Origin of the sequence: Clostridioides sp. ES-S-0049-02 (genome assembly GCF_020658465.1) — a bacterium.
Classification (GTDB): domain Bacteria; phylum Bacillota; class Clostridia; order Peptostreptococcales; family Peptostreptococcaceae; genus Clostridioides.
Window position 1 is genome coordinate 1 of sequence record NZ_JACVWG010000005.1, and the last position, 222,026, is coordinate 222,026.

The following is a 222,026-nucleotide window of genomic DNA, read 5'->3' on the forward strand; positions in this document are numbered from 1 at the left end:
TTTCTTTGACTAATTGTTTTCTTAAAGTATTCATAAAAAATCTCCTTTACGACATTTGATTATATTTAAATCATTGCCATAAAGAAGATTTTTATTAACCTTGAAGCACAAATTATTTTACATTACCAATAAAGTAAAAATCACTCTAATTTTGAACTATACCCACTGTTTTATACAGTTAAAACAGTGGGTATAGTTCACTGTATAAGGGTGATTTTTTGTGTGCCTTAATCTTAATTCAAGTCATCTTAATTCAAGTCATCTTAATTGTTTAATTCAATTTCATACTTTTTTATTTTCTTATACAAAAGACTTTTGTGTATTCCCATAACCTCTGCTGCCTTGGAACATTTCCAATTGTACTTCCTTAATACATCAATAATTAAACTCTTCTCATAATTTTCAACCATTTCATGAATTGAGCAATTACTATCCACATTACATTGAGCTACTCTGCTTATATTATCCATTTTAGATGGAAGGTCACACATCATAATGACCATATCATCACTTACAGCATAAGCACTTTTTATTACATTTTGCAGTTCTCTTATATTTCCTGGCCAAATATAGTTAATAAAACAATTTTTAACTTTATCACTTAAAACCTTCAATTCCTTATATTCAACATTCAATTTATTTAGTATATAATTTGCTAACAATAAAATATCATCTTGTCTGTCCTTTAATTCCATCATATGAATATTTATTACATTTAACCTATAGTATAAATCTTCTCTAAATAATCCCTCTTCAACCATTTTACTTAAATTCTTTCTTGTAGCAGAGATTACTCTTACATCTATTTTTATAGTTTTAAGACCTCCAACTGGTTCTATTTCACTTTCCTGAAGAACTCTTAAAAGTTTTGCTTGCATGGTCAAAGGCATGTCACCTATTTCATCTAAGAAGATTGTGCCATTATTTGCAACTAAAAACTTACCTTTTTTGCCTCCTTTTTTTGCTCCTGTAAAAGCTCCTTCGTCATACCCAAATAACTCTGATTCTAATAGTTCTTCTGGTATTGCAGCACAGTTTATACTAACCATAGGCTTGTCTGCTCTACTGCTATTATTGTGAATTGCTCTAGCAAAGACTTCTTTACCTGTACCTGTTTCACCTGTTAAAAGCACTGAGAAGTTCGTTTTAGAAGCTTTCATACCTGTTTTCTTAAGTTCTATGAAATCTCTATTTTCACCTATGAGCTTGTCAAAACTACATTTATCCTTGAACTGTTCTTTATAATATTGGAGTTCCATATATTCTGACATTAACTTTTTAGCTACATCAAAGGATTGTAATCTAAATTTAACTTGAGCTACCCCTGCAACTACTTCTCCATTATCATTCTCCACATAAGACCTACTTACTATTACACTTTTTTCTTTTGTTTTTCCACCTGAGTAATGGTGTATAGCTCCTTCTTCACAATATTTATCTCTCATAATATCTAACATTTTTGTATTTGGTATAATACTTTGTATATTGTGTCCTATTATATCGTCTCTTTCTTTCCCTAAGAAGTCACAATATTTATCGTTAATATCTATGATTACTCCATCTTTATTTACAACAATAAAACCATCATCAGTCATGGATAATACTCTTGCAAATATATCCTTATACCAGTGCTCTTTCATTGTTTCATCCCTCCACTATAACCTTCAGCAAAAATAATAAGTCTTACAATACAATATTATAAGACTTACCATTCTATATATTCAATGTTTTCTAGAAGTTACCTATTTAATGATTCTATCATTTCAGGTAGAATTTCATATAAATCCCCTACAATTCCATAGTCACATATACTGAAAATAGGTGCCTTTGAATCTTTATTTATAGCAACTATATATTTAGAATCACTCATACCTGCTAAATGCTGTATTGCTCCAGATATCCCGCACGCAATGTATAACTCTGGTCTAACAGTAGTTCCTGTTTGTCCCACTTGATGAGAATGTTCTATCCACCCTGAATCTACTGCCGCTCTTGAAGCACCAATCTCTGCCCCCAATTTATCAGCTAATTCTTTTATTAGTTCAAATCCTTCTGCCCTCTTTAATCCTCTTCCTGCTGATACTATTATTCTAGCATCAGTTAGATTTATAGATTTCTTTTCTTTTGGAAGAATTTCTACTAATCTAGTTCTAATCATTTTTTCATTAAGTTCTGGAGTAACAACCTCTAAAACTCCAGTCTCTGATTCAGTTCTTACAGCTTTTGCCATAACACCTGGTCGAACTGTTGACATCTGTGGTCTATTTTTTGGACAAACAATAGTAGCCATTAAATTTCCACCAAAGGCTGGTCTTGTTTGTAATAACTTATTATCTGTTGAATCTATTTCAAGTTTTGTACAGTCAGCAGTTAGACCTGTTCCAACTTTACCTGCAATTCTAGGTGCGATATCTCTTCCTATAGAAGTAGCTCCAACTAGTACAACCTCTGGCTTTTTCTCTTCAATTAAACCTGCAATTGAAATTGCATATCCATCAGTTGTGAAATCTTTAAGAAGAGGGTCGTTGATATAATAAGCTTTATCAACACTATAGTGAAGTAACTCCTTTACTTCTTTCTCTACTTCATATCCAGCTATTACAACTGCAAGCTCTTTTCCTAATTGGTCAGCAAGTTTTCTTCCTTCACCAATAAGTTCTATAGTAACAGGATTTATTTTACCTTCCCTTTGCTCTCCTATTACCCAAACACCATTATAATCATTTAAATTTATACCTTGATTAACTTTTGCTCTCATCATCTTAACACTCCTATACTAGTTTCAAATCGAATAGTATTTCTATTAGTTTCTTAGCTTTTTCCTTTTTATTTATACCTTCGATTATTTCATTATGCTTGTCTTTAACTGGTACAAAAGACTTGTAAACATTTGTAGGCGAACCCTTTAATCCAATTTGAGTTGTATCAACAGCTAAGTCTTCAAGTGTTAACACAGTAATCTTTGCATCTCCATTATTGTAAGCTTCTAAGATTCCTTTGACACTTGGATACCTTGGATTATTTAACTCTTTTATAGCAGTTAATAAAACTGGCATCTTTGCTTCTATTAAATAATCTCCTGTCTCTGTATAACGAGTTACTAGTAATTTATCATCTTGAACCTTTACTTCTTTTGCATATGTAACCTGTGGGACACCTAAGAATTCTGCAACCTCTGGTCCAACCTGAGCTGTATCTCCATCTATAGCTTGTCTTCCACAGAATATTACATCATACTTTCCAACCTTCTCTATAGCAGCAGCAATAATTGTAGATGTAGCCCAAGTGTCTGAACCACCAAAAGCTCTATCTGAAATTAAATATGCTTCGTCAGCACCCATTGCCAAAGCTTCTTTTAAAGCACTTTTAGCTTGAGGGGGTCCCATGCTTACAACCTTAATCACTGCTCCTAGTTCATCTTTTATTTTTAAAGCTTCTTCTAAAGCATTTCTATCATCTGGATTGATTATACTTGGTACGCCATCTCTTATTAGAGTACCTGTCTCTTTATTTATTTTAACTTCGTTAGTATCTGGAACTTGCTTTAAACAAACAACTATATTCATGCTCTTCCTCCTATCCTAGTACTGCTCTTGAAATAACAACCTTGTGTATTTCTGAAGTACCTTCGTAAATTTCTGTTATCTTGGCATCTCTGTACATTCTCTCTAATGGATAATCCTTCATATATCCATATCCTCCATGAATTTGAAGAGCTAGGTTTGTAACCTCTCTTGCAGTACGTGACGCATTGTATTTTGCCATAGCAGCTTCTTTAGTGTGTCTTTCCCCTCTAGCTTTCAAGTCTGCAGCATAGTATACTAACAACTTTGCTGATTCCACCATAGTCGCCATATCTGCTATATACCATTGAATACCTTGCAAAGCTGAAATTGGCTTGCCAAACTGAACTCTTTCTTTAGAATATTTGATACTCTCTTCTAAAGCGCCTTCCGCAATTCCTACAGCTTGAGCTCCAACTCCAATTCTTGCTCCATCTAGACAAGTCATAGCTATGTTAAAGCCTTTCCCTTCTTTTCCTAATAAATTAGACTTTGGAACTCTACAATTATCAAATATTAACTCTGCAGTTTCTGAACCATGGATACCCATTTTTTCTTCAATTTTTCCTATTGAAAAACCTGGCGTACCTTTGTCAACGATGATAGCAGACATGCCCTTTATTCCCTTTGATGGCTCTGTCAATGCAAATATTATTAATGATTCTGCTTGACCTCCACCAGAAATAAAACACTTAGTCCCATTTAAGACGTATTCATCAGTTGCTTCATCAATAATTGCAGTTGTTGCAGCTCTTGCAGCATCTGAACCAGCATTAGGCTCAGTTAAAGCAAAGGCACCTACACACCCACCTTCAGCCATCATTGGAAGGTATTTTTTCTTTTGTTCCTCAGTACCAAATTTCAAAATAGCTTGAGCGTATATTGTGTGTATTGATAATATTGCTGCAGATGCTGCACATTTTTTGGCAACCTCAGTAACAACAATTACCTTTTCTATATCTGCTCCACCAGAACCGCCATACTCTACAGGTGTTCCAATACCATTAAAGCCTATTTTAGCCATTTTGCTAAAAAGCTCTCTTGGAAAAATACCTGTTCTATCTGTTTCAGCAGCTATTGGTGCTATTTCATTCTCTGCAAATTCTTTTGCTACTCTTTGAAGCATTAGTTGTGCTTCTGTTAATCTAAAATCCATAAAATTTCCTCCTATTCATTAACGTACTTCACATGTTTCTTTATTCATTGCTACAATTCCAGACTCAATTAGAACTTCTATATCAGAATCACTGTATCCAAGCTCTCTCAATATCTCATCTGAATGTTCTCCTATAAGTGGAGCATCACAAGTCATGTTAACTTCAATGTTCCCAAACTTAACTGGAGTGGATGCAAGCATTGTCTTATTTCCATTTTTACTTGTATGTTCATATATATAGTTATTAGCAATAGCTTGTTCATCAGTTACCACATCATTAACATGTTGAATTCTCTCATGGGCTATATCCGCAGTAGTAAGCTTTTCAACCATCTCATTTTGAGTAAATTTTGCAAATTCACCATCCAAAATATTAATAAGTTCTGTAGCATTTTTCTTACTTTCTACTGAAGATGCAAATTTCTCTTCTTTTATTAAATCTTCTCTTCCAAATAATCTGCAAAGTGCCTCAAAATATCTTTCATGCTCTAGAATGCTTAAGAATATCCACTTTCCATCCTTACAACGATAAGAGTTTATTACTGGAGAAATGGCATTTTTTCTAGTTTTTGGATACTCATCGCTAAACTGTGTAGATGCTAATAAAGATGATGCATTCCATATTGCTTGTCCAAATAAAGATGCCATTACTTTTTGTCCTTTTCCAGTTTTAGATTGTTGGTATAAAGCTGCACATATACCTCCAGATAAACTGCAAGAAGTTGTGGCATCTCCAAAGGCTATAGGTGGGTTTATTGGACTTGTATCCTTCTCTGCAATATCAAGCATAGCTCCACTTCTTGCCCAAAAAGCAACTGTATCAAAACCTGCATTATCCTTAGCAGGTCCGAAATCACCAAACCCATTTATTTGTCCCCAGATAAGATGTGGATGCTTTTTACTTAATGATTCATAATCAAGACCTAGTCTTTTTAGCGCTCCTGTTCTATAGCTTGAAACAAATACGTTTGCTTCACTTAAAAGCTTATCCATAATTTCAATTCCAGCCTCACTCTTAAGATTTATAGACAAGCCTCTTTTATTTGAATTATATGTGCTGTAAAAAGGATTATTATAATCATCTATTGGCATTGTCATTGTTGCCCCTGTCTTTCTTCCTGGGTCTCCAAAGCTTGGTTCTACCTTAATAACATCAGCACCCCAGTCAGCTAATATTTTAGAAGTACCTGGACCTGCTACAAAATATGTTAAGTCAATGACCTTAACTCCTTCTAATGGTTTATTTAACACTTTCAATTCCTCCTTATACTGTCAACTTGGTATTTTAAATATGGTATTTATGTTATTAAAACATAAAATTTATTATACATACTTTGAAAATTGATTCTACAATATCAAAATATAATTTATACTTTTTATCTTTTCTGTTATGGTAATCCTGGGAACATCGTAAACAGAAGAACTGCTACTACAGTTCCAATAATCGGGGTTAAAACAGTTACCCAGAATATTGGCATATAAGCATCCTTATGTGATTCATTACATAGACCATTTGTTACAGTAACGATATATCCATTATGTGGAAGTGAATCTAATGCTGCTGACGAAATTGCCATAGTTCTAGTTAATGCAGCAGCAGAAACACCCTTAGCTAAAAATACTGGTCCAAGAAGTGGAGCTGCAATTCCAAGTCCACCTGAAGCTGACCCACAGATACCTGCAATAACTGTAGTCCCAACTGCAGCCCCTGCAATAGGAGGTCCAGGAATATTAGTCATAGCATTAACTATGAAGTCAAAACCAACTGCTGATTTTACAACTGAGCCAAATGCAACTACAGCACAAGTATTACATATTGCTACTACTGTAGTTTTACATGCATCACCAACATGTCCAACTATTTTGGCATTATCTTGATATTTATTTAACAATAAATACACTAATAAAGCTCCAATAAATACTCCTACCTCAATTGGTACTATTGCTTTTCCATTAATTTTCACATTGATTATCAAGATTGATACTATTAATGGAATTAATGCAATTAGACCATTAGGACCATTTTTTCTCTTGGAATTAGTTGCTGCTACTTCATCAAATGTATCTGATTCATGTGCTATAAAATGCCCACCATTAGCCTTTTCTTTTGAAACCATTTTGTATAAAATAATGCTTCCAACTATAAACATTACTGCACATGATATAAATCCATTTACTGCTCCAGCCATAATATCTGTTCCTAATGTTGAAGCTGGGACAATATTCTGAATCTGAGGTGCCCCTGGTGCAACCATAGCAAAAGTTGAACATCCAAAAGTCAAGGCTGCTGGTATAAATCGTCGTGGCAAATCAGCTTCTTTAAAAATTTCTAAAGCTATTGGAAACACAGCAAAACTTACAACAAAAACGCTTACTCCCCCATAGGCTAATATTCCACAAGCTATTGGAATAGAAAGTAATGCTTTATCCTTCCCAATCCATCTTACAATCATCTTAGCAATAGATTTTGCTCCTCCAGTAATCTCCATTATTTTTCCCATTAAGGTACCTGTTAGGAAAATAAAGAAATTTGCCTGAAGAAATCCAACAAATCCTGTCATATAATCCACCTTAAGTGCATCATACACATTTAAATTTCCTGTTATAGCAACTAATAATGAACATACAATTGCTATTATAAAAATATTTACTCCCTTCATAACCATTACAACTAGAAGGGATAGGGCTATGATAATCCCTACTAAACTTATAATTACTCCCGTATTCATAAATTAACTCCTTTTAAAATTAAACTATAAAACTATATGTATTTTTTCACGAAATTTAGATTTTAAATATGTTCTATATTTGTTTCAATAGTTATAATAGCTACTTATTTTCAAAAATCGGTTTTCTCTTTTCTATAAAGGCATTCATTCCTTCTTGCTTATCTCTTGTAGCAAAAGTTAAACCTGCAATATCTTTCTCTAATTCAAGAGCATTTTTTAAATCCATATCTATCCCCTTATTAATAACAACTTTTGCATATCTTATTGCTATTGGTGCTTTTTCAACTATTTGGTTCATCATATTCATCGACTCTTGTAAAAGCAAATCACTTGGAACCACTTTATTAATAAGACCAATAGATTTAGCTTCTTCTGCATTTACTTGCCTTCCTGTAAAAATTAATTCCTTGGCTATCCCAGTTCCAACAAGTCTTGATAATCTTTGAGTTCCACCAAAACATGGAATGACTCCTAAATTAGCTTCTGGTTGCCCAAATATAGCCTTTTCTGATGCAATTCTAATGTCACAGCTCATAGCAAGTTCACATCCACCACCTAATGCATATCCATTAACTGCTGCTATTACTGTTTTCTCAAGAGCTTCAATTTTATCGAAAATCCCTTGGGCATAACCTGCATATTTTCTACCTTCTTCACTTTTATAGTTTTGCATCTGACGTATGTCAGCTCCAGCTACAAAAACTTTACCTTCTCCAGTAATAATAACGCCTAATATTTCATCCTTTTCTGATACTACATCAATAACTTGAGATAATTCTCTAAGAGTGTCATTGTTAAGAGCATTTAAAGCTTTAGGTCTATTTATAGTAATAACACAGACTTTATCCTTAACTTCCACCTTAAGATTTTTCAAATTGTCCATTACAAATCCCATCATATTCCCCCCATTATTCATTGTTATTTTTTCTACACTTTCTTGTTAATATATAGTAGCAAGTTCTACGCCAACTTATATTTAATTTCTCTATTTTTGTTAAAAAACTGTTTTTTTTGATAAAATAAACAAAATATACATAAATTTCACTGAATTTTTAATAGTTTTTAACTTTAGAATTGATTAGATTGTAATTCACGAAAGAATTTTTATCCAATAAAACCCATAAAACAATATTTTTGTCTCATTTTCGAGAAAATACTTAAAAAACACAGTCTCATTTTTGAGAATGTGGTCTCATTTTTGATATTTTCATTAAAATAGTTTAAGTAACATATCCACAAGTTTATTTGAACTCTAATAAAGAAGCCTTTATTCAACATATAAATAGTTTATTCTCTATTAATTTAAATAGTTAATATTTTAGCTTAATATATCTATGTATCTGTTCCAATAGTATAAATTTTTTAACGAAAATAGGAAAATCCAAAAAGACTTAGTGTCTAAATAGATTTTCCTATCTTAAATGCTTCTGATAATTTTAGATTTGATTTACAATTTTTAGAAGATAATGAATATTGTATTTATACTTTTTCTCTAAAATTAGATGACTCCATTTTCTTTTAAATCATTTATTTTATCACTATCAAAGCCAAGCCAACTTCTATAAATCTCCTCATTATTTTCTCCTAAAGATGGCGCTGGTACATTGATTTGAACTTTTGTTGTCATCAACTTAACTGGATTTCCATTGACTCTCATGTCTCCTATAATAGGATGTTTAATATCTACAATATTTTATAAGATATATTTTTATAGAACAATTTTTATAGACATAAAAACACCTCTGAACCATATTAACATATTATTATGCAAACATGGCTCAGAGGTGTATACATTTCTAAGATATTAGAATATTTATTCTTCCATTTCCCAGTTATGATATATATCTTGAACATCATCATCTTCTTCAAGCATATCAACTAATTTATTCATCATTTTTAAATGAGATTCTTCAGTTAGTACAGTTGTAGTTTGAGGTATCATCTTTACATCAGCAGATATAAATTCATACCCTTTTGCTTTTAATTCATCACGAACACTAGAAAAATCTTCTGGTGTAGTTATTATTTCATAACCATCTTCTTCTGTTATAAAGTCTTCAGCACCTGCTTCTAATGCAACATCCATTAATTCTTCCTCTGAAACGCCATCTCCTGCACCAACTAATATTTGTCCTTTGTTATCAAACATAAAAGACACACATCCAGTAGTTCCTAGGTTTCCTCCGTTTTTATCAAAGTAATATCTTACATTACCAGCAGTTCTATTTTTATTATCAGTTAAAGTCTCTACTATAACAGCAACCCCACCAGGTCCATATCCTTCATAAACTATAGTTTCATAGTCTTCTCCAGCACCTGCACCAGCACCTTTAGCAACAGCTCTATCTATATTATCATTTGGCATATTATCTGCCTTAGCTTTTTCTATAGCTGTTTTTAATGCTGCATTATATTCTGAGTCTGCTCCACCTTCTTTAGCTGCAACGGCTATTGCTCTAGCATGTTTAGTGAATATTTTTGCTCTTTGAGCATCTTGTTTACCTTTTCTATTAATTATATTTCCTATACGTCCCATATTTCCACTCCTTAATACGTACAATTAATTATTCTAATTTTTATCACTTGTAAATTTTATCACAAATCTTGAAAATAGTAAATTAGAACTTAGGAGGTTGTGCAGGCGTTTTTCTCTTGTGTTCACTTATTCTATGAAGTCTTTCTATTATCTCTTGGTCTCTTTGAGGAACTTCATCTAATCTACCTTCTAATACAGCATCTATCATATTGTAAGTAGTTCCCATTTCATTTTCATCTGTTTGTCCTTCCCAAAGACCTGCTGAAGGAGCTTTATTTATTAAATCTTCATGAACACCAAGTTCTTTTGCCCATTCGTATACTTCAGCTTTAGTTAAATTTGCAATTGGTAAAATGTCAACTCCACCATCACCAAACTTAGTAAAGTATCCAGTGTGTATTTCTGCAGCATTATCTGTACCAACAACTAAATATCCTAAGTTATTAGCAATTGTGTAAATAGTACTCATTCTTACTCTTGCTCTTAAATTTGCATCTGTCATTTTTAAATATTCTTCTCTATATAAATGTTTCTCTTTTAAATTTCCTACCACCATGTCTAATATAGCACTTTGTGGTTCTATAAGGTCTAAATCAAGATATTCTATATCACATCCTTCTATAACCTTAAGTGCATCTTCTCTATCTTGAGGATTACTTTTTATGCTCATTATAACTCCCATAGAGTTTTCTGGAAAAGCTTTTTTAATTAAATTGGCAACTACTGCTGAATCAATTCCTCCAGATACACCAACAATTAATCCTTTTGCATTTGCCTCATTAACCTTATTTTTAAGCCATTCTACAGTTTTGTCTATTTGTATTTTTATATTCGACATTGTTATCTCCTCTCAATTTACTACTTTGTTTTAATATATTATACCATATATTAATATGTTGTTTTAACATGTTTTTTTTTATTCAAATTTAAGCAAAAATGAAAGATTATATTTAATATTATTTTATATAAATATAATTTGCCTATTTTGGTAAAACTATTTTAGAAGGTGGTTTTTATGAAAAATACTAATAACTTAAGGAAAAAATATTTTGATTTCAATATAAAAAATACGATAATTGGAGTATTTACAGGATTTATAAACGGAGTATTTGGCTCTGGAGGTGGTACTCTTTTAGTCCCAATATTAAATGATATTGTGAAGGTAGAAGAACATAAATCTCATGCAACAGCTCTTTCTATAATCATTTTCTTGACAACAGCAAGTTCTGTTTTATATGTTTCTAAAGGAACTTACGACATTAACTTAACAATAAAAGTTGCGGCAGGAAGTATTGTTGGTGGTATTATAGGGGCTAAATTACTAAATAAAGTTACTGGAAAGTTTCTTAGGATTTCTTTTGGCTTGATTATGATAATTGCAGCATTAAGGATGGTGTTTTAATGTTATTTGCTTTAATTGGATTTTTTGCAGGAATTATTGGAGGAATGGGAATGGGCGGTGGAACTATTCTTATTCCTGCTCTCGTTTTACTTGCTGGTATAGATACTAAAATAGCACAGAGTGTAAACTTACTTTCCTCCATACCTATGACTTTGATAGCATTAGCTATACATATCAAAAATAAAAACGTAATTTTCAAATTAGTTATTCCAATAGCTGTATTTGGAGTGTTAGGAGCTATATTTGGCTCACTATTAGCTAATTATTTATCGTCTGATATATTGAAGAAAATATTTGGAGTGTTTTTACTTTTAGTTGGTTTATTTGAAGTTAAAAAAGGATTCTGTGCAAAGTCTGATAAAAGCCATTAAATTATTTTAATATAAATTAATGGCTTTTATTTTCTATATAACTATTCTATTTTTATGCTTTTATCTTCTATATTGCTACTCTACTTTTTTACTTTTAGCTTAAATTACAGTAAGATTTTTATAGTAAAATTTCTCCATCCTGTTCAGATAAATAAAATTCTTCTCCTAAAACTATCTTTCCTGTTCCACTTGTTATATCAATCATTTTCTCTGATAGATTCTCCACATCTTCTAACTTTGAATATACTATTATCTCAACATTATCCTCATATATGGTATCTTTTATAAAGTACCCTAAATTCATCAGTTCATTTTGTACCTTTCCAAGTTGAGTATAATCTATCTTAACTTTAACTTCTTGGTACATTGCCTTACTAATTATTTTTCCAGCTTCTAAGCCTAATTTAGCACCTTTTGTATAAGCTCTAACCAGACCACCTGCACCTAATTTTATACCACCAAAATATCTAGTGACAACTACTACTACATCTCTCAAGTCCTCTTTTTTTATGACTTCTAATGTTGGTATCCCTGCTGTTCCTTGTGGCTCTCCATCATCACTATACCTTTGTATATTCATATTTTGTCCAACTGTATAAGCCCACACATTATGATTTGCATCTTTGTGTTTTTTCTTTATTTCATTTATAAATTCTACTGCTTCTTCTTCACTTTGTATAGGCTTAGCATATCCAATAAAAACAGATTTTTCAATTGTTATTTCATCTGTTCCAAATTCGTGTAACGTCCTATAATTACTCATTATAACTCCTCCTATTTTTGTCATTTGCTAAAATATATCTTTATTTATAAAAATTACTCCAATCAAAATGTAAATAAAATTTTTAGTATTCATTTAGTTAGCATTATAAGACAATTATATAATAAAATCACAAGATTTTTAATTTTTATTTTTAATATAATTTATTGATACATAAATCAATATAATTTATTAAAATACAAATCAGATAAACTATAAAGTATACATTTCTAAAACTTGGAATTAAAAAAGGAAGGGTCTATCCCTTCCTCAAAACTCTATAAATTCACTACTAGTTTGCTGGAACATCGTCGCCCTCTGAAACTAATTTCTTTAATTCTTTAAACTTTTTATAAGATACTTCAACTAAAGCTTGCTCTTTATGATGTGACAACATTTCTAAAGCATCTTTTATCTTGTAAAATCCACCTTCTTGGAATTCAGGAGCAAGTACACATTCAGTATTACAAGCTTCCATAACATACCACATTATCGCATTGCAAACTTCTTGTTGTCTACTTCTTGAGAAAAATTCATACATAGTATCGCCAGCTACATCTATCATTTTAGCGTCTATGCCAGTTTCTACTTTAACTCTTTCAACAGCACTTTCATATGGAAGTCCTCCTCCAAGTATCTTTCCTTTTGGAAGTGTCCATTCACCTCTATCATTTTTTACAATAAGTACTTTATTAGCATAAAACACTACTCCACCTGCACAACGTCTTACTATCATTTGAAACCCCTCCCATTAATTTATTAATTACCTTGTTAAACTCCATAAATAAATCATTAAGTAAACAAATTGCTTTAATAAAAAATTACTTTTTCAAATTTAATAATGCTTCAATGGCTTCATCATAAGCTCTAAGCACGTACTCTTTTTCAAAATTCTTATTCTTATCTTTTAACTGCTGTAAAATCTTTAAACTGTTTTCATCTCCTAATTTTGAAAGAGCTTTTGCACAATATTGTCTAGTTTGTGCATTTTTATCGTAGAGACCTTTTTGTAAGACTTCTCTACTACTTGGTGACTCAATCTTTCTTATTGCTGAATAAGTTATTCTTCTAATATCTGAGTGTCTGTGGTTTGTGAGCTGATGGAGTAACTTCAAAAATCTATCATCTTTTAGCTCACCTGTTGCCCAAATTAAAACAATCAAATCTTCAGCATTTTTCTCTACAAGGATTCTTTTGAAAACCTTTCTCTTAAAGTATACCATTTTTTCGTCATCTAAGCTATCCATAAAATCAAGTCTCTTAATTTTATCTAATTCTAAAAATTTATCTAAAATGTCCTTAGATGCCTCAAAATCATCTTTTTGCATTTCTTTTATCTTCAACTTTGCTTGTATAAGTTGCTCACTTGCTTCAACATTTGAAATGTTTCTAATTTTACTAATTTGAGATACTGTTTTAGATTCTTTGTAAAGAAGATAGGTTATAAAATAATCTTCAAGATTATCTATATTTTCCCAATTTATATCCATATCAAACCTATTTTTCTAATATGTACTCTCTATAGATATTAAAATCTTCTTCATCTAAATTTACATCTAATGTTACACCATTTTCCCCATACTCAAAATTCTCCACATTGTATTTATCTTTTATTCTACTAAATATATCACCTCTTTCATAAGGTAACATCAAACTTACTGAATAAGTATTTTCCATTAAAGCAATTTCTATCATATTTAATAGTTTATCCATATTTATGCCTTGTTTTGCAGATATATACACAATATCTTCTTGACTCTTAGGATATATATCTAACTCTAGCTTATCTACTTTATTGTATACAAGTATATGTTTTTTATCATTTGCACCAAGTTCTTTTAATACACCTTCAGTTGTACTTTTTTGCAATTCATAACTAGTGTTCGTTGTGTCAATTACGTGTAAAATTAAATCTGCATATTGTACTTCTTCTAGTGTAGCCTTAAATGCCTCTACTAAATCATGGGGAAGTTTACTAACAAATCCAACAGTATCTACTACTAAAAATTCTTTCTTGTTTGGCAAAAGAGCTTTTCTTAAAGTTACATCTAAAGTTGCAAAAAGCATATCTTTTACAAAAACTTCTTTTTCTTGTTCATAATCCTTGTGTGTCTTTATTAATTCGTTTAGTAAGGTCGATTTTCCTGCATTTGTATATCCAACAAGTGCTACAATTGGTATATTTGATTTTAAACGCTTAACTCTTTGTGTCTCTCTATTCTTTTTTACCTCTTTAAGTTCACGTCTTATATCCGCTGCTTTATTAAGTATATGTCTTTTATCTACTTCTAACTTTTGTTCACCAGGTCCTCTCGTTCCAATTCCTGCACCAGTTCTACTCATTTCACCACCCATTCCATAAAGTCGTGGTAATCTGTATTTTAATTGTGCTAATTCGACCTGTAATTTACCTTCTTTACTAAGTGCTCTTTGAGCAAATATATCTAAAATTAAGGTAGTTCTATCTATTACTTTTTTTCCAACAACATTTTCAATATTCCTAATTTGAGCGCCAGATAATTCATCATTAAAAATTACTAAAGTAGCATCTAATGATTCACTATATGCTCTTATTTCCTCTACCTTACCTTTTCCTATATAATAAGCTGCATCAACAGCTTGCTTATTTTGAATTAAGCTACCTACAACCTCTGCTCCAGCAGCCTTCGCTAATTCTTTTAGTTCTTCCATGGATTCGTTAGTGTCTATATCATCACTTTTTTTAACTATTGTTGTCAAATTCAGACCTACAAGAAGTGCTCTTTCTTGAATTTCTTTCACTTAATCACCTCATTTTTTGTTATAAAACATAATCTAATTGTATTAAAAACACTTACATTATTTCTCTGTTGACTAATTATACCATTAATAATATGATTAAGAGTACTATATTATCAACTATTAATAAAAATATTGTATAATTATATTATCACCAAAATCTTATATAGTTATAAAAGATTTCATATTTTATTTAAATTAGGAGGAAAATATGGGCGAAAATTATAAATTTTTTAATCACAAAGATTGTGAGTTTTTCCCTTGTCATAAAACTGATAAACCAGAAGAATTTAACTGTTTATTTTGCTATTGTCCTTTATATGCTTTAGGAGAAAATTGTGGAGGAAACTTTAAGTACACAGAGAAAGGCATTAAAGATTGCAGTAGCTGTATACTACCTCATAAAAAAGATAATTATAATTATATTATGGGAAAATTTCAAGACTTAGTTAAAATTACTTGCAAAAAATAATTTTTTATTAAAAATAGCTATGCATAAATATTTTTTGACTCCTTTTCGTCTAAATAATATTACATAGCTATTTTTATTATATAAGTTTTAATTTATATCGCTCTACCTTATATCTTTCTACTTTTAAATAATTTACATAATTTATACATTGCAAAAATCAACATGCTTACTGCAAAAATCAATATTAAAATCATCATTCCAGCATGAAAGAAAAATTCTTCTGGAAGCATATTTATAACTGGGTCTAAATCAGGATTAAATATCCAATAATCATTTCTAAATAATAATTTATGAAAAATAATAAATGATTTTTCAAAATTCAACAAAATAGGAAGTGCCAACACTACTGGCATTATTATCAATGTCATTGATATAGTTTTTAGTAGTTTTATATTTTTATTTTTTATACTTAATATAATTCCCACCAAAGAAATTATCATTAATAACTTAGCTAATTTATTGATATTTTGAAATATATTTCTCACTTCTTCAAAATGTATTTTCCCTTCTGGAGAAGATTCTAATGTTGGTAACTTAAACTCAGATACATCCTTGCTTAGGTTGTAATCTATTAAGTAATCATAATTTAATTTTATATCATCTTTAGATAAACCAGATAACTCTGATATGTTTAAATAATCAATATCAAAATAATAAAGTTGCTTAAATCCAACAGTAAAATTAATAGCACCTACTATTACAACCACACTTATACACACTGAAAAAATTATATTTAGAAACTTTTTCATGAAATCCCCCCAGTAACAAATTAATTACCTAAACGATTTTAGTAGTGAAATCTTCTATATTCCATACATCATCGACAATTTCTGAATAGAATTCTGGCTCATGGCATACTAAAAGAACTGTACCTTTAAATTCTTTTATAGCTTTCTTTAATTCGTCTTTTGCATCTACATCTAAGTGGTTTGTAGGCTCGTCTAATACTAAGAAGTTTATATTTTTTAGCATAACTTTACAAAGTCTAACCTTGGCAGCTTCGCCTCCACTTAATACTCTCATTTGACTAGTTATATGCTCATTAGTAAGTCCGCATTTTGCAAGGACTTGTCTAACTTCAAAATTCGTAAGACCAGGGAATTCACTCCAGACTTCATCCATAGGTGTATTATTATTTTCTCTTGAACTCTCTTGTTCAAAATATCCAACTTCTAAATAATCTCCCAATCTAACATTTCCACCAAATGGTTTTATTATTCCAAGTAATGTCTTTAATAATGTAGATTTACCAATACCATTCATCCCTTTTAAAGCAACCTTCTTTCCTCTTTCTAAATGGAAGTTAAGTGGTTTTGTTAACGCTTCATCATAACCTAAAACTAAGTCTTCTGTTTCAAAGATTATCTTGCTTGCTGCTCTGGCATCTTTAAAAGAAAAAGTAGGTTTTATCTTTTCCTTTGGTCTTTCTAGTATTTCCATCTTATCTAGTTGTTTTTGTCTACTATTAGCCATTCCTCTTGTTGCAACTCTAGCTTTATTTCTGGCTACAAAATCTTCTAACCTTTTTCTTTCTTCAACTTGTTTATCATAAGCTTGCTCTTCTTGACGTTTCTTTATATCATTCAGTCTTACAAACTCATCATAATTACCTTTATATCTATTTAACTCGCCATTTTCCATATGATATATTACATTACAAGTATTATTTATAAAGTCAATATCATGTGATACTAGAACAAAACTGTTTTCATATTCCTGAAGATATCTAGTAAGCCATGTTATATGTTCCTCATCTAAATAGTTTGTAGGCTCATCCAGTATAAGAATAGTTGGATTTTCAAGTAAAAGTTTAGTCAGAAGTACTTTTGTTCTTTGACCTCCACTTAAATCAGTTACATCCTTATCAAGACCAATCTCTCCAAGACCAAGACCATTTGCAACTTCTTGTATCTTTGCATCTATCATATAAAAACCACTATTTTCAAGTATAGTTTGTATTTCTGCTGTTTCTTCAAGAAGCTTACTCATCTCATCATCACTAGCTTCTCCCATCTTGTCATACATAGCAATCATTTCTTGCTCTAAATCAAACATATGCTTAAAAGCTTCTCTAAGCACTTCTCTTATACTTTTACCTTTACTTAATACTGTATGTTGGTCTAAGTAACCTACTGTAGCTCTTGAAGACCATTTTATATTTCCAGCATCAGGCATAAGCTTTTTCGTTATTATATTTAAAAAACTCGATTTTCCTTCTCCATTAGCGCCAACTAGTGCAATATGTTCACCTTTTCTAAGTCTAAAGGATACATTTTCTAATATTGTTCTTGCTCCAAATCCGTGGCTTACGTTTTCTACTACTAGCATTCTAACACCTCTCAAAAAAATTTTACACATTCTATACTATAATATATTCTTTTTAAACTTAAATCAAGTATTACCAATATTTTTAGTTATATTTACAATAATTTAACTGAGAATAAACTTTATAGCTGTATTATGTAAAATAAAAATAGATACTTTCATCAATGATAGAACTTCTTTATCGACTAAAAAATACATGCATGCTATAATTTCTTTGTAGCCTGTTTAATCTTGAAATTATAAAATGGTTTCTGATTGATTCTCAAATAAACAAAATTTCTGATGAACATTAATATAAGTTTTTGACACAATGCAAATCATTTGATATTTATAGACACAATTATTAGAATAGAATAAAACCAATTTACGTTTGCTTGCCTTAGGCGATAAGTGGTGCTACAGGTTATTTATCTAAACGGAGGTGAAAAATAGTTATTAAACAGAAAAAATATTTCATTATTATTTATATTATTTATGCATTGCCAATTCCATTTTCTCTAATAACATGGATTGGAACTATCATTTCTGTTGCTGATTTAGGAATGGTAAACTGGAAGATTTTCAGTGAGATTATACAATCTGTGATTGCTTTAATTACTATGCTACTTGCTGGTTTATATCCTATCTCATATATTATTTCATTAATCAAAACTCGTGATAGTAAAAAGTTTTCTTTATTTAGTTTTCTTCCTATAATACACATAATTCTTTTTGTTGTTTTCTTCTTTTTTTGGTCTTTTCTTAATAAAGTATATCAGCTTTAAATTCTTCCTAAATATTATCTAACTTTACAAAATTATATAGTTAGGGTTTATTATGAAAATATAGTCATATATGTAAATGTCTATTTTTCCATTTAATGTAGGTTTGTAGTCTCTTATACAAACAGGTATGTAGCCTTGTAATTTGCTTTTTCACTATTATTTGAATAAAAAATAGAGATAAAAATTAGGAAAATAGTACCATCCCAATTTTTTTCTCTATTTATGTTTTATTTAAAATATTCATCTAATCCATCCGCTACACATTGCATCATTTTTCTTTGATATTCTGGATTTGACATCATTTGGTCTTCATTATAGTTGCTCATAAATCCCATCTCTACTAATACAGCTGGCACTTTTGACCAGTTAAATCCAGTCAAATCTCCTCTTTGAACAATTCCATTTATCTGTATCCCAGCTTGTTCCATGTTTGTTTTGATGAATTCTGCACATCTATTACTATCTTCATATATAGGAGCTGTATATTTTCCATCCTTCTCAGGAACTAATATAGATGCACCAGTCTTTGAAGAATTATTTAAACTATCTGCATGTATTCTTACAACCATATCTGCTTTTTTCTCATTAGCAAGTATTGCTCTTTCTGAGTTACTTATATTTACATCATGTGTTTCTCTAGTCATTATTACATTGTAACCTTTAGACTCTAATATATTTTTTAAAACTACAGATGCTTCAAGATTTAAAACATACTCTGCTTTCTTTGTAGCTATACCTTCTGTTCCTGAAGATACTCTTGCTTTTTGAGATGAAGAACCTGGAGCTACTGGTTCTAAATTACTATCCCCTTTTCCTTGATGCCCTGGGTCTATACAAATTAAAAACTTTTTATTTTTTTGAGTTTCTGTTTTATTATCTGATTTATTATCCTCTGACTTATTATCATTTTTGCTTTTTGAATTTGATTTATTTTCATCTTTATCTTTATCTTTTATATTTTTATTTTCATCTTTATCTGTTTTTTCATTTTTAGTAGTGCCTGAATTAATTAAATTTGTTGTCTTGTAAAAATTGGTAACTGGATTTGATGTACCTATAATTATAATTCCCATGGCAATTATACAAGTAACTAACAATCTATATTTTTTCATCTTTTGCTCCTTTCAATGATAGACAGCTATTATCTATTTTAAATTTATATGAATATGTATCTATTTTATCATATACCTTGTTTATTTTATTTATTTTTATGAAAACTAAGGAGTTATTGTGTCAGTTTTCCAAGCATCAAAAACTGATTCTTGAGCAACATAATATTGAAGCAGCAAGAAAATTTCAATTTTATTATTAAAATATTTTAATAAGAAAGAGGTGTTCTATGCAATTTAAAAATTTTTATTTTAAAGATAAATCTTTAAGTAAAAGAAACAACTTAGCTAAGTCAAAATTTACAATTGTTTTAACATTTTTATTTTTATTATATTTTTTCTCAAATAATTTAATTTATGCACAAAATTTACAAAAAAGTGAACCTCAATATTTAATACCTATAGGAAATGTTCTTCAAATTGATGCAGAACTAAAAAATATCATCGTTAGAAGTCCTGGTGAAGCATCTCCATTTAGATTAGGTGATGCTATAATCAAAGTAAATAATATAGAAGTTGATGGATATAGTGATTTTGCTAATACACTAAATGCTTTACCAGAAGAAAAACCAGTGTCTATTTTATTAAATAGAGGTGGTCAACTTTTAACAATGAAAACAACTAAACACATATTAGAAAAAATTAGTTTTAATAACTTACTTTCTGGATTTGCTACTTTGACTTATATCAATCCAGAAACCTCAGAATTTGGTGCCGTAGGTCACCCAATAAGTGTTGGTAATTCAAGAAAAATACCTATAAAATCAGGTTCAATTTCTACAACTAAGCACCTCGACATAGAAAAATCCTATCGAGGTAGTGTTGGATGTATAAATGCAAAAAGAGAAAATATTATTGGTAGTTTTACAGAAAACACTGATTTTGGAATAAGAGGTCAAATTAATAACTTTGATATTTCTAGCTTAAAAAAATATAAGGTAGCTTCACTAAATGAAGTTAAGCTGGGAAAAGCTCAAATAATTTTACAAAACAACTCTAATGAATGTAAAAAATATAATATTGAAATTATAGATATAGAAAACCAAAACCATCCTGAGAGTAAAAGTTTTAAAATTAAAATCACTGACAAAAACCTTTTAGCTCAAACTGGTGGTATTGTACAAGGTATGAGTGGTACTCCAATAGTACAAGATGATAAAATAATAGGAGCAGTTTCTCATGCCATTGAAAATGACCCAGCTGTAGGTTATGGTGTATTTATTAAATGGATGCTTTAGATAATAAATTATATAAGTAATTTGTAACTCTTAAATCATCATTAAATAAATGTTTATAATATATTTGGTCTGAAGACATATTTCTTCACTCTACAGACCAAATATATTAAATATTTTACATACTTTAAAACATAAATTTTTATTACAATTATATTAATTTTTATTACAACTATATTGATTCTTATTTATTACTTATTATTGACATAATTTTTATTTATAAACTATTATTTCAAATTTATTAAAAAATAAATATCATTAATATTATTTGTTAGTATTTTTTCCAGTGTTAGGTAAAACATTGCCAAGGTTCTTTTCAGGTATATTTACATAACTTTCTGGAACATCACCTACTATTATAGTCTCACAGATAGGTATCTGAGCTTTAATTTGTTTTGTTGAAGTTATAAGTGGGATTACTACTTTCACTTGAGTTTGAGCTTCTAAATATATCCTATGTCTTGTTTGATTTATGCCTGAAGACTCAAATTCCGTTTTAAAGTTTACTGATACTGTTCCTATAGGTTCAATAGATACTTCAAGTTTAGGGCCGTATTTAGCTAATATAGGACTTCCTAATGCTGTTCCTATAGGTATGTAAGAATCTGCTGTTTTACCTTTTTTTAATTCATCTTGTATTTCTAAAGCTATTGCAGATGCAATTTCATTCATCATAATAGTATTTGCTTGTATCATAGTTATTTTTCCGTTATTATCAAGCTGTATATCCATTAAATCTTCATAATTTATTTTCCCTTCTACCATTTCAGCAACAGCTTTATTTATAGACCTGTTTGCCAATTCAAGAGCTTTTGTTTCTGCTAAAACTGTAATTGTTGGTCTTAAACTTTTATCTATATATATGAAACTGCCTATAAATACAGACAAGAAAAGAATTAACAAGAAAATAGCTACAATTTTTCTAAATTCATTTTTCTTTTTTCTATCTACTATCCTATTCAAATTTATCCCCTCCTATTTATTTATATGTAACTTTGGCATAATTTTTATAATATTTGTCAAAAATAAATAAATAAAAATATAGACTTATTAATACATTTTGTTTATACATATCTACAATGTACAGAATATTATAGCAAATTCATTTTTTCTATTAATTACAAAATTACTCCTATTTGTGTTATAATATTGCATTAAGTAAGGAGGTTAAAATCTTATGAATAACGATAATGATAAAAATGGAAATAAAATAAGAAGAAAAAAGGTTAGTTCATCTAGTAGCTCAAATAAACCAGTTAATAGAAATTCAGCTAACAAAACTCATTCAACTAAAAGCAAGAAGAAATCTAAGAAAAGCGATAAATTTAAAAAACTAAGAGTATTTGGTATAGTATTTTTAGTTTTATTAGTTGTTGGTGCAGCAGGTACTGCTGGATTAGTATTTGCATCACTAAGAGATGTCTCTCCAGTTACAGAAGCTGTTTTAGACAAGCAAACAAACCAGACAACTACAATTAAATACGCTAATGGAAAAACATTATCTACTGCTCCAAGTGTAAATAAAAAGACACCCGTTCCATTAGATAAAATTTCAACTCATCTTCAACATGCAGTAATTGCAATAGAAGATGAACGTTTTTATGAACACAAGGGTGTTGACATTAAAGGTTTATTTAGATCAGTATTAAAAACTCTTACTGGTACTAAGCAAGGTGGTAGTACTATTCCTATGCAGGTATCTAAGATGCTATTGACTACTGAGCAACAAACTCTACCTCGTAAAATAAAAGATATTTATTATGCATATGAGATGAGTAAGACAGTAAGTAAAGACAAAATACTAGAAACTTATTTAAATAACTTCTTCGTTGGTAGAGGTCTAGCAGGAGCTGAGGCTGGTGCACGTGGTTATTTTGATAAGTCTGCAGCTGACCTTACTATAGCTGAGTCAGCACTTCTTGCTGGTTCAACTAAAAATCCATCTAGGTTCTCAGCTTACAAAACTTCTAAATTAGATGGAAATGAAACTAAGAGTGACTTAGAGAATAAGTTGTTATTTTTTGTTAATACAACTGATGATAATTTAGATGACCCAACTCAAGTAGACTTTGATATGATTGAGAAATTAAAAACTTGGGAACTTATATCTAATGATACTTATAGACAGCTAAAAGCAGGTACATTAGTTGTCAGAAAAGCTGTAAGTAATCCTGAGGCTAAGAAAAGACAAGAAGTTGTTCTAAAGAAAATGCTAGACCTAGGATATATAAAACAAAAAGAATATGATGAAGCAATTAATGCTAAGATAGAAATAAAATTACCTAAATCAGCAGATAAAGTTTCTTCATCTGTAGAAGACCTTATTGAAAGTGAAGTTATAAATGCCCTAATGGAACAAGGACATACAAATGATGAAGCTCAAAACTTATTCTACAATGGTGGTCTAATTGTAAATACAACTATAGACCCTAAAATGCAGGATGCTTTGGAAGAAGAATTTGATAAAAATAGCAATTTCCCAGGACATATGGTTGGACCTGATGGCGTTAGCCAGCCACAGTCTGCAATGGTAATTTTAGATTACAAAAATGGTGAAATAAGAGCACTAGCTGGAGGCCGAAACATAAGTGGCAGAAAAACTTTAAATCGTGCTACTAGCCCTCATCAGCCAGGTTCTTCTATAAAACCTCTAGCAATTTATACACCAGCTATTGATACTTTAAAGATTACACAATCAACTGCTCTAAATGATGTTAGAGGAGGATATAAATTTGAAGAAAACACTAAATGGAATCCAAGAACTACCACTAGTGGTCATGGCTCTATGAGTTTACGTAAAGCTCTTGCTAAATCTTCAAATACAATAGCAGTTAAAACTGCTGAGATGCTTGGAGATTCTTATGATGAATGTATAGATATAATGATGGACTACTTAAAGAACTTTGGTATAACAACTGTTAAAAATAGCCAAACAGGAGCAACTGATAGACAGTTCCCAGCATTAACACTTGGTGGTATGGCAAGTGGTATTACTCCACTTCAGATGGCTGCTGCTTATGGTACATTAGCAAATCAAGGAGTTTATGTAGAACCATCTATTTACACTACTATAACTACTTTTGATGGGCAATTATTAGTTAAAAACGCTCCTGAAGAGCATAAAGTTGTAGACCCAGAAGTAGCTTATGTTGTTACAGATATGTTAGAAAGTGTAATTACTGAAGGTACAGGTGGTATTGCATCACTTCCTAAAGGAATGCCTGTTGCAGGTAAAACAGGTACTACAAATAGCGCATATGATGCTTGGTTTGTTGGTTATACACCTTATTATGTAGGAGCAACATACATTGGAGATGATGCTGGTAGAAAAGATGATGCTGGTAACACTATAAAACGTAGAGATGTTCCACATGGAAGTACTAGTACAGCAAAACTTTGGCAAAAAATCATGGCAAAAATACATGCAAATTTAACAGTTACTGAATTTGAAGTTCCTAAAAATGTATATTTTACAAAAATTAATTTAGAAGATGGAGGAAAGCAATCTTCTGGCTCTAAAGCAGCATTTATTGAAGGTACTGCTCCTTCTAGAGTAAGTTCTCAGCCATCTCCTGAAGATACAAAGAAACCAGATAATAATCAACAAGAAGAAGAAAACAATAATAACAACAATAATTCAGGTAATAATGGTGGTGGCTCTACTCCTCCTGATAACGGTGGAAATAGTGGCGGTACTACTCCTCCTCCTGACAATGGTGGAAACAGTGGCGGTACTACTAACCCTCCTGACAATGGTGGAAACAGTGATGGTACTACTAACCCTCCTGACAATGGTGGAAACAGTGGTGGTACTGTCACCCCTCCTGATGGTGGTGGAAATACAACACCATAGTTTAATAAAAGATTACATTTAACTATTAATAAATAATTAAAATTCAAACAAAAATATAAGGAGTTGCCTCAAAGTGATTTTTAGAAATCCTCGATGAGACACTCCTTTTTTAGTAATTATAATTAATGTGGCGATTGTTATAATATTTATATATTACAAACTATATAAACTTTATATTTTTTGCTTATTGTATACCAAAAGTTTGGAATGCGTTTAATTTCCCATATCTTTTGATAAGTATATCCCATTCTTCCTTATCATAAAAATCACACTTATTTACACCAAATAATTTGCCAACTTCAATTGCAAATCTACCAGCTGACTCTAAATCACTAAAATGAGTTGCACCTGTAGCACATCCAGCAACAGGCATTTCTGTAGTAATTGCTACTCCAACTACTGGAGAATTTGTAGCAACTGCTGGCTGTAAAATACTATTCAAGTGATACAGGTCATTTCCATATGGTGTTATATCTTGAATAGATAAAGGAAATACAAATGGAGATTTTCCAGTTACAGTCTGTATAATATCTAAAAGATTATCACTAGTTTTCAATATGTACCCTTCTTTGACAGTTGGCGATATTGCAAATCCTCTAGTATTGATTATTCTATTACCTTTAGTAGTATCGATTGAAAGTATTGCATCACAACTACTGTCAACTTCATTTTCATTCATAGTTGTCATATCTATTGGTGAATCCATAAAAGGTGTAGGATAATGCTCTTTAGTTGGAGCATCTGGACAAATATGAGTAGAAATTATAATATCTCCTTCTAGCACATCTCCTTTTCGTTGCATATCTAAAAGTTTCGCTGCTACTGAAATTGCTACTAATGCTCCATCACCATCTGAAACAAAACCTATTACATCTGGTCTTGCTCCAATACCTCCAAGTCTGCCTAAAATACCTAGAGTAGGGGCATTTCCTCCGTTTAATTTACCATTCTTACCAGCAATTGTAAGCTTAACTAAGTCTGTAGAACCTTTACTTGATGATAGCTTTTTTACTATTATATTTTCTCCACCATAGCTTTGTAAGTATGTCTTCACTTCTTCTCCACTTGCAGTTGATTTGTCTAAAATGTCATAAACCTCTAATACTTGTTTTAATATCATATTTAGTCTCCTTTCTTCATGTATTTTTTTAGTAATACATTATTTACTGTACAAAACATCTACACCACACATTGCTAGTACTTTAATTGCTTTTATAAGTGCTATTTTTCCTTCTTCGCCACCAGCAGCTACAGCAAATTCTTCTGTATGAGTTGCAGTGTTTTCTTTTAATTTTATATATGCTTGTATTGCAGGTATTTCATGAGTTAAATTTCCAGTATCAGTTGAACCAATACCTTGAGTTAAATCTCTTTCAATATAATCTTCGCCCAATACTTCAAAATTTTCTCTAACTATATTTACCAATCTTGAATCATTTTTTATCTCTTTATATATCTCATCTAATTGAATTACTTCTACACTAGTTCCTGTAGAAATTGCAGTTCCCTTAGCACAATCTTTAAGCATATCACAAATTTCATTTAGGTATTCTATACTTAATGCTCTTACATTAAATATAGCTATAGATTTTTCAGGAATTATGTTGTGTATACTACCTCCATCAGTTATAATTCCATGTACTCTTGCATAATCTTTAAGATGTAATCTCATGCTATTTACACTATTGAATAATGCTATTACTCCACTTAATGCACTTCTTCCTTCCCAAGGATAAGCAGCAGCATGAGAAGCTTTTCCACTAAAATCAAATTTTAAGTTAACTTGAGCAAATGATATATCATCAGGTATTGAAGCATCACATGGATGTAAAATTAATGCAGCATCTACATCTTTAAATACCCCTTCTCTAATCATAGTTATTTTTCCACCTACTCTTTCTTCTGCAGGTGTTCCAAATACTTTTACAGTTCCTTCTATATCATATTTTTTTATAACTTCTTTTAAAATAATACCCGCTCCAACAGAACTTGTACCTATTATATTATGTCCACAAGCATGTCCCATACCTGGAAGTGCATCATATTCAGCTAGAAAAGCTACTGTCTTTCCACCAGTTCCATTTGAGTATACTGCCTCAAAAGATGTTTCTAATCCTCCTACACCCTTTGTCACATCAAATCCATTTTCTTCTAATAAATTACATAATGCTTTTTGTGATTTAAATTCTTCAAATGCTAATTCTGGATTTTCAAATAAAGATTTGGATACCTTTTCAAATGATGCTTTTTTCTCATCAGATAACAGCTTTATATCTTCTTTGATTTTTAATTTTAATTCTTTCATACTTACTACCTCCTTAAATCATTCCATTTATTTTTAGAACTGTTTGAGATATAAAAGCAGAACCAAAATAAGTAGATGTCATAACTATAAATGATATAACTACTAGCTTCCAACTCAAAGTCTTTAATATGTCTAATTGGTTACCTACAGAAATTCCTGCAAAAGCTAATAATGGTGTTACTGTAGACATAAAATTGATTTTTCCTATATTACTTGCTATAAAATCTCCAACTGGTGATATGGGAAGTGATAATACAAACGCAACTAAAGTCGCCCATGCAAAACCTGGTAAATTTGGTCTCTTAACAAAATTCTTTATTACAATAGCAATTATTACTAATATAAACCCAAATACACTTCCAATCAACAAATCTTTAGCCTGTGTTTTAAGTGCTATAGCCTGTCCAAAGCAAATAATAATATATATGAACATTACTATTTTTATCTGTTCCATAATAGTCTTCAAAGTCTTTTCCATCTATACATCCTCCATTATAAGACATCTCTTGTTTTTGTTTTTTTTCTACTTCTAAACTTCTCAATAATCGGAGCCACTTTACTATAATAATAATTAGCAACTGGTAATGATAAAAATAATTCTATGTATATTCCAGTAACAGCTGTAATCAATCCACTGGTAGCTGAATAAGCTAAAATCTGTTCAGACATATTTGGGACAGTATTCATCAATGATGCTGTTGCAGCCCCCATCATAGAACCACTTCCCATTCCTGATGCCATTGCTAAAGCATATGGATGAAAGCCTATAAGAACACCCAATGGTGCCAAAAATGAAAATAATAATGTTCCAAAGATACTACCACTTATATAAGTTCCCAATGTTCCTATACCTTCTGGTGAATTTAATCCATACTTATCCCCAATAATTCCTAGTGCTGTGTCACGACATAATGAAAAAGTCCCTCCTAATGCACTTCTTCCAAGACCTAGTGCTACTCCAACAGGTAATGCTATCAACATTGTACCCATATGACCAAACTCTTGTAATAAAAGTGCTGGTCCTGCTTGAAGTAATATACCAACTTTAGGACCTGCATTAATTCCAAACATTATTCCTAATGGATATAGAGTTAAAGATAAAAGATATGGAGATACATTTATTTCATTATCTCCTATAAACTTTTTTAAAGCTGGTATAACCCTTCCTAACAAATGAGGTGAAACAGCCATACCTATAAAGATAGCCCATAGTATACTAAGTAAAGTTATATTAATACCCATAACTTTAAATGAAATAGGCCCAATTAATTCAGCCAATACTGTAATTATACAGGCTGCTATCAGAGCATTTTTAATTCCTTTCATTTTTATACCTCCTTGCAATTTTTATAATTTTCTTACAATATAAGTATTAGTGATTTAATTATATATTCTCTCATAGACAATGTATAATATAAATTTTTCATTATTTTTATATGCTTTTAGTCATAAAGTAAAAGGAGGATTAAGCATCATGGATTTATTACAATTAAAATATTTTCAAGTTGTAGCTTGTACTGAAAATATGACTAATGCTGCTAAGCAATTACATGTAACACAGTCAGCACTTAGCAAAAGTATAGCTCTACTTGAAATGGATTTAGGTGTAAAATTATTTGACAGGAAAGGAAGGTCTATTAAATTAAACTATCGTGGAAATATTTTCCTTAAAAGAGTTGATTCTATACTTAATTTATTAGATACATCAACCAAAGAAATAAAAGATTTAGCTTGTAGTGAATTTGACCAAATCAAATTAATCGTACTTACTGCATCAGGGTTAATTTTAGATGTACTTAGTGAATTTAAAAAATTACATCCAAATATTTCATTCAAATTAATGCAACATATTCCAAAATCAACATTTGACTACGATTTTGATATATGTATTACTTCATATTGCTTTGAATTTAAGTCATCAAATTATGAAGTATTAACTAGTGAAGAAATATTTATAGGTGTACCTTACAGCAATCCACTATCAGAGCTTAATAGTGTGTATTTTAAAGATGTACAAGATGAGAATTTTATATGTTTAGATGAAGGTACAAATTTCAGAAAAATTACAGATAGATTTTGTAACTATGCTGACTTTGAACCTAATGTAGGTTTTGAATGTGATTCTCCTTCAACCGTTTATAATTTGATAAAAGAAGGTCATGGAGTTGGATTTATTCCTGAAAAATCATGGTGTATAGATTATGAATCTTCTATTAAACTATTACCTATTAATGATATAAGATGTGAGCAATTTATTGAGCTATATTGGACAGATAATAAATTTTTAAACAAGTCAACAAGAATGTTTATTGATTTTATAAAAAACTATCTTAATGAAACTACTTAAAAAATAATAAATCTCAATGTTGTACCGAGACTCAAAAGTTAGATTTTATACTGGAATGAACTTTCATTCCAGTATTTTTATTTATTCAAGTTTTTATTGATATTAAATTCTATAATCAACTGGATTACTTTTAGTCTTTTATTCTATTAACGCTGTTTCTTATAATTAGTCTTGGATAAAGTTTTCTTGGGATATGTTCTGTGCTCTTTTTATTTATTGTATTTACTAAACTATCTACTCCATTTTTTATAACTTGCTCTCTTGGGTCATCTATTGTCGATAAGTGTGACCTAAAGTAAGATATTAATTCAATATTATTATATCCTATTACAGATAAGTCTTCTGGTACATTTATACCATAAGTAGTTTTTAATTCTTGTATTATAGAAATAGCTGGTACATCTTGTTGCACAAATATAGCTGAAGCCTTTTTTATTTTATCAATATGATTTCTTAATAGTTCAACTTGAGATTCAAAATCCATTTTAGATTCAATTACATCTGTCTTTAAATTAGCTTCTTCCATAGCATTTAAATACCCTTTGGTTCTATCTTCATGCATTTTTGAACTCTTATCTTCTGAAGTTATTGTTATTATATTTTTATGACCATGGTCGATTAAATGTTTAGTAGCTATATAGCCTCCATATACGTTATCGTCCCAAAAGAAGTTATCTACCTCTCCTACAAAAGATGGCTTAAAATATATGAATACGTGTGGAAAATTATTGTCTTTTAAAAACTCATACTCTTCTTTTTTTATTGATTGAGACACTATTACTAATCCATCAACCATTTGTCCATTAACCATTTTATAGACATTACTATCACCACTAATGTTGTTATTGGGCTGTATTATAAAGTCGTACTTATTAGTCTCAATAGAATTTATAGAACTGTCCATTATATCACTAAAAAATTTTCTAGTGTCTTGATGATTAAAATTATTTGAAAAGATTACCCCTATTCTATTTGTTTCTTTTTTTGCTAGATTTCTCGCATTTACATTAAAATGAAACCCTAGCCTGTTAGCCTCTTCCACTACCTTCTTTTTTGTTTTTTCAGATACATTAGGATTATTGTTTAAACACCTAGAAACAGTTGAATAGCTAATGCCTAGGTTCCTTGCAATATCTTTAATAGTTACCATCTTTATCCCCTACTTCACTTCATTTTATTTTTGCTAATATAATACTACACCATGTTGTAAATAATTGTCAACTTGATTATGTAAACGCTTGTAAGTATAAAAAAATAGGTAGAATCTAAAAAGATATCTACCTACTTTATACAAAAAATTATCATATATTTAAGTGGTTTTATGGTTTTGCTTTTGGTGTAAATACTACCGACATAATATATCCAAAAAATATAGCTGCGGCTATCCCACCAGCTGTAGCAGTTGTTCCACCTAGGAAAATACCTAAAAATCCATCACTTTGTATTGATTTTATTACTCCTTTGGCAAGTGAATATCCAAATCCTATTATAGGAACTGTTGCACCTGCTGCTGCAAACTTAACTAATGGTTCATAAAGTCCTAGAAAAGTTAAAACTACACCAGTTGTTACATATGTCACCATAACATATGGAGTTTGCATTTTAAAGTAGTCCATCATTACTTGAGCTATTAAACATATAATTCCACCTACAATAAATACTCTTACGTATTCCATTAACATATATATCACTTCCTACTCATTTACTATTACTACTGCATGTGCAACACAAGGTATTGTTTGCTTTTGTAGTGTACTTGTTGGTGATAATAGTGCTCCTGTTGATACAAGCATTACTTTGTTAAATTCTTTTTTTCTTAATTTTTCATATATATATCCTGCAAATACTGTAGCTGAACATCCACATCCACTCCCACCACAGTGAACATCTTGCTCTTTAAGGTTAAACATTTCTATACCACAATCAGTATAACACTTTGAAATATCTACACCCTTCTCTTTCAAAAAGTCTTCTGCTATTTGTTTGCCAAGTGTACCTAAATCGCCAGTAGCAATTATGTCAAAGCTATTTGGGTCATCATTAGTATCTTCAAAATAAGAATATATAGTATCTATTGCTGCTGGAGCCATGGCTGGTCCCATATTATTACCATCATCAATACCTTTATCTATTACTTTTCCAACTGTAACATATTTTACTTTAGGACCTTCTCCATTAGGAGCTAATAAAACACTTCCTGCTCCTGTAACTGTCCATTGAGCTGTCATTGGCTTTTGATTTCCTAATTCTAGTGGAAATCTAAATTGTCTTTCTGCTGTACAATAATGGCTTGATGTTCCTGATAGCACTAAATCTGCAAAACCACCATCTACAAGCATAGAACCTATGCAAAGTCCTTCTGCCATTGTAGAACAAGCGCCATATATACCCAAAAATGGAATTGCTAATTCTCTTGCAGCAAAAGATGCTGGTACTATTTGATTGATTAAATCCCCGCCTAGCATATAATTTACATCTGACAGTTTTTTTCCTGCCTTCTGTATGGCTTTCTGAGATGCAGTCTCTACCATTTTACTTTCAGCCAATTCCCAAGTCTTTTCACCATATAAATCATCAGTCATAATCATATCAAAATAATCTTTTAATGGTCCTTCACCTTCTTTAGAACCTACTATAGTACCAGCTGATATTATTGTTGGTTTATTCTCTAGCTTGACTGTTCTTTTTCCAATTCTTTTATTTTTCATATTTTCACACCTTTTTAATTTTGCATTTTAATATTTAATTTTTTAATATTAATTAAAAATATTAATTAAAATCTGCATGATTATTTCCTAACTAACTACTTCCATAACTATTTTTCAGATTTCATATCTTCTTCATAACTAATAAAATTTAAATTAAATAAAAATCCTCTAAAACATCTTAAAAATATAATAAATAATTCCACATAAAATAGAAGAACCTATACCATAAACTAAAACTGGCCCTGCAATTTTAAATAAGTTTGCACCTACACCTAATACATATCCTTCTCTTTTATACTCCATAGCAGGAGATACTATTGAGTTAGCAAAACCTGTTATTGGTATTATAGAACCAGCTCCTGCTCTTTTTCCGATTAGGTCATAAACTCCTAATCCAGTTAGAAATGCCCCTATAAATATCAGTGTTATTGATGTAGCGGAACTAGCACCTAATTTATCAAGACCTCCAACTTTCATGTATAAATCACTTATGGCTTGCCCTATCATACAAATAATTCCACCTACAATAAATGCAAGTGTATAGTTTTTTAAATATGTAGGTTTTGGGCTTATTTGGTCTACATATTTTTTATAATTTTTATCCATACTAAACACCTCTCTAAAGTATTATTTGTTAATTTTAAAAAAATAAACCTATTATTTATTTTAGACACTCAAAGTTTTGTCAAAAAATAAAAAAGATGCCTAATAAAGAAAATAATTTATTTTCTATCATAAAGACACCTTGTTTTTTAATATTTTTTATTTGAACTTATAATTTTTTAATAGTAACTTAAAAACTTAATATAAAAATTCTAAAAAGTTTAATATATCATAAGTATTATCATGATATATATTCTTTTAACTTAGATAATACTTTTTTCTCTATTCTTGATACTTGAACCTGTGATATATTGAGCATTTCTCCTATTTCACTTTGAGTCATATCTTCAAAATATCTGAGAACTATTATTTGACGTTCTCTCTTATCCAGTCTTCCAAGTATATCCTTTAATAATATATTATCTACAACTTTTTCTTCCTCACTTTCTCCTTTCATGCTTATCTTATCAATAAGGCATATTGGAGAACCTTCTTCTTCATGAATAACACCTTGCAAATACTCTACATTAAAATTAGCTTCCATAGCCATTACTAAATCTTCTTTTTCTACATCTAATGCTTGAGCTATTTCTTCTATACTTGGTTCTCTGCCTAGCTTTTTAGTTAAAGCTTCACTTTCCATCTTGGCCTTTACAGCTATTTGCTTCAATGACCTTGATACTTTTATCATACCATCATCTCTTAAGTATCTCTTTATTTCACCTAGAATCATTGGTACTGCATAAGTAGAGAATTTAACATTAAATTTAGGGTCAAATTTATATATTGATTTTATTAAACCTATAGAACCTAATTGAAATAAATCTTCTCTATCATACCCTATATTTAAAAATCTAGATACAACGCTCCTAACTAGACCTAAATTACTTGATATTAATATTTCTTTTGCCTCTTCATCTCCATTTTGAACTTTATCAATAAGTTCTAGAGTCTCTTCATGACTAAGAAGAGGTTTTTTTTCTTCTCTGGCAACAGTTACTTCCATAATAAAACCTCACTTTTGGACTTTATTTAGGCAAATTTATTTTTTTAGTCATTTCAATTCTAGTGCCATTATCTTTTCTAGAACTTACCTCTACATCGTCCATAAAGCTTTTCATAACTGTGAATCCCATTCCTGATCTATCAAGTTCTGGTTTTGATGTATAAAGTGGTTCCATTGCCTTCTCCACATTTTCTATTCCATACCCTTCATCTTCAACTACGATTTTTATAGTATTTCCCTCTATCTCACATTTCAAAAAAACAAACTTAGAACTGTCTTCTTCATATCCATGTATTATAGCATTTGTAACAGCCTCAGAGACAGCAGTCTTTATATCAACTAATTCATCTACTGTTGGGTCTAATTTTGCTGCAAATGATGCTACTATAACTCTTGCTAAACTTTCATTTTCTGATAGTGCCGAAAATTTAACTTCCATAATATTATTCATCACATACTCCTCCCTACAAAGAACTTAGAGCTTCTTCATACGTATCATAAATGCCAATAATTTTATTTAACCCAGATAAATCAAAAATTTTCTTAACTCGTGAACTTATATTAATTACTGAAACTCGTCCCCCTTCATTAGAAATTTTTTTATATCTACCTATGATGACACCTATACCTGAAGAATCCATAAAATTAATATTTCCAAAATCAAATACAACATTTTTTACTTGATTAACACTTAATAAGTTATCTATTTCTTCCCTTATTTCATTAGCTACATGGTGGTCTAGTTCTGAGCACATAAATTCTATGTATAGATTCTTATGTTCTAAGGAATATTTTACCATCAAAATCCCTCCTTCAATAGTTTTGTAAAAATAGTAACTTTTAATCAATTCTATAATCGCATTTCTATTCCTTCAATGAAATTTAACTAGTTTTGTCGTATTATTTCTACCATCGTTTCATTATATGTCACTTGACCACCAATATCAGATATACCAGTATCTGTTAAACTATTAGGATTGCCATGTTTCTTCCACCATCCAACATACATTTTTACTATATAATCACTTACTCCACTATCTATATTTATCTGTACATCTATTTTTGTTTTTTTTGACTTTAAAGTTACAATATCCTTATTGTTAACACCTATTTTTCTAGCCATAATTTGATTTATATACGCTTGAGCTATAGATGTCTTATCCATAAAGTGTTGACTAAACAAAGTATCTGCATGGTGATTAGTTAGCAGTCTAAAAATATTTTTCCTATTTTCATCTTCAAAGTTTCTAGTTTTATTACTTATATACACTGGAATTGGACTAATTCCTAAATCTCTTATCCTTTCTGAATAAAGTTCATATTTTCCAGATGGAGTTTCGAACTTCTTATCTTCCCAAGCAATAGGATTATGTATAGTAAAATAACTATTTTTAAGTTTCTCTATATCTAGACTTTTCTCAAAACGTTTAAGTGGCTCAATTACTTTTTCTAAGTATTCTTTTTTTGTTACAAAAGGATAACCTTCTAGTTTCATCTTTTTAGCTAACTCCATAAAAAAATAATACTCATCCATCAATTCATGCTTTGGTGTTACTGCTCTTTCATTGTATGTTATATATGGATTGGTCATTGAACTATAAATTATATCTTCACTTTCAAGCGTATTTGTACAAGGTATAAATAAGTCACATAAAGTAGCTGTGTCAGTCATAAACATATCAAAGCATACTTTAAATTCAATCTTTGAAAAAACTCTTTCTAACTCTACTAAATCTGGCAATTGATTTAACATATTACTTTTAGTTATTACTGCCATCTTTATAGGAATATTTCCTTTTAGTGATTTACTTGACATCTTATCAAACTTGTTCAATGTATTATTTGCTTTCTCTAATGTATTATTAACTTCATCTGATATATTGTCTTTTAAGGACTCTTCTATAAACTTGCTAATATTACTTACATAAAACTCCCTATCTTCGCCATATGATTGGCTATTATAAGGGTCAGCATCTATCACATTTGGATAAACCTTATTAGCATAATTCACTCCACCACCACTAAATCCTATTTGACCTGTTATAGCTCCTAATGCATCTATCGCTCTTATTGTATTTCCTCCATTTTTATACTTTTGAAGACCATAACCTACATTTATACTTGAATATTTATTAGCATATAAATCAACTAATGCTCTTATATCCTTTTCTTTAACACCACATTCATCACATAAAAAGTTTAAATCTAATGAATCCAAATATTTTTTATATTCCTCAAAACCAACAACATACGAATTTATATATTCTTCGTCCTGCAGGTTATCTTCTATTATAATTTTTGCCATAGCTATAGCTAATGCTCCATCTGTTCCAGGGTTTACTTGTATGTACTTATCTGCCATTTGAGCAGTCTTTGTATATATAGGGTCAATGACTACTATTTTTATCCCTTTTTCTTTGGCTTTTTTAATTATTTGCATAGTATGAATGGTAGTATATGCTGGATTTTTTCCCCATATAAATATACTCTTGCTGTTTAGCATATCTTCTATAGCATGTCCCTTAGCTACTCCAAAGTCATACTTTTGGGCATGCATTCCTGCACTCCAACAGGGCCCACCCTTATGCCTACTAACTCCTCCATAAAAATTAAAAAATACATCTCCTATATATTTTAATATAGACCCACTTCCATATTGGTCATAGTGCATAATAGACTTTGATGTATAATGTTCTTTATAAAATAGGAGTTTATCTGCCATTATCTCTAATGCTTCAGCAAAAGAAATCTTTTTCCATAGACCATCTACCTTTAACATTGGAGTCTCTATCCTATCTTTATGATTTAATCTATCTAAATGAGCAAACCCCTTTTTACATATAAATCCTTTTGTATAAGGATGATTTCTATCTCCTTCAATTTTTATCACATTATTTCCTTTAGTATAAACATTAAATTTACAACAATCATGGCAATCTAGTGTACATCCATGACTTAATTTCTTTATTGTATCCATAAAATATCTTTATCTCCTTATAAAAGTTACATATTCACTATATTTTCATTAAATTTCATATACTTAAAATACTCTGTTTAAGACATAAGTATATTTTATCAAAATAAATTTAAAAATACCTTATAAATATGATATTCATATAAAATTACTTTTAAGCAAATTAAATTGAGAAAGTACTATGCTATCATTAGAATTACAAGAAAATGAGGAAAAAGGATATACAGCTATTGAGCTATGTGCTGGTTTCGGCAATGAGGGTATTTATAGAATTAAAAAGGCTGTTGGACCTAAGGTTGCTGTGGGTGCAGTTAAATTTGATTTTCATCCAGCCTTTGGCTTTAAGAGTGGCGATGAAATATTCTAGTAAGTGGTGTTTTTCTCTATACATGTGCCTATCATAAAGTGATAAATCAATCTCTTACTTCCATTATCAAATGAAAATCATATATTAATTTTTATTTGATTATTTATTTTCTAATATATTTTTTATACTTATGTAAATAAAGCACAAACAAAATTTAAAATGTCTTTAATAATACTATTATATAAAACAATAAAAGCCTTATGTTGTTGACTCTTACAGATTATTTATCATCTGTTTTGAAAACACATTAGGCTTTTTAAATATTCAATATACTATTTTATATATCTTTCGATTATATTTTTATATACTATATATTATTTTTTCTTTTTATTGGCTTTTTCTATATTAATTTTGTTACCTTTTATCTTAATATCTTTCATTTTTTCAATTACTGTTTTTGCATCTTTTTTAGGTATTTCAACAAAAGTATACTTATCATATATATCTATAGTTCCTACCATTTTACCTGGTATTCCAACTTCTCCAGCTATAGCACCAACGATATCTTTAGCTTGTATTCTTTGATTTCTACCAATATTGATAAACAATCTAATCATACCATCTTTAGCTCCAGTAGCACCTTTTCTATCTCCACGTTCTCTTCTAGGTTTTTCTTCTATTATTTCTTCTTTCATTTCTTCCCCTAGAGATAACTTAACAAGTGCAGCAGCAATATCAACCATTGCATAATCTTCATCATTACAGAAACTTTCTAACCATTGTAATTGTTTAGTTAAATGACCTTCTTCTATAGTTTGTTTAACTTGTGCAAAGAAAGAGCCTACTTTTTTCTCTTCAACATCAGTTATTGTTGGTATATTATGCTTGATTAATTTAGATTTAGTATATCTTTCTATATCTTTCATCTTTCTCATTTCTTTTCCAAATACAAAAGTAAATGACATACCTTCTCTACCAGCACGACCAGTTCTACCAATTCTATGAACATAGTACTCTTCATCTTGTGGTAAATCATAGTTAAATACACATTCAACATCATCAACATCTATACCTCTAGCCGCAACATCAGTAGCAACAAGTATATCTATTGTACCATTTCTAAACTTATCCATTACTATATCTCTTTGTGTTTGTTTTAAGTCACCATGTAATGCATCTGCAAAATATCCTCTTGCTTGTAAATCTCCTACTAACTCATCTGCTTTTCTTTTAGTATTACAGAAAACAACAGATAATTTAGGGTCATACACATCAACTAATCTACATAATACTTCCAATTTATTTGATGATCTAGTTTCTATATAATATTGTTTTGTATTTGAAACTGTAAGTTCTTTTCTAACAACTTTTATATGTTCTGGGTCTTTTTGATATCTCTTAGTTAAATCTAAAATTCCTCTTGGCATAGTTGCTGAAAAGAAAGTTGTTTGTCTTTCTTCAGGAATCTTACTTAAAATCATTTCTATGTCTTCTCTAAATCCCATATCTAGCATTTCATCTGCTTCATCTAGTATAATCATTTTTACATTATCCATCTTTAATGTTTTACGATTAATATGGTCTATTGTACGTCCAGGTGTACCTATTACAACTTGCACACCACTCTTTAGAGATTTTATTTGTCTATCTATTGGTTGACCACCATATATAGGTAATGTCTTTATTCCGTGCGAGTATTTAGCTAGTTTTCTTATTTCTGTAGATACTTGTATTGCAAGCTCTCTTGTTGGGCAAAGTACTACAGCTTGTAAACTTCTATTATTTGGGTCTATTGTTTCTAGTATAGGTATACTAAAAGCTGCTGTTTTCCCCGTACCAGTTTGTGCTTGTCCTATAACGTCTTTACCTGACAAAATTGCAGGTATAGACTGTGCTTGTATAGGAGATGGCTCTTCAAACCCCATTTCAGCTATAGCTTTTTTTATTCCCTCACTTATTGGTAAATCTTCAAACTTTGTTATATTCATATATTATTCCTCTCCGTTATCAATTAATCTTAACCTATCCATTATATACTTTTTTAGGATATTCTGCAATTAATATTTTTAACAGTATGATTAAATAATATACATAAAATACAAAATTGATATATATATAAAATATGTAAATAACATTAATACACCTTGTAGTCTACTAAGTCTATTTGATTTAAGAGTTGGTACTATTACTAATAACAATAATAATATCATGAATGGTATATCAAGTTTTCTATTTTGAGATAATATTGGTATGTTATTTGGTATTGCTGATACAGCTATTACTGATACTATATTCAATATATTTGCACCTAGAATATTTCCTACAGATATTTCATGATGATTTTTTCTTATGGCAGTAATTGAAGACACTATCTCTGGTAAAGAAGTTCCAAGTGCTATTATAGTCAAACTCACTATACCTTGAGGTATATTAAGAAAACTAGCTATTCTTACACCACTCTCTATAAGAATTTGAGAACCTATTATCATCATTATTAAGCCTGTAGCAAAAAGTATTAGTATTTTTATAATTTCTTCTATAGAAAAACCTCTGTACTGTTTACTCTTCTTTATAGGTATTTCTTTAATAGTATCTTTCTGAATACCTCTATTTTTAGTATTCGATTTTCCTACAACACTCTTATAGTTATTAACCATATAAAAAATCAATATTATTATAAGTAATAATGAATCTCCTCTTGTTATAACTCCATCTAACCCCAATAAAATTAAAACTATAACAGATACTATTAATAGTAAAGACTTAGAAAAAAACATTTTTTTATCTACATTAAATGGACTTAGAAAAACAACTAAACCTAATGCTAACCCTGTATTACATATTATAGAACCAATTGCATTTCCTAAACTCATTGTAGTGTGACCATCAATAGAAGCAAGTAATGACACTGTAAATTCAGGCAATGTTGTTGCAAAACTAACAATAGTTGCTCCAAGTATAATTTCTGAAATATTCGTTTTTCTACCTATCTCTACAGTACAATTTATAAAGATATCTGCGCCTTTAGTAATTAATAGGAAACCTACTAAAAATAATATCACTGTGATAAACAATATATCACCTCCCCCTATTAAATAAATATTCAAGTTATCAAGATGTATGCTTTTTCTTTTTTGTACTGAGATTTATTTATTTCTAATTTATAATTTTTTCAAATATTACCTTATTATTTTAGATATTTATTTGTTTCATTTTATTAATATATGGGTATAATTTCATCACATTACTAACATATAATTTGTTTTATACTTTAAAACGACATTTTTTTATTTTTCTTGTATACAGAATACGCATAATATGTTATTATTATATTAGAAAATATATTTTTAAAAAAATATATAAAACAAATTAAGTATATAAAAATTAATTTTAACAACATTATTTATCATTTAAATCTAAGGAGGAAATACTTAATGAATGCATGGCAAGGATTTAAAACAGGAAGATGGACTAAAGAAGTAAATGTCAGAGAGTTTATACAATTAAACTATTCTCCATATGAAGGAAATGACTCTTTCTTAGCTGGTGCTACTGAAAACACTAAAAAACTATGGGACAAAGCAATGGTCTTATTTAAAAAAGAAAGAGAAAATGGTGGTACTTTAGATGTAGATACAAAAACTATTTCTGGAATAGCTGCATATGCTCCAGGATATTTAGATAAAGTATTAGAAACAATAGTTGGATTACAAACGGATGCCCCTTTAAAAAGAGCGGTTATGCCATATGGTGGTATAAAAATGGTTGAAAATTCATGTGATGCTTTTGGATATGAATTAGACCCTGAAATAAAAGAAATATTTACTAAATATAGAAAAACACATAACCAAGGAGTCTTTGATGCATATACTCCAGAAATGAGAGCTGCTAGAAAATCTGGTATAATAACAGGTCTTCCAGATGCTTATGGTAGAGGTAGAATAATAGGTGACTATAGAAGAGTTGCTTTATATGGTGTTGATGCCTTAATAGAAGATAAAATTGAACAAAAGAAATCGTTAGAAGTTTCTTGCATGGATGAAGAAGTTATAAGACTAAGAGAAGAAATAACTGAACAAATATCAGCTTTAAATGAACTTAAAAAGATGGCTGAATCTTATGGCTTTGATATATCAAAACCAGCAACTAACTCAAAAGAAGCTGTACAATGGTTATACTTTGGTTATTTAGCTGCTGTTAAAGACCAAAATGGTGCTGCAATGTCTTTAGGTAGAACATCTACTTTCCTAGATATATACTTTGAAAGAGATTTAAAAGCTGGAACAGTGACAGAAGAAGAATTACAAGAATATATGGACCATTTTGTTATGAAATTAAGAATGGTTAAATTCTTAAGAACTCCTGATTACAACAATTTATTCTCTGGAGACCCAACTTGGGTAACTGAGTGTATAGGAGGTATGGGAGTAGATGGTAGAACATTAGTTACTAAAAACTCATTTAGAATGCTAAATACTCTATATACATTAGGACCATCACCAGAACCAAACTTAACAGTTTTATGGTCAACTAGATTACCTCAAGGATTCAAAGATTTCTGTTCTAAGGTATCTATAGATACAAGTTCAGTTCAATATGAAAATGATGATTTAATGAGACCATACTGGGGAGACGATTACGGTATAGCTTGTTGTGTATCTGCAATGAAAATAGGTAAACAAATGCAGTTCTTCGGAGCCAGAGTTAACTTAGCAAAAACTTTATTATATGCTATAAATGGTGGTATTGATGAAAAATCTGGTGCTCAAGTTGGGCCAAGATTTGAGCCTATAACTTCTGAGTATTTAGACTTTGATGAAGTTATGAGTAAATTTGAACCATTTACTGATTGGTTAGCAAACTTATATGTAAATACTTTAAATGTAATACATTATATGCATGATAAATACTCTTATGAAGCATTAGAGATGGCATTACATGATAGAGATATATTTAGAACTATGGCTTGTGGTATGGCTGGATTATCAGTTTGTGCGGATTCATTATCTGCTATAAAACATGCTAAAGTTAAGACTATCAGAAATGAACAAGGAATAGCTGTTGATTTCGAAATAGAAGGAGATTATCCAAAATACGGAAACAACGATGATAGAGTTGATAGTATAGCTGTAGAACTAGTTGAAAGCTTCATGAATAAGATAAGAAAAAATAAAACTTATAGAAATTCTTATCCTACTCAATCTATACTTACAATAACTTCAAATGTTGTTTATGGTAAGAAAACTGGTAATACACCAGATGGTAGAAGAGCTGGTGCTCCATTTGCTCCTGGTGCAAACCCAATGCATGGTAGAGATACTAATGGTGCTTTAGCTTCATTATCTTCAGTTGCTAAATTACCATATGAGCATGCTCAAGATGGTATATCTAATACTTTCTCTATAGTACCTGGTGCTTTAGGAAAAGATATGGATGAAAGAATAAATAATCTTTCTGCAATGATGGATGGTTACTTCGCTCAAAATGCTCATCACTTAAATGTTAATGTATTTGATAGAGCTACTTTAGAAGATGCTATGGAACATCCAGAAGAATATCCACAATTAACTATAAGAGTTTCTGGATATGCAGTTAACTTCATAAAATTAACTAAAGAACAACAATTAGATGTTATAAACAGAACATTCCACGGTAAAATGGCTTAGTCTTTAAATTTTTATACTTTAGCTAAGATTACTACTGTGTAGAAAATAAAAATAAATGGCTATCTTATACTTGAATTATTTCTGGTATAAGATGGCCTTTTTTAGAGAAATATTATAACTATTAATAAAGTTATCAAAATATATTGTGAGGTGAACTCTATGATTAAGGGAAAAGTACACTCTATAGAAACATTTGGTACTGTAGATGGTCCAGGAATAAGATACATACTATTCTTTCAAGGATGTCCTCTTAGATGCAAATACTGTCATAATAGAGATACATGGGATACCAAATCTGGAAAAGAATATACAGTTGATGAAATAATAACTGATGCTCTTAAGTATACTTCTTTTATGAAGTTTTCTGGTGGAGGTATTACTGCTTCTGGTGGCGAGTCTACTCTTCAACCAGAGTTTTTAAGTGAGCTATTTAAAAAAGCTAAAGAAAATAACATACACACTTGTCTAGATACATCTGGATTTGTAGATATAGAAACTATAGACTCAGTTTTAGATAATACTGACTTAGTTTTGCTTGATTTAAAACATATGGTTGAAGAAAAATCTATTGATTTGACTGGTGTGGGTATGGATAAAGCTTTAAAACTTGCTAAACACTTAGAATCAAGAAATATTCCAGTATGGATAAGACATGTTTTAGTTCCTGGAATTACTGATGATATAGACAACTTAGAAAAATTAGGTAAATTCGTTGCTACATTAAAAAATGTAGAGAGATTCGAATTACTGCCATATCATTCTATGGGAATACACAAATGGGAAAATCTAGGTATTGATTATGAATTAAAAGATGTTCCTGATGCTACCAAAGAAGATATTAAAAAAGCTAGTGAAATAATCTCTAAGTTTGGAGCAAAAGTGTATAATAGCTAATACTACTTGAGATTAATAGTTATCACAATAAAATAAGGTAAAATATAAGATTTAAAAAACCTTATATTTTACCTTATTTTTAGTATACTTTATCTACACTCATCAATTTGATAATTGAAGTCTATAAAACTCAGATGCACTTACAGGTCTACCAAATAAAAAACCTTGAATAATATCTACACCTAAACTCTTCACTATATTGTATTCTTCATAGGACTCAATACCTTCAACACAAACTTTTAAGTTGATAATATGAGCTAATTTAATAATATATTCTAGGAAGGTATGTTCATAACTATTATATGTAATATTCTTAACAAAACTTCTTTCAATCTTTATTATATTAACAGATAACTCTTTAAGATAATTTAAAGATGAATATCCAGTACCAAAATCATCAATTGCAATATGTACTCCAATACTTTTTAAACTAATAAACTTATCATTCAATAAATTTATATCTGGTACCCAACAATTCTCTGTTAATTCTAAAATTAAAAATTCAGGTTTTAATTGATATTCTATCAAACATTCTATTATAAAATCTCTAAAAAAATCTTCCTTTAGTTGAATATATGATACATTTACAGATATCTTGAAATCTGGATTTACTTTATGCCATTCTTTACACTGTTTTACAGCCTTTTTTATAATCCACTTTCCTACTGGTATAATTAGATTACTTTGTTCTAGTATTGGTATAAATTCAACAGGAGATACTTCTCCATAAGTATTTGAATGCCATCTCAAAAGTGCCTCTGCTCCTATGACATTTTTGTTAAATGCATCTACCTGTGGCTGGAAAAATAATTCAAGGTCATTAAAATCATTTTCAACACACTCTCTCAACTTCTGTTGCATTGAAATTACTTTTAACTTATTTTCATAGAGTTCTTTTGAAAAAAACTTCATTCTATTTTTACCACCAATTTTTGCGATATCTAACGCAATATCAGCATGTTTAAATAAGTCCAAATAATTATCTCCATCTTCTGGATACATAGCAACCCCCGCAGTTATTGTACAATAATATTTATTTGATTCGATTTCATGCTGAGTATTTGTATACAATTGTATTTTTTCATATAAATTTTCTATAGTTTCTTTATTGCACATAGGGTAAAAAAATGCAAATTCGTCTCCATCTAATCTGTACAATCTAACATCCTTAGGTAAATATTCTAAAACTTCTGTAGCAATTGCACGCAAAACCTTGTCACCATAAGAGTGTCCATATTTCTCATTTATATTTTTAAAATTATCAATATCCATGATAAACATAGCTCCACTTGTATAGATTTTCTCTTTTGTAATACAATTCATTCTGTATTCAAATTGTTCTCTATTCCATGTCCCTGTGATAGAATCAAATTTATTCTTTTCGCCTATATTCTTTATCCTACCAACCATAATTATAGTTTTTTTATCATCTGATACATAAGCTTTACCTCTACAAGAAACCCATACTATCTCTTCATACTTGTTTATTAATCTATACTCTAAATTGTGTTCATCCTTTTCTCCATTTAGCAAGACTTGTATATCGTCTTTCCACACTTGAACATCATCTGGATAAATAATTTTGCTCCAACAATTGACTAAATCATATTCTATATCTTTACTTAGATTAAATTCATCAAAAACGGTTGAGGATATTTTAAAATTATTCTTATTTATATCCCAAAAAAAAATATAATCTTCTGTATTTTGAGATAAAAGTTCAAAGAAAATTTCTACCTGATTTAAATCTAAAGAGTTTAGTTCTTCTCTCATCTTTTCCCCCTACAATATAAGTAATATAGTAAGATTATAACCCTACTTATAATAAAAATAAAAGTAGGGTTATAATTTATTACTATTGGTGTAGTTTAATCAACAAAATATTCTTATTTAGATTATACTATTTTACTAATTTTTTTATCTCATTAAATGCATCTTCATTTCCATTTCCTCCTACCTTAGTTATCTTATCAAATTTCTTACTTTTAACTAAAGTTTTTTGAGACTCATCAAGTGATTTTGCTACAATCATTACTGGCGATTTATTTTTACCTGCTAAAACACCTACTGTTAAAGCATCTATTAAATCATTTTCTCTTAACATCCCATTTTTTGTTACATAAAGATTTCTTAGTTCTTTATCCTTATAAAACTCTTCTATTACTTTTGAATTTGTTTTATTTCTATCTTCTCCACCTATTCTCTTTGGATTTGGAAATTGTTTTTCTATAGATTTTGGCAAAGAAGTTTCTCCTCCTATAATATAAGATTTTGATATTTCTTCTTCATCTATAAATTTTTTAATAGATATCATCTCATTTTTTACATTTGTAAGAATTATTGGAGTTTTATTTTGTGCTGAAATACCACCAACACTTATTGCATCTGCTAATCCATCGTGTCCATTGACTACAGATACTTTTTCTACATCTACTATTTTATCTATTTCTTTAGCAAGTTTTAGAGAAGTTGAATATCTATCCACTCCACCTATTCTTACAATAGTAAACCCTTTTAATTTTAATTCTTTTTCTAAATCGGAACTTAATGTATTTTCTCCACCTATTATATAAATATTTTTTGCTTTTAATCTTTTTATCTCTGCTTCTGTATTTGTATTTAATTTATTTTTTTCAGTTAATAAAATAGGTGCATTTTTAGTAGATGAAAATGGAGTTGCTGATAGGGCATCTGGTATTGATGTACTATTTACTAGTATCACATTTTCAGCTGATTCAAAACCTCTTTTACTTATTTTTATAGCAGTTTCATATCTATCATCACCTGTCAAATTTTCTTCTGATGGGCTAGTTGTATTAGTAGATGAGCCTCCACTACTTCCACCACTACTTCCTCCACTATTTCCACCTGAATTATCATCTCCACCTGAATTATCAGATATCTTTTCCCATTGAGCATAAAGTGTTATATTATCATCAACATTAATTATCTCACTTCCATCACCTTTATACGGAGTTCCACTACCATCTGGTTTTGTATTCCACCCAATAAATTTGTATCCTTCTTTTGTAAGATTTCCTGTATTCGCTTTTACACTTGTATTTGCATTTCCATCATGCAGTTCATCTTCAGGTACATCTCCTTGTCCACCATTATTTTCATATTTAACTCTGTATTTATCTGTCCAAAATGCATAAAGGGTTGTATTTATATCCTTTATGTTAAACTTTTCTCCTGATTTATATCTACTGCCTGTATCATCTGCTTTTGTACTCCAATAAAAATTTCCTCCTCTACCAGAGGGTGCTACTAAACCATTATCACCAAGTACAGTAACTTCATCTCCTTTTCCATATACATTATTATCTATTGGAGCTGTACCTGTACTTCCATTTTTATCATATGTTATTCTACATTCCTCTTTCCATTGTGCAAATAAAGTTGTATTTTTCGTAAGGTTAAATTTATCACCATCTCTGTATGAAGTCCCTTCACCATTATTTTTTGTATTCCATCCCATAAATATTGATCCAACTTTAGATGGTATCTGGCTTGTAACAGTTACTTCAGCGCCTTTTTTATGTTTTTCTTCTGATATACTTCCTGCTCCTCCATTTAGGTTATAATCTAATTTATATCCCCATTGTGCATATATTGTATCTCCTGAGATATCTGGCGGAATAGGGTCTCCTTCTTTAAAAGATGTACCACTTCCATCTTCTTCTGTATTCCATCCTAAGAATTCTTCATCACCATTGATAAGTCCACCTGACCCTGGGAATTTGTCAGCCTCTCCTGGTTTTGGCAAATCTGGAAGTGTACCTGTTCCTCCATTACCATCCAGTTGCAAATCATATTCCCATTGTGCATAAAGGTCTATGTTAAAATTGTCATAATTTTTTAATAATACCTCAAAACTTGAGCCTAAATTATAAGATTTTCCTGTGCCATCAGCTTTTGTATTCCACTTTGTAAGTTTATAATTTGTTTTTTTAAGGTTACCTTCATTTTCTTTAATTTGCAAATTATCATTCTGATGATACTTATTTGAATCTGATGGAACATTACCTGAAGTATTTCCATTTCCGTTATATCTTACTTGTAAAAAGTCTGGAATCCAAATGGCGTAAAGTGTTATATCTCTGTCTATACCTACTGCTACTATATTTTCTCCACCTGCATATGGTTGAGTACCACTTGCCAAATGGTCCCTTGAGACACTCCAAGCATCAGTATGATAGTTTCCTCTTGTAAGGTTACTACTTAGTGCTAAATAAGAATCAAAATCATCAAGGTCATATACTTTTGGACCTGTTATTACTGGTCCAGGAATAAACGCTCCTCCACTAAGTATAGCTTCATTTATCGTTCCTCCAGTAGCCCCATTACCATCATAAGTTATTGTAATATTATTAACTCTCCTTAAGTTTTTATCTTGAATCTGCTTATTAAATATCTTATTTAAATCATACTCAGCAAAAACATTTGAATAATTTAAAGGAATTATAGCAAATGTAAGTATACATATAGTTAATTTTTTTAACTTTTGATTCATCAAAACCCTCCTTATTTGTTTAAAAAATAATTTTATTTTTTCATTTTGTAAAATAAAGAAATACTGATAAAATCTATATCAGAATTTCTTATAACTATTAGAATCTTATTCTTATATAAATATTAAAGAAGATTCTAACTTATAAATTACAATAATAAACAACTTATATTATTAATTTTTTTGCCACACTGCATATAATATGATATTTCTTTCTCCCATAGTGATTGTTCCTGATAATATTGTTGATGGGTCATTTCTAACTGTACTCCAACCTACAAATGTATAAGTATCGGCATCAAGCCCATTAGTATTTCCTAAAACAGTCACAGTATCTCCTTTTTTATATTCTGTTGTATCACTTGGTACTGAACCAGAAACAGCTACTCCTGAAGGGAAGTTTGATACATAAGCTACCCTATAAGTTTTTTCGGCTACAGTAAAATAAATTGTATTTGGATTAATTCCAGAAGAATTAAGTGTAACTGTCTGAGACTGACTTGCTGGGTCTAATTTATATCCAGCAGGAACCTTTGTAGAATCTGGAGTTATTGTATGGTTTCCAAGTACAGCATTAACAACCTCTGTGTATGTATCTCCAACTATATTTCCATCTTTATCTTTAAAACCAATTGTTAAAGTACGTTCTGCTTCTGAAGGCATCTTACTTACTGTAAAGTAAACTCTATCTGGTACAAGACCACTTGTACTAAGATTTACCATTTCAAATTGGTTATCTGGATTAAGTACATATCCATTTGGTACCTTTGTAGAATCAGATTCCACTCTATGATTTCCATATTCAGCTGGTAGTGTAACTGTATATGGGTCTCCAATTATTGCTTCACTATCTTTATCTTTAAAGTTAACTGTAACTATACGATTTACAAGTGGAATATCAGGACTTACTGTAAAATAAACAATACTCTTGTCAAGACCTGTTGGTTGTAAATTAACAGTCTGAGTTTGATTAGAAGGATCAAGCTTATAACCATTAGGAACTTTTGATGTGTTTGGTGTTACATCATGTGAGCCTAGTATATCTGGAATTTCTTCTATATAAGTACTTCCAACATTATTTCCATCTTTATCTTTAAATCCAACTATAAGAACACGATCTTCTTCTGGAACTCCTGCATTATCAGGAATAACTGTAAAATCAACTACATTTGGATTAACTCCATTTTGAACAAGATTTACTACTTTAGATTGACTCGCCGGATCTAATTTATATCCAGCAGGAATTTGTGTAGTATCAGGTGTAACAGTGCTATTTCCATACTTAGCTGGAACTTGAGTTGTATATGACCCAACTATAGCTCCTGTTTCTTTATTTTTATAATTTACTTTAATAGAAAGTTTTGCATTTGAAATCTCAGTAGATGCATATGATGTTCTTGTAGCGTTTCCATTACCTGTATTAGGTGATGTATAGCTCCAATTTACTCCAGACATGTCTCGATTTGTAACAAAAGAATAAATTCCTGTCATTTGACTTCCTGTTATCCCTGCAGATGGTATGCCATTAGGAAATCCATAGCTTGTTCCATAAATAGTTGAAACTTTTTCCCCATTAACTTGTAATACCCACCCTTCTTGAGAACCTCCTTTTGGGTCAGTCCCCCATACATATTTTACATTTAATGAGTTACCACCACATGGGACAAATAATGAGAAAAATGTTACATATCCATTTCCCATATTTGCACGAAAATCTACTTGATATCTTCCATTAATATCATATCTTCGCTCTGTATTTTGTAGTACTTCATTATTAACTTTATCTGGTAAAGTTTGTCCATATGATGGTACTCCTACACCAACAACTAAAGCTAAGGTTGCCAAAACAGATGTTAGTTTACTCAATCTGTGTTTCATTAAAAATCCCCCTCCAATATTTTTTATTTCAAACAGATTTTTCATACTTTATTTTGCATAGTCTTTATCAAAACTATTTATTTAAAGTCTAATTAATCTATTATGAAGTCTATCTTAAAAGTGAAGTTTTTATAGTTTATTTAATTTTCACTTGAAATCCTTTTTATTAAATAAAAAATATATTTAATTTTTACACAAAGATATTAATGCTCTATAGACTAAATATTTTAATTTTATTTTTGTAGAATTAAACAACCTAAAAAACAATAAAGTAAGATATTTTATATATTTATATTACTTAAAGTAATTAACTTTAATTGTTTTCAATTTCATAAAAATTAGTTGTGATATAAGTATGATATGTATTTAGAGTATCAATAATTTTTTAATTAAAATAATTATTTCAATTAAAATAATTATTTTAATTATGGTTATTATAGTTTCCGTTTGTTATAAAAAAGTCACTATTTATATGATTAATAGTTTTTTTTACATATATATACATTTTTTTAAAAAAATTATATATATATGCTATTAAAATTATAATTATTTCTTTAACTTGTAAACAGTCGTTCTGTACTTTTACTGATAATCAATTATTAGAAGTGGCAAAAAATTTTGAATGGCTTTGATATACATTTTTTATAATATTCTTATAGTTTTTTTTACATAAAAAAAAACCCTTTTATAACTAAGGGTCACTTTTTCCTTTATTTTACATTTATTGTATCATGATTTTTTATTTATTTCAATCTTATACCACTTTTTTCCAAAATATTATTATTATTTTTTTATCTTTTTCGACCTTATATTCTTTATACATAATACTTAAATTAATTAAACTCATTTTATTATTCTATAAATATAAAATAATAGAAGACAAGATTAAAACAAATAATTTTTTATTTTTAATCTTGTCCCTTCTATTTTCAATTACATAAAACTTTATAACTGTATCTCATAATCCAAATAAAAATGTATCTATCTAAATAGTAGTATCAATTCTTCTATGAGGTTTGTTTTCTAAATTAGCAATTTCCATTATGTATTCTACTTTATCAGTTTCTGTATATATTTTGTTTTCTTTTTTAACATTTTCCTCTTTAATATTTTCAGTACTATTTAAAACAGAATTTTTATACTTATCAACTGAATCATTTGATATAATTATATGTTCTTCAGTAATAACATCAATAGATTCTTGTTTATTTTCATAAATTTCTTCTAGCTTTTTATTATTATCTTTAATTTTATCTGTACTAGCATATAGTTGTTCTCCAAAAGACATATTAATCTGGCTTAAACCGCTACTTAATTTACCACTCTCAAATGAATCGAATTTGGTAGGTGAATGACGAGTTTGACTACTCATTTCCATATTCTTAGTACGAATATCATCAAATAAACTAATTCTCATACTATTAGTTTTAGAAATATTTTTTATATCACAATCAGATGACACTAAAGTCTTTGTGGTATAGTAAGTTAATCCTTTTGCATAATCGTATTTATATTGAGAATTTTCTTGATTAATATCAGATTGTTTAGATTCTTTTTTAAGTGTACCCTCTTTGATTAATTGACTTGCATATTCCTGTTTTTGATTTTTCAAATCATTAATTTATTGTTGTAATGCTTCAATTTTCATATTTTTTATCTTAGAATCCATATTTTTATCAGTTTTCAAATCTGTGATAAAACTTTCTAGCTTCTGTATTTGCTCATCAAACTTTTCTAACTTGTCATTACTTTCATTGCTATAATTACTCTGATTTACATGTGTACTTCTTGTATTAACAGATATAGACATTATAACTACTCCTACTCAGATATTCTAAACTCTAGAGACTTTATAAACTACATTTCTAGCTTGTGGTAAATTCCCTTCTGGGACACCAACAGCAATACCAAATGGTACAGAATATCCTTCTGGTATATCTAGTAATTCTCTATATTTTTTATTTGTATCAAACTTCATCTTTATTGAATCTGATTCTTTTACATCATTGTCATCCAATACACTAACAAGACCTACAATATCCCCTTGCTCAACAGGTGTAAACAGACCCCTAACCATTCCTATTATGCAACTCCCAAGCCCTAAAGCTTGTGCAGCTGTTGTTATGTTTCCTGTAAGTATTCCCATATCATATGGAGCCCATGAACTCTCTTCATCATAAGAAATAAATAAAACAGTTGGTGCACCATAAAATAATTTAAAATTTTTATTTATTTCAACATTACTAACTTCATGAATTCTAGAAAGAGTATCATCACTAATCTCTTTTAAAAGTTTCTGGTCTTGTACAACAGTTATGTGCCATGGCTGTTTATTACACCCTGAAGGTGCTGCAAATGCACAATGTAATAATGTATCTAATTGTTCATCTGTAATTTGCTCTGTTGTAAATTTTCGTATACTTCTACGTTCTTTTATCAAGTTTATTGTTTGATTATCTTGTAAATTATTCATTATATCGATTCCCCTTTTTATGTATTTGTTAGTTTAAATACAAAATCTTTAGAAAATTAATTTTTATAATTAAACTTCTTTATATTCTTAATTATAATTATTTTTAGTTTATATGTGAAGCTTTTATAACATCAAAACATCAATATATCTACCCCACAAATAAACTTAAATACAAAACTGGTATTAATCGTTCTATAGAAAATATCATTTTTCTATAGAACGATTAATACCAGTAAAGTTGATAAAGTTTGCTATATTAATTTAAAGGACCCCAACCAGCTTTTGTATGAATCTCTGTTTTTACAGATTTAGTCTTACCATCAGCTGAATCAACATTCCATGACCTACCTGCAACAGAAATACCATTGTTACCTTTATACCATCTACCTTCATCATAATCATAAACTAAAGATGTGTACCAATTACCTCCAGTCTTATCATTTGCAAATACAACTACAGTAGCATCAGATTCAGTAGGGTTATATGCATATGGTTGTATATATAATGTTGCCTTACTTAAATTATATTTCTTTTTAAATTCATCTGGAATTGTAGGCCACCCATTTTTATATTTATTATTTAGTAAATAATTTCTAAAAGCATCATTCCCTTTTGAAGGCCCTGGTATTACAGAAGGGTCTACTGCAAATGATGCAATCAAGTCCATCATACTTTGGTGTACATCTCTAGCCATCTCAACACCATCTGGATGTTCTGTACAAGTAACATAAACTCTTGCAATACTTTCTTCTCCAGTTATTCCATCATAACCATCATCAAACTCTGCTGAATATGTTCCACCTGACTTACACTTTGGCTCTGTTTCAAAATACTTACCATCCGTATTTTTTAATACATCTTTTATAACTTCTTTTTTATCTTTGCTAGGTTCCTCAGCCACAGCAATAACAATTTGAGTCTTTATATTTTCTCTATTGGAAAGACATGTTACTGCTTTACTTTTCTCTATATTTTTAAAAAGTGCTGGTAACGCAACTATAACCAAAATTCCTATTATAGATATAACTACCAATAATTCAATTAGTGTAAAACCCTTTTTATTCATAATAATCATTCCCATTAAATAAAATTATAGTGTTTAATTTAATCTGCTATACAGTAATAAAGTGTCTACATAAAGTCCTTCCAACAAAAACTCCCAAAATACTTAATGCCAAATTAAAAAATATGTTTAGTCCAAATAATATATAATTCCCACTATCAAAAAACTTTACAGTTTCGAAGCTAAAAGTAGAAAATGTAGTTAGTCCTCCCATTAAACCAGTTGTCAAAAACAATTTTAAATTATTAGAAATAGAATCTGTCCTTATACTCATTTCCATTACAAAGCCAATTAAAATTCCACCCAGAATATTGACCACCAAAGTCCCAAATGGAAACTTAGTTCCTACAAACTTTAGAGATATTAAATATCTTAATATAGCTCCTAAAAATCCACCAATACCAACATATAATACTTGAATCACATATAACACCTACCCCAAATAACTAAATCACTTCCATATTAAAATTCTATGTCTTCAACCTCTATTCCGTCAATTGCATCCTGTACTAATTTTTCAATATCAAGTGACAACTCAGATTTTTCTATTTTTTCTAGTCTAGGTTTAGTAACAGGTTTTCTAGGAGAAAATACGCTACAGCAATCTTCTTCAGGTATTATAGATGTTTCAAAAGTCCCTATTTTCTTAGCTATATCAACTATGTCTGATTTGTCCATAGCTATAAGTGGTCTAAATACTGGTAAATTTACAACAGCATTAGTGCAAGTAAGCCCTTGTATAGTTTGAGATGCAACTTGACCAATACTTTCACCTGTAATCAAAGCATCACAATGTCTTTTTTCAGAAAGTTTTTGTGCTATTCTCATCATAAATCTTCTTGAAAGAATAGTCGCTTCTTCTTCATTACAATTCTCGCCAATTGCTTTTTGTATTTCTAGTATATTTACCTTATGAAGCCTTACTCTACCACAATATTTAGCTAATATCTTAGCTAAATCTTTAACTTTTTCTTGTGACCTTTCACTTGTGAATGGATAGCTGTGAAAATGCACTGCTTCTACTTCCATACCCCTTTTTGCGACCATCCATGTTGCTACTGGACTATCTATACCACCAGACAAAAGAGACATCGCTCTACCATTAGTTCCAAGTGGTAATCCACCGTATCCAGGTATAGTATCACTATAAACCATAGTATGAAATTCTCTGTATTCACATTTTATTTTAACTTCTGGATTTCTTACATCAACATCAATTCTATCTCCTACCTTTGATAATAAGTACCCACCTATATCCATACTCATTTCTTGAGAAGTTAATCTAAAAGACTTATCTCCTCTTCTTGACTCTACCTTAAAAGTTTTATATCCAGCATCTATTTTTTCTTCTAGCATCTTTAAAGCTATTTCTTTTAATGTATCATAATCTTTTTTAGCTCTTACTCCAGGACACACACCTACTATACCAAATACTTTTCTAACTTCTTCAATAACTTCTTCATAATCATAATCTTCTAAATCGACATATATTCTTCCATACTCTTTATATACATTAAATTTGCCAATTGGCTTTAACATATTTCTTATATTTCTTATAAGTCTATTCTCAAATATATATCTATTTTTTCCTTTTACTCCAATTTCTCCATACTTTACTATTAATATATTATACACCATTTCACCTCTTAAACTACTTTCTTCTTATTATTTATACAGTATTCTTTATTTCTTTCTCATTATTGACCTTAAATCACAAATTGATTCTTTTAATACTTTCACAGCTTCAGATATCTCATCTTCTGTATTCATATCAGATAGGCTAAACCTTATTGTTCCATTGATTTCTTCATTTGTAAGACCTATGGCATTCAAAACATGACTACCTTTTTTCTTAGAAGAACATGCAGATCCAGTTGACACATAAATTCCTTTTTGCTCTAGGTAATGAAGTAAAACTTCTCCCTTTGTACCTATAAATGATACATTTAATATATGACATACGCCATCTTCTGGAGAATTAATTTTTATATCTTCTATATTCTCAACTATTTTATTTCTAAATATGTTTTTTAAGTTATTTATCTTCAAAATAACAGCATCTAAATCTTTACTTAATATATTTACAGCTTCTCCAAGCCCATATATTCCAGGTACATTTTCTGTTCCAGACCTAATTCCAATTTCTTGTCCTCCTCCTGTTAGCATAGGCTTTAAGCGATTATTTTCCTTAATATACATAAATCCAATTCCCTTTGGACCATGAAATTTATGTGCGCTTACACTCATAAAATCTATATTGTATTTAGATGGTCTAAAGTTTATTTTTCCATATGATTGAATAGCGTCTACATGGAAATATATCTTCTCTTTTAAAGACTTCAGATATTTTCCAACTTCATCTATTGGCTGTATAGTTCCTATTTCATTGTTAACATGCATCATACTTACTAAACATGTAGCTGATTTTATAGCATTTTTCAAATCTTCTATATTTATCTTTCCATCTTTTCCGACCTCTAAGTAAGTTACTTCAAATCCATCTTCTTCTAAATCTTTTAGTGTGTTTAAAACAGAAGGATGTTCTATATTTGTAGATATTATATGATTTCTTCTCTTCTTATTTAGATTGGCAATACCTCTTATTATAGTATTATTACATTCTGTTCCACCTGATGTAAAATAAATCTCTTTATCTTTCGCGCCTAGAGATTTAGCTATAATTTGTCTTACTTCTTTTATACCTTTTTCAACTTCCACACCTTTTCTATGAACAGAAGAAGGATTTCCATAATCCGTACTAAGTGCATATACCATTTTATCTATAACTTCTGGATAAGGTTTTGTAGTTGCACTATTATCTAAGTATATTTCCAACTTAATTACACCTGCCTTTATTTAAAATCTTCAACTCTAATTATTATACCATTAATTACAGTATTTTTTTTGTTAATCTTTATTAAAAAGATAATCTTAAGTTTATATAATCTTCTTTCATAAAAATCTAGTTTTTTCACTTAACTACAAAATTTTATGCTAAAATATAATATATTTATACTATACCCTACAAAAATACGTGATAACATACAATATATGATAAAATAATATATTATATAAAATAAATATATTATATTATACATATACTTATTTTTGCTATAAAGTCTATTTTTATAAGCTTACTTGTTATAAAAATAACTTTTATAATTTATATCAAAAAAAATATTGATTTTTGTGTCGCATTTTGTTATAATAAATTAAGGTTATCCCCCTGGTAACCCTAGTTAGTTAATATATCTATTCCCAATACCCTTTCATAAGGATATATTTTATATTTATTAAAAATCGAATTAATATCGGAAACTAATTCGATGGAAAAAAAGAGCTTACCCCGAGCTCTTTTTTTTTCTGCAAAAATATGATATTAAACTAAGATAAAGTTAATGTCAGTATAATTTTAATTTTAAAAATCATATTAATTAGCACTAAAAAAGGATGTATTGAATTTCTAATATCAATACATCCTTTTTTTATATATTATAACACTTTTGCTAAGAATGATTTTGTTCTATCGTGTTTTGGATTTCCAAAGACTTCTTCTGGAGAATCCTCCTCAAGAATACTTCCTCCATCTATAAAGATAACTCTATCTGCAACTTCTTTAGCAAATCCCATTTCATGAGTTACAATTGCCATTGTCATTCCTTCTTTAGCAAGTTCTTTTATAACATCCAAAACTTCATTTACCATTTCTGGGTCAAGAGCAGATGTTGGCTCATCAAATAACATCATATCTGGTTCCATAGCAAGAGCTCGCGCTATTGCTATTCTTTGCTTTTGCCCTCCAGATAATTGTGATGGATATGAATCTTTTTTATCTAAAAGACCAACTCTACTTAATAAAACTTCTGCTTTTTTTTCTGCTTCTTCCTTAGTCATTTTTTTTAATTTAATTGGTGCCAATGTTATATTATCTAAAATAGTCTTATGTGGGAATAAATTAAAGTTCTGAAACACCATACCTATATTTTGTCTAACTTCATCAATATTAGTTTTTTTATCAACTAAATTTTTTCCTTCAAATATTATCTCTCCACCTGTAGGTATTTCTAATAAATTCATACATCTAAGAAGTGTACTTTTACCAGAGCCACTTGGACCTACTATAACCATTATTTCGCCTTTAGCGATTTCTAAGTCTATATTTTTTAATACATTTAAATCTCCAAAAGATTTACTTAAATTTTTTATTGTAATCATATTATCACTTTCCTTTTTACTATTCTATGTTTTCCCTAAATGCTAAACATGCTCTCATCTAGTTAGACACAGATAGTTTCTTTTCTAATAATCCAACTAATCTTGATAGAGTAAATGTTATAACAAAATAAATTGCTGCTGCTACTATTAATGGCTCTAATGCTCTGAATGCTGCATTTTTTACTATATCAGCAGTACGCATTATCTCAACAACACCTATTACAGATATTATTGAAGATTCTTTTACAAGTGTAATAAACTCATTTGCTAATGAAGGTAGTATATTTTTTATAGCTTGAGGTATTATTATATATCTCATAGTTGACCAGTAATTTAATCCTAATGATCTACTTGCTTCCATTTGTCCATTATCAACTGATTGTATACCTGATCTAAGTATCTCTGCCACATATGCACCAGAGTTTACTGACAATGCAAATGCACTAGCTATAAATTCACTTGGTATACCAAATAACATAGGGAATCTTATTCCTAATTGAGGTAATCCAAACCATACTATATATATCTGTACTAATAATGGTGTTCCTCTTAAAATCTCAATATAGATTGATGATATTACTCTTAATACTTTACTCTTTGATATTTTTGCCATACAGATAATTATACCTATTACAAATCCAAAGCATAATGCCACAAGAGAAATTCCTACTGTCACACCTGTTCCTTCCAAAAAAGAAGTCCCAAATCTACTTAAAAAACTAAAATCTAAACTCATAATTTCATCTCCCACATAACTTTCTTACTAATTTGAAGCAGCTTCAGTAGATGCTTCATTTAAAAATTCTTCTATTTTTTTACCATCTTGTAATTCTTTTATTTTTTTATTTAATAATTCTATAAAGTCTTTGTTGTTATCAGCTTTTTTAATTGCTGCTGCCATACCTTCTGTTACATCTTTACCAACTTCAGTATTTGCCATTTTTATTCCATCATATTTTTTAACATTTATTAAAGAAACTGCTTCATTAACAACAACTGCATCTATATTTCCATTTTTTAATTCTGTGATTAGGTCAGGTACTGCTTTTAAAGATTTTGTAGTTGTCATTTTTAGAGTGTTAACTACATATTCTTCTTGAATGCTTCCTGCCTGTACCCCTACTCTAAGTTTTTTCAAATCGTCTTCAGTTTTTACTTTGTCTATATCTGCATCTTTAACTATAACTGCATTTCTACTTAAATAATATAATTCTGAGAAATCAACACTCTTTTCTCTTTCTGGTGTTGGAGACATCCCTGCAAGAACCATATCAACTTGGTCTGCATTTAAAGCACCTATTAATCCATCAAATGACATATCTTTAATTTCAACCTTTACACCAAGTTCCTTTGCAAATTCTTCAGCCAACATTACATCAAATCCTTTTATTGAATCTTTACCATCTACTACTTTATGAAATTCAAATGGTGGGAATTCTGCACTAGTACCAACAACTAATTTTCCACTTTCTTTTATTTGCTCTAATTTTGTTTTTTCTTCTCCACCACTACATCCTACTAGCGATAATGTTAATCCTAATACTAATCCTAAACTTAATAATTTTTTAAATACTTTCATTTTAACTACCCCTCTCTTTTAATTATAATTTTCCCTCAAATTTTTAATACTTTAATGTTTCGAGTTACAAAAAAAGTCCCTCAGTCTTTAATGACTAAGAGACGACTTTACCGCGTTACCACTCTTATTGATAAATACTTATACAACCTTCAAAATTTGTGAATTTTAGCCTTTATAGCTACAGGGATATTTTAATTTTAAAATCAAAAAAGTCCCTTAGCTTTACAGCTAAGAGACGAATTATATCCGCGTTACCACTCTTTTTGATAAGTAAGTACTTATCCTCTCAATCCCTTAAGGCGGGCAAACCAATTATCATACTAACTAAAACTTCTGATAATTTCCTCCAGAGCTCTCTTCACATAGACTTCATTGCTAGGCTTACACCAACCCCTAACTCGCTGTAAATCCATATATGCTACTTTCTCTATCACTGGATTTGTTTCCTTAAATTGTTAATACAATTGTACTTCCTTCTAATATTTTTGTCAATAAGTTTTTTATTTTTTTAATAATTTTATTTTCTAAAATTTAGATATTTTATTACATGCTTGTTGATATTATCCATATATTTATAAATAATGTATTTCTTATTTATTTCTGTTCTTTAGGTAATTACAAATAATATACTTCTTATTTGTTTCTATTTCTTAAATGCTTATAAATAATATTTTTCTTTTTATTTCCATTATTTAAATACTTATAAATAATATTTTTCTTTTTCATTTTCATTGCTTAAATACTTATAAATAATATATCTTATATTTATTAAATTTTATATACTAAGTTAAATAATATGGATTATATTCTTCAATAAACAAGTTTTCAAATCTAAAGTTCGCTCTCTATCTTTAAACTTTATCGTAAACATGTTTCCATCTTTTTTGATTATTTCGCCTTCGTGAAATTTTTTATGGTATACCTTATCACCAACACCAATACTATCAATTTCTTTTTTAGTTGGAGATTTTATATCATTGATAAACAATGATTTATCAACTTTTTTACCATATTTATTTAAAGTAGAACTTATACATAGTTTTTCTTCAGCTCTTGTAATAGCTACATACATAAGTCTTCTTTCTTCTTCTAATTGTTCCTCTTTTTTTTCTTCCTTACAAATATCATATGATTTTTCATGAGGTATTGTTCCTTCATTTGCACCTATAATATAGACATTCCTAAATTCTAATCCTTTTGCACTATGCATAGTTGTAAATATAACACCATCAGTCTGTTTATTCTTGTTATTTTCCATTAACTCAATCTTTACTCTCTCAATATGGTCTAAAAACTCTGTCACTGTATTGAAATTTGTAGCAGAACTCTCAAGTTCGTTTAATATCTCTACAAGCCCATTAGTCTTTATCTTTCTATTGCTACAGTAATCCAAGACATATCTATCATAATCAAGACTAGTTCTAATATAAGATATTGCATTTTTAGGATTTAAAGTATTCAAATAGCTCAAGTCTATCTCCAAATCTGTTATTGTTTTGACTTGTTTGGGATGAAGGTTACATTTGTTTATTAGTGCTGTTACAAAATCTTTTTCATCTTTAACCATATTTACATTATCTTTAGATATATATCTAAATGGCTTATTTATAATTCTTAACCAATCTTTATTTGATTTTGGATTAATACCTATTCTTAAATATGCTAGTATATCCTGACTTGCCCAATGGTCATATATTGTAATTACTGAATCTTTTACTACAAATGGAATTCTCATATCCATAAATACATCTACTAAGGCTCTTGACTGTATATTAGTTCTATAAATTACTGCAAAATCTGAATACTCTACATAATCCTTTTTTATTTCGTCAATTATTTCCTTGGCAATATGTAAAGCTTCTTCCTCTGAATCATATGGAGAAATATAACTCACAATGCCTCCCTTACCTTGACTACATTTAATAACTTTTTCATATCTATTTCTATTTTTTTCTATAAGCCTGTTTGCAGTATTTACTATTTCACTTTTAGACCTATAATTTACATCCAGCACTATTTTTTTAGTATTATTAAAATATTTTTCAAATTCAAGCAAAAAATCTGGTCTAGCTCCTCTAAAACCATATATACTTTGGTCTTCGTCTCCAACCGCAAATATGTTGTTTAGTGGATTACAAATTAACTTTAAAACCTCAAATTGCACTTTATTTATATCTTGGAATTCATCTATCAATATATATTTATATACATTCCTAACCATTTCTAAGGCTGATTTATTATTCAAAAGCAAATAATAAGTCTTTATAAGCATATCATCAAAATCAATCTTATTAACTTTTGATTTTTGCTCTTCATATAAATTATATACTTTTAAAAACTCATCTTTTGTCAACACTTCTGAGCTAAATTCATTCTTATCCATAAGTTCATTTTTTACATAAGATATTTCATTTATAACTTGACCTATATTTTCATCATCATCTGCATTTTCTATATTTAGACTTTTTAATATTGCCTTTATTGTTATCCTCTTTGACTTTTCATCAAATATGCTATCTAAATTGTACCTTTCAAAATACCTCAAAATCTTAAAAAACACAGAATGAAAAGTGCCATATGTTACCTTATTGAGTCTTATATCATCACTTAAACTCAATGCTCTATTTTTCATTTCTACTGAGGATGCTTTGGTAAAACTTATCGCCAATATTCTTGCTGGTGCTATATTTTTGTTTACTACCATATTAGCTATTCTATATGTAATTACCCTAGTCTTACCTGAACCAGGCCCTGCAAGTATCATGCAAGGCCCATCTATATGTTCAACTGCTTCTAGTTGATTTTCATTTAACTGTCTTATATCTATATTTGTTGTGATTATTATATCCACCACCTTAATTTATAATCATCCTATTTTCTTTTTTAATTATAAACTAAAAGTATCCTAAAAATACATTTAATTTTTCTTCTATTAAACTATATCATCTCTATTTTCATAACATATCTTGAGTTCCTGTTTAATTTTATCACTTATATCTTGAGGAACAAATTCTGGTTTACCAATGTAATATCCTTGAATATAATCTATTCCAATAGCTACTAATGCTTCCATTTCACTTTTGGTTTCTACACCTTCTGCTATAACTTTAATATTTCTTTCTTTAGAATATGAAATAAGGTTTTTTAGTATTTTTCTTCTATCTTCATCTTTGTCAATACCTCTTACAATAGACATATCAATCTTCACATAATTTGGCATTATGTACAGTAGTACAGCATCGCCATTGTAACCTGTTCCAAAATCATCTAAAGCAATTTCTATATTCCACTGATTTATATACACTTTCTTTTTGTCAATAAAATCTTCACTAATCTTATCATTCTCTGTTATTTCTAGCACTACCCTATTTAGATAATTACCATATAAATCTTCTATTTCTTCAAAATCAACTTTTGATAAATTATTATTTGGTATAGAGTTTAAGAACAATTTACACACTCCAAACTGTTCCCTATATCTCTTAAAAGATTTAAGTGCTTTGAACCATGTGATACGTTCGATTTGATATAACTTAGACTGTGAACGAGCCAATCTAATAACATCCATTGGAGAACTAAAAGTTTCCATTTTGGGTCTCATAAGTGCTTCATATGCAAATACTTCACCTTTACAATCCACAATAGGCTGAAATGCATATTCAACCAATTGACCATCAATTAATTTATTTAACTCTTCTCTATTATGCAACAAGAATGAATCTTTATTATATATATTGACATCAAATTCACTTACTTCGCCTTTAATTGTATTTTTAATTTGATACATAGCAAAATCTGCATATTTCATTAGTTCATCATAGTTAGTTGAATCGCTAGGATACCAAGAAATTCCTGCTGATGCTCTTATTTTAAATTCTGTCCCATCATGAAGCTTTAATAAAGTATTATTCATCTGTGTCTTAACAGAGTTAATAATAGTTCTTATGCTATCTTTACTTTCATACCCATATATGAATACATAAAACTCATCCCCTGAAAGTCTAGAAACTATACCATTCCATGATATAAACTTTTTAAGTATATCTGCTGCACATCTAATATATTCATCACCAGCATCATGACCATAGGTATCATTAATATATTTTAAATTATCTAAATCCCACATTATAAATGCAGCTATTTTAATCTCTTTTTTATTTTCAAATTTTTCTCGTACTTGTGAATAAAAAGCTCTCCTATTTAGAAGATTTGTTAAAATATCAAAATCTCTTTCATACTCAATTTTCATTTTCTCAATAAACTCTTTTGTAACATCAACAACAACACCTAATATCTTTAAGTCATCTTCAACAATATTTAATCTTATCCACTTAGAAGTTTTATCTTTAGATTCAAATTTATATATGTATATATTTTCTGTCTTATAATTTTTCTGTAAATATGTATCCATTTCATTCATTTTTTTTATAAATTTACTTTTTGATATATATCCATATTCTTGAAATTCATCATCCGTAGTAAATATACTAAAAAATCCTTTTGTACAAAAAACATTATCTCCATTTTTATATAATTCAAAAGCTCCAATTGGCATATCTGCAATTTCAATAATTTGTGATAATTTTGATGAGGAATCTGCAACATTTGCACTAAGTAGCTCTATGGCTGAAGATAATTCATCTATTTCAGATATGTTTATTTTATCAAGATTTACTGGTTTTGATGGATTACTATTTCTAACTTTATTAACCAAAAGAACAATTGGTTTTGTAAACAATCTCGACGCAATATAAATACCTATAAGCCCTATCACTAAGGAAACTGCAACAGACACTATTACCAAGGTTTCCACTCTTTTTGAAAAACACAATAAACTTTTTTCTTCAATAATTCCCAAAAGAGCCCAACGCTCATTTTCAAATGGAGTATTGGAATTGTATAAATCTAAATATTGTACACTAGCATAAGTACTTTCTTTAATTTTACCATCATCTTCATTTTTAACTTTATATACATTTTTATAAGATTCTTTTTGCTCAAGGTTCGAATGTAAACCATCCCAAAATTTGTCTTTAAATGTATAACCATTCGAAACAACATTTTCAAATGCCAAATCATCATTTCTATCTACGCCTAAAATATAATTACCTTTTTTATTTTCATTTATCTCCCCATATGGAAGCAACTCTCTTAAATAATTTATACCTAAATCTATTCCAAGTACTCCATATACAGTTCCATCTTCATAAATAAGAGGAACTGAATATGTTATAACTCTATCGCCTTCATTTGTTAATAAGAACTGACTTCCCCAGTATCCTAAATTAGAACTTGATGTATTTGGATTATCAATTGCAGCTCTAAATGGTTTATAAAAGAAATTATCTCCTTTTTCCTCATTTTCACTTTTAAAGGAAAACTTTGGAGCCCAATAACTATCCATAGATATTCCAAAACTTCTTGCTATCTCTGAGGAGCCTCTTTCAATTAGCAAATCAGAATTATCATTTGGGTTAAATTTAGGGTCTAGGTCTCTTATATACAATCCTGTCTTACTTATTTCATCTTTACTATTTATTGAATCATATTCAATATCTTTGTTATTTAAAATTATGAAAGAACCTGTAACAGAATTTTTTCTCAAAAGATATATTAAATCTTTTGATATATTTTTTATAATTTCTTTATTAATTTCTTCGTTTATACCCACATCTTTAATTGAGACATTATTTTCATCTAAAACCTTTTTTACAGATGAGTTAATAGCTAGTTCTGTCTCGCTTGTCTTTGACCATCTTTGTAACATCTCATTTTGTATATAATTTTTACGATTAATTACTCTTTCATTTAAAATATCAAATGAATTATCATTTAGTCTTTTAATAGTTCCTCCCCATAAAATTGTGGCACAAAATAAACTTGTTTGAATTAGCATAACAATAATTAGAGGAAATATCATCTTTTTCATTATTGAGTTATTCTTTTTTAGATTATTTTCCATATTTATTCCACCCATACCTTTGTGCATTTTGGTACACGTTGCCAATTCACCTACTCTTTTACAGCATTTTCAAGCTCAGTCTTAAAATTTAAAAACCATGCTGAAAAATTTTCATTATTATTAAATTGTGCTACTGCATTCTCTTTAGAGGTTCCATTTTTTATTAATTCATTTATTTTATTTAAATCTTCTTTAGCTTTATCAATCATTGAATACTCAAGGATTTGTCTGGCTTTTGTCCCACCATCAAATGCTTTATTAGTGTACAACTTACAACTATTAATCTGTTCAATAGATGAAACAATTGAACTTTCCACTTTACTTGATACCTTTAAATCGTCTTTATTCATAACATCCTTTATAACATCCAAATTATTTGTTTTTTTCTTTACTGGTAGATATCCAGAAGCAATAGAGAATTTTACATTAGACTCTTTATCTGTAAACCATTTTAAAAATTCTACTGATGCATACTCTTCTTCTTTAGTAGATTTTGTTACAGCCATTCCTGCCCCTTGTTGTACAGCATATTTTTCTTTATCTTTAAAACGTGGAGCTTGAAAGACAGATGTCTCAATTTTATAACTCTCATTATCATTTAACATTACTTCATCTGGAAAATATGATGCTCCTGAACTAGAGCCAACAAGAGCTAGTATATCTCCTGTTTTTGCATCATCAGAACGGAACTTACCATAAGATGCAAAATATCCATTTATATATGGGACATAAAAATTATGCCATAATTTTTTCATAACCTTTTCATCAAGATTCAATGTAACTTTTCCATCTTTAACTGAAAAAATTTCTACTCCTAACTGCTTACTTCCTATAATAATATAATTTGCTAGAGCATCTCTTCCAAAAAATGCTTTACCATCATTAGGCTCTTTTGTTAAACTATCTGTCCATTCATAGTATTTCTTTGATGTCTCTACTAATCCTTCAATTGTTTGTATATCATTTATATTTGAATTTGTTGCTTTGGCAAACTTATCCCAATCTGTCTTATTTAACATCAAAATCTCAGTAGACTTTGCAATCGGAAAAAGCTTAAGTTCGTTATCAGAATTTAGTCTACCTTCATCTACATATTCTTCTATATACTCATTTAATTCATCCTTACTTATGTACTTATCAATATCTACTAGTAGTTTTAATTTATCCATTTCATATGCAGTATCTGAGTACGCTGCAAAAATATTTGGAACATCTTCAGAACCAACCTTTTTATTAGCAGAATCCAGCACCTTTTCAGATAAATCAACTACATTTCCCTGACTAAACGCTTCAACAATAATTCCTTTTTCAGCACCTACAGTGTCATTAAATTCCTTAACTAGCTTATCAAACGCCATTTTTTGCTGTCCATTATAATAATGCCAAATTTCTATTGATGTCGGATTTTCTGGATCTAGTTTATAACTCTCTTCCTTTTTCAAATCACACCCTGTAAGTAATAAAATAATCATTGATGTGATAATTAATTTTACAAATCCACTCCTATTCATAAAATCGACTCCTTCAAATGTATAAAATTTATTATAGCATTAAAACCGTAACTTAATTACTTATATTAATTATAAAATATTTACTGATATATTTAAATAGGACTAACAGTATATTTAAAAGCAACTAGAAAACAAATGATTACAAATATTGAAAATATACCTTTAGCATAATTCTTCTCTCTAAATGCACCAAATGATACCAAACCTTGTTGAATAGCCACTGTAATTACTAAAAGTGTCATTATTATATTAAGCTGAACTAACTTAAACAGATAAAGTAAAGAAAATATTACTAAAAGAACACATAATACAATACTAGATTTATTAATAATAGTAGTAATCTTATCTTCTTTTTTATGTTGTTTATTAGATTCTTTTAACTTCTCTTTATTTAAAGTTTCAACCTTTTTATTATACCTTGCCCTTGTTTTATCTTTATATTTTGTGTTTTTATTCTTATTACCCATTTATTTACTCACCTTTGATATCAATTTTAAAATTGAGTCCTTTCATAATTTAAATATTATATGTTTAAGATACCATATATTTATCACAAAAAGGTAACTTACTAATCATCTATTTTTAATTTTCGCATAAAAAAGCTATCCCTTATTAGAAATAACTCTGTATTGAGATAGCTTATTTAACTATTTATTTTCTCCAACATTTTCTACATCATCGAACTTACTATCAACCAAGACTATATCAACTCTTCTGTTTTTTGATTTGCCATCTGGAGATGAATTGTCAGCTATTGGTCTAAATTCACCATATCCTACAGCAGACAACTTATTTGGTGCAATACCTGCACTATCAATAAGAAGTTGGACAACATTGGTTGCTCTCATGACTGATAAATCCCAATTAGATTTAAATTCAGAATTTTTTATAGATAGGTTATCTGTATGACCTTCTACTCTTATATAACTATTCATTTCATTTAACATCTTACCTATTTGAATAATCTTATCTCTAGAATCATTTATTATAACAGCTTTTCCAGTATCAAATAATATAGTATCTTTAAGACTTATTACTAGTCCTCTATCTTGAGCTTTTAATGATACCGAATTTGCCAATCCACTTTCATTTAAATACTTTTGAATATTTTCACCAACTTCTTTAAACTCAGGATTTTGTAAACTATCTAGATTATTATTGTTTTGGTCAACTACTGGTTCTATTTTATTTTGTCCACCTTCAATAACTCCAGATGAACCACCAAATGCAGAACTTAGGGATTGAGATAATTGTTTATATTTCTCTGCATCAACATTACTCATAGAATACATTATGACAAAGAAAATCATAAGTAATGTTATGAGGTCTGAATAAGTTAAAAGCCATCGCTCATTATTTTCTTCTTTTTCGTCTTCATCATGTAACATAAATATTCCATCCTTTTATATTATTCAATTCTACCATCAGCTTCTCCAAGTTCAATTAATTCTTTTGAATTCAAAAATATCTTTAATTTTTCTGTCATTAAATTAGAATTATCTCCCTCAAGTATAGATAGTATCGCTTCTATCACTAAAAGTCTTTCATTAGTTTCTTGCTGATTTATAGCTTTAAGCTTTGATGCTATTGGTAACCAAATTAAATTGGCGGAACCAACACCGTATAAAGTAGCCAAAAACGCTACAGATATCTGAGGTCCAAGTGCATCTGGATTACTCGAAAGATTTCCTAAAATATGTACTAATCCCATAACTGTACCTATGATTCCCAGTGTAGGTGCATACCCTCCTGCTGAATCGAATATTGCTATTCCTTCTTTATGTCTTTTTGATGTTATTTGTATTTGAGATTCTAATATATTTCTTATTGTAGCTGCATCAACGCCGTCTACCATAAGTTCAAGACCTTTTCTAATAAATGGGTCCAATTCATCATTTTCGCTTATTTCTTTATCAATACTAAGAAGACCTTCTTTTCTGGCCTTGATTGCAATTTCTTTGAAATAAACTATGTTTTCTATATTGTTAGGCTTTTTATTTTTAAAAGCTAACAACATTATCTTTATGGACTTTTTGAATACAGGAAATGGTGTTGAAGCACCAACAGCCCCTATAGTTCCACCAAAAACAACAAGTGCTGATGAAAATACAAATAAGGCTCCAATGTGTCCCCCATCAATAACGAAAGCAACCACTAAAGATGCTATTCCCACTATAAAGAAAATTAAAGTTGTCATATATTACCTCCTTTCTTTAATTATGTCTGCTAGGTTGTTTTTATTAATAGACATTACAAAAAAGACTACCTTCAACAAGGATAGCCTTTGATAATTGGCGGAGAAGGAGGGATTCGAACCCTCGCACCGGTTACCCAGCCTAATCCCTTAGCAGGGGATCCTCTTGAGCCACTTGAGTACTTCTCCTTATTTCTATGCAATTAAATTATATAATAAAATTATATTTTAGTCAATTAATTTATGAAATTTAAGGTATTTTAAGTCATTAAATATCTATTTTCACTTTTTTACTTAAATGTAAGTTTGAAATATGGTAAAATTATCTTGCATAACGCTTATAATATTATTTACTAAATATACACACATTAACATATAGACATAAATCCTTAATTCATCATAAGTTATGCTTAAAACTAAAATAATATTAATCCAAGGAGGATTTTCCATGTTACCACAGGAAAGATATGAGAAGATTTTAAGTATTCTCGAATCAGATAATATAATTAAAATAAATGACATAGTCCAAATGTTTGATATATCAATAGAAACAGCACGAAGAGACCTAGCACATATGGAAAGTATTGGACTTTTAAAAAGAGTTTATGGTGGTGCTATACCAGTTATAGCAAGTAGCGTAGAACTTAACTATATTAAAAGAAAAAAAATAAATTCAAATGATAAAAAACAAATTGCTCTTAAATGTAGTGAATTTATAAATACAAATGACACTATTTTTATGGATACTGGAACTACTGTTCTTGAAGTTGCAAAAAGTTTAAAAGACAAAAAAAACTTAACTGTAATAACTAACTCAATTTTGGTTGCAAATGAACTTATGAATACTAATATAAAAGTATATGTACTTGGTGGATATCTTAGAGAAACTGAAGGTTCTTTTTCTGGACCACTTACATTAGCAGCCATTGAACAATTTAATGTTGATAAGGCAATTTTAGGTGCTGGAGGTATTACACTTGAAAATGGTATTTCTGACTATCACTTAGAAGAATCACTTGTTCGAAAAAAAATGATTGAAAGGTCTAGAAAGTCAATAGTAGTTGTTGAGCCACCTAAGTTTGGAATAAATTCATTTGCTTCTGTTGCTCCTATAGAGCATATAGATACTATTATTACATCTGCTAGTATAGACCACGACATAATTATAGAATTTTCTCAAAAAGGAATACCTTTAGTCATAGCTGATAATTAGCTTATATGATTGCTTTTTAGTTCCTTATAAAATATCATTGATTAAAGTTAAGGAGCCAAATAATTATTTATTTAGCTCCATTTATACCTAAACTATACAGTGTTTTTACTATGTCACTATGTCTTTTTTTATTTACCTTATTTTTTTAACTTAACTCTATTTTTTAATTTAGCTTAACGCTTACTTTAACATTAATTCTTTTATACAACCTCTTTTTTCATTTTACTACTTTGCTCTTCTTCTGCTGTTAAATCTTTTGTCATTACCATAGCAAGTGCAATCGCCAATACTCCACCAACTAACTTTCCAATTACAACAGGTGTAATCATCTCTGGCACTACTCCTGCTGTAAATCCTAGGTGATCACCTAGTGCTGCTGTTGCACAAACTAACCATGCTGTATTTACTACTTTTCCCTTTGGGCTCATGTCTTTCATCATTTTATACACTGGAATACTATTAGCTAAAGTGAAAACTAATCCAGCTGCACTTGTTGCATCCATACCTAATTTTCCACCTATTGCTGTAAGTGGTTTATTTAAAACTTTAACTAATAAATGTAGTATAGGAAAAGTACCCAATAATACTATTGCAATACTTCCAATTACTTGAATACCCTCTCTTATAGGTGTCATTCCTTTTATAAGTACTACCCCTGTTATTTCTTGAAATGCTGCTGCACCTAATCCTATTGTTATCAATATAGATATAATTTTTCCAAAAACTAAAGACCCATTTATCATAAGTGTTGAATTTACTTTCAGACCTATTGCTAATATTACTGCTAATATTATTACTGGCACCATATTTATAATCACCATTGATAAATTAAATCCTGCTATCATTCCTCCTACAATCCCTCCAAAAGGTATTGTTATTAATCCTATTAATAACCCTTTTGCAAAAAATGGTCTGTCTTCATACTCTATAAGACCTAATCCTACTGGGATTGAAAATACAAGTGTACACCCAAGCATTGATGATACAACTAATCCTGCAAGCATCCCTGCTTCTTTATTGTGTGCAAGTTCCATCGCTAATGGATATCCTCCCATATCATTTGCTAATATGGTTGCAAACATAGATGGGTCTGCTCCACATAAATTGAATATTGGTATTATTACTGGTCCTAATACATTTGAGATAACTGGAGCTAAACAAACTATACCAACCATCCCTAAAGCTAGTGGACCCATTGAATTAAAACCTTCTTCGAATTGCTCACCAAGACCAAATTTATTTCCAATTATCCTATCTAATGCTCCTAAAAGCACCCCTACAGCCATTATATATAATATAACTTTATCAAAGGGCATATTTAATTCCTCCTATACATGTAAATACTATGTTGTACTTTAATTAGCACACATCCTTTTGGTATCGTTTTCCCAGTTCATAGCTCTTTTTACTGCTTGATTCCATCCAAGCAAAATTTCTTCTCTTTTTTGTTTTGTCATATTTGGAGTGTATTCTTTACTTATTGTAAACTCATTTCTAATTTCATCAATACTATTCCAAACACCACAGGAAAGACCTGCCATATATCCTACTCCAAGCACTGTTGTCTCAGGATTTTCTGCAATTTCAATTGGTATATCTAATATATCGGATTGAAACTGCATTGTAAAATTATTTTTTGTAATTCCACCATCCACTCTTAGCATTTTTATATCCTTTCCTGAAGCTAAATTCATAGAGTCAACAACATCTTTGACCTGAAGTGCAACAGATTCAAGAGTAGCTCTCACTATATGCTCTTTCTTAGTACTGCCTGTTATACCAACCATTGTACCTCTTGCATATTGGTCCCAATAAGGTGCTGCAATCCCTGCAAACGCTGGAACAAAATATACACCACCAGTACTTGGTATTGAGTTAGCCATATCATCAGTTTCTGAGTAATTTTTTATAACTCCAATTCCATCTCTAAGCCACTGTATTGCAGCACCTGCTATATATACTCCGCCATCATAAGCATATGTAATTTTGTCTCCTATTTTCCAAGCAACAGTTGTTAATATACCATTACCCGCTATTTTCAGCTCTTCACCTATATTCATATATAAGAAACATCCTGTTCCATAAGTATTTTTAACCATACCTGGCTCAAAGCATCCATTTCCAAATAGAGCTGCTGGCTGGTCAACCATCGAAGCAGTAATTTTTATTGATACACCACAAAATGCCCCTTTGTCTGTAGTCCCAAAATCACCACTTGTAGGCATTATATCCGCTAAAATACTTCTAGGAACTCCTATAATATCAAGTAATTCTCTATCCCAATTCATATCTCTTATATTAAAAAGCATGGTTCTTGCTGCTGTAGAAACATCAGTTAAAAAAGACTTTCCTCCTGTCATTTTCCAAATTAACCAGCTATCTAATGTTCCAGCAAGTACTTCTCCATTTTTGATTTTTTCTTTTACACCTTTTACATTATCTATTATCCATTTAATTTTTGTCCCTGAAAAATAAGGGTCTATGATTAGTCCTGTTTTATCTATTATCTTATTTTCTAATCCTGGTATATTCTTTAAATTTTCAACATAATCATAGGTTCTTCTGCACTGCCATACAATTGCATTGTATAATGGCATACCTGTATTTTTATCCCATAGCATTACTGTTTCACCTTGATTATCTATACCTATTCCCTTTATATCACTTTCATCTATTCCACTTTTAAAAGCTTGTTGTAGTACATTATTACTTACAGTTTTTGTGTTATTCCAAATTTCTATAGGGTCATGTTCGACGTATCCAGATTGTGGATAGATTTGAGTATGCTCCATATAATCACTAAAAACAAACTCTGATTTTTCATTTATTAATACTGCTCTTGTTCCTGTTGTTCCTTGATCAATTGCTAATACATATTTCACTTTAAGCGTCCCCCTTTATTTTCAGAATTAATATATTTTTTATTATTTTTTGAATATAAAATCTATTCAACTTATTTATATTCTATATCATCTTGGGGATTTATACAATATTTATTACAATATTTTTTGTATATTTTTACTTTTTTTGATTGTTAAAGTATTTTAATTAAAATATTATTGCAATATTATTAGTTTTATTCTATAATCTAGTTAAATTAACACATAAACTTTTAATATATACACATAAACAGTCATAATAAAATTTAAATTAAACTTTAAGGAGGATTTGCAATGAAAAAAACATATCTATTTAGTCCTGGACCAGTAATGGTTACAGATAGGGTTAGAAATTCACTTCTTCACTATGATATATGTCATAGAGGAAATGAATTCATGAATTTATTTAAAGATACACAACAAAAAATCAGTAAATTATATAATGCAACTTCTGATTATTATTCTCTAGTTGTATCTGGTTCTGGAACATCTGTAAATGAATGTGTATTATCTTCTATATTTGATAAAGAAGATGCTGCTTTATTAGTTAGTAATGGTGTCTTTGGAGAAAGGCTAGAAGAAATATTATCTGCTTATAGTGTTAAGACCTACAAACCAGACTTTAAATGGGCTGAATATCCAGACTTAGATATTTTAGAAAAATACTTACTTGAAAATCCTGACATAAAAGTAATTGCTATGGTATTTCATGAGACTAGTTCAGGAATGATAAATCCTGTACCTGAATTAGGAAAACTTGCAAAAAAATATAACAAAATATTTTTTGTTGATGCAATAAGTGCATCTGCTGGTGAATACATTGATGTTGATGAGTTTAATATAGATATAATAACAGGTGTTGGTGGCAAAGCCCTTGGGGCATTTCCAGGCTCTGCATATCTTTGTGCTAAAGAAAGCGTTTTACAAAATATTAAAGAAGGTCAATGTAAAAATGTGTATCTTAGCCTTTACAAACATTATAAGCTTGCAAAATCATCTTCTCAAACACCAAACACACCTAATGTCACTTTAATATTTGCTCTTAATGAAGCTTTAACTGAATTTTTAGAAGATGACAGTAAGATAGAAAGATATAAAGAATGTTCTGCTATTTTAAGAAATGGTATGGAGGAACTAGGTCTAACATTTTTACTTCCAGATAAATATATGTCTAATACTGTTACGTCTGTATTTCTTCCTAAAGAAATTGATATAAATAGATTTATATTAGAACTAGAAGAAGAAAATGGTTATGTGGTATATCCAGGAAAAGGCAAATTTCTAGATGATAATATGTTCCAAGTTGCAAATATGGGAGAAATTTATCCAAACGATTGTTATAAATTCCTTGATATTTTAAAATCAAAGCTAGAAGTTAAAAAAGCCATATAAATATCTCAAGACCATAAATAAAAAAACTATATAAATATCTCAAGTTAAACTAGATTATGGTCTGTAAATAACAGCTATCTATAAATAATCACTCTATATGAACATATTCAAAAATATACTTGAACATTAAATATAGCCAGATGTTGTTTTATATTTTTTTATAAGGGTGAACTCTAATATGTAAAGTTCACCCCTATATGAAAAATTTATTTTTATACAATTCTTTTTATATTTAATTCTTTTATATTTTTGATACAATTCGGCTATTTAACTGTATAGATTGTTATAAATTTAAAATCTATACATGATACTATATACTTTTAAATCTGATTCTTTTTTTAATTAAAGGCTTTAAATATTACTTTTCAAGCTCATCAAAGTAATTATATACAATAACTTCACCTGTTTCTTTATCTGTTGTCTTTATAATCCCTTTAGCTCCATTTACCTCTTCTTTTGTGAATTCATCGTCTAGTACAACTTTAAATTTATCTTCATTTCCATATCCTTGCTGAAACTCAGCTCTTAAAATTACATTTTTTTCAGCTTTTGGTTTTAATTCAAATTCAATTCCTGATTTCATTTCATCAAAATAATTTAAAACTACAACCTCATTATTCATTTTATTAGTTGTCTTTATAATCCCTTTAGCTCCATTTACTTCTTCTTTTGTAAATTCATCATCTAGCACGACTTTGAATTTATCTTCATTTCCATACTCTTCTTGAAATTCTTTTTTCATTTCACTGTACTTAGTCTCAAATTCTTCACTCCTGTTTAATTCCATAGCTGATACATTTATCAGTGACGTCCCAATAGTTATTATTGTTAATGCCATGACCATACCAGTTTTTAATTTTTTTAACTTCATATTTTACCTCCTAAATTAAATGTTCTTAGTGAAATTATATAAATAAAAATCTAATTTTTACAGTTTCATTCTTGTAACTAAAATTACTATTATGTAACCAAACTTTTTAATTTAACTATTCCTTAAAACCTAATTTTTTGGGGAATAGTTGAATTAAAAAAATAAAATTTTTAAACTTTTAATGAGTCTAATAGTATATTTATTGAACTTAATAAATTTTATTTTTAATAAAGTAAAATTTATCATATATCTCAAACCTACTTATTTACCAAAATACTACATCCAAAAAACTAGTCTCACTATATATTTCATTGATAGCTTACTCATTTTTTACTTATAAAATCCTATAATCAATCTCCAAATAAATTAGTTAAAAATTCAAAGAATATATACCCCTATTTAGTATATATTTTTATATATTAAAAAAAAGTTTTAAATAAAGTTATATTTTTTGCAACAGTTTTGTAATTAAAAACATATTGAAGCTAAAATTAAATGTACTATATACTATAAATATGTCGACAAAATAAATTTATAAAGGAGAAAAACAGGTGAGAAAAAATTTACTAATAGCAATATTGTCTGCTATTTTAGTGTTATCAAGCATACTTACAATCTTTGCATATTCAACTATTAAAGATAATAGCAGATTAGTATACTCTAACATAATAGATAGAAAGATAGAAAATCAAGTGAAAAATGTATTAGAAAAAAATAAAATAAATAAGAAAGATATTGATATTTTTATTAAATCAGTTAGGAGCTACAACAAACTTCAAATTAAAATACTTCAAAACAATGTAAATATATCTAAGTCTGGATATAGTTCAATTAACACAAAACAGGTTCCATACAATTTAGATAAATTACAAAGTAACTGGATGGAAAAGTTTCCTAACTATATGGATGTAAATTGTAGAATAACAGCATTTAGACTTTTTAAAGATTTCATCAACTCAAAAGAGAAGTTTACTGGAGATTCTATCGATTTAAGTATTGATTTAGATACTATAATGAATAATAGAGATGCAAAATTTAACTCAAAGGATGTAGAAAAATTTATTAACTTTTTCTCTGCAATACCAACTCAAGACACAGATGATATAAATAAAAATGCAGAACAAATAAAAAAAGAGTGGAAAAAAAGAAAAATATCTTTTAAAGATAATAAAAATATGTCTATTATAAGTGGCTTTCTTCGTTATCCAGAAACTAAAAATGTATTTATAGGTCATACAGGTATATGTATCAAAACTGATAAAGATATCTTATTTATAGAAAAATATGGTTCTACATCACCTTACCAAGTTACTAAGTTCAAAAGTAAAAAAGATGTGAAAAATTATATGTTCAATAGATTAAAGATGTCAGAAGGAAATGTAGAATTACTAGACCCAATAATAATGGAAAATGATAAACTTATGCAGTAATATCTCTAAATACTAAAAGCACTTTATGATTGTTAAGATAAGTAAAAATAGGCTATATCCATGAAAAAATATTAATTATAAAACTTTCATACTGAACAAATCTATAAATATTTTTCTAATTTAACAAAAAGACTGTAAGTAGATTTATTTTACATAAATCTACTTACAATCTTTTAAATAAATACTTTAAAAATATAAATTATCATAACTTTAGGATTATAATATATACATCTTTATCCTATATCATAATTATTTATTTCCTCTGCACAGTGAGAATCTGAGCCAAGAACTAATGGAATATCATATTTTTTTGCTAATTCTAATAAGTATCCATCTACATAAGGCTCTTTACAATATTCTTTTCTGTTTCCAGAAACATTGTAATCAAGTTCATATCCTTTTTCTTTAACTAACTTTATTAATTCTTCAAGAACTTTATTTCTTTCATAATTATATGGAAATACTTGATTAAACTTTCTAACTAAATTTAAATGACCTATTCTCTTTGGTTTATATGTACCTAAATCAGCATTTACAGCTTTTATTAATGTTTCATAATACTTATTATAAATAGCTTCAATACTTCCAAGCTTATCAATCAGATTTTGAAACTCTTCTACACTATAGTCCACACAACAATAGGCACCATCAATTTTAATTATATGTACTGATAATAGAGAATCCTCTAATTCATCACCATATTTATCTAAATTGTTTTTTATGCCTTCTTCATAACCTTCAAGAAAATCTACTTCCGCTCCTACATTTATCTTAATTTCGCTCTCATATTTATGCTTGAAATTTTTAACATCATTAAGGTAATTTGATAAATTTTCAGGATTCATGCAACTATCATTTTCAGGTGCAGGGTCTTGAAATCCATTTGGATATGGAAAATGCTCTGTAAATGTCATTTCTGTTAGACCAACATCAATTGCCCTTTGTATATATTTTTCAAAATCATCCTTACTTCCATGAGGACAATAAGGTGAATGTATATGACCATCTTTCATAACTAATTCTCTCCTTTTATTAAATTGAACTACTACTCCTTAACTATCTCCAGTAATATTTGAAGCCGAAGATATATTAAATAACTCAGTTTTATAATAAATTTCCTCATTAAAGTATAGTACATACTCATTAGAAATTTCAATAATTAAATATAAATAAGGCATAAAAAATCGCCTATATCAAAATATATAAGCGATTTTAACAATCATATTTACATATGTTTTTTAGCCTCTAATAACATTTTATTTGCTTCTTCCATACATTCTATAGCTTTTTCAATACTCTTTGCAGTTTCTTCTTTTCCAATAGCTCTAGCCTTTTCTACCCATTCTCTAAATCCTTCTTCATGAGTCTCATTATGATTTATCCAATGTACTAAAAGTATTTTTAAAGTTTTCTCATCTTTAGACTCTGATGATTCTTCATGATTATGTTCGTGGTCATGGTCATGAGCATGGTCGTGTGGATGTTCATGGCACATATCTCCATGAGTATGTTCATGGCAATGGTCGTCATGGTCATGGTGCCCATGGTGGTATCTTATAATCTCTCTATCAAACATCATTAGTTATTCCCCCTGTTATTTTATATTAAATTCTTTTTTTATAACATTAACAGAATCTTTTACAAGTAGTGCTAATGGTTTACCTTCTAATCCAACTAACTCTATATTTTCTGGCATAATAGGTAAAAGTATCTTAAGTGCCTCACTATCTGCAATAGCTTCACTTATATTACAAGTGACTTCCCCCATCATAGAATTAGGTATTATTACAGAAATAGGTGCAACTATTATATTGGCTTTTCTAGCTGATACTACTATAGCATTTTCCCCTGTAGCTCCTTTATTAGCATGAGCCTTCATCATAGAACTAGTTGCTATAGAATTAGTTCCTAGTGCATAAATTTCTACATATGTAGGTAATTCTTCTCTCAGAGAAGAAACTATCTGGGCTCCTATACCTCCACCCATTCCATCTATCACTGCTATTATCATATGAAATTCCCCTATTAATTAATTTTCTTGTATTATTATCTTATGGTCCATCAATCTTATTTCTTTAATTATTCCATCTATTATTTTTTGTTCTCCTAATAAATCAGTTAAATAAATCTTTCCATCACAAGGGTCTATATTAACCACATTCTCCATAACCTTTTCTAATTCATTGTTATTCTTACAAATGAAAGCTGATGATTCACACATATAAATCTCCTCCTAATATGATTTTTATTAAAAATCAAAAAAAGACTTCCTCAGGTATTTCAATACACCAAAGAAACCTTCATGATTTCAATTTTCGTATATTATTATACCTTAAGTATATCACTTTAATTTACTTAAAGTCAATTAAAGTTAACGCTTTTTATTATACTCTTCATCCTTGTATTTTTTATATAATTCTTCAGCTAATTGCTTTTCATAATCAGTCAAGTCTTCTTCTACAAACTCAACATTAAATTGACTAGCCAGTCCTTTTATTAGATTAGCTTGTAGAATATTTATGTCTATTTTTTTACCAATTTCATTCTCTATTCCACTGGCCTTTTTAGCTGTGAATTTCATTGCTCTTTCTTTTAATTCTGGTGTTTTAGCCTTTATTAATTTAAACAATTTTTCTACATCAAAATCCATTATTATTGAACCATGCTGTAACAAAACACCGTCTTTTCTACTTTGAGCACTTCCAATTACCTTTTTATTATTAATAGTAACTTCATATGATGCATGTGCATTAAAGCATGCAGCTGATAAATTTTCTCTACCTATTCTCTCTCCACTATTTAAGTTATCTGTTTCTATACCACTTAAATTCAATCCTCTAACTAAACCTTCACTTATATATCTATAAGATAGATTTATACTTTTATCAATTAAAGGGTTATCTTCTCCTATAATTATACTATAAGTTAGCTCATTATCATGTAATACAGCTCTTCCTCCTGTGATTCTTCTGACATAGTCTATATTCATGCACTTACACTTATCTAAATCTACCTCATCTTCAAGTTTTTGAAAATATCCTACACTCAAGCAAGCTGGCTTCCAAGTGTAAAATCTAAGTGTTGGCTTCACACATCCTTTTTTATATGCAGTAAATATAGCTTCATCAATTGCCATATTCATTGCACCATCATATGATTTATTATGTATAACTCTCCACTGATTCATGATTATTACGCCCCAATCTTTAGTATAAATATATTCAAGAAATCATTTACAGATTTAGTTCTCTTATAGCCAAATCTATCTCATCTTGATTTAAAGGTCTTGAATAATTATATATAGTACTTCCTGGTCTTTCATTATAATATGGTCTATTACAATCCTTACAGCCTCTTATCTCAAAAGGGTAACCCCTGTTTATATCTGATACAGTCTCATCATCTAGTTTTATATTTTCCAAGTATCCATTTTTGAATTCAAAGTATTCTTGTGAATAACCTTTATTTATCATATAGGACATTAGCTGTACTCTTCTGTAACTTTCTATATTTGGTTGACTTATTTTTTCCATTTTAGTTCCTCTAACTGGAGTAAACGCAAATAAACTAATAGTTATATTGTTCTTCTTTAAATAAGTATATAGGTTGTATATGTCTTCATGACTTTCTCCCATACCAACAATTATATGTGTGCTGATTTTATTAGGATATAACTTTGACATTTTTGTTATAAAATTCAATTTTTCATCATAATTATATCCTTTTATTTTTTCATATAAGTCTTTACTTGCTGCATCTATCGCTATTCCTATTTTATCTACTCCAGCAGAAAAAAACTTGTTTATTTCTTCATCACTTTCTAATTTTGCAGACAATGAAATAGGCATATCTATTTTACCATTTATGTAATTTATAAAATCTAAAACAGATTTATGTGCCTCTTCACTTGCCATTGATTGTATACATATTCTCTTTATATTTTTCCCGTTATATGCTCTCAAAGCATTCAATATTTCCTCTTTAGAATACTCTGGCCAAACTACTCTTGATAATTTATCTTTTCTAGTACTGCTTTCTATTGATTGAGAACAAAAACTACATTTGTTTATGCATTTTTCCCCAATCATTATATATGCTGTAGTAGGAGGTATATCGCTTTTTTTATTTAATATTCCAAGTTCTATTGCTGTCCCTGATGATAATCTAATCATAAAACGCAACACTCCTTACATTCAGTTATTGTCATATTCATATCTATAGCCTTATTCTTAGCAGATTTTGATGGAAGAACTATTCTATTAACTCCACACATTATAGCTAATTGGTCTAGTTCTTTTCTATACACACCTCTAGGTCTCATACAACCTAGGTTAATCTCGGTATTTGGTAAACTAATTCTAGCTTCACATAAAACATCTGTTACTTCTTTCAAATTAGGAGATTCTACATCTTCATATTCAGTACCTTTTGTAGGAATAAGAACTATAAATGTCAGTTTATTAGGAGGATTTTTTTGTAAGTATTCTATAATCTCATACTCACCTTTTACTTTTCCTCCTTTTAAACCAATACATATATGTGGTGCTACTTCTGTATTTTCTCTTATTGTATTGTAAGCTTTAATATAATCTTCTTTGCTTTTATCCATTTTATAAACTTCTTTTATAGTTTCTTTATCGAATACCAAGTCGAAAGAAACTATATCTAAATACTTACATAATTCTATAATACTCTCTTTATCCATAAGCCCTAAATGAGCATTTAATCTGTATCCTTGTTCCTTTAACTTTTTAATGGTCTGTATATGGGTATTTATTGGGACATCACCTTCATAACTACAACCACCACTTAATAAAAAACTAGTTATATTTCTTGATTTAACTTTTTCTTTATAGTCCTCAATTGGTATCATATTTTCTAAATAATGACCATTACAATGAGCACATTTAAGACTACACTTATTACTTGTAGTACTAAGAGCTAGAGTCTGATTCGGATAAGCAAACTCTATCTCATTTCCGAAATTTCTTAATTTAATGTCAAACGCAGTTCTCATTTTCTCAGACAAATCCTTATACATAATTTAATCCTCTACATTTATGTTTTAATGCTCTACCTATGCATCTATATTTTGATATTTTACTCTTCTAGTAGTTGCTTTGCAGTTGGGAACTGCTCTATATTTGTATGTGGTAAGAAGCATGCAGAAATAAATTCGTCCATGTAACTTGGATAAACACTAAGTTCAACATAAGTTATTTGTTTACCTATTTCTTCAAGTTTATTTTTGGCATCTTTACTTATAAGGGCCAAGTAAGAACCTACAAGTGAACTATTTCCTATATAAGTAAATTTCTCTCTATCGATATCAGGAAGTAATCCTATAATTATTGAATTTTCTATATCTAGGTTATTTCCTATACCACCTGCTATATAAACTCTATCTAATATACTAAAATCCATACCCAAGCTATCTACAAGAGTATATGCTCCTGAATATATAGCTCCTTTAGCTCTAATAAAATTATCTATGTCCACTTCATTTACTACTATATCATTTTCCAAATCAAATTCTTCTTTAAATGCTAATACATACTCTCCTATTTCATGTTCATTAAATCTGACTCTCTTATTATTTAAATCTCTATATATCTTACCTCTTCTATCTATTACACCCTTAGTAATCATTTGGCAAATTAAATCAATTATACCAGAACCACATATACCAACTGGTGCACATTCATCTATTATTTTTAATGTAGGCTCTAAAGTTCCTTTATCAATAGCCACCTTCTCTATTGCTCCTGCTGATGCTCTCATTCCACAGCTTATGCCTCCACCTTCAAATGCAGGACCTGCTGAACATGCACAGCTCATCATATAGTCTTGATTTCCAAATACTATCTCTCCATTGGTACCTAAGTCTATAAATAAAACATTTTCTTCACTTGACCATATACCAGCTGATAATACCCCTGCTGTTATATCTCCTCCTACATAACTTGCTACAGATGGAGCTAAGTACACATATGCACTATCATTTACAAAAAGACCTACATTTTCACCCATAAGTTTTGGAGATTTTAAAAATGGTGGTATATAAGGTTCTTGTCTTAAAAAGTCTGTATACACCCCTAAGAATAAACTTGTCATAGTTGTATTTCCAGCAGCTACTAAAGTGACTACATCCTCCTTATTTATGCCATTTCTTTCATATAATGTTTTTAATAGAGGATTTATAGTTTCATCGACTATAGCTTTGTGTAAAGTTTCTAATCCGTTTTTCTTAGTCGAATATATAATCCTATTTATAACATCTGCTCCATATTTTATCTGAGCATTTCCAGATGATGCTTTATCTACTACTTCTTTTGAATATAAGTCTACTAAACATACAACTACCGAAGTTGTACCAATATCTATTGCAACTCCATAAAGAGAATTTTCCTTATTTCCTTCTTCTATATTTATGATTGTAAGTTTCTTTTGTTTTTGAACATATGTTATTGTAACTTTGAAATCGCTCTTTCTAAATATCGTTGGCATCTTTCTAAGTATATCTAATCTAAAATCTATTTCATTGTATCCCAGATGATTTCTAACATGTCTTTCTAATCTATCTACATCACTTATATTGTCATCTAAGTTTGGCTCTTCCATTTCTATGTATTTCTTTTTTATATTTGTCTTAAATTGTAAGTTATGCTTTTCTATTATTTTTTTAGCTCTCTCAAAAATTTCTCTATCTTTTTGTTTATTGCTACCTTCAATCTTCATACCATGCATAGAAGATGATACTTTAGAAGGAACTTCAATTTCTATATCTGAGATTACTTTTGTACAACAAGCTAATATATAACCTTGCTCCCATTCGTCATCTGTTATATGTCTCGTTTTTTCTGTATCAACCTTACCTTTTAACAACTTTACCTTACATTTACCACAAGACATATTTCCATTACAAGGAGCATCTATAAATATATCAGCATTTCTTGCAACTTCTAGTAATATATCCCCCTCATTACAATAAACTTCTTTATTGTTTGGCATAAAATTTACCTTTATCATGATATCCCTCCCAATTTGTTCTATATATTATAAAAGGAAAGTATAGCTAAATTTGCGTGCACTCAAATTTTACTATACTTTCCCCAATTATAATAACATCCCTAGTCTTTAATTATTCTAATCCAGCCTCGTATTCTTTATCACTTAATAATGTATCAAGCTCAGCAACATCAGCTAGTTTTACTTTTAATATCCAGTTTTCGTATGGGTCTTCATTTATACATTCTGGTTCATCTTCTAATTTTTCATTAACTTCTAATACTTCACCATTAACAGGAGATATTAAATCAGAAGCTACTTTAGAAGATTCAACTACTCCAAAATCTACTCCCTTAGTTACAGTATCTTCTACTTCTGGTGTTTCAACAAATAATATTTCTCCTAATTGATCTTGAGCATAATCTGTTATACCTATATATACAACATCTCCATCAATTACTTTTACCCATTCATGATCTTTAGAGTATTTTAATTCTGGTAATAATTTCATTTCGATAGACCCCCAATATTATATTATTGATTAATTTATTTAAATCATATTAATATTATATCACATTATTTTAAATTTTCCATCAATTACATTACACTTTCCATAGCTAATGCTGGATGACCTTTTTCTTCTAAGAAAGCTAATACTCCTTCAGAATCGTCAGCTATAGTTTCATCACAAATCATATCACAGAAGTTCTCTATTCCAGTCATTTCTTTAACTGTAGCATTTAATTTATCAGCTACATAATCTTTTAATTCTTTTGGCATCCAAACTATTCTTTCTGGTCCACCTTCTGCATAAGCGAATTTTTTAGAAGATATGAAATGTCTTCCGTGTCCCATGAATCCTGGAGTTTGAACTCCTCCACCTGTCATAGAAGCAAGTTCTCCGAAAGTCATACCAACTGGAGTAACGCTTGGGAATTCTCTGTTAACTACAACAAATCCATTTGCTTCTGGCATTATACCACAGATACACTCGAAGCATCCACAAGAAGTCATAGGGTCTTCTAATATAGAGTATAATGTAACAGCTTCAACTGCACCTTGAGATATTTGGTTTACAGTTTCATTTACAGAGTTCCATACACCTGTTCTATCGTCTAAACATTCACCTTTTTCTATTGGTTGACAAGGACCTGTAGGGTCTAATTCTTTAGTAGCTTTAGCATCTAACCAGCTAACTGCTCCACAAAGACCAAGTCTTTCAGGAGTAACAACACAAACGTGAGCTGGTGCAAATGATTGACATAAGTTACAAGAATAGAAAGTCTCTACACTTTCATCAACCAATGAAGCTAATCTCTCATCTCTAGCATTGTATTTAGCTATTGCTTCACCTTTTAATTCAGAAACTTTTTCTGCATCTGTAATTATAGTTATTTCACACTTATCAACAACTGATTCAAATTCATCTAACATCTTAGCATATAAAACTTCTCCTATATGCTCAAGTCTAAATCCTTTATCAAATGCATCTTTAGAGATTCTTACCCAAGCCATATCTCTTTGTCCAACGTGCATTACACCTTCTATATAGTTTAAGAAGTAGTGGAAACGTCTTTCAAGAACTGGTTCGAAATCTTCTTGCATGTTTTTACCAGCTATTTTAACTATTACAGCAAGTGGTAATCTTAATACACCATCTGCTTCAACTTCATCTATGTTTGGTCCTATTATTTCTATCTTATGGTCTTCAACTTCAGCAGCTTCTTTCTTAACAACAAGCTCCCAAGCTTCAGTTTTATTTCCACCAAATTCAGCAAACATGTCGCTCTTTCTAATTCTTTCACCTTCAAATGCTGCTGCAAATGAAACTGGTATAGGTATTTCAGTAACTTTTATTTTTATTCCTCTAGCTTCTAATGAAGTAGCTACTATCTTATCATAATCTTTTTGAGTTAATAAATTCATTGGAACTTCAAGAACAGTTTGGTCAGTTACAACTGGGAATCCTAAAGCTATTGCTCCAGCACCTGCAGATACAACTAATTCACTTAATGGTCCAAAAGCATTAACAAATGCAGGAACTCTATTAGCTGTGTATTCTAATAATCCGTTTAAATCACCAGGAGTTAATCCACCGAATATTAATGCTGCTCTTACTGCAACAGATACAACGTGGATAACAGAAGTTACATCATATCCTAGAGGTATAACTCTTAGTTCAAGACCCATTTTTACTCCAGCTTCTATAGCTTGGTCTATAACCTTACCAACTAAGAAAGTTAATAAACCTTTAGATTGGTAGTCTTTTATAACTTTTGCTGCTGATTCAGCATCAGGACATTCTCCAAGAACAACTGCAACACCAGGTATATCTCCTGTAACTAGTGGTACACCAAGTGATCTGATTATAGGGTCAGTTATATGACCTGCACATGGCTCACTATATGGAGCATCCATAGTTGAGTATTTTAATGCTTCAATTACTTCTGCAGCTAAAGCAGTAGCTAAACCAGCATTAAAAGCATGTTCTAATAAATGAGTTCTATTGATTAAAGATTTTACTACTTCTAAAGCACCTTCTAAGTCCCCTAAAGTGTTCATTTTTTGTCCTGTTGCAGCATATATACAAGGTAATGAATATGCTGTATCAGGGAAAGCTACTTTATGTTCTTTTCCGTTTTTTTCTATAGCTTCATTTAACATAGCTTGAGCTGCACCCAAAGCTTGTTCTGACCCTGTAAAGATTATATTATATAGATTCATTCTATTTCCCCCTTTAATATTTACACCTATTTTTTATTAACTATACCCTAAAAACCCTAGAAAGCAAATCCACCTTCATTTAACTCTAAGAAAGAGTCTGCATATAAAGATGCCCCGTTGATTATGTCACAAGATTTTACAGTTTTCATTAATTCTGGGTCACATGGATTCATTATAGCTGAACTAAATCCATTAGCCATTGCCATTGCTAAGAATGCACTATCTAAAACAGGTCTAACATGTTTAGGACATCCATTAGATACATTAGATAATCCTCCTGTAGTTAAAAGTCCCATTTCAGTCATCATTTTTATAGCTTCTAAAACTTCTACTTGTTTTTCTTGCATACCTTTTATAACTAAGCATAATGGGTCAAATAATATATCAGTTGGCTCCATTCCTAGCATTAAGCCTTTTTCTAGTATCTCTTGGCAGTAAGCCATACGTTCATCATTATCTCTTGGGATACCTTCTTTTGCACATAAACCTATAACCATTGATTCATATTCAGCTGCTATATCTATTAAATCAAATCTTGAACCAGCATCAGCAGAGTTTATTATTGGTTTTGCATTAGTTCTATCATAAACCTTAAGTCCAGCTTCGATAGCTTTTTTATTAGCTGTATCTAATGCTATAGGAACATTGTTAAATTCAGATTGAAGTAGCTTAACTCCCCATGTCATTATCTCTTCGCCATCTCTTTCAGCAGGTCCTATATTGAAATCTATATAGTGTGCTCCTGCTTCTAATTGTTCTTTTGCTCTTTTTAATATTGGAGCTGGATCTCTTTCTGCTAATGCCTTTCTTATTGAAGGTGAGATACAGTGTATTCTTTCACCTATAATCATAAATTTTTCCATTTATAATGTCCCCCTTTAAATTTAATATTAATAGTTAGTTAATATTTTATTAGTTTGTTTGGCATGCTTTTTCTTGGTATCCTTTTAAGAACTTAGGTAATTCCATAGATTCTTCTGGTCCTATAACTACATTCCATCCTGGTAAGTTATCTTCTATATCACCTTTAAGTACTGCAACTTTTCCTGGAATGATAATGTCTTTACAATTAGTTACTTCTTCTACTTTACTTTCTTTGATGAAAGCAGAGATTGAATTTCCACCAAATTTACCAGCAGCCCAAGATGTAAGAACTGAATATCCACCTGCATCTGGTATTACTAACCATACTGGAACTTTTGATCTTTCTATATCTCCAGCAACTATGAAATAAGTTAATGCAAAGTCAACAGTAACTAATACTGGAGAATTTTCATCTGGGTTATTAATTGGGTAAATCTTTGGTTCAACTCTCATTGGTCTTTGTGGGTCAGTGTATATATTTTGTCTTAATGCAAATAATGGTAATGCTTTAGCATAACTAATATCATCTATTACTATTATAGAACCATATTTTATAGTAAATATTGATGATAAAGCAATTTCCATCATAGGATTTGAGTTAGATAATCTATTTGCAAATACTATTGAAGGATATCCAAATGTTCTATCTTGTTCTTTTAAAGCTATTCTTCTAACTTGCACAGCATTAGTGTAAGTATCTTTTATATTTTCTCCAGTTACATCTAATACTAATTCTTTATATCCAGCAGATTGAACTAATTCAACTGTTTCATATAATTCTTCTAAGCTAGCTGCTTTTACTCCTAATGGTAGGTTTGCTCCTTTAACTACTTCTATCATATCTTTGTAGTTATCTTTAGTTGCTCCATATACCATTGGTCTAGCATCTTTTAATACTTCAACAGCTTCTTTAACTGCTTGTGCATCATCACAAGCTAAAATATAAGCTACTTCTAATCCGCTACCTTTTATTTTGTCTATTAGTTTTAAATATGCATCTTTGTCTCCACAGTATTCTAAAACAACCATTTCAACTTTCATTTGTTCACCAATTCTTATATAGTCAACTTTTTTCATGTTAGCTATTTTAGCATCTACTGCTTCATCACTCATACAAGTACAGAATGAAACTGCATATCTATTTCTACTTACTAATGTTTTTTCATGTCTAAATAATACTGTTTCCCCGCCTAGTTCATATTCAGATGCTCCAGTACCAACTTTTAATGCTTTCATTAAAGGTGCTGTAGCTTCTGATAGTTTTGCTATAGCGTCATCAGACATATGTGGGCATTTGCCTACTTCTACAGCTCCTGAAGCAACCTTCATAGAGAAAGCCATACAAGTTGGGAATCCACAATCCTTACAGTTTTTCTTTGGTGTTAATTTAAATATATCTAAAGCTTTTAATGCCATTATTTTCTCCCCCTAACCTTAACAATTTAATTAAGCTAATGCGTTAACCAATTCTTTTATAGTTTCTATTGATTTTGGATGACGAAGTATAACTGCGTTTGAACCACCTACTAAAACACTTGCTGCAGTTGAAACTTCCATTGCTATAGTTCTTTCTTCTGGACAACCCCAATCTGGCTCATCTTCTACTGGAGCTATAGCTTCTTTAACATGACCTACTTCGAAAGCTACTGGTGTTATGATAGGCATTTGTAATGTCTTATCATTTTGACCAAATGCTGCAAGTCTAATTCTATCCATAGTAGATGCAACATATTCATATCCATAACCAACTGCTGAACATCCAACATTCATAACTATATTTTCACCTTTAACGCCTAATTGAGTTAACAGTACGTTTAATTGTTTTGCTAGGTTTATATCAACAGAAGATTCTGCTCCAACTTTGTGTGAATAAGCCATTCCAGCTGATGCTCCTACTCCTTTGTAGTTATCTTCTACTGCTGACATAAATAGACAGTTATGCCCATCCAACGCTTGAGCTAATTTTTCAAACAGTTTACCATCTTTTTCATGATTTCCTGAACCAGCTACTACTAAAGGCAATGTTATTGCTTCAACTACTGCTTTAGCAACTTCAGCACAGTCATCAACTGATTTATCTAATCCATTTGGGTCAGAACCATCAAATTTTAAACAAATAAAATCTGCTTGTGTATTAGCTTCAACATATTTAGCCCATTCTACTGGACAATTAGCTACATCTTTGTATAACTCTTTATATGAATCAGTCCAGCTTTCAGGATAAACGTCTGATATTTCTATACCTATTTTTGGAGTATTCCCTACTTCTCCATCAAAACTATAAAAAGGTAATACATTTTCCCCACCTAATTTAATTGCTTTTTCCCCTATTCCTACTTCAACTTCTGATATTTTTCCAGAATATTTTTGAGTAGACATTTTAAATGCCATATTTTTTTCCCCCTTAAGCCTATTTTAATTCTAATTTAGCAAAAATCTCTTTCATAGCCACTTTAGATTTTGAATCTTCAGGTAAATTAACTAAAGGAATACCTGTAGAATCATATTCATATATCAATTCATCCATAGGTACAACACCAATTAGCTCTAGGTTATGTTTTTCTATTTCCTCTTTAACACCATCATTCATAACCCCATTTGGAACCTTATTTACAATTAGAAGTATTCTTCCAACATTTAATTTTAGTTCCTCAGCTAAATCTCTTATTCTAGCAACAGCTTGTATGCTACGTCTTGAGCAATCACTAACCAATAAAAGTGTATCAACATGTCTAGTAACTTTTCTGCTTAGATGTTCCATACCAGCTTCGTTGTCCATGACTAAGTATTTGTAGTGACCAGATATTTTGTTTACTTGTTCTCTAAGTATCCCATTTACAAAACAGTAACATCCTTCCCCTTCTGATCTCCCCATTACTAACAAGTCATATCCTTCTCCTTCTTCAATTATAGAATTTAATCTAAATTGTAGATATTGTGCTTTTGTCATACCACCTGGGAATGCATTGCCTAACTTTTCTCTTTGATTTACTTCTTCTCTTATTTCTCCTATTGTTGCTTCAACTTCAATACCTAATACTTCATTTATGTTAGCATTAGCATCAGCATCTACAACTAATACTGGTCCCTTATTGTCCTTAACCAAATAATCAATCAAAAGCCCTGTGAGACTTGTTTTACCAGTTCCACCTTTTCCTGCAACAGCTATATTGTATCCCATTTTAAGACTTCCCCCTTAAATCTAGCCACAGAGCCTTATGTACTCTGTTTACTTATTATAATTTAGGTACAGAATGAACACATTCTCCATGTACATCATGAAGTGCTTCCATTAGTCCTTCAGATAAACTTGGATGTGGATGTATTGCATCCCCTACTTGTTCTACAGTTAATCCTAGATGAACAGCAAGTGATAACTCTGTTAATAAATCTGTAGCATGAGGACCTACTACTGCTGCACCTATTATTTTATCTGTTTCTTTATCAGCTATTATTTTTACAAATCCTTGGAAATGTCCTATAGCCTGTGCTTTTCCAAGTCCTCTAAAATCAAATTGACCTACATTGTATTCTACACCTTCAGCTTCAAGTTGTTTTTCAGTTTTACCAACACCAGCAACTTCAGGTTCAGTATAAACACATCTTGGAATTGCTCTATAATCTACTACTTTAGTTTTTCCTAAAGCATTTTCAACTGCAACAATACCTTCTTTAGAAGCAACATGTGCTAAGAAAGGAGTATCTATTATATCACCTATTGCATATATACCTTCTACATTAGTTTCAAGATGCTCATTAACTACTACTTTTCCTCTTTCCATTTCAATTCCTATATCTTCTACTCCAGAATTATCAAGGTTAGGTCTTCTACCAACACATACTAATGCATATTGTGCTTCTATAACCTTTCCATTAGAAAGAGTTGCAACAGCTTTACCATCAACTACTTCACAAGTTTGTACTCCAATACCTGTAATAACTTTAATCTTATCTTTCTTAAATTGTCTAAGTAGTTGTTTTGCTACATCTTTATCTTCATTTAATAGTATCTGGTCAACCATTTCAACTATAGTTACTTCTGTTCCTAAGGCTCTAAAGAATTGCCCTATTTCACATCCTATAACTCCACCACCTACTATTAACATAGATTCAGGTATATCTTCAAGTCCAAGAACTTCATCACTAGTTATTACAATCTTTCCATCATATGGGAACATTCTTGGTACAACTGGAACAGAACCATTAGCTAGTATTATCTTATCAGCTTTTATAGATTCTACTGTTCCATCATCTTTTGTTACTTCTATAGTATTTTTATCAATTAATTTTCCAAAACCATTAACTAGTTTTACTCCTCTTTTCTCAAATAGGAATTCTATACCACTTATTAATTGATTTACAACTTTATTTTTTCTTTCCATTATGGCAGTGAAATTTGGTGTAACTGTACCATCTATCTCTATACCAAAATCCTTTGCTTCCTTCACAGTATTTAATACCCCTGAAGAAGCAAGAAGTGCTTTAGTTGGTATACATCCTGCATTTAAGCAAGTTCCTCCAACTCTTCTTTTTTCAACAACTGTCACCTCTGCACCAAGCATAGAAGCTTTTATAGCTGCTACATATCCTCCTGGTCCACCACCTACTACTACTATTTTCATCCTTAATTCCCCCAAACCTTATAATCTACAATCTTGTAATACTATAAACCTGCGGCATCTAGTATAGCAGGTATATTTTCTTCTGCCCCAATTGCCATTATATGAACACCATCACATAAATCTTCTTCTTTTAATTGTTTGATAAGTTCTCCTGCCATTTTTATTCCTTCACTTACCCAGTTTTCTTTTCCAGCTGCTCTTAATCTTTCGATTTGTTCATCTGGCACAAATATTCCTGGTACATTTGCAGTCATAAATTTAGCCATTCCTGGAGATTTTAAAGGTACTATCCCTGCCAATACCTTGCAATCCATATCTCTTGTTAGTTCTCTAAACTTTCTCATTGTATTTATGTCATAAAGTGCTTGAGTTTGGAAAAATTTAGCTCCAGCTTTTATTTTCTTTTGCATTTTTAATAATTGAACTTCTATTGGAGAATATTCTGGAGTTACTGATGCTCCTAGATAAAAATCTGGAGAACCTTTTAATTTATTACCAGCCATATCCGTACCTGCCATTAGAGTTTCAGCAGTTTGAAGTATCCCTACAGAGTCTAAATCAAATACACCTTTAGCTTGTGGATGGTCTCCTACGCTAGTATGGTCTCCTGTTAATGCCAACAAGTTGTTTATCCCAAATACACCTGCTGACAACATTTCTCCTTGTATAGCTATCCTATTTCTATCTCTCCCTGTTATTTGAATCACTGGCTCTAATCCAGCATCTTTTAGTAATTTACATGTAGCAAGAGAAGTTGCTCTCATAACTGCTGATTGAAAGTCTGTCACATTTGCTGCATGAACTCTTCCAACTAACGGCTTTGCACATTCAATTAAATGTGAAAGGTCAGTCCCTTTTGGAGGAGCCATCTCAGTAGTAACTGCAAATTTTCCACTCTCTAATGTTTCTCTTAATAAGCTCATCTCTAATCCCCCTTTTAACCTTCTAAAAAAAACTTTTATGAATTGGCTGTTGCTTCTTTCTTTTTCTTTGCACTTAAGCTTCTTGGATTATTTTGCTTAGAATAGTCTTTTGGCGGTCTTATTTCTGCTAAATTATCTAATTGCCCTATAGATTCCAATCTTTCATATATTTTTATCCAAGCACAATCATTTTCTGGATTTACTTCACATTTACCATTTTTAGCTCCACCACAAGCCCCATTCATAAGACCTTTAGCACACATAGTTACTGGACATATTCCACCTGTCCAACCAAGTTCACAGTCTCCACAAGCCTTACAGGCTTCCTCATATTCTCCAACCCTTTGTACTTCCCCTATAAACAAAGTGTTGTTAGCTGGATAAACTGGTTTATTTTTTAGGTTTTTAACTATTGTTTGTGTCCCATCTCCACATGCTAAAGATAAAACTGCATCAGCTTCTTTAGTTTCTTCTTTTAGAGCCTTTAAGTCCTTTTTAGACTTTAAAAGGTTACAAGCAGGATCAAGCATTACATATCCTAAGATTTTTTTGCCCTCACCTTCAAGAGTTTCCTTCATTTTTAGAACTTCTTCTTCTCCACCACTCTTACAAGTCGCTGCACATTGATTACAACCAACTAAAACTAGCTTGTCAAAATTCTTTAAGTACCCTAGCACTTCTTCCAATGGTTTATTTTCAGAAATTATCATATCTACTTCCCCCCTAAACCTTCCACAATATCTATCTATTTATTGTTTTGCAACTTACAAGCTTTAACTACATGTTTTGCAAGTATAGATGTTGTAACTGAACCAACCCCCGCTGGAACTGGAGTTATCATAGATACTTTATTTAAAACTGCATTTGTATCAACATCTCCACATAAATTTCCTTCTTCATCAACATTTATACCAACGTCTATAACTACTGCTCCATCTTTCACAAAACTTTCATCTACCATCTTAGCTCTACCAATAGCTGCTATCAATACGTCCGCTTCTGCAGCTACATCTGATAAGTTTTTAGTCTTTGAATGGCATATTGTAACAGTTGCATGTTCACTTAATAAAAGCATTGATACTGGCTTCCCAACTACCATTGATCTTCCAAGAACTGTTACCTTACTTCCTTTTAAATCAACATTATAATGTTTTAATATTTCTACTACTGCTGTAGGAGTACATGGTGGGAATCCACTCTTATCTCCTTCCATGACTTTAGCAGAGTTTATTGGGCTAAAACAATCTACATCTTTTTCTGGTGCAATGACATATTTTATAACTTCTTCATTTAAGTGTTTTGGAAGTGGTCTAAAACATAATATACCATTAACATCCTTGTCATCATTAACTTTCTTTAAAACATCAATATATTCTTCTTGAGTTATATCTTCAGCTAATTCCAACACCTCAGTTGTTATACCAATGTTTTGACATCTTTTTAGTGCTCCTCTTTCATATGATAAATCATCACTTCTTGCTCCAACTCTAACTATTGTTAGCTTAGGATTTATACCTTCTTTAACTAGTAACTCGACTTCTTTTATTAAGTCTTCACTAATCTTATCAGCTACAGGTTTTCCTTTTATAATCTGTCCTTTAGTTGACATTACTTCCATATATTCACAACTCCCCTACAAGCAAACTTAAATTAATTTATTCTATATACCACATATTAATAACATAGTATCTACTTTCGTCATTTAAAAATTATTTACCAAGCGCTTTTTCAACTTTAGCATAAACTTCATCACAAGTTTTAACGCCATCTTCAACTAATTTATCTACTTCTGTTTTTACTTTACTAACATATTCTTGATCTTGTATAGAATTTATATTTATAACTACATTTAATTGTCCACCAAGTATAGCAGCTCTTAAACATTGAACCCCTACACCAACGTCGCTTATAGCAAGTCTTGAACCTTTATCAACTAAATCTTCATGTAACTTAATAGCTTCATAACAAACTCTTACTATATTTAATGGTACTTCACAAGCAACTTTTAGCGCTTTTTCCATTGTTTCTGCTTTTATTCTTTTTTCCTCTTCTGTTTCTTTAGGAAGCCCATAAGCTTTTGATAATGGTAAGAAACATTCTGCATCATCATCTATCATTTTTAATAAATCTTTTTCTAATTTTCCTGCTTTATTTAATATATCTTTTACACTTTCTTCATACTCAGCATACTTTTTCTTTCCTATTGTAAGATTGCATACCATACTCCCTAAAGCCATACCAATTGCACCAACTAGTGCGGCAGCTCCTCCGCCACCTGGTACTGCTTCTTTAGAAGATAGTACTTCTACAAAATCAACACAAGTTTTATCTGCTATTTTCATGATAATCCTCCTTAAAAGGATGTAGGAAAATATCCTAAATTATCTTAGAGATATTTCCTACTCTTTATTTATAAATTAATACACTTAGAATAATCCAGCTATTACTCCATTTTCATCAACATCTATTTTTTCTGCTGCTGGAACTTTTGGTAATCCTGGCATTTTCATTATTTCTCCAGTAAGTGCAACTATAAATCCAGCTCCTGCTGAAATTGATGCTTGTCTTACAGTTATTCTAAATCCTGTTGGTCTACCTAATTTAGTTTGGTCATCAGTTAAAGAATATTGAGTTTTAGCCATACATACTGGAACTTTAGTAAATCCAAGTTTTTCTAAGTTAGCTATTTCTTTATCAGCTTCTGGAGTATAATCTACACCATCTGCTCCATAAATCTTAGTAGCTATAGCATTTATCTTATCTTTTATAGATAAATCATCTTCATAGCAGAATCTAAAATTATTTTCTTCTTCATCTAATAATCTTAAAACTTCTTTAGCTACTGCAATTCCACCTTCTCCACCTTTTGCCCATACTTCAGAAAGAGCAACATTAACGCCTAATTCTTTACACTTGTCTTCAACAAGTTTAAGTTCAGCTTCAGTATCAAGTGGGAATCTGTTTATTGCAACAACTGCTGGTAATCCATATACTTGAGTTATGTTTTCAACATGTTTTAATAAGTTTGGAAGTCCTTTTTCAAGAGCTTCTAGATTTTCTTCGTTTAAGTCTGCTTTAGCAACTCCACCATTGTATTTTAATGCTCTTACAGTAGCAACTATTATAACAGCATCTGGTTTTAAATTTGCCATTCTACATTTTATATCTAAGAATTTTTCTGCTCCAAGGTCAGCACCGAAACCAGCCTCAGTTATTACATAATCTGCAAAGTGCATAGCCATTCTTGTAGCTATAACAGAGTTACATCCATGAGCTATATTTGCAAATGGTCCACCATGTACAAATGATGGTGTTCCTTCAAGAGTTTGAACTAGGTTTGGTTTTAAAGCATCTTTTAATAATGCAGCCATAGCACCATTAGCTTTTAATTGTCTAGCTGTTACAGGTGCACCTTCGTAGCTATATCCAACTATTATGTTTCCTAATCTTTCTTTTAAGTCAGCTATATCACTTGCCAAACAGAACGCTGCCATTATTTCAGAAGCAACAGTTATATCAAATCCATCTTGTCTAACTGCTCCATCGCCTTTTTTACCCATACCATCAACGATATTTCTAAGTTGTCTATCGTTCATGTCTACACATCTTCTCCAAGTTATTTTCTTAGGGTCTATTCTAAGTTCATTTCCTTGATGAATATGATTGTCAAGCATAGCAGCTAAAAGGTTATTAGCAGCTCCTATAGCATGAAAGTCTCCTGTGAAGTGTAAGTTTATATCTTCCATAGGAACAACTTGTGCATATCCTCCACCAGCTGCCCCACCTTTAACACCAAATACTGGTCCTAGAGATGGTTCTCTTAGAGCAACTAATACATTTTTATCTAATTTTGCAAATGCATCAGCAACACCGATAGTAGTAGTAGTTTTTCCTTCACCTGCTGGAGTTGGGTTTATAGCTGTAGTTAATATTAACTTAGCTTTTTTCCCAGTTTCTCTTTTTAGTAGATTGTAGTCAACTTTGGCTTTGTATTTACCATATAGTTCTACATCTTCTTCACCTAGTCCTAATTTTTTTGCAACCTCTCTAATATCTTGAGGTTTAGCTTCTTGAGCTATTTCAATGTCAGATTTAAATCCCATAACTGAATCTCCTCCCACAACCTAAATAGATTTAAAATATAATTTTTGTATAAATTGTATTAATATGTAAAAATTATATTTTATAAGATAATTATACATGTAAAATTGCTTAAAAACTAGCTACTAAGCTATTAAAATATCTTTAACTTAATAGCTAGTCATTTATCTAATTAATCATTTATTACCTATCTAATACCTATTTATTGCCTTTAACCAACAACCCAATTATAAATCAAAATTTCTATTTATCTTTAAGTGACATTAATTTCTCTTTTATTTCTTTAATTTGTGCCTTTGTTGTTTCACTAGAATCATATGGAGATTGATTAGCTCTATCAGAATCTATAACATCTTGATTGTAATAGATAAATCCTAAAGATTCCCCATCTTCTAAGTTTTGTATTATAAATTCTTCATCTTCTTTATTTCTGATTTTGTTACCTACAACAAATACCTTATTTACGCCTATATCATGACCAAGTTTTTTAACTTTTCTATATGTTTGGAGACTTCTTTCTCCTGGCTCTACAACTACTATAAAAGCATCTACACCTTGAGCTGTTCCTCTTCCTAAGTGTTCAATTCCAGCTTCCATATCCATAACAACTACATCTTTATTTTGTAGTATTAAGTGTGAACAGAGTCTTTTTAAAAGAACGTGCTCTGGACATACACATCCAGTGCCACCAGAATCCACTGTTCCTAATGTAAGTAATCTCACTCCGTTGTATTCTTTACAGAAATTTTCAGGTATATCGTCTACTTTAGGATTCATCTTAAACATTTTTCCAAATGAACCTACAGAAGCAGCTGTTCTATCTGAAACTAACTTTTTCATTTCTGATATAGGTACTATTGATTCATATACTTCTTTTGGAAAACCTAGTGCTAAAGCTAAATTAGCATCAGGATCGGCATCAACAGCAACAACTCTGTATCCGTCTTCAGCAAACATCCTAGAGAGCATTGAAGAAAAAGTCGTTTTACCTACTCCACCTTTACCTGTTATTGCTATCTTCATAATCCCTACCACCTTTATTACTATTTGCTTTTTATTTTATTTATGTTTTAGTGTAGTTATCTATTTTTTAAACACTAAAAATAAACTACAGCTAGTCCTTACAGGAACCAATTACATTTACCCTACTAGCTTTTCAAAGCAGCATGTATAGTTTTAGTATTCTTCATTATATTGTTTATATTTTATTTATTCAGTATATTCATTGTATTTTGATGTTCTTTTCTTTAATATTTGACTTCATTCAACTATAAAACCTTTATTTAGATATAAAATCGTTTTTTCTAAGGCTTTAGCCATTTTCTAAGCTTCTGCTTCAACACCCATTTTTTCTTCAACTAATGCTTCGAAGTGAACACGTTTCTTTTCTATATCTTCTATTATTGTAGCTGCTAACTCTTTTGGATTTGTATTTACAGTAAATGTTGCACCAACTTTATCTTTTAATTCGCTAGTTAATATATCTACTGCTCTTGAAGAACCAGCTATTGGAGGCATTATTCCTAAGTAAGTGTCTATACCAGAAGCTACAACATAGCATCCTATAGCAACTGCTTTTTCTGACATCCACTCTGGAGCTATACCTACAACTGGAAGGTCACACATATCCATATCTAAGTAATTAGCTGCTGCTCCAACTAAATCTAATATACGGCTTATATCAACGCAAGAACCCATATGTAGTACTGGTGGGATTCCTACTAATTTACAGACAGTTGCAAGACCTTTACCTGCATATTTTTCAGCTGCATCAGTTTCCATTAAACCAAATTTAGCTGCTGCTGAAGCACCACATCCTGTAGTAACTACTATTATGTCGTTTTTAATTAATTCTTTCATTATTGTTACGTGAGCCTCATTTGAAACTCCTTTAGCATTGTTACATCCAACTACACCAGCTGCTCCTCTTAATACTCCAGATTTTAAACAGTCTGTTAATGGCTTAACTGTTCCTGCTGGATCTATATGAGAGTTTACAACTCTGTCTAATTGATTTACTACTGCTTCTACACTATACCCAACTGTTGCCCCTGATTTTAATTCAGGTATAAGTACTTTTGATTTATCTCTATTTTTAAAGTTTAAGATAGCTTCTTTAACTATTGATTTAGCATCATCAAGAGCTTGTTCTTCTCTAAATTCAATATAAGTTGAACCTGTTATTTTAGCTTTTGGAGAAGTTGTTACAAATTTAGTGTGGTAACAATCTGCTACTCTAGCTAGTGCAGGGAATATACATTGAACGTCAACTATTACAGCCTCAACTGCTCCAGTTACTATTGCAAGTTCTTGTTGATGGAAGTCTCCTGCTATTCTTACACCATGTCTCATTGTAATTTCATTACCTGTACAACACATACCAGCTAAGTTTATTCCATCTGCTCCAACTTCTTTAGCTAAAGCTATTAAGTCTGGTTCTTCTGCAGCTAAAACTATCATTTCTGATAATGCTGGCTCATGTCCATGTAATATTATATTAACTTTATTTTCTTCTAATACTGCTAAGTTAGCTTCTGTTCTTCTTGGTACTGGAGTTCCAAATAAGATATCGCTTAAACGAGTACCTATCATAGAACCACCCCAACCATCAGCCATAGAAGTTCTTAGACTCATGTGTATTAAACTATCTATATCACCAGTACAACCTATATGAGTAGAGTGCATTATTGTTGCAATTTCTCTATCTATAGCTCTTGGTTCTATAGCATATTCTTTCCATATTTTTTGTCTTGGTTCTGGCGCATTTTTTATAAATCTTAATGTCCCAAAAGGTTTACCAAATTCCATTAATGCAATTTCTGCCACTTCATGTGCTACATCATAGATATCTCTACCTTCTGTTTCTACATCCCATTCTTTAGCTAAAGTAATTAATTTAGCTTCGTCTCTTATTTTATAGTTTCCATTTGGATCAGCTAATGCTAATGTATGTGCTATATCTCTAGCATGGTCTGAATGGGCAGCTGTCCCACCAGCAACCATTCTTGCAAAGTTTCTACCTACTATAGTGTGTTCGTCTGCTCCACATAACCCTCTTGGAGTTTTAGGACTTATTCTACATGGTCCCATTCCACATATTCTACAGCAAACCCCTTGAAGACCAAAACCACATTGTGCTTTAAAGCCTTCTTTTCTATCATACATTGTTTCTACGCCTTCTTCTCTAGCTTTTGCTATCATCTTCTGGCTGTTTAAATCAATTGTTAACATTTTTTCATCCATATTCCTATCCCCTTTTTTTGATTTTTAAAATCCCCCAGGTGACTGACTTCATGTCATAAAATAATAAAATAAATGCTTTCTAAGTTGATTATATACTAATTTTCAGCACTTTGCTTTAGATTTAAATATTTTTTTAACAAAATTAGATAATACATAAAAATTTTATTTTTAATACCTAATTTAAGTTAATTTAACTACTCATTTTTGGCTATTTTTTAATACTTGAGCCTACTTTTTTGATACTTTAGTTTAATTAAATTATGTTTTGATTTTTTTAAATCAATTTTGAATTATTTCTAGTCAATTTTTTGATATTATATCTTATTTGTGTGTTTATTATTTCTCACTACTTTTTTGGACTTGTTACAGATTTTTACTCCCTATACCATAATTAGTAAAAACTTCTTAGAATAGCATTTTTTGGACTAATTTTTTGAAATTTTTTTATTTTTCTTACTTTAATATTAATTATAGCTTCAAATTGAACATTTGTATATATTCATTTGAAGCTATAATTATTTTTTATATAAAATTTTTTTAATATTGCATTAATTTAGATATTATGACTACATTTTATCTTTTAACGCATTTATTTTACACACTTAATGTTTTTATTTCATACTTTTAGCTACAATAGCTCCATACGCAATAGAGTACAATTTAGATTCATGTGAATCAGCTCTTGATACTAAAACTATAGGAGCTTTTGCGCCCATAATTATACCTGCTGATTTAGAATCTGCCATGTATGTAAAGGCTTTTCCTATGCCATTACCAACTTCTATTGTTGGAACCAACATAATATCTACATCTCCAGATACTTCACTTTTAAATCCTTTTATCTCACTAGCTTCTTTTGAAACTGCTAAGTCAAAAGCTAAAGGACCTTCTACAATTACATTATCTCCAAATTCTCCTGCTTGACAAGCTTTTGCTAACATATCTGCATCTACAGTAGCTTGCATTTTAGGATTTACTTTTTCCTTAGCTGCTAAGCATGCAACTTTTACAGTTTCCATACCTAAAGCTTTTGCTGCTTTTATAGAATTTTTTAATATCTTTGCCTTTTGTTCATAGTCAGGAGCTATATTCATTCCTCCATCTGTAGTTATCAATAGCTTATGGTATCTTTCTAACTCATATACCATAACATGACTTAATAAACTATCAGTTCTAAGACCATAATCTTTATTTAACACTTCTTTCAAGATAACGGATGTATCTAATAAACCTTTCATTACAAAATCAGCTTCTTTACTTGATACTAATTTAACTGCTATTTCAGCACAGTCTTTAATATCATCCTTGTCAATAATTTTAATTCCACCCAAATCAAATTCTATTTCTTTTGATATTTCTCTTATCTTTCCTTCATTTCCAACCAATATAGGAGTAATTATATTTCTTTCTACAGCATCCTTTATAGCCATTAAAACTTCTTTATCGTGAGCTGCTGCTACAGAAAGTACTATTTTTTCTCCTCCTTTAAGCTGCTCTAAAATATCATCTAATTTCTTTATCAAAAGTAACCCCTCCCTTATATATATTTAACTAAATAATACCATATTTGATATGTCTTTTATCAATTTATTTTTTATGTTACAAAAAATTTGTACAACTAAAATCTGCTTTAATATTTAATTATTATAAATTCAAGATACTTATGAAATATAATATTACAAATAGTAAATAAGAGTAAAAATACTTAGACAAAGTAAATAAAAAAAGTGGTACAACATAATAAATGTTCTACCACTCTTAATTAATAAAATTTAATAGCATCAGATAAAACTCGCTAGCATCAAGTCCAACCTAATAAAGTAAAACCTAATAGAATCTAATACAATCTAATAACATTCTTACTTATTTATACCAAGCTCTTTTAAACAAGCAATCGTAATCTCATCCTGTGGATTTAATTCATAAGCTCTTTCTATATAGTAAGTTGCATCATCAATTTCACCATTGTTTAAGTAAGCCATACCTAAATTACAAAGAATTTCTGGGTCCTCTTTTATCTTAGCAGCTTGCTCAAAATACTCTATTGCTTTATCTAAATTATATTTAGAAGCTTCACAAAGCCCTAATTCAACTATAGCATCTACTTGCTTAGGTTTTATTACTAATATCTTCTCAAAATACATCTTAGCCTGCTCTATTTCGCCCATACCCTTATATCCTAGCCCTATCATAAACAGCAAATTCCACCAATCCATATGTTCTTCTTCCAGTGGCAGTAATTTTTCTAATCCCTCTTTAAACTTACCATGGAATATAAGTGTATATCCTTCTTCATACTGTACTTTAAAATCCATCTTTCCTAAATTTTCTTGTATCTCAGCCACTAAGTCAGCATCTAAACCTAATCTTAATGCATCTTCCCATGTCAATTTAGTCTTCAAATATTGACCTTGATTATAATAATGATAACCTAAATGATAATAACCTAATGCAAAATCATTATCAATATCTATTATCTTTTCAAGTTTGGCCATTGCCTCAAGTAAAAATGCATTCATAGCCTTATCATCTAGGTCTTTTTGATATTGTTTTGCTATCTCTTGGCACACAATTGCATAATTATACATTGCATCTAAATCATCTGGATACATAGTTATAAATGCTTTTATATATATTAAAGAATCTGTATGCTCTCCAATCTCAAAGTATTTTCTAGACATGTATCCCATATATGCTTTTAAATCTAAGTTAATATCCTTAGACAAAGCATCTAAAAACTTTTCATATTCTCCATTATTTTTAAATTTACTATCTATACCAATTATATATATCATTGCATCTGCTATAGACATTGAGTTTAACTTATCTTGAGCAGTTTTTTCTTTTATACCTTTTACTAGTACCTCATTTTTTATAGGTACATCTAGTCCACCTTTTGGCACATCATAACTCTTTAATTTAAATTCTCCACCATGCTTTATAGTTATAAAAGCTAGTTCTTCTGCCTTCTTCAGTAAATACTTTTCTATTTTAAAATCCATTGTTTCCTCCTAAATACTTAAATTTCTACTTTATGAGTTTTAGATTTCTCAAATATTTTTTTATCATCATATTCAAATAAGACTATATTTTCTTCTTCTCTTATTTCTGTATTTATATTATTTTTTAAATCCACAATATTAAATTTAAATGGTTCAAAATGAACATATTTTATTATATGTTTTGCTGGTTTATCAACAAAATTAGGTAGATATGTTGATAAGTTATCATTATCTTGTAAAAATACATGACATCTATTCTTAAAGTCATCCACATCTAACTTATTAAAAAACTGTGGTATATTTGATGTCTTACCTAGTGAAATGTAGTCATACTTTAATATATCATTAAATACATCATTGTCTATATTTATTTTTTCATTATAGAAATCCAGTAATATTTTGTATAATTGATTTTTCCCCTGTGCCAAGTCAAAATACCCATTTTCATCAAAGTACTTAGCAAAAGTTTCAAAAAATTTAAAAGGACTTTGTTTATAAAATTTGCCTATAATATATCTCATGGACAACACAAAGTTTTTAGAATTGTAGTATCTTTCAAGTACATCTTCTATATCCTTTAATTTCAATGTTTCTTCATAGCTTATATAATTATTGTATAAAAACTCATATGGAGCATAATCCTTATATTTAAATCCATGCTCATCTGCTACCTTTCTCATACCTGTACCCTTAATCATCTTTAAGAAACCTAATTGTAAGTGTTCTATCCCTAGATTAAATACATCATTAAATGAGTTCTCAAAGCTTTCATAATCCTCATAGGGAAGTCCTGCAATTAAGTCTAAATGTTGATGTATATTTCTATAAGATGCTACTGTCTGAACAACATGAGATAACTTTTTGAAATCATCTCTTCTTCCTACTGCATCAAGTGTTTTTTCATTTGTCGACTGTACTCCTATTTCAAACTGGAAAAGCCCTTCTTTACAGTCAGCCAAAAACTCTAGCATCTTGTCATCTATCAAATATGCTGTAACTTCAAAATGATAGGTTGTATATCCATTATCATTTTTCATAAGAAAATCCATAATTTCCATAGCTACTTTTTTATTTGCATTAAAAGTTCTATCAATAAATTTAATTTGTGAGACTCTTGCATCTATTAAAGCTTTTAAATCTCTTTTTATTCTATCTAAGCTGAAATATCTAAGACCAGGAATGGTAGAAGATAAGCAGTATTGACAGTTAAATGGACAACCTCTTGACGACTCATAATATACTATTCTATTTTCATATTCCTTTGGATTTAAATTTTCATAAGGACTAGGAATCTCGTCCAAATTTTGAAGAAGTTCCATAGGTTTATTTACTATTATCTCGCATCCTTGTCTATATACCAATCCGTCTACACTTTTTATTTCTTTTTTTCCTTTAAGATGAAGCACTAACTCTCTAAAGATTAATTCTCCTTCTCCATAAAGTATATAATCTACAAAATCGTATTTCTTCATTGCCTCATAGCTATCATAACTCACTTCTGGCCCGCCCAAAGCTATTTTAGTATTTGGTCTAATTTTTTTTAGATTATCACAAAGTTTAACTATATCTCCTATATTCCAGATATATGTTGAGAATAAAATTATATCATATTCATTTTTGTATATATCTTTTAAAATATAATCTAAGTCATTGTTTATCGTATATTCTTTCATGTCAACTTCTAGCAAATTCCTTACAAATTCTTTTAGGTATCTTATAGCTAAATTTGTATGAATAAACTTAGAATTCAACGTTGTTAATAAAATTTTCAAATATTTCTCACCTCTTTTTAATATTATACTGCTTTTTGTACCCCTTATAGGTTAAAATAGTATATGTAAAGTCTATATAACATTTATATAATTAGATTATTAATTTCAAGTAATGTGAGGAAAGGAAGTTTTTTATGGAATTAATTGAAAAAGTATCTATCAACTCTTTATCAAAAAGAGATTTACTGCTTATTATAAAGTCTCTTGAATACACTAATGAAAATACCCAAATTAGTGATTTTATCGACCTTAGAAATAATATAGTAAAAGAATTATGTTTCTTAACTGACACTAAAGAAAAAGATTTTTTGGATTACTTAGAAAAAAACAGTAATCTCTAGTAACCTAAACCTTTTTAAACTTTAATATATAAATACCTGATTTAGAATGTATCTTTATGCTTAATATATTATCACTAAAGGTTTTCGACATAACTGTTATTTGATTAAATATGGGGTCTATTGTAGTATCGCCTTCTTCAAGGCTTATAAGACTTCTTGGGTCTATTTTTTTATTATACATTTTAACCCCAATTTTATATTTTCTCAACTTAACAACATATTCTGACATAGAAAGAATAAAATCTATATTATCTTCGTTTAATTCAGTCTCTTCACCTAAAATAGATAATATAGATTTTTTCATGCTTTTAATTCCTTCATTTTCTACATTTCTGTCTTCTATATAAATATCATATAAAATATTTAAAACACTTGATAGAATACTTTCTTCATCATAATCTTCATATTTTAAATCAATATATTTATCAATTAATTGTATTGTACCTATCCTTGCCATCTGAAACTTTACAATATCAGACTTGTCTAATTCTATAGAAAAACCTATTATCTTGTCTTTAATATTTTGTAGTAATTCGACATATTCAATTTTACTGTTATTTATAAGATTGTGCATAACAGAATTATATGCTACAGAACTTAATAAATAATCAAATAAGAATTCCTCTTTTCTAAAGTAACTCACATATTTTTTTATTAATTTAACAACCTCATCTTCACTTTTTTGAATATTAGTATTTGATAAAATTAATGGTAATAAAATATTTAAAAAATTGACATTACCTATTTTTTCTCCATAAAATCTGAAGTAAATAAGTTCATCTTTCAATCTCTTTTCGTCTATATATACACATCTTTGAGTTTTATCATCTATTAAGGATTTTGTATTTATTATAATTAAATCTTTAAGAGTCTTACTTCCATTATTAAAAGAAGATGTGTAGACTTTTTTTATTAATACGTCATTCATAAATATATCCTTTCTCAAAAACTTAATTTAAATATCCTGCTATTAAAAAAAAAGAGACAGCCCGTTAAGAAGCTGTCATATATAGGGGGATAGTAGTGTACAAAAATCATTGTAATCTACTATCTATATATTATTATACGATACTACTTTTTTATATGTAAAGCATCAGTTTTCGACATCCCTATATTCTACAGTTATACAAATTGCGTACTAAGTTCAATTTTATTCTTTTTATTTCAACATTTTGTTGTATTACATTCTTTCTGGAGCGTGCATTCCCAACAGCTTCAGAGAATTTTCTAAAGTTTGTTTTGTGGCTTGTACCAAAGCAAGTCTCGATTTTCTAATCTCTAAATTTTCCACTAAAATTGGATTGTCATGATAAAATTTATTAAACGCTTGAGCTAAATCTAGCATAAATCTTGTAACTATATGCGGTTCATTCTTCTTTAGAGCAAGTAAAATATTTTTATTAAATGACTCTATAACTCTAAGAACTTCTGCACTATCTTCATCAGCCAATAGACTATAATCTATATCAGAAGTGATTTCTTCTTTTGCTTTTCTTAAAACTGCACAACATCTAGCATGTGTATATTGAACATATGGTCCAGTCTCTCCATCAAAGCTTAATGTTCTTTCCCATGAGAAAGTATAGTCTTTTATTCTACTATTAGATAGTTCTTGGAATACTACAGCTCCAACACCTACTTGTTTAGATATTTCATCTACATTTTTAGCATCTGGGTTTTTAGTTAGTATAATATCCTTAGTTTTATCTATAGCTTGATTTAATGCATCTTCTAAAAATACAACTCTTCCTTTTCTAGTTGACATAGTCCCTTCTTCAAGAGCTACCATACCAAATCCAACATGCACTAAGTCTTTTGCCCATTCATATCCCATAAGTTCAATTACTTTAAACCATTGTTGGAAATGTAGGTTTTGTTGAGAACCAACTACATATATACACTTATCAAAATCATAAGTTTCTTTTCTATATATTGCTGCAGCTAAATCTCTTGTCATATATAATGTTGAGCCATCATTCTTAGTAATAAGAGCTGGTGGCATCTTATATTCTTCTAAATCAACGATTCTTGCACCTTTAGACTCTTGTAAAAGATTTTTCTCTTCTAACAACTCTATTACTCTGTCCATCTTATCAGAATAGAAACTTTCACCTGCTAAAGAATCAAATTCTATATCTAAAAGTTTATATACTCTACTAAATTCTTTTAGACTTTCATCTCTAAACCATTGCCATAATTCTTTTGCTTCTTCGTCACCATTTTCTAATTTAGTAAACCATGCTCTTGCTTCATCTTCCATTTCTGGATGTTGTTCTGCTTCCTCATGGAATCTTACATATAATTTTAATAATTCTGGGATTGGATTAGATTCTACTACTTCCTTTTCTCCCCACTTTTTAAAGGCCACTATTAACTTACCAAATTGAGTTCCATAGTCACCTAAATGATTTATTCTTATAGTTTTGTATCCTTGTGATTCATATATCTTATATAGAGCATTACCTATTACTGTAGTTCTTATATGCCCTATATGGAAAGGCTTTGCTATATTTGGAGAAGAGTATTCAACTATTACAGTTTTATCTTTTCCAAAATCACTACGACCATAATTTTCTTTTTCATCTAATACTTTTTTGATTACAGTTTCTGCTAATTGAGATTTGTTTACAAAGAAATTCACATATCCGCCTAATTGTATTACTTTTGTTATCTCTCCACTAGCTTCTATACTTTCTGCTAATTCACTTGCTATCATGTTTGGAGCTTTTCTAAATACTTTAGCTAATTTAAAGCATGGAAAAGCATAGTCACCCATGTCCTTGTTTGGTGGAACTTCTATAAGTGCCTCTATCTCTTCTATCGACAGTTCTTCTATTTTCTCTTTAAGGCAATTTGATATTGCTACCTTGAAATCTTGCATCTTGTTGCTCCTCTCTACATTGTTCCTGGTTTATATTGTGCTTATCTCTTTATGTTAAATCAAATTTAGTGTTTTTTCAAGTATTTCATTACAGGGCAAAACACTTTAATAATTATGTTTTCTGTATATATTAAAAATACTATAATTACAGTTTTTATCTATACGATTATTGCTTTTCTATAAGTCTTTTTCACTCTTGACTTTTATTCCTTCTTCTTCCAGTAACTTTGCTGTGATACCTTTCCCTGGTATTTTTTTGCCTGAAAAACTACCATCATACACTAGATTACATCCACAAGAGGGGCTACCCTCTTTTAGTATTGCTTCGCTACATACATATAATCTTGCTATTTTTAGAGTTTCTTCAGCCCCTCTTACAAAGTTTTCTGTTACATCTTTATTATCTTCTTTTGTGATTACTTTTCCATCAACTATCTCAGCAGGAGGTCTTGGTGTAGATAAACCACCTAACTGTTCTGGACATACAAGAGTAAAATCTTTACCTTTTAGGTATTCTTTTACTTCTTCATTTTCATTATTATCGCCACTATATTTACAATTTATTCCTATTAAACATGCAGATACTAATATCATAAAAATGTGCTCCTATACAAATTATTTTAGTTTAACAATTGTTACTCCTGCTCCACCTTCTCCATACTGGCCACCTCTTTGTGATTTTACATGTCTATTTTTTCTTAAAATGTCTTGTAGTCCTGATTTTAGCACTCCTGTACCAATTCCATGTATTACTGTTACAGATTCTAGACCTGCTACATATGCATCATCTAGATATTTTTCGACTTCCATTATAGCTTCTTCTAAATTTAAACCTCTAAGGTCAACTTCACTTTTTATATTTCCAGATTTTGCCCTTATGATATTTCTTGTTGATTTAGTAACGTGTTTTGAAACATCCTTGTGAGATTTTTGTAAAGATTTAAAAGGTAGAGTCATCTTCATTATACCAATTTGCACTACTGCTTCTTTTCTCTTTTTGTCTACAGAAACCACACTACCATTTTGATTTAAAGTTATTACTCTAACTTCTTCCCCTGGTTTTAGGTCTTTTATTTCTTTACTTGAAACTTTTGGAACTATCATACTTTTTACTGTCGGTTGAAGACTTCCCATAGAACTAGTCAATTCTTTTCTAAGTTCTTCTATTTTACGATTTTTTTCTTTAGAAGCTCTTTCTTGTTCTAAACTTCTAAGTTCCTTTATTATAAGGTCTACTTCTTCCTTAGCTTGTCTTGTTATTGAAAATGCTTCTGATTTAGCCTTTTCAATCATCTTATCTCTTTGAGTAACTAATTTTTCAAGTTTTTCGTCGTATTCTACTTTTAGTCTTTCTATCTCTTCCTTCAATCTCTCAGCTTCTTCTCTATCTTCAATAGCTTTGATTCTGTTCTTTTCAACATTTTGTAATACATCTTCTAAAGCTATGTTATCTGTGTTTATATATTCTTTGGCACGTGAAATTACATAGTCACTAAGTCCAAGTTTTCTGGAAATCTCAAACGCATTTGATTTTCCAGGAACACCTATAAGTAACTTATATGTTGGACTTAAAGTTTCTATATCAAATTCAACTGCTGCATTTTCTACACCAGATTTAGTAAGAGCATAATTTTTAAGTTCACTATAGTGAGTAGTTGCTATACATTTCGCTCCTACAGAGTTTATATCTTCTAATACTGCTATTGCAAGTGCAGCTCCCTCAACAGGGTCTGTTCCTGCTCCTAATTCGTCAAATATAACTAAAGAGTCTGCTGTTACGGTTTTTAGTATTGATACTATATTTGTCATGTGAGATGAAAATGTAGATAAACTTTGCTCAATACTTTGTTCATCTCCTATATCTGCAAATACATTATCATATACACACATACTACTTCCATAATCAGCAGGTATGTGAAGTCCACTTTGTGTCATAAGTGCAAATAAACCTACAGTTTTTATTGTAACTGTTTTACCACCTGTATTTGGACCTGTTATTACCAATGTGTGGAAGTCTCTTCCTAAATAAATAGTATTTGCCACTACTTTTTTCTTATCTAATAGTGGATGTCTTCCATTTTTTATATTTAAATATTTATCCTCATTTAATGTAGGCTCTATACCTCTCATTTGTATAGAAAGTTTTCCTTTTGAAAATGCAAAGTCTAATCTTCCAAGTATCTCTTGATTGGATATCAAATCTTCACTTACTTCTCCAACCATTGCAGAAAGTTCTGATAAAATTCTCTCTATCTCTTCTTGCTCTCCTAATTTTAGCTGTCTTAACTCATTGTTCATCTCTACTATAGTCATTGGCTCTATAAAAAGTGTCGCACCAGAAGATGACTGGTCATGTACTATACCAGCTACTTGCGACCTATATTCAGATTTTACAGGTACTACAAATCTATCACCTCTTAGAGAAATTATGGCATCTTGTAAGTATTTTTGATAAGTAGTTGAACTTATTATTGAATTTAATTTAGACCTAATGGATTGATTTTTTTGAGCTATTCTTCTTCTGATATCTCTAAGTGTACTTGAAGCATTGTCAGATATTTCTACTTCACTTATTATCGCATTGTATATCTGTTCTTCTATATCTTTATATACATATAGAGAATTTGATAGAGATTGTATTATTGGATAATTAAAATCTTCTTCATCACTGCTAGATAGACTATTTTTTAATCTTCTAGCTACTCTTAAAGTATCCGCTATCATAATTAAACTTCCTGGGTCAAGAGATGCACCTATATAGGCTCTTTTAACCTTATCTTCTATATCATGAATACCATCCAAACCTACTGAACCTCTCTTTATAATAATTGATTGAGCTTCACTAGTTTCTTCTAGCATGGACTTTACTTCTACAAAATCAGTATTTGGAACTAAACTTTCTATATATTTTAGACCTAAAGAAGATGAGGCTTTCTTCTTTAATAAATCTATTATTTTATTGTATTCTAGAACTCTTAACGATTTCTCATTCATTTTTCTATATTCACCATCCTCAATATTTTAACTTTTTTCTTTAATATTTAAAATGTATGCTTTCCAAGCATTTTCAATAAAAACTGCAAGTTTTATTTCTTTTTTATTTCTAAATTTATTATATTTTTTCTCTTTTAGATATATTTTAAACATATTTTGTATTATACTATGTATGTAGCTATCTATATATTATACATAAACATGCTTTATTTGTAATATAATCTGTTAAAAAATCTTCTTTAATATTTTTTAAAGGAGTTTATTTTAGCTTATTTTATAAAAATAGCTACTTATATAGATAAATTAAGGAGGAACACAAGTCATGGGAAACGTATTAGAAGGATTAAAGCCAGAAAATGTTTTTAAAAACTTTGAGAAAATATCTCAAATTCCTAGAGGTTCTGGAAACGAGAAAGGCATAAGTGATTATTTACTTAGCTTTGGTAAAAATTTAGGGCTTGAAACTATCCAGGATGAAAGTTTAAACATAATAATAAGAAAGCCTGCTACAAAAGGATATGAAAATTGTCCAGGAGTAGTTCTTCAAGGACATATGGATATGGTTTGTGAAAAAGAAAAGAATGTTGAACATGATTTTCTTAAAGACCCTATAAAATTAAGAATTAATGGTGATATGATATACGCTACTGGAACTACTCTTGGAGCTGACAATGGTATCGCTGTTGCTATGGGTATGGCTATATTAGAAGATAATACTTTAGAGCATCCAGCATTAGAAGTTTTAGTTACTGTTAATGAAGAAGATGGTATGAATGGTGCTGATGCATTAGACCCAAGCTTAATCAAAGGTCAATATATCCTAAACATGGACTCCGAGGAAGAAGGATATCTATTAGTTAGTTGTGCTGGTGGTAAAACTTGTGTTGTTAGTCTACCTGTTGAGTACAAAGAAGTTGGAGCTGACAAGCAAGCTTTATTAGTTGAAGTTACTGGATTATTAGGTGGACATTCTGGTATGGAAATTGTTTTACAAAGAGCAAATGCTAACAAAGCAATAGCTAGAGTATTAAGCGTACTAGATGTTGATTACGAATTAGTTTCAGTTGATGGTGGTACTAAGCATAATGCTATACCTCGTGAAGCTAAATGTATAATAGCTGTTGATAAAGCTGATGTTGAATCTGCTAAAAAACAAATAAATGATATTTTAACTGCATTTAAACATGAGTTTACTACTTCTGACCCTGATATGGCTTATTCAGTAGTTGAAACTTCTGCAACTAAAGCTCTTACTAAAGACTGCAAAGAAAAAGTTATTCAAATGTCAAGCTTAACTCCTCATGGTGTTCAATCTGTAAGTCTTGATATAGAAGGATTAGTTGAAAGTTCTACTAACTTTGCTATAATTGAAACTAAAGAATCAACTATTGAATTCTTAACTTCTGTTAGAAGTTCTGTTATGTCTATTAGAGATGAGATAGCTGATAGAATAAGACTTTTAGCTCAAGCTTTAGGTGCTGACTATGGTCTTACATCTCAATATCCAGCTTGGGAATTTAAAAAAGGTTCTAAATTAGAAAAAATATGTAGTGAAACTTATGAGAAATTAACTGGTAAAGTTCCTACTGTTATGGCTCTACATGCTGGTCTTGAGTGTGGATTATTACTTGATAAACTTCCTCATGCTGAAGCTATCTCTATAGGACCAGATATGTTTGATGTTCATACTCCAAAAGAACACGTTAGTATACCTTCTATTGCTAATGTTTGGGATTATGTTATTGAAATATTAAAATCTATGAACCAATATTAAGACTAAGTTTTAAGAAGCAGATTTTAATTCTAAGTAAATCCATATAAAATTAACCTGTAAATTAATACTAATGTTAGCATCAAGTTTAATTTTAGTATTAATTCATAGAAATAAAGCCTAATGATGATAATAACATACGTCATTGGGCTTTATTATTTTTACTTTAAAAAGATTTATTAGATACTTTTTATTTAAAAATTTATTATATTTTTATACTGAATCTTATATAAATTAATACATCTCTTTTATGTACAATTATACAAAACTCGTTCAATTGTATCTTATTTACAATTTTTATAGTAAATCTTACTAAAAATTATACTCCTACTATTTTAAATTTATTTCTTCCTTGCTTCTTAGAATCATAAAGAGCATCATCTGCCATTTGATATAATTCGTCATATTTCTGTCCATATTTTGTTATTACTACACCCATACTTATAGATATGCTTTTTCCACTTGGCAGTTTTATGAGGTGAATTTGTTTATATACTTCATTACATTTATTGACAAGTTCTTCCTTATTTATTATATCTTTAATATAGATACTAAACTCGTCTCCACCCAATCGACCAACAATATCATTTTTTTCAAAACTTCTAGCAAGTACTTTTGCAACATCAATTAATATTTTATCTCCAATTAAATGCCCATAAGTATCATTAATAGACTTAAAATAATCAATATCTAAAATTAACAAAGCTCCATTTTTGTTAGGAGATAAATTAGATAAACTTTCTGTAGTTAACTTTCTAATATATGCTGAATTAAGAATATTTGTTAAGCCATCTTTTTGAACCTTATCCAGTAACTTATCTTTTTCCTCTTTTTCAGAATCAATATTAGATATTTTTCCAATTACATACACTGGTACACTTTTTTCATTATAAATTATTTTTGAAGTAATTCTAATCCAGTGACAACTACCATCAGCGCATATAGAATACATTTCAGTCGTCCCATTCTCCTGTGACTTGATTACATCAAAAAACTTTTTATTATGTTCTATTTCAATCTCACTCATAGCACTCTTACTTATACCATAATAAGTACTAATTCCTTTCCCTTTCATAGAAACTATCAATTTATCTCGTTTATAATCATATTCAAAAAAGTATTCACTTGCCATTTCATAAACTTCAGCATGCTTTTTAAGTTCCAAAGATATTTTCTGATTCATACTTTTACGTGTATGCAGGCTCCATGCCATACCTCCAATAATGCAAAGTAATAAACTAGCAACTATTAAAATAGTTTCAATTGGATTTTGTTGCATAATATAAAGTAGTGAAAAGTCTTGTCTATATGTAGTGTTTTGATAGATAATTGATTGCATCTTTTCTGATGGAATGCTTATAATAGCTTTATTAAATATACCCAATAATTCCTGCTTACTTGGTTTAACTATTCCAAAGCAAATACTCTGTGATTCATAAGTCTGTGGAACTAAACGTACGTTTTTGTACTTAGGTTGATTAATATAGTACTGTATAGAATATCCTTCTCCATAAGTATAATCTGCAAACCCTTTGTTAACAGCTTCTATACACTCTTCCAAAGTATCATACCATATGACATCCCCATTAAAATAATTATCATAACCAGTCCCTTTAGGTAGAGCTAGACGTTTTCCATCTAAACTATTTTCATTTAATTTGTTATTAATCATCATAATATATTGGGTGGAAACAAATGGTCGAGACATAGTCACATTGTGTTTACGAGAATCTTCATAATCATAAATCATTCCTGCTACAATATCAATTTCATGATTTTTAGTCATTTTATCCAAATCTTTTTGTGACTTTACAGGCACCAGTTCAAACTTCAATCTAGTTTTATCAGATATGTGATTTAATAAATCTATTGATATACCCTTTAATTCTCCTGTTTTTTTATCTATGTTTTGAAATGGTGGCTTATTTAAAAGTACTCCAACTTTTAATGTATCTATATCTTTAATATATGTAGTTTCATCATCAGACAAAATCATCTTACTATTTTCTGGTGTAAAATATTTTTCATACAAAGCAGTCGAAAAATATGGGTCTGTCTGTTCGATATTATTAATTGCTGAATTGAGTCTTTGAGTTAAGTCTGTACTTCCTTTAGGTGTAATAAAATAGAATGGCTTTGGTGAGAATTTAGCTATAGTACGCACACCTTCCATTGGACTCACACTCACATTAAGCAGTGCATCTGCTTCACCAACCTTTAGTGCTTGTAATTGTTCTTCTTGTGACTTACAATATACCAATTTAGGTGATATTAAATTCATCTTGCAATATTCATTTAATTCTTTAAGCCTAGTATTAGAATTCTCTATTACAGCAATACGAATTTCTTTCATAGCTTCTAACCTTATACTATCAATAGCTGTATTTTCATATAATACTTGTAATACTGTATTTACTACTCCATAACTATTACCTGCATAATTATACAATTTTTCCATCTGCTCATTGTATAACATGCTTCCCATTATATCAATCTCACCTTTTTCTAACATTTTCATTAGTTTTGTAAGAACTTCATTTTCATCACCAGATACTTGAACAAATTCATAATTCCATCCAGTATATTGTGCAATTTCTAACAGATATTCGTATGTATATCCAGAGTACTTACCTTGTTTATCTAGTTCAGTTAACCCTTTTTGAATAGGATAAGCAACCCGAATAGTACGATTATCACTACCTAGAGCATTGACATTAAAAGGAAATATGCAAGAAGTGAATATGGATGCAATTACAATAATTAATAAAAGTAATTTTTTTGAATTCACTACACTAATCCTCCATATAATTAAGATTTACAATGCAAATTACTACTTAAACTTTTAGATATGAAAAAGTAGATTAGCATAAAAAAGGATATAAAAATTTACTTAAAAATTTAAATATCCTCACCATATACAATATACCTAGATTATAACTGATTTATTTGATTATTACAACAAATTTACTATATTAAATGTATACATTATCTTGTGCTAATCTTGAGTATATAATACATTCTAAGTTCTATCTTATTTCAAATTTAGCACTATTTCTATTTACAGTTCTCTTATATTTTACACTTGGGTATCCCAATATAAATGAAGTTATAACTGCTTCATTATCATTCATTCCCAATAATTCCTTTAACTTTGGCTCTACATTTGATGCCATAACAAAGAATCCATTGTAGCACATTCCTAATCCTTGAGAATAAGCCATAAGCTCCATATTAGACGCAGCTAATCCACCATCTACATATACACTTCCTCCTAAAGAAGTATCACCAACTACTACCATAAGTAATGGTGCATCATAGAATAGAGAATCATATCCTTCTTCTTTATATCTTTTGTACATTCTCTTAAATGTATTTTTATATATAGAACGTACAGGGTCTTCATCATCAGTATTTAATGCCAAGTTATAAAGCCCTTCTATTGCTAATTCTTTTACTTCTTTTAGTTTTTCTTTTACTAATATGTATCTTATCGGTTGTCTATTTCCACCTGTTGGTGTGTATCTTCCTGCTTCTACTATGTTTTTTATTTTTTCTTCTTCTACCTCTATGTCTTTATAGCTTCTTATACTTCTTCTAAATTTGATAAAGTTTAGTAATTTTTCAGGCTCTAGTTCAAAATTTTCATGATTGAATTCTAATACTTCATTTTTATCAAATTCCTGCATTTCTATTGCATCTGTTGGACATATAGCCATACAGTGACCACAATTAATACAGAGAATATTTTTCACCTTTGCTTTATCTTCTTTAACCCTTATTGCATTTACAAGGCAGTCCGACTCACACATACCACATCCTACACATTTGTCTAAATTTATGTCTATCATTCCAGATTATTCCTCCATTTTAAAATTTTTACTCTAGTATAAATCAAATAGTTGTCCTAGTCAATTTTTATTTTTTTAACAATACATAGGCTTTAATTTTTTAATTAATCTAAAAAATTTACACTGTAATCTTTCAATTTACCATTATCATATGTTATCTTTGCACTAAAAATTTTGCCTTTTTTAGCCCAATCTAAAAATAATCTGTCGCCTTCCCACATATTTAAGTCAAATATTTTATCATTATCAACCCAAAGTAACTTGCCTTCTTTACAATTATCTAAATCTTTGTTAGATAAAGTTCCTTCAAATTCATCTGAAAAATACAAAAACATATACCAATCTTCTTCATCTTTAAATTTTGGAAAAGTTATCAATCCTTTATATGTTAATGACTTAAGAGTAAGACCTGTTTCTTCTTTAACTTCTCTGACTATACATTCTTCTGGTGTTTCTCCCTGCTCAAATTTTCCACCAACACCTACATACTTACCTTCATGTACATCATCTTTCTTCTTATTTCTATACAACATTAAAGTCTTACTATCTTTTTCTATATAACAAATAGTCGTAAGTTTCATATACTTCGCCTTACTTTCTCTTTTCTATTTTTCATTTACTTATTTTATATATTTAAGTTTATTACTATAATTACTGATGCAAAGAATCACTATAATTACTCATTGCAGTCAATTATTAACAAGTTGACCTTAAGTTTATATTAATTATAGTCATTTATTTAAACTAATTATTGTCAATTCACATTTTTAAATTTATTGTTATTTTCCTTATTTACTCATTTTCATTGTTTTCAAGTACATCACTAATATTTTTCATTGCATTAAGAGAAAGCTCTGCAAATTCATCAAATGGAATCCCTATATCTTCTATACTTCTCATTGCATCTCTATTTACATTTGAAGCAAATCTTGTTTCTTTCATTCTTTTAATTACAGATTTTGTCTTTACACTCGTAAGTTTTTTATCTGGATAAACTAAAGCTATTGCAGTTATAAATCCAGTTATAGGGTCTGCTGCATATATAGCTTTTTCCATTAAACTAGTTCTTGTAACCCCCATACCATCATGATGACCAAGTATTGCTCTATACATTTCTTCATCACCAAAATTTTCTTTTTTGAGAAGTTCTACAGTTGTTGTTGCATGACCTTCACAGATTTCTCCTGGCTTTCTTCCAACTATATCTGAATCCAAATCATGTAAAAGACCTGCAACCGCCCATTTTTCTTCTTTCTCTGGCTCTAGTCTTTTGGCTAAATCTTTCATAACTGCTTCAACTGCATAGCAATGTTTTCTCATTCTATCAGTTTCTAAATACTTAAATAAAATGTCTAAAGCTTCTTCTCTCATTTTCAGTAATCCCCCTGTTTTTTCATAGATATGATATTTTTATATATTAATACACATAAATTCAAGAGTTTTTATATATTTATGTATATTTTTCATGTTATATCTATTCTACACCTTTATAGTAGTGTCCTGCAACTGTTCCAATTTCATCCAATTGCTTATATAAGTTAGTAGCTTTTTCTCCAAGTTTATAATTATTGTTTAAAACCTCAATATGAGCTTCAATAACTTTCTCTACCATTTCACTATTTTCCACTGTAAAATCTATTCTAAATACATCTACTCCAATCTCATCTAATTCATAAAGATTGTCCAACATACAGGTTACCTTTGAATTGTAAATAGTGCTTCTACAGAATATATCTTGTGTTATCCTATAACTTGCATCTGTAAAATCTCTTAGAGCATAACTGCTCTCCTTACATTTAGCTACTCTCTTATCTTTTTTACAATCTCTAACAACAACCCCCATAGGACAGTATTCTGTGACCATCATAGGCGTATATCCATATATCACTGCTTCAATTTCTGCATCTGTATATTTTAATGTTTGTTCAATTTCACTTAGATTTAACTCCTGTGATAAACAAACCGTACTTGCTCCTGTATCCCTAAAGTGATTTATACTTTCACTATTAAAAGTATTCAAATAGCAATCTATATTTAGATTTTTATCTTTAAAATAATCCATAGAACCCCAATTACCAATTTGAATTTTATTAAGCCCTTTTATATTATCTAATACTTCAAACTGTTTGTATTCTCTATTTCTAATAATTCTTGGTGCTGAATAGATTAATCTATCTTCAAAGCTAGATGTTCTTTCACTTGAAACATTTACATCATCTATATTTAATGAAGAATTTACACTATCTATATTTGAACTTAAATTAACTGATTCTTTAGAAATACTTGAAGCTATTTCCAAAGCTTCAAATAGCGTATTTATATCTTCATAATAAATTAAATCTACATTATATTTTAGTACTGATTCTAATTGCTCTAAATTCTTAACTTTAACTCTAAGTTTAGGAGTTGTATTAAATTCTTTATGTCGATTTATTTTAGCTGGTTTATATTTTAATTTACTTTCCTTAAATCTTCTCTCTTTTATCCTTATTCTTTCCTCATCCAAAAGCTCAATACAATCTCTTCTCATTTGATTTAATATACTTATAGGTATACTTACACCTTCGTCTAAATCAATGTCTATATCTTTTAATTTATAAGGCGTGTTTCCAAGTTTTTGAATCTGTGTTTCGATTTTTTCTTCACTTAAAGCAACTTTTATAGCTTTTTCAGCTACCTTTTCACCCTCTACAACTGCTTTATTACCACAAAAATCACTTATAGAGAGTACTGGCTTTTCACCCAATTTAATACTTACTTTTGCATTTATGTTAGTTTTTATAAGTTCTTTATCTTGCTGAAATGTAGACTGTACTTTGTCCATTAATTCACTGTCTGAAGTCTTGAATATAAGTTGATTTCTCTTTGCTTCCCCAATAAAATCTAATTCGATTAAATCTCCTTTGTGTGCTATTGTAGTTATCTCTCCATCTTTTATAATTCTTCCAATAGTTCCTCCACCTAAGTTGATTCCATCTCCTTTTTTAAGGGTATTCTCTAGTATCACTCTAAGTCTCTTTGTTTTTCTATTATGGTCTAAGACTTTTCCAACATATAGACCTTGATTGTTAGGTCTATCAGAATTCATTATATCCTTACCAACTTCACCTAATATATATCCTTTAGTAAACTTTCTATTGAAGATAGTATACAAATTATTTATTATTTCCTCAGAAATATTTATTTTATTCTCACTTATAAACTCATTAATCGCTTCTCTATATCCTGAAACTACAGTAGCTATATATTCTGGCTTTTTCATTCTTCCTTCAATTTTTAGAGATAATACCCCTGCTTCGATTATTTTGTCTAAATCTTCTATAGTACTTAAATCTCTAGGGCTTAATAAGTAATCTCCATTACTATTTACAACTTCACCTGTATTTATATCTATTAACTCATATTTTTGTCTACATGGTTGTGCACATCTTCCTCTGTTTCCAGACCTGTTTCCTATCATACTACTCATAAGACATTGACCTGAATAACATACACATAAAGCCCCATGCACAAATACTTCTACATCTACAGTTGTATTTTCACAAATCCATTTTATCTCATCAACATTTAATTCTCTTGCCAAAACTACCCTATCAAATCCTACGCTTTTAAGGTATTTTACATCTTCTAGCGAATGAGCTACCATTTGAGTACTTGCATGTAATTCAAAATCAGGTAGTAATTTTTTTATAAGCCTTGCCATACCTATATCTTGAACTATTAATGCATCAATATCTATATCATATAAAAATTTTACATACTCGACAAAATCTTCTATCTCATACTGTTTTATCAATGTATTTACAGTGACAAATACTTGTACTCCTCTTATATGACAATATTTAACAGCTTCAATCAACTCATTTCTATCAAAGTTATTTGCAGATGCTCTCGCACTAAAGTCTTTTCCACCTAAGTACACAGCATTTGCCCCATTTTGTACTGCTGCTTTCAAGGAATCAAAAGAGCCAACTGGTGCAAGTAATTCTATTTTTTTCATATTTTTCTCCTCTATATATACTTGTTAAACTTAATGTTATCATGTCTATAATTTACACATTTACACTAAATTTATATACTACTTACTATATTTAAAGTATATCAAATAATGACTCTATTGTTTTGTTAATTTAAATTAAAAGAATCATCTTTATTGATAAACATAACTATAAAGACTACTGATAAAATAAGGAAACATATTAATATAGATTTTTCCACAAAAATCTTTGTAAAAACAGTTCCCAAAATAGCTCCCAAAATAAAGAATATAATAATAGCATAATACTGCAAACTCTTCTTTATCATAAAAATATTTTTAGTTTGCACATAATGAAATAGTGTTTCTGTAGCACTTCTTAAATTACCAGTACACATTGTTGTTGCAAATGTGTTGCCATTTACCTTTCTAAAACTCTCAACTTGCATTGAACAAATGAAAGATATAGCAACATTTACAAACATATTAAATTTTCCTTGAGGAATAAAAGAAACAATAAGTATAGTAATCATTTCAATTCCAATGATAACTTGTCGCCAATGAATCTTTCTATTATTATTTTTAAAATGATTTCTTATTTTTTCTGCTATCAACACCCCTAAAATAAAAGCCAAAATAGGAATAAAATAATAAAAAGATTTCCTGACATTACCTTCTGCTATGTTAAGACCAAATAAAACTATATTTCCAGTCTGTGCATTAGCAAATACTTTTCCTCTTACTACATAAGTATAAATATCTAAAAATCCTCCTGTTATTGCCAATAAAGCGCATAAGAAGAATGATTCAGACATCTGGCTCTGTTTTGTCATATATAAACATCTCACTTTCTATTGATAGATACCAAATCAAAATTCTTTTAGATATTATTTTTTATTTTAATATTTTAAAAAAATTTTATATTTACATATTATTTATACACTAGTTATATGTATACATTACATGTTATTTATATTTATTATTTATAAATTAAAAGAAGCTGTCTCAAAAAACAAGAGACAGCAAATCTTTTAATTTATTCCACGTTTTTTACATCATTATTTAACCCTGTACATTTTAGCTGTAAATCATAAGCCTTGTTTTGAAACTCAGAAGCTAAATTTTCAGCTATAGTAGCTCTTTCATTTGATTCTTCAAGCTGAGCAGTTAACTCTTCTATCTTGTTTTTATAAGCATCTAACTCGGCTTTAGAGCCTTCTGTTGTATTACTAAGTTCAAATATTTCTTGCTTTTTATTTTCTATAATCTCAATTAACTCTTTCATTTTAGCTTCAGTTTCACGATTTTCTGCTTCTTTTTCTGCTATTGTAAGTTTTAAAGATTTGATTTCTAATTGAAGTTCTTCGTTGGATGAACCAACCTTCTTGCTCAATTCTTCATTAGCTTTAATCAACCTCTCATTTTCATCTGAACATTCAAATAAAAGGTCTGATATATTTAATGCAGTTAATATTGCAGCAACTGATAAGCTTAGCTTCGGGTTTTGACGTGTTATCTTATCCATTTCTTTGTCAACAAAATCAGCAATACTAATCATAAATTTCTCTGACTTGTCTCCAACCATTGGATACTCAGCGCCATGGATTTTTACCATTACTTTGTTCATCCTAACCTCCCCGACATTAGTTGTTAATTTGATCTTAAGTTAGCATTCAATTTTTTGCTTAATTCACTTAATATCTTATCATGCACCTTAGCTACTTCTTCATCTGTTAGAGTTTTATCTTTACTTCTATAAGTTATTGAATATGCAATTGATTTATATCCAGCTTCTATTTGAGAACCTTTGTAAACATCAAATAATTTGTAGCTTTCTACTAATCCTTGACCATTTTCCTTTATTATATCTTCTATTTGTTTTACAAATACATCATCCTTAACAATAAGAGCTATATCTCTAGATGTAGATGGATATTTTGGTAATGGTACATAATTCTTTGTTCTATCAGAATTATCAAATACAAAATCAATATCTATTTCAGCAACATAAACTCTTTGCCCTAGATTGTAGTTTTCTATAACATCTGGATGCAATTCACCTAATGTACCTACATATTTATTATTATACACTATTTTAGCACATCTACCAGGGTGGAAGGTAGTATTATTATCTTGAGGTTCAATTTCATAATCTTTAAATCCTACATTTACAAGTACAGTTTCTATAGCTCCCTTTAATGCAAAGAAATCTACATCTTTACCATACATACCTACACACATTCTATTTGCTTCCATAGGAAGTTCTGAATCTTGTGGTGTGAATATATGTCCACACTCAAATGCTGATACTTCTTCTATCTTATGAGATATATTAGTTGATAAAACATCTAACATATTTGGTATTAAAGTAGTTCTCATTACAGAAGTTTCTTCTCCTAATGGGTTCATCAACTTAACAAAGTTTCTCTTTATATTACCTTCTGGTACTCTTATCTTGTCAACTCCCTTAGGGCTTACAAATGAATATGTTAATATTTCATTTAATCCTACAGCAGTTGAATTATTTTTTAGCGCTTCCATGAATTTTTGTTTTGGAGTTTTAACCCCTGCAGTTGTATTTCCTTCTAATTGTACAGAAGGTATATTTTCAAATCCATAAATTCTAGCTATTTCTTCCCATACATCAGCTTCTTGCTCCATATCTGTTCTGAAACTTGGTACATCTACTTCTAGCTTATCATCAGCAATTAAATTGCATTTAAATTCTAATGATTCTAAAATTCCTACAAATTGTTCCATTGGTACATCTACACCTAAAAGATGGTTGATTCTTTGAGGATTTACTACTAATTTTTTAGGTTCTGGTTTATTTGGATATACATCAACAGTTCCTTTTAATACTTTTCCAGCACCTAACATTTCAACAAGTTGTACAGCTCTATTTGCTGCTATTTCTGCAAGATTAGGGTCTAAGGCTTTTTCATTTCTTGAAGATGCTTCTGACCTAATTCCCACTTTTTTAGCTGTCATTCTTATGTTTTCTGGCTTGAAATTGGCACTTTCGAAAAGTACAGTCTTTGTCTTGTCAGTTATTTCTGAGTTTGCACCACCCATTACACCAGCTAGACCAAGTGATTTTTCTCCATTTGTTATAACTAACATATCTTTGTCTAATGTTCTTTCAACATCATCTAGTGTTACAAGCTTTTCTCCATCTTTAGCAGTTCTTACTACTATTCTTCCTGTTTCTACTTGATTTATATCAAAAGCATGAAGTGGTTGACCAAGCTCTAACATTACAAAGTTTGTTATATCAACTATGTTACTTATAGGTCTTACACCTGCTTCTGTAAGTCTTCTTTGCATCCAGTATGGAGAAGATTCTATTTTTACATCAGTTACCATTCTAGCAACATATCTTCTACATAAATCTGGATTATCTATCTCAACTTTGAAGTCTATTTCCTCGTCACTTTCTTTTACTTCTATTTCAGGATATTTTACTTTTGTTCCTATAGTTGCAGCTGCTTCTCTAGCTATCCCCATCATACATTTGCAGTCAGGTCTGTTTGAAGTTAATTCAAAATCTATTAAAGCATCATTTAATCCTAAAACATCTTTTACATCTTTTCCTAATTCATAAGAGTCTTCGTGGTCTAAAATATATATACCACCTCTTTTGTATTCTTCAATATAATGTTCATCTATACCTAATTCAGCTGCTGAACACATCATACCATCTGATAATTCACCTCTGAAGTCAGTTTGTTTAATTTCAACTCCTCCAGGTAATTTAGAACCATTTACAGCTACTGGAATATAATCTCCTTCTGATATATTTGTAGCTCCTGTAACTATTTGAACAACTTTATCTCCAACATCTACTTTAGTTACAACTAACTTATCAGCATTTGGATGTTGTTTTATTTCTAAAATCTTTCCAACTAATATATTTTCTACTTCTTCACCATAATAATCTATTGTTTCAACTTTAGTTCCTGTCATTGTCATTTTATCAGCGAACTCTTTTACATCCATGTCTATATCGACATAGTCTCTAAGCCATTTTAAAGATACTAACATCTACACACCCTCCTAATTAAAATTGATTTAAGAATCTCATATCATTTTCGAATAATAATCTAATATCATCTATTTCATATTTAAGCATTGCAAGTCTTTCAACCCCAACTCCAAATGCAAATCCACTGTAAACTTCTGGGTCTATTCCGCAATTTCTAAGTACATTTGGATGAACCATACCTGAACCTAATATTTCTATCCAACCTTCATACTTACACATTGGGCAACCTTTACCACCACATTTGAAACAAGTAACATCAACCTCTGCACTTGGTTCTGTAAATGGGAAGTTATGAGGTCTAAACTTAGTTTTGATATCAGAACCAAACAATTTTTCAACGAAGATATCCATAGTTCCTTTAAATTCTGCCATAGTAACATCTTTTCCAACAACAAGTCCTTCTATTTGATGGAACATTGGTGAATGTGTCGCATCTGGTGAATCAAATCTAAAGCATCTACCTGGTGCTATTACTTTAATTGGTAACTCTTGGCTTCTCATAGATCTTACTTGAACTGGAGACGTTTGAGTTCTAAGTAATACACCATCATTGATATAGAATGTATCACTCATATCTCTTGATGGATGGTCTTTAGGAGCATTTAATGCATCAAAGTTATTTTCAACTGTTTCAACTTCTGGACCTTCTGCTATAGAGAATCCCATTCCTATAAATATATCTGTTACTTCATCTATAATTTGAGTTATTGGATGTTTCTTTCCAACTTTCAATACTTTTCCAGGTTGAGTAACATCTATTACTTCTTCTCTTAACTTTCTTTCTTTTTCAATAGCATTTATTTCTTCTTTTTTAGAATTTATGCTAAGTTCAATATTCTCTCTTACATCATTGGCAACTTTTCCAACTACTGGTCTTTCTTCAGCAGATAATTTACCCATCTCTTTAAGTATGGCAGTTATCTCACCTTTTTTTCCTAAATACTTAACTCTTAAACTTTCTACATTTTCTATGCTTTGTGCCTCTTTTATTTCAGCTAAAGCTGCTTCACGTAAAGCAAGTAATTTTTCTTGCACACATATCACCCTTTCGTTTTTTTGTATAAAAAAAGCCCCTCAATCCCTGTCTAGGGACGAAAGGCTATAGTTTCGCGGTACCACCCTAGTAGTTTAACAATCTAAAAATCATCAAACCACCTCTAACAAACTTAACGCGTTTTTCACGTCAAAGCCTACTATCAAATTTCAGCTTTGTTACTCTAGAGGGAACTTCTCCTGACCTCTTAGAAAACACTCCCAGCCTAGGTGTTTATCTCTTTACTAAGTTTAATCAAAATACTTTCCTCTTTCATTGCATTTACAATATTATATTGTTTATTTTAGTATTATATCATTTATATCTATATTTTGTGATTATCTATATGATTATTTTATTGTGACTATTTTAAAGTACAATCATATAATATTTTTATCAATCATGTTTAAAATATATTGACTATTTTTGATACTCTACTATTTAATTCAAGATTATAACACGACATTATATTTATTACAATACATTAAATTAAGTATTTTTTTATTTCATACATCAATATAGCAGAACTTATTGCTGCATTTAACGACTCAGCTTTGCCATATATAGGTATTTTAACCAAAATATCAGATTTTGATACAAGCTCTTCATTTATCCCATTTGCTTCGTTTCCTATCACCAAAGCTACTTTTGAACCGTAGTCTATTTTGTCATAAAAATTATCTGTATTTAAATAACTTGAAACTATATTAAATCCTTGTGATTTAAGTATATCCACAGTTTCATCTTGTATGGCATTGATTATATTCATATCAAAAATAGAGCCCATAGTTGACCTAATTACTTTTGGATTGTATATATCGACGCATCCCTTTAGTGCTATTATTGCATCTACTCCAGCAGAGTCAGCAGTCCTTATTATTGTTCCCATATTTCCTGGGTCTTGTATTCTGTCTAAAATTAATACAAACTTATCTTTTTCATTTATACTTTCTTTTAAATTTTTTTCCTTAAATGAAACTACACCTATTATACCTTGAGTATTTTCTGTGTCTACAAGTTCCTTAAAGTTTTTATTAGTAGTCTTATATATATTTGTGTTTTTTTTATCTAAGTTTTCTAATAATTCCATGTGTTCCTTTTTATTTTCAAAATCCTCATTGATAAATACATAATCAAGATTTGCATTACATTCAAGTGCAAGCACTACTATTCTGTACCCTTCTATTATGAACTTTGATTCTTTTGTTCTATTTTTTGACTTTAATAATGCTTTAGTATATTTTAATCTTTCATTATCCTTACTGCTTATAGTTGTAATCATTTTATATAAATGCTAACTTGATATTAGCACAACCTCCTTATCATTCTTTATCCTACTTCTAAAATCTTTATTTCTATTAAAATTCTATTCTCGATTAAAATAAAAATAGTATCATATAACTATTCATAATTATATGATACTATCTACTTTCATTGCAATCAAATATATCTTAAATAATAAACTATCTTCTTCTAATTATACCCTTATTTCCAGATGTAATAGCTGTTATACTAGTGTTTTGACCAATTATAACCAATATACTTCCAGCTGTAAGTTCCTCATCAGGAGAAGGTGTCACATTTATATTTTTACCAGTCTTGATGGCAAGCACAGTTATCTCATATCTAGCTCTAAGCTCAAGTTCTACAAGTGTTTTACCAACCCAACCATTTGGAGTTACGATTTCAACAATTGAATATTCTGGGTCAAGTTCAATATGGTCTAATATATTGTCAGAAACTAAATTATGTGCAACTCTTACTCCCATATCTCTTTCTGGAAATACAACTCTATCTGCACCAATCTTATAAAGAACTTTGGCTTGCAATTCATCTTTTGCCTTACATATTATTAACTCTACACCCATTTCTTTGGCTATAAGAGTCGCCATTATAGATGCTCTTATATCAGAACCGATTGCAACTACTGCTACATCAAAGTTACCTAAACCCAATGATCTTAATGCTTGTTCCTCAGTAACATCCACTATAAGTGAATGAGTTACTTTATCAGATATACTTTGAACTGAATCTTCATTTTTGTCTATTGCCATTACTTGATGTCCTAAAAGATGCATAGTAGATGCAACTGAACTTCCGAATCTCCCACATCCAATGACTATATATTGCTTCATCTCGAAACTTCCTCCCTAATACACAATTTGTATAATATCTATTAAATTAACTTTTATATAGGTAAATTAATTTTAATATTTTTATTTTATTAATCATAGCTAAATTTATTTGCTAGATTATTTCTATCATTAATTGATTTATTTAATTGATTATATCTAAGTTCATTTTCCTAGATTATATATCATTATTAATAGATTTATCTAATAAATGGTACTCTAACCAACCATAATCTTGCCTTCTGCGTATCTAACTGGCTGACTCTTTCTTCTACCTCCAGAAAGTATAGCCATAAATAAAGTAAGAGAACCAACTCTCCCCATAAACATAAAGATTATTATTATAACCTTACCTAAAGCATTTAGATTTGCACTTCCAGCTAAACTTGAACCAACTGTAGCTAGTGCTGATGTAACCTCAAATGCTGATTGAACTAGTGTAAACTTAGGTTGAGTTATTGAAATAATCAAAGTTCCAAAAATAACTGCGGATATACTAATTACAAATATCCCTAGAGATTTTTTTATAGTTGCTGGAGCTAGTCTTCTCTCAAAAGTTTCTATATCAGATTTTCCTGATAAAAAACTTCTAACTGTAATTATTAAAACTGCTAATGTTGTTGTTTTGATACCTCCACCAGTAGATGCAGGTGATGCTCCAATAAACATCAAAATTATCATTATAAATATACTACTTTCTTGTAAAGTAGCTAAATCAAGTGTATTAAAACCAGCAGTTCTTGCTGTTACTGATTGAAATATCGCTGATAATATTTTCCCTTTTACAGGTAAATCTGCCATAGTGGCCTTTTGGTTAAACTCTATAAGAAAAATAAATATTGCACCTACTAAAATAAGTATTGCAGTTGAAAATAAAACAACTTTAGAATGCACATTTAATTTTGAAAATCTTCTTTTTCTTACAATATCAAGAACAACTGGAAATCCTAATCCACCTAACACTATAAGTGCACAAATAGTCATTGATACTATAAAATTGTTTACATAAGAATTTAGCGATGTAAATGGCCCACTTACACTACCCATTAAGTCAAATCCGGCATTACAAAACCCTGATATTGCGTGAAATACGCTATACCATATCCCTCTAGATAAACCAAATTGTGGAATAAAGACAGTTGATAAGACTAGTGCTCCTATTCCCTCTATGGTTATAGTTATTATTAATACAAACCTTGTAAGTTTTACTAGCCCTGATAAATCTGCTTGGTTTAATGATTCTTGTATCAATAATCTTTCTCTTAGTTGTATTTTTTTTCGTGCCATAAGTGAAAACATTGTAGCTACGGTCATAAATCCAAGACCACCAATTTGTATCAATGTTATTATTACTATCTGTCCAAATAAACTCCAATAAGTTGCTGTATCTACCATAACTAGACCAGTAACACAAACCGCTGAAGTAGCTGTAAATAGAGCATTTAATAAACCTATACTCTCTCTACTCTGTGACGATATCGGGAGTGTTAACAATATTGCTCCAATTAAAATAGTTGCTGCAAACCCAGATACTATTATTTGAGTAGGTCGCATTCCATCTGCGTAGAGAATAAGTCTTCTAACTATTGTTTTCAACTTTCTTTATACCTCCTTAACATAAAATCATTACTGTTAAGACCTTTAATTTGTTTATTTTTAGAGTTTTCCTCTAAATTATTACTCTATTATAGTATAAATATTGTATAAAGACAATGATATGAATTTTTATAAATTTTGTTTAGAATATTGCAAATTTTTATATATGTCTTTTAATTTCAATTACATCAAAAATTTCTATATTTTTTGCATATAATAAGTCTAATAGTAGAATAGTTTTTCGTATTTTATACTTAAAATTTATTTATCATTTTACCAATACAATTTTCATATATTTTCTTGAAGTTAAATTTTTATATTATCTATAATCTTGTCCATATTTTTATATTAAATTTTCTTAATATGCATTTTTTATATTTAATATAGTAAAATAACTAATAACTATATCCATGATTGGAGGATTTCTATGATTAAATCCAAGAAAAGATTATTTATTTCTCTAATTTTAATTGTAATTTTTATTATATTTGCATTATACATAAAAAATTATACTAATGATTCAAAAAAAGATTCAGTTAGAGGAACTATTCCTTTTGAAAAAATGGAATATAAGCGTCCTGACATAAAGTCAGTATGCGAAAATATTAACACATATAACGATAAACTTTTAACATGTAAAAATGCCAAAGAGCAATTGAACGTATTTAGTAATGTCGATAAGATTTACCAAGACTTTTATAGTACACTTACTATAGCAAAACTTAGAAATAATATTGATTCATCAGATGAATTTTACTCTAAAGAATACAAATACCTTATGAGTAAATCTGTGGATGTCGATATGGCATACAAAGATTTTCAGGATACATTTGTAAATTCTAAGTTTTCTAAAGAACTAAAAAAAGAAATTGGAAAAGATGGATTTAATTATTTAAAAAACATTGGAAAGCTTAATTCAGAAGAAGTAGAAAACCTACTTAAAAAAGAGCAAGACTTAGTTGTTAAATATGAAGACTTATTATCTAAGTCTACTGTATCAGTAGATGGGATGGAAATAGACTTTGAAGAAGCTATGTCAAAACCCAATCTCACTTATGAAGAATATGTAAAAATCTATTCAGATTACTTAAAAAAATACAACCCTATATTTGGTAATATTTTTTTAGAACTTGTACAGACGAGAACTGAAATAGCAACTAAGCTAGGCTTTAAGAATTATACAGATTATGCTTATTTAAATTTAAATAAAGATTACTCCCAAGAGGATGCAAGAAAATTTAGAAGTGAGGTAAAAGAGTACATAGTTCCATTATATAGGAAAGTTACATCACAACCTTCTGACTCTTCTATTTATATTAAGGCATATAAGAATCGTTCATTTAGAAAATTTGATAAAGTACTTGAAGATATATCTCCAAAATTAAAAGAGTGTTTTAACTACATGAAAAAGTATGACTTATACGATTATTCCTCTGGGAAAAATAAATCACCTGGAGGTTATACTACTTATATAACCAAGTACAAAGCACCCTTTTTATTTAATACATGGGACAATTCTTTTTTAGGTGTTACTAGCTTTGCTCATGAGTTTGGTCATTTTTTTAATTACTACAACAGTATTAACTCAAATAATACAATACAGCCAAGTATTGATATATGCGAAGTTCATTCAACATCTTTAGAAATTTTATTTTACAAGTATTTTGATGAATTCTTTGGAAAACAATCTGAAGCAATAAAAAAAGAACACTTATCGATTGTTTTAAACACAATTATTGATGCTTGTCTTTACGATGAGTTTCAAGAAATTATATATAAAAACCCATATATGAGCTTAAATGATATAAATAAACTATTTTTTGATTTAGAAGAAGAATATGGAGTATCTAATAAGATACTTAAAGATAAAAATGCTCCATTTTGGATACTTGTATCTCATAATTTCCAAGTTCCTTTTTACTATTTAAGTTATGGTCTTGCATCTGATGTATCTCTTCAAATATGGGAGTTATCACAAGGTGACTATAGAAAAGCTGTTGATGTATATATGGATTTTTTAAATCAAAATACAGATGCAGGATTTAAAGATGTAGTAGAAAAAGTTAATCTACAATCTCCTTTTGAAAGCGGAAACTTGGAGGAAATAAGCTCAGCTTTATACGATTATTTTGGTATAGAGAACCCTCTTGAATTAGAAAATGCTTCTTAGTATTTAATAACTTATGATATATCTAATAAATATTTATTAATACTTATTAACTTATGTTATATCTAGTAAATATTTTCCATACTTAGTAACATATAATAAAACCGTCAGAAATTTTATAAACCTTTACCTTTATTACTTCTGGCGGTTTCATATGTTTGACTGATTAGATTAATATTTAATAACACTTGCACCAATAGTTATAAGTTTCATTTCACATCATCTCATTTGATAATATTATCTATTAAAATATCAATAAATTTATCTCTCTGATGTTTAACTTTTATATTTGTGCCACTATATAATTGAAATGAGTCTGGTGATAAAGCCTCCATTTGTATAGGTAAAATAATTTGTAAGGCAATAGTTCTTAAACTCATTTCGTCTTTTTCGTCCCCAAATATATTACGAAGCATAGAAATGATAGCAAGTTGTGCCTGCATATTTCCATTGATTATACATTGATTCAATATAAAAGATAGTACCTTATCATAACCTACCTCCAAAACATTTACATTTTTCGTTCTAAACATGTTCAGTATAATATTTTTTTATTATTTGTCAATATATAATTTTTAGTTGACTCTACCACTATGATATGGTTTATATTGATATTGAGCTCAAAAATAACACCTTTATAAAGGAGATGTAAATATGTTTAAGATAGGCGATTTTTCAAAACTTAGTAAAATTAGTATTCGCATGCTACGTCACTATGATGAAATTGGACTTTTAACACCAACTCATATAAATAAAATTAATGGTTATAGATACTACAGTGCAAATCAACTTTCCACTACAAATAGAATCCATGCCTTAAAAGATATGGGATTTAGCTTATCTTCTATCAAAGAAATTTTGACGGAATACAATGATAGAGAAAGCTTGATAAGGTATTTAAATATTCACTATTCTCAAGTAAGAGAACATCTAGAAGACACGCAAAAAAAACTATTAAAAATAGAAACTACTATGGAGAGAATTGGAAGGACTGATATTATGAAAAATTATGATGTAACTATAAAAGACTTTGCTCCAAAATATATGATGACTTTAAGAAAAACTATACCTACTTATCAAGATGAAGGAATGCTATGGCATCAATTATTCTCAGAAACAAAAGGGCATAATGTACAAGTTGATGTTCCTAACTATTCTAAAGCAGTCTTTTATGATGTTGGGTATAAAGAAAATTATGTTGATGTTGAAATACAACTTGCTGTATCTGGAAATTATAAAGATACTGAAAATGTTAAGTTTAGAACTGTTCCAAGTGTAACTGCTGCAACTGCTATTGTAAAAGGAAACTTCAATCAACTTACAGATGCTTGTGAAGCTATTGGTAATTGGATATCTGACAATAACTATGATGTAGACGGCCCTATGTTTAATATTTATCATATAGGACCTGGTCAAGACAGTAATTCTGATAATTGGGTAACAGAAGTATGCTTTCCAGTTAGAAAAAAATAAGTTTCAATGATGTTTTATTTATATAATATTTGTATTCTAGCTCTTGTTGTACTTTTTTATAAGTCTTTTAAACATAGATTCATACTTTAAGTACTACTTTTGAATAAACATCCCAATTAATGACTAAGAAATTGCTATAACCATCAATTACAATCGGCTTTAGATTCTTTAGGTTTTTCAAACTTTGCTAGAATGTCTGACAAGCTTCCTAACTAATAGGAACTTGTTGGACCTCACATTTTATTTCTTTACTGAGTATAAATATCCTTTGCTAAACTTACAACCTAGGGAATAATATTTATTTTTATTCTAATCTCTTATTTTCCAGACATCGAACTACTAATAGCAAAAGTATATTTTTTCATAGCATTGTTAACTACTCTATTGAAAGTATCATATTCACATTCTAACCTTCTGGATAATCACCTTGACCCCATTTATCGAAGTATTTCCCATAATACTCTTTAGGATTAAAACAATCACTTACCACAAAACCACATTTTTCATAGGCCTTTATAGCACGAGAATTTTTAATCCATGGTCGAATAATAAATGTGCCTACCTCATAGTCTCTAGTCAAGCTGTCAATCAACAACTTCATAGCTTTTGAACCAATCCCCTTCCCAGTATATTTCAATGAACGCAACCACATATCTAGCTCCATATTAGGTATCTTACCATCATTGTATGCATGAGAAATGGTACCCACAATTTGATTATCATATTCTATAAGCAAGTATTTATTAAGACCAGGAGTACTACTAAAAAAGTAAGATTCTTCATCATGAATGTCAGACCAGTCAAAATCCTCTTTATTGTCAAACATTGACTTCCATATCTCATCTTCCTCAAATGCCATATCATATATTAGTTTTCTATCATAATCTTCAGCATAAAAAAGTTTTATTTTATCTCTCATTACATATAAATCTCGCTTCATAAAAATCACTACCTTCATATAAACAATATTATAAATTAAATAGCTGTCTCTCTATTCTGATACAAAATTATTAATTTCGCTTTGCAATTTACTTAAGAACATTTTAGTTGCCTTAGAAAAAACCTGATACTTTTTCCAGACAATATTTAAGTGTGCTTCTAATCTCGGTTCTAAAGGTCTAAAACAAAGATTGCTATTACCTGTTGTATTGATTAGCTTATCCAAGCAAAGAGCATACCCAACCCCTTCATCTACCATAAGAGAAGCGTTGTAGACAAGATTATAAGTTGCCACTATATTAAATGCTTGAAAATCTTGCCCAGACCAACCAGAAATTACATTTTGAACCAATGTTTGACGTGAAGTTAAGATAGGAATTTCCTTCAAATCATCTGGACATACCGTTTTCTTTTGAGCAAGCTCACAATCTTTTTTCATAAGCAATCCCCATACATCATTAACAGGAAGTTTGATATAATCATACTTTTCCATGTTGGCAGGTTCGATTAAAATTCCAAAATCTAAAAGCCCTTTATCTAGTCTTTCCGTTACATCATCAGCATTTCCACTAAATAGATGATAACGGATATGAGGGTATTCTTTCTTCAATTCTTTCGCAGTTTTGGCAATAAAACGCATAGCATCTGTTTCTCCCCCACCAATATAAACATTTCCTCGTATATCATCACAATCATTGTTAAAATCTGAAGTAGTTTTATCTGTTAAGTCAATTATTTCCTGTGCACGTTTACGTAAAAATAAGCCATCCTCTGTAAGTGTGATTTTTCTGTTACCACGCAAAAACAACTTTTTCCCAAGTTCATCTTCAAGTTCCATAAGTTGTTTTGAAAGCGTAGGTTGTGTCACATTAAGTGATTGAGCTGCACTTGTAATACTTTCCTCTTTTGCAACTGCCAAGAAATATCTCAATACTCTAAGTTCCATTATCTATACCTCCTATTTATAGTGTACTTTTCCCTACTATGCCTGTCAACTATGGGAAGGCATTCTTTATAAGTATTTGCTATTATATTGTTTCGTTAATATAATAAACGTATAGAAACTATGATATAAATTTTAATAAAAACAATAACATAAAAAGGAGAAAAAAATATGAATTTTAATATGTATATACCAACTCGTTTTATCTTTGGAAATGGACGCTTAGATGAATTACATCAACAAAAACTACCTGGAAAGAAAGCCTTGCTTGTTATTTCAAGTGGAAAATCAACTAAAGAAAATGGTGCACTTGCCCGAACAGAAAAACAGTTAAAAATGGCAGGAGTAGAATTTGTGTTATTCAATGAAATAGACGCAAATCCTAATAAAAATTCTATCATGAACGGGGCTTTCTGTGCTTGTAAAACAGAATGCGATTTTATCATTGCCTTAGGTGGTGGAAGTGTCATGGACGCTTCAAAGGCAATTGCAATGATGGTGACAAATGATGGTGACTTATGGGATTATGTAAATGGAGGTACTGGAAAGGCTCAACCATTACAAAGTGAACCACTACCAGTTGTTTGTATTACAACCACTGCTGGAACAGGTAGTGAAGCTGACCAATGGGGAGTTGTTACAAATGAAGAAACCCATGAGAAAATTGGTGTTGGTGGTTATGACTCTTTATTCCCTGTTTTGTCCATAATTGACCCAGAATTGATGAAATCTGTACCACCTGAATTTACTGCTTATCAAGGATTTGATACTTTATTCCATGCCGTGGAAAGCTATATATCTTCTTTTTCCAGTGTTATGAGCGATATGTATGCTTTAACTGCTATCGAAAATGTAGGCAACTATCTTGCACATGCAGTAAAAAATGGTAATGATATGAAAGCAAGAGAACACATGGCTTTTGCAAATACAATTGCAGGAATTGTCATGACAATCAGTGTCACTACAGCACAGCATTCTTTAGAACAAGCTATGTCTGGTTATTACCCAAGACTTCCTCATGGTGCAGGTTTGATTATGATTTCTAAAGCTTTCTTTGGATTTTTTATAGAAAAACATGCTTGTGATGAACGCTTTGTACGCATGGCACAGGCATTGGGAATGAAAGATGCTAACAAAGCAGAAGATTTTATTACGGCTCTTAGCAAATTACAAGAAGCTTGTGGGGTTGCAGATTTAAAAATGTCCGATTATGGAATTACACCAGGAGATTTTAATCTAATAGCAAAAAGTGCACGAGAAACAATGGGAGGTTTATTTGCAGCAAATCCTTGTGAAATGACACATGAGGATTGTGTAGAAGTATTGAAAAAATCTTACAGTTAATCAGAAAGGATGTGCAAAATGAACTTGAACTTAAATACATTTTTAGAACACCTTAATCAAGGACTTACTGTTGTTGGAGGTTCAAAGTTACATCAGTTTATGAGTGAACTTAGCAATGAAGCCATGAAAATTACATCTAAATTAAACAATCATTATCATGAGCCGGAAGAAATTAGAACATTATTTTCAGAGTTAATTGGAAAACAGGTAGATGAAACATTTAACATGTTCCCTCCATTTTATACTGACTGTGGAAAAAATATAACAATAGGTAGAAATGTTTTTATAAATTCAGGATGTCGATTTCAAGACCAAGGTGGTATTACTATAGGAGACAATTCGTTAATTGGTCATAATGTAGTATTGGCAACTTTGAATCATGATTTTGCTCCAAGCAAACGAAGCACTATGCACCCAAAACCTATTGAAATAGGGAAAAGTGTCTGGGTTGGTGCTAATGTCACAATAACTCCTGGTGTAATAGTAGGAGATGGGGCAATCATAGCAGCTGGAGCTGTTGTAACAAAAGATGTGACACCTAATACATTGGTGGGAGGTGTACCAGCAAAGTTTATAAAAAAAATTGAGGAGGAATAAATAAATGAACAAAAAAGTCTTAATTATATCTACAAGCTTTCGCAAAGACGGAAATTCTGAAATGTTAGCAGATATGTTTTTAAAAGGAGCAAAAGAATCAGGAAATATTGTTGAAAAAATCTGTTTGTATGATAAAACTATTCACTTTTGTAAAGGATGTCTTGCTTGTCAGAATACAAAAACAGGACATTGTATAATGCAAGATGATGCCGATATGATTGTACAAAAGATGATGACTGCTGATGTAATTGTTTTTTCAACTCCAATCTATTTTTATGAAATGAGTGGACAGATGAAAACATTACTTGACCGTTCTAATCCACTATTTCCCTTAGAGTATTCTTTTAGAGATATTTATCTTCTAGCAACTGCTGCTGATAAAGAGGAACATGCAATGGATGGTGCAGTGAAAGGATTGCAGGGCTGGATTGATTGTTTTGAAAATGCAACACTTAAAGATGTTTTGCGCGGTACAGGTGCAGATGAATATGGTTCCATCTCTGCTTTACCTAATCTATTAAGTAAAGCATATCAAATGGGAAAGGTAGTATAATCATATGAAGCAATGTAATCATATAAAAAAGATTATAACCCTCATGTTAACTGCACTCTGTAGCTTTGCACTATTAGGTTGTACAAATATTCCAGCCTCAAAACAAACAGTAAAACAAGAATCTAAAAATAATACTTTGACTGCAACTCCTATTTCTTATAAAGAAAAAGAAGTAATAACACCAACTGAAAATAAACCAATTAAAAATAACATTATAACTGCCAATCTTAAAATTGGAGATAAAGACTTTGTATTGAAACTTTATAATAATTCCTCTGTACAGGCATTAATAAAAAAAATGCCACTTACAATAGATATGAAAGATTTAAATAAAAACGAAAAATACAATTACTTTATAAAAGATTTGCCATCAAATGCAGAATCCGTAAAAAATATTAAAACTGGTGATTTTATGCTCTACGGCTCTGATTGTTTGGTTCTATTTTATAAAGATTTTCAAACCTCATATAACTACACTAAACTGGGGTATATTGAAGATACCAGTAAGCTTGCTGAAATATTAGGAAGTGGAAACATACAAATAGTACTTAGTATTATTGATTAAAATAATAGTGTCATCATGGCAAATGCATCTACTATGATGACACTATTAAACCAAACGTTCTCTAACTTACAATTCTATTTTTTCCATTATTTTTAGCTATGTAAAGTTTTGTATCAGCTCCTTTTACTATCTTCTCCATAGTCATATTTTCAACATACTCCTCTACACCACCGCTGACTGTAATTTTGTCCACTAAATCAAATAATTTTTTGTCACTAGAAACATGTATGCGAATACGCTCTGCTACCTCAACCGCTTTAGATTTAGTAAAGCTAGGCATTACCACTATAAACTCTTCTCCTCCATATCTTGAAACAATTCCATCATTTCCAACCTCTTCAATTAAAATCTCACTAAATCGAATTAATACATTATTTCCACATAGATGACCATATTTATCATTTATTTTTTTAAAATCATCTATATCAAATAACACAATGGACATAATTCTTTCTTCCAATGGCTTTTTTAATATATCGGACATATATTGTATTAAATATCTTCTATTATACAACTTTGTCAAATCATCTATAATTGCCTGCCTTTCAAGTCTTTGGTTCAATTTATATACTTTATCACGCTCATGAGAATACTCTTGTAAAACCACAATCATTACTATACATAAAAACAATGAAACTATAATAAAATTACTTATCGTATCTGATGCACGAGATTCACCTATAGACACAATTAAGTTTGGGTAATTAAATGCCAAAAATATACATATACTATACACAAGTGTAGATACAAATATCATAACTATTCTCTTAAGACCATCAAGAGTCAATGATATAACACATATTCCCAACAAGAAATAAAACATCATACCACTATCCACTCCACCACTTATAAAAAAGAGTACTGGAAATAAGAATATATTAAGCCCTATATTAATTACTAGACACCCTCTATCAATATCTTGTGTTTTAAGAGAATAGATTGCCAATATTGACATGATACAAAAACAAGAAAAACTTCCCCATACAGATATACTAGGAAGATTACTAAAAAGAGCTGCAACAAAGGCTAAAAAGGAACAAACAACTCCAGCAAAACAAAAAAGATAAAAAAGTCTTTCTTGTAAGTTTAATTTTTTATTGAAATACTTCTCCATATAATCTTTAATAGACTGTTGTATAGATGCCAAATATTTAATCTCCTCCTTTATTAAGATATTTTAATTTAATTATACTTATAATATTATATCATATAATAAGTATGTTTAAATAATAGCTTGTATATCCAATATATGGAATTAAATTTATCTAATAAGTATATAATAATAAAAGTATGTAGAAAAATATTAAAAATAAAACTTATAAAAAATAACAGATAATTACATGTATAAAATAACAAAGCAAAGCACTCATATTATATTAAAGTGCCTTGCTTTGTTTATATATTCTATAAAAATTTATAACCTATAATTTTTATTCCAACTCAAATGCCCCTGTATAAAGACTATAATAAACAAAAAATGTAAAGGAAAAATATATTCGATTCTTTATAGATAATTTTACTGGTTTGTAAATAGCAAAAAGGGGTTTAAATAGAAAAAAAGAAGAACATCAAATATAAAGGTTCTTCTCTTTCATCTTAGTATACTATTTTTTAGTGTTTTAACTATATTCAAATATATTTTTTATATAAACATATTCTTACTAATAAATCTAATATTACATTGTATCTAATTGTATAATTATGGTATAAATTTGCTTTGTTTTTATTGATTTACTGCTTTATCAATTTACTTATTTATTGTATTAATTCATCTTTATTGTCTCACTTAATATTTATTGTTCTACTTCATTTTTATCGCCTTACTATATTTATTGATAATATTCCATGTCCCATTTTCTTTTCTTAATTCAAGACTTATTTTTGAATAATACTCTCCATCTTCACTAGATTGTGTCACTATAACTTTATTTCCAGACTTATTCTTATAGGTACGTTCTTTTATCTTATTTTTGGTATGCCCAACTACAATAGCATCTATTCCATCTACTGTAGTAGCAAGTTTTTTTATCTCGCTACTTGGATTTTTTAAATTTATATTATCACTATCTGAATGTACAACTGTGACAATTACATCTGGATTTTCTTTTTGCATAACCTTTACCCACTCATTTGCATCCTTCACTAAGTCATTAGTATATAATCTATTTGTTTTTTTAGAATTTTTTTCTGAACTCGAATCATTGGTATTTTTTTCATCTTTATCTATAGTAAGCCCCAATATTCCAACCTTTATATCACCTTCCTTAGTCTCAACTTTATGCATTATATAAGGTTTTACATAATTTTCTCCAGACTCATCATATATATTAGCTGATAAAACAGGAATTTTCATTTCCTCAAAGTTTTCTATAATAGAATCCAATGTAGACTTTTTTTCTTCAAAATCATTTTTTTCAGATAGAAGTTCATGACTACCAAGTACTACAGCATCATAGCCGAGATAAACAATAGGCCATTCGTTTATTCTTTTATGAATACCTTTTTTTGTATTATACTGCCACTCTTTAGACCATCTAGTCATTTCTTTTGTATTAGCATCAAAAAAGTCTCCAGTATCAATAAAGATTGGCTGTACAGCTCTATATCTTTCATTAAATAAACTAACTGCCATTTCATCTGAAAAATTTGAATGTAAACCAGATGTCGTAATTATATTTACTTCTTTTCCAAATACCTTTAATTCACTATGCTTATCTTTTATAAACCACTTATCATTCTTCTTATCCAACTTAAAATTAATCTTTGATACACTATCACCATGAGCTCCAGGCTGTGTCACTATCACTTCTTCACCAGATTTATTTTTAAATGTATGTTGCTCTATCTTTTCATGCGTATGACCAGCTACAATAGCATCTATTCCTTCTACTGTTGTTGCCAGCTCCTTTATTCTATTTCCTGGGTTTTTAGGATTTTTAGGCTCTTCACCTGAATGTACAATGGCAACGATTATATCTGGACTTTCTTTTTTCATGATTTTTACCCATTTTTGGGCATCTTCCACCAAATCATTTGCATATAATTTACCTTTATATTGTGCTTGTTCTTCAAGTGCTCTAGCTTTTTTATCTTGCTCAAAGCTTTTAAATCTTGAACGTTCTCCTACTTCTTTTATAGTAAGCCCTAGTATTCCTACCTTTACATTCCCTTTTTCTGTTTTGACATCTTTCATTATGTACGGTTTTACATAGTTTTTTCCAGATTGTTCATATATATTTGCAGACACTAATGGTATGTTGTTATTTTTAAAATCAGAAACTAACCTATCAAGACCTTGCTTATCATTAGAAACGAACTCATGATTTCCAAATGTAACTGCATCATATTTTAATTTTGCCATTTCTTTAGCTATAGGAACTTCTCCTTCACGTGGCTCAGCTATTTTTTTAAATTCCGGCATCCCATCATTAAATCGTACTAGTTTTTGACCAGTAAACCATCCATTCATATCAATACTTTGTATGTCAAAAAAATCGCCTGCATCAACCATTAGCAAGTTTTCATCGTATTTTCTCTCTTCTTGCACATAAGAAACTAGGTTTTCTGGGACTATTGAGTGTAAGTCGCTTGTACCAAGTACATTGATTTCTATATCTTTAGTACTTTCACAGCCCACTAATAATATTATTAGAAATATTATTGATGTAACTATAATAAATTTTATTTTCATAAAAGCCTCCCCCTTAATTTTTTTGATGATAATAAAATTTACTCTTATACCTTATCTTTACTATATAAGTTTGTACTGTTTATTATACTAAAAAAACTATATGTAAATTCCTTTTTAAATAAATCTACATATAGTTCTTGATATTTTTCAGTTACAAAACAAGGCTTACTCTAGTATGCTAAAATTATTCAACCTCAATTGTTTTACTAGATTTATCATTAATAACCCATGAACCCTTTTCTTTTTTCACTTTAAAAGTAATTTTAGAATAATATTTACCATGTTCACCTGGTTGTGTCACTATAACTTTACCTCCAGACTTATTCTTATAGTCATGTTCATCTATCTTTTCATGAGTATGACTAGCAACAATAGCATCAATCCCATCTACTGTAGTTGCTAGTTCTTTTACTCTATTTCCTGGATGCTTGGGATTTTTAGGCTCTTCTCCTGAATGTACAACTGCAACTATTATATCTGGATTTTCTTCTTTCATCACTTTTACCCACTTCTTTGCATCTTCTACTAAATCATTTGCATATAATTTACCTTTATATTGAAATTGCTCTTGTAAATTTACATTTTTAAGACCTTTACCTACCTCTTTTATCGTAAGACCCAATATTCCTACTTTTACATTTCCTTCATTTGTCTCCACATCTTGTATGACATATGGTTTAACATAGTTTTGTCCAGATTGTTTATATATGTTTGCTGATAATACAGAAATTGTTATCTGTTCAAAATCCTCTACAACAGCATCTAAAAGACGCTCATCTGCCCAAAATTCATCTTTCTCGGATACAAACTCATGATTGCCAAGTACTACTGCATCATACATACCTTGATTCATAGCTATTGCCATTGGGCATCTACTAATCACTGTATCAGTATTATTATCCCTTATAGCCTTCCACTCTTTATACCATTCAATCATTTCATCTGTTTGAGGGTCTAAAAAGTCTCCTGCATCTACTACAACAGGTTCAATTGGCTTACTTCGTTCATTAACAAGGCTTACTAATAATTTGTCAGAAAAATGTGAATGTAAATCTGCAGTAGCAACTATATTTATTTCTTTATCAACTATTTTTAATTTGCTAGCCTTTTTCTTTATATCCCATTTACCATTCTTCTTATCTAATTTAAAGCTAATCTCTGACACACTATCTGCATGCGAACCTGGTTGTGTAACAATTACTTCTTTCCCAGATTTATTTTTATATGTATGTTGCTTTATTTTCTTATGAGTATGACCTGCTACTATTGCATCTATTCCATCTACTGTGGTTGCTAGTTCCTTTACTCTATTTCCTGTATTATCAGAACTCTTAGATTCTTCCCCTGAATGTACAACTGCAACTACTATATCTGGATTTTCTTTCTTCATCACTTTTATCCATTTCTTTGCATCTTCTACTAAATCATTTGCATATAATTTACCTTTATACTCAGCTTGCTCTCCAAGTTCTCTTGATTTAGTTTCTTTTTCAATATCTTCAAATCCTGAACTTTTCCCCACTTCTTTTATAGTAAGACCTAGTATTCCTACTTTTACATCACCTTTATCTGTCTTAACATTTTTCATCACATATGGTTGTATGTAGTTTTTTCCAGATTGTTCATATATATTTGCTGATACTACTGGTATATTATTATTTTTAAAATCAGAAACTAATTTATCAAGACCTTGCTTATCATTTGAAATAAATTCATTATCGCCAAGTACTACAGCATCATATCTCAATGGTATCATGTCTTTAACTATAGGTACTTCATCTTGACTATTCTTAACTATGTCTTCATATTCTGCTGTACCACTCTCTCTAATATTAACTAGTTTTTTGCCAGAGGTCCATTCCCACATTTCTTTACTCTGTTCACCAAAAAAATCTCCTGCATCTACTATAAGTATATTTTCATTCTTTGCTCTTTCTTCATTTACATATGAAACTAGAGAATCTGTCACAACTGAATGCAAATCACCTGTTCCTAATATTTTTACTTCTGTATCTGATACATTAACTTTTGTATCTTCTATTTTAGTTTCTTTATTTTTAGTACTTTGACATGCCACAAGCAATCCCACTAAAAACACTATCAATACCATTATAATAAATTTTATTTTCATAAAAGCCCCCCTCATAAATTTTTAGATTATAATAAAATTTAATATCATGCTTTATTTTAAACTATAGCAGGTTATAGGATTATGAGCAACATTCATTGGACTAGTAGATTATTACCTGTAAATATATCTATAATTTAAAGATATACATTTCATTTCTTATGTCATGGTATTTAAACATACTTAATAATATATTTAAATATATTATTAAGTATGTTTAAATAGATACTTCACATAACAAACTTTTATTTAACACAGATAGCTATGATGAGATTGTAGCGATATTAAAATATATGGAGAAAATCGAGTATAAAATATTATTTGAACAGTTAAGTAACCAGAATAGTTGTAAAATTGATAAAGGGACTTGTGTATTTTTGACTGTATTACGTATATTTTATCTTATATTCAAAATATAGAAATACAAAGTAATTTTATATCCTCAGATATGATTGTTGCATATGTAAGCATCCTCAATATGCATGCTTATAGGAACTTCATTGTACCACTTCAATTTCTTATGTTAAAAGGTACAATGAAATTCTATTTTATTTATACTAACCTTATATAAGTTAGACCATTACTTCTTAGGATTTACAAGTTCATCAAGCAACATTGGAAGTAACTCGTCTATTTGTTCATCATTAAATTGGCAAGTCCCAACAGCTTTGTGACCTCCACCGCCATACTTAAGCATTAGACTACCAACATCAACATTGGAAGTTCTATTTAAAATACTATATCCTACAGCTACAGAACACCCTTTCCCACCTTTTCCATTTACAATCCAAGCAGAAATATTTTGTTCTGGATACATACTGTAAATCATGAAACGATTACCTGTATAAATTGGCTCTACTCCACGTAAATCAGAAATAATAACATCTCCTTCTGTACGTGTGTATTTAGCAACCATTTCTTTAAATTTATCTGTTTGCTCAAAATAAACTTCTATACGTTCCTTTACATCTGACAGATTTAAAATTTCTTCTGTATCTAAAGTTCTACATGCATCAATTAACTTTTCCATCAATTGATAGTTAGATATAGTAAAGTTTCTCCAACGCCCCAACCCTGTTCTTGGGTCCATAAGATAACCAATTAAAATCCATCCAGTTGGATTTTGTACCTCTTCTATAGTAAGATTTCCAGAATCAACTTTGTCTACTGCTTCTAACATTTCATTAAAATGAGAAAATTTTTCATTTCCACCATAATACTCATAAATAATTCTTGCACAAGAAGGAGCAATGCGACTTTCGCCTCTATACCTTCCTTTAAGCTCATTTCGCTCAAATTCACTAGAATGATGGTCAAACCAAAGACCACACCCTTCTACAAATGGTACATTGGCAAGACAATCATTTTCTGTTACCTCAACCAACCCATCTTGTAAATCCTTAGGATGAGCAAATTTCCAATCATCAATAATACCTGCTTCTTTTAATAATGCACCACAAACTAATCCATCAAAATCAGAACGTGTAATCAATCTCATATGTTTCAACCCCTTTGCTTTAAATATATGCCTATAGATATTGTAATTTTTTCCTTAAATATATAATATCACTTTACATGTCAGCTTGATATACATTTCAATATATACTAACAAAACTTATTTTTTGTACTATAATTTATTATCTAAAGTACAACGTTGTCTTTTACTAAGAATATAGTTATAACTTGCCTAACAACCAAAATTTGATTAAAATAAAATACTTATATTACTATGAATATACTTATATTTTGTTGTAGTCTTAAATATAACCTATATCACGTTATATCAATTCATCATATAAATTTTATAAATTAACATAAAAATATCACTTATCACTTATCACTTATCACTTATCACTTATCACTTATCACTTATCACTTATCACTTATCACTTATCACTTATCACTTATGTAAAGTTTAACATGCTAAAATAAAGATAGCAATTTGATATAGAAATCAAACTGCTATCTTTATTTTAAAACTACCCTCAATATTTTATTTAATCATACTAGCTTATATATTGTTTACACTGCACTTCAACAATTTTACTTTATTCTTCTTTAGGAGGTGCAATTATTAATCCTATAGAGTGCATTTTGCGTCCTTCTCCTGATGAGTTATTTCTTAAAGGTTCTAGTATATCACCAATCTTTCTAGCTACTTCAGTTATTTCTTCTAGATTCGCATATATTGGACAGACAGAAAAAACAGAGCCATCCTTTAAAATATCTTTTTCTTCTCTTTTAGCATAATCATAAAACTCCTTCATAAATGCCATCATATATTGAGTAAACAGCTGTACATATGCTTCTGCTGAGTTTTCATTTATCATTTTTTTTGCATCATCATCAATATCTGACTTAACAGCATATACCTTTTCAACAGTTCCTCGTATTTTATTTTCTTCAACTACCTTTAGAATATTATCCTTTAACATTTTATCAAGATAACGATAAAGTGTAGCTTGTGATATATCCTTAAACTTCTCTGCTAATTGCTTTGCTGTAGTTTGCTTATTTGAATAAATCTCAAGTAACAACTTGCATTTAACTGGATTTATGAAGCAATCCATAAGTTTATCATTCATATTATACTACCTCCTCATTATTATTAATAAGATAATATTATTATATTGATAATATTTAATCAAGTTTATTAAAAATTTTATATAAACAAATAATATTCAAAAAATAAAAAAAGCCCTTGAATTATGTAAATAATTCAAGGGCTTTTTTTATCATGATTTAATACTAAGCTAATTTTGCTTTAGCAACTTCTGCTAATTTAGCAAATCCATCTGGATCTTGTATAGCCATTTCAGATAACATTTTTCTGTTAACTTCAATACCAGATAATTTTAATCCATTCATTAATCTTGAATAAGATATTCCATTCATTCTAGCTGCTGCATTTATTCTTTGTATCCAAAGTTTTCTGAAGTCTCTTTTCTTTAACTTTCTTCCTATATAAGCATTTTTTAATGCCTTCATTACGAATGTATTTGCTGGTCTATATAATTTGCTTCTAGATCCTCTGAATCCTTTTGCAAGTTTTAATATTTTTTTATGCTTCTTACGAGCGTTCATAGCTTTTTTAACTCTTGCCATCGTTATGACCTCCTTTTATATCCCTCTTCTATAGTTATTGTTTATAATCCGTATCCTATCCTAGTATGGTAATAATTGTGCTATTCTCTTAGCATCTCCATCACTTACTAGAGTTGATTTTCTTAAGTTCATCTTAGTTTTTGCAGATTTTTTAGTTAATATATGTTTTTTATAAGCTTTAGCTCTCTTTAACTTTCCTGTTCCTGTTTTCTTTAATCTCTTTGCTGCACCTCTATGAGTTTTCATTTTAGGCATGACAAATTCCTCCTCTCAGTTAATCATCTATTTTTTTGGATCTATAATTACAACCATATTATTACCCTCAAATGCAGGGGCTTTTGTTGGTTCTCCAAACTCTTTTATTATCTCTAAAAACTTTAACATAACTTCTCTACCTATATCTTTATGTCCTAGTTCTCTACCTCTAAATCTAAGTTCAACTTTGACTTTATCCCCTTTTTTAAGGAATTTTATAGCATTATTAGCTTTCGTATTTAAATCATTTTGTTCAATACCTGGTCTAAGTCTTACTTCTTTTACAACTATAGTCTTTTGTTTTTTCTTAGCTTCTTTATCTTTTCTCGCTTGCTCATATCTAAACTTTCCATAATCCATTATCTTACACACTGGTGGATTTGCATTTGGCGAGATTTGAACTAAATCTAAGTTTTTACTAGTAGCCATTGCTTGAGCTTCTTTAGTAGGCATTACTCCAAGTTGTTCACCTGTAGGTGAAAGGACTCTTATTTCCTTGTCTTTTATTTGTTCATTGATTGCTAATTCTTTGCTAATTGTAGGACACCTCCAAAATTTTTATAAAATATAAAATAAAAAGCGGATGACATAATCATCCGCAATATAAGTTACCAAATTTAAACAAGCTTAAATTACTATTAAGCTTTAACTTATATTTACCTTACTAACCATCGGCGTAAGGTGAGAAGCGGACTTCTTCTTTGTTTTATTCTTACCCTATCTACTATATCATTTTATCAAATTTTTTGCAACTATTTTTTTAAGTTTAATAAATTTTTACTAAATTAACTGCTTTTTTATTTAAACCTACATATATTTATTATAAGGTACATAGTATTTGCATTTAATTATTTCTTCCTAATACTTATTATATGCTTGTACTATTTATTTTGCTCTTATTTTTCAAAATTTAATTAAAAAAATTCAAACTTCAACTTTAAAATCTTTTATTATCCTACTACTCTATATAGTAAATACCTAAAAACACTTCTTTAGCCAATTTTATACTGAATACTTTACTTTACATCCTTTAATATCTATATTATGGTTTTTTCATCATTTCAATTTTATCTTGATTTGTCGTATTTTTTTAGTATATAAAGTTAATTTGCACATATTCATAAATGACTTTTTTCAATTAAATTTATGAATTTATTTTTATTTAGATTGCATGTATATTTTTTCCATAAAAAATAAATAATAAAAAATAGTAAATATGGAAAATATAAAATTGATTAACAATAATTAATTACCTGAGGTGTGAATATGAAAATGCTAAACAACTTTTTTAAAAAAATTAACAATCCAGTTCCTGTCTTTGCACAGACAAAAATGGAAAGAGAAAATCAAACAGATGATTCGCTTTCTACAAAACCAAAAACTACATTTAGAGATGTAGCTGGATTAGATGAAGTAAAAGAAGAACTATTTGAAATAGTTGATTTTATGAAGTCTCCACAAAAGTATCAAAAAATGGGTGCAAAAATACCTAAAGGGGTATTATTTTATGGTCCTCCAGGAACAGGAAAAACATTACTTGCATCTGCTGTAGCTGGTGAAACAAACTCATCATTTTTCAATGTTACAGGTTCTGAGTTCGTTGAAAAATACGTAGGTGTAGGAGCAAAAAGGGTAAGAACTCTATTTGAAAAAGCTAGAAAAGAAGCTCCAAGTATAATATTTATAGACGAAATAGATGCTGTAGGAGCAAAAAGACATCTTGAAAGTAACAATGAGAAAGACCAAACGTTAAACCAACTTTTAGTTGAAATGGATGGATTTAATAAAGACTCCAATGTATTAATAATAGGTGCTACCAATAGACTTGACTTATTAGATGAAGCTTTACTTAGACCAGGAAGATTTGACAGACACATTCATATAGGTGCACCAAATTATCACACTAGATTTGAAATTCTAAAGGTACATACAGATGACAAGCCTATAGACAAATCTGTAAATCTAGAACTTTTAGCTAAAAAAACTCACGGTTTCAACGGAGCCCATCTTTCAAATATAGCAAATGAAGCAGCTATATTTGCAGTTAGAGATGACAGTGAATATATTACAGCAGAACACTTCGACAAAGCACTTGAAAGAGTTATTGCAGGATTAGAATCTAAAAACTCTTCATTAGTTGAAAAAGAGAAAAAGATAGTAGCTTATCATGAGGCTGGACATGCTCTTGTAAGTGATATCGTTGGAATTTGTCCTATACAAAAAATATCTATAGTACCTAGAGGACAAGCATTAGGTTATGTTCTTCAATTACCTGATGAAGATAGATATATTTATACTAGAGATGAACTGATTGGAAAAATAAAAATATTACTTGCTGGAAAAGCATCAGAAGAATTAATATTCAATCATAAATCTACGGGAGCAAAGGATGACTTAAAGAAAGTTACTGAGATAGCTAACCAAATGGTTTGTGAGTATGGTATGAGTAACTTAGGATTTATGACTATTGATGGAAATGATAAGACTTTCTTATGTGATAAAATTCAAAAAGAAGCTAATCGTATAGTTGAAAGTTGTTATAAGGAAACTTTAGAGATGTTAAAGGATAATCTTGAAGATTTACATTCTGTTTCTAAATTCCTATTTGAAAAAGAAACTATGACTCATGAAGAATTAAAAGATTTAATAGGAAAAGAAGCTGTAAATTAATTTGATAGTATTTTAAATAATTCTTACATTAAAATTAATAATTAATCTTAAAAAGAATTTCAATATTTAAAATGTACCAAAATACTTTAAGATGATATGTCTTGAGGCTGTAGATAGATTTGTGTAAAAACAAATTTACCTACAGCCTCTTCATTAATTTTATAGCCTCTGACTACTCTATCCTTTCTTCAAAATCCTATATTTGTGATTTGTCTTTATCAGTTACATCTATAGCAATTAGATTTTTGTATATTAAAACTACACAACTTTATCCTTATGTAAATATGATAATCTCTTAATGTAAACATGACAATCTCTTATCTGATTTTAAGAATCATTTATAGATTGTCTCTTTTTATTTATATGCTTAATAATAAATGCTATCTTCCTGTAAACATAAGATTAACATTACTATGATATTGTTTTGTATATAAATACCAATAGACTAATATATAAGACACTAATAAAAAGTAAATTTTAAATGTTAAACACATAAATAATACATATAAAAAGGGGGAAATATCATGAATAAAAAATTAAATGCAAGAATTATATCTACAGGAATGGTTATGACTACACTAGTTACAGGAGTTGCTCAGGCACAAGAAACTGCTCAAGGTAATACTAATATAGAAAAGTCAGAAAAAACAACACAATCTAAAAGTAGAAAAGAAATTAAAACTAGTAGTACTACATATAGTCAACTAGCTGATTTTCTTTTACAATCAGCTAAATCATATAATTCTAATATAGATAAAAAGAAAATCCTGTCTGGATACGAAAAGAAAGAAAATCAAAAAGTTAATAGACTAGATGGTCTTATCATGATAAGTAGAGCTTTTGGAACTTTATCAGCTCCAAAAGGTCAAAATGAAAGAGTGGCAGATAAAAATGTAAGTTTTACAGATATCCCTGTTTCTGCTAAGTCTCATATAGATAACTTAATAAAGGGTGGAGTTATGGTTAACACTAAAGACAAAAAACTTCATGGTAGTGATGTTATGACTGTAGGAGAAGTTGATACTATGGTTAGACGTATCTGGGCATTTAAAGGTAGCAATCCAAAAGATGATTTTTATAATTTTGTAAATAAAAAGTCTTTGGAAGAATCAAAGCTTCCAAGTGACGAAGCAGTATCTGGTGGTTATGTTGATATTGAAAATGAGAACACAAAAAAAATTAATGCTATTATTAAAAAGATAGTAGAAGGGAATCATAAAAAAGGTAGTGAAGAGCAAAAGATTAAAGATTTCTATCTTAATATACTAGACATGAAAAGCAGAAATGAACTTGGAAATAAACCAATAAAAAAATATCTTGATGCTATAGATAAAGCAAAGAATGTAAAAGAACTTAGCGATATTCAAAAAAAATCACTTGAAGAAATAGGAACTGGTGGTTTGATTACTCTTTCTTTAATGCAAGACAATGTAGGTGAAGCAAAATATGCTTTATATATAGGAACAATAGCTGATACACATTTATTTAGCTCCTATTCAAATGATGAAGTAATAGAAAATAGTAAAACATTTTTTAAAAAACTGTTAATTTTAAGTGGAGAAAGTGAAGCACAAGCTAGTAAGCATGTTGATGAGTATATAAACTTTGTAAAAAAAGTATCTGGAGGTGAAGAAAATATTGATAAGAGGATGACTTTAAAAGAGATGGAAGAAAAAATTCCAAACTTAGAGTTGTCTAAAATGCTTACTGCTGCTGGATATACTAATCTTCCTAAAGAAATCAAGCTAATGAATCCAAAAGATTTAGAACTATTTAATAAGGCATATACTAATAATAATTTAGAAGTTTTAAAAACACTTTTTAAAATAAAACTTTCTGAAGAAAATGCGCAATTTTTAGACCAAAAATATCTAAATGTTTGGGCTGAAAATTTTAATCCTGGTGCAGATGCTTCACAAAGTAAAATAACTGAAAAAGATGCATCAGTATTAACATCAGAAAGGTTCAATTCATATCTTGGAAAATTATTTGTAGAGAAATATTTTCCTGAAAAATCAAAGAAAGATATTGAAGATATGATTAAATCTTTTGTAGAATTATATAAAGAAAGAATTAAAAAACTTGACTGGATGAGTAAATCTACCAAAAAAGAAGCTATAAAAAAACTTGATAAAATGACATTTGTAGTTGGCTATCCTGATAAATGGGAATCTGATACAGAAAATGTAGACATTAAAGGTAAAGAAAATGGTGGAAATTATTTTGATAATATAACTGCTTTTAAACTTGCACGTCTAAAAAAGGATGCTGAAGATACAGGTAAGGTAGTACCAAAAGATAGATTTAATTTAGCAACATTTACTGTAAATGCAGTGTATGGAATGTATGATAATGCAATGACTTTCCCAGCAGGTATTTTACAAGCACCTTTATATGACCCAAATGCATCAAGAGAAGAAAATCTAGGTGCAATAGGTGCAATAATAGGTCATGAAATTTCTCATGCATTTGACAACAGTGGAGCCAAATATGATTCAAGTGGGAAAGAACATGATTGGTGGACTAAGGATGATTACAGAGAATTTCAAGAACGTTGTAATGATGTAGTTAATTTCTATGATGGATGGGAAATAGCTCCAGGTGTAAAAGCAAATGGTAAGATAAGTTTAGGTGAAAATATTGCAGATATAGGTGGTGTAGGAGCAGCCTTGGGAATTTTATCAAAGATGGAAAATCCAAATTATGATAAGTTCTTCAAGAGTTATGCAAAGTCATATACTAGATTATACACAAAAGAATATGCAAAGAACTCTACAGGAGATGAGCATAGTCCAAATACTTTAAGAGTAAATCGTGTCTTATCAAATTTCGAAGAATTCTATAAAACGTATAATATAACAAAGAATGATGGTATGTATGTAGCTCCTGAGGATAGAGTAAATTTATGGGATAATCTAGACACTAATGTAAAATCTAAAAAAATGACTGGAGATGACAGATTCGAAACAGCAGTAAAAGTATCTAAAGAAGGCTGGAAAACTTCAAATACTGTAATACTTGTAAACGGTACTGATAAGCACTTAGTAGATGGATTATCGTCTACTCCACTTGCAAATACAAAAAATGCACCAATGTTACTTTCTAATGGAAATAATGTAGATAAATCAACAATGGATGAAATTAAAAGATTAAAAGCATCTAATGTAATAGTTGTAGGTGGTGAAGCTTCAATATCCAATTCAGTTGTTAACCAACTAAAAGGTGTTAATAAATCTATGAATGTAAAAAGAATAGGTGGGAAATCAAGATATGAAACGTCTTTAAATATAGCTAAAGAAATGTCTGGTAATAACAATATTGATACAATATATGTAAGTGCTGGAGATGGAGAAGCTGATGCACTCTCTATTTCATCAGTAGCAGGAAAAAATAACTCTCCTATAATACTTACACAAAAAGATGGTTTAGATAAAGATACATATGATTATATTAAATCTAAAAAAATAAAAACTTCTTACTTTATAGGTGGGGAAACTAAAATCTCTCAAAAAGCTATAGAACAAATTAATAATGTAACTTCAAATGATGTATCAAAAAATAGAATTGCTGGAAATGACAGACAAGAAACTAATGCCCGTGTTATTGAACATTTCTATAAAGATAATAGCATAAATGGGGTGATATTAGCTAAGGAAAATAATCTGATTGATGCTTTATCAGTAGGTCCATTTGCATCAAAGGAAAATATGCCAGTTGTAATAGCCACAAGTAGTTTAAATAAAGAGCAAGAAAATATATTAGATAAAAAAAACTCAGAAAAAGTATATCAAGTAGGTGGTGGCATAAAATTATCTGTACTTAATAAATTGAGACTTTTATTAAACAAATAATATAAATAAAAAAATATACTATAAATATAGGTTTACTAAATTAATCACAAGTATTCAAGAAAGTATTCTTCATTTTGAATTTGAAGAATACTTTTCTTGTTTATACAGTATTATTAGTATATCTTTAATATAATTTTATCCTAAATGGTAGAATCTCTTTTAATTAATTCAGGCTTAAGCATTTCAACTACTGGCTCACAATCATCTTCTTCTAATAAGATTTTAAGTATATTAATCGTTTTTCCAATTAATAAGTCTAATGGTTGTCTAATCGTTGTTAAACTATAACTTTTCCATGAAGCCATCTGAATATCATCATATCCCATTACTGATAAATCCTCTGGTATCTTCAATTTATACTCAAATCTTGCGGCATCCATTACACCCATAGCTATCAAATCACTTGTACAAAAAATTGCTGTTGGAGGATTTGATAATGCTAACATTCTCTTTCCAGCTTCATATCCAGAATCATAATCATAATTTGCAGATTCTTCTTTAAGATTGTGAATTCCGTTTTGTCTTAATTTAGAATAAAATCCAATTTTCTTTTCCATTTCCTCACTTGTTTCTCTTGTAAATTGAATGTATCCTATATTTTTATGTCCCCTATCAATTAGGTATTCAGCAGCCATTCCTCCACCTTCAATTGGGTCTACATAAACTGTACTTATTTTTATACCTGGTATAAAACGATTAAAAAGAATCACAGGAATATTATTTTCTTCACATGTCTCAGCCATTACCTTATTCATAGCTGAAGCTGTAATAATCACAGCTTCCACTTGAAACTGAATTACTCTTGAAATTATATTATCTATTCTTTCTTGTCTAGGAACCTTAAAAACAAGACACTGTTTACCTATTTCTTGAATCTTTTCCACGAATAAGTTAATAATTCTGTTGTAAAACGGACCTAGATTATCACCAACTATCAATCCTATAACATTTGTTTTGCCACTAATCATTCCTCTTGCAACTAAATTGGGAACATATCCAATTTCATCTGCTACACGGAAAATTTTTTCTCTTACTTCAGGTTTTACACCTTTTCCATTTGCACTACCAAATGCCCTTGAAACTGATGACTGCGATACTCCTGCTAATTTTGCAACATCTTTTGAAGTAGCCGATTTATTATAATGAACTTTCTTTTGATTCATTTAGTATTTCTCCTTAAACATCTTGTATTTCTTTTTAAACATCTTGCATTTCTTTTTAACGCCCTTTACTTCTTATTAAACATCTTGCATTTCTCATTAAAATTGTATTAAAAATAAGATTATATATTGGACAACGAAAAAAACTAACACAATTAACTCTTGTTTACCTAAAGAAAATGGCAATACAGACACTCCATCTACTTTATCTATTCCTTGTGAAATAAGTTCTTTTCTCATACCAAATACAGTATATTTTTTAATATCTTCTATATTATGATTATCCTTTAAAATGATACTAAAAATATATCCAAATATTAATGTTATTGTAGCACCTATTGCTGGATTCCACAACCAACTCACATTATATTTATTAGAAATAAAAAATCCTAAAACTAATCCTATGACAAAACCAATAGATACCCCTTTATCATGAGCTTTGTATGTAAACATAGCCAATATAAATGCACCTGTAGCTGGACCAGCAAAATATGAAATATAGTTACCAACAAGGTCAAGAATTGATTTGATGCTTCCTCCAAATCCCATAATAATAAAACATGTCATAACAATACCTATAATCATTGTTATAATCATCGTGACTTTTAATGACGATTCCTCATTATCTTTTTTAAAATAAAACTCATAAATATCCTTTGTAAAAACAGTTGTCATACTATTTAATATAGAGTCAATACTAGACATAGCCGCTGCAAATACACCAGCAATAATAATTCCAATTGCCCCTACTGGAAGTTCATTCAAAATAAAAGTAATCATTATTTCATTTGAAGTTTCAAATGTTCTTCCCTTATAATAAACAAATAAAATCACTCCTACTAATAACATAAAATAGTAAGCTAAATTCATAACAAATGCACTAACTACAAAAGAATTTTTGGCTCCTTTTAAAGATTTAGATGTCAAAACTCTTTGAACTTGAGATTGGTCAAAGCAAAAATATCTTATCCACATTACAGTTCCGCCAATCAGAGTAGCCCAAAAAGTATTTGTAATTGAAACATCCATATTAAAATCAAATGTATTTAATTTACCACTCTGTTGTGCAATTTGCAATGTATCAAAAAAGCCAAGATTCATTCCTTTTAGTGCTGTCATACTTACTATAAATACAGCACCTATTACTACTAACATTTGAATACTATCAGTCCATATAACTGCTTTAATTCCCCCTAGTAGTGTATATATAATTGCTACACATACAACTATTGGAACCAAAATATAAAGTGACCAACCAGTGATTATTTGAATAATAAGTACTGGTATATACACCATAGAACTCGCTTGAATCAATGAATTGATAAAAAATTGAATAATAGTTAAGCCCCTTGAATAATTGCCTAAACGAAGTCCCATATATTCATATACAGATGTTATTTTTAATCTATAAATAACTGGGGTGGTAATGCTCAGTGCAAAAAATATTGCTAAAGGGACTGTAATGTTAACCATTACTGGATACATTCCATCCATATATGCCCATCCAGGCCCCCCTATAAATCCATTAGCACTAATCATAGTAGCAGCAACTGACAAAGCTATTGGAATCCATGGCATTGACCTACCTGCTAAGAAATAATCTTCTTGATTTTTATTATCTTTTCCTGAATAATAACCAATAACCAACATTAACAGCAAATATCCTACTATAATACACACATCGATTACTGAAATCATAAGCCACCCCTTTCTAACCAACAAAATAGTTCTTAGAATTCTACTCTTTCTTGTTTAATGTTTCTGGTAAGAACAGCCATACAATAGCACCTGCTAAAAATACTGCTGTTGATATATAAAAAATAGTTGTCATACCTAAAGCACCAGAAGCTGTACCAGCTATTGCAGGAATTGCAAATGTAGATATAATTCTTCCTCCATTAAATGACATTCCAGAGGACAATGAACGATATTTACTTGGGAATAATTCTGTATAGTATGCTCCCCATGCTCCAGAATATCCAACAGCAATTCCTAATAATACTGATATCATATAAAATGCTGTTGTATTATTTCCTCCTAGTTTTGTATATATAAATACAAATACTGCTGCTAATGCCATCCCTATAAAAGGTACTTTTCTTCCAAATTTATCTGCTATTGAACCCCAAAATAAATATCCTACTAATTGCCCAATTCCTTGTAAACTATATATAGAACCTGCTACTGCTGCTGTCATTCCTATCCCTGTTACCAAATATGTAGTTGCATTGTTTGAAAATGCTGAGTATGCTGTGAAGTTAGCACCTGATAAAATAATTGTTCCTAGTCCAATCCACAAATATTTCCCCTTATACATACTTACATAGCTAATTTTTTCACCTGTTTCTTTTCCTTTTTTAACTAATTCTCTTGTATACTCTGAATCATCTGGTACAAAGAAAAATGCCAAAATAGCTCCAACTATAGGTGGTATAATCGCAGTATACATTAATATTTGCCAATTTGCATCACCTAAAAATCCATACACTTTCCCACCAAAAATCATAGCTAGTGAAAATAATGCAGTTAATACAGCAGCTAACTTACCACGATATTTGCTTGGAAACATATCTGCAACTAGAGGCATAGCTGTTCCAAATACACCACCCAATACTACCCCTGTGCATAAACGTGCAATTTTCCACAATATAATATTTGTAGGAGATAACATTGGAATAAAAGTCGTCAACCCAATTAATAAAGCTACACTAATTAAAGTTTTCTTTTTACCAAGCTTTGTAGAAATTACTCCAAAAATGAATGTACCTGGAATTGTACCAAAGGACATGACAGCAAATATTTCTTCTGTCTGTTTTAATGAAAACCCAAATCCACCTTCTGCCAAAGTATAAATCATTGTTGGTTTAATAAAGGTACCTACCATAAAGTTATAGCAATAGAAAAAGTATATTAAAGCAATCGAAAAAAATGCAATTCCCCTTTTTAGATTTGAATAATCTTTTCCTAGTATAATATCATTTTCTATCACATCTGTTGTTTTCATATTATTCATAATTACCCCTCCCTTACTATTAAGCATACTATTGCTAAAACTTTAAATTTTTACTTTTCATACATATTTCTTGCTTAAATTATATAACAAGAATACTTATTATATAATTTCTAAAAATATTTATACTCTAAACTATCTTACTCTTCTACACCCATGTACATCTGCTTCAAAACATCCATACCATCAAAAGTCATCCATTCTTCCTTTACCTTACCTTGTAGTACATGATAATGATTAATTCCCATTACCTCTACATGCTTACCAGAAGGTTGTCCAAAAAATCCAATGCCTTCATTTATTCCACGCAGTCTCCATCTCACAGATACATCATATCCTTCATTTTTTTCCTTTTGATTACAAGTTACTCTTTCTACTTCATAACTGCCATTTGGAATTGAAGCAAGTAAACTTACAATCATTCCTTGAATCTCATCATACCCATTTAAATCTTTATCACATATGAAATGTACTACTGCATTATCGTGATAGTACTTTTTAACTTCATTTATATATTTATAATTGTAAATACGACTTGTCATCTCAAGCATCATTTCACCAACAGAATCATCTTTAGCTTGATACTTTGCTGGCATAAATTGACCATCCATAGACTCACAAATACCATAAGTTGATTGTAAACTCAATACTTTAGATGCACTTGCCTTTGCCATATTTTTTGCCACTTCTTGAGGATTTAATCCTAACTGAGTAACAATCCATAGATTATCTCTAACTAGCCATTCTTCATGGATTCTATTATTCGTAGTAGCACAATCAATTACAGTTCTAAAATTTATCTTTTTTCCAGTTGCTGGAGCAAAATTACTGTCACCTAAATTAGTTGCTGTCGACAAAACACGATGAGAAGACAAAAAACCATCAGCACCAAAATTAGACCATATTACATTTTGACCAATCAGCCTTCTATCTGGAAACGCATGTAAAGTTTGAAGAGTATTTGAGATAACATCTTTTATACCAACTAAATTAGAAGAACCACAGTGCATTGTTACATTATTGTGATATGTATCATAAATAACTCCAATACCTTTTTCTTCCCAAATATTATGTGTAATTTTCATAATATAGTCTACAAAATCTCTATATTTGGAATCAAATCCAGGTAACTTCTGCTCCCTTTTTGTTTGATTTGAAAAATCATTATAATCCATTACTCCAACAGGTGTTACTTCTAGTGAATCTCCATAGTAAATTTTTGTAGACTCCATATTTGTTTCTCCCTTCAATGTAATTTCTTCAGCTTTTTTAATAGTATTATTCTCATTGATTTTATCTATATTAGCTTTATTTACTTCAACATTATTAGCTTTATTTACTCCAACATTACTTAATTTAATCTCATTTATATCAACTTCTTTTGCTTTTGCTTTTTCTTTATCTTTTTCTCTTACATCATTTTTATCAATATACTTCAATTTACATTATCTCCTTCCTTGAATACGTATTCAAAATTAATTATTAAAAATTAAACATTAAAAATACTTTTAGTTCTTTCAAGAATATCAAGACCTTGTTGTTTTAACCAGTATGGAATATCAATCAACACCCAATTTTCTTTAAGTTTATCTCCTTTACGATAGTAAACATCAACGACTTGCATATCTGCCTTAACCTCTCCACCTGGCAATCCTAAAAATCCTCCACATGGGATATTGCTTAAGTTAGGCCATCCAAAGAAACAAGCAAAATTACCTTCTGCGAATCTACATACATGTCCATTAAAAGTCTTTCCTTTTAAATTATTTCTAAATGGCAATTGATGTTGTTCTTGATATCTAGGTATAGTATAAGAAGCTCCAATCCCCCCTGGTCCATACCAAATCATATCTTTAGCCCATGATTTTTCAAGTATCTCTGGTGGGCATCCCATAGAACCACTGTCATTTAGTTCAGACAAATCATCTACCATTTTATTGACTAATGCTAAAGTCTTAACCCCCTCTACTTCATCTGCATCTTCAAAAAGTAATCCATTATGGTCAATTGGTCCTGGATATACAAAATATGAACCTGTTTGTGGTGGCAATGGATTGACACCTGCCTGAATCATAAATCCAATTATATCTACAAATAATCCAGTTTTGGAAATTCTACCATCCTTCACACAGTTAAATTCCGCATATCTTAAGCTAATCATCTTGCGAGTATGCTTAATCCCAAGCCAATCATTATCAAAAAGTCCCATAAAATGACCCATACTCATTACCCACTCACTATTATCAATTTCATTAGTACCTGCAATGAAGATATCTTGTCGTCTTTGCATATTACTCAATGAATGCTTTAAAGGCTTCCAAAATATATCTGCTACATTTTCAACTCCTTTTTGTTCACGAAATGGATATACGCCTCTCCAGTCATAATCTGACTTCATGTGCTGTTTTAAAATTTTTTTAATTTCATCTCCATTGGCATTTTCTAATGCTTCAAAGTAATTTCTTACAACTCTTTTTGATTCTTGATATTTTCCCATGATTATATCCTCCCAAATTTATAAAGTATAATCTAACTTTATTGACTTGTTATTGCATACGTTTTCTTTTTTATAGCCTTTTTATCTATTTTAAGGCTATTTTATGAATACATATGCATTTTTCTAAATATTAACATATATCTAAAAAATTGTAAAGAAAATGTTATCATAAAAATGTAAATTGTAACTTATATCTACTCAAATTTATATGTTTTTAATCATTCCTAATAAAACTAATCTTTATCTCCCATATTTATTGAAATACTTGCACCAATAAACAACTATAAAAAAATAAAGGTGACAGTCTTTTTAAAGCTATCACCTTTTTGATTTAGTCAATAATATGTTTTTATTTGTATTCTGATATTTATTTTTTAACCTTTAATTTAATTGTTTATTTATTGAATTTCTAACCCTATTTTTTATCAGTATCTTTTTTTTCACCTTTAATTTCTTCTTTAGTATTATTTTTATTAACCTCTTCTACTTGTTCATCAGTTACTGTTTTAGATTCATAAATTTTTTCATATTCTTTTATATTATTTTTCTCAGTATCTGATTTATTTTCAGACACTATTTTTTCATCTACATTTTGGTTTTCAAATCTTCCACATTTCTGATATTCATTGTTTTCTTGATAATTTTTAGCATCAAATTCTTCATTTTCTTTAAATTCTCTGTAAGTTCTTTCATGACCACTTGGTGCAAATCCTTCATGACCTCTATATTCTCTATTGCCATGACCTCCTTCGTATCCTCTTGGTCCAAATCCTTCATGACACATCATTTCAAATATTTTGCACCCTTCACATACATGATTCCATGGATGTCTATGAGGACCTCCATATCCTCTAAATCCTTCTCTTTTATCTTTGTAATAATTCATATTAACTCCTCCTAATTAACTCGATTTTTTCTATTAATTTATTTTTTCAGTTTTATTAAGGTACCTTATCTATTTTTAATTATAAAGGTACCTTATAATTTTGTCAACACTATTTTTAAGGTACCTTTGTATTTTCTTCAATTTCTTTTATTTTCTATTTTCAAAATGAAAAAAATTAGGGATACTCCTACTAATAAAATAATTATTTAAAAAAAGTGAACCATTTATAGTAAAATTTTATCTAATAAGTGTAAGGCAAAAAAGTAGCGCTACGATTTGCATAGAAAGGTAGGAGTACAATTGGATAAAACTACATTTATTAATAATATTCTTGAGTCAGAACAGACTTTGTATCGCATATCTAAGTCTATTTTAGGAAATGACCAAGATTGTGAGGATGCTGTCAACAATGCTATTTTAAAGGCATATGAAAAATTAGACTCACTAAAAGAACAACAATATTTTAAGACTTGGTTGATTAGAATAGTCATAAATGAATGTAATTCATTAAGACGTAAACAGTTTAATCTTCTACCCTTTGAAGAAATTCTCAAGAACAAAAAAGTAGAAGAAGATGATGATTACAGTGATTTATATATTGCTATTCAAGGTTTATCTAAAAAAATTAAGATTCCAATAGTTCTTTATTATATCGAGGGATATTCAATAGATGAGATTAAAGAAATATTAGATATACCTCAAGGAACTGTAAAAAGCAGATTATCAAGAGGTAGAAAATTATTAAAAACTAAATTAGAAAATGTGGAGGTAATGTATGAACAAAAACAAATTAAATAATTCATTTCCGAAAGCTCCAGAAAGCTTTCATAATAGATTAAATAAAACATTAAATAGTCTACCAGAAAGAGGGGAAAATTATAAAATGATTAATAATAAAAAACATAAATTACCATTTAATTTATCATTCAAAAAAGGATTAATTGCAACTTTTGCTGTTACTCTACTTTTGGGTACAACAGTTCTTGCTACAGGAGAGATATCTAGTATAATTGGAAAATCAAGTGCTAGGGCTACCTATACATCTATCCCAACTACAGAACAAGTAAAAAAAGACTTTAAATTTGCCCCTAATATAGTTTCTGAATTTAGTAATGGATATAAATTTAAAGGAGCTTATACTATAAATGAAAAAGGGCTTGATAAGGAAGATAACATTTTAGGCGAATTAAAAGCACTTGATTTTACCTATGAAAATGGTAATGATGAAATATCTCTTAAAACATCAAATAATGTACTTGGAAAAGATTCTGAGAATATAAAAGTTGTAGATACATACAAAGATGTAAATATTTCTTATGAGGAATTCAAGCAAAAGTATGTACCAGAAGGTTATAAAATGACAGAACAGGATAAACTTGATGAAAAATCAGGTAAATATGTATTTAGTGAGTGGTCAGGTGATGTGGAAGTTAATGAATATAAATATTTGAGCTGGAAACAAAATGGAGTTTATTACTCATTTATAGTTCAGGACTCAGATTTATCTATGAATAATTTAGTAGAAATGGCTCATGAAGTAATAGATACAAAATAAAGATAAGTAACATAAAACATATCTAACAATTGAATTATTTATGAGTCTATTATTTGTTACTTTAATTTATTTATTAGTAAACATAACCATCTCTTTTATATTAATATTTTTTTTAGAATTTATATATCAGATTTTAACTATTTAACTGCTATACAAATTCTAGCTAAATAATACTACTAAAAAAGCCCTTAAAAACCATCTATTTTGAATTTTAAGGGCTTTAACTTTATCATAAAATACTCATATAAATATTCATTACAAGTACATAATAAATATACAATAATCCTAAAAAATTAGAAAAGAATTAAAATTTCATTATTTTAATATTACTTCAATATTACTTCAATATTATTTTAATATTGTTTTAATATCGTTTTAATATTACTTTAATCTTACTTTAATATTGTTTTAATAAAGAACTTATCTCATCTAAATAATATATGTTTAGTACATGAAGAGCTCTTGTACAACAAGTATAAAGGAGCAACCTTTCATCTTCATTATTATAATTTTTATTGCTTGCATTATATATAATAACCACATCAAATTCAAGCCCTTTAGATAGGTATGAAGGCATTATTAACACGCCATTTATATACTCATCATCATCTTTTGTTATACACTGTACATCATCATCATTCTCTTTTAAGAACTCGTATACTTCTATAGCTTCACGAACTGTTTTTGTTATGATACCAACAGAGTTATAATTTTTCTTTTTATAACCTTTTATATCTTCAATAAGTTTTTTATTCAGTTGATTTTTATCTTTAAAACCGATTATCTTAGGCTCATCACCATGTCTTTCAACATATTCATCATTTATAGATTCAGTAAGAAGTTTTCTTGAAAATCTAGTAATTTCCATTGTTGAACGATAGGTTTTACTTAGATTTATTATACAAGTATCATTCTTTAATATATCATGAATATTATTGTAATCTCCAATATTCATAAATGGATTGATTGATTGGTTGATATCTCCTAATATAGTCATATTTGCAGAATTAAAGAGTTTATAAAATATTTCATATTGTAATGGACTGTAATCCTGTGCTTCATCTATGATTACATATTTAATTTGTGATGTATTTGGGATACCTCCAAGAACTCCTTTTAAATATAAAAGAGCAACTTGGTCCTCATAATAAAGTCTCTTTACACTCAAATTATCCATTGTATAAGTTCTTATATTATCTATAAGATTTTTATCATACTCAATATTCGTTTTATCTAAAAACAGCTCCAAATTCTCAAATAGGTTTTTATAAATGTCTATAAAGTCTAGCTCTGTCATTTTTAAAACTTTAGAATAAATTTCTTTCAAATTTTCTTTTACAATAAGAGTACTTCTTTCTATCATTTCTTCTTTTTCTATATAATTTCCAGATTCTTCAAGTTCTTTAAATACTTCATCAGCCCAAATTTTTTCATATGGTTCAATTAGAAACATTATTCTTGATTTTATCTTTTCTAATCTTCTCTTGATTGGTAGATTTGAATAATCATTAGAAAACAACTCTTGCAAATCCTTAGATGAAATTATCAACTTGCCTCTCACAATAATATCTTCAAAGCATCTATCCTCTGTCTCTAGATGAGTTATATATTTTTTTAATATATTCACAAACTCTGAAGATGTTTTAAATTCTATATTTTCTATCCTATCTCTATATGTTATTTTTTGATTATTATCAAATATATACTCCATCATTTCTGATGGACTTTCTTTTTTAAAATCATTTCCTAATTCTTGATGCATATAGTCTTTAAATGTGGTCTGACAAATATTATCTTCACCAAGTTGTGGTAATACATTTGATATATAGTCGTTAAATATGTTATTTGGAGAAAATATTATTATATTTTTAGATGTTATTTTATCTTTATGTCTATATAGTAAATATGCAATTCTATGAAGTGCTATAGATGTTTTTCCACTTCCAGCGGCGCCTTGTACAATTAAGTTTTTATAATCTTCATTACGAATCACTTGATTCTGCTCTCTTTGAATAGTTGTAACTATAGTTTTCATTTTCTCATCAGAGTTTTTGCCTAAAAGTTCTTGTAAGACATCATCATCAATATTTAGATTGCTGTCAAACATATACTCAATTTTTCTATCTTTTATTTTATATTGTCTTTTCTTAGTTATTTCTCCAGAGATTAATCCTTCTGGACAATCATAACTTGCTTGTCCAATCTCATAGTCGTAAAACATACTTGAAATAGGAGCTCGCCAATCATATACAAGAAAATCATAATCATCATCAATGAGATTTGATAGCCCAATATAACACTTTTGAGTATCAACTTCATTATCTTCAGTAAAGTCAATTCGTCCGAAATAAGGAGATTCAATCATTTTTTCGTATTTATCTTTGAGCTTTTCAGTAAATTCATGGCTCCTTTTTTGATGCTTCATAACATCCATAAATGACATAAATTCAGAAAGTTGTTCTAATCCATTTTCAATAGAAATAGCCCCCAAATCACTCCATAATTCCCTTTGAGTTTCTATAGCATCTTTTTTTAGTTTATCCTTTTCTCTACGTTTTTCCTCAAGCTGTCTGTTAGCTTCTTTAAAAACTTTTTGGAGCCATTCATTTTCAAGATTCAATTCAAAATCATTTAGATTCATATTATAATCCTCCTCAATTGAAATTAACGTTTAATCCGCTATATCAATTATATAGAAGTGAGGATATATTCATAGTCTTAAAAAAACTTTTTATTTATGATATAATTATAGTGGGAGGATAGATAGTTTCTAATCTTCATTAACATCCTTTTCGCTATACTTTTCATCCTTAGATACATTCTGCTCATCAAATTCCTTATTCTTGAAAAACTCTGGATGTTCTTTTACTATCTGTTCAAAAAATCCTGGATGCTGTTTCGTCATTTGTTCAAAGAATTCTTCTCTATTAAAAAAAGCTTGAAATGCTTCCATACGTGGATTGTAAAACTCTTTTTCTTCTTGAGAACTTGGATGTGGTTCCTCATGTGGATTTGGATGTGAACCCATATGCCCCATTCCAAAACCTTCTCTTCCATTAAAACTTAAGCGTTGACCAGGATATGGTCTTGAGTGTGCTCCCATATGCGCCCCATCAAAATTAATATTATCATCATTTTTTATAGTTCTCTCCAACTCATTAGTAATCTTAGTAAGAATATCACTTAGAATACTTTTTTCTTCTTTTTCTAAAATATCGAATATTTTATTAGTTGGGTCTTCTTCCTGCTCAATTTTATTAATTTCATCCATACCCTTTGATGTCAGTCTTACTACCATTACTCTACGGTCTTTTTCTGAAGGTGTACGAGTAATAAATCCTTGATTTTCTAGTTTTGAAAGCAACTCTCCTAAAGATTGAGGTCTCATATCAAGCAAATAAGATAGTTCTTTTTGAGTAATTTCTGGTTTTATTTTTAGCATAGATAATACTCTTCCTTGACCTCTATGCGTTCCTCTAAAAAAACCATGTGATTTATGATTTTGAAGGTGAAATTTATGTAGTAACGATTGTACTTTAAAAAATTGCTCTAATAAATTTTCATCTTGAGTTTCATTCATGATTTTTACCTCCTAAATTAATTATTAATTTTGTAATCATACATTTTACTAATTATATGATTTTTTTCGAATAAGTCCTTTAAAAAGGTACCTTACTTGTATTGAGTATAAGAGCAAGCCTTCGATTTGTCAAATATTTTAACACTTTATTACACTTTAACTGTACTATATTTTAAACTTTTACTAATATTATGCCCCGATTATACTCTACTCATATTTCTTATGTTTAAGCTTTTCTCTCAGGCATTTTGTAGCCTTCTAAAGCTTTATTAATATAATCATTAAAAGGTTTCATAAGTAAGAATTTATCAGTAACCATTTTACAAAATTCATATAAATTGTCTAAGTCACTATCCTGTAAGTGATATTCAATATACCAGCTTTTGTGTTTTAAATACTCTCCTTTAGTAAAATCTTTTGGATATCCTCTTGGAATATTTTTTAGTTTTTCGCCATCTAAAGTAAAATTCTCTGAAAATTTATGATTATACAAAATAGATTCTAATTCATCTGAATGTTTAAGTATATAATCCCTCACTCTTGTTGTTGCATCTGAAAGCTGTGGTGTAAAAAGTCCTGCTCCTAAAAATATATTTTGTGGAGAAATATCTATGTAATACCCTACTGGAATTGGTACTCGTCCAGCAGATGAAATATGTGCTCTAAATGATGGGTTATAAGGTGATTTATCATTACTAAAACGAGTATCTCTATTCAACCTAAATATTAAATCTTTTGCATTTAGATGTGCAATAGATTTATCTTGATAAGCTAAAGCATTAATTATATCTTGTAACAACTGTTCAAATTGCAATGTAGCTTCTTTTTTCCATTCTTTATTTTCCATCATCCACTCTCTTGAATTATTGTTTTTCAGTGCATTTAAAAACTCTAATATACAATTTTTTTTCATAATTTTCTCTCCCTTTTATATTAATTTTATTAATATTTTTAAAAATTATTTAAATACTTGATTGATACTCAAATACCATATAGCTATTTTAAAATACTCATTAATTAATTTTTAAAATTACATATCTAAATAACTTCTAATATCCATACTTAATACTTATTAAAGTTTTGCATCATATTTCAAAAACTTTCTAAGTATTTATAAATTTTTAATTATTGAGTAGCAGTCTGACTGTAAAAAATCTATTAGAAATTTTTTTAATTTTTCACTAGAATAATATGATGGAAGTCTTGAAAATACTGTTGAAAAATTTTCAGCTTCTTCCATAGCAGATTTAAATTTAAATATAGTATTATCATCATCTTTTTCTAGACTAGAATACTCCAAGTTTTTAGGATTTATACGGTGATTAACTATTGCATAATTAATACGCTTCTTGCACTGACATACCCCTTTTCCACTTAATCCACAATACTCATCTAAAAATGAGGCCATTTTCCTCCTAGTTCGTGATAATCTTTGTCTATATGCTTCAGAAGATATATCCAAAATATCAGCAGCAACTTTACTATTTAGTTTAAACATTGTACCTAAAATAAAAATGCATCTACTCTCTACATCCAAGCATTGTAACATTACATTTGTACATGAATATTTTAGTTCTTCTTCAATAATAGAAGTTTCAACATTTTGAGATAAATCAGGTATATCTTTTGATTTGCCATTTTTGATATCAGCTCCATAATATTCAAAACTTAAATGCTGTTTAGAAAACATACTTTTTTTATAATTTTGTAAATGATTGTATGCTATTCTAAATACCCATGTAGAAAAAGAACTTTCTTTTCTAAATGTAGATAGATGAGTAATTACACGTATCATAATTTCTTGACTGGCATCCTCTGCATCCTGTACAGTACCTAACATTCTTAAAGATAAATTAAATACTAAATCCTGTACATCCAATAACAAAATTTCAAGAGATTTTTTGTCTCCTAAAATAGCTCTATCTATCAAATTTTCTATTTCATCTTTTTTTACATTATTTTGTGTACTTTCACTCATAATTTCACCCCCATATTAAATTAGACAATTTAAAAAGTACTTTGTGACATAAAATTTTTATTTTTAGTATATTATTAAAAAATAAAAATACCCAATCAACCTAAATAGTCCAATTGGGTATAAATTCTCTAAAAAATCATTTTGTATTTAAATAATCATCTTTATATTTGAATAATTATCTTTGTATTTGAATTTTTATCTAACTCTAATCTTTATCTAATTCAAATCTTTATCAAGCTCTAGTCTTTATCTAACTCCAACTTTTACTTAACTCTAGCTATTAGAGAAATTGTATTAAAATACTTACCATCTTCTACTTCCATCATTTTTTTATCATTTTTTGCATAAGAATTATCGCAGTTTAGCCAATCTTGCCATGCTTCTTCATGACAACTTAAAGCTTCACATTTCTCTAAAATCACAGACTCCGATTCTGACCAAAGCTCATTCCACCATTTAAGAGAATGAAAATTCATGTTATCTTGCCAAAATGGAATAAGTTCATCAGGTATACAATCTACAAAATCTTGTTTTAATCCTGGCATTGCCATTGCAATTATTCCACCCTCTTTTACAAGAGGCGATATGTGATTTTCCAAAAAACCTTCTTTATTTCCAAAGTAGTGATAAGAATGAACACTTATTACTGCATCAAAAAAACCTTCTGCGTAAGGTAATTCATGTGCCTCTGCTTGTATTGGAAATATTTTATTATCTAAGTTAAAGTCCTTAAATCTTTCATAATTCTCAGTTGGTTCTATCCACAAATCTGTTGCAAATACAGTTGCATCAAATTCATTTGCTAAAAATATAGAAGATATACCTCTTCCACATCCTAAATCTAAAATACGCATTCCCTTTTCTAATTTTATCTTATTTGTCAGTTCCTCTAGTATTTTTATACAATTAGGCCCCATCATATTTTTCATGAGGAACTCTTTGTCATACTTATTACTTTTCGTAAATACCATTCTATCTTTCCTTTCCTTATAAATTATTATTTATTTAAATTGTTTATATTTTAATGTATATACTAATTAATCTATTTAGTTTAGCGGATATTTGACACTTTACCTTTTATTATACCATTTATTCTCATAAATATAATAATTCTATTATTTTAAAATTAATATTTATAATAATTTAAAATAAATACTTATAAAATATAGTTTATCATAATAATACTATAAAAAAACATCGAAAAATAAGTATTCTATAGTGAAATAGGAAAAATAACCTTGATATATGTTAGCTATAAAATATGAACAAATAAAGAAGCAGATATGAATAGATTTTGGAATATCTAAAAAATCTAACTCCAAGACAATTTTTTTAAATTCTCCAGAGAGTATTACGATACTACATTATAAAGCTAATTAAGATATTATTCTAAAAACAATAAAATAGGCAGTCAGTAAACACAAATTTTTACTGACTGCCTATTTTTGTTTAATATCTATTATAAATCTTCTAAATAATACTTTCCTTCCAAGAATTCTGATTCTAGCCCTAGATTTTTGAAGTAATTGACTAAAGACATACATGCAAATTTTTCTGTAGAATAATGAGTAGCACCTATAACATTAATTAAATTCTCTTTTGCAATTCTATGAAATTCTAATACTGGTTCAAAATGTTTTAAAGGCTTGGTAAATCCAGTAATATATAAATTTATACCAAGCTCATCAACTTCACTTGCTACAAATGGGTAACTTCCTCCCCCTGCTGCAATAGCTACTAAACCATCTTTTAAAAAAGAGCTTCCATAATCATATAGTTTCACATCATGTCCAACTGCTTTTTTAACAAGCTCCTTAATCTCTTCTACTGACTTTAAGGATGTTTTACATATAACTCCTACCTTGATTTTATCATCATATTTGCAGAATGGTTTGACAATTTCAAGACCTAAAGCATTTGCAAAACTAACAGAAGTTGAATAATCACTATAATTGTCTAATGGAGAATGTAATACATAAAAAGAAATTCTACGTTTTTTCATCTCTTCCATATAAGATAGTGGAATATCATGAAATGGAAAACCTTCATCACATGCTATATATCCCATTGCATGGTGTGAAAAAAGTAAGATATCTCTTTCATCTTTATCTATGATTTGCTGAATTATTTCTTTATCTGGAAAAGTAACTGTATATACTTTATTAATGTCTTGAGCATTATCTAATACTAAACCTATGTATTTTTTCTTAAACTCTGGAGTAATAAAATCATTTTCAAAATTCATAAAACTCCAATCATCATCAATATTTTTAATATCAAATTCTAAGTCTAACTTTTTATAAAGTTCTTTTGCTTTAATACTAATCACTCCTTTACAATAATATTTAACTAATATCTATTTATACAAGAGTTCTATAGTATACTTATACTTTAAAAATCAACTATATTTCAAAACACTATAAATATTCACTCATCTTAAAGTATAATTTATTTTTCTAGTATACATTCTATCTCAATACTCTTGTCTAGAAATATCTTTTCATTTTAATTTACATCATTAATCTTGTCAAATACTATTATTTTATATGATTAGATTTTTTGGAGGCTTTTTCTTAACTTCAATAATCTTTAAAATATCATCAAGCTCTTTCTCATTCTCCACTCTATAATTTATCCATCCTCCACTTCCACAAGGGTATCGCTTATTCCAAAATTCATTTGTCTTTGGTAATAAGTTATCCAGTATATCTAATAGCTTGTCTACATCATTACTTCCAATTTGAATAGTTGTTGTAAAGCAATCTTTCTCAAAAAACACATAAAATAGATGCATTGTTTTATGTGAATACTTATATCCCCAGCCATAATTATTTCCAAAAGGAAATCTTAATTCTTTACGCAAATCATATTTTTTATCTAATAAATTCTCAAGATGCAAAATAAGATTAAAATGTTTTTTGCCAACATACTCAGAAATCTCTTTTTCTGATGGCATAACACTTTTATTCAACATTCTTTCATACAATTTTAATCACCACTTTTGATTTATTTTTAATCTAAAAATACTAGTAACAAAATTATTCACTCCTTTTACATTCCTCTACAAATTCAATTGGATGTTGAATAATCTTAGAAACTTCTTCTACAGAATACCCTTCATCTAAGTATCTTCTGGCTATAACTTCCATAGCTTCTCCTACCTCAATAATATGCTTATCAGGGTCATAAATACGCACTACTCTCTGTTTCCATTCATATTTTAGTGGTTGGTGAACATACTCTACATCTTTATATGATTTAAGTTTTTCAATAAATTTATCAAAATCATCAGCTTCAAAATAAAGTTCCATATTGTGTGATTTTTTCACAACTGTATCTGGATTTAGTCCTGTTAACCATGCGAAATCCTCTTGTATTGCAAATCCTCCACTAAAAGTTACATTTTTCCCTAAATCTAACACAACTTTTTGGTCAAACAATTCTCCATAAAACTTTTTTGACACTTCTACATCATTTACTGCCAATAATGAACATTGATATTTCATAAATATCCCCCCTAATTTTTATTATTATTTTATTGTACCAATTTAAACTTGAAAGCTATATGTCATATTTATAAAAATTATGAAATTATGTATTCTACACAACTACAATCCATATGCAAAAAGCTACCCTAAAATATAGTTATTTAATTGATAACTAAAGGTAGCTTTTTATATTGAATTAATAGAATTGTCCATCATTAATTTACACTCATATTTAATTTTATTTTGGTTCATATTACAATCCACTTATAATTTATAATTTTCAAATACAGATATACTACATATCATAAATATACTGTATATGATTTATGTTTATATTATACAAAATTTTGCTTTAATTTTGCTTTAAGATTGTATTTTTATAATATTTAATTTACATATAATCTATTAAATTACATAAATCACCAATCTAATGTTTTACTTATATTATACAAGCTCACAAAATTTCTAAAAATAAGTTTTCATATTTTTAGGTATCATGTTTTATTTTACAAATAGCTACTATTTTTCTTTAATCTTATTTTCTTATTTTTATTTAATACTTCTTAACCACTCTTCAATAAAAAGTATATCTTTTTCACTTATATTATCATCTGCATGAAGTGATAATAATAAGCTTTTTATAGAGGAATCATGAATATTACTAAAAAATTCTCTCGTTTCAACATTCAAGTAGTCCTTTTTATTAATTAAAATCTCATACTGTGTATGTTTATTTACCTTTTTAGAATTTAAAAATCCTTTAACTACTAATCTAGATAAAATAGTTAAAGTTGTCGTTTGCTTCCATTGATATTTTTGCTCCATAGCTAAAATAATATCTTTTGATGTTATTTTGGAATCTACTTTCCATATAAATTTCATTATCTTCAATTCTGATTGTGGCAACTTTTTTATTGGCATAATAAACCTTTGCTACTCAGAATACAGACAAGCAATATTCACAGTAAAATTTTCATCAATTTAATTGATGTTATATTCATCTAAATTACTGTAATTTTATAAGATTTTCTCAATCTTAAATTCTAAAGTTAGCTATTTGTACATAATAAACATGTGTAAATAGTGTCAGAATTACTTTATATTGCTTAAGTTTTATGAAATATCTTGTACTCAGCTATATACTTCTGGATACTTGTCTCAGTAGCTCTCCCTTCTTTTAAATTTTTCTTTCTAGTTTTAAGCATTTATATTTTAGTAATCTTACTTCTTTTAATTTTGACTTATTGCTTCTCTAGCTTTTAAAAAAAGAATCTCTCATTTATGATTTTTATAATCCAAACCTTTTCCTCAACAGCTCTTTATAGCTCTAATTTAATTCAACATATCTAGACATCTATACTTTATATCACTAAAAATCAGACACCAAAACTCTACTTTAGTAGAGTTTATATGGTCAAAAAATGTCTATTTAAGATGCTCTTTCGCTCTAAATACAAGGTTCTACTAAAATATTCCTCTAATAATTACATAAAAGTTCTTCTAATTAAATCTGCTCTTAAAATCTGATTCTCTTCTTCTCAAAATTAAAAACTACTATATTATAATTCTATTTTAGTAGAATATTTTTGTCAATAATATTTTAAGTATTATTGAAAAATATTAAAAAAAAGGGAACTATTTAAAGAGTTTAACAGTCTTACAATAATTCCAAAATATATTATTCCTATGAAAATTTTGATACCATGAGTAACTTAGCTCTAAGCGCATAAAGCAAAAGTTACTATTTTATTTAATAAAACTTGACAAGAAAAGAATTTATATTTATTCTACTACGATAGAACATTTTTGTCAATAAATAATAAAATTATTTTCAAAATATTTTCATTGTTCACGCTTATTTATTATTTTATCATAAAATTTTACTTTACTAGTGGTAATTTTAAAGTTATTTTTAGACCATGACAATCATCACTTGTGATATTTAATTTACCTTTATGTGCGTTTATAATACCTGCTACTATTAAAAGACCCAGACCATGATTCTGACCTTTAGCATATGCATCACTCAAATTATATTGATTATTCAATAAATAACTAATTTTATCTTTGCTCATACCTTTTCCATCATCTTCAATAGTTATATAACAAAAATCTAAATCAGACCTTGAAACTACATTTATATTACACCCATGTTGATTGTGAGTTATACTATTTTGTATCAAATTGCTAATAGCTCTTTTTAATAACTTTTTATCTGCATCTATAATAATATCTTCATCCAATATATTAATCTCAATATAAAAGTTATTATCCAAATTATTATTTATAAAATCAGAAACAACCTCTCTCAAGAAAACAGAAACTCTAATTTTACCACAATCCAATGGTTGCATATTGTATTCCAATTTAGAGACTAAGTTAAGGTCGCTTACTAATTCCCTAATCTTAATACCTTGATTACATATAATAGATACTTGCTCATGTTCTCTTTGAGAAAGATTTTTACTTTCCTCAAGCTCTCCAGCATATCCTATTATCATTGAAAGTGGTGTTCTTATATCATGAGATATTCCTGCAATCCAATTAGACCTAGCTTCTTCTCTTTTTCTAAGCTTTGCATTTTTTTCCTGTAATTCTCTAGATACAGAGTTAATAGATTTTGAAATATCACTAAGTATTCCCTTTTCTTGAAGAAATACTGGCTCGCCCTTTGAAATAAGCTTCATCCCTGTAATAATTGGCTTTATAGATTTTACCATTTTTAATCCTATGAACAAAGCTATTAAAAAAGTAATTATTGCATTAAGCAAAAGCATAACTAATATTAACCTTGGAAATTGCTCTATTTCTCTAATGGTATAAGTAAGGTTAAACCTAGTATACTTGTCTTTTGGATATCCTGTAACTAGAAGCCCCTCAGGATGCTCCCATACATACACAGGATAGTCTTTTAAAAAGAATTTTGAAAATTTAGCTACATCCGTTAAAGTATAATGCTTTGGTATTTCTTTGGGTAAATCATACTCCCATATTCTGTCCCCATTATCATCAATTAACATCGCCCAAGCTTGATTTTTATGTAACACATCTTTGCTAGATTCATCCAAAACAAATTTACCATCTTTTGAGGTTAACTTTTCTTCAAGCATCATTAAATTTGCTTTAGTCTCTCTGCTAGTGCTTATATCCGATTCTCCCAAGTATGGATATATAAAGGTTACGTATGAAAATATCAAAAATCCTGTTATGTTTAAGATAATTAGAAATAATGAAATCAAGATGCTTGAACCTATAAATCGCCTCAATATATATTTTACACTATCCAAAGTTAAATCACTCCTCTTGAAATCTTCCTATGGCATAAATCAATTAACAATTAATTTATATCCAAGCCCTCTTACTGTAAGAAGATGCTTAGGAGAAGATGGTGCTTCCTCTATCTTTTCTCTAACTCTCCTAACATGTACCATAAGAGTATTTTCATACCCATACATGTCATCTCCCCATATAGCTTGACATAGTGCATCACTAGTAACAATTCGCCCTTTATTTTCATACAACTTTAAAAGCAGGGAATGTTCTTTAGCAGTTAAAGATATTTCTTGTCCATCTTTTTTTACACATGCAGTATTTAAATTTACGACAACAAAATCTCCTAGTTTAAATACTGGCAACTCCTCTTCCTTCATAGGAATATATACACGATTTAGTATACCTATTAACCTTAAAGTAAGTTCTTTAGGTAAAAATGGCTTTACTATATAATCATCAGCTCCTAAACCCAAACCAATCAATCTATCTTCATCCTCTCCTCTTGCAGAAAGAAAAATAACTGGTATCTTAGACGTCTCTCTAATTTTTCTCATAATAGAAAATCCATCTCCATCTGGCAATACTACATCTAAAATTGCACAGTCTGGTTTTATATTTTTAAATACTTTCACAGCTTCTTCATAACTAGAGGCTAGAAAAATTCTATTAAATCCATCTTTTCTTAAGATTTCATCTATCATTTTTAATAATTCTTTATGGTCATCAACCACAAGTATTTTTTTATCCTTTATTGTTTCCATAATTATCACCCTCCATAAGTATATCATATACCCATTTTTATAACTTTACCCCAATAGACTATTTAAGGTTATCGTAAGGTAAACTTCAGCTATCTGAAATGTAAGTACTTTATTGTATTAATATAAGCTACAAACACTACTATATGTAAGTCATAAAAATTCATACTAAATTATAGAAAAGAGGATAAAACATATGGAAATGATAGTTAAAACAAACAGACTTTCAAAAGAATACAATAAAATATTTAGAGTAAAAGACTTAGACCTTAGAGTACCAAAAGGAGCTGTATATGGCTTTTTAGGCCCTAATGGTGCTGGTAAATCTACTACTCTTAAAATGCTACTTGGACTTGCAAAACCTACACAAGGAAATATTAGTATTTTAGGTAAAGAGTTAAATGATAAAAACAGAATATCAATTTTAAATGATATTGGCTCATTGATAGAATCTCCATCATATTATGGACACTTGACAGGGCTTGAAAATATGACTATTATGCAAAGACTATTAGATTTACCTAAAAAAAATATACATGAAGCCTTAAAAATAGTAAGACTAGAAAATCAGAAAAATAAGAAGGTCAGTCAATATTCACTAGGTATGAAACAACGCCTTGGCATTGCCATGGCAATAATGAAGTTTCCAAAACTATTGATACTTGATGAACCTACAAATGGACTTGACCCAGCTGGAATTGAAGAAATTAGAGAACTAATAAAATCTCTTCCAGAAAAATATGGCATGACAGTTCTTATTTCTAGTCATCTTCTAAGTGAAATTGACCAAATCGCCACATCAATAGGAATAATAAATCATGGTGAACTTGTTTTTCAAGATAGTATAAAAGAACTTCATGATAAAGGTCAAAGTCATATTGCTATTAAAACACAAAATCCAATATCTGCTCAAAAACTTTTAAATACACAAGGATATATGTCACTTATACAAGATGGATATTTAACTATTGAAAATTTAAAAGATACAGATGTAGCTAAAATAAATAACATACTTGTACATTCAAATATGGATGTATTTAGAATAGAAGAACATAAAAAGAGCTTAGAGGATATATTCCTTGAACTTACTGGCAAGGCGGTGACTTTATAATGAAATATCTTAGTTTAGAATTTTATAAAATTAAAAGAAAGAAAATTATTTTGATGACATTTTTATTTGTAGCTGTTGAAATAATATGGTGTATCATGAATTCAAGTAGAGCTCTTACAAAGAATCCAGACATGCTAAGTGGATTTGAATATTCATACATGATTATGAGTTTTACAAGTTTAAATGGATTATTTTTTCCTATCTTAATATCAATAATTACTTCGCGAATAAGCGATATAGAGCATAAAGGAGATACATGGAAACTTTTAAAGTCTTCTGCTACACCCTTAAATAGTATTTATTTTTCTAAATTTTTATGCTCTACTATTTTGATATCATTATCTATACTTATACAAATATTGGCTATTTTAGGTTTTGCATCTTTTAAGGACTTTATCGAACCATTTTCTATGTCCTTAATTGTCAAATATACCTTAGGTACGATACTAGTTAGTATAGCTATAATAGCACTGCACCAATGGGTTGCAACTGTATTCCAAAATCAAATGCTTGCTGTTACACTTGGTATGTTAGGTAGCTTTATAGGTTTAACATCAGGACTATTTTTTCAAGGTATTCGTAGATTATTTATATGGTCTTATTACATAGAATTAACGCCTCTAAATTATGCTTATGACACTGCCCTTGGTTCATCAGTTTACAAAGTAAATATGAATTTTTCAATGACTGTTTTAATCTTCTTTGTTGGAATGTTAATTTATTATATTGGAAAAAATCATTTATTAAAAAAGGAAATATAGGAGGGATTTAAATGTTAAGAAAATCAGTTTTGGGAGAAATCCTAAAGTTAAAAAATTCTTTTATATGGTATATATTATTGGCTTTACCACTTCTAAGTGTGCTAATTGGTACTGGAAACTTTTATCTAAATCAAGATATCCTTAAGAAAGAATGGTATAGCTTGTGGACTCAAGTTAGTCTATTTTATGGTGAGTTTTTCTTTCCTATATTAATAGCAATCTTTTGTGCCTATGTTTGCAGACTTGAACATATGAATCATAATTGGAATAATGTAATGACACTTCCAATCAATTTAAAAAACATTTTTTTATCTAAACTTATAGTTATTTCAATACTTACGGCTATCACTCAAATTGTTTTCGTTATTTTTTACATAGTTGCTGGAAATATGATTGGATTTTCCCAAAGTGTACCTAATGAACTCACTGGCTGGATTATTAAGGGTTGGATTATTTCAATTTCAATAGCTTCTATACAACTATACCTATCTATAAAGATTAGAAGTTTTGCTACTCCTATTGGTATCAGTCTTTGCCTTTCTCTATTTGGAATGGGCTTACTAATAGCACAACCTTCTATTGGTATATTTTTCCCATACTCTATGTTAGGAAGTGCTATGGGTATTATAAAACAATCTGCTTTAAACGTTAATGATACTATAGTTACAATATGTGTTGCATTTGCCACTACTATAATATTTTCTGAAATCGCTAAGAGAAACTTTAGAAAAAATGATGTTATATCTTAGCCTTACAATAAAATTATATATGACAAGATGGTGTCATCCTATTGTATTATAATAAATCAAGGATATACGATAAATAATTCAAATCACCTCTTGACCATCTAATCAATAAAAAAGACTTTCATTATGTAGTATGGTAAAATATAAAAAAGCTTGCCTATATTTTATGAGGAGGAAATATAACTATGCTTACATTTAGTGGAATAATCTTTTTATTAATACTAATACTCATAGTAGGTATACTTGTAGGTATTATTAAAAAAAATAAACCAATATTAGTTACATCCTTAGTTACTTTATTAATTCTACTTACTACTATAATCATAATTTGGAATTCTATTCCAGATACATGGTAGTAAGATTATATAAAAATCACAACCGATAAAGTTGTAATCAACGAGTTATTATATTGGATGTTCTTTAATCTATAAACTTCTACTTTATATAGTATTACATAAATTTTTAAATATTAAAGTCAAGGAAAGCATTATACAGTTTCCGCATTATGTTAGCAAAGTATACAATTAGAAATTAGAATTGGTGAGGTGAATGAGTAATGTATTCATTACGAAAATTAGAAGAAAAAGATATTGAGATGGTTAAATCATGGTTATATCAAGAATATATTGTAAAATGGTTTGGGGATGCTTCTGATTGGTTAAATGAAATAAAAGGTAGAAATAATGAATATAACTTTATACATCATTTCATTGTTGAATCTGAACACAAAGCTATTGGTTTTTGCCAATATTATAATTATAATCAAATTCCCCTTGAGGATTCAGAAATTCCACAACCCAATGGAACGTATGGTATTGACTATCTAATTGGTGAAAAGAATCTGTTGGGAAAAGGCATTGGAAAGCAGTTGGTAAAATTGATTTCTGACAAAGTGATTGAAGAAAATAAAAACGTCGTTCGTATTGTAGCTGACCCAATAATCGAGGAAACAAGAACGAATGTAGCATCTATAAAAGTTTTAGAAGCAAATCAATTTTGTTATGATGAAAAATCTAATCTATATAAAAAAGATGTAAAAGATATATAAGTAAATTTAATTTTGTTCAATTGATATCTGTTTAAATAGCTTAGTATTTACATATCAATATTGGTATTTAATTATCGATAATATTTATATAACTGAATATTTACACATCAATATTAATGTATAACTATCTATACATGTACTAAATCTTGATACTTCTATTTAAAGATTTTTGATATAATTTGGAGGCAATAAATGAACACTATAGATTATGAAGATAGCAAAATAACAGAACTTTGGAATGAATATGCAAATACAAGAAATACAGGATTAAAGAAATTAGCAAACAAAAAACTAGACTTTTTAATCGACTACATATTAAAATTACCTGAAAATAAACAAAAGCATTTTGTTACATATATTTGTAAGGAGCGTTTTGATAAAAACAACATAAAAGAATTTCAACAACCTTTAGTGGTCAAATTAATTTTTCCAATAGTTGAAAAAGCTGTTTTAAATAAAGAAATGCCTTTTCTTAGGTGGGGATATCAATTAAATCTATTTATTTCTTTAAATAAAGAGAATTATGATAAATATAGATACTACTCTTCTGAGGATATGCTAAAAGATGCTTTAAAATTAGATGACACAGATATTAAATCTGTCGAACTATTATTAAATAAATATATAGATGAGTTATGGTTTGCTTCTCATCATATACAAGAAAGTGTAATTCTAAACCCTAAAAAAAATATTAAAGAAGATTTAGAGGAATTAGATAGACTACTTACAAAATATAAAGGAAACCTAGATTATTATGATGAATATTTAAAAGAAAAAACATACTATCAAGAATTATATGACTTATGGTTTCAATATGATGAAAGTAGCAAAAAAATTTCCTTTCCTGAATGGTTAAAAATTAGAGGATATAACTATTCTTGGTGTAATGCATTTTATTATGAAAAGTGATAAAACTATTGATAAGGCTATAGTACACTGCTATTTTCATTTTCTAGAATTAACCTTAATAGAATTAGCTTTAATATAACAGATAAAAAAATTTAATCCACAGGAGTATAAATTAAAATGATAATTAGACAAGAAAAAACCAGTGACAAAGATAAAGTATATGAAGTTATTAAAGCTGCATTTACAAATGAAGAATCTTCTGACCATGATGAACAAAACCTTGTTAATCGATTAAGAAATAGTACTAGCTTTGTTCCGGAACTTTCACTTGTTGCTGAAGATGATGGAGATATAGTTGGGCATATTCTATTTACAGAAATAAAGATTAAAAATGATGTACTACTTGCACTAGCACCAGTAGCAGTTTCTCCAAGTGTCCAAGGCAAAAAAATAGGTTCAAAGTTAATTGAAGAAGGACATAAGATTGCAAAGTCAAAAGGATATAAAGGTTGTGTAGTTTTAGGTCATGACAAATATTATCCTAAGTTTGGCTATCAAGTAGCAAGTAAGTTTAATATAAAAGCTCCATTTGAAGTGCCAGATGAAAATTTTATGGCTATAGAGCTACTAGACAATGGATTGAAAGAAGTGTCTGGTACTGTAGAATATGCAAAGGAATTTTTTGAACAGTAGTTATAAACTATGATTGGTAATTCTATTTAATATTTAAGATATAAGGAGTGATATAATGGGTGAACTTTCTAAATTACCAAATATAGGTCCTGTAGTTGAAGGTCAATTAAACCAAGTTGGAATCACAACCTATGAACAGTTAAAGGAAATAGGTAGCAAGCAGGCATGGTTAAAAATAAAATCTATTGATGCTTCTGCATGTATTAACCGTCTATATTCACTAGAAGGTGCAATTCAAGGCATCAGAAAAAGTCAATTATCTTCAGATGAAAAGGAAGAATTAAAAGAATTTTATAATATATTTAAGTGTTAGAAAAGGAGAGTTTATATGTTTGAATCAAGATGTGGTGTACTCTGTAACAGTTGTGCAAGAAAAGAGAAAGTAAATTGTAAAGGATGTACTCAAATGAAAGGTCCATTTTGGGGTGGTGAATGTAAGGTTAAGACTTGCTGTGAAAGCAAAGAACTTAATCATTGTGGAGAATGTGATACTTTTCCTTGTGATATGCTTTCAAATATGGGGAAAGAGCAAGGTTTTGACCCTACAATAAAGATTGAACAATGCAGAAAATGGCTAGCTGAAGAAAAATCTTTAAATGATTCTCTTAATTAATTTAATTCATTGATTGAAATACATATTATGTTAAGATACATATGATGAGTGAGGTATTATAAATGAGCTAAATAATAGTTTTAATTATTATTCAAAACTGATATTTAACTCTTTTATAATCACTCTTTAGTCTTTTATAATTATTCTTTAATCCTTCATAATTATTCTTTAGTCTTTCCAATACCACCACTTTAGTTTTTCTGGGTCTGGGTTTTCTGTTGATGCAAAATATATTGCACAGCGGTATACATATAGTTGACATCTATCTATATGTTGCCCACTCATTAAGCATTCTTTTTGGTACAACTCTTCTGGATTGGCATCTTTAAGGGATTCAATTGTTGTATATCCCAACATTATTAGGTCTTTTTCAGTTTCCTTTCCTACCCCAGGAATTTTTCTCAATTCTCCCATGTTATACCTTCTTTCTAGGATATGTGTTTTTATATTTTATTGTATATTAAATATTATTTTTATGCTACATCTAATATTGAAATTTCATAGTACTTAATTTATATTTTTTAATATAAATTAATAATGCTGACTAAATTCTACTTTTTTGATATAAAATATTATTATTGTATGCTTTTTAATAAAATACATTACTTAGTTATAACCTAAGTGATACCAAACACTTCACCATTCAATTAATATTTACTTTCCCATAAAAATGGTCATAGAAAATCAGTTCTTTATACTTCACTTTTTGCCTGTTTTTTGGTATTATTATGTTAAGAAAATTAATATAATTTAGTATTATCAAATTAAATTAGTTTACATTTTCCTAAAAAGTTTATTTAAACACCTTATATGACGTCTATTAAAAGCCTATCTTTCCTTTTAAAAATTTTTAGCTTAAAATAGGAGGTAAATATTGTGCATAATAAACTTTTGTCAATTACCCAATTAGCAAAACTTAGAAACCTTACAAGTGAAACACTAAGATATTATGACAGAATAAATCTTATAAAACCTAACTACGTAGACCCTAATACTAAATATAGATATTACTCTATTCTTCAATATGAAGAGTTAGGAACTGTAAAAGAATTAAGACAATTAGGAATGTGTATTAATGATATTACAAGTTATTTTAATGACAGAAATTTCAAAAAATCTATTGAAATTTTTGAAAAATACCAGGAAACACTTCACTCAGAAATCAGAGAAAAAATAGAGCTTGAAAAGGTATTAAATAAAAAGGTTGAATTTTTAAAACAACTAGATTCTCTATCTCCAGTAAATACAATTACAGAACTTACACTTCCAGATAGATATATGATTACCTTTGATAAACCAACTGGTGGACCTCATGAATTAGCTCTTGCTGTAACTGAATTGGAATCTCATTTAAATGAGATTGCTCCAATTGTTGCAAGTGATAGAGTGGGTGCTTATGGTAATGATTTAATTTTAGACGAATCTAAAGATTATATTCCTTTATCTCCATTTATATTCATAGAAGATGATGATATACAGTCCCCTTTAAAAAAACTTGTTCCAGGGGGGTTATATCTTTCTATGTATTATGATGGTGATGAACTTGAAAGATACCATCCATCTTTTGATTTTATAAAAGAGTATATGAGTGAGCACAACCTATGCCTTAATGGCGATATTTATCAAATATTTAAAATAGATGTGACTCTTACTAGTTACTTAAATGAAACGCTTATGGAAATTCAAGTTCCAGTAAAAAAAATATAGTCTATTACATAAAGGCTATGATTGTTAGCTTATCATAGCCTTTTTACTTACTTTTCTCCATAGTCTTTTTCTTACTTTTGTGATTCCCAATCTGCTGGATATGTTACATATATAAACCTAGCATAATTAGGTACTGAAAACTTTATACAACTTCCTTTTGGTATGAGTATTAGTTCCCCTTCAGATGCTGTTATCTTTCTGCCATCTATTAATATGTCTAAAGTTCCTTCTATTATATAGTCTACTTCATCATAATTTAAGGTCCAATCGAAAGTTGTTTCTTTCATTTCCATAATTCCACAACCTAGTCTTGGACTTTCTTCTAAAGTAAATAAATCTTTTGTATAAACTATATCATTTGGATTACCAGTATCTAATCTATTACTTTCATCTACCTTTACTCTTGGTAATTTTATAGAAGTTATTCCACTTATATCTTTGTGTCTATTAAAATCTATATTATTTTTAGAACCATTTAAATTTTCTTCTATTATTTGTCTAACTAAGACTTCCAACATATCTTTGTTTAATGTACTTATATCCATCTCTTATTACCTCCTTAACCTTATATCTCTATATCACCAATACTTTTACTCATTTGTTATTCATCCGCAAATTCAAGAGAATCGACTATACCAACTATAGTTGCATCTATTGGAACACTCTGTCTTTCTATTGAAGTTCTAGCAGCAGAGCCTCTAGTTATAAGAACTAAATCTCCATTCCCTGCCCCTGCATTATCTGCTGCTACTAAAAAACCTTCTTTATATGTATCTTTAGCATTTAATAGTTTCACAACTAAGAATTTTTGTCCATTTAACTTTTCATCTTTTCTTGTTGCCCATACATTACCAACTATTTTTCCTATTTCCATAAGTCTCCTCCACTATATTCTTTTTACTGTTATATTATGTATTCTTATAAAATCAATAGCTAATGGAGTTATTATACTATTTTTGCTTACGATAATATCCTTAGTTCCACTTATCATAGGCTTTCTCAAATCAGACTCAGATATAAGCCTTTTTTGTGTCAAATCTATGCTAAAATTATCATCTATTTTTACTTTTTCTTCGTTCAATATTTCTTCATTCAATATTTCTTTATTCAATATTTCTTTATTAAACGTTTCCTCACTTAATGTTATCTCATTTAAATTCTTTATAATCTTTACTCCATACCTACAAATATCCTCTTCATAAGCTCTGTATTTATTGTATAGTGCTTTAGGTGCAGTGTCTTTATAGAGTTTGTATTCTATTCCTTCATCTAACACATATACTTTCTTACCTTTCATAAGCATTTTTAATAGAAATCTTTCTTCATTTGAAAAACTATTTCCTAATGCTAAGTTGCAAATACCCCTCATACAAAGTTTTGATACTATTACTGCATCACAATCTTTTGTAGCACTATCAAATATTTCTATATTAAACTTATCATTTAATAAGTCAAATTTACTTTTATCATTTTCATATAATATAATTACTTTTTTTCTATTTTCATTTTCTATATATCCAACATTCGTAGTATTTATTTTTTTGTAAAGTTCTTCTACTATAATCTCTATAATATTGTTGTAATCCATAAACTTTCCTTTCTAGATATATAGCTATCTCTTTATTATCCTTGCAATACTTCCTTTTGAATATGCGCATGCATTTGCCTCATCGTAATCTATGTGCATATAAGTTTTAAACTTATCGCTAACCCTAACAACTACATCATCAAATATTAGAGGTCTTTTACCAAATACTTTAACTTCAACTATCTCATTGTCTCCCACATTAAATTTTTTGGCATCTTCTATCGACATGTGTATATGTCTTTTTGCTACCATAAGACCTTTTTGAAGTTCAATCTCTCCTTTTTCTGTAGCTATTTTAATACCTAAGGTATCTTCTAAATCTCCACTTTGCTTTATTGGTGGCTTCAATCCTAATATGGAACCATCTGTTAGTGATATTTCTACTTGTGTTTTCTTTCTACAAGGTCCAAGAACTACAACATTTTTTAATGTACCCTTTGGTCCAATTATTGTAACTCTTTCTTTACAAGCATATTGACCTGGTTGAGATAAATCTTTTAATTTTGTTAATATATATTCTTTACCAAATAATTTTTCTACATCTTCTTCACTTAAATGTACATGTCTTCCTGACGCTTCAACTTCTATAAATACTTCTTTTTTAACTCTACTTACTACTTCTTTTACTATTTCATTTAATAGGTTTTCCATAAACTTCCCCCAACTACTGGTATTGTCCAGTTCTTATTTTATAAATTATAATCCAGAACACTGATGACAATCTATTAAGAGCTTTTATTAAATCTTCTCTCTCAACTTCTCCATATTCACCTTTAAACGCTTCATATGCACAGAGTTCAGCTTCCCTAGTACTAGTTCTTATACTATTTATGAGTACTACTTCTTCACCCATTTTATAAGTTGGAAATTCATGACCTATACCAAAATATTTTTTAGGATTATGAGAATGCTCTCTCAACTCTTTTTCAGATAGACCTAAAAGCTTAAAGCTATCTAATTTTTCTTCTAACACTTCACATCTCATTATTTTCCTTACAAACTCTAATATTTCTTGTAATTCATTTACTAATTTTCCAAGACTCTTTTTGTTGCATAAAACTTGAACTTCTAGTATTTTTGATTCTAACGAGTCTATCTTTCCCCTTAAAATTATCCTTTTATGGTCTTTAAATACTAATATATCTCCATTTAAATGAGTCATATGTTCTGGCTTTTCATTTAACTTAGCTCCAAATACAGTTTTGTACTTATAAGATTCTTCTCTTACTGTTTCTTTTATAGCTTCCTTATTCTTATTATTTTTATTATTTTCATTTGAAATATTATCAATATATTTTATTTCAATCTTTTTTTCGGCTAAAAAAGACTTTGCTAAAGGAGTTATAATTTGACCTTTTTCAATGTAATATTCAGTTATATTCCCTTTATTTTCACGCATTTCTTTTCTTATTTGATTTTCTGTTAAAACACTCATCTTATCACATCTCCTATTAGATGTATAAAAGGGGACCCCTCAAAATATATTGACATCCCCTTTTTATCAAATTTAAATTTTATTTACTATATAAACTTATTAATCAACATTTACTTTTGGTAATATAGCATCTACTTCAAAGTGTGGTCTTGGTATAACATGAACAGATACTAAATCTCCAACTCTCTCCGCAGCAGAAGCACCTGCATCTGTAGCAGCTTTAACAGCTCCAACATCACCTCTTACCATTACTGTAACTAAACCTCCACCTACTTGCTCTTTTCCAACTAATTGAACATTGGCAGCCTTAACCATTGCGTCTGCTGCTTCTATTGCTCCTACTAATCCTTTAGTTTCTATCATCCCTAATGCGTTTGCATTTGCCATAATGCTTACCTCCAAAATTTTATATTAATATTTTTTAAAATTATTTTAGTTTTTCAAAATCTAACATAGCTCTAAAGCTATCTTTTTTACTAATACATTTATTAGTTCTTCTCTATCCATAGAGTCAAATATTGATTTTTCTACTTTAGAATTTGTACCTCTAAGTTCTTCTATTTCTTTAACTCCATAGGCTATTTTCTTTATATTTAATAAGTCTAATGGTCCTACATTATTTGAAGTTGAACTTCCACCTATAGCTCCACACCCTAATGTTAAAGCTGGTGATAAGTTTGTTGCTCCACCTATTCCTCCAAGTGCAGATGGTGCATTTACTATTATTCTTGATACTGGCATATTAAGTGCAAATTTCTTTACAAGTTCCTCATCATTAGCATGCATTGAGAATGTGTGACCAGCACCTTCATTTAAAAGTATCTCTCTAGATTTTTGCATAATAGATTCAATATTTTCCTCTACATAAAATGCAAGTATTGGAGTCAGTTTTTCTCTAGAATAAGCTACATCATTTCCTACTCTAGATTCTCTTGCTATAAGTACTTTAGCATAACTTGGCACATTACTTAAATTAGCTAATTTAGCAAGTGCTTCTACACTCTTTCCAACTATTTGAGGATTCATTGTTCCATTTGCTCTTAATATAAATTTAGACAGCTTTTCACTTTCTTCTTCATTTAATAAATAAGCCCCTTGATTTTTCAGTTCATTAACAATTATATCTTCCATAGATTTTTCTACTATTATAGATTGTTCAGATGCACATATTACACCGTTATCAAAAGTTTTAGAATCTAATATTCTTTTAACTGCTAACTTAATATCTGCACTCTTATCTATAAATGCTGGTCCATTTCCTGGTCCTACTCCTATGGCAGGTGTTCCTGATGAATAAGCAGCTCTAACCATAGCCTCTCCGCCAGTTGCTAAAATAAGTTTAGTATCCTTATGCTTCATTAATTCATTAGTACCTTTAAGGCTGGGATTAGTTATACCTAATATAATATCTTCTGGACTTCCTGCTTTTATAGCTGCCTCACTTATTATTTTTATAGTCTCAAGTATACATTTTTTTGCATTTGGATGTGGTGAGAAAATTATTGAATTTCCTGATTTTATAGAAATCATAGCTTTGTAGATTACTGTTGATGTTGGATTTGTTGATGGTATAAGCCCTGCTACTACTCCTACTGGTGTAGCTATATCAACCGTTCTTTCTGCCTTATTTTCACCTATTATCCCAATAGTCTTCATATCTTTTATTGCTTCATATAACATTTTAGATGCAAATGTATTTTTAACTATTTTATCTTCATATTTTCCAAACCCAGTTTCTTCATTGGCCATTTTAGCCAATTTAGCGGCATTTTCATATGCTGCATCTGCCATTGACTTAACTATTTTATCTATTTGTTCTTGGCTCATTCTGGAAAGTTTAACTTGAGCTTCTTTAGCTTTTTTTACAAGATTTCTAACTTCTTGTATAGATAATAAATCTTTATCTAAAATTTCCATCTTTATTTATCCTCTCTAATCAATTTATAAACTAAATCTACTAGGTCTTCTTTTCTTAAAGAATTTAATTCTTTATTAGTCAAAGAAGAATCGTATTCTCTAGCTAAAGTTTTTAATTCTTTTATATTCATATTTAATAAATTTCTATTATTAGTGACCTCATCTTTTACTGGTTTTACTTCATTTAAAGTTTCTATATTTGTATTTTCATTTTCTTCAATTTTTATGTCTTCTTCTAAGATTTCTGTATTTGTATTTTCATTTTCTTCAACTTTTACATCTTCTTCTAAAGCTTCTACATTTGTATCTTCATTTTCTTCTATCTTCATATTTTCTTTGATTGGTATTTCGCTAACTTCATTATATTTCTGAGTAATTCTTTCTTCTTTTTTAAATAAATTATCAGCTACTTCTTTATGTATCCTTGGTATTACATGAGTTGCTCTTAATACTCCAACCTTGTTTACAGCTACTTCTCCAGCTTCTATAGCTGATTTAACTGCGCCTACATCTCCAACTATTGTTAATGTAACTATTCCCGCTCCTACTTTTTCAATGCTAAGTATATTTACACTAGCAGACTTTACACATGCATCACATGCCTCTATTGCAGCAACATATCCTATTACTTCTATTAAACCTACAGCATTCATTTATCTTTAAAACCTTGTTGGGTCATCAGCTACAGATTTAACAGCTTCAGCAAAAGCATCACAAGCTGCTTTACAAGCTGATTGAGAACCTGTAAGTAATGCTCCACCAAAGTTTGTTTCAGTTGGAGGTGCAAATAATTCACATAGACTTACATCTGCTGCTTTTAATGCTGCATCTAGTGCATACATAGCTTCTAAAGGTGGTGCTACTAAATAAGCTATGGCTTCTCCTTCTTTGATTCCTGCCACTTTAGAAAGATATGTTCCTGTTCTAGATACACAGTGAGCATAATATACTATTGAATCATCATCATTTGCACTTATAAAAGTTGCTCCGTATTCCATAAAATCAACTACTGCATTTAATCCACTTCTTACTTCAGCTGGGCTTGGTCCTGCTATTATACCTAATACCTCACCAGCAAGTTTTGTTGAAGCATTTGTAGCACCTGCATACATTGACTTTGCATATACAACATCAACTTCTGAAGCTTTAGTTGCTTCATCAAGGGCAGTATATGTCACATCATCACAATCAGCAGTTATAAACCCTAAACTTTTATGGTCAGAATTTAATTCTAGCTTTTGTGCCATTTCTGGACTTATGTTTGAAATCATTTTAATTCCCAGTATTTTAGGACGAATTACATCATTTTTCATAACTTGTACTCCTTTAAGTTATTATTTTAAATCAATTCCAGAAGCTTTCTTATCTAAAATTGTTTTTATAAGTTCAGCTATATGTGCACCTGCTTCAACAGCAGTAGTTCCACCTTTATGGATGTTTGATACCACTGTTCTCTTAGCTTCTGCTATACCAACTCTAGGCTTATATGTAAGATATGCTGACATAGATTCTGCTGTAACAAGACCTGGTCTTTCTCCAATTAACACACATACAACTTCACAGTCTAACTCTTCACCTAAATGGTCCATAGCCCCAACTCTACAATGTTTAACAAATACAACATCTCCCACTTCAATTCCATACATCTTTAAACCTTGCTTTATAGCCATAATACAGTCATTTGAATTGGCCTCTATAGCAGCTGAACTTAGTCCATCTCCTGCCATTATTAATACCTTCTGATTTGTACCTATTTGCGTTTTTATAAAATCTATAGTTTCACTTGAAAATTTTCTTCCAAGGTCTGGTCTAGTTAAAAATTCATCTTTATCCTTACATAAAGTTTCTATTTTTATTAGGTTGCTATTTTCCACAAAATCCTCATCTACATAAGAGAAAACAGCATCTTGTGCAGCAGCATGGTCTGCTCTAAATCTTAAAACTGTTTCTGTTTTATATCTAGCTCCACATCTACCTATACCTATTCTTGCAGGAGTTTTAGATTTCATGTCTAAATATGCTTCTGCATCCTTAGGATTTTTTACTAATAATTGCTTTTTCAAATCTATTTCCGTTATATCTTCTATACAAGCATCATCGTCTACTGTACTTTTATTTACTTTATCTACTGCATTTTCAACAACTTCATTTACAACACTAGAATCTATTTGACCAGCCATTTGATTTACTAACTGCTCTACTAATGCTTTTAAATCTTTTTCATTCATACTTAAGACCTCCTACCCTAATAATATTGATGCATCTCCAGCTTTTTCTGTTAATTTACCATCTTTAGAGAAGCCCATTTGTTCCATCCAAGCATCAAACTCTTTTATTCCTGTCAATCCAAACATTTCTCTAAGTGATGCTGTCTCATGGTATCCTGTAGTTTGGTAGTTAAGCATTACATCATCTCCATGAGGTATGCCCATAAAATATGTACATCCAGCTGTAGTTAATAATATCGCTAAATTTTCCATATCATTTTGGTCTGCTTTCATATGGTTTGTATAGCAAACATCAACACCCATTGGTAATCCATGTAATTTACCCATAAAGTGGTCTTCTAGTCCTGCCCTCATTACTTCCTTTGCATCATATAGATACTCTGGCCCTATAAATCCAACTACTGTGTTTACTAAAAACGGCTCAAACTTTTTAGCAAATCCATAACATCTAGCTTCCATAGTAACTTGGTCTATCCCATGATGTGCTTCTGAAGAAAGCTCTGAGCCTTGCCCTGTTTCAAAATACATTACATTTGGACCAGTAGCTGTTCCATGCTTTAAAGCTAAATTTCTTGCTTCTTCAATAGTTTCTGAATTAAATCCAAAAGCTTCATTTCCTTTTTCAGAACCAGCTATTGATTGGAATATTAAATCTGTTGGAGCACCATTTCTTATAGCTTCCATTTGTGTTGTAACGTGTGCCAACACACAAGTCTGAGTAGGTATTTTATATTTTTGTTTTACTTCCTCAAATCTCTTTAATACTTTAGTTACACTTTCAACTGAATCATCAACTGGGTTTAATCCTAGTACTGCATCACCTATTCCAAAAGTTAATCCTTCTAGAAGTGATGCAAGTATTCCATCTGGGTCATCTGTTGGATGATTTGGTTGAAGTCTAACTGATAAAGTACCTTCTTCGCCTATTGTTGTATTACAATGAGCTGTAACTTTAATTTTTTTTGCTGCATAAACTAAGTCCATATTTGACATTAGCTTTGCAACTGCTGCTATCATTTCTGAAGTTAATCCTCTTGAAACTCTTTTTATATCTAAACTACTTGTTTCACTATCTAATAGCCACTCTCTAAGTTCTGAAACAGTCCAGTCCTTTATTTCACTATAAACTTTTTCATTTACTCCATCTTGAATTATTCTTGTGACCTCATCTTCATCATAAGGAACTGCGGGACTGTTTCTTATATCCTCTAATTTTATATGAGATAAAACTACTTTTGCTGCCACTCTTTCTTCGGCACTTTGAGCTGCAAGACCAGCTAACTTATCACCAGACTTTTCTTCATTTGCTTTTGCCATTACATCATATAATCCTTTGAACTGATAAGTACGCCCAAATAATTTTGTCTTTAAAATCATCTCCTTACCCCCTTTTTTAATTAAAAACTAATGTCTTTATTACTACAGGTAACACCTTACCTTCAGCTATTGGCTTTCCAATATCTATGTAGTCTCCATTTTCAACCTTAATACTATCTATACAAATAATATCTTTTTTGTAATCTAAAACTGCACAAATAGATTGTCCTAATACTTTTGCCATGTCATTTTCTATAATTACTACAAATGGCAAGTCATTTTCTATAATTTCTTCCATACCACTCACTAATCCACGTGCATACTCTTGAATTTCTAAAAAGCTTGGATTTTTACTTCCTTCTATAGCGATAACAATTTTTTGTAAGTCATTTTCTAACTTAAACCAATTTAACTTATTTTTTATACTTTCACTTAATGCCTTTTCATTGCTAGTTTCTTCTTCTCGTGATAGTTTTAAAACAGGTAAGTTTTTAAGTGGAAAATCTTCACTTGTATAAGTTATAGTACTTCCACTTACTTCAGTAGTATGAGAACCAGCACCTACTACTGTAGCTCTAATAGTTTCTAATGGAATTATTACATTTATTTTTTTTAGTTCATCACAATTTTTTATCGCTTGCCCTAATAAAATACCTAAGTCTCCATATTTAAAATATTCATCTATTTTTTTATCATAGTAGATATAATCAGCGACCCCACCAGAAAAAGATATGTTATCTATCTTTTCACTTAAATTTATAGATTTATTAGTTACCATAAACTCAAATAGACTCGTTTTCTTTTTTATTCCTATACTTTGTAATATTAAATCAACCATTATATCTATTATTGGCTTTGTGTTTTCTATGGTTGCTATAGTTCCTATTTGAAGACCTAAATTATAATCTTTTATGATTTTTTCTATCTTAGGTGATATATAAGTTATTTTTTTACTATGCTTGTCTATTTTTATAAGTCTCCCACCTATATCTAGACAGCCAGTATCTAATACTTCACCTCTTTTAAATAAAGCTAAATTGCTAGTTCCTCCACCTACATCTAAATTTACAACATTAGTTGAATGATTTTTAGAATAAATATGGGCTCCTGCTCCTTTGCCAGATATGATACTTTCTAAATCTGGTCCTGCTGTTGCCACCACAAAGTCTCCTGCAAACCCACTTAAATTATGAAGTACATAATTTGCATTTTCTTTTCTTGCAGTTTCTCCAGTTATAATAACTGCACCTGTATGTATGTCTTCTTTAGATATATTTGCTTTTTTATATTCACTATCAACTATGTTTTTTATTTCATTTCCATTTATCTCATTGTTGGAGATAAGAGGTGTAAAGTATATTTCACTTTTATATACAATTTCTTTGTCTATTATACTTATCCTAGGTACTGAAAAACTAGATGCAGTGTTTTCAACTATCAATTTAGAAAATATTAGTTGAGTAGTACTTGTCCCAATATCTATCCCAACACTTAATAACTCTTCTCTCATTTTCTCACCTCATAATTTAAAAGTATTTCTTAAACAAAGAAGTTAGATTGTTCTATAGACTATCAATATTTTTCTTCCAATGAGCTTATCTCATTTAAATATTCAAATAATTCATCTATACCTACATCATCTATTGTGTCTACTTTAAATATTTTATTGACTCCTGCTAACGTTAATCTTTCTATTCCTAAATCTATTTGATTTTTATCTAATTTATTTATCTTAGTCATAATGCCTATAGTTTCTTTACAAAATATACTTGCAAAACCTGGTGCCATATAATTTTCTTCTTGAGTTGCATCATAAACTATAGCCACTACTTTAGCATCTACAGCTGTAGTTATTAAAGCATTATACAATGCTCTATTTTCCATATATTCACCTGGTGTATCTATTGCATTTTTATAAATTTCTATTGACTGTGTTTTCTTATATTTAATCTCTAGCTCATCTAGTTTTTGGCAAAGAGTCGTCTTTCCACTACTTGTTTTTCCCATAAAAATTATATTTTTCATTTTATGTCCTCGTTATCTTAGTTGATGAAAAATTCAACATCTCACCTAACACTTCTAATACTTCATTTAATGCAGATTCTACAGAACTCACATCTCCAGATATTACTAAAGACCCACTAAATCTATCTATAAATCCAAGCGTTATATCTGATGATTTTGTTGCTACATCTGCTGCTATTATTGAAGCTTCACTTGGTGTTATTGTAAGAATACCGATTGCATCTTTTCTATCTAGTATTAATCCTAACTTTTTGTATATATCCTCATTTGGATTAGCTATTATATGAGCAAGTGTTACTTGCTTTCCTGGAACATATTCTTGTATAATTCTTTGTTTAGTTTCTTCGTTCAATTTTGCCCCCTAATTTTTATCACATTTTTACTTAATTTTATTTAGTATTTCTATTATGTCTTCTTCTATGGGAACTTTAGGATTTGCACTAGTACATCCATCTTGAATAGCCAAAACTGCTATTTCACTCTGTAAATTACTTAGTTCTTCCAAATTTATATTGCATTCTCTCAATTTAGTTGGCATGTTTAGTTCTTTTTGTAATTTCTTTATTTCATTAATTAAACTCTTTACACCACTTCTTGTGTTTGAGCTACTAAGACCTATTAACTTTGATATTTGTGCATATTTTTTTGCTGATAATGAGTAGTATGTATTTGAATATCCTGTGATATTAGCATTGTATTCTATTATATATGGCAATAATATTGCATTTGCTCTTCCATGTGGTATATGAAACTTTCCACCTAGAACATGTGCTATGGAGTGATTTATTCCTAATGATGTTTGATTAAATGCCATTCCAGCTAGACAAGATGCATTATGCATTTTTTCTCTAGCCTCTAAATCGTTTCCATCCTTATATGCTTTCAATAAATATTCAAATACTAGTTTTATTGCCTTTTCAGCAAGTGCATCAGAAAAATCATTAGCATTTACTGATACATATGCTTCTAATGCATGTGTCAAAACATCCATTCCAGTATCTGCTGTTATAAAATCTGGCACTGTTTTAACCAACTCTGGGTCTAGTATTGCTATGTCTGGAATTAATTCATCTGACACTAGAGGATACTTTGCACCTTTTTGCTTATCTGTGATTACAGAAAATGATGTTACTTCTGAGCCAGTTCCACTTGTTGTTGGGATAGCAATAAATTCGATTTCATTAGTTCTTAAAATTTGCTTTGAAAAGTCCTTTATAGCTTTGGCTGCATCTATTGCAGAACCTCCACCTAAAGCTATTACTGTATCTGGCTTTATATTTTTTAATACTTCTATGCCTTGTACTACTGTATCTATAGGTGGGTCTGGTACTATATTACTAAATACTTCATATGTACTGTGTTTTAAATTTACTAAGATTTTATCTATAGTTTTTGATTTAACCATAAAAGGGTCTGTTATAACCAACACTTTTTTATCTTTTATCTCTTGTAAATACTCTAAAGAACCTACTCCAAATTTTACTTTGGTTTTTATTTCAAAATTATTCAATCTAATCTCCTCTTTTATAAAAACTTATTTAAAATTAAACAATTGTTAAGCAAAAGCCCCACAGAACAATCTATGGAGCTTTTATTAAGCTTTCAATATTTCGTTATGACATTATTTTAGTAAATATTGGATTTTAGTAAAGTCAAGAATCTTGTATATTAATACTTTATGTTATGCTTTTTCTTATAAGCTATATGAGATATAAATTCATACATTATACCCGCAGCTGTAAGTGAAGTAACATTTCCAGCATCATATTGTGGCGCAACTTCAACAAGGTCATAGCCTACTATATTTAACTCCTTTAATCCTCTTATTATTTCTAATGTTTGGGCAGATGAGAATCCACCTATAACAGGAGTTCCTGTCCCTGGTGCATATGCTGGGTCAACAAAATCTATATCAAATGTAAGGAATGCTTTTGAATCACCAACACGTTGTTTAATTCTTTCAATTATTTCTTCTGTAGTCATCTTATGACATTCAACAGCTTTTAAAACTTCATACCCTAAATCAGTTGAGTGGTACTTATCTTCTTCACCATAATAACCTTCTCTTATTCCAACTTGAATTGATTTAGATGTATCAACAAGATTTTCTTTAGCAGCATGGTAGAAAGGTGTTCCATGACTATAAGGCTTTCCAAAATATTCTGCTATTGTATCATAATGAGAGTCAAAGTGTATTAAAGCAACTGGTCCATGAACCTTATGACAAGCTCTTAATTCTGGTAATGTTACACTATGGTCTCCTCCCATAGCTATTGGAACTACACCATTTTCAAAGATAGGTAACATCCCCTCTGTAATTACATCAAATGTATCTTCTACATATCCTGGTACAGAGCCTAAATCACCATAGTCTACCCCAGAACAATAGTCAAATATACCAACATCAAGAACTGGATTATATGGTTTACAACCTAGAACTGACATTTCTCTTATTGATGATGGACCAAATCTAGCACCAACTCTAAATGTAGCACATGAATCAAATGGTATACCAATAACAGCAAAATCTACATCGTCTGTTGTAACTACATTTTGTAATCTCATGAATGTTTTAATTCCTGCAAATCTAGGTGATTTTAAAGAATTTATTGTTTTATATTTAATCATAACTACTCCCCTTAATTTTCTTTGTTTTTGTTATTTTTTTATCAATTTTACTCTAAACTTCAGCTACCTCATCTTCTTTTTCCATCTTAAGAACGTATGGAACTGCAATTAATTTTGCAAATATTATACCTATTACTCCACCTACTATTTGACCAACAAGTATTGCAATAACCAAGTTTGGTTGGAAATTGACATTGAAAGCTATAAAATCTCCTAAAGAATATCCTGCACAAACTAAAAACGACATAGATATTACTTTACTTGTTGGTTTCATATCTTTGACTAGTCCAAAAATTGCGATACCATTTGCCATACATGCAACTAATCCAGCACTACCAGCACTATCTAGCCCAGCTATTGAACCAAGCTTTTCCAGTGGCTTTTTAAAATACTTACGTATAAGGTAAACCATTGGAAATGCTCCACAAAGCATCATTGCAATACTCCCTAGAAGCTCAATAGACCTAAACATTTCTTTCTCATCTGCAAACATTGGGTCAAATCCCCAACTTCCAAATACTTTAGTGAAAATACCTGTATAGTGTTCAACAATAGATGATACTACGACTATTATTAATATGCTTGTAAGACCTTTTCCAAAATACATGAATCCTTTTATCATTCCATTAGGGAACAATTTTAACCCTAATGCAAGCAACACACACACCACAACAATAGGAATTAGATTTTGGAAAATCATTAGCATACTTAAATTTAAAGTATAATTAGAATTTCCTACTGTAGAAAGTGTTGTACGTATTGTAGGATTTGTAAGTAATGCAACCATATATGACGTGAATACTCCAAAAGGTACTGATAAAAATCCAGACATAGCTCCTAAAGCTAGGTACTTGTAATCTTTTTTATCTAAAATTGAAAGTCCTATTGGAATATTAAATGCCACTGTCGATGCACACATAAATCCAACTGCTAATACTATCACTAATATTTCACTTGTTTTCCCAATTTCTATAGCTAAAGCATATGAACCGCAATCTGGTGGCATAATCATAGCTGCTGCTACCACTGGGTCTGCGCCAAACATACTAAACAACTTTCCAAATATTTTCTCTACCCCGACCTTTAGATACGGAACAGATACCATAAGACCTACTATTGGTATAAACATCGTTGCCATAGTATGTAAGCCTTCATCAAAAGATTTAGCTAGCTCCGATTCTTCTTTGAAAATCTTTGCTAAACCTCCAGCTACACAACAAGCCATGATGATATACAGTACTGAGTCTCCTAATAATTCCATACAGTATACCCCCTATGTACTAAAAACATTAATCAGCTCTTTATTACTTAATTTTTATTTAATATTTCTCATAATAAATACTTCTTATGCTAGTGGTTCTACAGATTCTGTAAAGTTAGGGTCATTTATTATATCTAAGTAATGTTCAAAGTTTTCATCCTTCATAAACTCTATACAATCAGCTGCACGAGTTCTTCCATATTCCCAATAGAAGTCATGGTCTTTACCATATGTTATTTGAACTAATGACCATAAAGACCAGTGTGCATTAACTAAAAACTTACTTGTAAGCAATCTTGCTCTTTGTTCTTCTGTTGGTTCTCCGCCAAAGTATGTTCTTACATAAAGCTCCTCTTTATCTTTTGGAAGAGGATTTTCTACACACACACATGCCATATCGTAAAATCTATCATTTGTTCCACCGTATTCCCAGTCTATTACACGCATAACTTTTCCATCATACATAAAGTTTTCTGCTAGTGTATCATTGTGACAAGGAACTAATTTTTGTGGATTATTTTGATAAGCAACTTCTATTATATTTACTTTTTCTGTTATGCTATCCCATCCATCATATCTCTTATCAAAACCATTTTCTTTAAGTATTTGTATGTACTCTTTCATCTTAGCTATTGGGTTAAATACACTTTTAAACTCCATTCCACTATCATGGTATTTTCTCATAATTTCTGCTGATTTCATGACTACATCTGAATTATTTATAAAATCCTCTGCATGCATTGTATCTGATTTTATAAATTCACAAAGTTGTGAACCTGTTTTTGGGTCATAGTAATATATTTCTGGAGCTATTCCAAGACATGACATTAAAGAAGCATTGTGCTTTTCTGCTGGACGATTTATATATCCTGCTGTTCCTACTCCTGCTACACGCATTGCTATTTGAGTGCCATCTTCAATCTCAAGCTTAAAGTTTTTATTTGTAAGCCCGCCTGGCATTATTTCTATTTTGCTAAGTTCTTGGCTAAATGCTGTTTTTGTTAAATTGATTAACCTAAGGAAATCTTGAATTTCATAAGGTTGTATTACCTCTCCAAATACTGACATATTTTCTCTTATACTTTCATTTTTCATAATAGTTTCTCCTTTGTATGATTTGTTTTTGGTCAAAACTTTTTCTATTAAAAACCATTTTCCTTTGATTAGAATTCTATATCTTTGTGCAACACAAAGGTCAATACTATTTTTGTTTAATTTTTTGTTATAATGGATTTTTTTATATATTTTTGGGATTCTATCTCTATTTGTGGAAATAAAAAAACTTTTAAATAAAGTTATTTAAAAGTTTTTCATCATATTATTAAAATTATGTATACAAAAAATATTTATTATAGTATTGTTTTATTTATTCAATTTATAATTCTCTACTTTATGAACTTTATAAAATTGATAATTCTTTTGTCTATTTTTATTTATCAACCTTTATATTTCCATTTCGACTTTCCAGCTTAACTGTAACATTTTGTGCAACTCTAACACTTCCTTTTAGAATATTATCATTTATAGATAATTTGTCTTTGAATGATGTGGAAATAGCCCCATTAAAAGTATGAATAATACCAAACACCAAGAACTTAGTATCTAAAGCCACATTTTTACAACGAAAGACCCCTTCTTTTATACCCTGTTCTACAATTAGAATTTTATTAAAGCTATTGCACTAAAAAAAGAAACCACATTCTGTTTTTATATAGAATATAGTTTCTTGAACTTTAAATACTTAAAAGCAATATTTTATTTATTTTTTGAATTTTCTAATTTTATAGTAGACAAATTTATTAGTTAACTCTTAAATTTTTATCTTCTCTACAAAATTTTCTTCTTATTAAGAAATATGCAGAGATTACAACAAGCTCTATCGCTAAAAATATACCATAAGTAGCTATAGAATCTATGCTGTCTATACCATTTCTAAAGAAAACTAATGCTATTCCTGCTGCTATAATTCCTATAGCATTTTTACCTATAGCATTCTGACCAAAACCATAAAAAGAAGGGAAGTTTCCTCTTATCTCAACAAATGTCAAAATTAATCCAATTACTATAAACAATACTCCTACAACTTCCATAATCATACTAGCCATTTTACACCCTCCTTATTAGAGAATTAACCACTACTATAAAAATAGCTTGCTTTTATAATTACATTATATATTCAATTGAACATTTTTGGAAGTATTAGTTAAAAATAATTTTATATTCTATTTAAATATATCTTTTATATTAAAATCATATCAATTTTTATATAAATATTAATCTAACCTTTATAGTTTTATAAATTAAAAAGGTTTAGCATAACCATCTCCTATTATAACTTGACCAATATTTTTAAGATGGATGGTAACAATAGCTCAATAACTCCAGTAATAATCAATGAAAATATTATTGATACCAAAAACGAAGTAGAAATCAAACTTTCTGCTTTTTTATGCTCTTTTGCCCCCAATTGCTTGCGAAAGTAAAATAGATATACCATTTGTAGCCCCAATAGCTATAGATGTCAGAGTTAAAATAATTGGCGTGGAAGTTGTAAGTACTGCCATAGCAGTCTCTCCTAATAAATTACCAATCCATATACTGTCTACTAGATTGTATGCCATGTTTAAAAACATAGCTACTATTAATGGCAAAGACATCTTATTAGACATTTCTTTGTGTCCTCTGTGATAAAATCCATTTTTGTACTCATGTGTCCTCCTCTTTACGAATGAATTTCATTCACTAATTAATTTTAAAAAATACCTGAGATTTAAACAGGTTTGAGTTAAAAATTTACAAAATTATAAAGTATCATATTTTTTATTTTTTATACTTTTTTATTTTTTATGTTTTATTTTATGTAATTTTCTTTATATGTTTTTCTCTATGTGTTTTTCTTTTATACTTTCTTATTTTATGCTAGTCACAATATATGAAGTATGATTCACGCTCTTCCACACAATGTTTCTAAAATCTACAGCTAACAATTTACTTATTTCTTTTTCTGAGTACATTTTTACATCTCCATCTTTATTGTACTTCATAAAAATATTCATTATATGTCTAAATAAAAATGGTTGCCAACAGTCACAAATTATTAGGGTTCCTTCTGGCTTTAATACCCTACATACCTCTGACAATACCTTATTAGGTTTAGGATAATGATGAAAAGAATCATTACAATATACAACATCAAAAAATTCATTTTCAAATGGCAAATACTCTGAATCTCCTAAAACTAAGGTAGCATTCCCTTTTAGTTTATTTTTTGCTATATTTAGCATATTCTCAGAAATATCAATTCCATAAGCCTTTTTCCTACAATCTTCATTTAAAATAGCTTGTAATACTGCTCCTGTCCCACACCCTAAATCTAAAATAGTATCATATGAAATATCTGAAAGTGTTTTAAGTAAAACTGGATAAAGATTTCTTGCATGTTGTCCCTTTATATCTTGGTCATAGGTATCCGCTTGATTATTAAATGTTTTTCTTGATTCTTCTTTTATATTTGTCATATCTAAACTCCTCCTTTCTTGTATTGTTCACAGTATATCATGGGTAGTTCTTTATGTCAATGAATGATATTCATTCACTTCTAATATTAATATAACTATATTAAGTTCTCTATAGTTATATTAACATTCAATTTATACTATGTGTATTATGATTAAGTTATATTATGCATACGATTCTTAAATTATACTATGTGTATTATGTTTAAGTTCCATCATTCACATTTTTCTTAAATTATGCTATATATATTATTTTTATTTGGTCAATTTGACCTTTTTATATTTTTTCTTTCTCTCTTCTAACTTTTATAAAATAATACTAAAATAAAGTATCATAATAATTACTCATACTTATCATACATTTTGCTGTTTTATCGTGACCTTTTATCCTGTCTCTGTAAATTTCACAATTAATACCTTGCCCTAACTAGCTCCTACCTTTAAAAATTTACTTTTAGAACCTATCAATTTTATTCTTTAATTTTCTCTTTACTTTAAAGATAAATCGGTCACAATACTGTTCGTTTTTTACCAACAGCTCATATGCATCCATAATCCCAATGGATTGTACGAAACCAAAAATACCAACTGCCAATCCCAAAAATACAAGTAAATGATATTCTGCCCATTCAATGTACCCTCTAACTGTTACTGCTATAATAAGAATACCAACCACAAACAAAAATGTACTTGGGATAGCAACTAACTTATATTTTTTCTTGATTGAAATATATTCCTTTGATAATTCTTTCAAAAACTCATAATCAAATAACAGTGGCTCTTTTCTCAAGATTTTATAATCTTCTTGTTCTGCAAACATTCCAAGTATAACAGCACCAATACCTAAAACAACACAAACTGCAATTCCTAAAATACGCCAACTTGTATGAGTTGGAAACATTACATAAGGAATACCTGCTAATGCCCAAAACAAAAAACCTAACCCCAAATATTTGCATTCTCTTTTCTCATTGATGAGATAACCCCTTGCCACTTCCTTGCTTACATAATATCCCTTTTCATTTGCTCCTTTTATTGATTTCTCCTCTTTTAATAAAAAATCAGTTGATACTTCAAAAATATTAGATAGTAGTAAAAGTTTTTCTGTTTCTGGAAATCCCTGATTGTTTTCCCACTTACTAACTGCCTGTCTTGTTGTTCCAACTTGTTCTGCAAGTGCTTCCTGTGATAATCCTTTTTCTTTTCTTAACTTAAATAATTTTTCACCAAAATTCATATATTATTACCTCCTGTGATTTGATATCCAAATATTATCAAACTATACTGTTAAATTCTATATTTTAAGAAATGCACATTGTCAACTTTAAGTTGCACTCATGTAATTTGTTGCTAAAACATGATTTTGTAATAATTTTGCCTCTCTTTTTGTATTATAGCATCAATGGAAATCTAAATCCTTTCCTTTATATTTTGAAAGTAATATTTATCAAAATATGATTTTATTAAGTGTATAACCATTTGATTAACAATAGGTTTTTTGCAAACTATTCTCTAATATACTGTTTTATAGTAATAGAAAAGCACATCTTTTCAGACATGCTTTCTGCAACACTTTATCTACTTTATCACGATTCTTTATTTTATATATAACACTTTATCTTCTCATTAGCATCTAGAATTTATATTCTAAATACAGCATATCCACACATTGAGATTCCCCTTCAAAAATTGGCTCTGGATAATTATCTATAAAAAAGTTTTTAATCTTATGTGAATAAACAAATCCAAATTTCTCATAAAACGGGATTCCACTTTCAGCTGTACCCACAACCATTGATGAATACTGTTCACTATAAACATCTAAAATATGATTTATCATCTTTGATGCATAACCCCTATTTTGAAAATGCTCATATGTAGCAATATTTTTTAATTCACAGGTTTCTTTAGAAATTTCAATTACAACTGCTATACAAGTAAGTTCATCATTATCATATAGAGCATACATAATGCCTTTATCAAGATACTTATCAATCATTACCTCATATGGGTCAGCTCGCAACAAAAGGTCAATATGACCTTTTTTATTTTCATCTATAGTTTTTATTTCTATCATATATATCCCCCCTTCCTTTTAACATATATTTCCTTTATGTATTTAATACACTTCACTATCCTTTACATATTTGATACACTTAACTAAATGATAATACAATTGAAACATTGAATAATTATTACTATCTAATTTCATTGTATTTATTGTTTTTTAGTTTTTACTTTTTACTTTTTGCTATTTAATTTATAATAGAATAAATTTTTAGAAGAATGAATAGTAATTGCAACTTATAGCTTAAAAAAACTTTAATTGCATATCTGATTTCTTATACGCTTCTATAATATCTTTCATCTCTGTCAAAATACCATAACGAGCACATTCTTTTTTTAGCACTTGTTCACATCTCTTTCCATTCAAGCTAGGACATACATAATTTAAGCCATACGTTTTTTGATACTGAAATACTAGTTTTGGTGATATATTCTTTAAATGCTTATAAAAAAATTCTCTCTGACCATTACGCATTGTCATTCCATACATACAATAGATAAACTTTGCATTAGCCTTATGTGCTTTTTCAACAATTGCTCTTATTTCATTCTCATTGTCAGTCAAAAATGGTATCAAAGGTGTCAATAATATACCACAAAATATTCCAGCATCATTGAGCTGTTTTACTGCTTCAAATCGTTCAGAACTTAGACTCACATTAGGCTCGATTTTCTTTGCTAACTCATCATTTGCAGTGGTTATAGTAACTTTGACAATAGTAGAATTGTTTCTTGTTATTTCCTTCAAAATTGGTATATCTCTAACTACCAAACTACTTTTTGTATCAATAGATACTCCAAAATGATTTTCTGAAATTAAATTCAAGGCTTGTTGAGTAATGCAAAGGTCTTTTTCAAAAGGATTGTATGTGTCAGACATAGCTCCAATACCAACAACTCCTTTTTTTCTCTTTGAACGTAGCTCCTTTTTTAGAGTTTCTATCACATTTTCCTTATATCTCACTTGGTCAAAATTTTCTATGTTGTATACTGTGCTACGACTGTCACAATAAATACAACCATGAGGACAACCACGATAGAGATTCATATTATAATCAATCCCAAACCATCTTGAGTTGTCAAATTTAACTTTCTGTAAAATTTGTTTTGCTGGTATGCTTTTAATCATTATCTTATCCCTAATTCCATCATATAATTTTTTGTTATCCATTGGGATATCTTGTAATCAATACAAATCCTACTCTTTTCAAGAAAATACTATTACACTTTGTCCATCTTGTTATAAGTGGCTGTACATAAGGAGTATTTTCAAATAAGTTTTGGCAGGATAAATCGTAAATATCCAATGAATAAAATTCAGATGACCATTTTCTAATTTGTTTCTTAATTGCTTGTAGTAGGTCATCAATCATTTTAGTCAAAATCCTAGCTTCATAATATCCATTTTACCACAATGAGATTGCTAATTCATGATGACCTTTATATTACTTTGCAATCTCTCTTAGATGAGTGAGGTTAACCTCTTTCACTGTCAACATCTAGAATAGCCTTTAGAGAATTCACCCATGTTTCTAATGTTTGAGCTAATACCAATTGCTGGTCTAAAATAGCCTTACCTGTTTCTGGTACATTCGATTTTGTATTTATATTTTCCTCTATATACGACTTCAATACTTGTATATTTTCTTCAATACTATTAAGACACAACTTTTGCTTTTCTGGTGTAAGACTGTATAAATTTACTATTACAGCATTGAAATCCAGAAAAATATTTACTGGCTTTGAAGCTGTATCAAACATTAAGTCTAAAAAATGTTTTTCACCCAATTCTGTTAAAGAGTAAATTGCTTTTTCTGGCATTCTCCCCTCTCTTACAATTGTGCTTTGGATATAACCTTTTTCTTCTAGTTGAATTACCTTCTTATAAATTGATGGTGTACTGATTTTAACCCAACGTGATATATTTCTATATTCCACCACTTTTTGAATATCATAAGCACTCTTAGGCTGTTGCTTTACTATACCCAGTACAATTAAATCTATCGTTGCCATAAAAATTCTCCTCTCGTTTTCTCTCTATTGACAAATACTATAATTTATAGTAGCATTTTCTTTATTACTATAATTTATAGTAATATATTTTAGAGCTAATGTCAATAGAAAGGGAGTGTTTAGCATGAAAGAAATCAACAAAAAAATTGAATTATTAGGGTCTGCCCCAATACCAAAAGCCTTGTTATCTATGGGATTACCTACTATGATAGGTATGATGATAACTGCATTGTACAATTTGGTAGATGCATACTTTGTAGGTGGTCTTGGAACAAGTCAAATGGGTGCTATATCCGTTGCATTTCCACTAGGTCAGATTATTGTGGGATTAGGATTATTATTTGGAAATGGAGCTGCTTCCTACATTGCCAGACTCCTAGGTCATGGAGATAAGGAAAAAGCAGGCAAAGTTGCTAGTACAGCTATTTACAGCAGTATAATAGTTGGTATATTATTTATTATTGTCATTATGATTCTTCTCAATCCTGTTTTAAAATTATTAGGAGCTACAAAAAGTATTATGCCTTATGCAATGTCTTATGCTAGTATCTATGTCGTATCATCTATTTTTAATGTATTTAATGTCACTATGACTAATATTGTCACAAGTGAAGGAGCTGCTAAAACAACCATGTGCGCTATGCTATTAGGTGCATTGCTTAATATAGTTTTAGACCCAATATTCATTTATACCTTTGGATGGGTGTAAAAGGTGCTTCCATTGCAACTGCTCTTTCTCAGATGATTTCAACACTTGTTTATATCAGGTACATTTTTAGCAAGAAAAGTATGTTTAGTTTTAGAATTAAAGAATGTTGTTTTTCAAATGAAATCATGTCAGAAATTTTAAAGATTGGTGTACCTACTTTAATATTCCAGTTATTGACTAGTCTCGCTATCACATTAACTAATATGGAAGCTACAAAATATGGTGACTCTGTGATAGCTGGAATGGGTGCAGTAACACGAATAATGTCTTTGGGAAGTCTTATCGTATTTGGGTTTATAAAAGGCTTCCAACCAATTGCTGGTTATAATTTTGGCTCAAAGAACTATGATAGATTACACCAAGCAATAAAAACATCTATAGCATGGACTACTCTATTTTGTGTAGTACTTGGTCTTGTAATGGTGTTTTTTCCAACAGCTATAATTTCACAATTTACAAGTGGTGATGTGTTATTAATTGAAAATGGTAGTAAGGCTCTTAGAGCAAATGGATTTTCATTTATGTTATTTGGTTTTTATACAGTATATTCTACATTGTTCCTTGCACTAGGAAAAGCAAAGGAAGGTGGGTTACTGGGTATGTGTAGACAAGGTATATGTTTTATTCCTATAATCTTGATTATTCCTATATTTTGGGGATTAAATGGTATTTTATATGCACAACCAATAGCTGATTTTGCTGCTGCAATAATCGCAGGTTTTATGGCAATAAAACTACATAAAGAGCTTCATACTTTAAAAATAAATTCTATTTCTTCTAAGTAAATATACTTCAAGATATGTTCTAGTTATACAAATCTAATATATATATTAGTTATACAAATCTACCATCAGAAAAGATATAAAATTATTTCATGCATTTTGTAGGCTCAAAGAATTGTATGATAAATTCATTATCAAACAGCTCTTTCAGCTTACAAGATATGTATATTATAATTCATTAATTTACATGCTTAATATGACTTAATCTACTTACAAATAGGCAATAATATATATTAACATATATTTTCTACACAAATCATACTATTAATATACAATTGAATAATCCTTTTTCACAAACTACTTGTTATTTTATCTATTCACTTGTATTATTGGATTATAATTATTTTAGGAAAGGAATCACTATATGCTTTCACAAAACGATATTGATATACTTACACAAAGTTTATCTTTTTGGGATAAACTCACTGACTCACAAAAAAGCTTATTAATCTCTTCAGCCAATATATCCCACTTTAAAAAAGGAAACTCAATTCATTGTGGTGATAGTGATTGTATTGGTATTTTGATTATAAAGTCTGGAACAATACGTACATACATACTTTCAGATGAAGGGCGTGAGGTGACACTTTTCCGTCTTGATAATGGTGATGTATGTATCTTATCAGCATCATGCATTCTAAACACAATAACTTTTGATGTATATGTGGATGCTGAGACAGATTGCGATATTATACAAATTAGTTCTTCTGTTTTCTCAAAATTGTCTACAGAAAATATTCACGCAGAATTGTTCTCATATAAGCTAGCCACTGAACGTTTTTCTGATGTTATGTGGGCAATGCAACAAATCCTTTTTATGAGTTTTGATAAGCGTTTGGCATCTTTTTTAGTTTATGAAATAACCAAAAACAATAATACTACTATAAATATGACTCATGAGCAAATTGCTAAGTATATGGGAAGTGCTAGAGAAGTTGTGTCTAGAATGTTGAAATATTTTGCTAGAGAAGGTCTTGTATCTCTATCTCGTGGTGGTGTAAAAGTATTGGATAAAGATAGACTTCGTTCTTTAACATTATAAGGAGATGTTTCAAAATAAGAATTTGAATCATCTCCTTTTTATCTCCTTTTCATCTCTTTCTTCAACTTCTTCTTTAAAATTTCCACTTTTATTCATAATGTAAGTACCCTTTTTTATTCTATCGATTCTTCATTAATTTAATCTTATTCTCCATATAATTGCCTTCCACTTTTATAAATACTCATAAATTTAATTTGAACTTTTATTTGCTAATAAAATAGCTTAGTTTTACTTCTATTAGTAATATGAAATAAGTAGTAATATGAAATAAGTTTAAATTTTTTTTAAAGTTTACTCTTATGATTAGTATAACTTACCTGCGACTTTACCTGAAACTTCTCTATCCATTTCATCAAGAATATAAGAATATATATCTTTTATTGTTATGTTAACAATTCAAACACTATATTTCAATCGGAAATATTGCATTTCAAATTGAAATATTATATTTCTATTTGAAATATAATATAAAGAAATATAATGTTATTTTATCAAACTAGAAAAAAATATTTTAATAAAATTGTATCAAAGTAATTTGATTAACAGTTAAATTACAATAAATCACATAAAAAAACAAATAAAATATTATTAATCTAAAAAGTTGGCATATTTCGTGCTTTTATAATTTAGTATAAATCTAAAATTAAATAAGGAGAAGAAAATGAATAAAAAACAGTTGATGAAATTCTTACTTGTTGCAGCTATACCAATAATTATATGGAATTTACCTGCACCACAAGGATTAAAAAAAGAAACTTGGGATATTGTTGCTTTATATCTAGGTTTACTAGCAGGTCTTATTATTAAACCATTTAAAGAACCAATCATTACTTTAATCATTGTAGGTGTAGCACTTATGTTTATGGATGAGTCAATACTACTTCATGGATATTCAGATAAGATGACTTGGTTTTTAGTTGTTGTAACTATTGTCTGTACAGCTTTTGTAAAGACAGGATTAGGAAAACGTATGGCATACAATCTTTTACTAAGAGCAGGAGATTCTACCTTAGGACTTGGATACCTAATGATGATAAGTGATTTAATACTTAGCCCTGCTACAGGTTCAAATTCATCTAGAACAACTATTATCTACCCTATATTTAGAAATATAGCAGAAGGTGCAGGTTCTAAACCTGATGATGAACCTAAAAAATTAGGTGCATATTTAACAGTATTAACATATGTAGTATCTCAAGGAACAGCAGCATTATTTTTGACAGGTATGGCAACCAATGCGATAACAGTTTCTTTGGCAGCAAGTATGTTAGGTGTTAACTTAACTTGGGGAACTTGGTTTATGGCATCAATCGTACCAGCAGGTTTATTCTTACTAGTAGCACCACTTATAGTATATAAGATATACAAACCAGGTTTAACTCATTTAACAGATATTAAACCACAGATAAGAAAAGATTTGGAATCATTAGGTACTATTACAAAACATGAAAAGATACTAGTTGTATTCTTTATTCTTGCAATTCTTGGATGGATGTTTGGCGAAAAAATACCTTTTATAAACTTAAATATGCAGGTAGTAGGATTTGTATTCTTAGCATTAGTCCTTATAGCAGGTATTTTAGATTGGGATGATGTTATTGGTGCTAAAGGAGCATGGAATATATTTATATGGTATGGTGCATTTTATGGTATTGCTGGCTCATTAGCTGATGCAGGTTTTTACACTTGGTTAGCTGATAAATTAGGTACAGTATTAAATCTATCAGATGTAAATGGATTATTAGTTACAATAGTACTATTGTTAGTGAGTTTGGCAGTTAGATACTTCTTTGTATCAAACAGTGCATTTGTAGCATCTTTTTATCCTGTACTATTTGCAATAGTTTTATCTACTAAGGCAAATCCGATGGTAGTTACATTATTACTAGCATTCTTTGCAAGTTATGGAGCTTTATTGACTCATTATGGAAATGGAGCTGGTCTTATAGCCTTTGCATCAGGATATGTATCTCAAAAAGATTTCTGGAAAGTAGGCACTATCATGGTAATGGTTGCATTAGCAATATTCTTAGTAATAGGCTTACCTTACTGGAAAATAATTGGATTATGGTAAGTACACATTAAATTTATATATTGGAGATGAATAATTATGCTAGATTTACTTATTGTAAATGGACATGTAATAGACCCTAAAAATAATGTAAATGGCAATAAAACAATTGCTATATACAATGGAAAAGTAACTGAATATAAACATGGTGATAAGGCAAAACACACAATAGATGCAAGAGGTAAATTTGTTTTTCCAGGGCTGATTGATGCACATGCTCATATGTTTGCAGATGGAACTGAAATTGGTATATATCCAGATAGCACATATCTTCCAACAGGCGTTACTAGTGCAATTGATTGTTCAGCAGGAGTAGCAAACTACCAACTCTTTAAATCTTTAATTGTGGCTAGAAGTAAAGTAAATATAAAAAGTTTCTTACAAGTTTGTTCAGCTGGATTAGTAACTACTAGCTATCATGAATGTATTGACCCAAAGTATTTCAATCATGAAAAAATAGAACGAATATACAATGAAAATAAAGATAATATATTAGGTCTAAAAATAAGATTAAGTGAAAATTTAGTAGAAGGTCTAGGAATAGAGCCATTAAAGGAGACTATTAAAATAGCTGAAAAAATAGGATGCCCTGTTGAGGTGCATTGTACAAATTTACCAGTTCCTACAGAGGATGTGTTAAATATCTTAAGACCAGGAGATATATTTGAACATGTATATCAAGGTGTTCAAAACACTATCCTCGACTCAAATGGCAATTTATACGAATGTGTAAAGAAAGCAAGAGAAAGAGGAATCATATTTGATACAGGAGAAGGTAGAAAACATGGTGATTTTGAAGTCATGCAAAAAGCAAAAGAACAAGGATTTATAGCTGATATTTGTAGTACAGATTTGGTATTGGAAAGCATGTTTAGAAGACCTATATTCTCTCTACCAAATCTTATGTCTAGATACATATGTATGGGAATAAGTCTATATGATGTTGTAAAAATGACAACACAAAATCCAGCTAAACTTATGAAAATGGAAAATCAGATAGGATGTCTATCAGAAGGTGCAAATGCAGATGTAGCAATATTTGACATTATGGATGTTAAACAAACTTATACAGATTGGAAAGGTAGTAAATTCGAGGCAGATAAATTATTAAAAACAGAAATGACAATTAAAAATGGATTTATAGTATATTGTGCCCCAGATTACATATATGAAAATTAATTAGGAGGAAAAAAATGGGTTGGAAAATATTATTACCACAAGAAATAATGCAAGAAGGAAGAGATTACTTAGAAAGTAGAGGACATGAACTGATAACTGGTTCAGGCATGGAGACTAAAGATATAATAAATGATATAAAAGGTATTGATGCAATTATAGTTAGGTTATCTAAAATAACAAGAGAGGTATTTGAAGCTGCTGATAACTTAAAAGTAATAGTACGTCATGGAGCAGGATTTGATACTGTAGATTTAGATGCAGCAAAAGAATTTGGTGTTCAAGTATTGTATTGTCCAGTAGCAAATAGTACTTCTGTTGCAGAAGTAACACTAATGTATATGTTATACTGCTCTAGAAATTATACAAAAGTAAGAAAAAGTTTTATAGAGGACTATTATAAAGCTAAGCTGAGAACTCCTAAATGTGAGCTTGATGGAAAAACTGTAGGAATTATTGGATGTGGAAACATAGGTTCAAGAGTTGCTAAGATGTGTATGGATGGATTCAATATGAAAGTGGTTGCATATGACCCATATAAACCATCTAAAGACTTCCCACAAGGTGTAGAAGTAACTAGAGATATAAGTAAAATATATAAAGAAAGTGATTTTGTTTCTGTTCACTGTCCAACAACTTCTGTCACTAAACATTTTATAGGAAAAGAACAGTTTAATATGATGAAAGAAACAGCATTTTTTATAAATGCAGCAAGAGGAAGTGTTGTAGATGAACAAGCTTTATATGAAGCATGTAGAGATAATATTATAGCAGGTGCTGGCTTAGATGTATTACAACAAGAGCCAGTAGATTCTAAAAACCCTATATTGTATTTAGATAATGTTGTGGTATCTCCTCATATAGGAGCAGCAACTAAAGAAGCTACTAATAGAGCCTCTTTACACTCTGCAATTGGAGTTAATGAGGTATTTGAAGGCAAAAAACCTACTTGGCCAGTAAAATCAATAGATTGGGACAATGCAACGATATACAATGATTAGTAAACAATAAACACTTATTAGGAGGAACTTAAAATGACAATAGGAAATAGAGTATATTTAAAAAGAGATTTACCAGATAAAGAACTTGTAAAAAGATTTAGTGTATTACCAGCAGCTAATGTAGGAGATTGTATGTATAGGTCAAGTGCATTAAGTTCAGAAATAAAGTTAATGTCTTCACCAAAAAACAAAATGTGTGGAGTTGCGTTAACAGTAAAATCAAGACCAGGAGATAATTTAATGCTTCATCAAGCTCTTAATATAGCTCAAGAAGGCGATGTAATAATACTATCTAATAATGGAGATAGAACACAAGCCATCATGGGAGAAATCATGTACAAATATCTTGCAGATTTCAAAAAAGTATCAGGAATTGTAATAGATGGTCCAATAAGAGATATTGATGTTATATCAAAGTCTAGTTGTCCAATATATGCTACAGGAACTACTCCAGGTGGCCCATATAAAGAAGGTCCTGGTGAAGTGAATGTACCTATATCTATAGGAGGAATTGCTGTTAATCCAGGAGATATAATATTAGGAGACAAAGATGGTGTAATCGTAATCCCTAAAAATGATGCAGTAGACCTTATTGATAAAGCAGAAGCAAATGCTAAACAAGACCATGCTAAAGTGGTAAAGGCTTCTGAAGGAACTGCAAATAGAGAATGGGTAAATGAGACATTAGAAAAAAAAGGTGTACAAATTATAGATGATGTTTACAGAGTTTAGTAATAAATGACTTCTACTCTATGTATATAAAATATTTATATATAAAAATTTTAAAATAACAGGTGCTGTTACATAACGATTCTAAATTGTTATGTAACAGCCTCTTTTATTTTATTCAATAAATATTTAATCTGAAAGTTGATACTTTTTAAGTTTACGCCAAAGAGTAGTAGTACTGATACCCAACTGACTTGCCGTAACAGATTTTACTCCATTATTTTTCTCTAACGTCTCAAGAATTAATTTTTTTTCATAATCTACGATTTTATTCTCTTCCAAAATAGGAGAATAATCTATTGTAGGAGTTAAACTTATATCCTTTCGAAAATGTGGCTCAGAAGTTAAAATTTCAGAAACTAAGTACTCATCTATAAAATTATCATCACACATAACTACTAGTCTTTCTACTATATTTTTTAATTGTCTTATATTACCAGGAAAGTCATATCTACTTAAAATTTTAAGTGCAGAATCAGATATTGATACTGGTTTGTTATAATGAGATATAATATCATATGTAAGTTGTTCGATATCTTCTTTTCGCTTTCTAAGAGGAGGTAAATCTAACTTCAACACACAAAGTCTGTAAAATAAATCTTCTCTAAAATTATTATTATCAATCTGCTCCACTAAGTCTTTATTAGTAGCTGTTATAACTCTTACATTAATAGGTACAACTTTAGTATCCCCTATTCTAGTGACTTCCCTCTCCTGTAATACTCTAAGTAGTTTGACTTGAACATCTTTAGAAATTTCTCCAATTTCATCTAAAAATATAGTCCCATTATGTGCCAATTCAAAGACACCTGCTTTCCCTTCATTTCTAGCACCTGTAAAAGCTCCCTTTACATATCCGAATAATTCACTTTCAAGTATATTTTCAGGTATAGCTGCACAGTTTATAGCCACAAAAGGTCCATTAAATCTATTGCTATAGTTATGAATACTTTGAGCAAATATTTCTTTTCCAGTACCAGATTCACCCGTAATTATGATTGTAGAATTAGATTTAGCAAATTTCTTAGCCATGTTTACCGAGTGCATTAATGCATCACTTGAACCCAATATATCGTTAAAATTGTTCTTTGCACAATGAGATTTTGAAATTAAACTCTCTCTTATTTCTTTTTCTGTTGATTGAATATTTTCGATATCTTGTATTGTTGCAACACATCCAAAATGCAAACTATCAATTATAATCGGGAAACAATCAAATGTAAGGGAAGAACCTTTAAAATTAATTATATTGTTACATAGAGAGTGCCCATTTTTTAGTGAATCTGAAATATCACCAGAAGTTAAATAATCTTTTATAAATTTATCAACTTGGTTAAATAGTAACCTTTTTGCTTGATTATTTATAAAAAGTGGTGAGTGATTTTTATCAATGGCAATTATACCACTATGTGTACATTCTAGAATTTCTTCTGTAATAGAGTTATTTATTCTCTTTTCAATTCCTATGTTATATAGATGAATTGCTTCATTGATAGACGCATGAATAGAAGACTTTTCAACTTCAGTCTCTATACAGAGTTTATTGTATTTAGAGGTGATTTCTTTTGTTGTTTTACCACCTATGAAAATCTCAGTGCCATTATCAATTAATTCTTTTATTGTATCTTCAAATTCAGAAAGAGAATTTAACTTAGGTATTTCTAAATCAAAATTGGAGATTTCTTTAAATCGTTTAGCAGTTTTATATGATGATTCTAAACCTATAAATCCTATTTTTGAAGAATACTTAAGTGCTTTTTTATATGAATAAAATATGTCTTCGTATTTGTATCCAACATCCACTATAGGAATTGAGACATGTTTACGCAATAAATCAACATTTTGTCCACGAGTAATTATTACTTTAGTGCCTAAGTTAATTATGTTATCTGCTAGTTCTATAGTTTCTTTACCTGTAGCAATGTATGATGGAATTTTTATATGTAATTCTTCAAGTACTTCATATACAGTATCTGAAAATAACTTAGAGGGAGCAATGACTACTATCTCATTTTTCATATCATAAAACCTCCTTTTGTTAGTCTATTTTTTATATTATTTTTTCACACAAAATAATGTCTTCAGAGTGACACTCAATTTTCTACTCACAGGATTTTAAAAATATTCACCTCAGAATTACTTTACTATTTACTTTTGCAGTAATTTTCTCAATTGAAATTGTTTTTCTTTCAAAATCTACATTCTCCCATGACGGACGTAATATTTTGGATGTTCTCATACCCAGACTAATATTTAAGTTTATGTGAAGTTCTAATTCAGTATCTTTGCATACTTCTAATAGTTTTATTATTTACTCTTCATCATAATTTTTATTTTAAATTTGTTTTGATTTAACTAAATCTACTCCTTTAGTTGGATTCTTATCATTTTTAAATCAAAAACACTTTCAAATACAAGCTTCATTATATTGATGTAAATTTTTAATGACTTGAAACTTAGTATATCTGATAAATTATTCACATAACGATATATATGTATTGTATCAATATCTTATACTCTCATTTTACCATGATAAAAGGTGATGTCTCAAAATAAAAATTTGAATCTTCTTCTTTTTTTATATAAAAACAGAAAAGGAGTTCCTAAGAACCCCTAATCTATATGATAATTGCTCTGTTAAAAAACAAAACTCACATTATAATTATATCGACTATGAATATTATAATTAATCGACAGTACCATTAGACATTGAAACAATTCTCCTCTAAGATGATTCAATAAGATTACTTAGCCTAATTATATATATCCATAAATATAAAATACTATTAGTCACAAACAATAACATACAAACAATAAGTAAAAATAAATATATTATATATACATATTATAAACCTCAAAAAATTCTTCAGTCGTAACTGTATCTAACCATTTTTTAGAAGGATATAAAAACTTATACTGATTATCTTTAATAAGACTATCATCTATAGTATCATAGATGCAAGATAGTAATGATGCAGACTTCACAAAAGAATTACAAAACTCCTTAGATACAAGAGATTCTAATACCTCTAACATAGTCTTTTCGTCTAATGATTTACTTGCAGTAATATAAGATGGCAATGCTATAGCTCCGTCATCAGGATATGACATAAATAAATCTTCATTATTAGCACGCTTTGCGTATATACTAGGAGTTATAGCTAATCTATCCGAACCATTTTTTACATCATTAAATGATTGTATTGGCATATCTAGTATAGTTGAATTGGACAAAAATCTCTCTACATACTCTTTTCCATACCTACTCCAAATGGCTTTAACAACAGATTTCGCACCAGAGTTATTTATACCACCAATGACAGTTTTTGTATCAGTGTCAATTACGTTTTTTATAGAATCTATCAAACCCTTGTAATTCTGGTTATAAGAAAATACTAATGGTATAACTAAAAATGGAAGTAATCTTTCATCAAAATATATAGATGATGATTTAATCTCACTCTTAATATTGAAATAATTCGATAATGGATATAAGTTACTTGAAAACCTTGAATAGATATTCTTGTCTTCATACACTTCTAAATCTGTAGAAACTATAATATCTGGAATTAAAGCGTCTGGTTTTTTTAAATATTCATTAAGTTTGTAAGGATAACCTATACCAAAATAAGTTACCTCTAAATTAATATCCTTCTCTTTTAAAGACATAATTAAATTATCTAAATAGTTTTTCTCATATTTATGAAGTATACAAATATTGCTCCAATACAACCTAACATTTTTCATGAAGAGTCTCTCCTTTTCTTAATTTATATTGACATTCTAGTTGAAATTCATATATATCTTTAAGTTTGCCTAAGATTTCTTTTTCTTCGTTAGTCTTATTGATTACTTTGAAGATTGAACCATTTTTCATTATTATACGCTTCTCTGCTATAAGTGCTGTATGAGGGTCATGAGTAACTATAAAAATCAGTTTATCACTTCTCAATAAGATGTCTAAAGCAACATTTTTATTTATTCCAGCATTCTCTATTTCATCTATCAAAACAATAGGATTATTTGAAATGAGAGCAACATCTGCAATCATTAAGGCACGTGTCTGTCCCCCACTCAATGATGTAAGGTCTTGAGATAGGGAAATAGGTTCTGCTGTTATGGAATTTGCTACATCTAGTACTTCTTTTATTGAGACAGAAGTATTGTTTTTACATTCTTTATGTATAACTAAAAATTCCTCGACTGTAGAATCAAGAACAAACCTCATATTTTGGCTAAGATGAGAAATGAGATTTGTAGAAAATTTATTTCTTTCCTCAATAGCAACTTCCATATTATCAATGACTACTTTTCGATTAGTCAAAGAATCTTTATTGACAAACTGCTCTATATCTTTGATTAACCTGCTTTTACCAGAACCAGTATTACCTACAATGGAATAAATATGACCTCTATAAAAAGTTAGAGATTCAAAGTTCTCTGTATTACCAAGTTTGTTTTTTCCAGGATATATGGTTATACTTTTCATTAAAATTCACCTCTAAAATTCATTTTAGAAACTATACCTTGTTGGAATTCATCACCAATTCTACATTCTCCAATACAATAAGAACACACCCCACTTGGCATTGTATGTCTCAATAAATGTTCGTCATTGTTTAGAATATTAGCATTGTTTATATAGTTTGAAATTAGCTCTACACCAAAACCAACTAATCCATCTATAAAGAATATATTAGAATTAGGATTTATTTTTTTTATATTGAATGATATTATCTCTCTTTCTGCTTGTGATACCATGTCTATTTTACTTAGAACTATGGCATCACTTTCACTTAACATAGGACCTAGTTTTTGAGGAGTCTTAAAGCTAGATGTACAATCACATACACATATGTGTAGTGTTTTATTTGTTGCAGGTGAACACCTATTGCAAAGCCCAGCAGTTTCTATTAGTAAAATATCGCTACTTTTATTTTTAGCCCAAAGCATAAGTTCGTTTATGTTTGATATAAGAAAATGGTCTGGACATATGTCTTTACTAAGTCCAACAATATAAGGTATATTCAATTTTTTATATATTAAATCATCATCAGTAGCTAGACAATCTATCTTACATATTGAAGGGTTAAGCCCATTAGACTTAAGATATGGAATTAAATGTTTTATTAAAGCGGTCTTCCCTACAGAGGATGACCCAGAAATTAATATAGTTTTCATGGCTTATGTAAAGTCTCCTTTCATATTTTGTTAAGAGATATGATAGCATTAAAAACTACTAAAAATTGTATCAGATGAGACAATTAATAAATAAACTTGATTGAAAATAATTATCAATATTATTGAATTTTGGTAAATACTGTGATATTATTGCAATCAAAGTGAATATTTATCAGAAAAGGTGATGACTTTGAATGAGAAGGAAGTACTAATAAATAGTAAGTTATTTTCTGAAAGATACATTGTAGAAGATAAGATAAAAGCAAAGAGTTATAAAAAAGGTCAATTTATAAGTGATTTTTTTGATAAAGAATATTATGTAGGTGTAGTTAAAGCAGGACAAGTATCCATCTATTGTATATCGAGTGATGGAACTGAAGTTAACATGTCTATTCTAAAGGAAGGAGATATTTTTGGAATTTCTAATATATTTGATGAAGAATCCTTAGATACTGTACTAAAATGCAAAAGTGATGTTTATGTAGTTTTTTATCCAAAAAAATGCTTTATAGATATGATGAAGTTGGACATTTCTGTAGCTTTAGAATATTCAAGATATTGTAATAGAAAAATACAATTTTTACTGAGAAAGATAGAATTTTTAAATATACAGTCTAGTAAAAAGAAAGTTATTGAATATTTACTAGAAAAAACTAGTAAAAATGACACTATCCTATTAGAATGTTCTAAAGAGGAGTTAAGTAAAAGTATTAGTGTAAGTCGAGCATCTTTATATAGGGAATTACAATCATTACAAAATGAAAATTGTTTAGAGTTTGGTAAAAAGTGTATAAAAATATTGAATAAAGAAAAGTTAACACAAATTCTATATGAAATCTAAAATTAAATACTAGGAGGAAGGTTTTATGAAAAAGAAATTATCAATATTATTACTGGCATCATTAATAATAATTTCATTGGTAGGTTGTGCATCAAACCCACCAGAAAAACAAACAAAAGAAGAAACTAAAGTAGTTGCAAAGGTGACAGCACTAAAAGGTCCTACAGGAATGGGAATGGTTAAGATGATTGGCGATGAAAAGGATAAAAAAGAAAAAGATTATGAATTTTCAATAGCAAATTCTGTTGACGAAATTACACCTAAGCTTGTGAATAAAGAACTAGATATTGCTGCTATTCCCGCAAATCTATCATCTGTTTTATATAATAATAGCAATGGTGAAATAGAAACACTAGCCATTAATACTTTAGGAGTTTTATACATAATTGAGAATGGAAATTCTATAAACAATGTAAATGATTTAAAAGGCAAAACTATTTATTCTAGTGGTAAAGGCTCTACTCCTGAATATGCTTTGAATTACATATTGAAAGAAAATGGAATTGACCCAACTAAAGATGTCAACATAGAATACAAATCAGAACATACAGAATGTTTGGCGGCATTATTAAACGATAAAAATGGAATAGCACTACTTCCCCAACCTTTTGTAACAACAGCATTGACTAAGAGTGATAACTTAAGAGTAGCTTTGGATTTGACAAAAGAATGGGATACTTTAAATAAAGATAAAAATACTGAAAGTGCTTTAGTAACAGGAGTTGTTGTTGCACGAAAAGAGTTTGTTGATAAATATCCAGAAAAGGTTAAAAGTTTCTTAGAAGAATATAAGAAATCAGTTGATTTTACAAACAATAATATAGAAGAAGCTTCAAAACTTATTGAGGAAAATGAAATAGTTCCAGCACAGATAGCAAAAAAAGCAATTCCAAAGTGTAATATAACATTTATAGAAGGTAATACAATGAAAGATAAATTAAGTGGATACTTACAAGTACTTTATGATGCTAATCCAAAGTCAATAGGAGGAAAGATGCCAGGTGAAGATTTCTACTATACACAAGAAAATTAGTAAAACTCATATACTAGCAATAATCTTTTGGCTTATCGTTTGGCAAATAAGTAGTATGATAATTGGTCAGGAGATACTTTTAGTATCTCCTTTTTCATCTTTGAAAAGGTTATTCGAATTATCTATGAAGTTTGAGTTTTGGCAATCTATACTCTTTTCTTTTCTGAAAATAACAACAGGATTTATATTAGCCTTTATCATTGGAATAATATCTGCCATAATAGCATCTAATAAAAAAAATTTTAGGATACTTATTGAACCCTTAATACTTACAATACAATCTATACCAGTAGCTTCGTTCATAATATTATCTCTAATATGGATATCTTCAAAGAACCTGTCTATTTTTATATCCTTCTTGATGGTATTGCCAGTGGTATATAGAAATATCCTAGATGGAATAAATAGTATATCTAGAGAGTTAAATGATATGGCAAAAGTATTTAAAGTCAGTAAGATAAAAAAAATAAGGTACATATATTTGTCTGAGGTAGCACCATATCTAAGAGCAGCATGTAGTGTTTCTTTAGGTCTATGTTGGAAATCTGGAATAGCAGCAGAGATAATAGGAATGCCTGCTAATTCTATAGGTGAAAACTTATACAAAGCTAAAGTATACTTAAATACACCAGATTTATTTGCATGGACTATAGTTATCATTATAATAAGTATTTGCTTTCAAAAGGGATTTTTATCATTAATAGACTATTTATTAAAAAGATTGGAGATAAACTAAATGGATATAGTAATTGAGAATCTAAGTAAAAAATATAATGATAAGGTTGTTTTAGATAATTTTAATAATGTATTTAAAGATAATGCTATCTCATTTATAACAGGAACCTCTGGTATTGGTAAGACAACATTGATAAGAATATTAATGGGTTTGGAGAAAGCAGATAGCGGAAAAATTGTAGGTATTAGTAATAAAAAGATTAGTGCAGTATTCCAAGATGATAGTTTGTGTGAAAATCTAAGTGTGTCATTGAATATAAAGTTGGTATGTGAAAATCTGGGTAATTCAGAAATTGAAAGTGCCTTAGAGGTATTGGGCTTAAATGGTTGTATGAATAAAAGAGTAAGGGAATTAAGTGGTGGTATGAAAAGAAGGGTTGCAATATTAAGAGCTTTATTATATGATTTTGACTTGCTTATAATGGATGAGCCATTTAAAGGGCTGGATACAGAAACTAAGTATAAGGTTATGGATTTTGTAATAAGAAAGATGGAAAACAAGAGTGCTATAATAATTACTCATGATATGGATGATATAAAATACTTTAGAAATCACGAAAAGTTAATAATTGATTTTAAAATGCCTTCAATATATTGATTTTAAAATCAACTAAAGTTTTTATATGAATGTTATTTCAAACTTACTAATTCTGTATACCAAAAAGGCTGTAGGCAAATTTATTTTTACATAAAAAAAAGGGTAATGTAAAATAATTTGTGCTTCAAGGTTAATAAAAATCTTCTTTATGGCAATGATTTAAATATAATCAAATGTCGTAAAGGAGATTTTTTATGAATACTTTAAGAAAACAATTAGTCAAAGAAA

The 222,026-nt window shown here is 29.4% G+C and carries 201 protein-coding genes, 1 tRNA gene and 3 other annotated features; of the genes, 45 read left to right on the forward strand and 157 right to left on the reverse strand.

Annotation, left to right across the window (positions count from 1 at the left end):
• Positions 1–263: 263 nt before the first annotated feature.
• The 10 genes from IC213_RS12435 to nadE all read right to left on the reverse strand — a co-directional run bounded on the left by IC213_RS12435 (position 264) and on the right by nadE (position 10,822).
• Complete coding sequence (locus IC213_RS12435; protein ID WP_227433371.1) at positions 264–1,640, reverse strand: sigma-54 interaction domain-containing protein; 1,377 nt, start codon at positions 1,638–1,640, stop codon at positions 264–266.
• Positions 1,641–1,738: 98 nt separating this feature from the next.
• Positions 1,739–2,758 (reverse strand): electron transfer flavoprotein subunit alpha/FixB family protein, encoded by a 1,020-nt coding sequence (locus IC213_RS12440; protein WP_413926626.1) that lies wholly within the window; start codon positions 2,756–2,758, stop codon positions 1,739–1,741.
• A 13-nt stretch (positions 2,759–2,771) separates the two neighbouring features.
• A complete protein-coding gene (locus tag IC213_RS12445) occupies positions 2,772–3,566 on the reverse strand; it encodes an electron transfer flavoprotein subunit beta/FixA family protein (protein WP_227845554.1) in 795 nt (264 codons plus the stop codon).
• A gap of 10 nt (positions 3,567–3,576) precedes the next feature.
• The gene (acrC, locus tag IC213_RS12450) at positions 3,577–4,719 is read right to left on the reverse strand and encodes an acryloyl-CoA reductase (protein ID WP_227433374.1); all 1,143 of its coding nucleotides are present in this window, start codon (positions 4,717–4,719) and stop codon (positions 3,577–3,579) included.
• Between the two features lie 18 nt (positions 4,720–4,737).
• Entirely contained in the window at positions 4,738–5,970 is a 1,233-nt protein-coding gene (locus IC213_RS12455) for a CaiB/BaiF CoA transferase family protein (RefSeq protein WP_227433375.1), read from the reverse strand.
• 137 nt (positions 5,971–6,107) lie between these two features.
• On the reverse strand, positions 6,108–7,448 hold the full coding sequence (locus IC213_RS12460; RefSeq protein ID WP_227835919.1) for a GntP family permease: 1,341 nt from the start codon (positions 7,446–7,448) through the stop codon (positions 6,108–6,110).
• A 100-nt stretch (positions 7,449–7,548) separates the two neighbouring features.
• Entirely contained in the window at positions 7,549–8,343 is a 795-nt protein-coding gene (locus IC213_RS12465; RefSeq protein WP_227863129.1) for an enoyl-CoA hydratase-related protein, read from the reverse strand.
• Positions 8,344–8,946: 603 nt separating this feature from the next.
• A complete protein-coding gene (locus IC213_RS12470; protein ID WP_227863130.1) occupies positions 8,947–9,105 on the reverse strand; it encodes a hypothetical protein in 159 nt (52 codons plus the stop codon).
• Positions 9,106–9,261: 156 nt separating this feature from the next.
• Positions 9,262–9,984 carry a YebC/PmpR family DNA-binding transcriptional regulator gene (locus IC213_RS12475; protein ID WP_227863131.1) on the reverse strand — a complete coding sequence of 241 codons (723 nt, stop codon included), beginning with the start codon at positions 9,982–9,984 and terminating at the stop codon, positions 9,262–9,264.
• A gap of 82 nt (positions 9,985–10,066) precedes the next feature.
• Positions 10,067–10,822, reverse strand: coding sequence for an NAD(+) synthase (nadE, locus tag IC213_RS12480; RefSeq protein WP_227433380.1), 756 nt, complete (start codon positions 10,820–10,822; stop codon positions 10,067–10,069).
• 177 nt (positions 10,823–10,999) lie between these two features.
• Between nadE and IC213_RS12485 the strand changes: the two genes are divergently transcribed.
• Together IC213_RS12485 and IC213_RS12490 are read left to right on the forward strand one after the other, a co-directional pair.
• Complete coding sequence (locus IC213_RS12485; RefSeq protein ID WP_227433381.1) at positions 11,000–11,386, forward strand: sulfite exporter TauE/SafE family protein; 387 nt, start codon at positions 11,000–11,002, stop codon at positions 11,384–11,386.
• Positions 11,386–11,757 (forward strand): sulfite exporter TauE/SafE family protein, encoded by a 372-nt coding sequence (locus tag IC213_RS12490; protein ID WP_227433382.1) that lies wholly within the window; start codon positions 11,386–11,388, stop codon positions 11,755–11,757. The genes IC213_RS12485 and IC213_RS12490 overlap by 1 nt, the downstream gene beginning before the upstream one ends.
• Before the next feature lie 118 nt (positions 11,758–11,875).
• On the opposite strand, the gene IC213_RS12495 is transcribed toward IC213_RS12490, so the two are convergent.
• The 4 genes from IC213_RS12495 to hflX all read right to left on the reverse strand — a co-directional run bounded on the left by IC213_RS12495 (position 11,876) and on the right by hflX (position 15,298).
• The gene (locus tag IC213_RS12495; protein ID WP_227863132.1) at positions 11,876–12,520 is read right to left on the reverse strand and encodes a YigZ family protein; all 645 of its coding nucleotides are present in this window, start codon (positions 12,518–12,520) and stop codon (positions 11,876–11,878) included.
• A 289-nt stretch (positions 12,521–12,809) separates the two neighbouring features.
• Entirely contained in the window at positions 12,810–13,253 is a 444-nt protein-coding gene (locus tag IC213_RS12500; RefSeq protein ID WP_227433384.1) for an NUDIX domain-containing protein, read from the reverse strand.
• Positions 13,254–13,338: 85 nt separating this feature from the next.
• The gene (locus IC213_RS12505) at positions 13,339–14,007 is read right to left on the reverse strand and encodes a HEAT repeat domain-containing protein (RefSeq protein ID WP_227433385.1); all 669 of its coding nucleotides are present in this window, start codon (positions 14,005–14,007) and stop codon (positions 13,339–13,341) included.
• A 7-nt stretch (positions 14,008–14,014) separates the two neighbouring features.
• Complete coding sequence (gene hflX, locus IC213_RS12510; RefSeq protein ID WP_227482981.1) at positions 14,015–15,298, reverse strand: GTPase HflX; 1,284 nt, start codon at positions 15,296–15,298, stop codon at positions 14,015–14,017.
• Between the two features lie 208 nt (positions 15,299–15,506).
• Here hflX and IC213_RS12515 point away from each other — a divergent pair, with 208 nt between their 5' ends.
• A complete protein-coding gene (locus tag IC213_RS12515) occupies positions 15,507–15,767 on the forward strand; it encodes a cysteine-rich small domain-containing protein (RefSeq protein WP_227433387.1) in 261 nt (86 codons plus the stop codon).
• A 107-nt stretch (positions 15,768–15,874) separates the two neighbouring features.
• Here IC213_RS12515 and IC213_RS12520 read toward each other — a convergent pair whose 3' ends face one another.
• From IC213_RS12520 to IC213_RS12535, 4 genes are all read right to left on the reverse strand, one after another.
• The gene (locus tag IC213_RS12520; protein WP_227433388.1) at positions 15,875–16,516 is read right to left on the reverse strand and encodes a TIGR01906 family membrane protein; all 642 of its coding nucleotides are present in this window, start codon (positions 16,514–16,516) and stop codon (positions 15,875–15,877) included.
• Between the two features lie 28 nt (positions 16,517–16,544).
• A complete protein-coding gene (locus IC213_RS12525) occupies positions 16,545–18,095 on the reverse strand; it encodes an ABC-F family ATP-binding cassette domain-containing protein (protein WP_227433389.1) in 1,551 nt (516 codons plus the stop codon).
• A gap of 469 nt (positions 18,096–18,564) precedes the next feature.
• Positions 18,565–18,795, reverse strand: a complete 231-nt coding sequence (locus tag IC213_RS12530; RefSeq protein ID WP_227845551.1) for a hypothetical protein — start codon at positions 18,793–18,795, stop codon at positions 18,565–18,567.
• Positions 18,796–19,083: 288 nt separating this feature from the next.
• A complete protein-coding gene (locus IC213_RS12535; protein WP_227433391.1) occupies positions 19,084–19,968 on the reverse strand; it encodes an N-acetylmuramoyl-L-alanine amidase family protein in 885 nt (294 codons plus the stop codon).
• 227 nt (positions 19,969–20,195) lie between these two features.
• Between IC213_RS12535 and IC213_RS12540 the strand changes: the two genes are divergently transcribed.
• A complete protein-coding gene (locus IC213_RS12540; protein WP_227433392.1) occupies positions 20,196–21,203 on the forward strand; it encodes a SpoIVB peptidase S55 domain-containing protein in 1,008 nt (335 codons plus the stop codon).
• Positions 21,204–21,464: 261 nt separating this feature from the next.
• Here IC213_RS12540 and yunB read toward each other — a convergent pair whose 3' ends face one another.
• A complete protein-coding gene (gene yunB / locus IC213_RS12545; RefSeq protein WP_227855418.1) occupies positions 21,465–22,163 on the reverse strand; it encodes a sporulation protein YunB in 699 nt (232 codons plus the stop codon).
• Between the two features lie 214 nt (positions 22,164–22,377).
• On the opposite strand from yunB, the gene IC213_RS12550 reads away from it, so the two are divergent.
• The gene (locus IC213_RS12550; protein ID WP_227863133.1) at positions 22,378–25,053 is read left to right on the forward strand and encodes a transglycosylase domain-containing protein; all 2,676 of its coding nucleotides are present in this window, start codon (positions 22,378–22,380) and stop codon (positions 25,051–25,053) included.
• A 184-nt stretch (positions 25,054–25,237) separates the two neighbouring features.
• On the opposite strand, the gene IC213_RS12555 is transcribed toward IC213_RS12550, so the two are convergent.
• Genes IC213_RS12555 through IC213_RS12570 form a run of 4 tightly spaced genes read right to left on the reverse strand, consistent with a single transcriptional unit; the run spans position 25,238 to position 28,684 of the window.
• On the reverse strand, positions 25,238–26,173 hold the full coding sequence (locus tag IC213_RS12555) for a DUF1177 domain-containing protein (protein ID WP_227433395.1): 936 nt from the start codon (positions 26,171–26,173) through the stop codon (positions 25,238–25,240).
• Positions 26,174–26,212: 39 nt separating this feature from the next.
• On the reverse strand, positions 26,213–27,358 hold the full coding sequence (locus IC213_RS12560) for a M20 family metallopeptidase (RefSeq protein ID WP_227860786.1): 1,146 nt from the start codon (positions 27,356–27,358) through the stop codon (positions 26,213–26,215).
• Between the two features lie 13 nt (positions 27,359–27,371).
• On the reverse strand, positions 27,372–27,836 hold the full coding sequence (locus tag IC213_RS12565; RefSeq protein WP_227433397.1) for a hypothetical protein: 465 nt from the start codon (positions 27,834–27,836) through the stop codon (positions 27,372–27,374).
• Positions 27,837–27,850: 14 nt separating this feature from the next.
• Complete coding sequence (locus IC213_RS12570; protein WP_227433398.1) at positions 27,851–28,684, reverse strand: DUF3100 domain-containing protein; 834 nt, start codon at positions 28,682–28,684, stop codon at positions 27,851–27,853.
• Between the two features lie 148 nt (positions 28,685–28,832).
• Here IC213_RS12570 and IC213_RS12575 point away from each other — a divergent pair, with 148 nt between their 5' ends.
• Positions 28,833–29,705: a LysR family transcriptional regulator gene (locus IC213_RS12575; RefSeq protein WP_227482986.1), complete on the forward strand. Its 873-nt coding sequence runs from the start codon at positions 28,833–28,835 to the stop codon at positions 29,703–29,705.
• Positions 29,706–29,835: 130 nt separating this feature from the next.
• Here the strand turns inward: IC213_RS12575 and IC213_RS12580 are convergent, their stop codons facing one another.
• From IC213_RS12580 to IC213_RS12615, 8 genes are all read right to left on the reverse strand, one after another.
• Positions 29,836–30,855, reverse strand: coding sequence for a LacI family DNA-binding transcriptional regulator (locus IC213_RS12580; RefSeq protein ID WP_227482987.1), 1,020 nt, complete (start codon positions 30,853–30,855; stop codon positions 29,836–29,838).
• Positions 30,856–31,024: 169 nt separating this feature from the next.
• Positions 31,025–31,387: a stage V sporulation protein AE gene (spoVAE, locus tag IC213_RS12585; RefSeq protein ID WP_227433401.1), complete on the reverse strand. Its 363-nt coding sequence runs from the start codon at positions 31,385–31,387 to the stop codon at positions 31,025–31,027.
• Positions 31,388–31,399: 12 nt separating this feature from the next.
• Positions 31,400–32,413, reverse strand: a complete 1,014-nt coding sequence (gene spoVAD, locus IC213_RS12590; RefSeq protein ID WP_227433402.1) for a stage V sporulation protein AD — start codon at positions 32,411–32,413, stop codon at positions 31,400–31,402.
• A gap of 168 nt (positions 32,414–32,581) precedes the next feature.
• Complete coding sequence (gene spoVAC / locus IC213_RS12595; RefSeq protein WP_021425350.1) at positions 32,582–33,019, reverse strand: stage V sporulation protein AC; 438 nt, start codon at positions 33,017–33,019, stop codon at positions 32,582–32,584.
• Between the two features lie 238 nt (positions 33,020–33,257).
• Positions 33,258–34,022 (reverse strand): RNA polymerase sporulation sigma factor SigF, encoded by a 765-nt coding sequence (gene sigF, locus IC213_RS12600; RefSeq protein WP_227433403.1) that lies wholly within the window; start codon positions 34,020–34,022, stop codon positions 33,258–33,260.
• 22 nt (positions 34,023–34,044) lie between these two features.
• A complete protein-coding gene (gene spoIIAB / locus IC213_RS12605; RefSeq protein ID WP_227433404.1) occupies positions 34,045–34,473 on the reverse strand; it encodes an anti-sigma F factor in 429 nt (142 codons plus the stop codon).
• Between the two features lie 13 nt (positions 34,474–34,486).
• Positions 34,487–34,822 (reverse strand): anti-sigma F factor antagonist, encoded by a 336-nt coding sequence (gene spoIIAA / locus IC213_RS12610; protein ID WP_227433405.1) that lies wholly within the window; start codon positions 34,820–34,822, stop codon positions 34,487–34,489.
• A gap of 86 nt (positions 34,823–34,908) precedes the next feature.
• Positions 34,909–36,999 carry a molybdopterin-dependent oxidoreductase gene (locus IC213_RS12615; RefSeq protein WP_227433406.1) on the reverse strand — a complete coding sequence of 697 codons (2,091 nt, stop codon included), beginning with the start codon at positions 36,997–36,999 and terminating at the stop codon, positions 34,909–34,911.
• Positions 37,000–37,177: 178 nt separating this feature from the next.
• On the opposite strand from IC213_RS12615, the gene IC213_RS12620 reads away from it, so the two are divergent.
• A complete protein-coding gene (locus IC213_RS12620; RefSeq protein ID WP_413926627.1) occupies positions 37,178–37,363 on the forward strand; it encodes a DUF6506 family protein in 186 nt (61 codons plus the stop codon).
• Positions 37,364–37,677: 314 nt separating this feature from the next.
• On the opposite strand, the gene IC213_RS12625 is transcribed toward IC213_RS12620, so the two are convergent.
• Both IC213_RS12625 and IC213_RS12630 read right to left on the reverse strand, forming a co-directional pair.
• Positions 37,678–39,291, reverse strand: coding sequence for a DEAD/DEAH box helicase (locus IC213_RS12625; protein WP_227433407.1), 1,614 nt, complete (start codon positions 39,289–39,291; stop codon positions 37,678–37,680).
• A gap of 90 nt (positions 39,292–39,381) precedes the next feature.
• Complete coding sequence (locus tag IC213_RS12630; protein WP_227863134.1) at positions 39,382–40,377, reverse strand: calcium/sodium antiporter; 996 nt, start codon at positions 40,375–40,377, stop codon at positions 39,382–39,384.
• Between the two features lie 360 nt (positions 40,378–40,737).
• Between IC213_RS12630 and pflB the strand changes: the two genes are divergently transcribed.
• The gene (pflB, locus tag IC213_RS12635) at positions 40,738–42,969 is read left to right on the forward strand and encodes a formate C-acetyltransferase (protein WP_227433409.1); all 2,232 of its coding nucleotides are present in this window, start codon (positions 40,738–40,740) and stop codon (positions 42,967–42,969) included.
• 159 nt (positions 42,970–43,128) lie between these two features.
• Positions 43,129–43,863, forward strand: a complete 735-nt coding sequence (gene pflA, locus IC213_RS12640; RefSeq protein WP_227433410.1) for a pyruvate formate-lyase-activating protein — start codon at positions 43,129–43,131, stop codon at positions 43,861–43,863.
• A gap of 102 nt (positions 43,864–43,965) precedes the next feature.
• Here pflA and IC213_RS12645 read toward each other — a convergent pair whose 3' ends face one another.
• The 20 genes from IC213_RS12645 to IC213_RS12745 all read right to left on the reverse strand — a co-directional run bounded on the left by IC213_RS12645 (position 43,966) and on the right by IC213_RS12745 (position 69,440).
• Positions 43,966–45,636 carry a GGDEF and EAL domain-containing protein gene (locus tag IC213_RS12645; RefSeq protein ID WP_227863135.1) on the reverse strand — a complete coding sequence of 557 codons (1,671 nt, stop codon included), beginning with the start codon at positions 45,634–45,636 and terminating at the stop codon, positions 43,966–43,968.
• A gap of 127 nt (positions 45,637–45,763) precedes the next feature.
• Complete coding sequence (locus IC213_RS12650; RefSeq protein WP_227863136.1) at positions 45,764–48,379, reverse strand: cell wall-binding repeat-containing protein; 2,616 nt, start codon at positions 48,377–48,379, stop codon at positions 45,764–45,766.
• A gap of 171 nt (positions 48,380–48,550) precedes the next feature.
• Positions 48,551–50,254 (reverse strand): hypothetical protein, encoded by a 1,704-nt coding sequence (locus tag IC213_RS12655; RefSeq protein ID WP_227863137.1) that lies wholly within the window; start codon positions 50,252–50,254, stop codon positions 48,551–48,553.
• A gap of 985 nt (positions 50,255–51,239) precedes the next feature.
• A complete protein-coding gene (locus tag IC213_RS12660; RefSeq protein WP_227863138.1) occupies positions 51,240–51,866 on the reverse strand; it encodes a hypothetical protein in 627 nt (208 codons plus the stop codon).
• A 9-nt stretch (positions 51,867–51,875) separates the two neighbouring features.
• A complete protein-coding gene (locus IC213_RS12665; protein WP_227834732.1) occupies positions 51,876–52,064 on the reverse strand; it encodes a hypothetical protein in 189 nt (62 codons plus the stop codon).
• A gap of 24 nt (positions 52,065–52,088) precedes the next feature.
• The gene (locus tag IC213_RS12670) at positions 52,089–52,727 is read right to left on the reverse strand and encodes a nitroreductase (protein ID WP_227863139.1); all 639 of its coding nucleotides are present in this window, start codon (positions 52,725–52,727) and stop codon (positions 52,089–52,091) included.
• 256 nt (positions 52,728–52,983) lie between these two features.
• Positions 52,984–53,793, reverse strand: coding sequence for a prepilin-type N-terminal cleavage/methylation domain-containing protein (locus IC213_RS21155; protein ID WP_285894571.1), 810 nt, complete (start codon positions 53,791–53,793; stop codon positions 52,984–52,986).
• A 46-nt stretch (positions 53,794–53,839) separates the two neighbouring features.
• Positions 53,840–54,214 (reverse strand): fluoride efflux transporter CrcB, encoded by a 375-nt coding sequence (gene crcB / locus IC213_RS12685; protein ID WP_227433417.1) that lies wholly within the window; start codon positions 54,212–54,214, stop codon positions 53,840–53,842.
• A gap of 38 nt (positions 54,215–54,252) precedes the next feature.
• Positions 54,253–55,428, reverse strand: coding sequence for a tRNA uracil 4-sulfurtransferase ThiI (thiI, locus tag IC213_RS12690; RefSeq protein WP_227433418.1), 1,176 nt, complete (start codon positions 55,426–55,428; stop codon positions 54,253–54,255).
• 45 nt (positions 55,429–55,473) lie between these two features.
• Positions 55,474–56,625 (reverse strand): cysteine desulfurase family protein, encoded by a 1,152-nt coding sequence (locus tag IC213_RS12695; protein WP_227433419.1) that lies wholly within the window; start codon positions 56,623–56,625, stop codon positions 55,474–55,476.
• A gap of 657 nt (positions 56,626–57,282) precedes the next feature.
• On the reverse strand, positions 57,283–58,005 hold the full coding sequence (locus IC213_RS12700; RefSeq protein ID WP_227433420.1) for an amino acid ABC transporter ATP-binding protein: 723 nt from the start codon (positions 58,003–58,005) through the stop codon (positions 57,283–57,285).
• 58 nt (positions 58,006–58,063) lie between these two features.
• Positions 58,064–58,741, reverse strand: a complete 678-nt coding sequence (locus tag IC213_RS12705) for an amino acid ABC transporter permease (RefSeq protein ID WP_227433421.1) — start codon at positions 58,739–58,741, stop codon at positions 58,064–58,066.
• A gap of 27 nt (positions 58,742–58,768) precedes the next feature.
• Complete coding sequence (locus IC213_RS12710) at positions 58,769–59,584, reverse strand: transporter substrate-binding domain-containing protein (RefSeq protein WP_227433422.1); 816 nt, start codon at positions 59,582–59,584, stop codon at positions 58,769–58,771.
• A 228-nt stretch (positions 59,585–59,812) separates the two neighbouring features.
• Positions 59,813–60,027: a binding site (T-box leader), on the reverse strand.
• Between the two features lie 344 nt (positions 60,028–60,371).
• Positions 60,372–62,438: an ATP-dependent helicase gene (locus IC213_RS12715; RefSeq protein WP_227834733.1), complete on the reverse strand. Its 2,067-nt coding sequence runs from the start codon at positions 62,436–62,438 to the stop codon at positions 60,372–60,374.
• Between the two features lie 78 nt (positions 62,439–62,516).
• Positions 62,517–65,546 carry an EAL domain-containing protein gene (locus IC213_RS12720; RefSeq protein WP_227851444.1) on the reverse strand — a complete coding sequence of 1,010 codons (3,030 nt, stop codon included), beginning with the start codon at positions 65,544–65,546 and terminating at the stop codon, positions 62,517–62,519.
• Between the two features lie 50 nt (positions 65,547–65,596).
• Positions 65,597–67,057 carry an extracellular solute-binding protein gene (locus IC213_RS12725; protein WP_227482999.1) on the reverse strand — a complete coding sequence of 487 codons (1,461 nt, stop codon included), beginning with the start codon at positions 67,055–67,057 and terminating at the stop codon, positions 65,597–65,599.
• Between the two features lie 92 nt (positions 67,058–67,149).
• Positions 67,150–67,524 (reverse strand): hypothetical protein, encoded by a 375-nt coding sequence (locus IC213_RS12730; protein WP_227433426.1) that lies wholly within the window; start codon positions 67,522–67,524, stop codon positions 67,150–67,152.
• Positions 67,525–67,704: 180 nt separating this feature from the next.
• Complete coding sequence (locus IC213_RS12735; RefSeq protein ID WP_227433427.1) at positions 67,705–68,445, reverse strand: flagellar motor protein MotB; 741 nt, start codon at positions 68,443–68,445, stop codon at positions 67,705–67,707.
• Between the two features lie 20 nt (positions 68,446–68,465).
• The gene (locus IC213_RS12740; RefSeq protein WP_227433428.1) at positions 68,466–69,254 is read right to left on the reverse strand and encodes a flagellar motor protein; all 789 of its coding nucleotides are present in this window, start codon (positions 69,252–69,254) and stop codon (positions 68,466–68,468) included.
• Positions 69,255–69,349: 95 nt separating this feature from the next.
• A tRNA-Ser gene (locus IC213_RS12745) sits at positions 69,350–69,440 on the reverse strand.
• 259 nt (positions 69,441–69,699) lie between these two features.
• Between IC213_RS12745 and IC213_RS12750 the strand changes: the two genes are divergently transcribed.
• A complete protein-coding gene (locus IC213_RS12750) occupies positions 69,700–70,464 on the forward strand; it encodes a DeoR/GlpR family DNA-binding transcription regulator (protein ID WP_227433429.1) in 765 nt (254 codons plus the stop codon).
• Positions 70,465–70,664: 200 nt separating this feature from the next.
• On the opposite strand, the gene IC213_RS12755 is transcribed toward IC213_RS12750, so the two are convergent.
• Both IC213_RS12755 and glpK read right to left on the reverse strand, forming a co-directional pair.
• On the reverse strand, positions 70,665–71,780 hold the full coding sequence (locus IC213_RS12755) for an ethanolamine utilization protein EutH (RefSeq protein ID WP_227433430.1): 1,116 nt from the start codon (positions 71,778–71,780) through the stop codon (positions 70,665–70,667).
• Positions 71,781–71,819: 39 nt separating this feature from the next.
• Entirely contained in the window at positions 71,820–73,346 is a 1,527-nt protein-coding gene (gene glpK / locus IC213_RS12760) for a glycerol kinase GlpK (RefSeq protein ID WP_227863140.1), read from the reverse strand.
• Positions 73,347–73,637: 291 nt separating this feature from the next.
• Between glpK and IC213_RS12765 the strand changes: the two genes are divergently transcribed.
• Positions 73,638–74,735, forward strand: a complete 1,098-nt coding sequence (locus IC213_RS12765) for an aminotransferase class V-fold PLP-dependent enzyme (RefSeq protein ID WP_227863141.1) — start codon at positions 73,638–73,640, stop codon at positions 74,733–74,735.
• A 358-nt stretch (positions 74,736–75,093) separates the two neighbouring features.
• Here the strand turns inward: IC213_RS12765 and IC213_RS12770 are convergent, their stop codons facing one another.
• Entirely contained in the window at positions 75,094–75,606 is a 513-nt protein-coding gene (locus IC213_RS12770) for a hypothetical protein (RefSeq protein ID WP_227863142.1), read from the reverse strand.
• Positions 75,607–76,157: 551 nt separating this feature from the next.
• On the opposite strand from IC213_RS12770, the gene IC213_RS12775 reads away from it, so the two are divergent.
• A complete protein-coding gene (locus tag IC213_RS12775; RefSeq protein WP_227483000.1) occupies positions 76,158–77,036 on the forward strand; it encodes a DUF4300 family protein in 879 nt (292 codons plus the stop codon).
• 233 nt (positions 77,037–77,269) lie between these two features.
• Here IC213_RS12775 and hisJ read toward each other — a convergent pair whose 3' ends face one another.
• The 25 genes from hisJ to IC213_RS12900 all read right to left on the reverse strand — a co-directional run bounded on the left by hisJ (position 77,270) and on the right by IC213_RS12900 (position 105,295).
• Positions 77,270–78,049 carry a histidinol-phosphatase HisJ gene (gene hisJ / locus IC213_RS12780; protein WP_227483001.1) on the reverse strand — a complete coding sequence of 260 codons (780 nt, stop codon included), beginning with the start codon at positions 78,047–78,049 and terminating at the stop codon, positions 77,270–77,272.
• A 212-nt stretch (positions 78,050–78,261) separates the two neighbouring features.
• Positions 78,262–78,615 carry a zinc transporter gene (locus IC213_RS12785; protein ID WP_227433436.1) on the reverse strand — a complete coding sequence of 118 codons (354 nt, stop codon included), beginning with the start codon at positions 78,613–78,615 and terminating at the stop codon, positions 78,262–78,264.
• Between the two features lie 15 nt (positions 78,616–78,630).
• A complete protein-coding gene (locus IC213_RS12790) occupies positions 78,631–79,047 on the reverse strand; it encodes a DUF3842 family protein (protein ID WP_227433437.1) in 417 nt (138 codons plus the stop codon).
• Between the two features lie 18 nt (positions 79,048–79,065).
• The gene (locus tag IC213_RS12795) at positions 79,066–79,257 is read right to left on the reverse strand and encodes a CooT family nickel-binding protein (RefSeq protein ID WP_227433438.1); all 192 of its coding nucleotides are present in this window, start codon (positions 79,255–79,257) and stop codon (positions 79,066–79,068) included.
• 150 nt (positions 79,258–79,407) lie between these two features.
• Positions 79,408–80,223, reverse strand: coding sequence for a lipoate--protein ligase family protein (locus IC213_RS12800; protein ID WP_227483003.1), 816 nt, complete (start codon positions 80,221–80,223; stop codon positions 79,408–79,410).
• A 46-nt stretch (positions 80,224–80,269) separates the two neighbouring features.
• A complete protein-coding gene (locus IC213_RS12805) occupies positions 80,270–81,208 on the reverse strand; it encodes a radical SAM protein (RefSeq protein WP_227433440.1) in 939 nt (312 codons plus the stop codon).
• Positions 81,205–82,077: a radical SAM protein gene (locus IC213_RS12810; RefSeq protein WP_227483004.1), complete on the reverse strand. Its 873-nt coding sequence runs from the start codon at positions 82,075–82,077 to the stop codon at positions 81,205–81,207. Before IC213_RS12810 ends, IC213_RS12805 begins: the two co-directional genes overlap by 4 nt.
• Before the next feature lie 59 nt (positions 82,078–82,136).
• The gene (gene acsV, locus IC213_RS12815) at positions 82,137–84,065 is read right to left on the reverse strand and encodes a corrinoid activation/regeneration protein AcsV (protein ID WP_227433442.1); all 1,929 of its coding nucleotides are present in this window, start codon (positions 84,063–84,065) and stop codon (positions 82,137–82,139) included.
• A 112-nt stretch (positions 84,066–84,177) separates the two neighbouring features.
• Positions 84,178–84,555 (reverse strand): glycine cleavage system protein GcvH, encoded by a 378-nt coding sequence (gcvH, locus tag IC213_RS12820; RefSeq protein ID WP_003418363.1) that lies wholly within the window; start codon positions 84,553–84,555, stop codon positions 84,178–84,180.
• Between the two features lie 86 nt (positions 84,556–84,641).
• Entirely contained in the window at positions 84,642–86,768 is a 2,127-nt protein-coding gene (gene acsB, locus IC213_RS12825; RefSeq protein WP_227433443.1) for an acetyl-CoA decarbonylase/synthase complex subunit alpha/beta, read from the reverse strand.
• Positions 86,769–86,824: 56 nt separating this feature from the next.
• On the reverse strand, positions 86,825–87,631 hold the full coding sequence (acsE, locus tag IC213_RS12830) for a carbon monoxide dehydrogenase/acetyl-CoA synthase methytransferase subunit (protein WP_227433444.1): 807 nt from the start codon (positions 87,629–87,631) through the stop codon (positions 86,825–86,827).
• A gap of 49 nt (positions 87,632–87,680) precedes the next feature.
• On the reverse strand, positions 87,681–89,048 hold the full coding sequence (gene acsC, locus IC213_RS12835) for an acetyl-CoA decarbonylase/synthase complex subunit gamma (protein WP_227433445.1): 1,368 nt from the start codon (positions 89,046–89,048) through the stop codon (positions 87,681–87,683).
• A gap of 30 nt (positions 89,049–89,078) precedes the next feature.
• Positions 89,079–90,023, reverse strand: coding sequence for an acetyl-CoA decarbonylase/synthase complex subunit delta (acsD, locus tag IC213_RS12840; protein WP_227433446.1), 945 nt, complete (start codon positions 90,021–90,023; stop codon positions 89,079–89,081).
• Positions 90,024–90,042: 19 nt separating this feature from the next.
• Entirely contained in the window at positions 90,043–90,813 is a 771-nt protein-coding gene (locus IC213_RS12845; protein WP_021383511.1) for a carbon monoxide dehydrogenase accessory protein CooC, read from the reverse strand.
• A 55-nt stretch (positions 90,814–90,868) separates the two neighbouring features.
• A complete protein-coding gene (gene lpdA / locus IC213_RS12850; protein ID WP_227433447.1) occupies positions 90,869–92,254 on the reverse strand; it encodes a dihydrolipoyl dehydrogenase in 1,386 nt (461 codons plus the stop codon).
• A 41-nt stretch (positions 92,255–92,295) separates the two neighbouring features.
• Positions 92,296–93,177 carry a methylenetetrahydrofolate reductase gene (locus tag IC213_RS12855; protein ID WP_003432262.1) on the reverse strand — a complete coding sequence of 294 codons (882 nt, stop codon included), beginning with the start codon at positions 93,175–93,177 and terminating at the stop codon, positions 92,296–92,298.
• Between the two features lie 35 nt (positions 93,178–93,212).
• Positions 93,213–93,887, reverse strand: a complete 675-nt coding sequence (locus IC213_RS12860; RefSeq protein WP_227433448.1) for a methylenetetrahydrofolate reductase C-terminal domain-containing protein — start codon at positions 93,885–93,887, stop codon at positions 93,213–93,215.
• 35 nt (positions 93,888–93,922) lie between these two features.
• Positions 93,923–94,795 (reverse strand): bifunctional 5,10-methylenetetrahydrofolate dehydrogenase/5,10-methenyltetrahydrofolate cyclohydrolase, encoded by an 873-nt coding sequence (locus IC213_RS12865; RefSeq protein WP_227433449.1) that lies wholly within the window; start codon positions 94,793–94,795, stop codon positions 93,923–93,925.
• Positions 94,796–94,886: 91 nt separating this feature from the next.
• Positions 94,887–95,519, reverse strand: a complete 633-nt coding sequence (locus IC213_RS12870) for a cyclodeaminase/cyclohydrolase family protein (protein WP_227433450.1) — start codon at positions 95,517–95,519, stop codon at positions 94,887–94,889.
• A gap of 84 nt (positions 95,520–95,603) precedes the next feature.
• Positions 95,604–97,280, reverse strand: a complete 1,677-nt coding sequence (locus IC213_RS12875) for a formate--tetrahydrofolate ligase (protein WP_227433451.1) — start codon at positions 97,278–97,280, stop codon at positions 95,604–95,606.
• 241 nt (positions 97,281–97,521) lie between these two features.
• Positions 97,522–98,301, reverse strand: coding sequence for an AAA family ATPase (locus IC213_RS12880; protein WP_227433452.1), 780 nt, complete (start codon positions 98,299–98,301; stop codon positions 97,522–97,524).
• Between the two features lie 300 nt (positions 98,302–98,601).
• A complete protein-coding gene (cooS, locus tag IC213_RS12885; RefSeq protein WP_227433453.1) occupies positions 98,602–100,521 on the reverse strand; it encodes an anaerobic carbon-monoxide dehydrogenase catalytic subunit in 1,920 nt (639 codons plus the stop codon).
• A gap of 611 nt (positions 100,522–101,132) precedes the next feature.
• Complete coding sequence (locus IC213_RS12890) at positions 101,133–102,044, reverse strand: bifunctional enoyl-CoA hydratase/phosphate acetyltransferase (RefSeq protein WP_227433454.1); 912 nt, start codon at positions 102,042–102,044, stop codon at positions 101,133–101,135.
• Positions 102,045–102,380: 336 nt separating this feature from the next.
• The gene (locus IC213_RS12895; RefSeq protein ID WP_227483005.1) at positions 102,381–103,523 is read right to left on the reverse strand and encodes a tetratricopeptide repeat protein; all 1,143 of its coding nucleotides are present in this window, start codon (positions 103,521–103,523) and stop codon (positions 102,381–102,383) included.
• 17 nt (positions 103,524–103,540) lie between these two features.
• Positions 103,541–105,295, reverse strand: a complete 1,755-nt coding sequence (locus IC213_RS12900) for a B12-binding domain-containing radical SAM protein (RefSeq protein ID WP_227863143.1) — start codon at positions 105,293–105,295, stop codon at positions 103,541–103,543.
• A 134-nt stretch (positions 105,296–105,429) separates the two neighbouring features.
• On the opposite strand from IC213_RS12900, the gene IC213_RS12905 reads away from it, so the two are divergent.
• A complete protein-coding gene (locus tag IC213_RS12905; RefSeq protein ID WP_227433457.1) occupies positions 105,430–105,636 on the forward strand; it encodes a hypothetical protein in 207 nt (68 codons plus the stop codon).
• A 4-nt stretch (positions 105,637–105,640) separates the two neighbouring features.
• Here the strand turns inward: IC213_RS12905 and IC213_RS12910 are convergent, their stop codons facing one another.
• The 4 genes from IC213_RS12910 to IC213_RS12925 all read right to left on the reverse strand — a co-directional run bounded on the left by IC213_RS12910 (position 105,641) and on the right by IC213_RS12925 (position 111,511).
• Positions 105,641–106,564: a hypothetical protein gene (locus tag IC213_RS12910; protein WP_227824724.1), complete on the reverse strand. Its 924-nt coding sequence runs from the start codon at positions 106,562–106,564 to the stop codon at positions 105,641–105,643.
• Between the two features lie 252 nt (positions 106,565–106,816).
• On the reverse strand, positions 106,817–108,517 hold the full coding sequence (argS, locus tag IC213_RS12915; protein ID WP_227433459.1) for an arginine--tRNA ligase: 1,701 nt from the start codon (positions 108,515–108,517) through the stop codon (positions 106,817–106,819).
• Between the two features lie 177 nt (positions 108,518–108,694).
• A complete protein-coding gene (locus tag IC213_RS12920; RefSeq protein ID WP_227433460.1) occupies positions 108,695–109,111 on the reverse strand; it encodes a DUF523 domain-containing protein in 417 nt (138 codons plus the stop codon).
• A gap of 21 nt (positions 109,112–109,132) precedes the next feature.
• A complete protein-coding gene (locus IC213_RS12925; protein WP_227483008.1) occupies positions 109,133–111,511 on the reverse strand; it encodes an endonuclease MutS2 in 2,379 nt (792 codons plus the stop codon).
• 322 nt (positions 111,512–111,833) lie between these two features.
• Between IC213_RS12925 and IC213_RS12930 the strand changes: the two genes are divergently transcribed.
• Positions 111,834–113,285: an aminoacyl-histidine dipeptidase gene (locus tag IC213_RS12930; protein ID WP_227824723.1), complete on the forward strand. Its 1,452-nt coding sequence runs from the start codon at positions 111,834–111,836 to the stop codon at positions 113,283–113,285.
• 316 nt (positions 113,286–113,601) lie between these two features.
• Here IC213_RS12930 and IC213_RS12935 read toward each other — a convergent pair whose 3' ends face one another.
• From IC213_RS12935 to IC213_RS12990, 12 genes are all read right to left on the reverse strand, one after another.
• A complete protein-coding gene (locus IC213_RS12935; RefSeq protein ID WP_227433463.1) occupies positions 113,602–116,070 on the reverse strand; it encodes a diguanylate cyclase domain-containing protein in 2,469 nt (822 codons plus the stop codon).
• 238 nt (positions 116,071–116,308) lie between these two features.
• Positions 116,309–117,130, reverse strand: coding sequence for a nitroreductase family protein (locus IC213_RS12940; RefSeq protein WP_227835901.1), 822 nt, complete (start codon positions 117,128–117,130; stop codon positions 116,309–116,311).
• A 104-nt stretch (positions 117,131–117,234) separates the two neighbouring features.
• Entirely contained in the window at positions 117,235–117,711 is a 477-nt protein-coding gene (locus IC213_RS12945; protein ID WP_227433465.1) for an NUDIX hydrolase, read from the reverse strand.
• A 211-nt stretch (positions 117,712–117,922) separates the two neighbouring features.
• The gene (locus IC213_RS12950; protein ID WP_227433466.1) at positions 117,923–118,501 is read right to left on the reverse strand and encodes an HD domain-containing protein; all 579 of its coding nucleotides are present in this window, start codon (positions 118,499–118,501) and stop codon (positions 117,923–117,925) included.
• Positions 118,502–118,604: 103 nt separating this feature from the next.
• On the reverse strand, positions 118,605–121,130 hold the full coding sequence (locus tag IC213_RS12955) for a U32 family peptidase (protein ID WP_227863144.1): 2,526 nt from the start codon (positions 121,128–121,130) through the stop codon (positions 118,605–118,607).
• 125 nt (positions 121,131–121,255) lie between these two features.
• A complete protein-coding gene (locus IC213_RS12960) occupies positions 121,256–121,939 on the reverse strand; it encodes a YoaK family protein (RefSeq protein WP_227433468.1) in 684 nt (227 codons plus the stop codon).
• Positions 121,940–122,142: 203 nt separating this feature from the next.
• On the reverse strand, positions 122,143–122,733 hold the full coding sequence (zapA, locus tag IC213_RS12965; RefSeq protein ID WP_227433469.1) for a cell division protein ZapA: 591 nt from the start codon (positions 122,731–122,733) through the stop codon (positions 122,143–122,145).
• Between the two features lie 23 nt (positions 122,734–122,756).
• Positions 122,757–125,150 (reverse strand): phenylalanine--tRNA ligase subunit beta, encoded by a 2,394-nt coding sequence (gene pheT / locus IC213_RS12970; protein ID WP_227433470.1) that lies wholly within the window; start codon positions 125,148–125,150, stop codon positions 122,757–122,759.
• Between the two features lie 16 nt (positions 125,151–125,166).
• Positions 125,167–126,186 (reverse strand): phenylalanine--tRNA ligase subunit alpha, encoded by a 1,020-nt coding sequence (gene pheS, locus IC213_RS12975; protein ID WP_227433471.1) that lies wholly within the window; start codon positions 126,184–126,186, stop codon positions 125,167–125,169.
• Positions 126,187–126,235: 49 nt separating this feature from the next.
• Positions 126,236–126,470: a binding site (T-box leader), on the reverse strand.
• A 198-nt stretch (positions 126,471–126,668) separates the two neighbouring features.
• The gene (locus tag IC213_RS12980) at positions 126,669–127,466 is read right to left on the reverse strand and encodes a TrmH family RNA methyltransferase (protein ID WP_227433472.1); all 798 of its coding nucleotides are present in this window, start codon (positions 127,464–127,466) and stop codon (positions 126,669–126,671) included.
• Between the two features lie 181 nt (positions 127,467–127,647).
• Positions 127,648–128,319 carry a potassium channel family protein gene (locus IC213_RS12985; RefSeq protein ID WP_227433473.1) on the reverse strand — a complete coding sequence of 224 codons (672 nt, stop codon included), beginning with the start codon at positions 128,317–128,319 and terminating at the stop codon, positions 127,648–127,650.
• A gap of 216 nt (positions 128,320–128,535) precedes the next feature.
• Positions 128,536–129,912 (reverse strand): TrkH family potassium uptake protein, encoded by a 1,377-nt coding sequence (locus tag IC213_RS12990; protein WP_227863145.1) that lies wholly within the window; start codon positions 129,910–129,912, stop codon positions 128,536–128,538.
• Positions 129,913–130,339: 427 nt separating this feature from the next.
• Here IC213_RS12990 and IC213_RS12995 point away from each other — a divergent pair, with 427 nt between their 5' ends.
• Complete coding sequence (locus IC213_RS12995; protein ID WP_227835899.1) at positions 130,340–132,082, forward strand: peptidase M3; 1,743 nt, start codon at positions 130,340–130,342, stop codon at positions 132,080–132,082.
• A 221-nt stretch (positions 132,083–132,303) separates the two neighbouring features.
• Here the strand turns inward: IC213_RS12995 and IC213_RS13000 are convergent, their stop codons facing one another.
• Positions 132,304–132,612 carry a hypothetical protein gene (locus IC213_RS13000; RefSeq protein ID WP_227483015.1) on the reverse strand — a complete coding sequence of 103 codons (309 nt, stop codon included), beginning with the start codon at positions 132,610–132,612 and terminating at the stop codon, positions 132,304–132,306.
• Positions 132,613–132,733: 121 nt separating this feature from the next.
• Between IC213_RS13000 and IC213_RS13005 the strand changes: the two genes are divergently transcribed.
• Positions 132,734–133,552 carry a MerR family transcriptional regulator gene (locus IC213_RS13005; RefSeq protein WP_227433477.1) on the forward strand — a complete coding sequence of 273 codons (819 nt, stop codon included), beginning with the start codon at positions 132,734–132,736 and terminating at the stop codon, positions 133,550–133,552.
• A 406-nt stretch (positions 133,553–133,958) separates the two neighbouring features.
• On the opposite strand, the gene IC213_RS13010 is transcribed toward IC213_RS13005, so the two are convergent.
• Together IC213_RS13010 and IC213_RS13015 are read right to left on the reverse strand one after the other, a co-directional pair.
• Complete coding sequence (locus tag IC213_RS13010) at positions 133,959–134,492, reverse strand: GNAT family N-acetyltransferase (RefSeq protein ID WP_227863146.1); 534 nt, start codon at positions 134,490–134,492, stop codon at positions 133,959–133,961.
• Between the two features lie 51 nt (positions 134,493–134,543).
• Entirely contained in the window at positions 134,544–135,437 is an 894-nt protein-coding gene (locus IC213_RS13015; RefSeq protein WP_227433479.1) for a LysR family transcriptional regulator, read from the reverse strand.
• Positions 135,438–135,605: 168 nt separating this feature from the next.
• Between IC213_RS13015 and IC213_RS13020 the strand changes: the two genes are divergently transcribed.
• Genes IC213_RS13020 through IC213_RS13035 form a run of 4 tightly spaced genes read left to right on the forward strand, consistent with a single transcriptional unit; the run spans position 135,606 to position 138,493 of the window.
• Positions 135,606–136,778: an iron-containing alcohol dehydrogenase gene (locus IC213_RS13020; protein WP_227483017.1), complete on the forward strand. Its 1,173-nt coding sequence runs from the start codon at positions 135,606–135,608 to the stop codon at positions 136,776–136,778.
• 24 nt (positions 136,779–136,802) lie between these two features.
• A complete protein-coding gene (locus IC213_RS13025; protein ID WP_227433660.1) occupies positions 136,803–137,375 on the forward strand; it encodes a DapH/DapD/GlmU-related protein in 573 nt (190 codons plus the stop codon).
• 4 nt (positions 137,376–137,379) lie between these two features.
• Positions 137,380–137,928: a flavodoxin family protein gene (locus IC213_RS13030; protein ID WP_227433481.1), complete on the forward strand. Its 549-nt coding sequence runs from the start codon at positions 137,380–137,382 to the stop codon at positions 137,926–137,928.
• A gap of 4 nt (positions 137,929–137,932) precedes the next feature.
• Entirely contained in the window at positions 137,933–138,493 is a 561-nt protein-coding gene (locus IC213_RS13035) for a cyclophilin-like fold protein (RefSeq protein ID WP_227851432.1), read from the forward strand.
• Positions 138,494–138,554: 61 nt separating this feature from the next.
• Here the strand turns inward: IC213_RS13035 and IC213_RS13040 are convergent, their stop codons facing one another.
• The 8 genes from IC213_RS13040 to infC form a co-directional block, all read right to left on the reverse strand.
• Positions 138,555–139,640: a GGDEF domain-containing protein gene (locus tag IC213_RS13040; protein WP_227824709.1), complete on the reverse strand. Its 1,086-nt coding sequence runs from the start codon at positions 139,638–139,640 to the stop codon at positions 138,555–138,557.
• A gap of 654 nt (positions 139,641–140,294) precedes the next feature.
• Entirely contained in the window at positions 140,295–142,184 is a 1,890-nt protein-coding gene (locus IC213_RS13045; RefSeq protein WP_227845527.1) for a metallophosphoesterase, read from the reverse strand.
• 184 nt (positions 142,185–142,368) lie between these two features.
• Positions 142,369–144,315: a metallophosphoesterase gene (locus IC213_RS13050; RefSeq protein WP_227863147.1), complete on the reverse strand. Its 1,947-nt coding sequence runs from the start codon at positions 144,313–144,315 to the stop codon at positions 142,369–142,371.
• A 577-nt stretch (positions 144,316–144,892) separates the two neighbouring features.
• Entirely contained in the window at positions 144,893–145,810 is a 918-nt protein-coding gene (locus tag IC213_RS13055) for an exopolyphosphatase (protein WP_227824703.1), read from the reverse strand.
• Between the two features lie 550 nt (positions 145,811–146,360).
• Positions 146,361–146,897 (reverse strand): helix-turn-helix domain-containing protein, encoded by a 537-nt coding sequence (locus IC213_RS13060; RefSeq protein WP_227824702.1) that lies wholly within the window; start codon positions 146,895–146,897, stop codon positions 146,361–146,363.
• A gap of 163 nt (positions 146,898–147,060) precedes the next feature.
• A complete protein-coding gene (gene rplT / locus IC213_RS13065) occupies positions 147,061–147,417 on the reverse strand; it encodes a 50S ribosomal protein L20 (protein WP_227433488.1) in 357 nt (118 codons plus the stop codon).
• A 60-nt stretch (positions 147,418–147,477) separates the two neighbouring features.
• Positions 147,478–147,672: a 50S ribosomal protein L35 gene (gene rpmI, locus IC213_RS13070; RefSeq protein ID WP_003418222.1), complete on the reverse strand. Its 195-nt coding sequence runs from the start codon at positions 147,670–147,672 to the stop codon at positions 147,478–147,480.
• 27 nt (positions 147,673–147,699) lie between these two features.
• Positions 147,700–148,209, reverse strand: coding sequence for a translation initiation factor IF-3 (gene infC, locus IC213_RS13075; RefSeq protein WP_227433661.1), 510 nt, complete (start codon positions 148,207–148,209; stop codon positions 147,700–147,702).
• Positions 148,210–148,237: 28 nt separating this feature from the next.
• Positions 148,238–148,380: a sequence feature (ribosomal protein L20 leader region), on the reverse strand.
• Between the two features lie 558 nt (positions 148,381–148,938).
• Here infC and IC213_RS13080 point away from each other — a divergent pair.
• Together IC213_RS13080 and IC213_RS13085 are read left to right on the forward strand one after the other, a co-directional pair.
• Entirely contained in the window at positions 148,939–150,342 is a 1,404-nt protein-coding gene (locus IC213_RS13080) for an ATP-dependent metallopeptidase FtsH/Yme1/Tma family protein (RefSeq protein ID WP_227433489.1), read from the forward strand.
• Between the two features lie 524 nt (positions 150,343–150,866).
• Complete coding sequence (locus tag IC213_RS13085; RefSeq protein ID WP_227824701.1) at positions 150,867–154,193, forward strand: cell wall-binding repeat-containing protein; 3,327 nt, start codon at positions 150,867–150,869, stop codon at positions 154,191–154,193.
• Positions 154,194–154,333: 140 nt separating this feature from the next.
• Here the strand turns inward: IC213_RS13085 and IC213_RS13090 are convergent, their stop codons facing one another.
• The 6 genes from IC213_RS13090 to IC213_RS13115 all read right to left on the reverse strand — a co-directional run bounded on the left by IC213_RS13090 (position 154,334) and on the right by IC213_RS13115 (position 161,746).
• The gene (locus tag IC213_RS13090) at positions 154,334–155,356 is read right to left on the reverse strand and encodes a LacI family DNA-binding transcriptional regulator (RefSeq protein WP_227483025.1); all 1,023 of its coding nucleotides are present in this window, start codon (positions 155,354–155,356) and stop codon (positions 154,334–154,336) included.
• 96 nt (positions 155,357–155,452) lie between these two features.
• Positions 155,453–157,051: a sodium:solute symporter gene (locus IC213_RS13095; RefSeq protein ID WP_227824700.1), complete on the reverse strand. Its 1,599-nt coding sequence runs from the start codon at positions 157,049–157,051 to the stop codon at positions 155,453–155,455.
• 40 nt (positions 157,052–157,091) lie between these two features.
• Entirely contained in the window at positions 157,092–158,366 is a 1,275-nt protein-coding gene (locus tag IC213_RS13100) for an MFS transporter (RefSeq protein WP_227831302.1), read from the reverse strand.
• A 137-nt stretch (positions 158,367–158,503) separates the two neighbouring features.
• On the reverse strand, positions 158,504–159,802 hold the full coding sequence (locus IC213_RS13105) for an ester cyclase (protein WP_255613352.1): 1,299 nt from the start codon (positions 159,800–159,802) through the stop codon (positions 158,504–158,506).
• Between the two features lie 50 nt (positions 159,803–159,852).
• A complete protein-coding gene (locus IC213_RS13110) occupies positions 159,853–160,860 on the reverse strand; it encodes a nuclear transport factor 2 family protein (RefSeq protein WP_227483027.1) in 1,008 nt (335 codons plus the stop codon).
• A gap of 415 nt (positions 160,861–161,275) precedes the next feature.
• Complete coding sequence (locus tag IC213_RS13115) at positions 161,276–161,746, reverse strand: hypothetical protein (RefSeq protein ID WP_227863148.1); 471 nt, start codon at positions 161,744–161,746, stop codon at positions 161,276–161,278.
• A gap of 300 nt (positions 161,747–162,046) precedes the next feature.
• On the opposite strand from IC213_RS13115, the gene IC213_RS13120 reads away from it, so the two are divergent.
• Positions 162,047–162,544, forward strand: coding sequence for an RNA polymerase sigma factor (locus IC213_RS13120; protein WP_227433496.1), 498 nt, complete (start codon positions 162,047–162,049; stop codon positions 162,542–162,544).
• Positions 162,522–163,301, forward strand: coding sequence for a hypothetical protein (locus IC213_RS13125; protein ID WP_227834749.1), 780 nt, complete (start codon positions 162,522–162,524; stop codon positions 163,299–163,301). Before IC213_RS13120 ends, IC213_RS13125 begins: the two co-directional genes overlap by 23 nt.
• Positions 163,302–163,698: 397 nt before the next feature.
• Here IC213_RS13125 and helD read toward each other — a convergent pair whose 3' ends face one another.
• The 11 genes from helD to IC213_RS13180 all read right to left on the reverse strand — a co-directional run bounded on the left by helD (position 163,699) and on the right by IC213_RS13180 (position 176,381).
• Positions 163,699–165,942: an RNA polymerase recycling motor HelD gene (gene helD, locus IC213_RS13130; protein ID WP_227863149.1), complete on the reverse strand. Its 2,244-nt coding sequence runs from the start codon at positions 165,940–165,942 to the stop codon at positions 163,699–163,701.
• Positions 165,943–166,071: 129 nt separating this feature from the next.
• The gene (locus tag IC213_RS13135) at positions 166,072–166,881 is read right to left on the reverse strand and encodes a MarR family winged helix-turn-helix transcriptional regulator (RefSeq protein WP_227483030.1); all 810 of its coding nucleotides are present in this window, start codon (positions 166,879–166,881) and stop codon (positions 166,072–166,074) included.
• Between the two features lie 226 nt (positions 166,882–167,107).
• Positions 167,108–167,794, reverse strand: a complete 687-nt coding sequence (locus IC213_RS13140; RefSeq protein ID WP_227483031.1) for a DUF2461 domain-containing protein — start codon at positions 167,792–167,794, stop codon at positions 167,108–167,110.
• A gap of 198 nt (positions 167,795–167,992) precedes the next feature.
• Positions 167,993–168,859, reverse strand: coding sequence for an RNA polymerase sigma factor (locus IC213_RS13145; RefSeq protein ID WP_227483032.1), 867 nt, complete (start codon positions 168,857–168,859; stop codon positions 167,993–167,995).
• Between the two features lie 263 nt (positions 168,860–169,122).
• The gene (locus IC213_RS13150) at positions 169,123–169,830 is read right to left on the reverse strand and encodes an SAM-dependent methyltransferase (RefSeq protein WP_227433502.1); all 708 of its coding nucleotides are present in this window, start codon (positions 169,828–169,830) and stop codon (positions 169,123–169,125) included.
• Positions 169,831–170,318: 488 nt separating this feature from the next.
• A complete protein-coding gene (locus tag IC213_RS13155; RefSeq protein ID WP_227483034.1) occupies positions 170,319–171,188 on the reverse strand; it encodes a Nif3-like dinuclear metal center hexameric protein in 870 nt (289 codons plus the stop codon).
• 213 nt (positions 171,189–171,401) lie between these two features.
• Positions 171,402–171,833, reverse strand: a complete 432-nt coding sequence (locus tag IC213_RS13160; RefSeq protein WP_227863150.1) for a DUF3788 family protein — start codon at positions 171,831–171,833, stop codon at positions 171,402–171,404.
• 64 nt (positions 171,834–171,897) lie between these two features.
• On the reverse strand, positions 171,898–172,365 hold the full coding sequence (locus tag IC213_RS13165; RefSeq protein WP_227483036.1) for a VOC family protein: 468 nt from the start codon (positions 172,363–172,365) through the stop codon (positions 171,898–171,900).
• A gap of 531 nt (positions 172,366–172,896) precedes the next feature.
• Positions 172,897–173,268, reverse strand: coding sequence for a BlaI/MecI/CopY family transcriptional regulator (locus IC213_RS13170; RefSeq protein WP_227483037.1), 372 nt, complete (start codon positions 173,266–173,268; stop codon positions 172,897–172,899).
• Positions 173,269–174,227: 959 nt separating this feature from the next.
• Entirely contained in the window at positions 174,228–175,634 is a 1,407-nt protein-coding gene (locus IC213_RS13175) for a sensor histidine kinase (protein WP_227483038.1), read from the reverse strand.
• 39 nt (positions 175,635–175,673) lie between these two features.
• Positions 175,674–176,381: a response regulator transcription factor gene (locus IC213_RS13180; protein ID WP_227824693.1), complete on the reverse strand. Its 708-nt coding sequence runs from the start codon at positions 176,379–176,381 to the stop codon at positions 175,674–175,676.
• 193 nt (positions 176,382–176,574) lie between these two features.
• Here IC213_RS13180 and IC213_RS13185 point away from each other — a divergent pair, with 193 nt between their 5' ends.
• The 9 genes from IC213_RS13185 (at position 176,575) to IC213_RS13225 (ending at position 182,199) form a co-directional block, all read left to right on the forward strand.
• Positions 176,575–177,489 carry an ABC transporter ATP-binding protein gene (locus IC213_RS13185; RefSeq protein WP_227433510.1) on the forward strand — a complete coding sequence of 305 codons (915 nt, stop codon included), beginning with the start codon at positions 176,575–176,577 and terminating at the stop codon, positions 177,487–177,489.
• Positions 177,489–178,250 (forward strand): ABC transporter permease, encoded by a 762-nt coding sequence (locus IC213_RS13190; RefSeq protein WP_227483040.1) that lies wholly within the window; start codon positions 177,489–177,491, stop codon positions 178,248–178,250. Before IC213_RS13185 ends, IC213_RS13190 begins: the two co-directional genes overlap by 1 nt.
• An 11-nt stretch (positions 178,251–178,261) precedes the next feature.
• Positions 178,262–178,999, forward strand: a complete 738-nt coding sequence (locus IC213_RS13195) for an ABC transporter permease (RefSeq protein ID WP_227483041.1) — start codon at positions 178,262–178,264, stop codon at positions 178,997–178,999.
• Between the two features lie 182 nt (positions 179,000–179,181).
• A complete protein-coding gene (locus IC213_RS13200; protein WP_227483042.1) occupies positions 179,182–179,352 on the forward strand; it encodes a hypothetical protein in 171 nt (56 codons plus the stop codon).
• A 200-nt stretch (positions 179,353–179,552) separates the two neighbouring features.
• Positions 179,553–180,044 (forward strand): GNAT family N-acetyltransferase, encoded by a 492-nt coding sequence (locus IC213_RS13205; protein ID WP_227483043.1) that lies wholly within the window; start codon positions 179,553–179,555, stop codon positions 180,042–180,044.
• A gap of 192 nt (positions 180,045–180,236) precedes the next feature.
• Positions 180,237–180,953 (forward strand): hypothetical protein, encoded by a 717-nt coding sequence (locus IC213_RS13210; protein WP_227483044.1) that lies wholly within the window; start codon positions 180,237–180,239, stop codon positions 180,951–180,953.
• Positions 180,954–181,070: 117 nt separating this feature from the next.
• Positions 181,071–181,586, forward strand: coding sequence for a GNAT family N-acetyltransferase (locus tag IC213_RS13215; RefSeq protein ID WP_255619085.1), 516 nt, complete (start codon positions 181,071–181,073; stop codon positions 181,584–181,586).
• A gap of 55 nt (positions 181,587–181,641) precedes the next feature.
• Positions 181,642–181,899, forward strand: coding sequence for a TfoX/Sxy family protein (locus tag IC213_RS13220; RefSeq protein WP_227433515.1), 258 nt, complete (start codon positions 181,642–181,644; stop codon positions 181,897–181,899).
• A gap of 15 nt (positions 181,900–181,914) precedes the next feature.
• Positions 181,915–182,199: a DUF3795 domain-containing protein gene (locus IC213_RS13225; protein ID WP_227433516.1), complete on the forward strand. Its 285-nt coding sequence runs from the start codon at positions 181,915–181,917 to the stop codon at positions 182,197–182,199.
• A gap of 168 nt (positions 182,200–182,367) precedes the next feature.
• Here the strand turns inward: IC213_RS13225 and IC213_RS13230 are convergent, their stop codons facing one another.
• Positions 182,368–182,613 carry a helix-hairpin-helix domain-containing protein gene (locus IC213_RS13230; RefSeq protein ID WP_227433517.1) on the reverse strand — a complete coding sequence of 82 codons (246 nt, stop codon included), beginning with the start codon at positions 182,611–182,613 and terminating at the stop codon, positions 182,368–182,370.
• Positions 182,614–183,075: 462 nt separating this feature from the next.
• Here IC213_RS13230 and IC213_RS13235 point away from each other — a divergent pair, with 462 nt between their 5' ends.
• Complete coding sequence (locus IC213_RS13235) at positions 183,076–183,906, forward strand: MerR family transcriptional regulator (protein ID WP_227835886.1); 831 nt, start codon at positions 183,076–183,078, stop codon at positions 183,904–183,906.
• 71 nt (positions 183,907–183,977) lie between these two features.
• Here the strand turns inward: IC213_RS13235 and IC213_RS13240 are convergent, their stop codons facing one another.
• The 27 genes from IC213_RS13240 to IC213_RS13370 all read right to left on the reverse strand — a co-directional run bounded on the left by IC213_RS13240 (position 183,978) and on the right by IC213_RS13370 (position 205,900).
• Positions 183,978–184,451 carry a cupin domain-containing protein gene (locus tag IC213_RS13240; RefSeq protein WP_227835885.1) on the reverse strand — a complete coding sequence of 158 codons (474 nt, stop codon included), beginning with the start codon at positions 184,449–184,451 and terminating at the stop codon, positions 183,978–183,980.
• Positions 184,452–184,507: 56 nt separating this feature from the next.
• The gene (locus IC213_RS13245) at positions 184,508–184,780 is read right to left on the reverse strand and encodes a EutN/CcmL family microcompartment protein (RefSeq protein ID WP_227824686.1); all 273 of its coding nucleotides are present in this window, start codon (positions 184,778–184,780) and stop codon (positions 184,508–184,510) included.
• Between the two features lie 12 nt (positions 184,781–184,792).
• Positions 184,793–185,494 carry a TIGR02536 family ethanolamine utilization protein gene (locus tag IC213_RS13250; protein WP_227863151.1) on the reverse strand — a complete coding sequence of 234 codons (702 nt, stop codon included), beginning with the start codon at positions 185,492–185,494 and terminating at the stop codon, positions 184,793–184,795.
• 24 nt (positions 185,495–185,518) lie between these two features.
• Complete coding sequence (gene eutD, locus IC213_RS13255) at positions 185,519–186,145, reverse strand: ethanolamine utilization phosphate acetyltransferase EutD (RefSeq protein ID WP_227824684.1); 627 nt, start codon at positions 186,143–186,145, stop codon at positions 185,519–185,521.
• 13 nt (positions 186,146–186,158) lie between these two features.
• Positions 186,159–186,929: a cobalamin adenosyltransferase gene (locus tag IC213_RS13260; RefSeq protein WP_227863152.1), complete on the reverse strand. Its 771-nt coding sequence runs from the start codon at positions 186,927–186,929 to the stop codon at positions 186,159–186,161.
• A 99-nt stretch (positions 186,930–187,028) separates the two neighbouring features.
• Positions 187,029–187,316 (reverse strand): BMC domain-containing protein, encoded by a 288-nt coding sequence (locus tag IC213_RS13265; protein WP_227824682.1) that lies wholly within the window; start codon positions 187,314–187,316, stop codon positions 187,029–187,031.
• 60 nt (positions 187,317–187,376) lie between these two features.
• On the reverse strand, positions 187,377–188,846 hold the full coding sequence (locus IC213_RS13270) for an acetaldehyde dehydrogenase (acetylating) (protein ID WP_227863153.1): 1,470 nt from the start codon (positions 188,844–188,846) through the stop codon (positions 187,377–187,379).
• A 2-nt stretch (positions 188,847–188,848) separates the two neighbouring features.
• Positions 188,849–189,499, reverse strand: coding sequence for a BMC domain-containing protein (locus tag IC213_RS21160; protein ID WP_285894768.1), 651 nt, complete (start codon positions 189,497–189,499; stop codon positions 188,849–188,851).
• 6 nt (positions 189,500–189,505) lie between these two features.
• On the reverse strand, positions 189,506–190,159 hold the full coding sequence (gene eutL, locus IC213_RS13280; protein ID WP_227831324.1) for an ethanolamine utilization microcompartment protein EutL: 654 nt from the start codon (positions 190,157–190,159) through the stop codon (positions 189,506–189,508).
• Positions 190,160–190,180: 21 nt separating this feature from the next.
• Positions 190,181–191,074 (reverse strand): ethanolamine ammonia-lyase subunit EutC, encoded by an 894-nt coding sequence (gene eutC / locus IC213_RS13285; RefSeq protein ID WP_227863154.1) that lies wholly within the window; start codon positions 191,072–191,074, stop codon positions 190,181–190,183.
• A 12-nt stretch (positions 191,075–191,086) separates the two neighbouring features.
• Entirely contained in the window at positions 191,087–192,451 is a 1,365-nt protein-coding gene (locus tag IC213_RS13290; protein WP_227824678.1) for an ethanolamine ammonia-lyase subunit EutB, read from the reverse strand.
• Positions 192,452–192,467: 16 nt separating this feature from the next.
• Positions 192,468–193,901, reverse strand: coding sequence for an ethanolamine ammonia-lyase reactivating factor EutA (gene eutA, locus IC213_RS13295; protein ID WP_227855456.1), 1,434 nt, complete (start codon positions 193,899–193,901; stop codon positions 192,468–192,470).
• 62 nt (positions 193,902–193,963) lie between these two features.
• Positions 193,964–194,416, reverse strand: coding sequence for a EutP/PduV family microcompartment system protein (locus IC213_RS13300; protein WP_227834767.1), 453 nt, complete (start codon positions 194,414–194,416; stop codon positions 193,964–193,966).
• Position 194,417: 1 nt separating this feature from the next.
• On the reverse strand, positions 194,418–194,768 hold the full coding sequence (eutS, locus tag IC213_RS13305; RefSeq protein WP_227824675.1) for an ethanolamine utilization microcompartment protein EutS: 351 nt from the start codon (positions 194,766–194,768) through the stop codon (positions 194,418–194,420).
• A gap of 27 nt (positions 194,769–194,795) precedes the next feature.
• Positions 194,796–195,926 (reverse strand): 1-propanol dehydrogenase PduQ, encoded by a 1,131-nt coding sequence (locus IC213_RS13310; RefSeq protein ID WP_227863155.1) that lies wholly within the window; start codon positions 195,924–195,926, stop codon positions 194,796–194,798.
• A gap of 158 nt (positions 195,927–196,084) precedes the next feature.
• Entirely contained in the window at positions 196,085–197,044 is a 960-nt protein-coding gene (gene speB / locus IC213_RS13315; RefSeq protein ID WP_227834769.1) for an agmatinase, read from the reverse strand.
• 52 nt (positions 197,045–197,096) lie between these two features.
• Entirely contained in the window at positions 197,097–198,305 is a 1,209-nt protein-coding gene (locus tag IC213_RS13320) for an ethanolamine utilization protein EutH (RefSeq protein WP_227851414.1), read from the reverse strand.
• Positions 198,306–198,389: 84 nt separating this feature from the next.
• The gene (locus IC213_RS13325; protein WP_227863156.1) at positions 198,390–199,400 is read right to left on the reverse strand and encodes a choline/ethanolamine kinase family protein; all 1,011 of its coding nucleotides are present in this window, start codon (positions 199,398–199,400) and stop codon (positions 198,390–198,392) included.
• A 334-nt stretch (positions 199,401–199,734) separates the two neighbouring features.
• Positions 199,735–199,917: a hypothetical protein gene (locus tag IC213_RS13330; protein ID WP_227824670.1), complete on the reverse strand. Its 183-nt coding sequence runs from the start codon at positions 199,915–199,917 to the stop codon at positions 199,735–199,737.
• Positions 199,918–200,104: 187 nt separating this feature from the next.
• A complete protein-coding gene (locus tag IC213_RS13335; RefSeq protein ID WP_227863157.1) occupies positions 200,105–200,410 on the reverse strand; it encodes a hypothetical protein in 306 nt (101 codons plus the stop codon).
• Between the two features lie 342 nt (positions 200,411–200,752).
• The gene (locus IC213_RS21335) at positions 200,753–200,974 is read right to left on the reverse strand and encodes an MATE family efflux transporter (protein ID WP_413927120.1); all 222 of its coding nucleotides are present in this window, start codon (positions 200,972–200,974) and stop codon (positions 200,753–200,755) included.
• 240 nt (positions 200,975–201,214) lie between these two features.
• The gene (locus IC213_RS13345; protein WP_227863158.1) at positions 201,215–201,823 is read right to left on the reverse strand and encodes a class I SAM-dependent methyltransferase; all 609 of its coding nucleotides are present in this window, start codon (positions 201,821–201,823) and stop codon (positions 201,215–201,217) included.
• Positions 201,824–202,274: 451 nt separating this feature from the next.
• A complete protein-coding gene (locus tag IC213_RS13350) occupies positions 202,275–203,057 on the reverse strand; it encodes a helix-turn-helix domain-containing protein (RefSeq protein WP_227863159.1) in 783 nt (260 codons plus the stop codon).
• Positions 203,058–203,453: 396 nt separating this feature from the next.
• On the reverse strand, positions 203,454–203,897 hold the full coding sequence (locus IC213_RS13355; protein ID WP_227433521.1) for a GNAT family N-acetyltransferase: 444 nt from the start codon (positions 203,895–203,897) through the stop codon (positions 203,454–203,456).
• Between the two features lie 234 nt (positions 203,898–204,131).
• Positions 204,132–205,058 (reverse strand): SPL family radical SAM protein, encoded by a 927-nt coding sequence (locus IC213_RS13360; RefSeq protein WP_413927304.1) that lies wholly within the window; start codon positions 205,056–205,058, stop codon positions 204,132–204,134.
• Complete coding sequence (locus IC213_RS13365; RefSeq protein WP_227831334.1) at positions 205,051–205,260, reverse strand: DNA alkylation repair protein; 210 nt, start codon at positions 205,258–205,260, stop codon at positions 205,051–205,053. Before IC213_RS13365 ends, IC213_RS13360 begins: the two co-directional genes overlap by 8 nt.
• A gap of 103 nt (positions 205,261–205,363) precedes the next feature.
• Positions 205,364–205,900: a PadR family transcriptional regulator gene (locus IC213_RS13370; protein ID WP_227863160.1), complete on the reverse strand. Its 537-nt coding sequence runs from the start codon at positions 205,898–205,900 to the stop codon at positions 205,364–205,366.
• Positions 205,901–206,024: 124 nt separating this feature from the next.
• On the opposite strand from IC213_RS13370, the gene IC213_RS21340 reads away from it, so the two are divergent.
• The 7 genes from IC213_RS21340 to IC213_RS13400 all read left to right on the forward strand — a co-directional run bounded on the left by IC213_RS21340 (position 206,025) and on the right by IC213_RS13400 (position 213,413).
• A complete protein-coding gene (locus IC213_RS21340) occupies positions 206,025–206,609 on the forward strand; it encodes an MATE family efflux transporter (RefSeq protein WP_413927305.1) in 585 nt (194 codons plus the stop codon).
• Positions 206,610–206,689: 80 nt separating this feature from the next.
• The gene (locus IC213_RS21345; protein WP_413927306.1) at positions 206,690–207,394 is read left to right on the forward strand and encodes an MATE family efflux transporter; all 705 of its coding nucleotides are present in this window, start codon (positions 206,690–206,692) and stop codon (positions 207,392–207,394) included.
• Positions 207,395–207,755: 361 nt separating this feature from the next.
• Complete coding sequence (locus tag IC213_RS13380; protein ID WP_227835873.1) at positions 207,756–208,433, forward strand: Crp/Fnr family transcriptional regulator; 678 nt, start codon at positions 207,756–207,758, stop codon at positions 208,431–208,433.
• 661 nt (positions 208,434–209,094) lie between these two features.
• Positions 209,095–210,507 carry a DASS family sodium-coupled anion symporter gene (locus tag IC213_RS13385; protein WP_227433526.1) on the forward strand — a complete coding sequence of 471 codons (1,413 nt, stop codon included), beginning with the start codon at positions 209,095–209,097 and terminating at the stop codon, positions 210,505–210,507.
• A gap of 36 nt (positions 210,508–210,543) precedes the next feature.
• A complete protein-coding gene (locus IC213_RS13390) occupies positions 210,544–211,683 on the forward strand; it encodes an amidohydrolase family protein (RefSeq protein ID WP_227863161.1) in 1,140 nt (379 codons plus the stop codon).
• 14 nt (positions 211,684–211,697) lie between these two features.
• Complete coding sequence (locus tag IC213_RS13395; RefSeq protein WP_227483052.1) at positions 211,698–212,681, forward strand: hydroxyacid dehydrogenase; 984 nt, start codon at positions 211,698–211,700, stop codon at positions 212,679–212,681.
• A 33-nt stretch (positions 212,682–212,714) separates the two neighbouring features.
• Positions 212,715–213,413 carry an RraA family protein gene (locus tag IC213_RS13400; protein WP_227433529.1) on the forward strand — a complete coding sequence of 233 codons (699 nt, stop codon included), beginning with the start codon at positions 212,715–212,717 and terminating at the stop codon, positions 213,411–213,413.
• A gap of 126 nt (positions 213,414–213,539) precedes the next feature.
• On the opposite strand, the gene IC213_RS13405 is transcribed toward IC213_RS13400, so the two are convergent.
• The 4 genes from IC213_RS13405 to IC213_RS13420 all read right to left on the reverse strand — a co-directional run bounded on the left by IC213_RS13405 (position 213,540) and on the right by IC213_RS13420 (position 218,591).
• Complete coding sequence (locus IC213_RS13405; RefSeq protein ID WP_227863162.1) at positions 213,540–215,429, reverse strand: sigma 54-interacting transcriptional regulator; 1,890 nt, start codon at positions 215,427–215,429, stop codon at positions 213,540–213,542.
• Positions 215,430–216,242: 813 nt separating this feature from the next.
• Positions 216,243–217,157, reverse strand: coding sequence for a hypothetical protein (locus tag IC213_RS13410; protein WP_227863163.1), 915 nt, complete (start codon positions 217,155–217,157; stop codon positions 216,243–216,245).
• Positions 217,144–217,899 carry an ATP-binding cassette domain-containing protein gene (locus tag IC213_RS13415; protein WP_227835869.1) on the reverse strand — a complete coding sequence of 252 codons (756 nt, stop codon included), beginning with the start codon at positions 217,897–217,899 and terminating at the stop codon, positions 217,144–217,146. Before IC213_RS13415 ends, IC213_RS13410 begins: the two co-directional genes overlap by 14 nt.
• Positions 217,899–218,591 (reverse strand): GTP-binding protein, encoded by a 693-nt coding sequence (locus tag IC213_RS13420; RefSeq protein WP_227483057.1) that lies wholly within the window; start codon positions 218,589–218,591, stop codon positions 217,899–217,901. The genes IC213_RS13415 and IC213_RS13420 overlap by 1 nt, the downstream gene beginning before the upstream one ends.
• 190 nt (positions 218,592–218,781) lie before the next feature.
• On the opposite strand from IC213_RS13420, the gene IC213_RS13425 reads away from it, so the two are divergent.
• Genes IC213_RS13425 through IC213_RS13440 form a run of 4 tightly spaced genes read left to right on the forward strand, consistent with a single transcriptional unit; the run spans position 218,782 to position 221,798 of the window.
• The gene (locus tag IC213_RS13425; RefSeq protein WP_227863164.1) at positions 218,782–219,432 is read left to right on the forward strand and encodes a Crp/Fnr family transcriptional regulator; all 651 of its coding nucleotides are present in this window, start codon (positions 218,782–218,784) and stop codon (positions 219,430–219,432) included.
• A gap of 25 nt (positions 219,433–219,457) precedes the next feature.
• Complete coding sequence (locus IC213_RS13430) at positions 219,458–220,465, forward strand: ABC transporter substrate-binding protein (protein WP_227433535.1); 1,008 nt, start codon at positions 219,458–219,460, stop codon at positions 220,463–220,465.
• On the forward strand, positions 220,434–221,201 hold the full coding sequence (locus IC213_RS13435; RefSeq protein WP_227433536.1) for an ABC transporter permease subunit: 768 nt from the start codon (positions 220,434–220,436) through the stop codon (positions 221,199–221,201). Before IC213_RS13430 ends, IC213_RS13435 begins: the two co-directional genes overlap by 32 nt.
• Positions 221,202–221,798, forward strand: a complete 597-nt coding sequence (locus tag IC213_RS13440; RefSeq protein ID WP_227433537.1) for an ATP-binding cassette domain-containing protein — start codon at positions 221,202–221,204, stop codon at positions 221,796–221,798.
• The last annotated feature ends 228 nt before the right edge of the window (positions 221,799–222,026 follow it).

Bases quoted from the DNA above. Each gene is read 5' to 3' on its own strand.
- IC213_RS12435 (WP_227433371.1), bottom strand. From the start codon at position 1,640: ATGAAAGAGCACTGGTATAAGGATATATTTGCAAGAGTATTATCCATG.
- IC213_RS12440 (WP_413926626.1), bottom strand. From the start codon at position 2,758: ATGAGAGCAAAAGTTAATCAAGGTATAAATTTAAATGATTATAATGGT.
- IC213_RS12445 (WP_227845554.1), bottom strand. From the start codon at position 3,566: ATGAATATAGTTGTTTGTTTAAAGCAAGTTCCAGATACTAACGAAGTT.
- acrC (WP_227433374.1), bottom strand. From the start codon at position 4,719: ATGGATTTTAGATTAACAGAAGCACAACTAATGCTTCAAAGAGTAGCA.
- IC213_RS12460 (WP_227835919.1), bottom strand. From the start codon at position 7,448: ATGAATACGGGAGTAATTATAAGTTTAGTAGGGATTATCATAGCCCTA.
- IC213_RS12465 (WP_227863129.1), bottom strand. From the start codon at position 8,343: ATGGGATTTGTAATGGACAATTTGAAAAATCTTAAGGTGGAAGTTAAG.
- IC213_RS12470 (WP_227863130.1), bottom strand. From the start codon at position 9,105: ATGAGAGTCAATGGAAATCCAGTTAAGTTGATGACAACAAAAGTTCAA.
- IC213_RS12475 (WP_227863131.1), bottom strand. From the start codon at position 9,984: ATGGGACGTATAGGAAATATAATTAATAGAAAAGGTAAACAAGATGCT.
- nadE (WP_227433380.1), bottom strand. From the start codon at position 10,822: ATGTCGAATATAAAAATACAAATAGACAAAACTGTAGAATGGCTTAAA.
- IC213_RS12485 (WP_227433381.1), top strand. From the start codon at position 11,000: ATGAAAAATACTAATAACTTAAGGAAAAAATATTTTGATTTCAATATA.
- IC213_RS12490 (WP_227433382.1), top strand. From the start codon at position 11,386: ATGTTATTTGCTTTAATTGGATTTTTTGCAGGAATTATTGGAGGAATG.
- IC213_RS12495 (WP_227863132.1), bottom strand. From the start codon at position 12,520: ATGAGTAATTATAGGACGTTACACGAATTTGGAACAGATGAAATAACA.
- IC213_RS12500 (WP_227433384.1), bottom strand. From the start codon at position 13,253: ATGATAGTAAGACGTTGTGCAGGTGGAGTAGTGTTTTATGCTAATAAA.
- IC213_RS12505 (WP_227433385.1), bottom strand. From the start codon at position 14,007: ATGGATATAAATTGGGAAAATATAGATAATCTTGAAGATTATTTTATA.
- IC213_RS12515 (WP_227433387.1), top strand. From the start codon at position 15,507: ATGGGCGAAAATTATAAATTTTTTAATCACAAAGATTGTGAGTTTTTC.
- IC213_RS12520 (WP_227433388.1), bottom strand. From the start codon at position 16,516: ATGAAAAAGTTTCTAAATATAATTTTTTCAGTGTGTATAAGTGTGGTT.
- IC213_RS12525 (WP_227433389.1), bottom strand. From the start codon at position 18,095: ATGCTAGTAGTAGAAAACGTAAGCCACGGATTTGGAGCAAGAACAATA.
- IC213_RS12530 (WP_227845551.1), bottom strand. From the start codon at position 18,795: ATGTGTATTATAGGAAGAAAACTAAATAAAGAAAACTTTTTACTATCA.
- IC213_RS12535 (WP_227433391.1), bottom strand. From the start codon at position 19,968: ATGAAAAAATATAGATTGTTAGTTACTTGTATAATTGCCATGGGAATT.
- IC213_RS12540 (WP_227433392.1), top strand. From the start codon at position 20,196: ATGCAATTTAAAAATTTTTATTTTAAAGATAAATCTTTAAGTAAAAGA.
- IC213_RS12550 (WP_227863133.1), top strand. From the start codon at position 22,378: ATGAATAACGATAATGATAAAAATGGAAATAAAATAAGAAGAAAAAAG.
- IC213_RS12555 (WP_227433395.1), bottom strand. From the start codon at position 26,173: ATGATATTAAAACAAGTATTAGAGGTTTATGACATTTTAGACAAATCA.
- IC213_RS12560 (WP_227860786.1), bottom strand. From the start codon at position 27,358: ATGAAAGAATTAAAATTAAAAATCAAAGAAGATATAAAGCTGTTATCT.
- IC213_RS12565 (WP_227433397.1), bottom strand. From the start codon at position 27,836: ATGGAAAAGACTTTGAAGACTATTATGGAACAGATAAAAATAGTAATG.
- IC213_RS12570 (WP_227433398.1), bottom strand. From the start codon at position 28,684: ATGAAAGGAATTAAAAATGCTCTGATAGCAGCCTGTATAATTACAGTA.
- IC213_RS12575 (WP_227482986.1), top strand. From the start codon at position 28,833: ATGGATTTATTACAATTAAAATATTTTCAAGTTGTAGCTTGTACTGAA.
- IC213_RS12580 (WP_227482987.1), bottom strand. From the start codon at position 30,855: ATGGTAACTATTAAAGATATTGCAAGGAACCTAGGCATTAGCTATTCA.
- spoVAE (WP_227433401.1), bottom strand. From the start codon at position 31,387: ATGTTAATGGAATACGTAAGAGTATTTATTGTAGGTGGAATTATATGT.
- spoVAD (WP_227433402.1), bottom strand. From the start codon at position 32,413: ATGAAAAATAAAAGAATTGGAAAAAGAACAGTCAAGCTAGAGAATAAA.
- spoVAC (WP_021425350.1), bottom strand. From the start codon at position 33,019: ATGGATAAAAATTATAAAAAATATGTAGACCAAATAAGCCCAAAACCT.
- sigF (WP_227433403.1), bottom strand. From the start codon at position 34,022: ATGGAAGTAACTGTTGCCAGAGAAGAAAAAAAACCTCTTCTTAGTCAT.
- spoIIAB (WP_227433404.1), bottom strand. From the start codon at position 34,473: ATGAATAATATTATGGAAGTTAAATTTTCGGCACTATCAGAAAATGAA.
- spoIIAA (WP_227433405.1), bottom strand. From the start codon at position 34,822: ATGGTAAAATATTCCTTAGAACATAAGAATCTATACATAGAATTTATG.
- IC213_RS12615 (WP_227433406.1), bottom strand. From the start codon at position 36,999: ATGGATACAATAAAGAAATTAAGTCATGGATGTACACTAGATTGCCAT.
- IC213_RS12620 (WP_413926627.1), top strand. From the start codon at position 37,178: ATGCTATCATTAGAATTACAAGAAAATGAGGAAAAAGGATATACAGCT.
- IC213_RS12625 (WP_227433407.1), bottom strand. From the start codon at position 39,291: ATGAATATAACAAAGTTTGAAGATTTACCAATAAGTGAGGGAATAAAA.
- pflB (WP_227433409.1), top strand. From the start codon at position 40,738: ATGAATGCATGGCAAGGATTTAAAACAGGAAGATGGACTAAAGAAGTA.
- pflA (WP_227433410.1), top strand. From the start codon at position 43,129: ATGATTAAGGGAAAAGTACACTCTATAGAAACATTTGGTACTGTAGAT.
- IC213_RS12645 (WP_227863135.1), bottom strand. From the start codon at position 45,636: ATGAGAGAAGAACTAAACTCTTTAGATTTAAATCAGGTAGAAATTTTC.
- IC213_RS12650 (WP_227863136.1), bottom strand. From the start codon at position 48,379: ATGAATCAAAAGTTAAAAAAATTAACTATATGTATACTTACATTTGCT.
- IC213_RS12655 (WP_227863137.1), bottom strand. From the start codon at position 50,254: ATGAAACACAGATTGAGTAAACTAACATCTGTTTTGGCAACCTTAGCT.
- IC213_RS12665 (WP_227834732.1), bottom strand. From the start codon at position 52,064: ATGTCTATATCTGTTAATACAAGAAGTACACATGTAAATCAGAGTAAT.
- IC213_RS12670 (WP_227863139.1), bottom strand. From the start codon at position 52,727: ATGAATAATTTACAAGATAATCAAACAATAAACTTGATAAAAGAACGT.
- IC213_RS21155 (WP_285894571.1), bottom strand. From the start codon at position 53,793: ATGAATAAAAAGGGTTTTACACTAATTGAATTATTGGTAGTTATATCT.
- thiI (WP_227433418.1), bottom strand. From the start codon at position 55,428: ATGGTGTATAATATATTAATAGTAAAGTATGGAGAAATTGGAGTAAAA.
- IC213_RS12700 (WP_227433420.1), bottom strand. From the start codon at position 58,005: ATGATTACAATAAAAAATTTAAGTAAATCTTTTGGAGATTTAAATGTA.
- IC213_RS12705 (WP_227433421.1), bottom strand. From the start codon at position 58,741: ATGAGTTTAGATTTTAGTTTTTTAAGTAGATTTGGGACTTCTTTTTTG.
- IC213_RS12710 (WP_227433422.1), bottom strand. From the start codon at position 59,584: ATGAAAGTATTTAAAAAATTATTAAGTTTAGGATTAGTATTAGGATTA.
- IC213_RS12720 (WP_227851444.1), bottom strand. From the start codon at position 65,546: ATGGAAAATAATCTAAAAAAGAATAACTCAATAATGAAAAAGATGATA.
- IC213_RS12725 (WP_227482999.1), bottom strand. From the start codon at position 67,057: ATGAATAGGAGTGGATTTGTAAAATTAATTATCACATCAATGATTATT.
- IC213_RS12730 (WP_227433426.1), bottom strand. From the start codon at position 67,524: ATGGGTAATAAGAATAAAAACACAAAATATAAAGATAAAACAAGGGCA.
- IC213_RS12735 (WP_227433427.1), bottom strand. From the start codon at position 68,445: ATGTTACATGATGAAGACGAAAAAGAAGAAAATAATGAGCGATGGCTT.
- IC213_RS12740 (WP_227433428.1), bottom strand. From the start codon at position 69,254: ATGACAACTTTAATTTTCTTTATAGTGGGAATAGCATCTTTAGTGGTT.
- IC213_RS12750 (WP_227433429.1), top strand. From the start codon at position 69,700: ATGTTACCACAGGAAAGATATGAGAAGATTTTAAGTATTCTCGAATCA.
- IC213_RS12755 (WP_227433430.1), bottom strand. From the start codon at position 71,780: ATGCCCTTTGATAAAGTTATATTATATATAATGGCTGTAGGGGTGCTT.
- IC213_RS12765 (WP_227863141.1), top strand. From the start codon at position 73,638: ATGAAAAAAACATATCTATTTAGTCCTGGACCAGTAATGGTTACAGAT.
- IC213_RS12770 (WP_227863142.1), bottom strand. From the start codon at position 75,606: ATGAAGTTAAAAAAATTAAAAACTGGTATGGTCATGGCATTAACAATA.
- hisJ (WP_227483001.1), bottom strand. From the start codon at position 78,049: ATGAAAGATGGTCATATACATTCACCTTATTGTCCTCATGGAAGTAAG.
- IC213_RS12785 (WP_227433436.1), bottom strand. From the start codon at position 78,615: ATGATGTTTGATAGAGAGATTATAAGATACCACCATGGGCACCATGAC.
- IC213_RS12790 (WP_227433437.1), bottom strand. From the start codon at position 79,047: ATGATAATAGCAGTGATAGATGGAATGGGTGGAGGTATAGGAGCCCAG.
- IC213_RS12795 (WP_227433438.1), bottom strand. From the start codon at position 79,257: ATGTGTGAATCATCAGCTTTCATTTGTAAGAATAACAATGAATTAGAA.
- IC213_RS12800 (WP_227483003.1), bottom strand. From the start codon at position 80,223: ATGAATCAGTGGAGAGTTATACATAATAAATCATATGATGGTGCAATG.
- IC213_RS12805 (WP_227433440.1), bottom strand. From the start codon at position 81,208: ATGATTAGATTATCATCAGGGACAGCAATAGAACTTGGAATATTAAAT.
- IC213_RS12810 (WP_227483004.1), bottom strand. From the start codon at position 82,077: ATGTATAAGGATTTGTCTGAGAAAATGAGAACTGCGTTTGACATTAAA.
- acsV (WP_227433442.1), bottom strand. From the start codon at position 84,065: ATGATAAAGGTAAATTTTATGCCAAACAATAAAGAAGTTTATTGTAAT.
- gcvH (WP_003418363.1), bottom strand. From the start codon at position 84,555: ATGAAATTATTACCAGAATTAAAATACTCTAAAGATCATGAATGGGTA.
- acsB (WP_227433443.1), bottom strand. From the start codon at position 86,768: ATGAATCTATATAATATAATCTTTACAGGGTCAGAACAAGCTTTGGGT.
- acsE (WP_227433444.1), bottom strand. From the start codon at position 87,631: ATGGAAAAATTTATGATTATAGGTGAAAGAATACACTGTATCTCACCT.
- acsC (WP_227433445.1), bottom strand. From the start codon at position 89,048: ATGGCATTAAAAGCTTTAGATATATTTAAATTAACACCAAAGAAAAAC.
- acsD (WP_227433446.1), bottom strand. From the start codon at position 90,023: ATGGCATTTAAAATGTCTACTCAAAAATATTCTGGAAAAATATCAGAA.
- IC213_RS12845 (WP_021383511.1), bottom strand. From the start codon at position 90,813: ATGGGATACAATATAGCTGTTGCAGGAAAAGGTGGAACTGGTAAAACA.
- lpdA (WP_227433447.1), bottom strand. From the start codon at position 92,254: ATGAAAATAGTAGTAGTAGGTGGTGGACCAGGAGGATATGTAGCAGCT.
- IC213_RS12855 (WP_003432262.1), bottom strand. From the start codon at position 93,177: ATGAGCTTATTAAGAGAAACATTAGAGAGTGGAAAATTTGCAGTTACT.
- IC213_RS12860 (WP_227433448.1), bottom strand. From the start codon at position 93,887: ATGATAATTTCTGAAAATAAACCATTGGAAGAAGTGCTAGGGTACTTA.
- IC213_RS12865 (WP_227433449.1), bottom strand. From the start codon at position 94,795: ATGGAAGTAATGTCAACTAAAGGACAGATTATAAAAGGAAAACCTGTA.
- IC213_RS12870 (WP_227433450.1), bottom strand. From the start codon at position 95,519: ATGAAAATAGCAGATAAAACTTGTGTTGATTTTGTAGAAGTACTATCT.
- IC213_RS12875 (WP_227433451.1), bottom strand. From the start codon at position 97,280: ATGGGATTTAAATCTGACATTGAAATAGCTCAAGAAGCTAAACCTCAA.
- IC213_RS12880 (WP_227433452.1), bottom strand. From the start codon at position 98,301: ATGAAGATAGCAATAACAGGTAAAGGTGGAGTAGGTAAAACGACTTTT.
- cooS (WP_227433453.1), bottom strand. From the start codon at position 100,521: ATGGATGAAAAAATGTTAACAATTGATTTAAACAGCCAGAAGATGATA.
- IC213_RS12895 (WP_227483005.1), bottom strand. From the start codon at position 103,523: ATGGATTTTAAAATAGAAAAGTATTTACTGAAGAAGGCAGAAGAACTA.
- IC213_RS12905 (WP_227433457.1), top strand. From the start codon at position 105,430: ATGGAATTAATTGAAAAAGTATCTATCAACTCTTTATCAAAAAGAGAT.
- IC213_RS12910 (WP_227824724.1), bottom strand. From the start codon at position 106,564: ATGAATGACGTATTAATAAAAAAAGTCTACACATCTTCTTTTAATAAT.
- argS (WP_227433459.1), bottom strand. From the start codon at position 108,517: ATGCAAGATTTCAAGGTAGCAATATCAAATTGCCTTAAAGAGAAAATA.
- IC213_RS12920 (WP_227433460.1), bottom strand. From the start codon at position 109,111: ATGATATTAGTATCTGCATGTTTAATAGGAATAAATTGTAAATATAGT.
- IC213_RS12925 (WP_227483008.1), bottom strand. From the start codon at position 111,511: ATGAATGAGAAATCGTTAAGAGTTCTAGAATACAATAAAATAATAGAT.
- IC213_RS12930 (WP_227824723.1), top strand. From the start codon at position 111,834: ATGGGAAACGTATTAGAAGGATTAAAGCCAGAAAATGTTTTTAAAAAC.
- IC213_RS12940 (WP_227835901.1), bottom strand. From the start codon at position 117,130: ATGATAGACATAAATTTAGACAAATGTGTAGGATGTGGTATGTGTGAG.
- IC213_RS12945 (WP_227433465.1), bottom strand. From the start codon at position 117,711: ATGAAACTTACGACTATTTGTTATATAGAAAAAGATAGTAAGACTTTA.
- IC213_RS12950 (WP_227433466.1), bottom strand. From the start codon at position 118,501: ATGAGAGAAGAAGCTTTAGACATTTTATTTAAGTATTTAGAAACTGAT.
- IC213_RS12955 (WP_227863144.1), bottom strand. From the start codon at position 121,130: ATGAAAAAAATAGAATTACTTGCACCAGTTGGCTCTTTTGATTCCTTG.
- IC213_RS12960 (WP_227433468.1), bottom strand. From the start codon at position 121,939: ATGACAAAACAGAGCCAGATGTCTGAATCATTCTTCTTATGCGCTTTA.
- zapA (WP_227433469.1), bottom strand. From the start codon at position 122,733: ATGAACAAAGTAATGGTAAAAATCCATGGCGCTGAGTATCCAATGGTT.
- pheT (WP_227433470.1), bottom strand. From the start codon at position 125,150: ATGTTAGTATCTTTAAAATGGCTTAGAGACTATGTCGATATAGACATG.
- IC213_RS12980 (WP_227433472.1), bottom strand. From the start codon at position 127,466: ATGATTACAACTATAAGCAGTAAGGATAATGAAAGATTAAAATATACT.
- IC213_RS12985 (WP_227433473.1), bottom strand. From the start codon at position 128,319: ATGAAGCAATATATAGTCATTGGATGTGGGAGATTCGGAAGTTCAGTT.
- IC213_RS12995 (WP_227835899.1), top strand. From the start codon at position 130,340: ATGATTAAATCCAAGAAAAGATTATTTATTTCTCTAATTTTAATTGTA.
- IC213_RS13000 (WP_227483015.1), bottom strand. From the start codon at position 132,612: ATGTTTAGAACGAAAAATGTAAATGTTTTGGAGGTAGGTTATGATAAG.
- IC213_RS13005 (WP_227433477.1), top strand. From the start codon at position 132,734: ATGTTTAAGATAGGCGATTTTTCAAAACTTAGTAAAATTAGTATTCGC.
- IC213_RS13010 (WP_227863146.1), bottom strand. From the start codon at position 134,492: ATGAAGCGAGATTTATATGTAATGAGAGATAAAATAAAACTTTTTTAT.
- IC213_RS13015 (WP_227433479.1), bottom strand. From the start codon at position 135,437: ATGGAACTTAGAGTATTGAGATATTTCTTGGCAGTTGCAAAAGAGGAA.
- IC213_RS13020 (WP_227483017.1), top strand. From the start codon at position 135,606: ATGAATTTTAATATGTATATACCAACTCGTTTTATCTTTGGAAATGGA.
- IC213_RS13030 (WP_227433481.1), top strand. From the start codon at position 137,380: ATGAACAAAAAAGTCTTAATTATATCTACAAGCTTTCGCAAAGACGGA.
- IC213_RS13035 (WP_227851432.1), top strand. From the start codon at position 137,933: ATGAAGCAATGTAATCATATAAAAAAGATTATAACCCTCATGTTAACT.
- IC213_RS13045 (WP_227845527.1), bottom strand. From the start codon at position 142,184: ATGAAAATAAAATTTATTATAGTTACATCAATAATATTTCTAATAATA.
- IC213_RS13050 (WP_227863147.1), bottom strand. From the start codon at position 144,315: ATGAAAATAAAATTTATTATAATGGTATTGATAGTGTTTTTAGTGGGA.
- IC213_RS13055 (WP_227824703.1), bottom strand. From the start codon at position 145,810: ATGAGATTGATTACACGTTCTGATTTTGATGGATTAGTTTGTGGTGCA.
- IC213_RS13060 (WP_227824702.1), bottom strand. From the start codon at position 146,897: ATGAATGATAAACTTATGGATTGCTTCATAAATCCAGTTAAATGCAAG.
- rplT (WP_227433488.1), bottom strand. From the start codon at position 147,417: ATGGCAAGAGTTAAAAAAGCTATGAACGCTCGTAAGAAGCATAAAAAA.
- rpmI (WP_003418222.1), bottom strand. From the start codon at position 147,672: ATGCCTAAAATGAAAACTCATAGAGGTGCAGCAAAGAGATTAAAGAAA.
- IC213_RS13080 (WP_227433489.1), top strand. From the start codon at position 148,939: ATGAAAATGCTAAACAACTTTTTTAAAAAAATTAACAATCCAGTTCCT.
- IC213_RS13085 (WP_227824701.1), top strand. From the start codon at position 150,867: ATGAATAAAAAATTAAATGCAAGAATTATATCTACAGGAATGGTTATG.
- IC213_RS13090 (WP_227483025.1), bottom strand. From the start codon at position 155,356: ATGAATCAAAAGAAAGTTCATTATAATAAATCGGCTACTTCAAAAGAT.
- IC213_RS13095 (WP_227824700.1), bottom strand. From the start codon at position 157,051: ATGATTTCAGTAATCGATGTGTGTATTATAGTAGGATATTTGCTGTTA.
- IC213_RS13100 (WP_227831302.1), bottom strand. From the start codon at position 158,366: ATGAATAATATGAAAACAACAGATGTGATAGAAAATGATATTATACTA.
- IC213_RS13110 (WP_227483027.1), bottom strand. From the start codon at position 160,860: ATGGGAAAATATCAAGAATCAAAAAGAGTTGTAAGAAATTACTTTGAA.
- IC213_RS13115 (WP_227863148.1), bottom strand. From the start codon at position 161,746: ATGAATTATTACAAAGATAAAAGAGAAGGATTTAGAGGATATGGAGGT.
- IC213_RS13125 (WP_227834749.1), top strand. From the start codon at position 162,522: ATGAACAAAAACAAATTAAATAATTCATTTCCGAAAGCTCCAGAAAGC.
- helD (WP_227863149.1), bottom strand. From the start codon at position 165,942: ATGAATCTAAATGATTTTGAATTGAATCTTGAAAATGAATGGCTCCAA.
- IC213_RS13135 (WP_227483030.1), bottom strand. From the start codon at position 166,881: ATGAATGAAACTCAAGATGAAAATTTATTAGAGCAATTTTTTAAAGTA.
- IC213_RS13140 (WP_227483031.1), bottom strand. From the start codon at position 167,794: ATGAAAAAAAATTGTATATTAGAGTTTTTAAATGCACTGAAAAACAAT.
- IC213_RS13145 (WP_227483032.1), bottom strand. From the start codon at position 168,859: ATGAGTGAAAGTACACAAAATAATGTAAAAAAAGATGAAATAGAAAAT.
- IC213_RS13150 (WP_227433502.1), bottom strand. From the start codon at position 169,830: ATGGTATTTACGAAAAGTAATAAGTATGACAAAGAGTTCCTCATGAAA.
- IC213_RS13160 (WP_227863150.1), bottom strand. From the start codon at position 171,833: ATGTTGAATAAAAGTGTTATGCCATCAGAAAAAGAGATTTCTGAGTAT.
- IC213_RS13165 (WP_227483036.1), bottom strand. From the start codon at position 172,365: ATGAAATATCAATGTTCATTATTGGCAGTAAATGATGTAGAAGTGTCA.
- IC213_RS13170 (WP_227483037.1), bottom strand. From the start codon at position 173,268: ATGCCAATAAAAAAGTTGCCACAATCAGAATTGAAGATAATGAAATTT.
- IC213_RS13180 (WP_227824693.1), bottom strand. From the start codon at position 176,381: ATGGAAACAATAAAGGATAAAAAAATACTTGTGGTTGATGACCATAAA.
- IC213_RS13185 (WP_227433510.1), top strand. From the start codon at position 176,575: ATGGAAATGATAGTTAAAACAAACAGACTTTCAAAAGAATACAATAAA.
- IC213_RS13190 (WP_227483040.1), top strand. From the start codon at position 177,489: ATGAAATATCTTAGTTTAGAATTTTATAAAATTAAAAGAAAGAAAATT.
- IC213_RS13195 (WP_227483041.1), top strand. From the start codon at position 178,262: ATGTTAAGAAAATCAGTTTTGGGAGAAATCCTAAAGTTAAAAAATTCT.
- IC213_RS13200 (WP_227483042.1), top strand. From the start codon at position 179,182: ATGCTTACATTTAGTGGAATAATCTTTTTATTAATACTAATACTCATA.
- IC213_RS13205 (WP_227483043.1), top strand. From the start codon at position 179,553: ATGTATTCATTACGAAAATTAGAAGAAAAAGATATTGAGATGGTTAAA.
- IC213_RS13210 (WP_227483044.1), top strand. From the start codon at position 180,237: ATGAACACTATAGATTATGAAGATAGCAAAATAACAGAACTTTGGAAT.
- IC213_RS13215 (WP_255619085.1), top strand. From the start codon at position 181,071: ATGATAATTAGACAAGAAAAAACCAGTGACAAAGATAAAGTATATGAA.
- IC213_RS13220 (WP_227433515.1), top strand. From the start codon at position 181,642: ATGGGTGAACTTTCTAAATTACCAAATATAGGTCCTGTAGTTGAAGGT.
- IC213_RS13225 (WP_227433516.1), top strand. From the start codon at position 181,915: ATGTTTGAATCAAGATGTGGTGTACTCTGTAACAGTTGTGCAAGAAAA.
- IC213_RS13230 (WP_227433517.1), bottom strand. From the start codon at position 182,613: ATGGGAGAATTGAGAAAAATTCCTGGGGTAGGAAAGGAAACTGAAAAA.
- IC213_RS13240 (WP_227835885.1), bottom strand. From the start codon at position 184,451: ATGGATATAAGTACATTAAACAAAGATATGTTGGAAGTCTTAGTTAGA.
- IC213_RS13245 (WP_227824686.1), bottom strand. From the start codon at position 184,780: ATGGAAATAGGAAAAATAGTTGGTAATGTATGGGCAACAAGAAAAGAT.
- IC213_RS13250 (WP_227863151.1), bottom strand. From the start codon at position 185,494: ATGGATTACAACAATATTATAGAGATTATAGTAGAAGAACTTTACAAA.
- eutD (WP_227824684.1), bottom strand. From the start codon at position 186,145: ATGGAAAACCTATTAAATGAAATAGTAAAAGAAGTAGTAAGTAGAGTT.
- IC213_RS13260 (WP_227863152.1), bottom strand. From the start codon at position 186,929: ATGAGTGTTTTAACAGAAAATCAAATAAGAAAAGAAATGCGTGAAAAT.
- IC213_RS13265 (WP_227824682.1), bottom strand. From the start codon at position 187,316: ATGGCAAATGCAAACGCATTAGGGATGATAGAAACTAAAGGATTAGTA.
- IC213_RS13270 (WP_227863153.1), bottom strand. From the start codon at position 188,846: ATGGAAATTTTAGATAAAGATTTATTATCTATACAAGAAGTTAGAAAT.
- IC213_RS21160 (WP_285894768.1), bottom strand. From the start codon at position 189,499: ATGAATGCTGTAGGTTTAATAGAAGTAATAGGATATGTTGCTGCAATA.
- eutL (WP_227831324.1), bottom strand. From the start codon at position 190,159: ATGAAAAATGATGTAATTCGTCCTAAAATACTGGGAATTAAAATGATT.
- eutC (WP_227863154.1), bottom strand. From the start codon at position 191,074: ATGAATGAAAAAGATTTAAAAGCATTAGTAGAGCAGTTAGTAAATCAA.
- IC213_RS13290 (WP_227824678.1), bottom strand. From the start codon at position 192,451: ATGATTTTAAAGACAAAATTATTTGGGCGTACTTATCAGTTCAAAGGA.
- eutA (WP_227855456.1), bottom strand. From the start codon at position 193,901: ATGAGAGAAGAGTTATTAAGTGTTGGGATAGATATTGGGACAAGTACT.
- IC213_RS13300 (WP_227834767.1), bottom strand. From the start codon at position 194,416: ATGAAAAATATAATTTTTATGGGAAAAACAAGTAGTGGAAAGACGACT.
- speB (WP_227834769.1), bottom strand. From the start codon at position 197,044: ATGATTAAATATAAAACAATAAATTCTTTAAAATCACCTAGATTTGCA.
- IC213_RS13320 (WP_227851414.1), bottom strand. From the start codon at position 198,305: ATGGAATTATTAGGAGACTCAGTACTGTATATCATCATGGCTTGTTGT.
- IC213_RS13325 (WP_227863156.1), bottom strand. From the start codon at position 199,400: ATGAAAAATGAAAGTATAAGAGAAAATATGTCAGTATTTGGAGAGGTA.
- IC213_RS13335 (WP_227863157.1), bottom strand. From the start codon at position 200,410: ATGGCTAGTATGATTATGGAAGTTGTAGGAGTATTGTTTATAGTAATT.
- IC213_RS21335 (WP_413927120.1), bottom strand. From the start codon at position 200,974: ATGTCTAATAAGATGTCTTTGCCATTAATAGTAGCTATGTTTTTAAAC.
- IC213_RS13345 (WP_227863158.1), bottom strand. From the start codon at position 201,823: ATGACAAATATAAAAGAAGAATCAAGAAAAACATTTAATAATCAAGCG.
- IC213_RS13350 (WP_227863159.1), bottom strand. From the start codon at position 203,057: ATGAATTTTGGTGAAAAATTATTTAAGTTAAGAAAAGAAAAAGGATTA.
- IC213_RS13355 (WP_227433521.1), bottom strand. From the start codon at position 203,897: ATGATAGAAATAAAAACTATAGATGAAAATAAAAAAGGTCATATTGAC.
- IC213_RS13360 (WP_413927304.1), bottom strand. From the start codon at position 205,058: ATGGATAACAAAAAATTATATGATGGAATTAGGGATAAGATAATGATT.
- IC213_RS13365 (WP_227831334.1), bottom strand. From the start codon at position 205,260: ATGATTGATGACCTACTACAAGCAATTAAGAAACAAATTAGAAAATGG.
- IC213_RS13370 (WP_227863160.1), bottom strand. From the start codon at position 205,900: ATGGCAACGATAGATTTAATTGTACTGGGTATAGTAAAGCAACAGCCT.
- IC213_RS21340 (WP_413927305.1), top strand. From the start codon at position 206,025: ATGAAAGAAATCAACAAAAAAATTGAATTATTAGGGTCTGCCCCAATA.
- IC213_RS21345 (WP_413927306.1), top strand. From the start codon at position 206,690: ATGTTTAGTTTTAGAATTAAAGAATGTTGTTTTTCAAATGAAATCATG.
- IC213_RS13380 (WP_227835873.1), top strand. From the start codon at position 207,756: ATGCTTTCACAAAACGATATTGATATACTTACACAAAGTTTATCTTTT.
- IC213_RS13385 (WP_227433526.1), top strand. From the start codon at position 209,095: ATGAATAAAAAACAGTTGATGAAATTCTTACTTGTTGCAGCTATACCA.
- IC213_RS13390 (WP_227863161.1), top strand. From the start codon at position 210,544: ATGCTAGATTTACTTATTGTAAATGGACATGTAATAGACCCTAAAAAT.
- IC213_RS13395 (WP_227483052.1), top strand. From the start codon at position 211,698: ATGGGTTGGAAAATATTATTACCACAAGAAATAATGCAAGAAGGAAGA.
- IC213_RS13400 (WP_227433529.1), top strand. From the start codon at position 212,715: ATGACAATAGGAAATAGAGTATATTTAAAAAGAGATTTACCAGATAAA.
- IC213_RS13405 (WP_227863162.1), bottom strand. From the start codon at position 215,429: ATGAAAAATGAGATAGTAGTCATTGCTCCCTCTAAGTTATTTTCAGAT.
- IC213_RS13410 (WP_227863163.1), bottom strand. From the start codon at position 217,157: ATGAAAAATGTTAGGTTGTATTGGAGCAATATTTGTATACTTCATAAA.
- IC213_RS13415 (WP_227835869.1), bottom strand. From the start codon at position 217,899: ATGAAAAGTATAACCATATATCCTGGAAAAAACAAACTTGGTAATACA.
- IC213_RS13420 (WP_227483057.1), bottom strand. From the start codon at position 218,591: ATGAAAACTATATTAATTTCTGGGTCATCCTCTGTAGGGAAGACCGCT.
- IC213_RS13430 (WP_227433535.1), top strand. From the start codon at position 219,458: ATGAAAAAGAAATTATCAATATTATTACTGGCATCATTAATAATAATT.
- IC213_RS13440 (WP_227433537.1), top strand. From the start codon at position 221,202: ATGGATATAGTAATTGAGAATCTAAGTAAAAAATATAATGATAAGGTT.